This window comes from Klebsiella michiganensis, assembly GCA_000963575.1.
GTDB classification, from domain to species: domain Bacteria; phylum Pseudomonadota; class Gammaproteobacteria; order Enterobacterales; family Enterobacteriaceae; genus Cedecea; species Cedecea michiganensis_A.
The window spans coordinates 3,977,526-4,208,211 of record CP011077.1 but is presented as its reverse complement, the minus strand read 5'-3'; the positions used below and the strand labels follow the sequence as shown (position 1 = coordinate 4,208,211).

Here is a 230,686-nt window from a genome sequence, read left to right as displayed (position 1 = left end):
GATCACGCTTTAGGAATTTGGTGAGGGTTTTTAGGAGTATATCGTTGTGAAAATTGTCCCGTTGTACCAGGCCCCTCAGCACGCAGAACAAGTGACGGAGTGGCTTTGGCAGGCCTTTGGCAGTACGGAAAGCCGAGACTTTTTTGCGTCTATTGTTGCCGCCAGCCAGCGGGAAGGCGAAATGCCCCTGACGTTTATTGCGCTGGAGGGTGAAAAGATTGTCGGGACCGTGGGACTGTGGCGCTGTGATTTGATCAGTCGGCAGGATCTCTGGCCCTGGCTGGCGGCGCTGTATATTGATGAAAGCCAGCGAGGGAAGGGGCTGGGCGAGCTTTTACAGCGGCACGTCGCGGAATATGCCCGTGGGCTGGGTTTTGGGTCTTTATATCTGTATTCGGCCTGTAAGGCCTATTATGAACGGTTTGGCTGGCGCTATATCGGCGACGGGCTGGATTACCCCGACCAGCCCGTACATCTTTATCAACTTACGCTTTAACTGTTGTCGCCCGGCGAGACCACCGAGTGGCGACGAACCAGCGTTGGGCTAAACATGTGGGTGATCTCCGGCAGCGGCTGGTTCTCTGCCAGCGCCAGCGCGAGTTCTGCCGCCTGAGTCGCCATGGTGACAATCGGGTAGCGAACCGTGGTCAACTTCGGTCGCACGTAGCGTGAAATTAACACGTCATCAAAACCAATCAGTGAAATCTCACCGGGAACATCAATTCCGTTGTCGTTCAGCACGCCCATCGCCCCGGCGGCCATTGAGTCGTTGTAGCAGGCCACGGCGGTGAAGTTTTTACCGCGCCCCAACAGCTCGGTCAGGGCCTGTTCGCCGCCGCTTTCGTCGGGCTCACCAAAGGTTATCAGCCGCTCATTCACGGGAATATTGTGCTCGCGGAGCGCGTCGTAATAGCCCTTAAGGCGGTCTTCTGCGTCCGATATCTGATGGTTGGAACAGATATAGCCGATGCGGGTGTGGCCTTGCTGAATCAAATGCCGTGTGGCGAGCCAGGCTCCGTAGCGGTCGTCCAGCGCAACGCAGCGCTGCTCAAACCCGGGCACGATGCGGTTGATGAGCACCATACCCGGGATCTGTTTCATGAGAGAAATCAGCTCTTCATCGGGAAGTTTTTTGGCATGAACGACCAGCGCAGCGCTGCGGTGGCGAATAAGCTGTTCGATGGCCTGGCGCTCTTTTTGTTCGCTGTGGTAGCCGTTGCCGATTAGCAGGAAGTTGCCGGTGCGGTAGGCAACCTGTTCAACGGCTTTTACCATAGCGCCAAAGAAAGGATCGGAAACGTCGCCCACCACCAGACCAATGGTTTCAGTGGCTTGCTGGGCAAGCGCCCGCGCATTAGCGTTGGGATGATAATTCAACGCTTCCATAGCGCTATTCACCGCCTGCTTTGAGGCGTCGCTGGCTTTTGGGGAGTGGTTGATGACGCGTGAAACCGTGGCGACAGACACACCAGCCAGCCGAGCCACATCCTTAATTGTCGCCATGAAAGGCCTTCCTGTTAGGGGTAATCGTTTACACTGCGTTTAGTTTTACGGAAATCCCTGATGACTGCAAGGCAACAACTGATGGGTATATCGCAAACTGGAACAAAATCAAGGTGAAAGCGTGTAACGGTTACACCTCTCTCACCGGGCTGCCTCTTTTTAGTGCATGTTACGGATTTTTAAACGTTTCTGCCCAAATCTTTGCTTACATTTTGCAGTCGGCTGTTGCGATTTCAGCGTAGCTTAACTGAGGACTCCGCTGCTACATTTGTGGTCCCAGAGGTATTGATAGGTGAAGTCAGCGATTAATTGCTGATCCTATGAATTACACCAACCTGCGCGGATGCGCAGGTTTTTTTTTGCCTGAATCCCACCGCCTGTAACAAGAATCGAGAATTTAAACACCTGGTTGCACTTGGGCTCATTCCCTTGCTTTTTGCCGCTGGTTTCACCGCCGGTGGCGCGAGACAATTCAGATCCCAGAGGTATTGATTGGTGAGAATTCCTGGTACTCTGCTGAGTACAATTCTTTTGCACCAACCTGCGCAGATGCGCAGGTTTTTTTTTGCCATTTTTTGAGCCCCCTCCCGCACTTAACGCAACTGGTGTACTCTGCGACTCTACACTTAATGCTTAACGACAGACGACAAAGAGAGTCGCTATGCTTTTTGCTTTTTTCCGCGCGCTATTCCGCATTCTATTCCGGGTAACTCTTTCCGGCGATCCGCAGGTTCTTCAACTACAGCGGGTGCTGATTGTTCCGAACCACGTCTCGTTTCTGGACGGAATCCTGGTTGCACTCTTTCTGCCGGTGCGCCCGGTATTTGCGGTCTACTCCTCGATCAGCCAGCAGTGGTATATGCGCTGGCTAAAACCGCTCATTGATTTTGTCCCGCTGGATCCAACCAAGCCGATGTCTATCAAACACCTGGTGCGCCTTGTGGAGCAGGGGCGTCCGGTGGTGATTTTCCCGGAAGGGCGGATCAGCGTGACGGGCTCATTGATGAAAATCTACGATGGTGCCGGGTTTGTGGCGGCCAAAGCACAGGCCACGGTTGTGCCTTTGCGCATCGACGGCGCGGAGCTGACTTTCTTTGGCCGGCTGAAAGGGCTGGTAAAACAGCGCGCATTTCCGCGTATTAGCCTGCATCTTCTCCCGCCAACGTCGATTGCAATGCCGGAAGCACCCCGGGCTCGCGATCGCCGCAAAATAGCCGGTGAGATGTTGCACCAAATCATGATGGAAGCGCGCATGGCCGTCCGCCCGCGTGAGACGCTTTTTGAGGCGCTACTGGCGGCGAAATATCGCTACGGCTCGCGTAAAAACTGTATTGAAGACATTAACTTCAAGCCTGATACATACAGCTCTCTGCTGAAAAAAACGCTGTTTGTAGGCCGAATTCTGGATAAATACAGCGAACAGGGTGAAACCATTGGTTTGATGCTGCCGAATGCAGCGATCAGCGCGGCGGTGATTTTTGGCGCTTCGTCTCGGGGGCGCATTCCGGCGATGATGAACTACACGGCAGGCGTAAAAGGACTGACCAGCGCGATTACCGCGGCGCAAATCAAGACTGTCTTTACCTCCCGACAGTTCCTGGATAAGGGCAAGCTGTGGCACTTGCCGGAGCAGCTGACGCAGGTGCGTTGGGTTTATCTGGAAGATTTAAAGTCCACCATCACCCTGCAGGATAAAGTGTGGATCTTTGCGCATCTGCTTGCGCCTCGTCTGGCTCAGGTAAAGCAGCGGCCTGAAGACGCGGCGATGGTACTGTTTACCTCCGGCTCGGAGGGCAACCCAAAAGGTGTGGTGCACAGCCATAAAAGCCTGCTGGCGAACGTGGAGCAAATTCGCACCATCGCCGATTTCACCGCCGATGACCGGTTTATGTCCGCGCTGCCGCTCTTCCACTCTTTTGGCCTGACGGTGGGGCTGTTCACACCGCTGCTGACCGGGGCGGAAGTGTTCCTCTACCCAAGCCCGCTGCATTACCGTGTGGTACCGGAGCTTATCTACGATCGTAATTGTACGGTCGTATTTGGCACCTCGACCTTCCTCGGCAACTATGCCCGCTTTGCTAACCCGTATGATTTCTTCCGTCTGCGCTATGTGGTCGCCGGGGCGGAAAAGTTGCAGGAAAGCACTAAGCAGCTGTGGCAGGACAAGTTCGGCCTGCGGATTCTGGAAGGCTACGGCGTGACCGAGTGCGCGCCGGTGGTGTCTATCAACGTGCCAATGGCGGCGAAGCCAGGAACCGTGGGACGTATCCTTCCGGCAATGGATGCTCGCCTGCTGGCGGTGCCCGGTATTGAGCAGGGCGGAAGGCTGCAGCTCAAAGGGCCAAATATCATGAATGGCTATCTGCGCGTGGAAAATCCGGGCGTGCTGGAGCAGCCCGAGGCTGAAAACGGCCTCGGTGAGATGGAGCCCGGCTGGTATGACACCGGTGATATCGTAACCTTTGACGAGCAGGGCTATTGCGTGATTCAGGGGCGTGCGAAGCGCTTTGCCAAAATTGCCGGGGAAATGGTGTCGCTTGAGATGGTTGAGCAGATGGCAATCGGCATTTCTCCAGACAAGCTGCATGCCACAGTGGTTAAACACGACGCGGCCAAAGGCGAAGCTTTGGTGATGTTTACTACCGACAGCGAGCTTAACCGCGAAAAACTCTTGCACTATGCCCGTGAGCATGGCGTGCCTGAGCTGGCAGTACCGCGCGATATTCGCTTCCTCAAACAACTGCCGGTGCTAGGCAGCGGAAAACCAGATTTTGTTACCCTGAAAGCGCAGGTTGATGAAGCGGAGAAAGCCAATGGCTGAACAGGCTGGCAATAGCGGTTCTTTGTGGTCCCGGGGCATGATGGCGGTAACCGCGGCGCAATTTTTATCGGCTTTTGGCGACAATGCGCTGCTGTTCGCCACGCTCGCGGTGCTCAAGCAGCAGTTCTACCCGGACTGGAGCCAGCCCGTGCTGCAAATGGTGTTTGTCGGCGCTTATATCCTGTTTGCGCCGTTTGTGGGGCAGGTGGCCGACAGTTTCGCCAAAGGACGAGTGATGATGCTGGCGAACAGCATGAAACTTGTTGGTGCGGCTGTGATTGCGTTAGGGCTGAATCCCTTTGTCGGCTACACGCTGGTGGGAATTGGCGCTGCGGCCTATTCACCGGCTAAATACGGCATTCTCGGCGAGCTGACCACCGGGGATCGATTGGTGAAGGCCAACGGCCTGATGGAATCCTCTACCATTGCGGCGATCCTGCTTGGATCAGTAGCCGGAGGCGTGCTGGCTGACTGGAACCTGACCGCGGCGCTGGTCGTCTGTGCGCTGGTTTACGGTGGGGCGGTGGTGGCCAACCTGTTTATCCCTAAACTGGCTGCCGCGCGCCCCGGCCAGTCATGGCACTTTAAGCCGATGACGCACAGCTTCTTTTCAGCCTGCCGCAGCCTCTGGCGCAGCGGAGAAACGCGCTTCTCGCTGGTGGGCACCAGCCTGTTCTGGGGGGCCGGCGTGACGCTGCGCTTCCTGCTGGTGCTGTGGGTGCCGGTGGCGTTGGGGATCGCGGATAACGCGACGCCTACCTATCTGAATGCGATGGTTGCGGTTGGGATTGTGGTGGGGGCCGGGGCTGCTGCGAAGCTGGTGACGCTGGAAACTGTCGCCCGCTGCATGCCCGCCGGAATTTTGATTGGCATTGGTGTGCTGATTTTTGCTCTCCAGCATTCTTTGCTGCCTTCATACGCTTTGCTGGTGCTGATTGGCCTGTTGGGCGGTTTCTTCGTGGTGCCGCTTAACGCGCTGCTTCAGGAGCGCGGCAAGCACACGGTCGGGGCAGGCAACGCCATTGCCGTGCAAAATCTGGGTGAAAACACGGCCATGCTTTTGATGCTGGGTCTGTTCTCACTGGCGGTGAAAACCGGGGCGTCGATTGTCGGGATCGGGATCGGATTCGGCGCGGTGTTTGCGCTGGCGATTAGCGCGCTGTGGCTGTGGCAAATCAAGCAGAAATAACCAAAAGGCCCTCCCCCGGAGGGCCTTATTTATTACGGTGCCGGGTAGGTATAGATCCGATGCACCGCTTCAATCTCCTCAATCACCTCTTCGCTTAGCTTCAGGTGCAGGCTTTCAAGGTTGGTTTTCAGCTGTTCCAGGGTCGTCGCGCCGAGCAGCGTGCTGGCGACGAACGGCTGGCGACGAACAAAAGCCAGTGCCATTTGCGCCGGGTCGAGATTATGGCGCTTAGCTATCTCAACATACGCCGCAACAGCTTTTTGCGACTGCTCACCGCTGTAGCGGGTAAAGCGGCTAAAGAGCGTGTTTCGGGCGCCTGCAGGTTTGGCCCCGTTAAGGTATTTGCCCGACAGCACGCCGAAGGCGAGGCAGGAATAAGCGAGCAGTTCGACGCCTTCATGCTGGCTAATCTCAGACAGGCCAACTTCAAAGCTGCGGTTCAACAGGCTGTAGGGGTTTTGAATCGTCACGATGCGCGGCAGGTCGTGTTTTTCAGCAAGCTGCAGATAGCGCATCACGCCCCACGGCGTTTCGTTCGAGACGCCGATGTAGCGAATTTTCCCGGCGCGTTGGCATTCGGTCAACGCTTCGAGCGTTTCCAGAAGGGTTACCGGCAGTGAAGTTGTGTCGCTCCAGGTGTAGCCAAGTTTGCCAAACATGTTGGTCTGACGCTGCGGCCAGTGCACCTGATAGAGATCGAGATAATCGGTTTGCAGGCGTTTGAGGCTGGCATCCAGCGCTTCGCGGATGTTTTTCCGGTCGAGGATCTGGTTTGGGCGGATGCCCGCGTCGTTGTTGCGGGTTGGGCCGGTGACTTTGGAAGCAATGACCAGCTTTTCGCGGTTACCGCGCGCTTTAAGCCAGCTGCCGACATAGCTCTCCGTCAGACCCTGGGTTTCCGGGCGTGGCGGCACCGGGTACATTTCCGCAACATCAATCAGATTAACGCCCTGACTAACGGCATAATCGAGCTGCTGGTGGGCATCGGCCTCGCTGTTTTGTTCACCAAAGGTCATGGTTCCCAGCCCCAGCGTGCTGACTTCAAGTGAACTGTGGGGGATACGGTGATAGTGCATAGCCGGCTTCCTGTTGTTCTTTTGACTCGTCAGGCATCGTTACCCGACAAAAGGTCTATAAACATGGCAGAGGCCGGGGCAAAGCGAAAGAGGGGGAAGGAAGAAAAATCATCAGGCCAGCCGATGGGCTGACCCTGCGAGATTAGCGCTCAATAATCTGGGAAACGTCGTTGCGGTTGATCTGCATTTCATTACCTTGCTGGTCACGATAGCTGACCAGGCCGGTATCTTCATCGACCTTCGGCTTGCCTTCGGTCAAAATCATTCGCCCATCTTTGGTCGCCATCACGTAGTCACTGCTGCAGCCTGAAACGGCAAAGGCAAGACCAATGGCGGAGATTGCTACTGCCCATTTAGTCATCGTTATGTTCCTCGTCAGGAAAGGATCCCGTTAATAAGTCTAGTAATAACTTGATGAACAGAGGAAGAAAAGCAGCAAATTCTTAATAGGTCGAGGGAAATGTAACATTCTCCGGCGTGCGCTGACATAACCCTGGATTCCATTCCCGGCGGCGGCTATTAGAGCGTGAAGTGCCGTGCGAGCAGGGCGGCGGTGAAATTCTTCTTTAAATAGAACCCGCGAGGTAACGTCAGAATCGGTGAACCATCGGCGCCAATAGCGTCCGTTAACGCCCGGCTGTTGGCGGCTTTCGGCCGCAGCTGCAGTACTTCGCCGTGACGAGCGGTAATGCGCTCGACCTGCCCCAGCACGATCAAATCCATCAGCTCTTCCCAGTCCAGACGCAGCTGCTGCTCTTCTGCTTCCGAAGGGCTCCATAACAGCGGAGAACCCACATGGCGCTCGGCAAGTGGGATCTGCCTTTCACCCTCCACCGGGATCCACAGCACGCGTTTGAGCTTATGCCGCACATGGCTGGTTTCCCAAATGACCCCGCTATTGCCGGTGAGCGGCGCGACACAGACGAAAGTGGTTTCCAGCGGGCGGCCAAGGCTATCCACCGGGATCGTTTTCAGCTCGATCCCGAGCGCGGCGAAATCTTGCTCGGGCTTGCTGCCGGCGCTGGCACCCAGCCACAGCTCCAGCAGCACGCCAATCCAGCCTTTATCTCGCTTCAGGTCTTTCGGCGTCTGTAAGCCGGCGAGGGCCGCCAGTTCTCCCAGGGTATAACCTGCGACGCATTGCGCCTGATGGAGCAGTTCGGCTTCACTGCGTGGGGGCGTGATGAGCGGACGTATTGGTTGCATAACTCGTTGATGTTTTTTGGTTAAAAAATGAACGCACTTTGTTCACAGCGAAGTCTTAGTTTAGTCTGCTGAGGATAAGATTAACAATATTCTGATTTATAATGAGTTTTTAAAGGCAGCCGATTCGTTGCAGCAACATTAAAAAGGCTTTTCCAAATCTGGTCACTGACAATGAACAGGATCTTACACCATGTTATCCACAGAAAAGTGGGATAACTGGGAAAAAGCGCGACTACTGGTTCCATTTACAGCCTTGACGGGGCGCTAAAATACAATTTATCACCGATTTGTGACTAACTTGTTGGCACAATCTGTGGATAAAAACGACATTGTTCGATCTTTCATCAGTAGGCGATCTTCATGTGTGACGATCATCACATTATGAAACTCATGTGTCATTTTTATAGTATTATGATTATGAAATATAAAGGCTTTAATGTGTGCTAGAATTGCACCTGATTTTACTTGTCTCGAGTTGTCCCGATGTAATTAGGTAGTTCTTCACAGTTATATCCACAGAAAAAGTGAATAAAACGGCCGGTTTTGACCGTCCCCTGTTTATAACCCGGCTATCTTTTGTGAGTTATTCAAATGTTATTCCATGCAAACGCCGCCGAGAGAGTGGTTTACCGCCTGACACTTGTATGAAACAATCGATGCAATCTAAGTTTGTTTTGAGGTAGTCCGGTGATCGATGATGATGGCTACCGCCCCAACGTTGGGATCGTAATATGTAATCGGCAGGGACAGGTGATGTGGGCGCGACGCTTTGGCCAACATTCCTGGCAATTTCCTCAGGGGGGCATCAATCCTGGCGAGTCAGCTGAACAGGCAATGTACCGGGAGCTTTTCGAAGAAGTCGGTCTACAAAGAAAAGATGTTCGTATTCTTGCCTCGACCCGAAACTGGTTGCGTTACAAATTACCTAAACGTTTGGTGCGTTGGGACACAAAGCCGGTTTGTATCGGCCAAAAACAAAAATGGTTTCTTTTGCAGTTGCTGAGCAGCGACGGTGAGATCAACATGCAAACCAGCAGCACGCCGGAATTTGATGGCTGGCGCTGGGTCAGTTATTGGTATCCGGTCCGTCAGGTTGTTTCATTCAAGCGCGATGTCTATCGCCGCGTAATGAAAGAGTTTGCCAGCGTGGTGATGCCACTGCAGGAAGTTACGCCACCACGCAATAACTCGCCGGCATGGCGACGTAAAAGAGGTTAAGTCACGCGAAAAATGCTCACCCGTCTGCGAGAAATAGTCGAAAAGGTCGCTAGTGCCCCGCGCCTCAATGAGGCGCTGGACATTTTGGTGACTGACATCTGCCTTGCGATGGATACCGAGGTTTGCTCGGTTTATCTCGCCGACCACGAGCGCCGCTGTTTTTATCTTATGGCGACGCGCGGGTTAAAGAAACCGCGCGGCCGCACCGTCACCCTTGCCTTTGATGAAGGTATTGTGGGCCTGGTTGGACGGCTCGCCGAGCCGATTAACCTTGCCGATGCGCAAAAACACCCCAGCTTTAAATATGTGCCCGCCGTAAAAGAGGAGCGTTTTCGCGCGTTCCTTGGCGTGCCTATTATCCAGCGCCGCCAGCTTCTGGGGGTACTGGTTGTCCAGCAGCGTGAACACCGGCAGTATGATGAAAGCGAAGAGTCTTTCCTTGTTACGCTGGCTACTCAAATGGCCGGGATTTTATCGCAGTCCCAATTAGCGGCGCTGTTTGGGCAATATCGCCAGACCCGTATCCGCGCGCTGCCGGCCTCGCCAGGGGTGGCCATTGCCGAAGGCTGGATGGACACCACCGTTCCGCTGATGGAACAAGTTTTTGAAGCATCAACCCTGGATACCGCCCTTGAGCGTGAGCGTCTGACCGCCGCGCTGGAAGAAGCTTCCGGGGAGTTTCGCCGCTACAGCAAGCGTTTTGCCGCCGGCGCTCAGAAAGAGACCGCGGCAATCTTCGATCTTTATTCCCACTTATTAACCGACGCGCGCCTTCGCCGTGAGCTTTTTGCCGAAGTGGATAAAGGCCTGGTGGCGGAATGGGCTGTGAAAACGGTGGTGGAGAAGTTCGCTGAACAGTTTGCCAGCCTTTCAGACAGCTATCTGAAAGAGCGCGCGGGCGATCTCAGAACGCTGGGGCAGCGCCTGCTGTTCCACCTCGATGATACCATTCAAAGCCCGAACACCTGGCCTGAACGCTTTGTGTTGGTTGCCGACGAGCTTTCGGCCACCACGCTTGCCGAGCTTCCCCAGAACCGTCTGGCGGGCGTTGTCGTTCGCGACGGGGCGGCAAACTCGCATGCTGCCATTATGGTTCGCGCGCTGGGTATCCCGACCGTTATGGGGGCAGATATTCAGCCTTCGGTGCTGCATCGCCGCATGCTGATAGTGGACGGCTATCGCGGTGAATTGCTGGTGGATCCCGAGCCGGTTCTGCTGCAGGAATACCAGCGGCTGGTGACCGAAGAAAATGAACTTAGCCGCCTGGCAGAAGATGATGTGGAGCAGCCCGCGGCGCTTAAAAGCGGCGAACGGGTGCAGGTCATGCTTAATGCCGGGCTCAGTCCTGAACATGAAGAACAGCTTGGCAGCCGTATCGACGGTATCGGGCTATATCGGACCGAAATCCCGTTTATGTTGCAAAGCGGCTTCCCGTCGGAAGAAGAGCAGGTTGCGCAGTATCAGGGCATGCTGCAGATGTTTAACGACAAGCCCGTGACGCTACGCACGCTGGACGTTGGGGCGGATAAACAGCTCCCGTATATGCCGATAAGCGAAGAGAACCCGTGTCTTGGCTGGCGAGGCATCCGTATTACGCTGGATCAGCCAGAGATCTTCCTGATCCAGGTCCGCGCAATGCTGCGTGCGAATGCGGCCACCGGGAATTTGAGCATTCTGCTGCCGATGATCACCAGCATCGATGAAATCGATGATGCGCGCAGGCTTATCGATCGTGCGGGCCGGGAAGTCGAAGAGGAATTAGGCTATCAGCTGCCTAAGCTAAGGCTTGGGGTAATGGTTGAGGTGCCTTCCATGGTGTTCATGCTGGGGCATCTGGCCGGACGTATTGATTTTATTTCCGTTGGCACAAACGACCTGACCCAGTACCTGCTGGCGGTCGATCGCAACAACACTCGCGTGGCCAGCCTCTACGATAGCCTGCATCCGGCAATGCTGCGCACGCTGAACCTGATTGCGCGCGAGGCGGAGCGTTATGACATTGATCTGTGCCTCTGCGGTGAAATGGCCGGTGACCCTATGTGTGTCGCGATTCTGGTGGGAATGGGATACCGTCATCTCTCAATGAACGGCCGCTCCGTCGCACGTATTAAGTACCTGCTGCGCCATATTCAGCTTGAAGAGGCCGAGGTGCTCGCCCAGCGTAGCCTTGAGGCTCAAATGGCGACGGAAGTGCGCCATCAGGTTGCGGCCTTTATGGAGCGTCGCGGCATGGGTGGCCTGATTCGTGGCGGGCGCTGATTCTTTCACCGCGCCCCGGCATCAGCGAGACGCGTTCGCCGCCTGATAACAAGGGAAAAGAGCGGTTTTTCCCTTGTAGTGGTTTATTCGCCGAAAATCCCGAAAGGGCTTTCTCTGTTTGTTTTCTTTGCCGCCTTCTGACGATGTAGCTAGCTGCACGTATCCTGCAATGCCCGAGATACCCCGGTATCCGCGGGACATTACACATCTTTTACAACTTCCGTAATCAATCACTCCGGCCGTTTGTGCTATGATCCGCTGCTTTCGGAGCGCATCGATAGCGGTGCGTATTTGCCACTCACCTTTTATTTTGGGTGAGGTAACAATAGCTTGTGGTGACAGATGAATAGTGGCTATCTGCATTTCCCTCAATTTGATCCGGTGCTTTTTTCCATTGGGCCAATTTCCCTGCACTGGTACGGGCTCATGTACCTGGTTGGGTTCGTGTTTGCCATGTGGCTTGCCGGGCGCCGCGCCAGCCGTCCGGGCAGCGGCTGGACGAAAAATGAAGTAGAGAATCTGCTGTATGCAGGGTTCCTCGGCGTGTTCCTGGGCGGTCGCCTGGGCTATGTCTTCTTCTACAATCTGCCGGTCTTCCTTGCCGATCCTCTTTACCTGTTCAAAGTCTGGGATGGCGGCATGTCCTTCCACGGCGGCCTGATCGGTGTTATCTGTGTGATGATTTGGTTCGCGCGTCGCACCAAACGTACTTTCTTCCAGGTCTCTGACTTTATTGCTCCGCTGATCCCGTTTGGTTTAGGGGCTGGCCGCCTCGGCAACTTCATCAACGGTGAGCTGTGGGGCCGCGTTGATCCTAACTTCCGCTTTGCAATGCTGTTCCCTGGTTCGCGCAGCGAAGACGTTGGCCTGTTGGCTACGCATCCGGAATGGCAATCGTTGTTCAATACTTACGGCGTGCTGCCTCGCCACCCGTCACAGCTTTATGAGCTGGCGCTGGAAGGGGTTGTCCTGTTCATCATCCTGAACCTGTTTATTCGTAAACCGCGCCCGATGGGGTCGGTCTCTGGCCTGTTCCTGATTGGCTACGGCGCGTTCCGCATCATCGTGGAATTCTTCCGCCAGCCGGATGCGCAGTTCACCGGTACCTGGGTACAGTACATCAGCATGGGGCAGATCCTGTCGATTCCGATGATTGTTGCCGGTATCATTATGATGGTCTGGGCTTACCGCCGTCCGCAGCAGCAACTTTCGTGAGGTGACATGAAACAGTATCTTGATTTGATGAAAAAAGTGCTCGAAGAGGGCACGCCAAAAGCGGACCGTACCGGTACCGGCACGTTGTCGATTTTTGGGCATCAAATGCGCTTTAACCTGCAGGAAGGTTTCCCGCTGGTTACCACCAAAAAATGTCATCTGCGTTCGATCATTCATGAGCTGCTGTGGTTCCTTAATGGCGATACCAATATTGCGTACCTGAAAGAAAACAAGGTCACGATTTGGGACGAATGGGCGGATGAAAACGGCGATCTTGGCCCGGTTTATGGTAAGCAGTGGCGCTCCTGGGCAACCCCGGACGGGCGTTATATCGATCAGCTAACCACCGTGCTGAACCAGCTGAAAAATGACCCAGATTCCCGGCGCATTATTGTCTCTGCGTGGAACGTGGGTGAGCTGGATAAAATGGCCCTGGCCCCTTGCCACGCGTTCTTCCAGTTCTATGTGGCAGACGGCAAGCTCTCCTGCCAGCTCTACCAGCGTTCTTGCGATATCTTCCTTGGGCTGCCGTTCAACATCGCCAGCTATGCGCTGCTGGTGCATATGATGGCGCAGCAGTGCGACCTGGAAGTGGGTGACTTTGTCTGGACCGGGGGGGATACGCACCTGTATAGCAACCACCTTGAACAGACCCGCCTGCAGCTAACCCGTGAGCCGCGCGCGCTGCCTAAGCTGGTTATCAAACGCAAGCCGGAGTCGCTGTTTGACTACCGCTTCGAAGACTTCGAGATTGAAGGCTACGATCCGCATCCGGCGATCAAAGCGCCAGTCGCCATTTAACTTGCCGACAAGCGTGACAGAACCGGTGCCTTAGTGCGCCGGTTTTTTTTGTCCTGGTTTTGCTTCTTCGGCATCGATTCCAGAGGGTATGCCAGCCACCGCAACGCCTTAATTATCTTCCGGCATATGTCGCATCATTCGGTTTTCTGGCTGGCAGATTAAACTTCTGCTCCCCACACTTTCACCCATGAAAATCAACCAACGTGGCTTTAGCGTTATTGAGCTGATGGTGGTGCTGGCCATTATTGCCGCACTCAGCGCCGGGGGACTTCACGGCTGGCGCCAATGGCAGCAGAAAGAGCAGCTGTGGCAAACCGCTCAGCAAGTGGGGCACTTTCTCTCGCGGCTGAGAAATCACGCAAACTGGCATAACCAAACCCATCTTTTGGCACTGCAGCAACGCGAGAAAAGCTGGTGCCTGACAACTCAGGCTACTGAAGAAAACTGTTCGGCAAACCCGCGGCTGGCGTTTACTCCTGAGTTTGGCGATATCGCCGTGGAGGATATGACCGCCGGGCTGGGTTTCTACGGTGTTCGCAACACCGCCTGGCCTGGACATCTTATTTTGAAAAGTCAGGCCGGGCGCTGGAAGGTGACGCTATCGGTTTGGGGGCGAATCAGGCTGTGTGAAATATCCGGGGATAAGCCATGCTGAGCGCTCAGAGGGGGTTTACGTTACTCGAAACGCTTATTGCGATGGCGCTGGGCAGCGCGCTATTGCTTGGCACTTCAAGGCTTTTCCCCGCTTTGCAGGGAGAGGTCTTACGTCAGTACAGTTACGTTGCCCAGCAGGAAGCGCTTTGGCAAATAGCTTTTACCGTTGGAAAGCATTTACAGCGGGCGGGTTATTGCCGCGGGCAGTGTAAGGGCGAGGCTGTAAAGCTGATGAACAACGGAAGCTGTGTGGTATTGCAGTGGGATGCCAACGGCAATGGCCGGTGGGACTCTGCCCCAGGTAGCCAAAATGAACAGACAGGCTACCGCTTGCGTAACGGCAGCCTGGAGACCCAAAAAGGCGTAACGCAGTGTAAAGGCAGCGGCTGGGAAAGAATGTCCGATCCGACACAATTAACGGTGCAGCATTTTTCCGTGATTCGTCAGAATCGCAAATCCCGCCGGCCTTTATTTCTTATCCGGCTTGCCGCAAATGTGAAGCAAGGCGGCCGTTATGCAGAAGTGCGCTACACGGTGAGCGGGGAAAATTTATGAGCGGCAAGCAAGAGAAAGGGAGCAGCTCTCTGCTGATGGTGTTGATGCTGCTCGCCGTTGGCTCTCTGATGCTGAGTGGGCTGTCCAGGCAGCTTGGCGCCCAGCGCTTTGAGGTGGCCGCCGAAATTCAGTTTATTAAAAATCAGACTGGTGCAAGATCTGCGCTGGCATGGGGAGAAAAACAAAGCTGGCGGCTACAGAAAGCCTGGCAGTGCCAGACTGAGCCACGTAATCATTGGCAGGCATGCCTGCGTTTAACCGATAAAGGTGAAGCTTTGCTTGCCGCTTCCGGCGTGATTTCAGGGGGCACGTTACCGATCACATTGTGGAGATGGGGAGTACTTCAGAAGGGCAGATTAGTGGCCTCCGCGCAGGGCTGGCTTGATTTTTGCCCTTTGCTGAATGAGGAATTATGCACGCTGCCCCGGTAGTCCCCCGGCAGGGTGGCTTCAGCCTCCCGGAGGTGCTGTGTGCTCTGGCGCTGTTTGCGATTGTGATGACGGCGCTGCTGGGTTACCACCGCGTGTTGCAGCAGGGTTTCACTCACCAATGGCAGCTAAGGCAGCTGTGGCGAGTTGCGCGTGAGCAGACCGAGCCAGAATCTTCGCCACTTTCTGATGCATGGAATGTGCATCAACAGCAGACATCGTCTTTGGGATGTGTCAGCATCGACGTTACTGTAACAAGTCCAGAGGGCCGGATAGCGCAGCTTTCGAGGCTCGAGTGCCCAAGGTCAGAACAACGTCAGGAGTAGCGATTTCATGTTGCGTGTCTACCATTCCAACCGCCTTGATGTGCTGGAAGCCATTATGGAGTTCATTGTGGAGCGGCAGCCATTGCCGGATCCTTTTGAGCCGGAGGTGGTGCTGGTGCAAAGCACCGGGATGGCGCAGTGGCTGCAAATGACGCTGGCACAGAAGTTTGGCATTGCGGCGAATATTGAGTTTCCGCTGCCCGCGAGCTTTATCTGGGACATGTTCGTGAGGGTGTTGCCCGACATTCCAAAAGAAAGTGCTTTTAACAAGCAGAGCATGAGCTGGAAGCTGATGACGCTCATTCCCAATATGCTCCACAGGCCTGAGTTCACGCTGCTTGGCCACTATCTGCAGGCAGACGACAGCAGCCGTAAGCTGTTTCAGCTCTCTTCGAGAATTGCCGATCTTTATGACCAGTATCTTGTCTATCGCCCCGGCTGGCTAAGCCGTTGGGAGAAGGGGGAGCTTGTCGAAGGTGCGGGAGAGTCTCAGCTCTGGCAGGCTCCGCTCTGGGCGGAACTGGTGCGCTACACCGCTGAGCTGGGGCAGCCTGAATGGCATCGTGCCAATCTGTACCAGCGTTTTATTAGTGCTCTTGAAAAAAGCGATGCTTGCCCGGCGGGGCTACCGTCCCGCGTCTTTATTTGTGGGATTTCTGCACTGCCACCGGTGTACCTCCAGGCTCTGCAGGCGCTGGGTAAGCACATCGACGTCCATGTGCTGTTTACCAATCCCTGCCGCTACTACTGGGGCGATATTAAAGATCCTGCCTTTCTTGCCCGTCTTGTCAGCCGCCGCCGTCGCTTACATCAGGCCGACCGGGAACTGACCTTGTTTAAGGATAATGACAACGCCTCTTCGCTGTTCAATGAGCTTGGTGAACAGGATGTAGGGAATTCCCTGCTGGCCTCCTGGGGCAAACTGGGGCGCGACTACGCCTTTTTGCTTTCCGAACTTGAGCGTTTTGAAGAGATCGATGTTTTTGTTGATTTAGAACCCGATAACCTTCTCCACGGGCTGCAGCATGACTTACTGGAGCTGAAGGATTCGCAGGTTCTGGGGCTGACGGCGGAGGAGTATGAACGCAGTGACGGTAAACGGCGGCTGGATCTTAACGATCGTTCTTTGACCTTCCATGAATGCCACAGTCCGCAGCGTGAAGTTGAAGTGCTGCACGATCAACTGCTGGCGATGCTGGAGGCCGATCCTGATCTTACGCCGCGCGATATCATCGTGATGGTTGCGGATATTGATAGTTACAGCCCGTTTATCCAGGCGGTGTTTGGTAGCGCGAAGGATGAACGTTGGCTGCCGTTTGCAATTTCTGACCGTCGGGCGCGCCAGGCTCACCCGGCGCTGCAGGCATTCATTTTGCTGCTTGGCTTGCCGGAAAGCCGCTTCGCGGCAGAGGATGTGCTTTCATTGCTGGAAGTGCCTGCGCTGGCGGCGCGTTTCTCTATCGATGAAGAAGGGCTGCGCTACCTGCGCAAATGGGTGAATGAATCTGGTGTTCGTTGGGGCATTGATGATGACAACGTTCGTGAACTGGAACTGCCGGCGACCGGGCAGCACACATGGCGGTTTGGCCTGACCCGCATGCTGCTTGGCTATGCGATGGAAAGCCAGGCCGGGGTCTGGGATTCTGTACTGCCCTATGATGAGTCCAGCGGCCTGATTGCCGAGTTAGTGGGGCAGCTTGCGGAGTTGCTGATGCAGCTTAACCGCTGGCGCCAGCTGTTAACCCAAGATCGCCCTTTAGATGAATGGTTGCCGCTCTGCAGGGAAATGCTGAACAGCTTCTTCCTGCCTGATAGTGAAACAGAAGCGGCGCTGGCGCTCATTGAGCAGCAGTGGCAGGAGATGATTGAAAAAGGCACTGATGCAGCCTACCGGCAACCCGTGCCATTAACCTTGCTGCGCGATGAACTGGCTCAGCGTCTTGACCAGGAACGTATCAGCCAGCGCTTCCTCGCCGGGCCGGTGAACTTCTGTACCCTGATGCCAATGCGCGCCATTCCCTTTAAGGTCGTTTGTTTGCTGGGTATGAATGACGGCGTCTATCCGCGGACGCTTGCGCCATTGGGCTTTGACCTGATGAGCCAACACCCGCAGCGCGGCGACCGCAGCCGCCGGGACGATGACCGTTACTTGTTCCTGGAAGCACTTATTTCGGCTCAGCAGCGGCTTTACATCAGTTATATCGGCCGTTCGATCCAGGACAACAGCAGGCGCTACCCGTCGGTGCTGGTGGAAGAACTGCTGGACTATCTCGCGCGCAGTCACTACCTCCCCGGAGATGCTGAATGCAATGCAGATGACAGCAGTGAGCATGTGAGAAAGCATCTGGTCACGCTGCATGCACGAACACCTTTCGACAGCACCAACTACCTTGCCGGGGGCGATCGACAAAGCTTTGCTCAGGAGTGGCTGCCGGCGGCGAGCGGCACCGGTGAGGCGCATGCTAACTTTATTCACCGTCTGGATGCCGAAGCCTGTGCCGAAATATCCCTTGAGCAGCTACAGCGCTTCTGGCGGCACCCGGTGCGGGCATTTTTCCAAATGCGTCTGGGGATTAACTTCCGCCTTGAAGATACGGAGTTGCCTGATGAGGAGCCTTTCACCCTCGATGTACTCGATCGCTTTCAGTTGAATCAGCACCTGCTTAATACTCTTGTTCAGCAAGACGATCCGCATCAGCTGTTTGTGCGTTATCGGGCCGCGGGCGTTCTACCGTACGGCGCTTTCGGTGAAATCCTGTGGGAAAACCAGCGCAATGAAATGCAAATGCTGGCTGAAAAAGTGCTGGCAGAACGGCAAAAAGGGGAAAGCCGTGAAGTTGATCTTCACATCGACGGAACCAGAGTGACGGGCTGGCTGTCGGACGTACAGGCAGATGGTTTACTGCGCTGGCGCCCTTCGGTACTGAATGTGGCTCACGGCATGCAGCTATGGATTGAGCATCTGGTCTACTGTGCCAGCGGCTACTCGGGCGAAAGCCGAATGTACGGGCGCAAAGATTCACAGTGGCGTTTCCCTCAAATGGCGCAGGACGAAGCGAAGGCCTGGCTGTTGCAACTGATTGAGGGTTATAAAGAAGGCCTCCGCCAGCCATTACTGCTGCTCCCTAACAGCGGTGGCGCGTGGATAAAAACCTGTTATGACCCACAAAATAATGCCATTTTATGGGACGAGGAGACACAGCAGAAAGCCCGCGCTAAGCTGCTTGCCGCCTGGGAAGGAAATCATATGGTAGAAGGGGAAGGGGCTGATATCTGGCTGCAACGTTTGTACCGTACCCTTGATGTCGAGTATTACGAAGCGATTATCGCAGAGGCCGAGCGCTACCTGCTTCCTCTGTTCCGATTCAACCAATCCTGAACAAGGATTGTTTAAAAATTGCACAGCCCGGCGAGTTCAATTATGATGCGATTTCTTGCTCAGGGCTGGCGAAATATAACAACGGCGTTCTACGGATTGCTTCGAAAAGTTGTTAATGATGAGTAAGTTAGTGAAGACGAGGTTTGTGAATGCCTAAATGCAGCACCTGGTTTACCGCGCTTTTCTTGTTCGTTGCTCTTTGGGCACCCTTCAGTCAGGCAGATAGCGGATGGCAACCGATTCAGGACACCATCCGTAAAAGTGAAAAAGATCCTCGTCAGTATCAGGCTATTCGTTTAGATAACGGGATGACCGTGCTGCTGGTTTCCGATCCTCAGGCGGTGAAGTCGCTGTCAGCGCTGGTGGTGCCTGTTGGCTCGCTGGAAGATCCAGACGCTCATCTTGGGCTTGCGCATTTCCTCGAACACATGACGCTGATGGGCTCCAAAAAATACCCGGATCCGGATAGCCTGTCTGAATTCCTCAAAAAGCATGGCGGCAGCCACAACGCCAGTACCGCCACCTACCGAACCGCATTTTATCTTGAAGTGGAAAACGATGCGCTCGATGGAGCCGTAGACCGCCTGGCCGACGCCATTGCTGAACCTAATCTTGCGGCACAATATGCCGAGCGTGAACGTAACGCGGTAAACGCCGAACTGACGATGGCTCGCGCGCGTGACGGGATGCGTATGGCGCAGGTTAGCGCAGAAACAATAAACCCTGCGCACCCAGCGGCACGTTTCTCCGGCGGCAACCTTGAAACCCTGCGCGATAAGCCCGGCAGTAAGCTGCTCGACGCGCTGGTGGCGTTCAGAAACAAATACTACTCCGCAAATCTGATGAAAGCGGTTATCTACAGCAACAAGCCTTTGCCAGAATTGGCGAAGATTGCCGCCGAAACTTACGGCCGGGTTCCTAACAAAAATATCGAAAAGCCGGTTATCGACGTGCCGGTAGTGACTGACGCGCAAAAAGGTATCTTTATCCACTATGTGCCGGTCATGCCGCGTAAGGTGGTTCGCGTTGAGTTCCGCATTGATAACAATAGCGATAAATTCCGCAGCAAAACCGATGAGCTGATTGGTTATCTGATCGGCAACCGTAGCCACGATACGCTTTCAGATTGGCTGCAAAAGCAGGGGCTTGCGGAGAGCGTGCGGGCGGATTCTGACCCGATGGTGGCCGGCAATAGCGGTGTTTTCGCCATCTCCGTCTCCCTGACCGATAAAGGCCTGGCCAACCGTGACCAGGTGGTTGCGGCGATATTCAGCTATCTCGATCGGTTGCGCGCCAAAGGTATCGATAAACGTTACTTTGATGAGCTGGCGCACGTACTGGATCTCGACTTCCGCTATCCGTCCATTACCCGTGATATGGACTACATCGAATGGTTGGCAGACACCATGCTGCGCGTCCCGGTCACCCATACGCTGGATGCCGCGAATATTGCCGATCGGTACGATCCTGAGGCGATTAAAGCGCGTCTGGATATGATGACGCCGCAAAATGCTCGCGTATGGTTTATCAGCCCACAGGAGCCGCACAATAAAACGGCCTATTTCGTTGATGCGCCTTACGAAGTGGACAAAATCCCTGCCCAGACCTTTGCTGACTGGCAGCAGAAGGCAGACTCTATCAAGCTTGAGCTACCTCAGCTGAACCCTTACATTCCCGATGACTTCACGCTTTATAAGCCGGAGAAACAGTACGAGCAACCTGAGCTGCTGATCCACGAGCCGGATCTGCGCGTGGTGTATATGCCGAGTCGCTATTTTGGCAACGAGCCAAAAGCGGACGTGACTCTTGTGTTGCGTAATCCGCAGGTGATGAACAGCGCGAAGAATCAGGTGCTGTTTGCCATCAACGATTATCTGGCCGGTATTGCGCTGGATGAACTGAGCAATCAGGCATCGGTTGGGGGCATTAGTTTCTCATCTAACGCGAATAGCGGGCTGATGATTAACGCCAACGGCTATACGCAGCGTCTGCCGCAGCTGTTTGAAGCGCTGTTGAAGGGTTATTTTAGCTACACCCCAACGCAAGAACAGCTGGATCAGGCTAAGTCCTGGTATGCGCAGATGATGGATTCGGCGGAAAAAGGCAAAGCCTTTGAGCAGGCTATTGCCCCGGTGCAGATGGTTTCGCAGGTGCCTTATTTTGAGCGTAGTACCCGCCGGGCGCTGCTGCCTGAGCTGACGCTTAAGGACGTGCTTGATTATCGTGAGCGGCTGAAAACCAATTCCCGGCCTGAGTTTATGGTCATTGGCAATATGTCTCCGGAGCAGACAAAACAGCTGACAGAAAATGTTAAAACGCAGCTGGCACCGAAGGGTAACGAATGGTGCCGCAATGACGATGTGCTGATTAATAAGCAGCATCTGGCGATGTTTGAAAAGGCCGGAAGCAGCACGGACTCAGCGCTGGCGGCGGTTTATGTTCCTAAAGGCTATAACGAAGCGACCAGCACGGCCTACGGCTCAATGCTGGGGCAAATTATTCAGCCATGGTTCTATAATCAGTTGCGGACACAAGAGCAGCTTGGCTATGCGGTGTTTGCTTTCCCTATGTCCATTGGTCGCCAGTGGGGAGTGGGCTTCCTGCTTCAGAGCAGCGATAAACAGCCAGCTTACTTGTATGAGCGGTTTAAAGCGTTTTACCCGGTTATCGAGAAAAAACTGCGCGGCATGAGCGACGCCGAATTTGCCCAAATCCAGCAGGGGATGATTGCCCAGATGCAGCAGGCGCCTCAAACGCTTGCGGAAGAGGCGGCGCAGCTTAGCAAAGATTTCGATCGCCGAAACATGGCGTTTGATTCCCGTGATAAAGTGATAGCCGAAATTAAGAAATTAACGCCACAGAAGCTGGCCGATTTCTTCCATCAGGCGGTGATAGCTCCCCAGGGGATGGCGGTGCTGTCACAGATTTCCGGCAGCCATAACGGCAAAGCAGAGTATGCGGCTCCGAAAGGGTGGAAAACCTGGGAGGGGGCACGCAGTCTGCAGCAGACGTTACCACTAGTAAGCGAGAAATAATGACCGATGTAACCGCGCAGCCCCTTGATCCTTTAAGTTTGCCGCTGTTCGGCGAACGGTTGATAGAAGCTTCCGCGGGGACCGGTAAGACCTTTACCATCGCCGCGCTTTATTTGCGGCTGCTGCTGGGCTTAGGGGGAGAGAATGCTTTCCCCCGTCCGCTGGGTGTTGAAGAACTGTTGGTGGTGACTTTCACCGAAGCTGCCACCGAAGAACTGCGTGGCCGTATTCGGGCGAATATCCACGAATTGCGCATCGCCTGTATTCGTAACCGCACCAAAAACCCACTTCTGCAGAGCCTGCTTGCCCAGATAGCGGACAAGCAGCTTGCTGCCCGCACCTTGCTGTTAGCCGAACAGCAGATGGATGAAGCCGCTATCTTCACGATCCACGGCTTTTGCCAGCGGATGCTCAGCCTTAATGCTTTTGAGTCCGGAATGCTGTTTGAGCAGCAGCTTCTTGAAGATGAGTCCGTGCTGCGCCGCCATGCGTGTGCTGATTTCTGGCGGCGCCACTGTTACCCGCTGCCCAGACCGGTAGCTCAAGCGATGAGTGAGGAGTGGTCGGGCCCGGAAGCGCTTTTAAAGGACATCAATAGCTGGCTTCAGGGCGAACAGCCCCGGTTGAAACAGCCCCCGGCGGATGACGAAACGCTGCTGGCGCGTCATGAAAAGATTATTTCTGCCATAGATGGCGTAAAAGCCCAGTGGCGGGAAGCGGCGGGGGAGCTGGCAAGCCTTATCGCAGATTCTGGCGTGGATAAACGCAGCTACAGCAGTAAACATTTGCCGAACTGGCTGGAGATTATTGGCCAGTGGGCGCAGCTGGAAACCACCAGCTATCAGCTCCCTGAGGCGCTGGCGAGATTTGGGCAAAGCACGCTTGAAGAGAAAACCAAGAAAGGCGAGGTTCCCCGGCATAGTCTGTTCACCGCCATAGACGCATTGCTCGCAGAGCCGCTGACGCTGCGTGACCTGGTGATAGCCAGGGCGTTGGCGGAAATCCGCTATATTGTTCAGCAAGAGAAGCGCCGCCGCGGTGAGCTGGGCTTTGACGATATGCTGAGCCGGCTCGATGAGTCTCTGCATCAGCCCGGTGGTGATGCCTTAGCTACGGCTATCCGTGGGCGTTTTCCGGTGGCGATGATCGATGAATTCCAGGATACCGACCCGCAGCAATATCGCATCTTCCACCGCCTGTATATCAAGCAGCAAGGCACCGCGCTGCTGCTGATTGGTGACCCAAAACAGGCTATTTATGCTTTCCGCGGGGCCGATATTTTTACCTACATGAAAGCACGTCATGAAGTTAGCGCCCACTACACGCTGGATACTAACTGGCGCTCATCTCCCGCGATGATTCACGGCGTGAACACGCTGTTCCAGCAGGTTGATAACCCGTTCTTATTCCGTCAGATCCCATTCCTGCCGGTCAAATCAGCGCCCCGTAACGGTGGGCTGAGATTTACCGTCCGTGGTGAAAGCCAGGCAGCGGTGAAAATGTGGCTTCAGCCGGGCGATGGCGTCGGTGTAAGTGATTACCAACAGGCGATGGCAACGCAGTGTGCCCGGCAAATTCGCGACTGGCTAACCGCCGGGCAGCGCGGGGATGCGCTGCTTTGGCAGGGGGATGACTCCCGGTCGCTCAGGGCATCAGACATGACGATTCTGGTCCGTAGCCGCGGGGAAGCAGCCATTGTGCGCGATGCGCTGGGCGCGCTTAATATTCCTTCCGTGTATCTCTCTAACCGCGATTCGGTGTTTGCTACCGTTGAGGCGCGTGAGCTGCTATGGGTTTTACAGGCAGTGCTGACGCCTGAAATTGAGACCGCAATGCGCAGCGCCATTGCGACGGGCATGTTAGGGCTGGATGCCCGGGATATTGAGTCACTGAACAAAGATGAACTGGCCTGGGATAGTCTGGTTGAAGAGTTTTTCGGTTACCGCGAACAGTGGCTCAGACGTGGCGTGATGCCAATGCTAAGAGCCTTGATTGGCGCGAGAAATATAGCTGAAAACTTGCTGGCCACGCCGGGCGGAGAGCGCAGGCTGACGGATATTCTGCATATCAGCGAGCTGTTGCAGGAAGCCTCAGCAGAAATGGAGAGCGAACATGCGCTGGTGCGCTGGCTGGCGCAGCGTATTGCCGAGCCGGACAGCAACGCTTCCAGCCAGCAGTTGCGGCTCGAAAGTGATAAGCATTTGGTGCAGGTGGTGACCATTCACAAATCCAAAGGGCTGGAGTATCCCCTGGTCTGGCTGCCGTTTGTGGCTAATTACCGCCCGCAGAGCAGCGGCCTGTACCACGACCGGACGACCTTTACCTCTCTCCTGGATTTAAGCAACGACGCGGAAAGTCTGGGGCTTGCTGAAGAAGAACGTCTGGCGGAAGACTTGCGCCTGCTCTATGTGGCACTGACCCGCTCGGTCTGGCACTGCAGCCTGGGCGTTGCGCCGTTGTTCCGGGGGGGGCGAGCCAAAAAAGGCAACAGCGACCTGCATCTCAGCGCGCTGGGCTATTTGCTGCAAAAAGGGGAGGCGCTAGACGCCGAAGGGCTAAGTCAGGCGCTGGATGGTATGAAAAGTGAGGCCATCGACGTCGAAACATTACCTCCCAGGGATGATACTCCGTGGCAGCCGCTGCCCGGTGCGTTGCCGGAACTTGCCGCCCGCGAGCTAAAGCGTCGAATCTCGGATAACTGGCGCGTGACCAGTTACTCTGGTCTGCAGCAGCACGGCAGTAGTCGGGTACTGGATTTCGTGCCGCGCCTTGACGTTGACGCCGTAGGGGAAGCTCCGGAGCAAAGTGAGCCATCACTGACGCCGCATACTTTCCCACGCGGTGCTTCGCCGGGCACCTTCTTGCACAGCCTTTTCGAAGAGGTCGATTTTACTCAGCCGGTAGATTGCGAGAAAACGGAACAGCAACTGCTTGGCAATGGGTTTGGCAGTGAGTGGGGGCCGGTGGTGAGCCGCTGGCTGGCAGAGGTGCTTGCGGCACCGCTCAATGAGACCGGCGTTGCCCTGAATCTGCTTTCACCGAAGGAGCGTCAGGTGGAGCTGGAATTTTATTTACCCATCAGCAATGAGCTACAGGCGCCGGCGCTGGACGCGTTGATTCGCCGCTATGACCCGCTGTCTGCTGGCTGTCCGCCTTTGGACTTCCGTCAGGTGAAAGGGATGCTGAAAGGGTTTATCGACCTGGTGTTCCGCTGGCAGGGGCGCTACTACCTGCTGGACTATAAATCTAACTGGCTGGGAGAGGACAGTGGTGCCTACACCCAGGAGGCGATGGCGGTAGCAATGCAATCCCATCGCTACGACCTGCAGTACCAGCTTTACACGCTGGCGTTACATCGCTACCTGCGCCACCGTATGGCCGGGTATGACTACCAGCGGCACTTTGGCGGGGTGATTTATCTTTTCCTGCGCGGCGTGGAGCAGGGTAAACCAGATCAGGGCATTTTTGCGACGCGACCTGACATCAGGCTGGTTGAGGCGATGGACGCGCTCTTCGCCGGGGCAGCAGAGGAGATCAAACTGTGAGTATGTCTCAGTTACTCAACCAGGCGGTGGCGCTGAAAGCCCTCAGGCCGCTGGATTCACAGTTTGCCATGATGGTAGCTAACGATAAGCAGCCCGCCGTCATGCTGGCCGCGGCGCTGCTTAGCCGCGAATCAGGCGAGGGGCATGTCTGCCTGCCGCTTGAGCGCTTAAAGCCGGAATATGCCTTAGGCGGTAAACACCCTGAGCTGGTGGCCCAACTTTTTGCGGAGGCGGGGCCCGCTTCGGGGTGGCACAGCGCATTGCTGGCTTCTCATTCGGTGAGTTCGGACGATGCATCCACGCCGTTGAAACTGATCGATAACCGCCTGTACCTCAACCGCATGTGGAGCAATGAACGGCGGGTAGCCGCCTTCTTTGGCGAGCATAATCAGCCTGTTGTGGTGGATGAGGCCCGGCTTCGCGACAGCCTTGACGCGCTGTTTGGCTCCAGCCCGCAGACGGACTGGCAGAAGGTGGCGGCGGCTGTGGCGCTGACTCGCCGTATCTCGGTTATTTCCGGTGGGCCTGGGACCGGTAAAACCACAACGGTGGCAAAACTGCTGGCCGCGTTAGTTCAGCTTTCTGATGGTCAGCCCGTGCGTATTCAGCTTGCGGCACCCACGGGTAAGGCGGCCGCACGCCTAACGGAATCATTGGGAAGTGCGCTGCGCCAGCTACCGCTCAGCGATGAGCAGAAAAAGCGCCTGCCTGAAGAGGCTTCCACGCTGCACCGTCTTTTAGGCGCGCAGCCGAACAGCCAGCGCCTGCGCCACCATGCCGGTAACCCTCTGCATCTGGATGTGCTGGTGGTGGACGAAGCGTCGATGGTGGATCTGCCGATGATGTCCCGGCTGATTGATGCTTTACCGGAGCAGGCAAGGGTGATCTTCCTCGGAGACAGAGATCAGCTGGCTTCCGTAGAGGCGGGGGCGGTGCTTGGCGACATCTGCCATTACGTGAATGACGGGTATTCAGCGGCGCGGGCGGAGCAATTAAAGCGGCTCACCGGCTGTGAGGTGCCCGTCGGGGAGAGCACCCGGGCAATCGCGCTGCGGGACGGGCTTTGCCTGCTGCGTAAGAGCTACCGGTTCGACAGTCAGTCCGGCATCGGTCAGTTGGCATTTGCCGTTAATGCCAGCGACAGCAGGCAGGTGAAAGCCGCGTTTGGACAAGGGTTTACGGACATCTCACTGCAGCCGCTGCAGGCGCCAGAAGATTACACGGCGATGATTGCTGACGTCGTCAGCGGCTACGGCGAGTATTTGCAGCTGGTGCGTCAGAAAGCCGGGCCTGCAGAAATCATTGGTGCCTTTGGCCGTTATCAGTTGCTGTGTGCCTTACGTGAAGGGCCTTTCGGCGTCAGCGGCCTGAATGAACGTATTGAACAGGCGCTTGTACAGGCGCGTTTGATTCAGCGACCTGCCCAGGCGCTGTCCCGCTGGTACAACGGGCGTCCGGTGATGATTGCCCGAAATGACAGCTCCCTTGGCCTGTTTAACGGTGATATTGGTATTGCTTTGCAGCGTGAGGAAGGGCTTCGAGTCTGGTTTTCGATGCCTGATGGCACGGTAAAATCCGTTCAGCCAAGCCGCCTGCCTGCACACGATACCGCCTTCGCCATGACTGTGCATAAATCTCAGGGGTCTGAATTTGACCACGCCGCGCTGGTGTTGCCGAATCAGTTTGTGCCGGTGGTGACGCGGGAGTTGGTGTACACCGCCATTACTCGCGCCCGGAAGCAGCTGTCGCTGTATGCCGATGAACGCGTTTTGAATAAAGCGATAGCCACGCGTACTGAGCGCCGCAGCGGGCTCATGGCGGTTTTTTCTGGAGAATAAAAGACAGGGGAAGGCAAATGCCTTCCCTTTTTTCAGGTGAGGTCAGCCATCAGCACTTTTGATTTGCGCTGGTAGTTGTACATCTCTTTTTTGCTCGCAGGCAGCAGTTCCACGTCCACCGGCAGGAAGCCCCGCTCCTGGAACCAGTGAATGCTGCGGGTGGTCAACACGAACAGTTTGCTCAGCCCCATTTGCCGCGCCTGGTTGGCAATGCGGTTAAGCAGCTCCTCCCCCCGGGACGAGCTGCGGTAGTCCGGGTGGACCGCGACACAGGCCATTTCGCCGATGCTTTCTTCCGGGAACGGATAGAGCGCGGCGCAGGCGATGGTCAGGTTATCCCGCTGAATAATCGTGAACTTGTCGATCTCCATTTCCAGCTGCTCGCGGGAGCGGCGAACCAGAATACCTTGCTGTTCCAGCGGGCGGATCAGTTCCAGGATACCGCCGATGTCGTTGATGGTGGCGCGGCGGATCTGCTCGGCGCTTTCCATTACAATTAGCGTGCCGATCCCGTCGCGGGAGAACAGCTCCTGCAGCAGCGCCCCGTCTTCCTGATAGCTGAGCAAGTGGCTGCGGCGCACGCCGCTGCGGCAGGCCTTCACTGCCCCGCGCAGGAAGCGTACGGTGCCGGAGTGATAGTCGCCGGCGCTTTCCAGGGCTTCAATGCGCTGCTGGGCCTCGTTCGGGAAAAGTTCGGAAATTACGTTCCCCATGTCGTCGGTCACGCCCTGAGCCGAGCAGAATCCAATCATTTTCTCTGCCTTCAGCTTAACCGCAAGCTGGGTGGCCACTTCTTCGGAGGTGAGGTTAAAGCTTTCCCCCGTGACGGAGACCGCTACCGGCCCCATCAGCACAATCGCGCCGCTGTCCAGCTGACGATGAATGGCTTCCTCATCAATACGGCGGACGCGCCCGCTGTGGCAGTAGTCCACGCCGTCGTCCACGCCCAAAGGCTGCGCGATGATGAAGTTCCCGCTTACCACGTTGATATGGGCGCCCTGAAGCGGCGTATTACCCAGGCTCATGGAAAGCCGGGCCGTGATGTCGAGCTGAAGCAGCCCTGCCGCCTGCTTTACCAGTTCGAGAGTTTTTGCATCGGTGACGCGCGTGTGTTTGTGGTAGACCGGCTCGTGGTGGTGCTCGGCCAGGTTTTCGTCAATCTGCGGGCGTGCTCCGTACACCACCACCAGGCGAATGCCCAGGCTGTGAAGCAGGCCGATATCGTTGACAATGCTGGAAAAGTTTTCATGTTCAATGGCTTCGCCGCCGAGCATGATGACAAAAGTTTTCCCCCGGTGGGCATTAATATAGGGAACAGAATGGCGAAATCCCTGGACCAGTTCAGTTCTGCGTTCCTTTACCACGGCACACCCTCATTGCATGATTATTCGTAATTTGTGTATTTTTATTCTTTTATGGCGTTAGGTGCAAGTGCCAATTTTCATCCAGGATAAAATTCCTTCCCCCTGACTTTTGATGACCTTTTCTGAACGTTTACCCTTTTATTGATGACAGTAACCGCGTGTTTCGCTAAAGTTTTTGGCTCAAAAAATAAATTCGTCTATTTAGTGATTATCGCTCAGGGGAGCCATGCCAGATTCCAGTTCGTTAATGAGTCGCCGCCGTTTACTTCAGGGTGCCGGAGCCATGTGGTTGTTGAGCGTCAGCAGGGTCGGTCTTGCTGCCTCAAGCCAGGTGATCGCCGTGCGCGTCTGGCCGGCCTCGTCTTATACCCGCGTGACGCTGGAATCTAACCATCAGCTGAAATACCGCCAGTTTGCGCTCAGCAACCCGGAGCGTGTTGTCGTGGATATTGAAGGGGCGCATTTAAATTCAGTTCTAAAAGGCATCGGTAGCCAGGTTCGCGGCGACGATCCCTTTATCAAGTCCGCCCGCGTGGGGCAGTTCGATCCAAAGACCGTGCGCATGGTTTTTGAATTGAAACAAAACGTAACCCCGCATTTGTTTGCGCTGGCCCCGGTCGCCGAATTTAAAGAGCGTCTGGTGATGGATCTTTATCCCGCCAATATGAATAGCGAACAAGATCCGCTGCTGGCGTTACTGGAAGATTACAACAACGGCCAGTTAGACAAGAAAATGCCGGCGGAAAAAGGGCCACAGCCGGGGAAAGCCGGGCGAGACCGCCCGATTGTCATCATGCTTGATCCGGGACACGGCGGCGAAGACCCCGGGGCAATTGGCCCGAACAAGACCCGCGAAAAAGATATTGTGCTCAGCATTGCGCGCAGGCTGAAGGCCTTGCTCGATAAAGAGGGCAATATGAAAGCTTACATGACGCGTAATGAAGATGTGTTTATCCCGCTAAAAGTGCGCGTTGCCAAGGCGCAAAAGCAGCGAGCCGACCTGTTTGTTTCTATTCATGCGGATGCATTTACTACCGCCGCCGCGCGTGGGTCATCAGTCTTTGCGTTGTCCACGAAAGGGGCTACCAGTACGGCGGCGAAATACCTCGCGCAAACGCAGAACGCCGCGGATTTAATTGGCGGCGTGGGCAAAAGCGGAGATCGCTACCTCGACCACACGATGTTCGACATGGTGCAGTCGCTGACCATCAACGATAGCCTGAAGTTCGGTAAAGAGGTGCTTAACCGGCTGGGAAAAGTGAACAAACTGCATAAGAACAGCGTCGATCAGGCCGGGTTTGCGGTGCTAAAAGCGCCGGATATTCCGTCCATTCTGGTGGAAACCGCTTTCCTGAGTAACCCGGAAGAAGAGCGTAAGCTGCGCACGGCAAAGTTCCAGCAGGAGGTCGCGGAGTCAATTCTGGCGGGGATCAAGGCGTACTTCTCGGACAGTTCACGGCTGGCACGACGGGGCTAAAATAGCTGATAAGGGCGGGGGAAACCTGCCTTATTTTTTATAAACGGCAGATTTATAAACGGCAGAAACAAAAAAACACCCGTAAGGGTGTTCTCAATGTTGGTTGCGGGGGCCGGATTTGAACCGACGACCTTCGGGTTATGAGCCCGACGAGCTACCAGGCTGCTCCACCCCGCGTCCGTCATACTACTCTTTTTAATGATTTTTCATCATTGCGCCGTTAAATCAGCGACTTTTAATTGGTTGCGGGGGCCGGATTTGAACCGACGACCTTCGGGTTATGAGCCCGACGAGCTACCAGGCTGCTCCACCCCGCGTCCGTCATACTTCTTAATGATTATTCATCATTGCGCCGTTAAATCAGCGACTTTTTAGTTGGTTGCGGGGGCCGGATTTGAACCGACGACCTTCGGGTTATGAGCCCGACGAGCTACCAGGCTGCTCCACCCCGCGTCCGTGGATGCGCACTATACTCTGCTCGCTTTTTGTTGCAACCCTTTTTTGGCAGAAATGCCTGAATTTCCCATTGGTTGTTGAATTTACCCGCACAATGGCGCTAAACAGACGTTTTTGCTGCACAGGCTGTTCAACACGTTTAATTCTCGCGGCGCGTTTGCTATCTTCGGCGAGGCATACAGAGGCAACCAGCAGGGCGAAAGGTAAATGAAAGGACGTTGGATTAAGTACATAGCGGCGGGGGCCATGTTAGCGATGCTGGCCGCCTGTTCATCAAAACCGACCGATCGCGGTCAGCAATATAAAGACGGGAAGTTCTCCCAGCCTTTCTCACTGGTGAATCAGCCTGATGCGGTTGGGGCGCCTATCAATGGCGGCGACTATGCCGAGCAGGTTAACCAGATTCGTTCTGCTTCTCCCCGCCTCTATAATAACGGCAGCGATATTTATAATGCCGTGCAGCAGTGGCTGCGTGCCGGGGGGGATACCCGCCAGTTGAAGCAATTCGGCCTTGATGCCTGGCAAATGGAAGGGGCTGACAACTACGGTAACGTGCAGTTTACCGGCTACTACACCCCGGTTATTCAGGCTCGCCATACTCGCCAGGGTGAATTCCAGTACCCTATTTACCGCATGCCGCCAAAACGTGGGCGTCTGCCGTCCCGGGCGGAAATATACAGCGGCGGGCTGAGTGACAGTTACGTGCTGGCCTACAGCAACTCCCTGATGGATAACTTCATCATGGATGTGCAGGGCAGCGGCTACATTGATTTTGGCGATGGCCAGCCTTTGACCTTCTTCGGCTATGCCGGTAAAAACGGCCACGCTTACCGCAGCATCGGTAAGGTGCTGATCGACCGCGGCGAAGTGAAGAAAGAAGATATGTCGATGCAGGCGATTCGCCACTGGGGAGAAACCCACAGCGAAGCGGAAGTGCGTGAACTGCTTGAACAGAACCCTTCCTTTGTCTTCTTCAAGCCCGCAAGCTATGCGCCGGTGAAAGGCGCGAGCGCAGTACCTTTGATTGGGCGGGCTTCCGTGGCGTCTGACCGCTCCATCATTCCTGCAGGCACCACGCTGCTGACCGAAGTCCCTTTGCTGGACAACAACGGGAAGTTCACCGGCCAATACGAGCTGCGCGTGATGGTGGCACTGGACGTTGGTGGCGCGATTAAAGGCCAGCACTTCGACATCTATCAGGGCATTGGCCCGGATGCCGGACACCGCGCGGGCTGGTACAACCATTACGGGCGAGTCTGGGTGCTGAAAGCGGCACCGGGCACGGGCAGCGTTTTTAACGGTTAATGCTGCAACGTTTCCACCCTGAACAACGGGCTGTATAATCAGCCCGTTGAGGTTGTTGACAAAGAGGGAAAAAGCGTGGTTGTTCCCTCTTTGTGGTTATCAGCCGAAAATCAATGAATTGATTTTCCTGTTTTTTAACGAGCCGTCGGGTATTTCCTCTATTGCCAGAGGTTTGTCAGCGGTCTGAACGGGCTGTAAAATCAGCCCGTTTTTTATTTCTGAGGATTTCCCCGATGTCTGTCGTTCTCTCTGATGCCTGGCTGCAACGCTTTGGCGGCACCGCTCGTCTGTATGGCCAGGCGGCGCTACAGCTTTTTGCTGAAGCTCACGTCTGCGTGATTGGCATCGGCGGGGTGGGCTCGTGGGCGGCTGAGGCGCTGGCACGGACCGGGATTGGGGCAATTACGCTTATCGACATGGATGACGTTTGCGTCACCAACACCAACCGGCAAATCCATGCCCTGAAAGACAGCGTAGGCCAGGCAAAAACGGAAGTGATGGCCGCGCGTATCAAAGAGATCAACCCGGAGTGCCGGGTCACGGTGGTGGATGATTTTATTACCGCCGATAACGCCGCTGAACTGCTGAGCCAGGGATTTAGCTATGTTATTGACGCCATTGACAGCGTGCGGCCCAAAGCGGCGCTGATAGCCTATTGCCGTCGCTATAAGATCCCACTGGTGACCACGGGGGGAGCCGGCGGACAAATCGATCCGACGCAGATCCAGGTCAGCGATCTGGCCAAAACCATTCAGGATCCGCTGGCGGCAAAGCTGCGTGAGCGCCTGAAAAGTGATTTTGGCGTGGTGAAAAACAGCAAAGGGAAGCTGGGTGTAGACTGCGTATTTTCCACGGAAGCGCTGGTGTACCCGCAGGCTGACGGTTCGGTTTGCGCGATGAAAAGTACCGCTGAAGGCCCAAAACGGATGGACTGTGCTTCGGGCTTTGGTGCGGCGACAATGGTAACCGCCAGCTTTGGTTTTGTGGCGGTGTCCCACGTACTGAAGAAAATGATGGCGAAGGCGGCGCGAACTGCCGCCTGATTAATCCTCGCGCGCGGCCTGTTGAACGGCCGCGGCCAGGGCCGTGAGCCCGCTGCTCCGGGAAGCGCTCAGCTGATGGCGAAGCCCGAGATCGTCAAAAAGGCTGAGAGGATCCTTTTCCAGCAGCTGAGGCGCGGTTTTCCCTTCTACTGCAGTCAACAGCACCGCCAATAATCCGCGCACGATTCGCCCTTCGCTGTCGCCGTAAAAGTGCAGCGTTCCGTCCGGCTGACGTTCGTGCCCGAGCCAGACGCGGTTTTCGCAACCGCTGATTTCAATTCGCTCAGTTTTTAAGGTTTCCGGCAGAGCGGGGAGCTTCTTGCCCAATAAAATCAACTGACGATATTTGTCTTCCCACTGCCGCTGCGCCGCGAAGGTAGCGCACAGCATCTCTGCGTTAATCTCTGTGCCAAAGGGATGATTAGCCTGCATTCAGTCCACCAGAATATCGAGGGCGCGATCGACTGCGGCGAGCAGTTGGTGCACGTCCTGCTGTGTGTTGTAAGGGGCAAAGGATGCGCGTAGCGTACCGCTGACGCCTAGCGCGGCCATCAGTGGCTGCGCACAGTGCTGGCCTGCTCGCAGCGCAATGCCTGATTCGGCCAGCAGCGTGACCATATCGCTATGGTGGACATCAACAAAATCAAAGGCCAGCAGGCTGGAATCCTGACAGCGGAAGCTACGAAAGCCCGGGCGCCTGGCCAGTTCTGACTCCGCGAGCGTGGCCAGGCTACGGCTCCAGTTTTCCGCCTGCTGCAGATCGACAGTTTCAAGCCACTCCAGTGCGGCGCTGAGGCCAATGACGCCTGCGACGTTTGGCGTGCCGGCTTCAAAGCGATAAGGCACTGGCTGAGTTTTAAAACCGTCGAACGAGACGTGAGTAATCATTTTACCGCCGCCAAGCCACGGCGACATCTGCTCAAGGAGCTCAGCCTTACCATAGAGCGCACCGATGCCGGTTGGGCCATAGAGTTTATGGGCCGAGAAGGCGTAAAAATCGATATTCAGCGCCTGCACGTCCGGCGGGCAGTGAACAATGCCTTGTGCGCCATCGACCATCACGATAGCCCCTGCTTCGTGGGCAAGCTGGATGGCTTTTGCAAGGTCAGGGCAGCCCCCGGTGACGTTAGACATTTGCCCCAGCGCGAGGATACGCGAGCGTTCATTCAGCAATGTCGGGAGCTGGTTAAGATCGGGCAGAGCCTGATCATTCAGCGGCAGTCTCACCACTTTCGCACCGGTTTGCTCTGCCACCATCAGCCACGGCACAAAGTTAGCGTGGTGCTCGGCCTCGCTAACGATGATTTCATCCCCGGCCTTGAGGCGAGGGCGGGCGTAGCACTGGGCAACCATATTGATGGCTTCCGTTGTGCCCCGGGTCCAGACCACTGATTTACCGCTTTCGGCACGGAGTATACGTGCGACAAGATCGCGCGCCGCTTCGTAGCGCGCCGTCAGACGCTGCGCTTCGGGAAACTGGCTGCGGTGAACGTTCCCGGCGCTCAGGCTGTAAAACTGTTGGGTGGCGTCGATAACGGCCTGGGGTTTTAGCGCCGTAGCCGCACTGTCGAGATAGACGCCTGCATCTGCCAGCGCGGGAAATTGCGCGCGAAAATGGGCGGGATTAAATGCTGTCATGGGGATCCTCAGTTCAATGCACAGATCGTCGCGCAAAACTCACGTTGGCACAAGGTTTCCGTCTTTCTCGGAATCGTCTGCTTCTCCTGGCAGAATCAGAGAAGCAGGTTATGCTAATTATTGTTGGACTAATATTTAAGCATGTTAGTAGAAAAGACTTAAGTAGCATTAAACGCTATCCACAAGGAGAAGAATAATGAACAAATCCATCGCTATTGTTTCTGCCTGTATGATGACCTTCGCACTTGCAGCTTGTTCCAGCCCTAACTACATCATGCACACGAATGACGGACGGGCGATCGTCTCTGAAGGTAAGCCGAAAACCGATGACGAAACCGGGATGATCAAGTACAAAGATGCCAACGGAAATATGCAGCAGATTAACCGCTCGGACGTGAAAGAGATGGTTGAACTGAAGAAGTAATACGGCAGGCAAAAAAAAGCACCGCATTCGGCGGTGCTACATTAATCACTATGGACAGACAGGGTAAATGTACAGGAAGTGAAAAGGGGTAGCCTGGCTACCGTGGTCCGAAATGTCAGACCAATTGCAAACACAACAACACAACATCACAACCGTAAGCCAAAAGCCCTCCAGAACACGCATTCCAGACAACTTTTCGTTCCGACTCAGGAAGTGCCGCCACTATAGGTATTTGCTGGTGCATCCTCAACGGACAATTTATAATGGCTCAGATAAAAAAAACTAATAGGTAAACAAACGCTATCAGTTTGTTAACTGTTATTAACACTTAAGCCAAATAACCCCATGTCTAAGCGATTACCCCCTCTGAATGCGCTGCGCGTTTTTGATGCTGCGGCTCGTCACTTGAGTTTTACTAAAGCGGCTGAGGAACTGTTCGTTACTCAGGCCGCGGTAAGCCACCAGATCAAGTCCCTGGAGGATTTTCTTGGCCTGAAGCTGTTCCGCCGCCGTAACCGCTCGCTGCTGTTGACGGAAGAGGGACAGAGTTATTATCAGGATATTAAAGAGATTTTTTCCCAGCTGACGGAAGCCACCCGCAAGCTGCAGGCGCGCAGTGCAAAAGGCGCGCTGACGGTGAGTTTATTGCCCAGTTTTGCGATTCACTGGCTGGTGCCTCGTTTAACAAGCTTTAACTCAGCTTATCCGGGCATCGACGTGCGAATTCAGGCGGTGGACCGCCAGGAAGATAAGCTGTCCGACGACGTGGACGTGGCGATATTCTATGGGCGAGGAAACTGGCCGGGGCTACGGGTTGAGAAACTTTATGCTGAGTATTTGCTGCCGGTGTGCTCGCCTATGCTATTAACCGGCGACAAACCGATTAAAACGCCGGAAGATTTGGCAAAGCACACTTTATTGCATGACGCTTCGCGCCGAGACTGGCAGACTTATACTCGCCAGCTTGGCGTGAGCCATATTAATGTCCAGCAAGGCCCCATCTTCAGCCACAGCGCAATGGTACTCCAGGCCGCTATTCACGGGCAGGGGATTGCGTTGGCCAATAACGTCATGGCCCAAACGGAAATCGAAGCGGGCCGTCTGGTATGCCCGTTCAATGATGTGCTGGTGAGTAAAAATGCCTTTTATCTGGTTTGTCATGACAGCCAGGCAGAACTGGGTAAAATAGCCGCGTTTCGACAGTGGATCCTGGCAAAGGCGGCCAGTGAGCAAGAAAAATTCCGTTTTCGCTACGAACAATAAGCAACCTTCGCGTGGCGCGGCCACGCCTTACTTTAGGGTTACACCATGACCAGCCGATTCATGCTGATTTTTGCCGCCATCAGCGGTTTTGTTTTTGTTGCCCTGGGCGCCTTTGGGGCGCACGTATTAAGCAAGTCTCTGGGTGTTGCGGAGATGGGGTGGATCCAGACCGGGCTTGAGTATCAGGCGTTTCACACGCTCGCTATTTTTGGCCTTGCGGTTGCGATGCAGCGCCGGATCAGCATCTGGTTCTACTGGAGCAGCGTCTTTATGGCGCTGGGTACCGTACTGTTTAGCGGCAGTCTTTACTGCCTGGCCCTGTCGCATTTGCGGCTGTGGGCGTTTGTTACCCCGGTGGGCGGCGTCAGCTTCCTGGCCGGCTGGATATTGATGTTAATTGGTGCTGTGCGCCTGAAACGTAAGGGCGTAAGCCATGAATAAAGTGATTTTGTACTGCCGCCAGGGATTCGAGAAAGAGTGTGCGGCAGAGATAACCGACAAAGCCGGTCAGCGCGGCGTCTATGGTTTTGCCCGCGTCAAAGAGCAGAGCGGCTATGTCGTGTTTGAATGCTATCAGCCAGAAGAGGCGGAAAAACTGGCTCGCGAGCTGCCGTTCAGTGACCTGATTTTTGCCCGCCAGATGTTTGTTGCCGGGGAGCTGCTAAAAGATTTGCCGCCGGAAGATCGCATCACGCCTATTGTCGGCATGCTGCAGGGCGTGGTGGAGAAGGGCGGCGACCTGCGGGTTGAAGTAGCCGACACCAACGAAAGCAAAGAGCTGATGAAGTTCTGCCGTAAGTTTACCGTGCCGCTCCGGGCCAGCCTGCGTGAAGCCGGGGTGCTGACCAACTACGAAACGCCGAAGCGCCCTGTTGTGCATGTGTTCTTTATTGCGCCCGGCTGCTGCTACACGGGGTACTCCTACACCACCAACAATTCGCCGTTCTATATGGGCATCCCGCGTCTCAAGTTCCCGGCGGATGCGCCAAGCCGCTCCACGCTGAAGCTGGAAGAGGCATTTCACATTTTTATTCCCGCCGACGAGTGGGACGAACGCCTGGCTAACGGCATGTACGCCGTGGACCTGGGCGCCTGCCCGGGCGGCTGGACCTATCAGCTGGTGAAACGCAATATGTGGGTTTCATCCGTCGATAACGGCCCAATGGCGCAGAGCCTGATGGACACCGGGCAGGTGACCTGGCTGCGTGAAGACGGCTTTAAGTACCGTCCGACCCGCACCAACATCTCGTGGATGGTCTGTGACATGGTAGAAAAACCGGCGAAAGTGGCCCATTTAATGGCAACCTGGCTGGTGAACGGCTGGTGCCGTGAGACGATTTTCAACCTTAAACTGCCGATGAAAAAGCGCTACGAAGAGGTATCGCAAAATCTGGCGCAGATCCGTGAAATACTTGAAAGCAACGGTATTAACGCTGAAATTAAAGCCCGCCAGCTCTACCACGATCGCGAAGAAGTGACCGTGCATATCCGACGCTGGTGGGCGGCCGTGGGTGGTCGTCGCGACGAACGCTGATGGTGTTGCCCCTCGCCTGTTCTCGGTGAGGGGCTTTCTCTTCTTCAGGTAGAAGGAGAAGTCCCCGGCAGCCTTAGCTGCTGTAAGTTCCCGTCGAGCTGTAAATCCGTTTGTAACCTTGCCACCTGGCGACTGACAAAAGCGCTTTCTCTGTGCTGCGCCAGCTTCTTGCGCCATTTCTCCGGTACTTCATCCAGACGCTGATACAGCGTTTCCAGGTCCGAAAACTGGTTAATCAGCTGTGTGGCGCTTTTAGGCCCGATACCGGGCACTCCGGGGATTTTGCTGCTGCTAATGCCCGCCAGCCCCCAAAAGTCTCCCAGTTGCCCTGGCTGTACGCCATATTCCTGGGCAATGAAAGGTGCGTCCAGCCAGCGTTTTTGGAAGTAGTCACGAATTTGCAGCGTCGGGGCCAGCAACTGGCAATAGCCTTTGTCGGTAGAAACAATTGTTGCCCGATGGCCGCCGGAGGCAACTTTTACCGCCAGCGTGGCCGCAAGGTCGTCCGCTTCATTGCCCTTTGAATGCCAGCACTGTACACCCCGGCGAATAAATGCTTCGCGCAGAGCCGGCATTTCGGCATGCAGTTCGTCCGGCATGGGGGAGCGCCCGGCCTTGTAGTCGGGCAGAACCTGATGCCGCCAGCCTTCGCGCCGCTCTTCGTCATCGAACACCGCCACCGCGTGAGTGGGCTGGCTGTGGCCGATAAGCTGGTCGAGCGCATGCAGACATGTGTCGACGCAAGGCGAACCCTGCACCGCATGTATGCGGCGGATCAGGTTCAGGGCATCGACGATAAGTAAATGAATAGCCATAAGAAATTAACTCGTCACTCTGATGGGCTTACCCTAACACTTCCTGCCATGATGAGCTATTCTCATCGCAGAATTCAGGAATGCCTCTCGCAAAAACCTTATGGGCTCAGGGTGGAAAGCCATTGCGTAGTTGTTAGCGGGCTATGTATATTTCTAACGAATATAAAAATAGAGAATATCAATATGAGTAATACCCAACATCTCGCGCAACGCATTCAAAACCTGCAACCCTCGGCCATCCGCGAACTCCTTAAGCACAGCAAAATGCCCGGCGTGATTTCACTGGCGGGCGGCATTCCTTCCAGCGAGCTGTTTGACAAACAAGGGCTCGAGCTGGCGACCCGTAAAGTTTTGGAAGAGAATTTTAACGATGCTTTTCAGTATGGCCTGACCGAAGGCAATACCGAGCTGCGCGACCAGCTGGTTGAGCTGTGCAAGGCGCGCGGGATCGCCACGCGCAGTGACCAGTTGCTGATCACCTCCGGTTCGCAGCAGGCACTGGATCTTTTGATTCGAGCCCTCGCGGACGAAGGAGATGTTTTTGTGGTTGAGCGTCCTACCTACCTTGCCACGCTGCAGATCCTGAGCCTGACCGCAGCGAAGGTTGAGTCAGTGGGTGGGGATGAGCACGGCATGATTGTCGATGAACTTGAAGCTTTGCTGAAAACCACGCGCGTTAAAGGCGTTTATCTGGTGCCAACTTTTGGGAACCCAAGCGGTACAACGCTCAGCGCTGAGCGTCGTGAGAAGCTGGTGAAGCTGGCTGCTGAATATGATTTTGTGATTATCGAAGACGATCCGTATGGTGCCATTAGCTTTACCGATCGCCGCGAGAAGACCCTGATTCAGGTTGCCAAAGAGTTAGGGCATGAAGACCATGTGGTCTATACCTCAACGTTCTCAAAAATTCTGGCACCGGGGCTGCGTGTAGGCTGGATTATTCTGCCGGAGTGGATGAAGCAGAAGGTTGCCATCATTAAGCAGGCGACTGATTTGCACGCTAACTCCTTTACTCAGGCGCTGGCGGCGGCCTATCTGAAACTGGGGCGCCTTGAGCCGCAGATTGAACTGATCCGTGAGGCTTATAAGCAGAAGTGCCAGACGCTGTCGCGTCTGCTGGAAGAAGAGCTAGGCGAGCACATTATTTTCAACCAGCCGCAGGGCGGGATGTTCCTTTGGGCGTCTTTCCGCTACGACTTCGATACCACGGCATGGCTACAAAAAACGCTGGAGAAAGGCGTGGTGTATGTGCCGGGAGAGTTCTTCTTTAGCGATCATGCTGATAAACGCACGCTGCGTTTCTCTTACGCTACCGCAACCGACGATCGGCTGGCTGAAGCCGTGAAGCGCTTGAAAGCGGCGCTGTAAGAAAAAGGCTCCCGACGGGGAGCCTTTTTTTCGCTGATAAAGAGGGAAAGCGTGTTTTCTCTCTTTTTAGTCACAGGCGACAATTTTTAGCGCCAGGCCACCGCGAGACGTTTCGCGATACTTGGCGTTCATGTCCTTGCCCGTCTCATACATCGTCTCGATAACCTTATCCAGGCAGACGCGCGGTTCGCTGGTGCGGCGCATTGCCATACGTGCGGCGTTCACGGCTTTAACTGCCGCAATGGCGTTACGTTCGATACAAGGAACCTGTACCTGACCGGCCACCGGGTCACACGTTAATCCCAGGTTATGCTCCATGCCGATTTCCGCGGCGATGCAGACCTGAGTCGGGCTACCGCCCAGCAGCTCGGCAAGCCCTGCGGCCGCCATCGAACAAGCGACGCCTACTTCACCCTGACAGCCGACTTCCGCCCCGGAAATAGAGGCGTTCATCTTGTACAGGGAACCGATGGCACCGGCGGCCAGGAAATAGCGGGCGCAGGAGTTGGCGTTTACCTGACGGATAAACTTGTCGTAATAGGCCAGAACCGCCGGAACAATTCCGCAGGCGCCGTTCGTTGGCGCGGTGACTACGCGGCCACCGGCGGCGTTTTCTTCGTTTACCGCCAGGGCGAACATATTGATCCAGTCCACAACGGCCATCGGATCTGAGTTGTTCTTATCGGTGGTGACCAGCATGCGGCGCAGCGCAGCCGCCCGACGCGGAACGCGCATTTTGCCCGGCAGCACGCCTTCGGTGGTGATACCACGTTCAATGCCGTTGCTCATCACTTCCCAGACCGCTGCGAAGTGGGCGTCGATCTCTTCCTGGCTGTGCAGGGCACGTTCGTTCTGCATCATCAGGCCGGAAAGCGACAGGCCCGTTTCACGGCAGTGTTTCTGCAGGTCCGCCGCGTTTTTGTACGGATACGGCACGCTGATTGGGTTTTCACTCTGTGCGCCAAAATGTGCTTCATCAACGATAAAGCCGCCGCCGATAGAGTAATAGGTTTGGGAATACAAAACCTTATCGCCTGCCAGCGCGGTTATACGCATGCCATTTTCGTGGAGCGCCAGGTTGTCGGCATGGAAGTTCATGCAGCAGTCCACCGGGAACTCAACTTCGTGCTGGCCGTTTGCCAGCAGCAGACGCCCGTGGGTGTTTACATCCTGAATGAAGTGCGGAATAGCATCGATATCTACGGTATCCGGCAGGTTGCCCGCCAGGCCCATGATAATCGCAATATCGGTATGGTGGCCCTTACCGGTCAGGGATAGCGAGCCATAAACGTCCACGACAACGCGGGTGACGTCGCGCAGGATCCCTTGCTCAATCAGGTCATCGGAAAACTGTTTACCGGCCTTCATTGGGCCAACGGTATGGGAGCTGGAGGGGCCAATACCAATTTTGAAAATGTCGAATACGCTAATCATAAGATTTCCCTGCGTAAGTGACTTGGGAGAAGAGAGTCGCCCAGGCGGGCGACTCTTTAGCTTGCTTAGCTGAACAGCGAGTAGAAGATAGCGGAGATTGCAATCAGACCCATCACTACAACGAATACGTTGCTGATATGGCCGCTGTACTTACGCATCGCCGGGACTTTCTGAATGGCGTACATCGGCATCAGGAACAGAATCATCGCAATAACCGGGCCGCCCAGGGTTTCAATCATCCCGAGGATGCTTGGGTTCAGGGTCGCCACTGCCCAGGTTGTCACCAGCATGAACAGCGCGGTAATTTTGTTCAGTTTACCGATTTCAATGCTTTTGCCTTTGCCGCGCAGAGACTTAATGACCATACCGTTAAAGCCTTCACGTGCGCCGAGGTAGTGGCCGAGGAAGGATTTGGTGATGGCAATCATTGCAATGATTGGTGCCATCCAGGCAATAACTGGTGCATTAAAGTGGTTCGCCAGGTAAGACAGAATAGAGATGTTCTGCGCTTTTGCCGCAGCCAGGTCGGCTGGGCTCAGGCTCAGCACGCAGCTGAACACGAAGAACATCACGGTCAGTACCATCATGATGTGAGCGCGAGCCAGGATGCTGGAGCATTTTTTCTCTGCGCCATCGCCGTACTCTTCACGCTTCGCTACCGCGAAAGAGGAGATGATCGGGGAATGGTTGAAGGAGAACACCATGACCGGAATTGCCAGCCACAGGGTCATCCACAGGCCGCTGCCGGTTGCCGGGGTTGCACTGAAGGACAGGGTTTCAAATGCCGCACCGCTCCAGTTAGGGATCAGGTACAACGCCAGAACCATCAGAGCCGCTACGAACGGGAACACCAGGATGCTCATCGCTTTGACGATCATCTGCTCGCCGAAGCGCACGATGGTCATCATGCCGACGATCAGGATCAGGGAAAGGATAGCGCGTGGTGGCGCAGTCATGCCCAACTGGTGGGTAATGAAGCTGTCCACGGTGTTGGTGATAGCCACGCTGTAAACCAGCAAAATCGGGTAGATAGCAAAGAAGTACAGCAGGGTGATCAGCTTACCTGCGCCGACACCGAAGTGCTCTTCTACAACTTCGGTGATGTCTTCGCCCGGGTTTTTACCTGAGAGTACGAAGCGGGTCATACCGCGGTGTGCGAAGAAAGTCATTGGGAAAGCCAGAATCGCCATGATGAACAGCGGGATCAGGCCACCAACGCCGGCGTTGATTGGCAGGAACAGGACGCCTGCACCGATAGCCGTGCCGTACAGGCCCAGCATCCACATGGTGTCGGTCTTGCGCCATGCGCCTTTTTTCTCAGCAGAGACAATACTGCCGGTTTGAGTGGTTTCCATTTACATCTCCAAAGGAATGTTTCGTGCAATGTTTAAAAATTCGCGGTTAAAGCGATGTGTGTGCCTTAACTGCTGAAACTAAATTCTGGCCGGGGGCGTTTTTGTAGTAGTTGTGGCCCGTAACTATCGGCGGGCGGAAAGATACATTTATGTCATCCATGTATCAGTGATCGCGATCCCAAATGCGATAATCTACGTTTGTTAAGCGACAAATCCGCATAACAGTCTGTTCATGAGTGTCAAAATGGTATTTATGGGCGCGAAGCCTAACACTTGTGGATGATGCAATAAATTAAACCTGACCAAATAACTCGGTTTTTGCCAAAGAAAGTGCGTAAAACAGCATTTTTCAACGAGTATTTACCTCAGGTCGCAATGTTTATGCTTTTAAGTGTGAGCGCAATCGATTAAATGGCTTGTGGAGGGGATAAAAATAAGGGCGACCGTTGGCCGCCCTGGAAGGTTAACGCACGATTTCGTAACAGGGGATATAGGCGCTGCCGGGCAGCTTCATACGGTGCTGGGCAACAAAGCCCTGCAGCAGGACGTCCATGCGTTTCATCATGTCCGGATCCCCGTGCAGTTTGTACGGGCCGTACTTCTCGATGGCATGAATGCCTGGTTCCTTCACGTTACCGGCAACGATGCCCGAGAAGGCCCGGCGCAGTGAGGCCGCCAGTTTTTCCGCAGGCTGATCCGGGTAAAGCTGCAGGTTAGCCATGTTTTCATGGGTTGGTTCAAACGGCATTTGCAGATCGGGTGAAATACGAATGGACCAGTTGAAGCCGTAGGCATCTCCGGTTTCACGGCGGTTCTCTTTCACCTGCGGCATCGCCTTTTTCATCAGGCGAGCGACTTCTGCTGCGTCGTCGATGATGATTTTATAATGGCGGCGCGCCTGCTCGCCCAGGGTGCTAACGATAAATTCATCCAGCACGCGGAAGTAATCAGCGCTCTCTTTCGGCCCGGTCAGGATCAGCGGTAGCACCTGATCGTGGTTGTGCGGGTTCATCAGAATGCCTAACAGGTAAAGCAGCTCTTCTGCGGTACCGACCCCGCCCGGGAAGATAATAATGCCGTGGGCAATGCGCACGAACGCCTCAAGCCGCTTTTCAATATCCGGCATGATGATCAGTTCGTTGACCAGCGGGTTAGGCGGTTCTGCGGCGATGATAGAAGGTTCCGTCAGGCCGATGAAACGCCCTTCTTTGTAGCGCTGTTGGGCGTGGCCTACGGCGGCGCCTTTCATCGGCGCTTCCATCGCACCCGGCCCGCAGCCGGTACAGATGTTCAGCTCGCGCAGGCCAAGCTGAGTGCCTACGCGGCGGGCATACAGGTATTCATTTTCGTTAATGGAGTGGCCGCCCCAGCATACCACCAGGTTAGGTGCTTCACCTACGTGAAGCGCACGGGCGTTTCGTAAAATAGAAAACACCATATTGGTGATATGAATAGAGTTTTCTTTATTCAAATGCTGAAAACGGCCTGCATTGGCGATTTGGCCGTTAACAAACAGAATATCCCGCAGGACGGCAAACAGGTTAGCCTGCAGCGCGCGGATGATTCTGCCGTCAACAAAGGCGTCTTCCGGGGGATTAATCAGTTCGAGTTTTACGCCACGTTCGCGGCGTAACACATTGATGTCAAAGTTCTGGTAACGAGAGAGCAGCTCTTTACTGCTGTCAGTTTGACTGCCGGAATTAAGGACCGCCAGTGAGCAGTTACGAAACAGTTGATACAGGTCGCTGCTGGCGGTGCGTTTAAGCATATCGACTTCCAGCTGCGACAACATATCCATTGAGCCAAGCGGGCTAATATGTGTAATCAAGTGAACTCCTTACGGAACGAAAAGTGCCGTTCTCACAGATTACAATAGCCCTGGCTTGTTCACTTTAACAACCCGTAAACCACATTCACTTTTGGCGCTGGGAGCTATTTCGCACTTATTGGCGGGTCAGGCGGCCAAAAGCGGGATGGAAATCGGTATTCGTCCGCCACGGGTTAATGTCCAGCCCGCCCCGGCGCGTGTAGCGCGCGTAAACGCTGAGCGAGTGCGGCTGACAGAAGCGCTGCAGATCATTAAAGATGCGCTCCACGCACTGCTCGTGAAACTCATTGTGGTGTCGGAAGGAGACCAGATAGCGCAGCAATTTTTCGCGGTCGATTTTCGGGCCGCGATAGCGAATTTGCACGGAGCCCCAGTCTGGCTGATGGGTTATCAGGCAGTTGGACTTCAGCAAGTGGCTAACCAGCGTCTCTTCCACGATCTCATCGCCCGCGGCCTGCTGCAGGTAATCGGCATTAAAGTCGTAGCTGTCGATGGTGATGTCTTGCTCGTCGATGCATTCTCCGCTGAAGGCTGCTATTTCCTGGCCTTCCAGCTCACGCAGGCGGAACAGCACCACGCTGACGTCGCCTTCGGCGCAGGCGCTCAGGTCGCGCTTCAGCGTTTCCTGGACGGTTTCCCAGTCTGAAAAGCGCGTCTGGTTAAAGCTGTTCAGGTAGAGCTTAAAGCTTTTTGACTCCACGAGATTCACGCTGTTGGCGTCCAGCTGCACATGGCCCACGGCAACCTGAGGCAGGCCGTTATTGTTCAGCCACGAGAGTTCGTACAGCGTCCAGATGTCGCCGCCGCTAAACGGCAGGCTGTCGGCGTGGAGGCCAAGCGGGTCACGATTAAGGCTGCGCGGTACGGCCTGCAGCAGCGATGGTTGGTATTGATCCTGATAAGCAGTGGGCTTACCCAGCGTCAGGCCACTAAGAGCCTGGTGATTTTCGTAGGACATGTTTCACCGAGATAAAGGTACAATTGGCTTTTATTGTACCCCAGCCTACGCGAGTGAGAAATTAATGAACGAAGCCGCCTTTGCCCTTAAAGAGTTTACCCGCCGTTTTTGCGACCAGTGGCAGGAGGAAACCGGAGGCTGGCCTGCCAGTGAAGCGTTATACGGCATTCCGTCGCCGTGTATTGTGACGACCACGGGGGGAGACGTTCGCTGGCAACCCCAGCCGTTTACGCCAGAAGCGGATTTAAGCGCCGTGGAGCGGGCATTGGATATTTCCCTTCAGCCTGCCGTTGAGGCGTTTTACACCACCCAGTTTGCCGGAGATATGCCCGCGGTACATGGGAATACTGCCCTGACGCTGTTGCAGGCGTGGAGTGAGGACGACTTTGTTCGTGTGCAGGAAAACCTGATTGGTCACCTGGTGACGCAGAAGCGTTTGAAGTTATCCCCGACGCTATTTTTAGCCACCACGGAAGATGAAATGGAAGTCGTTTCACTATGCAACTTGACAGGTGAAGTCGTGATTGAAAGAATCGGCACCCCGCAGCGGACCGTGCTTTCCGCCTCCCTCCCTGACTTTCTTAATGCCTTAACGCCACAGGTGATTTAGCTTTTTCGCCCAAGGTCTTGTGAGAGATCTCTTACAAGCTGTGTGAGAGATCGCTACATTTGACGGCAGATGAAAGCGACTCTCATTTATCGATGCCTTTATAAAACAATAGGTTACTTTTGTTTTAGGAAAGTTCCGAATGAAAGTTTTTGCCCGTAGCACCGCTGCATCCCTTGTCACAAGCGGGCAAATAGAGGATTCTATATTCATCGACAGGATGTCGACGTAATGAAGGAGACATTAGGATGATGTCGCTTCTTACAAAAGGAACCCGCCGGGATGGCGTACAAGGAAGGCTTCACAGATGAAGCACGGATAACTCAGGCAGAGTTAAGGGACACCTCCAGGACGGAGAATGAGAGCCGTAACAGGAGTACGGTGGGTCAGGAAGACTCAAGGATTTAGCGTCAGGATGATGTTGGACACCCATCAGGATGATGGTAGCAGGAAGCCCTGGCGATGGATTGCTGGTCAGGAGACCAGAGGACAAAGTTGTCATGGACGAGCAGGGAGCATGAAAAGTAGCCGGATTAGCTGCGAAACGAACCGGGAGCACTGTGTAAACAGTGCTCCCTTTTTTTATGCCTTTTTCACGCGCAGCGAAGAAGTGTTATTCTGTACCGCTCTTTTCCACTGACGTATGAGGTTTTCATGGAGCGCCAGACGCTGGTTCGCCGCCATTTACTCACCATTGAGCAGATCCTGCGCGATCATTCCCTCTGGCAGGGCCTGCCTCCCGATCCCTCTGCATTTGAGAGCACGCAGCCTTTCTGCATGGATACGCTGCAACCTCACGAATGGCTGCAGTGGGTACTGATCCCTCGTATGCACGCGCTCCTGGACAGCCAGCATCCTCTGCCTGAAGCCTTTGCGATCGCCCCTTATTATGAGATGGCGCTGGATGCGACGCATACCGTGCGGGAGCCCCTTCTTGCCGTGCTGCTTGAGCTGGATGCACTGTTTGACACGGAACAGGGTTGATGCTGGAGATTATTTACCAGGATGAATGGCTGGTCGCAGTGAACAAACCGTCCGGCTGGCTGGTTCACCGTAGCTGGCTGGACAGGCACGAGAAAGTCGTGGTGATGCAAACCATTCGCGACCAGATTGGCCAGCACGTTTTTACCGTTCATCGCCTCGACAGGCCAACCTCTGGCGTGCTGCTGATGGGGCTGTCCAGTGAAGTAGGCCGTCTGCTGTCACAGCAATTTGAGCAGCATCAAATGCAGAAACGCTACCATGCCGTGGTGCGTGGCTGGCTGCAGGACGAAGCCGTGCTGGATTATCCGCTGGTTGAAGAGCTGGATAAAATCGCCGATAAATTTAGCGATCAGGACAAAGGGCCACAGCCCGCAGTGACGCATTATCGCGGGCTGGCAACGGTCGAAATGCCGGTGGCGGTGGGGCGCTATTCAAGCGCGCGCTACAGCCTGGTGGAGCTTGAGCCAAAGACCGGCCGCAAACACCAGCTCCGACGCCATCTGGCGCATCTTCGCCATCCTATTATTGGCGATTCCAAACATGGTGATTTGCGCCAAAATCGCGGTGCGGCGGAGCATTTCGGTTGCCAGCGCCTGATGCTGCATGCCAGCCAGCTCTCTTTAAACCACCCTGTCACCGGGGAACCGCTGACGCTGAAAGCAGGGCTGGATGAGACCTGGATGCAAATGCTGACACAATTTGGCTGGCGTGGTCAGCTACCGGGTGTTGAAAATAGTGAGTGTGATCCGGCGAGCTGCCAGGATAAGCCTTGTCTCTAATTCTTAAGGAGTTACCGATGGCCGAAGTGGGTATTTTTGTAGGTACGATGTACGGCAATGCGCTGCTGGTGGCGGAAGAAGCCGAAACCATTCTGAAAAAACACGGCCATCAGGCAAAAGTGTTTGAAGATCCTGACCTGACCGAGTGGCAATACTACCGCAACCATTATGCGCTGGTGGTAACGTCCACGACCGGGCAGGGCGATCTGCCGGACAGCATTGTCCCGTTGTTCCAGGCCATAAAAGATCAGCTGGGTTACCAGCCTGAGCTGCATTATGGATTGATTGCGCTGGGCGACAGTAATTACGACCACTTCTGCGGCGGCGGCAAGCAGTTTGACGCTTTATTGCAGGAGCAGGGCGCAACCCGTATCGCAGAGGTTTTGACGATTGACGCCAATGATCATCCAGAGCCTGAAGTGGTTTCCGGCCCGTGGGTTGAGCAGTGGGCAACGTTACTGAAGTAAGTGAAAGCTGGGTGGGTAAGCGGCGCATACCCACCCAGAAAAGATCTTAATTAAGCGGCTGCTCGTGCTCGCGGCGGTAGGCGCCGGGAGAGGTGTTGAACCGTTTTCCGAACGTGCGGGTAAAAGATTGCTGCGAATCAAAGCCGTAGCGCACTGAGATATCGAGAATTTTGTCCTCGGTATTTTTCAGATCTTCTGCCGCTAACTGCAATTTACGTTCGCGAATGTAGGCGCCGAGGCTCTTCCCCGCCCAGTCTGAGAACATCCGCTGCAGGTACCACTTCGAGTAGCCGGACTGCCTGGCGACTTCTTCAATACGCAGCGGGCGCTGCATATTGCCATCGACCCACTCAAGCAGAGATTCCATAAAATCTTTAGGCATGGACATATCACCTCCTTCTACATCTTGCTCATTCGATAATTGATAAATCTATTCCCACCAGGCATCGAAGGCCTGACGCGATTGACTGACTTCCAGTATTTGCCCCATTTCCGGCGTTAGTAGCTGATAGCTGCGGCCTGCACTGGCGGTTGCTATACGACGGAAAGGCTCGTCCCAGCTGTGATTCGCCAAAGCAAACCGGCCAGCATGCCCCGGCACCATGGTTTTGGCTCGCAGTTCTTCCGTCGCCTGAGCCGCTTCTTCCGACATCATGTGGATGTACTTCCAGCCTTCGTCGTACTGGCCGTTTTCCATGATAGCGAGATCGATATCGCTAAACTGTTCGCCAATTTGCCTGAAGTGCGGGCCGTAGCCGGTGTCGCCGCTGTAGTAAACTTTTCGCTGTGGCGTGACGAACATAAAGCTTGCCCATAGCGTTTTGTTGCCGGTTAATCCGCGGCCAGAGAAGTGACGGGCCGGCAGGGCGTGGACTGTTAACTCGTTATCAATAGAAACTTTTTCCTGCCAGTCGAGCTCGTGGATGAGCGCAGGATCGAAGCCCCAGGCTTCAAAATGCGCGCCAACGCCAAGTGGCGTGACGATCTGTTTAATCTTTGGCTTCAGCGCACGCAGCGTTGGGTAGTCCAGGTGATCCCAGTGATCGTGAGAGATGACCAGGGTGTCAATGTCCGGCATATCTTCCGCTCGCCACGGGTAATCGCCCGCGAACGCTTTGTTCAGGAAGGCGAACGGTGCGGCGTAGTGGCTGAATACAGGATCGATAAGAATGCGCTTGCCGCCGAGCTGGATAAACCAGGAGGAATGGCCGAGCCACACTACCAGATCCTGCTGTTTATCAAGCTTAGCCAGATCGGTTTTGATCAGCGGCAGAGGACGATCGGGTTTTACCGTATCTGGCCGGGCGAAAAAGAAATCCCACAGCGCAGCAATGCGACCGCGTTTGTCGGTCATCATTGGCGTCTCCTGCTGATTGTGGAACTTGCCGTCGCGGTACTGGGGCGATTGCTGGATGCGCTCAAGACGGCTGCCCTGCGGCAATTTGCCAAATTCAGTCATCGGGAACAGCGCAACGCTAGTGGCAGTAAGGCCTAATAACATAATCACGACCATGAATTTTAGGGTTAACGAACGCTTGCCAGAATGCGCGGCAGCCATAAAAGATTCTCTTAGAAACTGTGCGGGTAATATTGCTATTGAGTGAGTAAACACTCATTATAGGCAGGCAAGGTCAACCGTCAACAAAATTTACGGTATGATAAAGAACATGACATTCAGCGATCGCGGCGTACCCGATGGCTGAAACCCTATCCATTCAGATAACTGGCTTGTGAGGAACCGTGGCTCGTCCAAAAAGTGAAGATAAACGATTAGCATTACTCGATGCGGCAACCGACGCGATAGCGGAGCTGGGATTAGGGGCGGCGACCTCTTTAATTGCCAGAAAGGCGGGGGTAGCCGAAGGGACATTGTTCCGTTATTTTCCCACCAAAGACGAGTTGCTGAACGCCGTTTATCTCCATCATAAGCAAGATCTTGGCAACGAGCTGATGAAAACCTATGACCGACATGCGCCCAGCAAAGAGCGCTCGAGAACGGTGTGGGGAAATTACATCGACTGGGGGCTGGTGAACGTCAATGCCCGCAAAGCGATGCGCCAGCTGGCGGTCTCCGGCAAGATCACGCCTGAAACGATGGAGCAGGTTTATCAGGCTTACCCTGATCTGCGCGATCTGTCGAAAGAGTGCGTGACTAACGAGGTGCTGACCGGCATTGAATCGGCATTTGCTGACGCCATTTTCTTTGGCCTGGCCGAAACCACGATGGAATTTGCCGGACGCTACCCTTCACGCAGGGATGAATACAAATCTGCCGGGTTTGACGTGATGTGGCGCGGAATGACTAAAGGCTAGTATGTTTGCTAAACGCGAGGAGGGAGCCGATTCCCTCTTCGCACCTGACTTACGTTCAAATCTGATACTTCTTCGCTTCCCGTGCGACATTGTCCATCTCATCCAGGAGTTCCAGAATTTCAGGCTCCATCTCCTCCGGCGATACACCGTGGCGCAGCTCGTGCTCCAGCGTCTGGCAGAGCTTTTTCATGCGCGGAACGCCGCTGTAACTGCAGCTCCCGTGCAGTTTGTGCACAATGTCAATCAACCCTTCGGGCTTATCGCCCACCAGCTGTTCTTCGAGGACATTTCTCACCTGCGGCAGAAACTCCAGCAGCATTTCAAGCATCTCTCGGGCGAGATCGGCTTTGTTGGCGGCCTGACGCAGCGCCAGATTCCAGTCCAGCGTTTTATTGATGTTGATCGCCGGTGGCACGGGCTCTTCCTGCTGAACGGGTAGCTGGCCGATGCTGCCCGGATGGTAGCGCATCAGCAGGCGATGCAGTTTTTCTTCTTCAATCGGCTTGGCGAGATAATCGTTCATGCCCGCGCTCATGAGCTTCTCTTTTTGCCCCGCCAGCGCGTGCGCGGTGACAGCAATCACCGGAGTTTGCTGGTGGTGCGGCAACTGGCGAATCAGCTCACAGGCGCGGATGCCATCCATTTCCGGCATCTGAATGTCCATCAGGATAATGTCGATGTTCATTTGCCGGGCGCGCTCCAGCGCCTGAGTGCCGCTTTCACACAGTACAACTTGCTGAACTCTGTCTTCCAGTAAAGCGCCGATCAGCTTCAGGTTGGCCGGGTTATCGTCCACCGCCATGACGGCCATCGGCAGCTTATCGCTATGCTCAACGAACGGCAGGGCCAGATTAGCTTTCGGGCAGCTTTCCAGCAGCATCGGGAACAAGCGCGTAGAGGTAATCGGTTTTAACAGGCAGCCCGCCACGCCCTGACGTTTCAGCTCTTCTGCGCCCACCTGGGTATGGCAGGGCAGTGCCAAAATCAGGCAATCTGCCATGGTGACTGCTTTCGCGAGCTTAGGGTTCGCCAGCGTGAGCGTTTCAGTAAATGTGACGGGAATTCCGCACAGCAAAATATCATAGTGCTCATCGGGCAGCCCGGAGAGCGACGGGCTGTGCACCACTTCCAGCGGTGTGTTTTGCAGTAAATTCAGGGTGCTCTGTGCGGCGGTGGTGTTTGGCTCGACATAGCCCAGGCGTTTGCCCGCCAGCTTGTCCAGTACCTGCCTGTCGTTCACGGCGTTCGGGTTCAGGTCAAGGCTGATGTGGAACCAGAACGTTGAGCCCCGATTAGGCTTGCTGTGGAAGGAGATATCGCCGCCCATTTCGTTCACCAGTTTCTGGGTGATAACCAGCCCCAGTCCGGTGCCACCGTGGCGGCGTGAAATACTGGCATCCGCCTGACGGAAAGCCTGGAAGAGACGAGATTGTTCCTGCTCAGGAATGCCGATGCCGGTGTCGTGGATCTGCATTTCAATCTGAACTTTGTTGTTCCCTTCCGCCCGTTTTTCCACGAGCAGGTCGATGTTGCCGGTTTCGGTGAATTTAATCGCGTTGCCTACCAGATTCGTGACCACCTGCTGCAGGCGCAGTGGGTCGCCAATGACGTTATCCGGCACGTCATTTTTGATGTTTAGCGTCAGCTCAAGGCCTTTGTCGTGGGCGGAATGTGCCAGCAGAGTCACCACCTCATCCAGGGTGTTGCGCAGCGGGAATGGAATGGATTCCAGCAGCAGCTTGCCTGCTTCTAATTTGGAGAAGTCCAGCACGTCGTTAATGATGGTGAGTAAGTTGTTGGCCGAACGTTCAATCGTGTAAAGATGGTCTCGCTGGGTCGGCGTCAGGTCGGTTTTTAAAGCCAGACGAGTGAAGCCAATGACGCCGTTTAGCGGCGTGCGTAGCTCGTGAGACATGTTTGCCAGAAACTCAGATTTTATACGGGCGGCTTCCTGGGCCCGCTTCTTGGCAAGATCGAGCTCCACGTTCTGAATTTCCATCTGCTCAAGGGTTTCACGCAGATCGGATGTGGCCTGATCGACGTTGTGCTGCATCTCTTCGTGATACGCGGTCAGAGACATTGCCATCGAGTTGATGCCGTTTTTCAGCATATCCAGCTCGCCCAGCATAAACCCTTCCACGCGGCTATCGAGCTGCCCGCGGCGAATGCGATCCACGGTATTCACCATATTGCGGATCGGCCCTGTTACGTCACGCATCAGGCGATAGGCAAACAGCATCGCAATACCGATACAGAACAGCATCATCAATGTGGAGATGAAGATCTCGCGGTACTGCTGCAGACGAACTGATTTGAGATCCAGCTCCATGGCGACGTAACCGAGGGTGCTGTTGCTCTGTTTGACGTTGGTTTCAGCGGATTCATCCGGCGAATATCTTTCGGAAATGATCGGCATTCGCAGGATCATAATGTCGCCTGCTCGGGTCACGGTGAGATCTTTCGGGGGCTTTTCCCCGTCAGGTAGCTTCAGGCGAGCGGCGTTATGCTGAAAATTAGAGGTGACGAACAGCTTGTTACTGTCATCGTAAATCGAAATGCCACGCACGATATCCGAATGGCGGCGGTGCAGCACGCTGACCAACTGGCGAATCGACTCCCGGCTGTGGAAGTTCATGCCGTACTCGCTGGAGACCGCCAGCGGCTCAATAATACTGGCGCCGGCATCTTCCAGCTGGCGCTGTAAGTCATTGTAACGATGGACAACGAAAAAGATGCTGAGCAGCAAACCGACCAAAAGCGTCGGGGCCAGAATCAGGATCATCATACGTGCGCGCAGGCTGTAGTTGGTCATGGGGTTCCGATATGGGACAATAAAAGCAACAGTGACATTTGAGAACACATCTACTTACATCATGGCGCAATTCTACTCTGCAAAGCGACGCGATACGAATCGTGAATTATTTACCGTGACGGTAACCGACCTTGATCCGTTCGGTCAGGGCGTCGCGCGTCATAAAGGCAAGGCGCTGTTTATTCGCGGCGCGCTACCCGGCGAACAAGTTGAGGTTCGCATTACCGAAGATAAGCGTAGCTACGCTCAGGCAGAGGTAAAGCGCCGTTTAAACGACAGCTCAGAGAGGGTGAAGCCGGGCTGCCCGCATTTTGGCGTTTGCGGCGGCTGCCAGCAGCAGCACGCGAGCGTGGCGCTGCAACAAGCGGCGAAGTCTAAAGCCCTTGGGCGCATGATGGGCGAAAGGGAACATCCTCGTCAGGTGGATGAAATTATCTCTGCCGCCCCATGGGGATATCGCCGCCGCGCGCGGCTGGGGTTGAATTACCAGCCCCGCACACAGACCTTACAGATGGGCTTTCGTAAGGCGAGTGATAAAGCGCTGGTGGATATTCATCGTTGCCCCGTGCTGGCGCCCCGGCTTGAAGCATGCCTGGAACCTTTGCGCCAGTGCTTGTCTGAATTAAGTATTGTTAACCGGCTGGGGCACGTTGAGCTGGTTCTGGCCGACGGTGGGCCGTTGATGGTGCTGCGTCATTTGGCACCGCTCAGCAAGGATGACCGGGAAAAACTGGAACAGTTTTCGCATTCCCATGGGGTGGCATTGTACCTTGCACCGGACAGCGACAGCCTGGAATCGTTGGCGGAGGAAGAGCCCTGGTATCATTCAGACGGGCTACGCTTAACCTTTAGTCCGCGTGATTTTATCCAGGTCAACGACGCGGTGAATCAGCAAATGGTGGCGCGGGCGATCGAGTGGTTGGAGGTGCAGCCAGAGGATCGGGTGCTAGATTTGTTCTGCGGAATGGGGAATTTTACCCTGCCGTTGGCAAAACGAGCCGCGGCGGTGGTGGGCGTTGAAGGCGTAGCTGCGCTGGTCGCGAAAGGTGAATATAATGCTCAGCGTAATTCGCTGAAAAACGTGACATTCTTTCATGAAAACCTGGAAGACGACGTGACGCGTCAGCCGTGGGCGCAACAAGGATTTACTAAAATATTGCTCGATCCGGCGCGTGCCGGTGCGGCGGGAGTTATGCAGCACGTCATCAAACTGGCCCCAAGCCGCGTGGTGTACGTTTCCTGCAACCCCACCACGCTTGCGCGTGACAGTGAAGCGTTACTGGCCGCCGGGTATCACATTAAGCGACTGGCAATGCTCGATATGTTCCCCCACACCGGGCATCTGGAGTCTATGGCGCTCTTTGAGCGTAATTGAAAGGGTTAATCAGGCACATTGGCCTGAGTGTTAGCCCGACAGGAGAGGATAATGGTTGCGGTAAGAAGTGCACATCTCAACAAAGCTGGCGAATTTGCGCCCGAAAAATGGATTGCAAGCCTCGGGATTTCCAACCAGCAGTCGTGTGAACGCTTAGCCGAAACCTGGGCGTATTGTGAACGCCAGACCAAAGGACATCCTGACGCTGAATTACTGCTGTGGCGCGGCGTGGAGATGGTCGAAATACTCTCGATGCTGAGTATGGACAACGATACGCTCCGTGCGGCGCTGCTGTTCCCGCTGGCGGATGCAGGCGTGGTCAGCGAAGAGGTGATGCTGGAAAGCGTCGGTAAGCAGGTGGTTACGCTGATTCACGGCGTGCGCGACATGGACGCGATTCGCCACCTGAAAGCGACCCACAACGACTCTGTTTCTTCCGACCAGGTGGATAACGTTCGCCGTATGCTGCTGGCTATGGTGGATGATTTCCGCTGCGTGGTCATTAAGCTTGCGGAACGTATCGCCCATCTGCGCGAAGTGAAAGACGCGCCGGAAGATGAGCGCGTGCTGGCGGCCAAAGAATGTACCAACATATACGCGCCGCTGGCGAACCGCCTCGGCATTGGCCAGCTCAAGTGGGAGCTGGAAGATTACTGCTTCCGCTACTTACACCCGGCGGAATATAAGCGTATCGCGAAACTGCTGCACGAGCGCCGGATCGATCGCGAACACTACATCGACGATTTTGTCGCCACGCTGCGTGCCTCTATGAAAGAGGATGGCGTGAAAGCCGAAGTGTATGGCCGCCCGAAACATATCTATAGCATCTGGCGCAAAATGCAGAAAAAACACCTCGCGTTTGATGAGCTGTTTGACGTGCGTGCGGTGCGTATTGTTGCCGAGCGCCTGCAGGACTGCTACGCGGCGCTGGGGATAGTGCATACTCACTTCCGCCATTTGCCGGATGAGTTTGACGACTACGTGGCCAACCCTAAACCAAATGGCTATCAGTCCATTCACACCGTGGTGCTTGGCCCGAACGGTAAAACCATAGAGATTCAGATCCGCACCAAACAGATGCATGAAGAATCTGAACTGGGCGTGGCTGCGCACTGGAAGTACAAAGAGGGCAATGCGCGTAGCGGTAGTTCTGGCCATGAAGACCGCATTGCGTGGCTGCGCAAGCTTATCGCCTGGCAGGAAGAAATGTCCGACTCCGGCGAAATGCTCGACGAAGTACGCAGCCAGGTCTTTGACGACCGCGTGTATGTGTTTACGCCGAAAGGGGACGTGGTTGACCTGCCGGCGGGTTCAACGCCGCTGGACTTTGCCTACCACATTCACAGCGATGTCGGGCACCGCTGTATCGGGGCGAAGATCGGCGGGCGTATTGTGCCGTTTACCTATCAACTGCAAATGGGCGACCAGATAGAAGTTATCACCCAGAAGCAGCCGAACCCGAGCCGCGACTGGTTGAACCCAAACCTGGGATATATCACCACCAGCCGCGGGCGCGCGAAGATCCACAACTGGTTCCGTAAGCAGGACCGGGACAAGAACATTCTTGCCGGCCGCCAGATCCTGGACGATGAAATAGAGCATCTGGGCATTAGCCTGAAAGAGGCTGAGAAAACGCTACTGCCGCGCTACAACTTCAATGAAATTGAAGAGCTGCTGGCGGCTATCGGCGGCGGGGACATTCGTCTCAACCAGATGAGTAACTATCTGCAGGCGCAGTTTAATAAGCCAAGCGCCGAAGAGCAGGATGCCGCCGCACTGCGCCAACTGACGCAGAAAACCTACTCCCCGCCGCAGTCGCGCAGTAAAGACAACGGCCGCGTAGTCGTTGAGGGCGTAGGGAATCTGATGCACCACATCGCCCGCTGCTGCCAGCCGATACCGGGGGATGAAATCGTTGGCTTTATCACGCAGGGACGTGGGATTTCGATTCACCGAGCGGACTGTGACCAGCTGGCCGAGCTGCAATCCCACGCGCCGGAACGTATCGTCGATGCTGTCTGGGGGGAAAGCTACTCCAGCGGTTATTCGCTAGTGGTTCGCGTCACGGCGAACGATCGCAGCGGCCTGCTGCGCGATATCACAACAATTCTGGCGAACGAAAAGGTCAACGTGCTTGGCGTGGCCAGCCGCAGCGATACGAAGCAGCAGCTGGCTACCATCGACATGACCATCGAGATCTATAACCTGCAGGTGCTTGGGCGGGTGTTGGGCAAACTCAACCAGGTGCCGGACATTATCGATGCCCGCAGGCTGCACGGCTAAGATATTGGCTCCTCACCCCGACCCTCTCCCCAAAGGGGAGAGGGAGAGCAACCATATTCAATTCAGTTGTGCTTCCCAAAGGCTGAGGGCGAACAATTCTACTCGATCCAATGCCTTCTCCCTTGTAGGGCGATGGCTAGGGTGAGGGTAAAAAAACAAGGAATAACAATGACTCAAATCGACCGCCTGCTCGGGATCATGCAACGCCTGCGTGACCCTGAAAACGGCTGCCCGTGGGATCGCGAACAAACTTTTGCCACTATCGCCCCTTACACTCTCGAAGAGACCTATGAAGTGCTCGACGCCATTAATCGCGAAGACTTTGACGATCTGCGTGGGGAACTGGGTGACTTGCTGTTCCAGGTCGTGTTTTACGCCCAGATGGGGCAGGAAGAAGGGCGCTTTAATTTTGAAGATATCTGTCAGGGTATCAGCGACAAGCTCGAGCGCCGCCACCCGCATATCTTTGCTGACGGAGACGCGGCAACCAGCGGTGAAGTGCTGGCGAGATGGGAGAAAATTAAAATCGAAGAGCGCGCGCAGAAGGCTCAGCATTCGGCGCTGGACGATATTCCCGACGCCTTGCCTGCGTTAATGCGTGCGCAAAAAATCCAAAAGCGCTGCTCGAACGTCGGCTTTGACTGGAAAACGCTTGGCCCGGTGCTGGATAAAGTGCACGAAGAGATCGACGAGGTGATGTTTGAGGCCCAGCAGGCCGTGGTGGATGAGGCCAAACTGGAAGAAGAAGTGGGCGATTTATTGTTCGCTACCGTCAATCTGGCTCGCCATTTGGGCACCAAAGCGGAAGTGGCGTTACAAAAAGCTAACCGAAAATTCGAAGCTCGTTTCCGAAAAGTGGAGGCGATTATCGCCGCTCAGGGGCTGACCATGGAGCAGGCTGGACTGGAAATTATGGAAAAGGCCTGGCAAGAAGTTAAACGCCAGGAAACTGATATCTAAAGCGTTTTTGCTACCAGCCGCACTTTTTAGCGCTTTTTATTTAACAAGCGATTGATTTGCGTCAAAAACATTTATCACGGAAGGGCTATTTTCTTAGCCTGACTGTGGTGCCGGGTTGATTTCCGGGGAACAGAATGAATGTTTGTGGCGCCCATGCTGTTCGGGTATACTACTTTCCCGTCCTGGTTATTCCATCGTCTTTAAACCTAACTTCTCAGGTTCAGCATGACAACGAACTATATTTTTGTGACCGGCGGGGTCGTTTCCTCTCTGGGTAAAGGCATTGCCGCAGCCTCCCTCGCAGCTATTCTTGAAGCCCGTGGCCTCAACGTATCCATCATGAAACTCGATCCGTACATCAACGTCGATCCGGGTACCATGAGCCCTATTCAACACGGGGAAGTGTTCGTTACCGAAGACGGCGCTGAAACCGACCTGGATCTGGGTCACTACGAACGCTTTATCCGTAACAAGATGAGCCGCCGTAACAACTTCACCACCGGCCGTATCTACTCTGACGTCCTGCGTAAAGAGCGCCGTGGTGACTATCTTGGCGCGACCGTGCAGGTTATCCCGCACATCACCAACGCCATTAAAGAACGTATTCTGGAAGGCGGCGAAGGCCACGACGTAGTGCTGGTTGAAATCGGCGGCACCGTCGGTGACATCGAGTCCCTGCCGTTCCTTGAAGCGATTCGCCAGATGGCGGTAGAAGTGGGCCGTGAGCACACCCTCTACATGCATCTGACGCTGGTGCCTTACATGGCCGCAGCCGGCGAAGTGAAAACCAAGCCGACTCAGCACTCCGTAAAAGAACTGCTCTCCATTGGTATCCAGCCAGACGTGCTTATCTGCCGTTCTGACCGCGTTGTACCGGCCAACGAACGTGCAAAAATTGCATTGTTCTGTAACGTCCCGGAGAAAGCGGTAATCTCTCTGAAAGACGTCGATTCTATCTATAAAATTCCAGGCCTGTTGAAATCACAGGGGCTGGACGATTATATTTGTAAACGATTCAGCTTGAACGCGCCGGAAGCCAATCTGGCAGAATGGGAACAGGTTATCTATGAAGAAGCCAACCCAACGGGCGAAATCACCATCGGTATGGTCGGTAAGTACATTGAACTGCCGGATGCCTATAAGTCGGTGATTGAAGCGCTGAAACACGGCGGGCTGAAAAACCGTCTGACCGTGAACATCAAGCTGATTGATTCACAGGATGTTGAAACCCGTGGCGTTGAGCTGCTGAAAGGTCTGGATGCGATTCTGATCCCTGGCGGCTTCGGCTATCGTGGCGTTGAGGGCAAGATTGCCACCGCACGCTATGCCCGTGAAAACAACATCCCATACCTCGGTATTTGCCTGGGTATGCAGGTTGCCCTTATCGAGTTCGCCCGTAACGTGGCGGGCATGGATAACGCCAACTCCACTGAATTTGTGCCAGACTGTAAGTACCCTGTGGTGGCATTGATCACCGAGTGGCGCGATGAAGAAGGCAACGTTGAAGTGCGCAGCGAGAAGAGCGATCTGGGCGGGACTATGCGCCTCGGCGGCCAGCAGTGTCAACTGACCGACGGCAGCCTGGTTCGTCAGATGTACGGTGAGCCAACAATCGTTGAACGCCATCGCCATCGCTATGAAGTCAACAACATGCTGTTGAAACCGATTGAAGCAGCTGGTTTACGTGTTGCAGGTCGTTCCGGTGATGACCAACTGGTAGAAATCATCGAGGTGCCAAACCATCCATGGTTTGTTGCCTGCCAGTTCCACCCGGAATTCACTTCGACTCCGCGTGACGGGCACCCACTGTTTGCAGGCTTCGTGAAAGCCGCCGGTGAGTACCAGAAACGCCAGGCGAAGTAAGCAGAGTTAGAACGGCAACGCGCGACATTATCGCGCGTTGTTTGTCTGGAGTTTTAGTTTAACGTTGTGACTTGAGGAAAACCTATATGTCCAAAATTGTGAAAGTGATCGGTCGTGAAATCATCGACTCCCGCGGTAACCCGACTGTTGAAGCCGAAGTTCACCTGGAAGGCGGTTTCGTTGGTCTGGCGGCTGCACCATCAGGTGCTTCTACCGGTTCCCGCGAAGCTCTGGAACTGCGCGATGGCGACAAATCTCGTTTCATGGGTAAAGGCGTACTGAAAGCTGTTGCTGCGGTTAACGGCCCGATCGCTGAAGCTGTGCTTGGCAAAGATGCTAAAGACCAGGCTAACATCGATAAGATCATGATCGATCTGGATGGCACCGAGAACAAATCCAAGTTTGGCGCAAACGCCATTCTGGCTGTTTCTCTGGCTGCTGCTAAAGCTGCTGCTGCCTCTAAAGGCCTGCCGCTTTACGCTCACATCGCTGAACTGAACGGCACCCCAGGCAAATTCTCTATGCCTCTGCCAATGATGAACATCATCAACGGCGGCGAGCACGCTGACAACAACGTTGATATTCAGGAATTCATGATTCAGCCTGTTGGCGCGAAAACCCTGAAAGAAGCGGTGCGTATCGGTTCTGAAGTGTTCCACAACCTGGCAAAAGTACTGAAGTCCAAAGGCATGAACACTGCTGTAGGTGACGAAGGTGGCTACGCGCCTAACCTGGGTTCCAACGCAGAAGCGCTGGCTGTAATCGCTGAAGCGGTTAAAGCAGCAGGCTACGAGCTGGGCAAAGATGTTACCCTGGCAATGGACTGTGCAGCGTCTGAGTTCTACAAAGACGGCAAATACGTTCTGGCTGGCGAAGGCAACAAAGCGTTCACCTCCGAAGAGTTCACTCACTTCCTGGAAAACCTGACCAAAGATTACCCAATCGTTTCTATCGAAGACGGTCTGGACGAATCTGACTGGGCTGGTTTCGCATACCAGACCAAAGTCCTGGGTGACAAAATCCAGCTGGTTGGTGACGATCTGTTCGTAACCAACACCAAGATCCTGAAAGAAGGTATCGAAAAAGGTATCGTTAACTCCATCCTGATCAAATTCAACCAGATCGGTTCCCTGACCGAAACTCTGGCTGCGATCAAAATGGCTAAAGATGCTGGCTACACTGCGGTTATCTCTCACCGTTCTGGCGAAACCGAAGATGCGACCATCGCTGACCTGGCTGTGGGCACCGCTGCTGGTCAGATCAAAACTGGTTCTATGAGCCGTTCTGACCGCGTTGCTAAGTACAACCAGCTGATTCGTATCGAAGAAGCTCTGGCTGCACAGGGCACCCCAGCTCCGTTCAACGGTCTGAAAGAAGTTAAAGGTCAGTAAGTTCTTACTGCTGCTCTAAACTTTGAAAAACCCGCTTCGGCGGGTTTTTTTTACTTTACGAAAACCTTTCAGCGGCCTGGGATAACGCGTTAATTGGGCTTACATCATTACCCCGGTCATCGTCACACGAGCCCTTATCGTATCACCGGCGATAAAGCTTATGCTTTAAGAGCAGGCCGGTTCAACCCACCAGCGCCGAACCGACCCTCGTTGACTAATCCAGAGCTGAAATGGCGTCTACAAAACGGCGGGTGATTTGCTGTGGACGAGTAATCGCCCCACCCACCACTACTGCATAAGCCCCCAGAGCCAGGCAATGTGCCGCCATTTCCGGCGTGTCTACATTCCCTTCGGCGATAACAGGCACGTCAACGGCGCTCACGACCTCGCGTAAGAAACGGCAGTTATCGGCCGCAAGAATTTGCCCTTTGCTTTCCGGCGTATAGCCGTGCAGGGTCGTCCCCACGCAGTCAAAACCGAGTTTCGCCGCCTGTCGGGCTTCTTCAACTGTGGCAATATCCGCCATCAGGAGCAAATCCGGATAACGCTGGCGAATCGCTGCCACCAGCTCTGACAATGTGTGCTCACCCGGCCGCTGGTGGCCGGTGGCGTCGAGAGCAATCATCGCCGGCTCTGCCGCCATAAGCTCATCAACTTCTTTCAAGGTTGGCGTGATGTAAACATCACTCCCTGGATAATCCCGTTTGATGATGGCAATCACCGGTAAATCTATGGTTTCTATAATCGTTTGTACGTCAATGAGGCTGTTAGCACGAATAGCCGCGGCGCCGCCCTGAAGGGCTGCTAACGCCATACGAGACATAATAAACGGGCTGTGGAGGGGTTCATTTTCCAACGCCTGGCAGGAGACGATAAGCTTCCCCTGCACCTGCGACAACATGGAGGGTTTCATAAGGCGAGTAGCTCCTCTACTTCATTTTTGATGATGGTAACGTGGGGCCCGTAAATCACCTGGACGCCCTTGCCGCGAACAATAACGGCGCGTGCTCCCGTTTGTTTCAGTAAGACCTCATCGACCAGGTCTCCGTTGTTCAGGGTCACACGAAGCCTGGTCGCGCAACAGTCCAGTTCAGCAATGTTCTCTTTGCCCCCCAGCGCGGTAATGATCTGCTGTGACCGCTCGCTGGCGTTGACTTCCAGAGCTTCCGTCGCACCATCTTCACGGCCCGGCGTTTTGAAATTGAAGCGGGTGATAACAAAGCGGAAGGTGAAGTAGTAGAGGAAGAACCAGGGAATACCGACCATTGGCACATACAGCCAGTGCGTTTTTGCCTCGCCCTGCAGCACGCCGAACAGGATGAAATCGATAAAACCACCTGAGAATGTCTGGCCGATCGTAATGTGCAGAATATGCGCGATCATGAAGGCCAGGCCGTCGAACACCGCATGGATGACGTACAACACAGGAGCAATAAACAGGAATGAAAACTCAATCGGCTCGGTGATACCGGTGAGGAAGGACGTCAGCGCCGCCGAAAGCAGCAGCCCCGCGACCCGCTTGCGGTTTTCTGGTTTAGCCGTGTGGTACATCGCCAGACAGGCGCCCAGCAGGCCAAACATCATGGTAATAAACCGGCCTGACATAAAGCGCGCAGTCCCGATGTAAAACTGTTGAGTATTCGGGTCGGCCAGTTGGGCAAAGAAGATACGCTGCGTGCCTTCTACCAGATGGCCATTAATCATTTCACTCCCGCCCAGCGCCGTGGTCCAGAATGGCAGGTAAAAAATATGGTGCAGGCCGAACGGGCCAAGCATACGCAGCACAAACCCGTAGATGAAGGTACCCAAATAGCCGGTAGCATCTACCAGGCCACCCATACCAAAGATAAGCTTTTGGAAATGCGGCCAGACAATCATCATCACCGCCCCCGCCAGAATCGCCGCCAGGGAACTGATAATGGGGATAAATCGTGAGCCGCCGAAGAAGCCGAGGAACTGAGGTAGCGCAATTTTGTTATAGCGGTTGTGCAGCCCCGACGTAATTAGCCCGATAACGACACCCCCGAACACGCCAGTTTCCAGCGTCTGAATACCGAGAGCCATTCCCTGCCCGACAGCGCCTGGATTCGATGAGGCAAGAGTTCCTGTCAGGGTTAGCAGGGCATTAATGGTGGCATTCATTACCAGATAGGCCAGCAGAGCGGCCAGTCCGGCAGTGCCTTTGTCTCCCTTTGCCAGTCCTACTGCTATCCCCACGGCGAACAGCACCGCCAGGTTTGCAAACACGATCGATCCTGCGCTGGCCATGATGGTGAAAATGCCCTGTAGCCAGGCAATATCAAGAAACGGGTAGGCCTTGACCGTATTAGGGTTAGACAGTGCGCCGCCTATCCCCAGGAGCAAACCGGCTGCGGGCAACACCGCAATGGGCAGCATGAACGATTTACCGAACCGCTGTGCTTTTTCAAACCAGCCTCCGGAAGAGGCTCCGCTAAACGCTGACATAAATTTTCCTCTCGACAAATTATTATGGTGAAAATTTTTATCATAATTGAATTTGTGATCTGAAAATTATTATCGGAATACCGATCGCCATCACAAATAATCGAATATGCTGGCGCTGTTGGACCGCTTTCCGCCACACTATGCAGAGTTGATTCAGTAAGGCGGACGAGTGTTGATGACGGACAATGAGAATATTTTGCTGCACCTGCGGCAGGGGCTGCCGGGCTACAGTCCGACGCTGCAAAAGCTGGGGGATTTCATTCTGACCCAGCCGCAAAAAGTGCTGTACCTGACCATCACGGAGCTGGCAAAAGAAAGCGATACCAGCGAGGCCAGCGTGACGCGTCTTTGCCGTAATCTGGGCTGCAAGGGCTATACCGAATTTAAAATGGCGGTGGCGCTTGATGTTCAGCAGGGGCAGCCTCAGGCAGTCTCACAAGGGGACAGCATTGATGAGCTGGTACAGGAGTCCGTCCAGGCCCTCATCGATACCGGAAAATTGATAAACCGCGAGGCGCTCAGGCACGCGGGTCTGGCATTACATGAAGCATCATCCGTACAGATTTACGGCGTTGCCGCCAGCGCTATTATTGGGGATTACCTGCATTACAAATTGCTGCGCCTGGGGAAATCTGCCCAGCTGTTTAGCGATATGCATCGGGCCGCGATGAACGCCGCTACGCTGGCGGAGCAGGATTTAGCCATCGTTATTTCCAGCTCTGGTTCAACCAAAGACCTGCTTCATGCGGTGAAAATTGCCAAAAAACGCCACGCTCGGGTCATTCTCTTGAGCAATACGCTGCGTAGCCCGCTGGCAGATTTAGCCGACCTGTTGCTCGTCGCCGCCAAACCTGAAGGGCCTCTGAGCGCCGGTTCGCTAAACGCTAAAGTTGGCGCCATGCTGCTGGTCGAAGTACTGGTTAATGAGCTGATCACCCACGGTAGCCATTACGCACAGGCCAGCCAGCAGACCGCCAGCGCAACCCTGCCGCTGCTGATCTAGCCTGCGTCAGGATCTCATTAACGCGCTCCGGTTTGCCGCCGGGAGCGCAGGGCGATAGAGGCTTAAAAATACGGGAGGAGGCCGGGAGTCCCCGGCCTTTTTTTACAGCGAGCGGATCACTTCCCGCAGCAGGCGAACCCGAGGTTCGATACTGCTCAGCTCCAGATATTCGGAAGGGGAATGGAAACCGGCGCCTACGGGGCCAAATCCGTCCAGGGAAGGTACACCAAGGGCCGCCGTGTGGTTGGCGTCCGAGCCACCACCCACCGCCTGCCAGCGGACTTCCACGTCGACAGCCTCGCCGGCTTTTTCCACCAGCTTCATCAGTTTTTCCGTTTCGGCAGAAGGCGCCATGGCGGGCGTTTGCGCCTGCTGTTCGACGGTGGTTAACACCTCGGGCTCGAACTGGCGCTGGCTGAACGACTGAATGGCCTCGTTAACCCGCAGATATTCATCATTATCATTGAAGCGGAGATCGACAATCATCTCCGCATGATCCGCCACTATATTCGCCCCGACGCCGCCGGAAATTACGCCGGTGTTCAGCGTGGTGCCCTTCGTCATATCGGCCAGGTCGCTGATTGCCAGCACCGCGTGAGCGAGCGCTTTAACCGCAGAACGGCCTTTTTCCGGATCGTTACCCGCATGGGCAGCTACGCCTTTAAAAGCCAGGCGGTAACGGGCCATGCCTTTTCTGGCTTTCACCAGAGAGCCGTCGGCTCTGGCGGCTTCGCACACCAGCACACAGCGGCTACGTTTTGCTATGCTGCCTATCCATTCGTGCGAATGGGCCGAGCCAGTTTCTTCGTCCGGGTTCATGGTGACGGCGATAGCGAGCCGCTCAAGATCGGCTTTATCCAGGCTGCGTAAGGCCCAAAGAATAGATAACAATCCGCTTTTCATGTCTGACACGCCAGGCCCATAGGCGCGATCGCCTTCGATGCTGAAAGGGCGCTCTGAGACGGTTCCCGGTGGGAATACGGTATCCATATGCCCCACGAGTAAAACGTCATACTGCCCGGCGTTGGGTTTATTCGTGGCAAACAAACCTGGGCCCACTTTGTTTCCTAGATCAACGCTGTCGCAGTGCCAGTTTTCTGACAGATACCATTGCTGAAAGATACGGCTGACCTCTTCCACGCCAGCAATGGTTGCGGTGCCGCAGTCGATATTCACGACCCTTTTTAACTCTTGAAGATACTGTTTCAGATCCATGGGTTACTCCAGAATAAGCACGCGCATGATAAGCATGGCGCAAAATGCGTTGAGCACGGAAAGGGCTATCATCAGTGGAATGCGTTTCGCCGGAATGCCAACAACACCGAGAATACGCCCGGCGTACTGCACCTGAGAGCCCATCAAATAGATGGCCGGCGCGAGAATAGCCAGATGCTCTCCGCTGAGGATCCCTCTTTCAAACAGGCTGATGGCGACGCCTACGCCCCCGCCCATCGACATCCAACCGCCGATGAGTACCGCCGCGGCTTCTCCGGGCAGCCCAAAGAGTTTCATTACCGGGCCAAACAGCCACGCCATGCCCTGTAGTGCGCCCGTGAGCTCAAGGGCATAGATAATAATGAATGCCATCAACACATTGGGCAGCGTGCTGGTTGTGGCTATAGTCCAGCCTTTGCGCGCCCCGGCAACAAAGACATCGGTGATCATCGGTTTTGCTGCATCAGCCATGTTGCACCTCTGTTTTTGCTCTACGCTCTGTGACGTTCAGGACCAGGCGCATCATGTTTGCCCCCACGATTTTCATAATGAACATCACGGCGACGCACATGCCGATGGAGCTTGGCACGGCCTGGCTGCCGTCAACGGCGATCAGCGTGAAGAGCACCGCCCCGGAAGAGAAAAAGTTGGTGATCATGGCCCCGGCGGAAAACTGGAACATGGTGAACACGGTTTTTTCTTTTTCGGTAATCTGGCCTTCATCAGCAAGCACCCGAGTGAGGGATGCGCCAACGTCGGTACTTTGCAGACTGCCGATTAGCGCAAGGCCAGTGGCTCCGGGAACGCCGAGCAAGGGCCGCAGCATAGGCGTCAGCAGTTTTCTTGCTGCGCGCAGTGCGCCGTAGTGTTCGAGGACGTTAATCATGCCCAGCGCAAACATTACGGCAGGAATCAGGCCGAACGCGAAGAGAAAGCCGTCCATTGCGCCGTACCCACCGTTGCCGCGGAAGGCACTTTTAGCGACATCCAGCGATTCTCCGGCGGGGTTAACGCCGCTGACAACCTTGCCGAAGGCGCCGTTTAGCGTGGTGAAGTCAAACACCCCGTACCAGTTTTTTCCGCCTAACAGGCCAGAGAAAAAGACCATCGCAAACAGCAGGCTAATCCAGGCGGCGGGCCCAACTCTTTGCTGCCCGGGAACAGAAGAATCATCCATTTATCATTTCCTTATGTGATTTCAGGGGGAAAGCCAGAGGGATGCTAAAAGTTAGCAATACGTGCTGTTATGACGGCGATCAACATGAGGAGCGAACGTTTCATCACCATAAGAAAGTTGAGAGCTGGCACACAGTAACCGTGGAAATGGTGGTTTTGAGCGTGGCCTGAGCAACAGGCATCGCGGTAGCACAGCCGCTTTCGCATGATCTCCAACGCCAGTTCTGCGATAATTACTTTTTGTGACTATGACTGAGATGATTATGCAGTACCCGATTAACGAGATGTTCCAGACCCTGCAAGGGGAAGGCTATTTTACCGGCGTGCCCGCCATTTTTATTCGCCTGCAGGGTTGCCCGGTAGGCTGCGCCTGGTGCGATACCAAACATACCTGGGATAAGCTCGCGGATCGTGAAGTGTCGCTGTTCAGCATTCTGGCCAAAACCAAAGAAAGCGATAAATGGGGTGCGGCAAGCGCCGAAGATCTGCTGGCCGTCATTGGCCGTCAGGGCTATACCGCGCGGCATGTGGTGATAACCGGCGGTGAACCTTGCATTCACGACCTGACCCCGCTGACGGATTTGCTCGAGAAAAACGGGTTTAGCTGCCAGATAGAAACCAGCGGGACTCACGAAGTACGCTGTACGGCAAACACCTGGGTGACGGTTTCCCCGAAGGTGAACATGCGCGGCGGCTACGACATTCTCTCCCAGGCGCTGGAGCGTGCGGATGAAATTAAGCACCCGGTAGGGCGCCTGCGTGACGTTGAAGCGCTGGACGAACTGCTGGCTACGCTGACGGATGAGAAAAGCCGTATCATCGCATTGCAGCCGATCAGCCAAAAAGATGACGCGACGCGCCTGTGCATTGAGACCTGCATCGCACGCAACTGGCGTCTGTCGATGCAGACGCACAAGTATTTGAACATTGCCTGATGCGCAAAGCCGGGTGCGGTAACCACACCCGGCGTAAACCGCTAGTTAAGCGTTGGACCAGCTTTGAATCGAGTCCGTGTTATCTAACTCCCCGTGCATCACCTGATACGATTTTTTCAGAATAACGTCGGTGTGCTGCGTTAACTCCCTGAAAATCCCCTTATTTAGCGACTCATAGCGTTTAGCGTTGTTTTCTATCGGCACAAACACATCTTTGACCCGCACCATTTTTTCGACGGCGGTTTCATAGCTGGTATACAGCCCCAGCCCGACGGCGGTGTTGATAGCCGCCCCCAGACTCGCGCAGCCGTTGATCTCGTTACGCCTGACCGGCAGGTTGAATACGTCGGCAAAGATCTGCATAAACAGGTCGCTGTTGGAGCCGCCGCCGGTGATGATTACCTGTTTGGCAAAATGGTCCATTTCATGGCACATATTGTCGTAGTTGTTTTTCAGCGTCAGGGCGATGCTTTCGAGGATAGAGCGGTAAATCCACGCGTAGTCCATGCTGGAATCAAAGCCTATCATGATCCCACGCTTGAACGGTTCCCACGGATTAGTCAGCCAGTCCAGCACGGTCATCAGGCCGTTGCAGCCGGGTGGCACCAATGCAGCTTTCTGATTCAGCAGCCCTTCCGGGGAAAGATTTTGTGCTTTCGCGTCCTGAATCAGCGACTCGCCGAGCATGTCCCGCAGCCAGCTTACCGTCCACATTCCCTTACGAATGCCGTAGCCTTCATACAGCAGCGTTTCCGGAATAGACGACATAATTGGCCACCAGGACACCGGGGCTTTCGGCAGCGCTTTGCCGTTCATCATCAGCGCGATATAGGTGCCGAGAGAAATCACCGCCGTTTCGTCATCCAGTAGGCCAGCCCCAAGCGCTTCTACCGGCTTATCGCTGGTGGTGCAAACTACCGGCAAGCCAGCCGGGAAGCCCGTGGCCTTCGCCGCGGTTTCGGTCAGATGGCCGATGACCGTGCCCGGCATCTGAACATCAAACAGCATGGTGCGCGGAATATTAAATTTCTTCAGCACTTCGTCGTCGTCACTCCACGTCCACGTTTTGTAGTCCACCGGCCACTGGCCAAAATAGTTGGCAATGTTGTCTTTGAACTCGCCGGTTAAGCGATGGGACAGATACCCCGAGAATGAAGTAACCCATGCGACATCAGGATTTGTGTGCTCGTAGGGGCGAGTGACGCGCGCATCCTGCCAGCTGATCAGCGGCTCAGCCGGAGTGCCATCGGCTTTTAGTAAAGCCCGACAGCAGCGTATGGAGCCGAGCCCAATCCCGACGATGGCATTCTTGTCGCCCGTGAAGTGGCTCATTAAATCCTGCCCGGCGCGGCACAGTGAGTCCCACAGGTCGTCGTCAGGGTGTTCGGCGGTATCCGCGTCTGGCGTGTACATCGGCTGGAGCTGCCCCTTGCCTTCGCAGACGATATTGCCTGCCAGATCGTACATCACGACTTTTGTGCTCTGGCTCCCACCATCAATCCCAATGATGTATTGCTTCGACATTGCCTTTCTCCTTCAATTTTCCCTCATCACTCGCCCGTTGCGGCCAGCGATGCCAATTTTTCCTGCGCAGTGTCGGCGGCGCGAATTTTGCGAATCAGCAAAAAGGCAAACACGATGACCATGCACAGCGCGGCTAATCCCATCAGCCACATGTTGCGGTAGGCTTCCTCGGCAGGAAGCGTGTCCTGCCAGTGGCCGACCAGCGGGTAAACGAACACGTCCGGCAGGAAGCCTATGACCGAACAGATACCGACGGTGGTACCCATAATGTAGGGCGGCGTTCTGGCTTCACCAGGGCAGGCCCAGTACAGCCCGCGTGAGGCGTAGCAGGTGAAACCCAGCAGCAAAATAAGCCCAATGCCCATCGCAACAGACTGAGGGTTGGCATTGGTCGCCAGCAGCGCAACCAGCGCGACGGCGCCAACAATAGAAAGCAGCTGCACAACGCGTGTGGGTGACTTAATTCTGCTGTAGGTTGTAATAATGCCGCCCAGCGGGCCACAAACGGCGCGGAAGATTTTATTTATCACGATGCCCATGTAGCTGGCTGCCACTAGTGACATGCCGTACATCTCAGTCAGGTAGTTGGTGGAATAACTCAGGATCGCATAAATCGTGTAGACCCCGAAGATCACCATACTGCAGTACCAGGTGGTGCTGATGCGTAAAACGGACAGGATATCCTTGAGCTGGAAGGCCGGTTTTTTCGCTTCCTGAGCATTCTCTGTACGGCCAGTAAAACCGTCGCTGACGAAAAACCAGCACAGCACGCCGAGCGCTATATAAACGCCGCTGTAGATAAGGATGACGGCTTTAAGGCTGTTGGCATCTTCCGGCGCGAAGCGCGAGAATACCCACATGGTGAACACCGCCAGCGCCATCACGCCGACGCCGCGCAGGCCTTCCATCCAGCCCATGATTTTTCCCTGTTCACTATGATCGCCCAACAGGGAAGCTGCCTTGATGGAGACCGACCACAGCATCAGAATTGTGGTCACAGCGAAGGCGACCTGAATGACGATCATCACCCAGAGCGGCGGGTAGAAGGCCATAACAATTCCCAACAGGCCGGTGGCAATCATAGCCAGCGTCATCATTAAGCGATGCGAGAATTTATCGGCAATGATCCCGCTAGGCGCATAAAGGATAATTGCGGTTATTCCGAAAGTGCTCATAATTAAGCCTATTTCGGTATTGCTAAATCCCATGAATTTTGCCATTGGGATTTGGTAAATATACCTTAAATAAGCAAGGTCAAAACTTACGCCACCACTGATACTTATTATTGCCAGCGTTAGCCAGCGACGAAAATTTGAATCACGCATGGTGTGCTCTCAGTGAGTAGGATTGTTAAAGACAAAAAAAGAGAAAAGCAACCAATCCCTTGTGGGGGCTGATTACTTTTCTCATGGGCTCTAGTAATTGCGGAGATTATTATCATGAGATGCCGTTTTTTAGTGTGAGAAATATCACGCTATTGGTTTTGACGGTGAATAATTTAGCGTTAAAACCTTCCCATTAATGAGTTGTGAGGTTGATCACATAACGTGATTAGCCGCTGTGATACTTATTTTAGCCAGTTACTAGAGACGATGAGAAAAGTAACTTCCCTTTCGGGGGGAGCTTGCTTTTCTCATTTTTTTTGCGTTTAAAAAATTTAAGGAGTTCATCATGTCGCTCAGCGCACTCAACGAATTCTCACTGGACTTCTTCTCGCTCAAAGGGAAGACGGCGATTGTCACCGGCGGCAACAGCGGACTGGGGCAGGCATTTGCCATGGCGCTGGCTAAGGCCGGGGCGAATGTGTTTATTCCAACGGTGGTGGAAGAGAAAGGCGAAACTCGTCAACTTATTGAAAGCCAAGGTGTAAAGGTGGCTTTTATGACCGTGGATATTACGGAAAAAGGCGCCCCGGCCCAGGTTATTGCCCAGTGCCTGGAGACCTTTGGCTCGGTGGATATTCTGGTCAACAACGCCGGGATCTGTAAGCTCAACAAAGTGCTGGATTTTGGCCGCAGCGACTGGGACCCGATGATCAACATCAATCTGACCGCGGCGTTCGAATTAAGCTACGAAGCGGCCAAGGTGATGATCCCGCAAAAGCACGGAAAAATCATTAATATCTGTTCACTATTTTCTTATCTTGGCGGGCAGTGGTCTCCGGCTTATTCCGCGACAAAACATGCTCTGGCCGGTTTAACGAAAGCGTATTGTGATGAATTAGGTCAATATAATATTCAGGTGAACGGTATTGCACCTGGTTATTATGCCACCGATATTACTACCGAAACACGAAAAAACCCGGAAACCAATAAACGCGTGCTTGATCATATTCCAGCCAATCGTTGGGGTGAAACGCAGGACCTTATGGGGGCGATGGTTTATTTATCCAGCCGCGCTTCAGATTATGTTAATGGTCATTTGTTAGTGGTTGATGGTGGTTATTTAGTCAGATAATTCTCGCAGGGTGGTTCCTGCTTTCTCTTATTTATATCCGTATTCCCTTATTTGTCAGGAAGGAGTTGTCATGTCTTTATCTCGCGAAAAAATTGTGGATCAATTAAAAGAAATCGTTGGCCCGCAGCAGGTTATTACCGATGAAAAAGTATTGCAGAAAAACAGTATCGACCGGTTCAGAAAATACGCGGATATTCATGGCGTGTTCACCCTGCCGCTGCCGGCCGCGGTGGTGAAGCTGCAAAGCACTGAGCAAGTCTCCAGCGTGCTGGCGTTCTTGAACAGCAACCGTATCAACTGCGTGCCGCGCACCGGCGCTTCGGCCACGGAAGGCGGCCTGGAAACCGTGGTGGAAAACTCCGTGGTACTGGACGGTTCCGGGCTGAACAAGATTGTCGATATTGATATTGAAAACATGCAGGCCACCGCTCAGTGCGGCGTCCCGCTGGAAGTGCTGGAGGATGCCCTGCGTGCGAAAGGCTACACCACCGGCCACTCTCCTCAGTCAAAACCGCTGGCACAGATGGGCGGCCTGGTTGCAACCCGCAGCATCGGTCAGTTCTCAACTCTGTACGGGGCGATTGAAGACATGGTGGTTGGCCTAGAGGCCGTGTTCCCGGACGGTAGCATCACCCGCATTAAAAACGTGCCTCGCCGTGCCGCTGGCCCGGACATTCGCCACGTAATTATCGGTAACGAAGGGGCGCTCTGTTACATCACCGAAGTGACGGTAAAAATCTTCAAATATATGCCGGAAAACAACCTATTCTACGGCTATATCCTCGACAACATGAAAACCGGCTTCAACATCCTGCGTGAAGTGATGGTGGAAGGATATCGTCCGTCGATTGCCCGCCTGTATGACGCCGAAGACGGCACCCAGCACTTCACCCACTTTGCCGATGGAAAATGCGTGCTGATCTTTATGGCCGAAGGCTCTAAACGCCTGGCCGAAGCGACCGGCGCAGGCATCGAAGAAATTGTGGCTCGTCACCCGGAATGCAAGAAAGTGGACAGCAAGCTGATCGAAACCTGGTTCAATAATCTGAACTGGGGGCCGGATAAAGTTGCTGCCGAACGCGTGCAGATCCTGAAAACCGGCAACATGGGCTTTACCACAGAAGTTTCCGGCAGCTGGAGCTGCATTAATGAGATTTACCACAATGTGATCGAGCGCATTCGCACTGAGTTCCCACATGCAGGTGATATCACTATGCTGGGCGGCCACTCTTCCCACAGCTACATCAACGGCACCAACATGTACTTCGTGTATGACTACAACGTGGTGGACTGCAAGCCGGAAGAGGAGATCGACAAGTACCACAATCCGCTGAACAAAATCATCGTCGAAGAGACGATTCGCCTCGGCGGCTCGATGGTGCACCACCACGGGATCGGTAAACACCGCGTGCACTGGTCCAGACTGGAGCACGGCACCGCCTGGCCAATCATGCAGGGCCTGAAAGATCAGTACGATCCGAACGGCATCATGAATACCGGCACGATTTGGCCGATTGAAAAATAACCGCACAGGTCGGCTCTCAGGAGCCGACTTTTCTACTTACGGATCGACAAAGGAATCAGTATGCACGCCGAACCGGTTCGTATGGATGACCTGCCGCTCAATCGCTTTCATTTACGCATTGCCGGGCTGACCTTCGGCGCCCACCTGACGGACGGCTATGTGCTGGGCGTGATTGGCTTTGCGCTGGTGATGATTACGCCGCAAATGGGCCTGACGCCGCTTCAGGAAGGATTAGTGGGCAGCTCGGCGCTGTTTGGGCTGTTTCTTGGCAGCCTGGTGCTGGGCTGGATCTCCGATCATATTGGCCGTCAGAAAATTTTTAACTTCAGCTTCGTGCTCATCACGCTGGCCTCCTTTTTACAATTTTTCGTTAGCAACGTAGAGCAACTGATTGTGCTACGGGTGCTGATTGGTATTGGTCTGGGAGGCGACTATTCCGTGGGCCACACCATGTTGGCCGAATTTTCCCCGCGCAAACATCGTGGCGTACTGCTCGGCGCCTTTAGCCTGGTCTGGACGCTGGGATACGTGCTGGCAAGCCTGATAGGTCATCAACTGGTGGAGAGCGGGCCGGAAGCATGGCGCTGGCTACTGGCCTCGGCCGCATTGCCCGCGCTGTTAATTACTTTGCTGCGCTGGGGCACCCCGGAATCTCCCCGCTGGCTGCTTCGTCAGGGGCGGGTATCCGAGGCGCATCAGATTGTGCGCCGCTGCTTCGGCGAACACGTTGTGATCGGCGATGAAATTGCGGTGCCGACCTCCCGCCATATCCGCACGTTGTTTTCCGAACAATACTGGCGGCGTACCGCGTTTAATAGCCTGTTCTTTGTTTGCCTGGTGATCCCGTGGTTTGCGATTTATACCTGGCTGCCGTCCATTACCGGGCTGCTGGGAATGCAGGATGGCCTGACCGCCAGCCTGCTGCTGAATATGGTGCTGGTGGTGGGCGCGATTGCGGGCCTTGTGCTGACGCATCACTGTTCAAGGCGCGGCTTCCTGATTGGCGGTTTTCTGGTGCTGTTTTTCAGCCTTACCGCGCTGGCGCTGGTGCCGGAGCAACACGGCACCATCATCCTGCTACTGTTCTTTGTTTTTACCCTGACCATTTCGGCGGTGAGCAACCTGGTCGGCGTGCTGCCGGCGGAAAGCTTCCCGACAGATATTCGCTCGCTGGGGGTGGGATTTGCGACCTCGATGAGCCGCCTGGGTTCGGCAATCAGTACCGGCCTGCTGCCGATGGCGCTGGTGTCCGTCGGGGTGCAAAACACCATGCTGTTGCTTAGCGCGGTGCTTATGCTGGGCCTGCTGGTTTCCGTCTTCTGGGCGCCGGAAACGCGAAACATGAGCCTTGTTGCCGCGTCCGGGAATAAAGAGCAGCCGCCGGGAGTGAATCATGAACATTCTGTTAGCCTTTAAGGCCGAGCCAGACCTCTCCATGCTGGCGGAGAAAGATTGGCTAACCGCCGGGCAGGGAAGCCTGGATACCTCGATAACGCGCCCTTGCCTGGGGGAAGATGAGCAGGCTGCCGGTGAGATACTGTTGCGTCAGGAAGAGGACCTGAACCTTACCGCGTTAAGTATTGGCTGTGAGCGTGCGGACAGTTTTCTGCGCCAGTTTAAGGCGCTGGGGTTCCAGCGGGCCGTGCGGCTGCAGCCGGATGAAGAGCTGACTTTTACCCCTGCCACGGTGGCTGCTTTGCTGGCGGCATGGCAGCAGCAACATCCTCAATCGTTAATGGTCATCGGGTCGCGCAGCGCCGAAGGTAATAGCGGGCAGACGGGGTTTTACCTCGCCGAACAGCTGGGCTGGCCGTGCTTCAGCCAGGTTTATGATTTTACGCTCGACGATGAACGCCAGCAGGTTTGCCTGAAGCAGCGGCACGGGGCAGGTAAGCGAAGCCTGACCGTGCGGCTGCCAGCGGTGCTGATGGTGGAAAGCCGTGGAGACTACTGCCTGAGAACGCCAGGCCTGCGGCAAAAGCTGGCGGTGAAGACGTCGGACGTTGAGGTCTGGCCCGTGAAAGCGCTGAACGATACGGCCGCGGCATCTCCTCTTTGGGGGCTGGAGCATCCTCAGCGGCAGCGCGGCGGTTTAATCATTCAGGGCAGCGACGCGCGAGAAAAGGCCCGCAGCCTCTACCGCGACTGGCTACGCAAAAGGATGAAGCCATGAAAATTGCCGTGATTCTGCCCGAAGCCCGGAAAGCGTCGGCGCTCAATGAGATAGGACATTTCATTTCACGCAGTGAAATGGCACAGACGCAGCTTGAAGGTTGGCTGCTGCCGGAGAATGAATACAGCGAACCACTGCTGGAGGGTATTGGCGCCCAGTTCGCCCGTTCTCCGGTGGATATGCTGTTATTCCCTTCTGGCTGGCAGGGCGCAGAGCTTGCCACTCGGCTGGCGTACCGTCTGCAAGGTGAAGCCTGGGGTGCGGTTAGCGAAGCGAGTTTTGCCCAACAGGTCGTGCGTAAAAGTGCCTATGGCGGCGCACTGGTGGCCGCTCTCCGGTTGCAGAATAAACCCTGGTGCCTGAGCGTAGCCGCCGCGCCGGGAGCCAAAACCTGGCAGCCAGAGATCGAATATTGTCAGATTCCCGTCGCAGAGCAGAGGCCCGCCTGGCTGGTTGAGTCTGCGGCAATTGAAGATGAAACCGCATCCGGGCTGGCTGAGGCCAGCCTGGTGCTGGCGGTGGGACGAGGCGTTGGCAGCCCGCAGGCTATGGCGCAGGTGGAGGATATTGCCCTTGGGCTGGGAATGGAAACCGGCGCCAGCCGTGAGGCCGTCATGCACGCCTGGTGTAGCATGGACAAACTGTTGGGGATGTCTGGCACTCAGGTTGCTGCCGACGTTTGTATTGCGGCAGGCGTCTCCGGCGCACCTGCCTTTATCAGCGGCATTGCCCACAGTCGGTTTATAGTGGCTATCAACCACGATCCACAGGCGGCTATTTTCCGCCATGCCGATGTGGGTATCGTGGATGATTTGCTGCCGGTGCTAACCGAACTGCAAAACTGCGTCAGGGAAGATATTTAGCCAACTGCCAGACGCCGGTATTGGTGGTGGAGATAGCCAGCGCCCCGGCGCTAAGCGCGTTGTTGGCATCCTCGGCGTCGCACACCAGGCCGCCGGCAATCACCGGCAGGTCGATTTTTTCGGTGACCCACTTCATCACTTTCGGCATACAGCCCGGCAGAATTTCGATGCAGTCCGGGTTTGACTGGGCCACTTGCTTATCAATGTTGTGATAAGAGATGGAATCGACGATAAACAGCCGGTGAATGGCGAAGAACCCCTGCGCCCTGGCCGCTTTTACCATTGGCGCTTTGGTGCTTATCACGCCGTCGGCCTGGGTCACCAGTTTCAGAAAGTTAATCACAATCTCTTTATTCGACGTCCCCTCCAGTAAATCGACGTGTACCAGCGCATATTTGTTCGCCTTCTTAATTTGCTGCACGATGCCGGTAATGGTGCAGATATTGCCGTACAGGACGGAAATCACCTGGCAGTCGGATTCCAGCGCCAGCTGCAGGCTCTGGTTATCTTTTACCGCTGCAATCAGCGGGTGTTGCTTGAGTAGGGACATCAGGGACACAGCTTGGACTCCATCGTATACAGTTAACCAAAGCGTAATTGGATGCCACAGCCGGCGGGCGGGTAGCGCCAGCGGCTGAGAGTTTGTTCGTCGCATAGCAGGCGGCAGGTGCCGCACTCCAGGCAGCCGGTGGTATCAATGTGCAGGCTGCCGTCTTCTTTCTGGCGATATAATCCGGCAGGGCAGGCCCGTACCAGCAGGGCAAGGCTTTCTCTGTCGGGGCTGTCAGCGGGGACAATATGCGGTTTCTCCGCAGGCTGCCAGGCGTTCCTGGCCAGTTTCTCATGCAGGTTCACAGGCTACGTCCTCCGTGAAAAATATCTTTAACCAGTCTGAAAATGCCGGCCTTGCGGGCATGTTTCCACAGCAGGCTGCCGAGCCTTGGCGGCGGTGAGTTCTGGGGATCAAAGATATCACGCTGCAGTTCAGCCAGCAGGTGCGGATAGTCCTGAAACAGCCCCGGCGTTTGTAAAAAATCAGGCATCTTGCGATAGCGCTCCAGCACCGCCCACAGCGAAGTGCGCTCCAGCTGTTGGCAGTATGCCTGATGAAGATCGACACTTTCATTGTCCTGTAGCACCTGGATCAGCGTTTGCGCCGCAGCCTTTGCCGAGAGCGCGGCTAAATCCATACCCCGCACGGTGAAGCCGGTATTGATACAGAAGCGAGCGCTATCGCCCACCAGCAAATAACCCGGGCCAGCCAGACGTCCGGGAAGCCCGTTCAGGCCACATTCAGGAATAAGATGCGCGCCGTATTCAACCAGCTCGGCGCGGCGCAGAAGTGGACGCAGGGTCGGGTGCTGCTTGAAGTTTTCCAGCAGGTCTGGAAGCGCTGCGGCGGACGCCCGAAGCGAAGAGAGTGGGCAGACGATGCCGACAGAAAGCGTATCGTGATTGGTATAGAGGAACCCGCCAGCAGGCTGCTCGCCGCAGATACCGCCCGTGAACAGCCAGGCGGCACCTGCATGGCCTTCAAGCGCGAAGCGGTTTTCGAGCTCGTCTCTTGGGAGCGCAAGTACCTCTTTCACGCCAACGGCAACGCTGTGTTCGGGCAACTTATTTAATAGCTTGTGCTGCTCGGCCAGCAGAGTATTGGCACCTTCTGCGATAACGACAGCTTTGGCGCTCAGCACTTCGCCGTCGATCACCACTCCGCCCACCACGCCGTTTTCAACATGCAGACTATCGACCTGGGTGGCGGTCAGACACTGTGCGCCGGCTTGTTCAGCCTGCTGAAACAGCCAGGGATCTAACCGAGCACGGAGCACGCTGTAGGACGCCGCCGAAGGGTACTGAAAGCTCAGCGTCGTTGCGCTGTCCGCCGTCAGAGCGGAGAGCTTTTCATGGGTAATACAGCGTTCGAGCGGGGCTGCGCGGGAAAAGTCAGGAAAGAGAGCATCAAACGCGGCGGTGTAGAGCCTGCCGCCGGAAAGGTTCTTGCTGCCGGCCTGATGGGCTCGCTCAACCAGCAGAACATTGAGCCCGGCGCGAGCGCACTCCACCGCGCAACAGGCCCCTGCTATTCCTGCCCCAACAACAATAATATCGAAATCTGTAGTGGCCATCCCGTGCACCTTTTAGTTGCGACGGAGCAGCTTACCAAAGCGGGAGAAAAATTAGCTTGATGGGGGGCGCAGAGAGGAAAAGTCCGGCGTAATTTCCGGACTTTTTTAGCTTATTCGCCGCGATAGACGCAGCCTGCGGTGCAGGTTTCTTTGATCATCACCGCGCTCAGCAGCGGCACGACAGGTTTCATCTGATCCCAAATCCATTTCGCCAGCACTTCGCTGGTGGGGTTTTCCAGCCCAGGGATATCGTTCAGATAATAGTGATCGAGACGATCGTAGGTCGGCTTAAACGCCGCTTTCAGCTCGGAAAAGTCCATGATCCAGCCGGTATACGGATCTACCTCGCCGGTAATTTCCAGGCGCACCATAAAGGAGTGGCCATGCAGGCGGCCGCATTTGTGGCCTTCCGGGACGTGCGGCAGGCGATGGGCGGCTTCGAAGGTAAAATCTTTAAACAGGGTGGTGGACATTATTTAACTCTCTGGAATTCAAAAAACCGCCGCATGATAGCGGAATGGACTATTTTTCGCATTAACTAAACGGCTCATTGCCCGACGGCACGGTGTAAGCAACGGTGAAAATGGTGAAATTTCATATTCATCAGATAGTTAGTTAATTACTTTTAACACTATGATTTACCTGAAAAAACGATTAGTCGTTTTAGTTATTAATTATTTCCATCCCTTCTTTAATTGTTGATAACCTGCTGGTTAACCTTGACTCATTACAGTCTGTAAGCCCTTTTTTTGCCTTTTGCTACTGGAAGCTAAATACGTATGACTTCTCAGGTTCCACCGAGCGCTTTGCTGCCGCTAACGCCGGACCAGCTGGCACGCCTTCAGGCGGCGACCACTGATTTTTCAACCACTCAGCTGGCCTGGTTGTCCGGCTATTTCTGGGGAATGATTAACCAGCAGCCGGGTGCGGGTGCGGTGGCCCCGGCCCCTGCGGCTGAAGCACCGGCGATCACGCTGATCTCCGCTTCTCAGACCGGCAACGCGCGCCGCGTGAGCGAGCAGCTGCGGGACGACCTGCTGGCGGCGAAGCTGAACGTCAATCTGGTGAACGCGGGCGACTATAAATTCAAGCAAATTGCCCAGGAAAAGCTGCTGATTGTTGTCAGTTCCACGCAAGGGGAAGGGGAGCCGCCGGAAGAGGCCGTAGCCCTGCACAAATTCCTGTTTTCGAAAAAGGCCCCGCCGCTTAACGGCACCGCGTTTGCGGTCTTTGGCCTCGGTGACAGCTCGTATGAATTCTTCTGCCAGTCCGGCAAAGACTTCGACAGCAAACTGGCTGAACTAGGCGGTGAGCGCCTGTTGGATCGCGTTGATACCGACGTAGAGTATCAGGCCGCGGCGCAGGAATGGCGCAGCAAAATCGTCGAGCTGCTAAAGTCTCGCGTACCGGCGGAAACCCCGGCTCAGGCTGCCGCAACGGCCACGGGCGTAAGCAATGAAATTCTCACCAGCCCTTACAGCAAAGAATCACCGTTAACCGCCACGCTTGCGGTTAACCAGAAAATTACCGGCCGCGACTCCGATAAAGACGTGCGCCACATCGAAATCGATCTTGGCGACTCCGGCCTGCGCTATCAGCCGGGCGATGCGCTTGGCGTCTGGTATCAAAACGATCCGGCGCTGGTGAAAGAGCTGACGGATTTACTGTGGCTGAAGGGCGATGAAAGCGTCACCGTGGACGGAAAAACGCTGCCGCTGAGTGAAGCCCTGCAGTGGCACTTCGAGCTGACTGTCAACACCGGCAATATCGTTGAAAACTACGCCCAGCTGACTCGCAACACGGCGCTGCTGGCGCTGGTAGGCGATAAAGCCAAACTGCAGCATTACGCGCAGACGACACCGATTGTCGACATGGCGCGCTATGCGCCGGCAGAGCTGACGGCTGAACAGTTAACTGGCCTGCTGCGCCCGCTCACGCCGCGCCTTTACTCGATTGCCTCTTCGCAGGCGGAAGCTGAAACCGAAGTCCACATTACTGTCGGTGCGGTGCGCTATGACATCGAAGGCCGCGCCCGCAGCGGTGGTGCGTCCGGCTTCCTGGCCGATCGCCTTGAGGAAGACGGCGAAGTGCGCGTATTCATTGAACATAACGATAACTTCCGCTTACCGGCAAATACGGAAACCCCGGTCATAATGATTGGCCCCGGCACCGGTATTGCTCCGTTCCGCGCCTTTATTCAGCAGCGCGACAATGAAGGCGCGAGCGGCAAGAACTGGCTGTTCTTCGGCAACCCGCACTTTACCGAAGATTTCCTGTACCAGGTGGAATGGCAGCGCTACGTCAAAGACGGCCTGCTGACGAACATTGATTTAGCCTGGTCCCGCGACCAGCAGCATAAAATATACGTACAAGACAAACTGCGCGAAAAAGGCGCGGAACTGTGGCGCTGGATTCAGGAAGGTGCCCACATTTACGTCTGCGGCGACGCCAACCGTATGGCGAAGGACGTTGAGCAGGCGTTACTGGAAGTGGTTGCCGTCCACGGTGGCATGGACACCGAAGCGGCAGATGAATTTTTAAGTGAGCTGCGCGTTGAGCGCCGTTATCAGCGAGATGTCTACTAATGAGCGAAAAACACCCTGGCCCTCTGGTGGTCGAAGGCAAACTGGTCGACGCCGAACGACTGAAGCGCGACAGCGATTTTCTGCGCGGCACCATTAAAGAAGATCTGCAGGATGGCCTGACCGGCGGTTTTAACGGCGACAACTTCCTGCTGATCCGCTTCCACGGCATGTATCAGCAGGATGACCGCGATATTCGCGCCGAACGCGTTGAGCAAAAGCTGGAGCCGCGCCACGCGATGATGCTCCGCTGCCGTCTGCCGGGTGGGATCATCACCACGCAGCAGTGGCAGGCCATTGATAAATTTGCCGAAGATAAGACTGTCTATGGCAGCATTCGCCTGACCAACCGCCAGACGTTCCAGTTCCACGGTATTCTTAAGAAGAACGTGAAGCCCGCGCATGAAATGCTGCACGAGGTTGGCCTGGACGCGCTGGCGACCGCCAACGACGTGAACCGCAACGTGCTGTGTACGTCTAACCCGGTGGAGTCTGAGCTGCATCAGGAAGCTTATGAATGGGCGAAAAAGCTCTCCGAGCACCTGCTGCCGCGCACCCGCGCCTACGCCGAGATTTGGTGGGATAAAGAAAAAGTCGCCACCACGGACGAAGAGCCGATTCTGGGGGCAACCTATCTGCCGCGTAAGTTTAAAACTACGGTAGTGATCCCGCCGCAAAACGACGTGGATCTGCATGCCAACGACATGAACTTCATTGCGATTGCGGAAAACGGCAAGCTGGTTGGCTTTAACCTGCTGGTCGGCGGTGGACTGTCCATCGAGCACGGGAATAAAAATACCTATGCCCGCACGGCAAGCGAATTCGGCTACATCCCGCTGGAGCATACTCTGGCAGTAGCGGAAGCGGTGGTGACGACTCAGCGTGACTGGGGGAACCGTACCGACCGCAAAAATGCCAAAACCAAATATACCCTTGAGCGCGTGGGCGTAGACGTCTTTAAGGCAGAAGTTGAGCGCCGCGCTGGCATCAAGTTTGAGCCTACCCGCGCCTATGAATTTACCGGCCGCGGCGATCGTATTGGCTGGGTGAAGGGGATCGATGACAAATGGCATCTGACGCTGTTTATCGAAAACGGCCGTATCCTGGATTATCCTGAGCGCCCGCTGAAAACCGGTCTGCTGGAGATAGCGCGGATCCATAAAGGTGATTTCCGCCTGACGGCAAACCAGAACCTGATCGTCGCCGGCGTGCCGGAAAGCGAAAAGGCTAAAATTGAGAAGCTGGCGACGGATCACGGCTTGATGAATGCGGTCACACCGCAGCGTGAGAACTCAATGGCCTGCGTGGCGTTTCCAACCTGTCCGCTGGCGATGGCGGAAGCTGAACGTTTCCTGCCGGAGTTTGTGACCAAAGTTGAGCAGGTGATGGATAAACACAAGGTGCCGGATGAGCACATTGTGATGCGTGTGACCGGCTGCCCGAACGGCTGTGGCCGCGCGATGCTGGCTGAAATTGGCCTCGTGGGGAAAGCGCCCGGGCGCTATAACCTGCACATTGGCGGCAACCGCATCGGGACGCGTATTCCGCGCATGTACCGCGAAAACATCACCGAGCCGGAGATCCTCAGCTCGATTGATGAGCTGGTGGGGCGCTGGGCGAAAGAGCGCGAGGCCGACGAAGGCTTCGGTGATTTCACCGTGCGCGCCGGAATTATTCGCCCGGTGCTCGATCCGGCCAGGGATTTGTGGGACTAGTTTTACCCCTCACCCTCTCCCCAAAGGGGAGAGGAGATTAACAGACAAAGAATACTGAATCTGGCTTTCCCCCTCCCTGCCAGAGAGTTGGGGAGAGGGAATAATTCACTTTCCCCTCTCCCTTCCAGGGAGAGAGCCGGGGTGAGGGTCATTTATCACTAAGTGAGGCATATATGTCCGGACTCGATCTTAACGCGCTGAACGCCCTTCCTAAGGTTGAACGCGTCATGGCGCTCGCCGAAGTGAACGCTCAGCTGGAAAAGCTTAGTGCCCAACAGCGGGTCACCTGGGCGCTGGAAAACCTGCCGGGCGAATTTGTGCTCTCGTCCAGCTTCGGCATCCAGGCCGCCGTATGCCTGCATCTGGTGACGCAGCAGCGCCCCGATATCCCGGTTATCCTGACCGATACCGGCTATCTGTTCCCGGAAACCTACCAGTTCATCGATGAGCTAACCGACAAGCTGAAGCTGAACCTGCAGGTGTTCCGTGCGACCGAAAGCCCGGCATGGCAGGAAGCACGTTACGGCAAATTGTGGGAGCAGGGCGTGGAGGGAATTGAGCGCTACAACGACATAAACAAAGTTGAGCCGATGAACCGCGCGCTGAAAACGCTGCAGGCACAAACCTGGTTTGCCGGCCTGCGTCGCGAGCAATCCGGCAGTCGTGCTAATTTACCGGTACTGGCGGTACAGCGCGAAGTCTTTAAAATTCTGCCGATCATCGACTGGGATAACCGTACGGTTTACCAGTACCTGACCGAGCACGGGCTGAAATATCATCCGCTTTGGGATCAGGGCTATTTGTCCGTCGGCGACACCCACACCACCCGTAAGTGGGAGCCGGGAATGGCGGAAGAAGAGACGCGCTTCTTTGGCCTGAAACGCGAGTGCGGTTTGCACGAATAAGCCTCCCTCGCCATTACGGCGAGGGGAACATCACTTCTCGGCCTTCGCCAACTCTTTCACCAGCGGCAGCAGAATACGCACCGTGTCATGGCTGCGCCGTTTAATTCTGCCCGGCAGCGCTTTATCCAGATACTCAAGGTTGTCGAGCGTGGCGCTATGCCAACTGATACCGTCTGGAAATGCCTTATTTTTACTGCGCTGCTGGTAACCGTCTTTCGCCCCAAGCGCCCAGTTGGTCGCTTCAACGGACAGCACCGGGATCCCGGCCTTGTCGAACGGTTCGGCATCGCCACAGCAGCTGGTACCTTTCGGGAATTTTGCATTCAGCCCCGGATTGCTGGTGGCCTGAATCCCGGCGCGACGAGCAAGCGTCAGCGCGCGGTCGCGGGTCAGTTTGCGCACGGCCGCAGGCGTTGACGCTCCGCTATTGAAATAGAGCTTATCGCCAACGATCAGGCTGTCGAGGTTGATCACCAGCAGCGTGTTAGCCCGATCTTCTTTGCTCATGCGCTCCAGAATGTTTTTCGCGCCCATGGAGCCAATCTCTTCTCCACTGGTGGCAATAAAGCGGATGCCGTAGCGCGTAGGAATGTCTTTCAGGCGCTCGGCCAGCTCCAGCATGACGCCAAGGCCAGAAGCATTGTCGTCCACGCCCTGCAGCGTCAGGCCGCCGAGGTTATTGTCCACGTCTTTATCATTGAGCGGCGTAAAGGTATCCAGATGCGCCATGATAATAATTTGCTGTGGCTGTTTACCTTCGCGGGCGGCAATCACGCTGCTGGTGGTGACGTTATGCCAGGTCTGATGGCCTGCTTTCGTGGTGTATATATAGCGCGTATTAAACTGACGAATATCGCTCTGATACCCCCAGCTTTTAAACTGCTGCTGAATATAGTCTGCGGCCAGCATTTCGGCCGGACTGCCGGTCATTCGGCCCGGAAAGTAAGTCGCGATGTGGCGGATTTGCTGGTCGGCAATGTCGCCTTGCTGCGTGACCTTTGCGACAGCGGGAAAGCTAAAGCACGCGCCCAGCGCCAGGCAAATCACCGAGCGGCGCAATGCGGAAAACATAGTACGTCCTTATTCATCTTTATTGGTCGGAAGTTTTAAGCGCCATTAGTATGAAACTGTGAGCCAGGTTAAACAATTTCATTTGCTCTTAAACCCGCGAAAAAACGGCCGGTTAAGCACATTTTGTCGTTAGCTTTGCTGTGGCGTTATTCTTTTCGGGAACTAGTCATTCCAATTCGTAATTTCATAACAAATAAGCCCAAGACTTATAGTCCCCTTAGATTAAATCTCAAGCGGCTGCGATGAACGGCCGCGGCGCATCTGCTTAAGGGAAGGTTATGGACCAAAAACGACTCACTCACTTGCGGCAACTGGAGGCTGAAAGCATCCACATTATCCGTGAGGTCGCTGCCGAATTTTCTAATCCGGTGATGATGTATTCCATTGGTAAAGACTCTTCGGTCATGCTGCATTTGGCCCGTAAAGCTTTCTATCCTGGCACGCTGCCGTTCCCGCTGCTGCACGTTGATACCGGCTGGAAATTCCGTGAAATGTACGAGTTCCGTGACCGCACAGCGAAAGCCTACGGCTGCGATCTTATCGTACACCGCAATCCCGAGGGCGTGGCGATGGGCATTAACCCGTTCGTGCACGGCAGCGCTAAGCATACCGACATAATGAAAACCGAAGGGCTTAAGCAGGCGCTGAATAAATACGGTTTTGATGCAGCCTTTGGCGGCGCCCGCCGCGATGAAGAGAAATCCCGTGCGAAAGAGCGTATTTACTCTTTCCGCGATCGCTTCCACCGCTGGGACCCGAAAAACCAGCGTCCTGAGCTGTGGCATAACTACAACGGCCAGATCAACAAAGGCGAAAGTATTCGCGTGTTCCCGCTGTCTAACTGGACCGAGCTGGATATCTGGCAGTACATCTACCTGGAAAATATCGACATCGTTCCGCTGTATCTGGCGGCACCGCGTCCGGTGCTGGAGCGTGATGGCATGCTGATGATGATTGACGACGATCGTATCGATTTGCAGCCGGGTGAAGTGATTGAACAACGTATGGTGCGCTTCCGTACCCTGGGATGCTGGCCGCTGACCGGCGCGGTGGAATCAACCGCGCAGACGCTGCCGGAAATCATTGAAGAGATGCTGGTCTCCACCACCAGTGAACGCCAGGGGCGCATGATAGACCGCGACCAGGCCGGCTCTATGGAGCTGAAAAAACGCCAGGGTTATTTCTAAGGAGCCGCCAGATGAACACCACTATTGCACAACAAATCGCTGATGAAGGCGGCGTCGAAGCTTATCTGCACGCCCAGCAGCACAAAAGTCTGCTGCGATTTTTGACCTGCGGCAGCGTCGATGACGGTAAAAGCACCCTGATTGGCCGCCTGTTGCACGACACGCGTCAGATTTATGAAGATCAGCTCTCGTCGCTTCACACTGACAGCAAACGTCACGGTACCCAGGGCGAAAAACTCGACCTGGCGTTGCTGGTGGACGGCCTGCAGGCGGAGCGCGAGCAGGGCATCACCATCGACGTGGCCTACCGTTACTTCTCCACTGAGAAGCGCAAATTCATCATTGCCGACACGCCGGGGCATGAACAGTACACCCGCAATATGGCGACCGGGGCATCAACCTGTGACCTGGCGATCCTGCTGATCGACGCCCGCAAGGGCGTGTTGGACCAAACTCGTCGGCACAGCTTTATCTCCACGCTGCTGGGGATCAAGCACCTGGTGGTGGCGATCAACAAAATGGATCTGGTGGCGTTCAGCGAGCAGACTTTTGAACAGATCAAACAGGATTACCTGACCTTTGCTCAGCAACTGCCGGCGGACCTGGATATTCGCTTTGTGCCGCTTTCCGCGCTGGAAGGGGATAACGTTGCCAGCGCCAGCGCTCAAATGCCGTGGTACAGCGGCCCGACGCTGCTAGAAGTCCTTGAAACGGTAGAAGTTATTCGCGGCGTAGAGCAGCAGCCAATGCGCTTCCCGGTACAGTACGTGAACCGCCCCAATCTCGACTTCCGCGGCTATGCGGGGACGCTCGCTTCGGGCACCGTGCGCGTAGGCCAGCGCGTCAAAGTGTTGCCATCTGGCGTGGAATCCAGCATCGCCCGAATCGTGACTTTTGATGGAGATTTGCAACAAGCCGGCGCGGGGGAAGCGATCACCCTAGTGCTGAAAGACGAAATCGACATCAGCCGGGGCGACCTGGTGGTGGAGGCGACGGAATCACTGGCTGCGGTGCAGAGCGCTAAAGTGGATGTGGTGTGGATGGCGGAACAGCCGCTGGTGCCGGGGCAGAGCTTTGATATCAAAATCGCCGGGAAGAAGACCCGCGCGCGCGTCGACAATATTCAGTACCAGGTCGAGATTAACTCGCTGACTCAGCGGGTGGTGGAAAGCCTGCCGCTGAACGGGATCGGGCTGGTTGATCTCACCTTCGATGAGCCGCTGGTGCTCGATAAATATCAAGCCAACCCGGTGACCGGCGGGCTGATTTTCATCGACCGGCTGAGCAACGTGACCGTGGGCGCAGGTATGGTGCGCGAGCCACAGGCAGATGTTTATCAGGAACCTTCGGCCTACAGCGCGTTTGAGCTTGAGCTTAACGCCCTGGTGCGTCGCCACTTCCCACACTGGGGCGCGCGTGACCTGCTGGGGGGCAAATAATGGCCGACCATGATGAAAACGTGGTCTGGCATGCTCATCCGGTGACGAGTGAGCAGCGTGAAGCACTGCACAAGCACCGCGGCGCGGTGCTGTGGTTTACCGGCTTGTCCGGCTCCGGGAAATCAACCGTAGCCGGTGCCCTTGAGCAAGAGCTGCACAAACTTGGCGTAAGTACGTATTTGCTTGATGGCGACAACGTGCGTCACGGCTTGTGCAGCGACCTGGGCTTTAGCGATGAAGACCGTAAAGAGAACATCCGGCGGGTCGGCGAAGTGGCTGGCCTGATGGTGGATGCAGGCCTGGTCGTGCTCAGCGCGTTTATCTCGCCGCACAGAGCCGAAAGGCAAATGGTGCGTGAGCGCGCCGGAGAAGGGCGCTTCTACGAAGTCTTTGTGGACACGCCGCTGGCCATTTGCGAAACGCGCGATCCTAAAGGGCTTTACAAGAAGGCTCGGGCAGGGGAATTGAAGAATTTTACCGGCATTGATTCGGTGTATGAGGCGCCCCTGCGGGCCGAAATTCACTTAGACGGCGAACAATTAGTAACAAATTTAGTGGCCCAAATATTAGACCTGCTGCGTCGCGACGATATCATCAATTGCTGAAGACGCCCGGAAGCACAACGCTTCCGGCCATCAGGGTTATGAAATCAGTTATGCGCAACAGCACGAATATCGTTATTTCTCAGGCTGAACCCAGCCCGACGGTCGAGGAAACAACCTGGTCATTGCCCGGGGCGTTTATCGGCTTTTTGTCGTGGCTGCTGGCGCTAGGTATTCCCTTTTTGGTCTACGGCCCCAACACGCTTTTTTTCTTCCTCTACACCTGGCCATTCTTCCTGGCGCTGATGCCGGTCGCAGTGGTGGTGGGTATTGCTTTGCACTCCATTTTGCGTGGCAGGCTGCTGTTCAGCTGTGTGGCTACGCTGCTCTCCGTGGCGCTGATGTTCGGCGTGCTCTTTATGTGGCTGATGGGTTAGCCGTGCCGAACTGCGTCAAACCGTAACAGACTATTTATGGGCAACGTTAAGCTAAACTTGCTGCAATCGCGCATGAATTCGCGTTATGTGGTAAATTCTGGCGCGATTTGGCGGGCAGGGTTGCTTGCCGCAGTGGAGTCGACGAAAAAGTTGTGGGATGATTGTGCCGTTTTTCAGGGGGCAGGATGGGTAAACTAACGCTGCTGTTGCTGGCCTTGCTGGTCTGGCTTCAGTATTCGCTGTGGTTCGGAAAAAACGGCGTACACGATTACACGCGCGTCAGCGAAGATGTCGCTGCGCAGCAGGCAACCAATGCCAAACTAAAATCTCGCAACGATCAGCTTTTTGCCGAAATTGACGACCTCAACGGCGGCCAGGAAGCGATTGAAGAGCGCGCTCGCAACGAACTCAGCATGACCAAGCCGGGGGAAACGTTCTACCGCCTGGTGCCGGATGCCTCCAAACGTGCAGCCAACGGTAATACCTCCAACGCCGGGCAAAATAATCGATAACTCAGCATAAGTGAAAGGCATGGCAGACTCCTCCCCGGACGTAATTGCCGTGGTACCGGCCGCCGGTATCGGCAGCCGTATGCAAACGGAATGTCCTAAGCAGTATCTACACATCGGCGACAAAACGATTCTCGAACACGCGGTAGCCAGCCTGATGGCGCATCCGCGTGTTGGTCAGGTGATCGTGGCCCTCAGTCCCAACGACACGTATTTTTCCTCTTTGCCGCTGGCAACACATCCTCGCGTCACCGCGGTGACTGGCGGCAAGCAGCGCGCAGATTCGGTGCTGGCTGGCCTGCAGGCGGTAGATGGCGCCCAATGGGTGCTGGTGCACGATGCCGCCCGCCCCTGTCTGCATCGGGATGACCTCGAAAACCTGCTGGCGATTACCGTCACCAGTAAGGTCGGCGGCATTCTGGCGGCCCCGGTTCGCGACACCATGAAGCGGGGTGAGCCTGGTAAAGGGCTGATTGCCCATACGGTCGATCGGGAAGATCTTTGGCACGCGCTTACGCCGCAACTTTTCCCTCTCGAACTTTTGCGCAGCTGTCTGCTGCGCGCGCTGGATGAAGGCGCCACCATTACCGATGAAGCCTCGGCCCTGGAATATTGCGGTTTTCATCCAGAACTGATTAACGCCCGGGCGGATAATATCAAGGTGACTCGCCCTGAAGATCTGGCGCTGGCGGCTTTCTATCTTACGCGGTTAACCCAAACGGAGAATTTATAATGCGTATCGGACATGGTTTTGATGTTCATGCTTTTGGCGGCGTTGGCCCGATTATTATTGGCGGCGTTCGTGTCCCGTTCGAAAAAGGGCTGCTGGCTCATTCTGACGGTGACGTTGCTCTGCATGCCCTGACCGATGCGCTGTTGGGTGCCGCCGCGCTGGGGGATATTGGCAAACTGTTCCCGGACACCGATCCTGCTTTCAAGGGGGCGGACAGCCGCGAACTGCTGCGCGAAGCCTGGCGTCGTATTCAGGCCAAAGGTTTTACCCTCGGGAACGTGGACGTGACGATTATCGCTCAGGCGCCGAAAATGGCGCCGCATATCCCACAAATGCGCGTGTTTATTGCCGAAGATCTCGGCTGCCATATGGATGACGTCAACGTCAAAGCTACCACCACCGAGAAACTCGGTTTTACCGGCCGCGGCGAAGGTATTGCCTGCGAAGCCGTCGCGCTGCTGCATAAGGCCAGCAAGTAATGGATATGCAAAACCTGACCTGGCTGCACGGCAAGCCGCAGGGCAGCGGCGTCATCAAAGCCAGCCCGGAAGATTTCGTGGTCATTGAAGATCTAGGCTTTGGCCCGGACGGGGACGGCGAGCATCTGCTGCTGCGAATTCTGAAAAACGGCTGCAATACCCGCTTCGTGGCCGATGCGCTGGCTAAATTCCTCAAGGTTCATGCGCGCGAAGTCAGCTTTGCCGGGCAGAAAGATAAACATGCCGTGACCGAACAGTGGTTCTGCGTTCGTCTGCCGGGCAAAGAGATGCCGGACATGAGCGCCTTTGCGCTTGAGGGTTGTCAGGTGCTGGAGTTTGCTCGCCACCGCCGTAAGCTGCGCTTAGGCGCCCTGAAAGGGAATCGCTTTACCCTCGTGCTGCGCGAAGTCAGCGATCGCAACGAGATGGAGCAGCGCTTACAGGCCGTTGCGGAGCAGGGAGTGCCTAACTACTTCGGCAGTCAGCGTTTTGGTATCGGCGGTAATAACCTGCATCAGGCGAAACGCTGGGCAGAAAGCAATGCGCCGCTGCGCGACAGAAATAAACGCAGTTTTTGGTTGTCGGCGGCCCGCAGCGCGTTGTTTAATCAGATTGTTAGCCAGCGCCTGAAAAAACCAGACTTTAATCAAGTTGTTGATGGCGATGCGCTACAATTGGCAGGACGCGGCAGCTGGTTTGTAGCGACCCCGGAAGAACTTCCCACCCTGCAACAGCGAGTGAATAACGGCGAACTGCTGATCACCGCTTCGCTGCCGGGCGATGGCGAGTGGGGAACGCAAAACGCAGCGCTGGCTTTTGAGCAGCAATCCGTGGCTGAAGAAGAGATTCTGCTGGGGTTGTTGACGCGTGAGCGTGTGGAAGCGGCGCGCCGTGCGATGCTGGTTCAGCCTAAAGAGCTGAGCTGGAACTGGTGGGATGATGTCACCGTCGAGCTGAACTTCTGGTTACCGGCGGGAAGCTTTGCCACCAGCGTTGTCAGGGAACTCATGAACACAGCGGGTGATTATGCGAATATTGCTGAGTAACGATGACGGAGTCCATGCGCCTGGCATTCAGGTGCTGGCGAAAGCGTTGCGTGAATTTGCCGAGGTGCAGGTGGTGGCTCCGGACAGAAACCGCAGCGGCGCATCAAACTCGCTGACGCTGGAGTCATCGCTAAGAACCTTTACCCTCGCCAACGGGGATATCTCCGTTCAAATGGGGACGCCGACGGATTGTGTCTATCTCGGCGTCAATGCTCTGATGCACCCGCGCCCGGACATTGTGGTGTCGGGCATCAACGCCGGGCCAAATCTCGGCGACGACGTTATCTATTCCGGCACCGTTGCGGCGGCGACGGAAGGGCGTCATTTAGGGCTCCCGGCGCTGGCCGTCTCGCTGGATGGTCATCAGCATTATGAGACCGCGGCGGCGGTCACCTGCTCTATTCTCCGGGCGCTGGCTCGGGAGCCGCTGCGCACCGGGCGCATTCTAAATATCAACGTCCCAGACTTACCGCTTGACCAAATTAAAGGTATTCGCGTGACGCGCTGCGGCAGCCGCCATCCGGCGGACCAGGTAATTCGGCAGGAAGATCCGCGTGGCAACACGGTTTACTGGATTGGCCCACCGGGGGAAAAACTGGATGTTGCACCGGACACCGACTTTGCCGCCGTTGACGAAGGCTATGTATCGGTGACGCCGCTGCACGTCGATTTAACCGCACATAGCGCCCATGAAGTCGTTGGCCACTGGCTTGAAAAAGCCGGAGTTGAGGCGCAATGGTAAGCAAACGCGTACAGGCTCTTCTCGATCAATTACGTGCCCAGGGTATCAAGAATGAACTGGTTCTTGAGGCTATCGCGCAGGTGCCGCGTGAGAAGTTTGTCGATGAAGCGTTTGAACACAAAGCCTGGGAAAACACCGCGTTACCTATTGGGTCTGGTCAGACTATCTCTCAGCCGTATATGGTAGCGAGGATGACGGAACTGCTGGAGCTGACGCCACAGTCAAAAGTGCTGGAGATTGGCACCGGGTCTGGCTATCAGACCGCGATTCTGGCGCATCTGGTGGGGCATGTTTGCTCCGTGGAGCGGATCAAAGGGCTGCAATGGCATGCCAGGCGCCGCCTGAAGCAGCTGGATTTACACAATATTTCGACCCGTCACGGCGATGGCTGGCAGGGCTGGCAGGCAAAAGCGCCGTTCGACGCTATCATTGTGACGGCGGCACCGCCGGAAATTCCCACTGCGTTGCTGTCGCAGCTGGGTAACGGCGGTATTCTTGTTTTGCCCGTGGGGGACGACAGGCAGTTTTTGAAACGCGTACGACGTCACGGGGACGAATTTTTAATCGACACGGTAGAAGCTGTTCGCTTTGTGCCCTTAGTGCGCGGCGAATTAGCATAACCCGGAAATATCCGGTTTTCTTGCTGTTGATTCGGCGTAACGTAGCCGAATTCAGCAAAAGCTGGCGTGGATTACGCCGCTTCTCTACAGTGTTTTATGCATATCTGGTTGTTATCATTTTGGGGGATAAATGAGCGCGGGAAGCCCAACTTTCACTTTACGCCGGGCGGCGGTGTTAACGCTAACGAGCCTTTGGCTGGCAGGCTGTACAAGCAATAATAACACCCAGGCACCAATCAGTTCCGTTGGCGGCAACGGCAATCCTTCAGGCTCCTCAAGCGGCAGCCTGCTGGTGACTAAGCCACCGACAATGTCCGCCCCGATTCAGCAGCCTCAGATCCAACCTGTTCAGCAACCGCAGATTCAACCGGTTCATCAGCCTCAGCCTCAGTCCCAGCCAGTCGTTTCTGAGCCTGTGCGCACTGAAAATGGCCGCATTGTTTACAACCGCCAGTACGGCAACATCCCTAAAGGGAGCTACGCGGGCGGCAGCACCTACACCGTTAAACGCGGCGATACCCTGTTCTACATTGCGTGGATTACGGGGAATGACTTCCGTGACCTGGCGCAGCGTAACAACGTCCCGGCACCGTATGGTCTGGAAGTGGGGCAAACCCTTCAGGTCGGCAACGCCTCTGGCACGCCAATCACCGGCGGGAACGCGGTGACGGCTGCCGATGCCCGCGCGCAGGGCGTCGTGACGCCAGTTGAACAAAACTCGACCAGGGTAGTTGCTTCTAAACCGACAATTACGTATTCTGAGGATTCAGGTGAACAGAGTGCTACTAAAATGTTACCAGGCAATAAGCCAGCTGGGACAGTCGTCACAGCACCGGTAACCGCACCTGTGGTTAGCTCTACCGAACCGACCGTCAGCAGTACGTCTAACAGTTCGCCGATTTCAACCTGGCGCTGGCCGACCGACGGTAAGATCATCGAAAACTTTGCAGCGACCGAAGGGGGCAACAAAGGGATCGATATCGCAGGCAGTAAAGGACAGGCCATTATCGCGACCGCCGCAGGGCGCGTGGTATATGCCGGTAACGCACTGCGTGGTTACGGTAATCTAATCATCATCAAACACAACGATGATTATCTGAGTGCCTACGCCCATAACGATACAATGCTGGTCCGGGAACAAGAAGAAGTTAAGGCGGGGCAGAAAATCGCTACCATGGGTAGCACCGGAACCAGTTCTACACGATTGCATTTTGAAATTCGTTACAAGGGGAAATCCGTAAACCCGCTGCGTTATTTGCCGCAGCGATAAACCGGCAAAACATTCATTGAGTGTATTGCCCAGGGATCACGGGTAGGAGCCACCTTATGAGTCAGAATACGCTGAAAGTTAACGAGTTAAACGAAGACGCGGAATATGATGAGAACGGAGTTGAGGCTTTTGACGAAAAAGCCCTTGTAGAAGAGGAACCCAGTGATAACGACCTTGCAGAAGAAGAGCTGCTGTCACAGGGTGCCACACAGCGTGTACTAGATGCGACTCAGCTTTATCTTGGAGAGATCGGTTACTCTCCATTATTAACAGCCGAAGAAGAAGTTTACTTTGCTCGCCGCGCACTGCGCGGTGATGTAGCCTCCCGCCGACGCATGATCGAAAGTAACCTGCGTCTGGTGGTAAAAATTGCCCGTCGCTACAGCAATCGTGGTCTGGCGCTGCTGGATCTGATTGAAGAGGGCAATCTGGGGCTTATTCGTGCCGTTGAGAAGTTCGATCCGGAACGTGGATTCCGTTTCTCAACGTACGCCACATGGTGGATTCGTCAGACCATCGAACGGGCAATCATGAACCAAACCCGTACGATTCGTTTGCCGATTCACATTGTGAAAGAGCTGAACGTTTATCTGCGTACCGCTCGTGAACTCTCCCACAAGCTCGACCATGAGCCGAGTGCCGAAGAGATTGCCGAGCAGCTGGATAAGCCGGTTGATGACGTAAGCCGTATGCTGCGTCTCAACGAGCGCATTACCTCGGTAGACACCCCGTTGGGCGGTGACTCTGAGAAAGCGCTGCTGGATATCCTTGCGGACGAGAAAGACAACGGTCCGGAAGACACCACGCAAGACGATGACATGAAACAAAGCATCGTGAAGTGGTTGTTCGAACTGAACGCTAAGCAGCGTGAAGTGCTGGCCCGCCGTTTTGGTCTGCTGGGTTATGAAGCTGCGACGCTGGAAGATGTCGGTCGTGAAATCGGCCTGACTCGTGAACGCGTTCGTCAGATTCAGGTTGAAGGCCTGCGCCGTCTGCGTGAAATACTGCAGGCTCAGGGGCTGAACCTCGAAGCGCTGTTCCGCGAATAATCGACTCTTCAAATAAAAAAGCGGTGATGCAAGTCACCGCTTTTTTTATGCCTGCCGTTTGGTAACTACTACACCAAATTCTTAAGCCGATAAATCCACTCCAGCGCCTGACGTGGAGAAAGTGAATCCGGATCCAGGTTCTCCAGCGCTTCTACGGCAGGGGATGTCTCTTCCGCCACGGTCAGGAGCGACATTTGCGTTCCGTCCACCTGGCTTGCGGCGGCATTGCCGGAAATGCTTTCCAGCTCGCGCAGCTTCTGGCGCGCACGTTTAATTACATCTTTTGGCACGCCTGCCAGCGCGGCCACGGCCAGGCCATAACTTTTGCTCGCCGCCCCGTCCTGCACGCTGTGCATAAAGGCGATGGTATCACCATGCTCCACGGCATCCAGATGGACGTTAGCCACGCCTTCCATTTTCTCCGGCAGCGTGGTCAGCTCGAAGTAGTGGGTGGCGAACAGCGTCAGCGACTTGATACGGTTTGCCAGACTTTCGGCGCAGGCCCAGGCCAGCGACAGGCCATCATAAGTCGATGTTCCGCGGCCAATCTCATCCATCAGCACCAGGCTGTGTTCCGTGGCGTTATGCAGGATGTTGGCGGTTTCTGTCATCTCCACCATGAAGGTTGAGCGACCGGAAGCAAGATCGTCTGCCGCGCCTACGCGGGTAAAAATGCGGTCAACGGGACCAATTTCTGCCTGCTGTGCCGGCACAAAGCTGCCGATATAGGCCAGCAGAGCAATTAACGCGGTCTGGCGCATATAGGTACTTTTACCGCCCATGTTCGGGCCGGTAATGATCAGCATTCTGCGCTGAGGTGACAGGTTTAACGGGTTAGCGATAAAGGGTTCACTGAGCACCTGCTCCACCACCGGGTGACGGCCACCCACCAGCTTAATACCGGGCTTATCCGTCAGCGTCGGGCAGGTGTAGCTCAGGGTATAAGCACGCTCGGCAAGGTTCACCAGCACGTCCAGTTCCGCCAGCGCGGTGGCGCTTTTTTGCAGCGCTTCCAGGTGCGGCAGCAGTAAATCAAACAGCTGATCGTAAAGCTGTTTCTCCAGCGCCAGCGCTTTGCCTTTAGAAGTCAGTACCTTGTCTTCGTACTCTTTCAGCTCAGGAATAATGTAGCGCTCGGCGTTTTTCAGCGTCTGGCGGCGAACATAGTTGATCGGCACCAGATGGCTTTGACCGCGGCTGACCTGAATGTAATAGCCGTGCACGGCGTTAAAACCGACCTTCAGCGTATCCAGGCCCAGGCGCTCACGCTCGCGGATTTCCAGACGATCCAGGTAGTCAGTCGCGCCATCGGCCAGGGCTCGCCATTCGTCCAGCTCTTCGTTATAGCCGGGAGCGATAACGCCGCCGTCGCGCACGAGCACCGGTGGCGATTCGATAACCGCTTGCTCGAGTAACTCGCGCAGCTCTGTAAATTCACCCATCTGCTCGCGCAGGGTTTGCACGTAGTCGGTGCTTACGTCTGACAGGATCTCTCGCAGGGCGGGCAGTTGCTGGAAGGCATAACGCATACGTGCCAGATCGCGTGGGCGGGCGGTGCGCAGGGCCAGGCGGGCAAGGATACGCTCCAGGTCGCCGACCTGGCGCAGCGTAGGCTGAATGTCCGCAGTGCGCTCCTGCAGAGCCGCAATGGTTCGCTGCCGCTTAGTGAGCACATCGACGTTACGCACCGGCATATGCAGCCAGCGTTTGAGCATACGGCTGCCCATCGGCGTTACTGTGCAGTCCAGCACCGAGGCCAGCGTGTTCTCCACGCCGCCGGACAGGTTCTGGGTGATCTCCAGGTTACGCCGGGTGGCAGCATCCATAATGATGCTGTCCTGCTGCCGGTCCATGGTAACGGAGCGAATATGCGGCAGAGAAGTGCGCTGGGTATCTTTGACGTACTGCAACAGGCAGCCGGCGGCGCAAAGCGCATGGTGGGCATTTTCAACGCCAAAACCGGTCAGGTCTCGAGTGCCAAACTGCAGGTTCAACTGCTGGCGCGCGGTCTCAATCTCGAATTCCCAGAGCGGGCGGCGGCGCAGGCCGCGGCGGCCATCAATCAGACTCATCTCGGCGAAATCTTCCGCATACAGCAGCTCCGCTGGATTCGTGCGCTGAAGTTCGGCTGCCATGGTTTCACGGTCTTCCGGCTCGGTCAGGCGAAAACGCCCGGAGCTGATATCGAGGGTTGCATAGCCAAAGCCTTTGCTGTCCTGCCAGATAGCCGCCAGCAGGTTATCCTGGCGTTCCTGCAGCAGCGCTTCATCACTGATGGTGCCCGGAGTGACGATGCGAACGACTTTACGCTCAACAGGCCCTTTGGTGGTCGCCGGGTCGCCAATCTGTTCACAGATAGCCACGGACTCCCCGAGATTCACCAGCTTAGCCAGGTAGTTTTCCACCGCGTGGTGAGGCACGCCGGCCATTGGAATAGGTTCGCCCGCAGAAGCCCCGCGCTTGGTCAGGGAGATATCCAGCAGCTGCGAAGCGCGTTTTGCATCGTCATAGAACAGTTCGTAGAAGTCACCCATGCGGTAAAACAGAAGGATGTCACGGTGCTCTGATTTAAGACGCAGGTACTGCTGCATCATGGGGGTATGGCTAGAGAAGTCCTTATCAATGTCTTCATTCATATTGATTTTACTCATTTTTTAATTCTTTCAAGTGCTCATATGGCCCCAGGTAAAACCCCTTTAAACCCACATAAACCCATAAATTTGTAGCTCACTTGTAGCCCAAAGCGTGATAGATTGGTTGTACTCCTTCTTTGGGTTACAAATGGTGGTGATACTTTGAAAACAACTCTCAATCAGGCTTTTATTATCAACAAGTTAAGTATTAATGTTAAGCCTGAGCTCAGTAGCTCTGGAAAAGTCGTTTTCGAAGCCAACCCTGACCAAAAACCTTACATAGTTTTTGACGATCATCGAGATTCACCCGTTGGCTTCGGTGTGAAGGTCAGTTTGACGAAAAAAACCTATGTAATCCAGCGAAGAGTAGCCTCTTCAGATCGTAATGTCAGTGAGGGTAAGAAGCCAAGCTCTGTCTTGAAAGTAAAGGTTGGGAATGTGTCCGATTTTCCGAGTATCGATCAAGCCCGTGAGGCAGCTCGGCAGTTGGTTCAGACAATGATTGCAACAAAGAGAAATCCCAACAAGATTAAAAGGGAACTCGATCTGGCTGAATTGACCGTGAGTGAAGCTTTTGCCCAATACAGGAGTCACTTACTTGGCAGAACCAAACCTGCTAAACCAAACACTCTCAATGTGTTAGACAAAGCTGAGAATCGGTTGAAAGAATGGCAAAACCTTCGAATCAAGGATCTTACTGGTAATGAAATCCTTCGAAAGTTTGACGAGATTGCTTCAAGAGCCAGAACAGCAGCAGAACAGACTTTTAGGTGGGCCAATGTTGCTGTAAAACACGCAATCGAGATTGAAGCTGGGAATGCTCAGACCCAGCAACGACAACCTTCGTTGTCCTATAATCCTTTTTCAATTTTAAAGGTACAGAAGAAGTTCAGAACACGATCTGAGCTGGAAGATAGCTATCGTGCCAAGGGCGTACGAAATCCATTGTCCCCCAAAGATACTTTGGGACGGTTTCTAGCTGCATTACACAATAAGAGAGGTTTTAATCGTTTGGGTTGTGATTATCTGTTGCTGACCATTTTGACAGGAGCCAGGAAAGAAGAGACAGCAACACTGTGCTGGCGAGAGGCCCTGACAGAAGAGGAAGTCAGAACGACAAGCTATGTCGATCTCGAAAACCGGGTTATTCGCTTTTACGACACGAAAAATCGTAACGACCATGAGCTTCCAATCTGTGATGCTACAAAGCGAATTCTGGAAGACCGACGAGATATCGTCAACGATACCGAAATACGGGCAGATAAACGCAAATGGGTTTTTCCGGCTCGTTCATCACGAAGCAAGGTTGGACATTATTCTGACAGTAAAAGCTTGCGCGAGTATATCTGTCAGGAAGCTGGAATAATGAAGCTGGGAATGCACGATCTGCGAAGAACTTTTGGCCGTGTTGCAGAAGAACTAACTTCGTATGCAGTGGTGAAAAGATTGCTTAACCACCGTAATACCACGGACCCTACTGAAAGATATGCTGAGCCTGATAACGAGCGAGTTTTTGAGGCACTTCAACGGATTGAGCTTCATATGCTGATGACAGTACCTGAGTTGTATAATACACTTTTGGCTTCGGCGAAATATCAACCATTGCCAACAAATTAGGGGGACAGGGAATGAGTGCAATCGATACTTTAAGGGAATATGCTGAAGTATGGCGGCTATTTGGTAGTATGCCAGATGATGCAACCCTGAGTGCTGAAGTTTCGGCCCTTTACCTTGGTGTAAGTGTCAAAACATTGGCTCGTTATCGCCAGACTGGTAATGGCCCTGCTTATATCCAATACCAGGCTGAAGATAGCAAAGCAAGAAATCAACGCGTAAATTATCTGTTGGGTGATTTAAAAACCTGGCGGGATAATCATAAAGTGAACAGCACAATGGAAGCAGCACAGGTCCGTGGGTTGGCTTTTGCTTCTTTGGCTGATTTTACCAAGCCAGAGCCTTTCTGGACTATTGATAATAAAATTTATTCTCATGCCCTTACTGTATCTGACGAAGTATTCAAGGAGCTATTAAATACCTCTCGTGCAGAAGTTATTTGGATCTCTCTTGAGAAAGTGTTGTTTGAGAACTGGCATGCTTCGAGAGAGCGCCAGAAATGGAATGATGTTTTTGTTAGTGTACTAAGTGGGATGGTTAAATCATGTGAAATTGAACAAGAACGTCATATACTTAATGATATTTTATGATTAATTTCATTCCCAATATAAAATTGAATTTATATTGGGAAATAGTCATTTGCGGAAGTATAAATTGTTCAACAGCATTATTTATTATTTTAATCAAATGGAATGCCGTCTGTAGGATATCTTCTTTTGGGATTTTTAACCGGCTTTGTTTTACTCCCTGCACGATAAAAGTTAAACGAATTGGCAAAGTCTTCTGTCTCCAGTCTGGACTTTCTAAATTTATCCATCAGATCTTCATTGAAACGACGAGGGATTCCTTTAACACACAAGTTTGAATTAAGGTATACTTGGTTATCTATGGCGTCACGAATAAGTATTTTTCTCTCAAATAACTCTTTGAATGCGCGTGAGACATTTGATTTATTCAGCCCAAGATCTTTGGCTATACGTGACTGTGAAAAATCAGGGATAATATTTCCATAATCAATTACTGAGAAGAGATAAAGCACAATTCTAAACGCTGTGGGCGTCAAATCCATCCTGGCGAGTGTGGCCATATTGCCTTTGAATATCATTGAGAAATCGTCTCTGAATGACGTTTTTTTATAGCTATTTGCTTTAATCTTTATTTCTTCCAGATCTTCGGGCATAACCTCTAATGCTTCTGCAATAATGGACTTTTGTTCTTTAGTTAATACAACGCTTGTGATTGACATGATGGCTCCTTTTTTATTGTTGTGATTACATATATGGCACATTTAATTTATTTGTCAACTTGGTTGGTAGTATTATTTAATTGTATTTACTTTGAGATTTTACGGTTGTTATTTAGTGGGAGATGGTTGGTTATCAAATTTAAAACAAGGGGTGCTAAATTTCACCATCACCTGTTATGTAATTAATGATTTTTGGTTCTGAAATTAATAACGGCAGGGTTTGTTTAATTATTTGATTTTATTGGTTAATTTTCAATTGTGTTCTGCAAGATAAAAGAGTGATAAAGAAATAAGAAACCACAGTTTTGCATTAGAACGATACTCAAGGCCTTGGTGTACCTGATGAAAACACTTTTATTATTGTTTTTCTTACATAATATCATTTCTTAAGTGAAGCCTGCGCAACTGTGTGTTGCGCCATTGGGCTTCAGAACATTACTACAGTATTTTCTGTAAGTATAAATACGCTTCGCGCACGAGTTCATAGACCTGAGGTTAACTGTCATTACAAATACGCTTCGCGCAAAAAATCAGGAGGCTGAGTTGATCGGGAAAGAGAACACAGATACATGATTTGCCCATTTGCTGAGTACGGCTCACGCCGGGACCCTTCGGAAAAAAACCTTTCTGCTTCAGCGAGTGAGTGCTGTGGGCACTCAGCGGCGCTGCCAGGGAAACAAAATTATGGTTTTCACCGGTTTGGTAAAAATAATTAACATTTATCGGTAGTCGGGGCGTAAGCCAGTGCGTAGCACGCTCTCAAAAATATTCCTGTGGTTTTTTTATCTGAAATATGGAAATGACTCAGATAATTGAAATATGAAATAGTAATGCAATCTGGAGGACTCAATATCTCCACAGTGAAAGCTGTTTTAAGTGAGGATAGAATAAATATTGTTTTATAAAAATATTTTTAAATTACTATTGATTTTATTTTTGAAGATGATAGTACTTAATTATAAAAACAAAAAATGGAGAAAGTTATGAGTGCTATTGATGTTTTATCTCAGGAGGAAAAGTTTATACATGTTGTTGATAAATTTATAACCCATCATCACAACAGCGTTAATAACAATGTCTTTTACAAAAAACTTTATGTTCTCTTCGCCGGGTATCATCTGAAGTATTTTTATTCACGGGCGCAGTATCGCAATTCATGTTATCATGTTGATAATATTATGCAGATGTTTACAGGAGTCGTTTCAACCCTGAACACAACTCTGCTCAGGAAGCTTGCAAACAGCAATACATTGCTGCATTGCCTGAATTCACTTGTGAATTATATTTCAGGCAATCTGGACGAAGCAGAGCATATTTATGCTGATTTGCTGGCTCAGTATGAAAAGAAACGCATTGCAGGCTCTCTGGCTTATACTCCGCCAGGCTCAGTGATCAGGAAAAGACTTTGATAGCGGCAGCAGCGTGTACAAGGAATGGGATGCTGAATGGTGGAGAGAAATGGAGCTGGCGTTTCCGGCAGGTCATAATCGAGTATTAAAAAGGCAGGAGCCACCGGTTTGGTGTCCTGCCTGGCGGGATTGTTTTACTGTGGTCTTACTTGTCAACGACCTGCCAGCCATCATCCGTTTTGACCAGCGTGACTGCCGCTGTGCGTTTTTCGTTATCGACAACAGCTGTTACATTGCATTTATAGCTTTTATCCGATACTTTCACGCAGTCATGCTTTTTGACAGATTTTAATTCCCGCAGTGCGTCTTTCGGGACATCTTTACCTGCTATGGATTTAACGATGGCATTCGTCTGCTCCACGACCTTATTCATCGCAGTGTAAATATCCTGCTCAGACGGTTCACCGGTACAGCCACTCAGCAAAAAAATGGACGCAATGAGTGTGGTAAATGCATATGTTTTCATAAAATAATCCCAGACTGTAGAGTACGTTATTGAATAAGACCGGTTTTCATCTTGCTGTTGTTTTCAGAGAACGTCCACTTGCTGACCGTTTCGCCTTTAAATTCGATTTCCAGCGTTTTGGCCTGCGTCTGTGAACCCCCTGTCAGCAGTCCAATCACGGGAATAAATGTGGTGGCATCAAACTGATTGTTATCCATGGAATAAGTCCATTCTTCATTGCCACTATCAAGTGTAGTTTTGGTTTCCGGCTCACCTAATGCGGCAATGATTTCTGATTTCGTTGTTTTATTTTTGATAATCTTCGACTGCAGACTTTGTGATGTTTCTTTTTTTAGATGCTGGTTGCCTGATATTGAACAACCAGAAATAAGGAATGCAGAAATAAAAAAAACAGAAATCATGAATCTGTTCATAAGTTCTCCCATATTAATTTTTTATGTTTGCGGTGGTGCGAAATTAATATCACCGTATAAAAACAACTCTGTCTGCATATTTCTTTTTAATTATGCAGATAAGAATAATGACGCTGGCAAAAAATGTAATGACTGAGACAGGAGTGCTACCGGTCAATGAAAATACTAACCAGGCGAGACCGAATGCCACGAATTGAAACAGGAATGCCACACTGAGCGGACTTTCACCATAGGCCACTTTTGCATGGCAACCTTTGCAAATCCTCACGCCGTGCGGGCTTTGTGTAAAGCAGAAGGGGCAGCTAATCGTTTTACTATCCATCATGACTCCGTGGCCTGATTTAAAGTGATGTATTTTTGAACATTTTCGATGAATGATCCGCTTTAGTAAAATTGCTTGTACCGATCGATGGATCTTAGATGATAGGTTTTAACTATCATAACTAGTTTATCGATCTATATAAACGATCAATATTTTGTTGACTATTACTAAAGTATGGACTGTTTAACTTATGGTGCAGGATGGGGGTTGTTTTTAACTAATTGTTCTTTAATGGGATTTGTTGTCATGGAATGACAGGGTGTCAGAAGATGCAGGTGCAGGATTTGGTGGAAAGAATGTGCAGTGGCATGTAACAGAGACATGCCCCTGCGCCTGAGAAGTGCCACAATATGGCCGAGCAATACAAGCCACGCCTTCAGGCGACGCTGGCGGGGTATCTGACGGGTTGTATTGTGCAGCTTGCTCCTGAGCTGAATGATACCCACTGTCTCCTGTTGTCTTTCCAGACGAATTTTTTCTTCAAGCTGATGGATTTTCTCCAGAATCGTTTCCCGGTTTGCAGCCTGTTCTTCAGACTCGCATGATGGCATTGGCACTGGCATTGGCACTGTTAATGGCACAGGTGCAGGTACTGTTGGCTTTTGTGCTTGTTTCAGTAAAGTCAGATGTTCCGGTACGAAATCAATCAATGTTTGCAGGGAAGACCAGCCATATTTTTTACCCAATTGAGAGGCTTTAAAGGCAATACCTTGGTACTGAAATGAAAAGCCGTTCATTTTTCCCGTTGAGGCGATATTGGGTTTGCAGCTGACGTCTACCTTTTCCAGCATAGCGATAAAAGTCAGCAAATCAGGGCGGCCGGTTAACGCATTATCAATCAGGCTCTGCAGAGTGGACCTGGGGCAGGGAGTTGTCGTTCTTTCAGCCATCATCAGCTCGTTGCGGGAAGGCTTTCTTTTCTCCTGACTATGACTACTGATTGCAGATGTGGTTTGAGTGAGTTTGTGGACTTTCTCCAGCTCGCTGATAATCCGGGTACTGATAAGATTTTCATTTTTCCCAAGGTACAGCTTCCCACCGACCATGTTAATTCTGTTAGCTATTATATGGATATGCTGCCCGTCCGAATCATCGTGCATGATATAGCAGCGAAGATGGGTTTCAGTGAATCCCATCCGGGTCATATAATCGTCAGCGAATGCCGCCCATTGTCTGACTGACAGTGTTTCTCCCTTTGGCAGGCGAAGCGAATTATGCCAGACAGGTTTGGCGACACCGGGGCGCAGTAGTCTTGTGCCTTCAAATTCACTGATAAGTTCAGCAGCAGTGCTTCCCGTCATGTTGCCACCGATAATATAAGGCGTGATTTTGTGGTGAGATCCTGACTTAAGGCTATAGAGAACCACACCTGCAAACTGTTTACCCCGCTTTATTTTCTGCATGCCTTTCACTGGTCTTGCTCCAGAAAGGTTGATGGAATAAGGTGATCCCTGAGAGTTTTGATTTGTCTGCGCAGGGCGAAGAGTTCTGTACGGGTCAGTTCGCTGTCAGGGCTTTTGCTGTCGAGATGATTCAGCAGGCGGTTTAAATCCTGTGAAAGGTTGCCGAGTTTAACCCATGCTTCACGATTGATTTCAGGTAATACCGGTGGGAGTTTGTTGAGGGATGCCATTCTTAGCCATTCCCCTTTTTTATAAGGGCCTCTTTTACTATCGAGAATAGATAATTCTTCTTCGTTTAACCGAACGCTGACGCAGTGAGTTCGAACTTCATTAGGTGAATATTTTGCTGTATGGAATTTACCTCTTCTTGAGCTTCTTGATAGATCTTCTTTACTTTCATTTTTATGCATATCTAACCTTTTTTAAAATGTGTTCATGATCTACAGTTAGCGCATTGGTAAAATAAGTCAAGGCAGTGTCGAAATTTATAAATAAGATAGGTGGAGCAGATTGCTAATTAGGTAATCTGCTCTGGGTAAAAATAGGGTTCATATTAAATTCATTATGACAGTGAGGAGGAGCGGAGGTTACAATCTACGTTTTACTGGCATTAAAGATATTGTTTGTTTCATAATTTCGCTAAGTTTCTTTCTCTCATGTTCTGCTATATATTTACAAATCTCATCATGTCGAATATGCTGTTCCAGTTGTTTTTTATCTATTTTGATGTCATTGCGGATAAACCATTTAATTGTTTCAATGTCCCCGCGTAAATCATAACCTCGCAGTACAATATGGCGAAAATGTGTGTTGCTGATATCTGTCTTCTTCTTTAGTTCGCTGAAGAAAGAGCTCATTTCATTTTCATTGGCACTTAGATAAACCTGGCAGTTATCAGAGATAGTAAAGTTAAGGTTTTTCTTCTGAAGCAAATCCATTATCTGCAGACTTTCGCTGTTGAGGTAGTTGAAAATTACTGGACTGCTATCCTTCATACTAATATGACGAATGAGCATTTTGGCTTTGAAATCGCCTAATGAATAGCAAATTTCAAAAATACCGTGACCCTGGTTATCTCTGTGGTTTATATCGCAACCGGCCTGAACCATCAAATCAAAGATAGAGTGATTTTTTACGTAAAAAAGTATTGTTCTTCCGCATTTATCCACATTGTTGACATTAATTCCAGCATTGATCAGGGTTTTGCAACAGGATATATTATCAGCTAACGAGCATAAACAGGTTTGGCCGAGACCATTTTTGTGGTGTATATCTACGCCGGAATCAATCAATTTTTTCAGTATGTGAGGATTTCGCTGGTTAAACAAAACATTGTGACCATAGTTGTCAGCATGGTTAAAATCTATTCCTGCTTTAACCAGAGTGTCAATCATTCTTGGGTTTTTACAGTAAAAGAGTATATTTCTTCCAAACGAATCCAGTGTATTAATATCGGAGCCTGCATTAATGCAAGCCTGAATGTCTTTTGGAGTTTTACAAGAGAGTAATGCATTTATTGCGTTGTTATTCATAATTTTTCTCCTCTGTTAAGCGACTAATCTGATATAGTTGTCATGGTTGGTTTTATATTCCTTTATTTTTTTAATGTCTTCGTAAATTCGAGCGAGTGAAAACCATGAGATCTCTTTCAACATGTTTTTGTTGCTTACATACAAAATGTTACCACCGCGAAATGAAAAAGCATTATGGAATGTACTTTCATTCGTCGTTTTGAGAAATCGAATGAAATTTTTTATTGTCTCTTTTTTGTTCATGTTATAAGAGGTGAATGTATAGATAGAGAATACGGTTAAAATATTTCTCTTCGAGACCATATGTCTTGAGAAATAATCGAAATAAAATCTTTGCTCCTGAGTGTCACTTTTGCAAAAAAAAGAAAATTGTGGATTATATAATCTATAAAGATCTGCGTTCTTTTTTGTTTTGGCGAGATAGTTAGTCAGGCTTGGATAGTTTGTTTTATTCATTTTAGTTCTCCTTTATTTAATTAACAAAGGAAATATATATTATTAAATAAACAAAATGCAAATATATTTTTATATTTATTTAATTAAATAGATATATTTTTATTATATTTCATATAAGGTGTTGTTTTTCATTGTTAATTATTTTTATCAAAAAGTGCTGTGTTTTATTTGATTGATTTGGTTTGAGAGTAGTAATTGATATTGTATGAATTGGCGATGAGGGTGTTTTAAAAAATAAATTTCTCAAAGTGCTAAGGTGCAATGTGGGGCTTTGTATTAAATTAATGATGTTAGCGTCCCTTGGCTATCTAACTAAAGGTTAAAGCCAAGGGGAGAGTGTTCAGGCAGATTCAATTCATAATCTTTTTTTTGTAATTGCTTTACAGGTAACTGGTTGAATCGTTGTTCGTAAAACCTTTTGCTCTCTCTGTGATTTTTCCTGGAGGATTTCTTCATAGAAGTAGCGTTCTTTTAGTGATTCTATATCAACTTTTATATCATAACATATTAACCATTTAATTAGCAGTCTTCCTGCATAGTGAGTCAGTAGATATGTACTGTTTATGTAAAACCAAACATGACTAATGTCTGTCAGTTTCTTTAGTTGTAAAATTAATTTTTTAACGTCGGCATTTGTTGGTGTGATAATGCACTTATCACTTATCTCAAATTCATTTTTTTGCTTTATAAGTAACGACAACAGCTCAATTGATTTAAATGTAATGTTCGTGAATACAATTTTTGAACTGTCTTTAAGATGAATATTACGGATAAGAAAACGAATGTAGTTATCGTTTTTAGATTCCCAGTGAGTATATTTACCAGCTATGCTGTGGTTTTCTGACTGCCAGTAATCGAATGCTGTCTGCCCGCTTAAATTTTTATGATTAATGTCGCAACCAGCCTCAATGAGTGCATCGTATACATATCCTTCAAATGGAATGAAAAGAAAGGAGTTGCCATAGCTATCTTTGGTATGGATATCTAGTCCAGCTTTGATAAGATATTTTACTAACCCTGGTGAAACATCAATATGTTGAATCGCAAGGGTACCTGACTTATTCCGGTGGTTAACATTAATACCATTGCTGACAAGAAGTTCCACTGTTTCAACATTTTGAGCATAGAATAATGCATTATTACCGTCATTATCCAAGTGGTGAATGTCAATGTCAGCGTCAATCATTGCCTGTATAGCTTCAGGTACATTACAGGTAAAAAGAGCAGTTTGACCTTTACTATTGCACATATTTATATCCATGCCAGCCTTAAGGCAACGAAGGACACCATTTTTAGACTTTACACGGAATAGGTTATTTTTATTATTTTCTCTTGATATCATTATTTATCTCCTTTTTTGTTGTTTTCAAGATATTAATGACACCAGATTTTACGGTATTCAAATTTACTTTTGTTTTATTAGGGGGTATCTGATTTGGTTTGCTTGAGGTTATTCTTAACTTAATGGAACATAGGGACGTTAAGGTTATCCTATGTGATGTGGATCAACCATTTTCACAAGAATATTTATCCATATTGGAGCTAATCTGTATAAAGGAGATAATTAGAGGCGCAGATATTAATACTATAGAGAGTAATGCTATAGGATATGGAAAAGATCATGTAATATAATGGTGGTTATTAATGTTCTTCTTAATTTTGGAAATTAAATGAGTAGTGTTTTTTATGAGGTTTTTTGCTGTTGATAATTCTTATTAAAATTTGAAGAGCATCCTTTAAGTTATTCGGCTTGAGGATGCTCATTTAAAATTTAAGCAGCGGAGTCTTTTTCAACAGCCAGGAAGGGCGAGTTATCAAGTGCTGCAAAAGATGCTTCATTATTTAGAAGCCGAATAAAGTATCTCTTTTGATCTTTAGTATTAAGGTTTATTAATCCTCCTGTTAGATCAATATTCCGTTGAAATACAGGGAATTTTTGCATAACTTGTTGTATTTGAGGGACTGAAACTCCCGTTTTTACTAAATTCCCTTTTGAAACCATAGCAAGTCTACGCATAAATGCTCTGTCTTTATACATGTCCTTGAAAATATCTAGTGGCACTGGCATACCTTGTGTATTAACAATTCCAAGGTTTATTATTAATGGCGTTGAGTTATTTGCAAGATTATCTATTACACTTTCTAATCCATACATTCTTTCAAGAAGTTTAATGTTTAGCGCATAGTACTTATTCTGAAAAAAGAAGAAGTCAATCGTGTCATTTATATCAATACTGTCATGAGTGATCTTATCTAAGGTTCTGCCATTTAGACTCAAGAAAGACTTTTTTGTTTTCTTATGTAGAGAAACAGGATATTTATGTTGGTAAATGACTACGCTGTTTCCATTACCATCACAAAGGTGGTAAATTACGGCTTTTACCGATGTCAGGCTTTGTGTTGCAAAATCAAACTGTGTTGCATTCCCATTGACACCGAAATTTAGCACGTTGTTCATTTTAGTAAATTCAATTGGGAGATGATTAATTGCTAAGTGATCATATTCGAAAACTTGTTTATCTCTTTCTAATAAAGTGGATACAAGTGGAACGGCCACTTTACCTCTGTTAGGTTCAATAATATTATTGATTAAGCTTTTAGAAAATGAAGTGGTCAGATCTTTTTCAGCATCAGGTTCAAGGTTAACCTTAAATATATCTATCGTACCTTGAATATCAGTGACAAAAAAAGCTTCGCCAGAGATGCGTTTCGATTTTGAAATATTTTCAATGTTAGTGAACATGTCATGACCTCTACACTATTTTAGCCAAATAAGTTTCATTGTCGATTTTTATATACTTTATATTATCTGTGCTCTTTAGAACACTGCGGCAGATTACTGTGCATTTTTTCACTCCACGGTCATGGACATTAGCTTTGTATATTCTGAATCCGAGTATTGCAAGTGATGGGTTAGAATAAAACCGGTTTGTCTTTACGTATATTGCGCCGATTAAAAATATCATCAATCCTAAATTTAATACAGTTCTCTTACTATCGACATCAGTGAAAACTAAGGGCATTATATAAGTGGTTAAAAACTCTAAATGTTTATGGTTTTCATTGCTGATATCCGAGACAGTGCATGCAACAGACCAACCCGAACCAAAGCTATTTGCAAGGACTATTAAAATAATTGCACCAATAAAGATGAAAATCAAACTAACTATGAAAACGATATTTCTCACTTTCAATGACGAGATTGAGAAAGTAAAGTTTTCAGTAAAAATATAGTCCCACACATTTTTTATCAAAACCTTATCGTAGGACATAATTAATAATGATAAAAATAGAAGCCATAGTGATAGTATATATAGTACTGTTTTAAGATATGGCCTGCTATCCATTAGCTTCTCCTGTATAACTTAAAATAGTTTGTATGTTAAAAATTTAGGGGAATCATTTTCCTAATTCTCCAGCTAAAAGTTCAGCCTGCTTCAAAATGGTCTCTGTGGCGAGCAAGGACATATCGGGTGGATAACCATATTTTTTGAGCAGACGTTTTACCACCACGCGAATTTTTGCTCTTGCTGCTTCTTTCACTGTCCAGTCAAGACTGACATTGTTGCGGATAGCCTCTGTAAGTACGACTGCCAGTTCTCGTAGTTTTTCCTTTTCCATTAACTCGCGAGCACTGTCGTTATCTGCAACAGCAGAATAGAAGGCATATTCATAAGCGCTGAGGTTTAACTGGCTGGCAAGGCTGTCAGATTCCTGGATAGTCTTGGCAAGCTTGATTAGCTCATCAATTACCTCCGCTGCGGTCAGTACCTTGTTCTGGTAGCCATTGATTGCAGAGGTCAGCATATCAATCAGTTTTTTGCCTTGGGTGATACTTTGATTCGAGCGAACCTTGATCTCGTCAGAAAGCAGTTTTTTAAGCGTTTCCAAAGCAATATTTCTGTGTTGGTAATCCTTCATTTCCTGAAGGAATTCTTCAGAAAGAACGGAAATATCAGGCTTTTGTATCCCAGCAGCGTCAAAAATATCAACAACTTTATCGGTAACCAGAGCCTGATCGATAGTCTGTTTTACCCGAACTTCCAGACTGTCATTGTGTTCTTCTTCTGATCCGTCTGAGTTTTCAGTAAATTTATTCAGTCTGGCTTTTACTGCCTGGAAGAATGCTACTTCGGGTGCCGCTTCCATTGCTTTATCGTGCGGTGTCGCCAATGCAAATGCCTGCGACAAGGCTGCAACCGCAGCCAGGAAACGCATTTTACCTTTACCGTTATCCAGCCCTAAAATATGGTTTTCTGATTCAAGAATAATTGTCAGGCGTTGTGAGGTAGTTGCGGCAAAGTAAGCTTTGTAATCGTATCCATGCATCATGCCTTCCAGGATTTCCAGCTTTTCCTGCATGAGCGTTACGGCTTCTTCCTGAACCTCAGCAGGATCTCCACGTCCACCTGCATCAGAGTAAAAGGAGAGGGCTTCTTTTAAATCAGAGGCAATGCCCAGATAGTCAACAACCAGACCGCCTATCTTATCTTTATACACACGGTTCACACGGGCAATTGCCTGCATAAGGTTGTGGCCTTTCATTGGTTTGTCGATATACAGCGTATGCATGCTGGGAGCGTCGAAGCCGGTTAACCACATATCACGCACTATCACCAGTTTCAGCTTGTCGTCGTCATCCTTCATACGGTTAGCCAGAACCTGACGTTCTTTTTTTGTGGTGTGGTGTTTGGCAATTTCTGGCCCGTCAGCAGCAGAAGAGGTCATGACGACTTTTATTATACCGTCATTTAAATCATCGCTGTGCCATTCAGGTTTTAAGGCTATGATTTCTTTATATAGTTCAGCAGCAATACGGCGGGACATGGTAACAATCATGCCCTTACCATGATCGGCATTGGATTTTAAGCGCTGCTCAAAGTGCAGAACCATATCCGCCGCAATCGCTTTAATACGTTTTGAACTGCCAATCAAACCTTCGATTCTGGCCCATTTAGAACGTTCTTTTTGCGTGAGCGTCAGTTCGTCCTCGTTAAACTCATCATCAAAGTCTTCAATAAGCTGACGACCTTCATCACTGATGGCAATTTTGGCAAGACGGCTTTCATAAAAGATACGAACTGTTGCACCATCTTCAACGGCCTGCGAGATATCGTAGATATCAACATAGTTACCAAAAACAGCAGGCGTGTTGACGTCCGTTTTTTCTATGGGGGTTCCGGTAAAGCCGAGATAGGTCGCATTAGGTAAGGCATCACGCATATATTTGGCAAAGCCATAAACAGTGCGCTTACCTGTAACGTTGCCTTCACTGTCTTTCACGTCAACTTCTTTGGCGCTGAAACCGTATTGTGAACGGTGGGCTTCATCAGCGATAACGACAATATTGGTTCTGTCTGACAACAACTCATAGATATTGCTGCCATCATTAGGCTGGAATTTTTGAATAGTGGTAAACACCACACCACCAGAGGCTACGCGCAAATATTCTTTGAGTTCTTCCCGGTTGTCGGCCTGTTTTGGTGTCTGACGAAGTAGCTGAGTGGCAGAAGAAAACGTACCGAATAGCTGATCATCCAAATCGTTACGGTCAGTGATCACTACCACTGTTGGATTATTCAGCGCCAGTACAATCTTCCCGGTATAAAACACCATCGAAAGCGATTTACCGGAACCCTGGGTATGCCACACGACCCCCGCTTTACGATCTCCGGTTTTTTGCGCATTAACAAGAACTTTACTGTTACGTCCCTGCTGGCGCAGTGCTACTTCGGCAGAGGGGGAATCTGCATTTACACCTGAGGCACGAATAGTGGAAAGTACTGCTGCATTAACCGCGTAGTACTGGTGATAAGCAGCCATTTTTTTAACGGTACGGATACTGATAATCCCTTTGCTGTCTTCATGTTTGCTGGCTTCAAACACGATAAAGTGGCGGATCACATCCAACAGCGTTACAGGATTAAGCAATCCCTGTAATAAAACTTCGAGCTGTGGTTGGGTACTGGTAGCTTGTGTTTTACCATTAGCGGTTTTCCATGTCATATAACGACTGAAATCGGCAGAAACCGTCCCCGCTTTGGCTTCCAGCCCGTCAGATATCACATTAAAAGCATTGTAGTTAAACAGAACGGGGATTTGGTTCTGATAGGTTTTAATCTGATTATAGGCACCTGTTACCGTAGCATTTTCGTCAGCGGCATTTTTAAGTTCGATAACGACTAATGGCAGGCCGTTGATGAATAAAATAAGATCAGGTCGGCGGGTATGATTGCCTTCTTTGATGGTGAGCTGATTAATGACCAGAAATTCATTATTAGTGGGATCGTTAAAGTCGATCAGGCAGGCCAGCTCTCCTTGTGTATTACCATCCTTACTGACTTCGATATTGATCCCTTCGGTCAACAGGCGATGAAAGGCCAGATTGTTTGCCATTAGATCAGGTGTGCTGATCTGCATCACCTGTTTCAGGGCTTCCTCACACTTCTGTTCACTAAGGTGCGGATTCAGGCGTTGTAGAGCAATACGCACCTTATCTTCAAGGATAACCTGCTGATAGCTACGTAACGGATTGATGCCACTGGGTTCAATGTCCGGGCCGTAAACATACTCATAGCCCAGCCCTTGCAGGTGCTCAATTACCATTACTTCAATATCGGATTCGGTCATCTTTGCCATGCGTACTGTCCTTATTGCCGCTTAACCAGAGAGCGGGCTGTACACCCGCATAATTATTTTATGCTACTGATGCGATTGCTTCTTCTGCATACTGAACCCGTACTTCACCGCTCATCAGTTTGGGAAGTAAGGTATCGCGGAGTTTTTCTAAGCTATCAATTTGTTTTGAGTTGTTAATAAGTTTACTTTCAAATGAATCTAATAGCTCATTAATTATACGTAGCGAAGCTTCTGTTGGCAGATTAACATTGAACTTCTTAAGATGATCCAAGTTAACTCGTTGTCTGCCAGTTGAACCTTCCATACAGCTTTCTGCATATTCTTTGAAGTCCGGGTTTCGGCACATGATATATGAGATAAAAGGATGGATTTCTTTTTTAGGACGCATAACTATGAATTCGGTAGAACCCCATCCAGTTTCATTGTCGTCTAAAAAATCAATATAGGCCGCTTTCCCATTTTCTAAACATGGGGTAATTCTGGCTAGCAAGGTATCTCGTTTAGTAAATTTAGTTCCTGAAGAAAATGGACGTCTGTAATATCCATTTGCACGAAAAATAACAGTGCTCAGTCCAGCCATGTCCAAATAAGTAGCGTCTTGGCTTTTAATTAAAGTTCGCTTTGGATTAAAGTCAATTATCTGATCTATACTAACTGATACACCAGTACTATCTAAAATAAACCACTGCCTAAACAGGGTTTCGGCCATGGATTCCAGAGTTTTATTCTGGCGATGAAGCAAGTCTATTTTGTCATCAAGAGAGGACAGCACAGAGGCGATGGCTTTTTGCTCTGGCAGTGAAGGTAATAGGATCTCTTGACTATAAGCGGTATCCCTGTTTAGTCCAGGAACAGCGCTATCTTCGTTCAGTTCTTCCAGCCCTAATGTTTTCAACAAATAGAATAAAAAAACAAAATCATATTTCGAAGGGTTAGGTAAAATATAATAAGCAGTATCAATACACCAAAATGGTCCATAAGTTAAGTACGCTTTCCCAACAGTTCCTTTACGACCAATAATAATTCCTTGTTCGTTTATTAATGCTTTGTTATGCCAACCAGTTAATCCACCTGAACTATATACAGGTATAGAGCCAGCATTCCTATCCTGTGCCTTTAATGCTTTACCATAATTAAGAATGACAATCTCACCAAGTTTAGTTTTTATCCACTGACTCATAAAACCACCTTCGCCAGACTCTCAGCGATAGACTTATTCAGATGCGCTTCTTCTTCCAATTGTGCTTCAAACTCCGCTTTAAGAGCCGTAAAACGTTCTTTAAAGTCAAAATCGTCTTCTTCGTCAGCAAGGCCAACATAACGGCCAGGCGTCAGCACATAATCAAGTTTAGCGACTTCATTGATATCGACAGATGCACAGAAACCAGCCACATCTTCGTAGTCGCCACCTTTGTTACGCCAGTTATGGTAGGTGTCAGCAATAGTTTTGATATCTTCGTCAGAAAGCACTTTGCTACGGCGGTTGATTAAATGACCAAGATTACGGGCATCAATAAACAGAATTTCTTTACTGCGATCACGATAATGACTGCTGTTTTCACGATCTCGGCGCATAAACCATAAGGCCGCTGGGATCTGGGTATTCAGGAACAGTTTTGCGGGTAAGTTAACGATACAATCAATCACATTGGCATCTTTGACCAGTGCTGCACGAATATCACCTTCACCCGAACTTTTAGAGGTTAAAGCCCCTTTTGCCAGCACAACGCCAGCCTGACCTTTTGGCGACAGGTGATACAGGAAGTGTTGCATCCAGGCAAAGTTAGCGTTGCCAGCAGGTGGAATGCCATATTGCCAGCGGGCATCACCACGAAGCTGCTCACCAGACCAGTCGGAAACGTTAAACGGTGGGTTAGCTATGATAAAATCAGATTTCAAATCTTTGTGAGCATCGTTAAGAAATGAACCTTCATTATTCCAGCGAACGTGTTCAGAATTAATCCCACGAATTGCCAGGTTCATTTTTGCCAGACGCCAGGTGGTCTGGTTGGACTCCTGCCCATAGATCGAAATATCGTCAATATTTCCCTGATGTGCTTCTACAAATTTTTCTGACTGAACGAACATACCACCAGAACCACAGCAGGGGTCAAAGACTCGGCCTTTATAGGGTTCCAGCATGTTAACCAGCAGGCTTACGATGGATTTTGGCGTATAGAACTGACCGCCCTGTTTACCTTCTGCCAGTGCAAATTCACCAAGGAAGTATTCGAATACGTGGCCTAATACATCAGCAGAACGCGCTTTGGCATCTCCCAGTGCAATGTTGCCAATCAAATCTATCAGTTCACCCAGCACGGTGGCGTCGAGGTTCTGGCGAGCGTAGACTTTCGGCAGCACACCTTTTAGCTGTGGGTTACCCGCTTCGATAAGCTCCATAGCATCATCAACCAGCTTACCGATTTCAGGTAGCTTGGCCTTAGATATTAGATAGTTCCAGCGTGCAAGCTCAGGGACAAAGAAAATGTTGTAAGCGGTGTACTCGTCTTTATCTTCCGGGTCAGCGCCTGCGAACTCGCCTTCACCTGCCTTCAGCAACTCATAATGAGATTCAAAAGAATCAGAAATATACTTAAGGAAAATGAGGCCCAGCACGACATGCTTATACTCGGCTGCATCAATGTTTTTACGCAGCTTGTCTGCCGCTTTCCACAGGATGACTTCTAACGGATCTGTTTTGATTTCTTTAGGTTTTCTTGCCATTGGCGTAACTTCGTGAATTAGGATGGTAGCCCTATTTTGCCTTAAAGTTCCGCTTGTTACGAGCTTATACAGCGATTAATTATTATCTGATTTTAGTGTTTTCGTTCAGCTCAGCAAGTGCAATGACTCATGGGGTAAGTGCTTTGTAACAGGGTTGTTGATGTCAGTCGTTGGCCCTCAATGGAGTCACGGTCATAGACATAATTGCTGTATAGCTGTTAATGTTTGTCTGGGTGAATTTCTACTACTCGGACTAACACCAAGTGAGTTCCATACTACATAACTGTGAGCATTTTCTGTACCCTTTACTCTATCCTCTTCTTGCATATTTACAGGAAGATAAAGCAAAAGATACAAAACTTTGTAATCAAAAAACTGTCTTAATGTACTTACATCACGTTTAGTTATTAAGTTTTTTGTCATGGTGAAAATTTTTACTTGGTCATTAAAATTCATCGGATGTTAATATTCTAAACGAATAGGATGTCAAGCTAAAATGATGTGTCAAGTTGTTTGTAAAGTGAGAGGTTTATTTTTGGAAGATATGCTTAAGAGAAGTATATATGATATTTTACTGAGTAAAATTATTGATATGCAAGGTTGGCAGAGGTTTTCTTTCTTTTCTAACCGAAGGGAAGAAAAGCAAGGGGAACTCGAAGAAGCAAGCGCAGCGGCTTCGCAGAGTTAGCCCTTGCTTCATTTCGCTATAATAATAAAAAATCGCAGTGCCTGATATTTTATATACAGATATACAGCTTAACTTGCATTTATTTTAAAGCTTCTCTTGCAGCACAGAAGATGCTATAAATTTCCGCTTCGGTTGAATAGATGACACTGTATGGTGCTTATAATTAAAAAATTATTCACTCAAGCAATTCTTTTTATAATAAATATTATTTATTTCACAAAAATTCTTGATATTCTTTCTTAAAGTGATTAATTATAATGTTGTATAAATTTAAAACAAGAGGTTAAATAATGACTGAATATAATACGGCCTTCAATGAAGTAGACTTGCTTATGAATGAGATGCTTGAAAAATTAAATATATCATTAAATGAAACGAATTTATATCCAACTGATGATATGTTTCGGGTAATTGTGCAAGAGATTGATGTTGAAAATTTAAAAATATTATCTTTTATTTATAACGAAGGATCTCAAGAGGTTATAGACAATATCACTCCCGTAATAAAAGAGTTCATGTACTGGTGGGGTGATAATTTAGATTATGGTACTATTAATATCCAATCTCTAATTGCAAAAAAAGAAGAAAAAATAATTTCTTCAATCATATTAGAAAATTCAGATAAAGCTAAAAAAATAAAAAGAATTTGATGGTTAATTGCAATCCTGACAATCATGCTCTCATGACCATTTTTTAGAGGGATGAGGGGCTGTTGCATTCACTTCATAGGAATACCTACTCATAGAGGCTGTCTGGCACGAGCGAAGCTCTTTGATCTGTTTCTTGACTGCGAAGATCTCTGTTTTAGCTAACTCACTATTGCTACTTTTTGCATCAAGATGGCTTATAAGGCGGTTCAGCTTTTGGGATATGTTAGACTGTGATTTCCAAGCTTCAACATTGATAGCAGGAACGACAGGAGGAAGCCTATCAAAGAGGTTAATCGAAGCCATTCGCCTTTGCTTTTGTCACCTCTGTTTTTATTGAGAATAGCCAATTCTTCTTTATTAAATCGAACACTGACACAATGTATTCGCAAAGATTGAGCAGGGGGGATATGATTATTGACTGGTTTAAAATCATTTGTATAGGATAAGGTTATTGTATTACTCATAGAAACTCCTTTTCATATGTGTATTCGCTTTATGGTGAGCAATCCTTGCACACCCATAATACAGTTATAATAGAAATGCAATTTATGTCAATTAGTTAGATAAGACTTTGACTTTCTTTCTTTTTCAACCGAAGGGCGAAAAACAAGGAGACTAAACGAAGCTCCGCTTCGTTTAGTCATACCTTGCATCTATATAGATGCTATTGACATACTCATATAATGTTGTATCAATGGATTATTGTTAAAATAGATGAGGCCTGATTATGATTAATAATAAAAAAATACTATATCTGTTAGCTTTTATGTTCCTGTTATCATTCATATACACTTTTTTCGTTAATGAACTATTAGCTAACAGCAATAGTCTTGGTGAAACATTTATAATTTTACTACCTATATATTATATTATTGTATTCCCTTTTGTTTTCTTTCCTGTAAAAAAGTGTAGCAACTGAAAATATTAACTACACTTTTAAGAATTGAAATATGATTAGTTTATGAATCTACTGACGAAAGCCGAAATTATTTTTGCGAACGACAATGCTGCAATTATTACGAGAAGTGCATAGCCTAACCCGCTTTGAAGGAATATAGGGAAAAGGTCATTTTGGACACCAGGTAAAGAATCAACGCATAAACTTATCGCAGCCGAAGCTGTCGCAAATGAAAATAGCCACTCAGCTTGTACTTCGTATCTTTTATAAAATACAGAAAAACCTAATGACAAAATTGCAGGGGGAATTAAGAGTATATATTTAGATAAGCTTTCATTAGAGTGATACTTATGATTAATTATTACCCCAAGAACAACGAAGCCAGCAAAAATAAATAACAGTATTAATATGATTAACCACCGTGGATATGATTTACTTGTGCTATTCATATAATTACAACCTTTTTATTTGTTTGGTTTTTGATATGTGAATTTATATAACATCTTCCCATCTGCTGCTGATAAATAACAGTGTGAAATATTTTCTTTGTTTGGGATTATTAGCATGAGAAAAAAAGGTCTTGTATGACCTGATTTGATAAATAAGTCTTGGATACTGCGGATATCTGTTCCTGATGGGCTTGCCATTCCTTCGTTATGTGTATGCCAATCACCTAAGTAGTGGAAACCCTGCTTGAATAACGATATGATATCTTCTTTGGCTTTTTTCTCATCTAACTTGAAATAATTTCTTTTCCTCAAGTCAGTAGAGCCTGGTGTAGTTATTTTATTGATTTCAATCTCAGAATCATTGAGATTATTGGAAAATAGCATACCTCCTGATTCTTTACTAAAACAGTGGGTTTGACGATGAGAAAATAATTCATCTACTATGCTTTGGCTGATGCATATTTTGAAATCTAATTCGGCACAATGAAATTTATGCATCACTTTTTTCCCAATTAGAATTTTCAAAAATCAAAGGTATAATACAATCACCCTTTCCTGGGTTTCCGAATTGTGCAATCCATTTATCATTCCAGTTACCACCAAGTTCTAAAAGCTCTGCTTCTCTTCCTATGTAACTATATGCAAAAGATTTATTTGAAAAACGATCCATGATTAGATCTATTACAGTTCTTGCCGTTAGAGCATGTAAATTAGTCAAAGGGATAGCTCCGTATGGTTGGAACTCTCCGGCACATGCTGCTATTCTTTTACGAGTATTTTCTTTCCAGTAAGTAGCAGGATATTTTAATGCACCTATATTTTTGCCTTCTGTAATATGCCAGCTATTAAAAGCATTAGAATCCACTTGGTTGACTATTACATGCCCCGCCATTGCATGAGCTTCAACAAATGCAAAGACAATAGCACCGAGAATGTCTTCCGACTGTCTTTTAATTAACTGCTGTTCAGTATTCCAATGTGCAGTGCAGCTTACTATAATATCGGCTTCTGCAATTTTTTTGTTATTCTTGGAATCTTCTGTCCAATCTTCATTAAAAGCTTCTATATAGACATTTGGAAACTCTTCCCGTAGCCTTGAGGCAAGAGCTAATGCTTTATTTTTATAAACAGAATCAAATCCTAATAGATGACGAGAGGAGTTTTCACTCTTCATTAAATCATCATCCCAAAGCATCATTTTTCTAATGCCTGATTGAAGTAACAGTCTTGATACCGAAGATCCTACTGAACCACATCCGACGATAGCTACTTTATGTTCAGAGATTTTCTTGTAAGTTTTGTTATGCTCACGACCCGTTAACCAAGAATCGTCAGAACGGTCTACTATAAGATTTTCTGTTTTAGTTTGGCCTATTCTATTTTTTAAAATCTTTCCATCAATGTAATTTCTATAACCATCTAATAAAGCTGTATTTCTGAATCGACCCCGACTAATACCTCTGGTATCAAAGCGGTCAGTGGCAAGATCACTAACTCCCTTAGGAATCTGTATTCCTATAATATTCATCCCAGAAGGCGTTGGGAATGAAACTAGAATTATGGGCTTGACATTGAACATATTAGCACAAGATCTTAAGATCAATTCAATAGTGCTTTCTGGATCTTCCTGTTGCTGATTTATGAGTTCAAAAAAATCCCTTGCAGTTTTGGGATACTGACTCGGATACCAGGCTTCATTGAAGAATATCAATGGAATTGAAACTACTTTAGAGAGTTGCTGTTGCCTTATTCGTTTATCTTTTGAATTACTTCCATCCGATTCTAATGGCAATATTTTTTGGTTTTCCAACCAGTTAATTAATTCTTTTTGTGTGTCAGAATATATTACTCCAAATTTCCGGGTCCGATAACCGAAAACCAACCTTGTGTTTTTATTTGTTAGATCACACTGGCTTATAAGTCGATCTATTTTATTACATTGATAAATCCAATAGTTCTGGAACTCATCAATAAAATCCTCATTTAGATCACCATTTATTCCTTTTCTTAGCATTAGTATAGCATCGTTTAGTAAATCGACTGCATAGGTCATATCATTATGATCGATGATATAACTGTCAGGCCAAACACATAACTTGCCATTTTTTTCCAAGTGTGGGAGTTGGCAAACATCAATTTTTGGTGAGGAAATAAACACATCTGGGATGTCAAATTGACTAAGAGTTTTGTATCTTAGTTGCAATACAATAGGTTCATTACTAAATTCTAAATCAGTTACTAATTCCCAAGCACAAACATATTTACCGTTGAATTTTGATAATTCATTCGTAGAAAGCTTCCTTGCACCATAAGGTGCAAGGATAGTGCTCAACTGATCTATCTTTTTATTAAGACAATCAGGCATAACCACCACCACCTTGTCTATTTACAGCGGCACTTGATGATTCGGCCATACCTAATGCAGATGCAGCAATTTTCTTAATACCGTTATCGGAAATTTCAATCTCTAACGGAATATTCTCTCCATTCTTTTTATGGTCTGACACACATAAAAACTGACCTTGCACATCATCTACTATTTTTTCATATTCTTCTTTGGCTCGGTATGCTGGAGGATCTTTTTCGTCATTTTCAATTGTTTTAGAGCTTGAAATTATAAATGCTTTTTCTTTTGCTCTATTAAAAACTTCCATAGCTTTCTCGGAAGTTTTAGCATCATCTCCTTTTTTGCTTAAACTATCATGAGATAGACTATGCCAAGAACAGTGATGTGGTGCTTGTAAAATGTCATAATCTAACCATGACATAGAATATTTATTGGTTAAACGATCTCTAACACCTTCCCAACAAACGACTTCTGCATCACCACCACTTAAAAAGTGTGCAGTTTTATTGTCACCTTTAATTTCAAAATTTATTATTACGCTGGAATGATTTTTACCTAATTTATCTTCCAACTCATCAAGATCTTTCTTGGGTGAAGGACCCAATAAATGAGCTTCAAAATATGAAGAATAACTTTGATTAATCCAGCGGGTTGTTTGGTCTAATTCTAATAGGATACCTGGTATGTCGTCTGTTTTCCCATCTTCGTCTTTTCCTAAGACCAGAACTTGGTTTCCAACTCCATCCAAATAATTTTTTTCTTTATAAAGATTAACTCTTCTCTTAACTTCTTTATTCAAAGCTATTGCATCATCGCATAACGGATGATTTTGTGCATGGTGTCGCCTGAATACAATTGGACTTGACCAAATCTCATTTATAAAAATTTTATCGTTCTTCTCACTCCAATCTTCTGGTTTTCCTAAATGAAAGTGGTCAGCCACCCCATCACAATGATCTGAATCAGGGTGAGTCCAAATAAAAAGATGGACAAACAAACGACCTTCGTTATTTCGAGGAAGCTTTTCTCTGAGTTGGGTGCGAACATCAGGATGTTCTTCACCATCCCTGATGCGACAATCTATTAAAATATTTTTATCATCTTCCGTTTGGATGAGGGTCATATCCCCATTCCCAACGGGAAAGAAGCATATCTTTGCAGACATATCATATCCTTTTTAATTATTTCTGATCGGAATTATCACCCGATCTTGCTGTGCGAGATTTTTCAATCCCAAAAATAGCCATACCAACATCTTCAATTTTGCCAACGAACTTATCGACATTCAACCCTGCAAAGAAGGCAAATGCCATATATCCGTAGTCACCACCACTGCCATTTTGTGATGCATCTAACACTATTAATCCAGCTTTAAGGAATAGATAAGCCACTACACCGCAGATGCCACTAACGATAGGTCTTAATACATACCAAACATGCCAACGGTCATCCCAACAATTCCTAACACATTTGTTTAGATATACTCCACGAATGCAGTAAAGAGTTCCACCAAGAACACCTATCAATCCACAACGAATCATGAGCTTCTTACTCATGATCCATTCAGGGAATACATCGCCCTTTACTAATCCTGCATACACAAGCACAACAAGTAAGAGTAATGTGAAGAGATAACCGATTATCCTTTTCATATGTAGCCTATAAGTAACTTTTGAAGAGGGTTTTTATATTTATTCATTTTAGATCATGACATTAGATTGTCTAGAGAAGTACTGCTGCATCATTGGGGTGTGGGCGTCGAAGGTTTCGCTAGTGCTCATGGAGTAATGATATCCATTTCGTTGAATTTTAAGTTGTTAGTGATGTTTCTGGTTCTCATTATCACTCACTAATAGGGCGTAAACTGTGCGTGGGAATCGTCCCGCTGATGGCCCATGATAACGGAGTATCAAAGTCAGGAAAACAGCGGTTAAACGACATTGCTTAAAGCCTCGCAACTCGGTGCCATTCTGATATGTTCTGGCGGCGGTTGGCTGTAATACCTCAGTTTGGCGAACTTTTTCGCCTTCATTTTGTTTAAACGGTTAAATTCCAGGGTGTCTATGAAAAAGTGGGTACTGGCGTGCGCGTTGGCGGTGACGGGATGCGTTTCTTTTCAACAGCTTGATGAAGGGCTGCGCGGCCTGGTGGGCCAGGATAAAACCGTCGCTTTCAAAATTTTGGGCTATCCGGATAACCAGCAAACGTTCGACGATACAAAAGTTTATACGTGGGTCGCGAACAGCACGGGGGCCGAGCCCTATGTCGCGCCGCAAACCACCTCTGGCACGGTAAACGGCAAGCCGTTTGAGGCCACGACAACACAGACCACGTTTGTGCCGGTCAACTACAGCTGCAAAATTCAGATCTCTACCGACAGCAAGGGCATCATCAAAGACTATAAATATACCAGCACCGATCCCAGCGTGATGGGCTGTATGAACTACATCAAAAGCCTCAACAACTATTATAAAAGATAACGCCTGCCTGAACCGGCTACCCGCTTGAGTAGCCGGATGTTGCGTTTAGACACATCTTTTTTATCCTGCTTTCAGGAACTCAATGTTCAGTTACCCACTTACCAGAAAACATTACCCCATCGGAGATAACCATGTTTTCTGCAGTCGGTCAGTCAAACCGCGTTCAACCCGCCGCCCTTAGTGCCAGCGGAAGGATCCATCCTGATATTAAAATTAAGCCGCCGGTAAACGATCCCGTTCAGGCCCTGGCTAACCTGTTCCGTGATAACAAGCTTGCCTATCTGGGCGATGTGCATGGCCAGCTTGCGATCCCTGAATTTGTCGGGCATGCCATTCCCGAGTTGAAAAAGGCTGGAGTGGATCTGCTGGCGGTAGAGTTTGTGAAGTACAGCGATAACGCCTTGTTTCGCGAAGCGCTGGCCCATGGCAAAGAGGCGACCAAAAACTTCATCATGAATGCCTGGTCAAAACACGGCGAGGCCTGGGTGGATAAGGTTGCCGGGGCACTCTATGAAGCGCACAAAGCCGGCATTTCCGTCGCCGGCATTGACCGCCATATTCCGGGTGCTGCGCCAAAAACGCCGATGGAAGCTATCAAATACATGAACAAGCGGCTGGCGCTCAATATTGCCTGGAACGCAGCCGCAGAAAAGGAAGAGCGTGCTATTGGCGCTCGTAAAACGCTGGTGTGGGGCGGCGGCGGTCATTTTCATCATAGCCGCGAGCAAGGGCCTAAAGATATGCGTCCCGGCCCTGTGGTTTCCTTCAGCGCGAGCGATAAAGCCCCGGGCTGCTCGCTGAACGATAAGGACGACAACAGCCACCTGGTGATTAATTTCCCGAAATAAAATAACGGGGAATGATGATTCCCCGTACCTTTTTGTCTCAGGACGCAACCTGGAAAACGCTGACGGTTTCTCGCAGCACGCGGGATTGCGTATCGAGAGAGGTTGCCGTCGAGGAAGTCACCTCTACCATCGCAACGTTCTGCTGCAGGTTTTTATCCATCTGTGCAACGGCCTGAGCAACCTCATTAACGCCGGTCGCCTGTTCAGCAGAGTTATGCGCAATTTCGTTTACGATGCTATTCACCTGGCTGACGGTGGTCAAAATCTTGCTCATGGTTTCCGCAGCCTGGTCTATCTCCTGCGCGCCGCTGTTCACCCGCTGCACCGAGCCGGTAATCAGGCCTTTAATTTCTTTTGCTGCGCTGGAGGAGCGTTGAGCGAGGGCGCGAACCTCGGTAGCCACCACGGCAAAACCTCGGCCCTGTTCACCAGCCCTTGCCGCCTCAACGGCAGCGTTAAGCGCCAGAATATTGGTCTGGAAAGCTATCCCCTCGATCACCGACGTAATGTCGGCAATGCGCACGGACTCCTGAGTGATCTCCTCCATCGTGCTGACGATCCCCTGCACCATTTCACTCCCCTGGGCGACTTCGCTGGCGGCAGAGCTGGCAAGCTTACTGGCGTACTGTGCGCTTTCCGCATTGTTACGCACCGTGCTCGCTACCTGGTCCATCGCCGCTGAAGTTTGCTGCAACGCCGCGGCCTGGTTCTCGGTCCTTGCAGAAAGTGAGCTGCTTCCCCTGGCAATCTCCGCGCTGGCGCTCGCCACACTCTCTGCGTTCTGACGTACTTCCAGCACCAGCTGGCGCAGCGCATTTTGCATATGGCTCAGCGAGGCGAGAATGCTGCTGGTATCTTTTTTACGCAGTTCAGGCGTCTGCGTCAGGTCTCCGGCGGCGATGGCATTGGTCATGCGCAGCAAATCAACCGGCTCACCGCCGAGGGAAAGTGTGATTTTGCGAGTGGTGGACCAGGTGATAAGCAGGCCAAGCGCGACGGCAACCAGCGCCAGCGTGAGCATCAGGAGGTGGAATGTTCTCGCAATACCGCGCGCCGTATTCGCAAGCGTGTCGTTAAGCTGCGTTTCCATGTCGATAAAACCGTTAATGGTGGCCAGCCAGTGAACAAATGCTGGGCGAGCCTGATTGAGGATTACCTGGCGCGCGCCTTCCACATCGCCTTTTTGTTGTAGGGCGATAATCTCATTCACCAGCGGCAGAGTTTGCTGCTCGGCTTCTTTTATCTTTTCGTATTGGGCACGCTCTTCCACGGTAACGTCGTTGCCCTGAGCAAAGAGACCTTCCATCGGCTGGACGGAGGCCTGGTAATCCTGCTCCAGCTTGCGGATGTGTTCGACAACCCCTTGCAGCTCGCCTGCCGGAACCAGCGTCACGTCGCGTATGGCAATCGAACGGTCATGCACGCTGCCCCGGAAATTAACGGCGTAGCGCTGTTTAACGTTATTGACATCGTTAATGGCGATCAGCGCGTTGTTTATTTTATTTACCTGCATAATTGCCACCAGCGTCAGCACAATCAGCGTTAATAAAATAATGATGAAGCTGCCGCTAATTCGCGAGCCTACGGAAAGGTTTTTAAACATAATAACTCTCTTTTAATTAATATTGAGCGTGATGTTAATGGTGTTGTTAGCGTATTTTTCCCGCAGTGAATACAGGAGGGTAAGTTGTTATGCAGGCTATCAGGTTGGAAAGAAAATTAATCTGCAGGCAAAACGTTGTCAATAGGGCGGTTTTGTACCGATGGGTGCAGTGTTGACGAGGGGGGAATGCTTTATTCCATAAATAACAATGGCGTTTATTTTTGTTCTCCCTAAGCCAAATGATTTTGCTTTTCATTTGTGGTTTCACTTTGTTTTTATGCTTTAAACCTGGTGTCGAGGGCTTGCAATAATTCTCCAGGTACGTTCGTTACGTCTGCTAACAAATGTTTATCATTTATTTAAGGTTTAAATTTTTAGCTATTAATGAAAAAGGCTGAGCCAATATTTTAAAATCTACGCCCCCGGATTACATGAAAGTTAATTACAGCAATCTCCCTGCTTTTGATGATGGAATACAGAGGGCAAAAAAACTTTAAGGCCCGGGAATAAATGTTCATCTCGTTCGTCCTATGTGCTCAAAAGCCAAATGCCGTTTCATTATTGTGAGTCGAACCTATGCGAGAACCCCGCCCATCTTTCTGCGCGATGTTTAAACGTTTGCGCTATCCGCAGCAATTTTTCCTGCGTGGCGCCGTGATAGTCGCCATTCCGTTAGCCCTCTGTCTGCTGTTTGCCTGGGCCTGGGGGGCGCTGACGCCGGGGCGTTTATCCCCTGACAAGCTGGTTAATGCGCTGGAAAAAACGGCAGGAGAGCACCCCGGTTATCGCCGCAACCATGCCAGAGGCGTCTGCGTGGTGGGGTATTTTGATTCCAACGGCAGCGCCAGCGCGCTGTCAAAAGCAACGGTTTTTCTGCCGGGTAAGACGCCAGTCATTGGCCGTCTGGCGATTGCCGGCGGTAATCCCAATGCGCCCGACGGGGCGGTTCCGGTGCGCAGTATGGCGCTGCAGTTTATCACCCGCGATGGCCAGGAGTGGCGCACGGGGATGAACGCCCTGCCGTTCTTTAGCGTCGCTACGCCTCAGGGCTTCTACGATCAACAAATAGCCGGCATTCCCGATCCTAAAACGGGCAAACCCGATCCCGCCAAAATGAAGGCATTTATCAGCGCTCACCCGGAGGCAAAGCCGTTTTTTGCCTGGGTGAAGAGCTATGTGCCAACGTCCAGCTGGGCCAGCGATAGCTACAACAGCCTGAATGCTTTCCTGTTTACCAACAAAGCAGGAGACGTTCACGGTGTGCGCTGGAGTATGCAGGCGCAAACCCCCGGTACGCCAGTGACGGCGCAAGACAAAGCGAATCCTTTGTTCCTTCAGCAGGACCTCAAGCAGCGCCTGCAGCAGGGGCCGCTAAAATGGAATTTGCTAATCAGCGTGGCTGAAAAAGGTGACGTGATAAACGATGCGACAAAAGCCTGGCCCGATAGCCACCAAAAGCTTAACGCAGGCACGCTGGTGCTGACTTCCGCACAAGATCAGGCCGACGGCGACTGCCGGGACATCAACTACGATCCGCTGATACTGCCAGACGGTATCTCGGGGTCAGACGATCCGCTGCTCAGCGCGCGCTCTGCGGCTTACTCGTCATCCTTCAATCGCCGGACGCATGAAGAAGCTCAGGTAAATAAAGGGGCAGGGTTATGAACAAAGTAGCTTATTTTCACCCTCTGCTGCGTGTCGTTCACTGGGCGATGGCGCTGATGATCGTGGCGATGCTGTTCATTGGCGTGGGAATGGTGTCCACGGTGTCGGGCCTGCACGCATTTTTATACTCATTGCATAAACCGCTCGGCGTCGCCATTTTGCTGCTGGTCGTTCTGAGGGTGTATCTTCGCCTTCGTTATAAAACGCCGCCGCTCCCGGCGCATCTGCCTGGTTTTCAGGTGGCTCTGGCGCACTTATCCCACTGGCTGCTCTATCTTCTGATGGTGGCTCAGCCCCTGGTGGGGTGGGCAATGCTCTCCGCGGCGGGCTATCCCGTGACGCTGGGAGACGGCATCACGTTACCTGCGCTGGTGGCTAAAAATATAGAGCTTTATGCCGTGCTTCGGCCGCTGCATACCTGGCTTGCGCTGCTGCTGTTCGTCACCGTGGTTCTGCATCTGACCGCCGCATTGTTCCATGCGCTGCTATTGCGTGATGGCGTGTTCAGCAGCATGACGGGTCACAGAGGCCGGAATTAACATCGCGCAGTGGAGTAAATCATGTCAAAACTGAGCGAACAGGAAATACGGGAAATGCTGCCGCATCTGCAGCGTTTCGCCCTATGGCTCACGCGTAATCCTCACGCCGCGGAGGATCTGGTGCAGTCCTGTCTTGAGAAAGCTTTCAGCCGGGAAAGGGATCTGGCGGCCAGAGAAAACCTTCGCAGCTGGTTGTTCTCCATTCTCTATCGGCAATTCATTGACGGCGAGCGGCGAAAAAGACGCTATCAGCGCATTTTGTCGCTGTTTACCGGCGATGAAAACCCGGTGGCAGCGTCAGCGGAAGAGATGCTGATCAATGACGATATGCTGGTGATGTTCAGCCAGCTTCCCGTGGAGCAGCGCGCGTTGCTACTGCTCATCAGCGTGGAAGGCCTGAGTTACAAAGAGGCGGCTGAGTCGCTGGATATTCCGTTGGGTACCGTGATGTCGCGCTTGTCCCGCGCCAGAAAACAGCTGCAAAAATGGGATGAGGGAGCGTCATCGGCCCCGGCGTTAAGGAGGTTGAAATGAAATCGCGCATACCTGACGAACAGGATCTCCATGCCTGGGTTGACGGGCAACTGGATGAAGAGCGTCAAAAGTGGGTGGAGCACTATTTGCAGCAACACCCGGAGCAGGCCGCACAGGTCAGGAAATGGCAGGCCGATGCCCGGCACTTACGTCTCTCGCTGGATGAATTTGTGCCGCAGGTTTCTGCCCCTGCTTCGGAAGTGCAGCGGGCGCGCCAGCAGATCCGGCGAACCCGCCAGTGGCGACTCGCCGTTGCTTTTAGCCTGCTGTTCTCCGTCGGTATGGGGGGCGTGGCCGGGTGGCAACTGCATGCCAGCGAGGTTCTGCGGCAAATTCTGCCGATGGAAGATGCCGTGCAGGCCTATCGCCTGGTAAACAGCGGCAGCGTGAAAGCGCTGGACGTAGTGGCCAGCGATCGCACTGAGGTAAACAACTGGATGAGCCGTTATTTTATTAACGGGGCGCTGGCCCCCGATCTGGATAACTACGGTTTTACGCTGGTAGGCGGGCGCTTAATGGTGACCGAGCAGGGCCCGGCGGCACTGGTGGTTTACCAGGATGACCGGGGAACGCGCGTGGCTTATTACATCCGGCCTTCCGGTATGTTTACGCTGGGGAAAGGGGAGCGGCAGGCCGATAACCTGACGGCACAATACTGGAGCGATCGCCGCTATAACTACGCGATGATAAGCCCGGCCAATGATAGCCAGACGGCGAGGTTACAACAGGCCGTTGCGCAGTACGCGGGGGATGCCCGAGCGATTTAAGCCAGACGTCGGTTTATTCGCCAATGTCAGAAAAAACATACCATTTTTGCCTGAAGGTCTTATCCTGAATGGAGTGAGGCGGCGCCGGATCCCCCGAAACCGCCTCCGTCATTCCTGAAGGATAAAACATGGTATCTACACATATTGGTTTCCCGACCGAAACGGTAGCGGTGTTTCTGGCGCTCTCGGTAGGGGCCATTTTCATCGACCTCTTTATGCACCGCAAAGACGAGCCTATCTCGCTGAAAAGTGCCGCATTGTGGTCGGTGTTCTGGGTTGCAGTGGCAATGCTTTTTGCCGGTTTTTTATATATTCATCACGGGGCGGAAGTGGCCAGCCTGTTTATCACCGGCTATGCGCTTGAAAAGGTGCTTTCCGTCGATAACCTGTTCGTGATGATGGCGATTTTTGCCTGGTTTGGTATTCCGGATCGCTACCGGCACCGCGTGCTCTACTGGGGTGTTATCGGCGCGATTGTTTTCAGAGGCGTTTTTGTGGCGATCGGCACGGGGCTGCTGTCGCTGGGGCCTTATGTTGAAATCGTGTTTGCGTTAATTGTGGCGTGGACGGCGGTGATGATGCTCAAAGGCAACGACGGGGAAGACGAAGTTGAGGATTACTCTCAGCATCTGGCTTATCGGCTGGTAAAACGCTTCTTTCCCCTCTGGCCTAAACTTGCCGGGCGCAAATTTCTGCTTAACCAGGCTGAGGTAGACCGGGAACTGGCGAAGCCAGAAAACCAGGCCATCGCCGTTGGGCGAGTTAAAAAAGCCACGCTGTATGCTACGCCGCTGATGCTTTGCGTGGCGGTGGTTGAGCTTTCTGACGTGATGTTTGCTTTTGATTCCGTCCCGGCCATTATTGCCGTCAGCCGGGAACCACTTATCGTCTACAGCGCAATGATGTTCGCGATACTCGGCTTACGTACCCTGTATTTTGTGCTGGAAGCGTTAAAACAGTATCTCGTTCACCTGGAAAAAGCGGTGGTGGTACTGCTGTTCTTTATCGCCGTTAAGCTTGGACTTAACGCCAGCGAGCACATCTGGCATCACGGTTACAGCATTTCGGCCACCGCCAGCCTGTACGTTGTGTTGGGCGTGCTGGCCGTGGGCATCATCCTCAGCGTGATGTTCCCGGCGAAAGCCGAATCGAGCGACAGCAAGAATTAAGTAAGTTGAAGGACGCCTTCGGGCGAGGGCGTGAGGTTGCTGACAAAGAGGGAAAAAGCGTGGTTTTTCCCTCTTTGTGGCTATCAGCCGAAAATCAATAAATTGATTTTCCTGTTTTTTGACGAGCCGTCTGGTATTTCTTCTTTCGTCAGAGGTATGTCAGCAGTCTGACTCCTTCGGGTGACGGCGTCTTGTTCACCTGACTCAGAGATGTTTGTCGAGACGTAATCTTTCGATAGGTGAGCGACGGCGAGACCAGGAGCGATGGAAGTGACGCCAGTGGTAATCCCGGGCGGCGGTCAGCAGCTCATAATCCCCTCTTGAATCCCCCCAGGCGCGCAAATGCAGCTGGTTGAGCGGGCCATAAACCTGTTCCAGACGCTGAATTTTCTGGCTGCAGCGGCAGTTATGGCCGTTAATGCGGCCGGTTAACATACCGTCCACCACTTCAAGCTGAGTACCGATGAGCTTAACGCCCAGGCGTTCGGCGAAAGGTAGCAGCACGATGGCCGGCGATGCGGAGCACAGCGTAACTTCAGCGCCAGAGCGCAGCTCGGCGGCAACCGCCATCAGCCCACGGGGGCGCATCATTTTTTCGAAGTTTTTGGCGCAATAAACTTCGGCTTTCTCCTTAACCCACTTCTCGTTCACGCCGGTTAAGAAGGTTGAAATCAGCACTTCTTTTAATTCATCGCGGGTTAGCTTCCTGCGCAGGCATTTGAGCGTCGGAATGGCCATGCGCATCATCTTGCGTGCAAAGGTTTTGCGTCCGAAGGCAAACCGCAGGAACGGGACAAAGCTATCGCTATGGGTCAGCGTGCCGTCAAAATCGAAAACCGACAGGACGCCTGGAGAAGGATCATTCATAACAACCATAGATTCCCAATTTTCCTTTTTTATCTGCTCGTCGCGAGGGCATCTTGCGAACGATGGGGAAATTATAAACTTTTAAATCCCGCTACGGAAACCGAAGCGAAGTGTGATAGGGTAACCCGATGAACAGAAATAACACCCCGCTTATGGTTAGCCGCTGGTGGCTGTCTCTTTAGAGGCGGCAAGAATTCGTTCACCCTTTTCTAATAGCCGCCGGAAGGCGGCTATTTCGTTTTATCTGTTCGCCCTCCGGCAATATTTATCAGCCTCAGGAGGCATTTATGAGCAGCACACACTCTTTGCAGCAAACCATTCTAACCGGCGACCGTCCAACCGGGCAGTTGCACCTTGGGCACTATGTTGGCTCGCTGCGCAAACGCGTTCAGCTCCAGGATGAGCATCAGCAGTACATTTTGGTGGCCGACCTTCAGGGGTTAACCGACAACGGCAGCCGCCCGGAGAAAGTCGCCGAAAATATTCTACAGGTGATGGCGGACTATCTGGCGGTAGGTATTGATCCTCTGAAAACGACTATCTGCCTGCAGTCCTCGCTGCCCGCGCTGGCCGAGCTCACCATGCTGTATATGAACATCGTGACCGTCGCCAGGCTGGAAAGAAACCCGACGGTAAAAAGCGAGATTGCACAGAAGGGATTCGCCCGCTCTCTGCCTTCAGGTTTTCTTGTCTATCCGATAAGCCAGGCCGCTGATATCACAGCGTTTAAAGCCAGCCTGGTGCCGGTGGGGGACGATCAACTGCCGATGATCGAACAGGCCAATGAAATTGTGCACAAGATGAATAGCCTGACGCCGACGCCGATATTAACCGGCTGCAAAGCGTTACTCAGTCCGGTCAGCCGCCTGCCGGGCATTGACGGCAACGCTAAAATGTCAAAATCCCTGGGTAACACGCTCACGCTTTCAGCCAGCGAGCAGCAGATCCATCAGGCCGTGAGCGCCATGTTTACCGACCCGACGCACCTGCGTGTTAGCGATCCGGGAAAAATTGAAGGTAATGTGGTGTTTACTTATCTGGATGCTTTCCATGAAGACAAAGAGAAAGTAGAGGCGATGAAAGCGCACTACCAGCGCGGTGGGCTTGGGGATCGCCAGTGTAAAAATGAGCTGGAAACCTGTCTGCAGAACCTACTGGCACCGATAAGAGAGCGGCGGAACCGCTTTATCGAGGACAAAGCGTATTTGCTTGAGGTACTCAAAGCCGGGAGTGAAAAAGCGCGGGCGCTGACTCAGCAAACGGCCGATGAAGTGAAACGTGCGCTGGGGCTGCCGGTGCTATTTTAACGGCAGAAGGGCGCGAGGGGCATACTCAGATGAGTGATTATGGATTACCATTATTGCGAAACTTTCGCGAACATTCACAGGGACAGCCCATCAGATGCGTTATTCAGCCGCAGCACTTCTTCCTATGCTGGTTTTACTCTCCGCCTGTAGCAGTAAGCCGAAAACCGCCGAGCAGCAGACAACCAGCGGTACGCCGTCGGGCGGTTTCCTGCTGCAGCCGCAGCACGATGTTTTCATGCAAACCGGTGACTTTGCCTACAACCCGGAAGCAGAGAAATTCATCGACAAAATGGTGAATGACCATGGTTTCGACCGTCGCCAGCTGCATGAAGTGTTGTCCCAGGCTAAACGTCTGGACTACGTGCTGCGCCTGATGGATCAGCAGGCTCCGACGACGGCGCCACCTGCCGGGCCGAACGGGGCATGGTTACGCTATCGGGCTAAATTTATCACGCCGGATAACGTACAAAACGGCGTTAAGTTCTGGAATCAGTATGAATCGGCCCTGAACCGCGCGTACCAGGTTTATGGTGTGCCGCCGGAAATCATCGTCGGGATCATCGGGGTTGAAACCCGCTGGGGCCGCGTAATGGGGAAAACGCGCATTGTAGATGCTCTGGCGACGCTTGCTTTTGCCTACCCGCGCCGCGCGCAATACTTTGCGGGCGAGCTGGAAACCTTCCTGCTGATGGCGCGTAATGAAGGGGACGATCCGTTGGCGCTGAAAGGCTCCTTCGCCGGGGCAATGGGCTACGGGCAGTTTATGCCGTCTTCATTTAAAGAGTACGCGGTGGACTTCAACGGCGACGGCCACGTAAACCTGTGGGATCCGGAAGATGCTATTGGCAGCGTGGCGAACTATTTCAAAGCGCACGGCTGGGAGAAGGGCGACATGGTTGCCGTGCCGGCCAATGGTCAGGTGCCGGGGCTGGCTAACGGCTTCAACACCAAATACTCCGTGGCGGCGCTGGGGCAATCTGGCCTGAGTCCACAGGGCTCTTTGGGCAATCATCAGGAAGTGAGCCTGCTGCGCCTGGATATGGGCGACCGTTACCAGTACTGGTACGGGCTGCCAAACTTTTACGCCATTACCCGCTACAACCACAGCACCCATTATGCGATGGCGGTGTGGCAATTAGGCCAGGCCGTAGCGCTGGCTCGCGTTCAGTAAAGCGTTCTGTCGCCCTCATTTGGGGGCGACAGAGACGGCTATCAAATCCCTGCCTGATGAAAATCATGCAGGTTAATGGCCCCAAGCAGCCTGCCGCTTTCATCCACGACCGGCGCCGCGCTAATGCGTTTTTTCATCAGCACCTCTTGGGCGTCTATCGCCCGGGTTTCCGCGTTCAGCACCGTGCCACTCTTCGTCATGGCGTCGTTGATCCCGGCTTCCAGTTTACCGCCGCCCACCAGCCAGCGGCGCAGGTCGCCATCGGTAAAGACCCCTGCAACTTGCTGCGTTTTGTCACAGACGGCAACCAGCCCCAGCCCTGTGCGGCTTAGCTCCAGCATGGCGTCCATTACGGAGGCACTATCCGCCACCTGCGGGAGTTGTTCGCCGGTGCGCATCAGGTGATGAACCCGGTTTAACAAACGTGCGCCTAACGCACCGGCCGGGTGTGAACGTGCAAAATCCTCTTCATTGAAGCCACGCTCCTGCATCACCGCCATAGCCAGCGCATCCCCCATCATTAACGTATTCACCGCGCTGGAAGTCGGCGCAAGGCGCATCGGGCAGGCTTCGCGCTCAACTGAAATATCCAGCGTGGCAAAGGCCGCCTTCGCCAGCGGCGACTGCGCTTTGCCGGTAATGGCAATCAACGTCACGGCCTTTTCCTGCAGGCGAGGAATAATTAAATCCAGCTCTTTCGCATGGCCGGAATAGGAGATAAACAGCAGGATGTCGCGGCTTTCGATCATCCCCAGATCGCCGTGTAACGCTTCGGCAGGGTGAACGAAGAAGGCTGGTGTGCCGGTGATGGCAAACGTGGCGGCGATTTTCTTCCCGATATGCCCGGACTTGCCCATGCCGGAAACAATCACTTTCCCCTGGCAGGCGAGTACGGCGCTGGCTGCGGCAACAAAACCTTCTCCAAGTCTGTCCGGCAGGCGGCTCGCCTCCTGTAATTCCAGCAGCAGGGTTTCTCGTGCGGCGTTAATCATTCGTTGATTCATCTTCTTCTCCGGTGGCAATCACTTTCACGCCTTTTCACGCAGCGCGGTGAGAAATTCATGGCTAATGCCGCTGTCGGTGTAAACCTCGTTATAGGTCGTGACCCCGGCGTTGAGATCGCTACCATCGACGCTTACCAGCAGCCTGTCAAAGCCGATTTGGGTCTTATTGTGGAATATAAATCCATCGATATAAAAGGTTTTGGCATGTGAAAGGACCGGTGAAACTTTTGCTTTACGGGTGGGGAGTAAAAAAGAGAACGATTGAGGGTTCGTTTATGCCGAGGTGTAAAACAGAAATTTACAAGGGCTATCGGGTAGATTATGTTATGTTATAACGAAACAATATTGGTGCCGGTATGTCTGTTGTAGCTCCCTCTTCACTGTTTAGCCTTTCCGGGCTGCTTCGCGTGGCCCTTGTCGCGCTGCTGATCCTCGGCCTGTGGGGCGCCATTCACTGGGCGGTTATCCTGCCATGATCGAATTGCAGAATCTCGAGCTGGGCTATTACGGCAACGTGGTTGTGTCGGCCCTCAGCGGCCAGTTCCGGCGTGGCAGCATGACGGCGGTGATCGGGGCGAACGGCTGCGGTAAATCGACGCTGTTAAAAACTCTGGCCGGGCTGCTGCCTCCTATTTCCGGTAGCGTAAAGTTTCAGGACAATATGCGCCCGCGTATTGCCTGGCTGCCGCAGCTGGGAGAGATGGATCGGCAGTTTCCCGCCACGGTTTATGACGTAGTGTGCATGGGAAGCTGGCCGGGACGTGGGCTGTTTTCCGGTCTTCGTCGTCAGCACCGTGAGCGAGTGATGGAGGCGATTGAGCGCGTGGGTTTAAGTGAACACTACCTGCGACCGATTGATGTGCTTTCCGGGGGGCAGTTTCAGCGCATGCTATTTGCCCGTCTGCTGGTTCAGGATGCGCCGCTGGTACTGCTTGACGAACCGTTCACCGGGGTGGATGCGCAGACCAGCGAATTTTTAATGGAACTCATCTGCCAGATGCATCGGGATGGAAAGACGCTTATCAGCGTGCTGCATAACAACGAGCTGGTGCGCCGCCACTTTCCAGAGGTCTTGCTGCTCACGTCGGATGGCTACCAGTGGGGTAACGCCGACGAAGCCTTAGCGCAATACGCTTCCTTTCGCCCACGGCTGGTACAAACCGCATGATTTATCACCTTTTTATTGAGCCTTTTGTGGCTTACGGCTTTATGCGTCGCGCGCTGGTGGCCTGCCTTTCGCTTTCCCTCAGCACCGTTCCGTTGGGGATATTTTTGCTGCTGCGCCGCATGAGTCTGGTGGGGGATGCGCTTTCTCACGCTATTTTGCCCGGCGTTGCCGTGGGCTATCTGGTTGCCGGCATGTCGCTGGTGGCGATGGGTATCGGTGGGTTTGTGGCTGGCGTTCTGGTGGCCTTACTTTCCGGCTGGGTTAGCGCCCGGACGCCGTTAAAAGAAGATGCCAGCTTTGCCGGATTCTACCTTGGTTCGCTGGCGCTCGGCGTGACGCTGATTTCTTTGCGCGGTTCGAGCGTGGACCTCCTGCACCTGTTGTTTGGTTCGATTCTCGCCGTTGATGGCGAGGCCATTAAGTTTGTTGGACTCATTGCTAGCGTCACGCTGATAGCGCTTGCGCTTCTTTATCGTGGCCTGGTGCTGGAGTCGTTCGACCGCAGCTTTTTACAAGTGAATAACCGGCTGCTGCCGTCGCTGATCCACGGCACATTTTTGGCGCTGCTGGTGCTGAACCTCGTGGCTGGCTTCCAAATTCTTGGCACATTAATGTCCGTCGGCCTCATGATGCTGCCCGCCATTGCCGCGCGCTGCTGGGCTAAGACGCTGCCAGGATCGATTGCGCTTGCCGTAGTGTGTGGCCTGATTTGCGCCTGGTTAGGGCTGGTGTGGTCTTTCTACGCCTCCTTACCCGCCGGGCCGGCCATTGTGCTTACCGCGAGCGTAGCATTCTTTATCTCAATACTTTTCGGACCGCGCAGCGTGCTTGCAGGGAGCCTGCTGCGTCGGAAATTGGCAATCATGAAGGGGGTTAAATGAAACGTTTAGGGATAGGTATTGCGCTGGCTATGGCGCTCTCCAGCCAGATGGCTGCGGCGAAAACGCTGAATGTAGTGGCAAGTTTTACCGTGCTGGCTGACATGGCTAAACAGGTTGGCGGCGACCATGTCAAAGTTACCAGCCTGGTTGGGCCGGATGGTGACCCGCATAGCTTTGAACCATCGCCGAAAGACAGCGTCGCGTTGCGTAACGCGGATGTGGTGATTGTGAGCGGGCTCGGTATGGAAGGGTGGATGGATCGCCTGGTAACGGCGTCCGGCTACAAAGGCAAAGTTATCGTGGCTTCCCAGGGGATTAACACCCGCAGCATGGAAGAAGACGGTAAATCTATTACTGACCCACATGCGTGGAACAGTGCGGCAAACGGAGCGGTTTATGCGGAAAATATTACCGCGGCGCTGGCTGCTGCCGACCCGCAGGACGCGGCGGCGATCCGCAAAAGTGGCGATAGTTATGCTGCCCGCCTGAAGCAGCTCGATAGCTGGGCGAAAAAACGCTTCGCGGATGTGCCACAAACTAACCGTAAGGTACTGACCAGCCACGATGCGTTTGGTTACTTTGGTGAGGCTTATGGCGTCACGTTCCTGGCGCCGGTGGGCTTCTCCACGGAAGCTCAGGCCAGCGCCAGCGACGTTGCTTCTCTGATTAAACAGCTGAAAGATGAACACATCTCTACCTATTTCATCGAAAACCAGACCGACCCACGCCTGGTGAAGCAAATTGCCAGCGCGACCGGCGCTAAGCCCGGCGGTGAGCTGTATCCTGAGGCGCTTTCAGGCCCTGGCGGCCCGGCAAGCACCTATGAAAAGGCGTTCAAGCATAACGTGAACACCATCGCCGACAGCATGAAATAGCTTTTCTCCGGCCAGCGTTTGCTGGCCGTTCCACTTCTGGAAGCCTTCCCGAGTATCCCGATGTAATCCCCTGTAACGCCCGTAAAGTGCTATCGTGTTGGCTAATGATATGTCTACAATCGGAGCCAGCATGACAGACAGCGCATTGTTTAAGCTAAGCCAGCGGGTAGGGAATGCCCTTGGGCAGCTTGGGGCCACTGTGACCACCGCAGAATCCTGTACCGGCGGCTGGATTGCGAAAGTGATTACCGACGTTGCGGGCAGCTCTGCCTGGTTTGAGCGAGGCTTTGTGACCTACAGCAACGAAGCCAAACATCAGCTGATCGGCGTGAATGAATCCACGCTGGAAGCCTATGGTGCCGTCAGCAAAGGCGTGGTGCTTGAGATGGCACAAGGTGCCCTTGCCGCAGCGAAAGCGGACTATGCGGTTTCTGTCAGCGGTATCGCCGGGCCCGATGGCGGCACGCCTGAAAAACCGGTCGGTACAGTGTGGTTTGGTTTCGCCGATAGGCACGGCAGAACGCTGGCAAAAGTGCAGCGCTTTGACGGCGATCGCGATGCCGTTCGCCGCCAGGCCACGGAATTCGCGCTGCAGAGCCTGTGGGACGATTTTCTAAAAAATAAACTTGATACTGTATGACCATACAGTATAATTGCCTCAACGAAACAGTATTGAGAACGCGGGGTTGCGAATCATCGCATCGCTCAGCATGACAGGAGTAGAAATGGCTATCGACGAAAACAAACAGAAGGCGTTAGCGGCAGCACTGGGCCAGATTGAAAAGCAATTTGGTAAAGGCTCCATCATGCGCTTGGGTGAAGACCGTTCCATGGACGTGGAAACGATCTCTACCGGTTCACTTTCTCTGGATATCGCTCTGGGCGCAGGCGGTCTGCCAATGGGCCGTATCGTAGAAATCTACGGGCCTGAATCTTCCGGTAAAACGACGTTGACCCTGCAGGTCATTGCTGCCGCGCAGCGTGGCGGTAAAACCTGTGCGTTCATCGATGCCGAGCACGCGCTGGACCCGGTATATGCCAAAAAGCTAGGCGTTGATATCGACAACCTGCTGTGTTCCCAGCCGGACACCGGTGAGCAGGCGCTGGAAATCTGTGACGCGCTGGCACGTTCCGGTGCGGTTGATGTCATCATCGTTGACTCCGTTGCGGCGCTGACGCCGAAAGCAGAAATCGAAGGTGAAATCGGTGATTCTCATATGGGCCTTGCGGCGCGTATGATGAGCCAGGCTATGCGTAAGCTGGCGGGTAACCTGAAGCAGTCCAATACGCTGCTGATCTTCATCAACCAGATCCGTATGAAAATTGGCGTGATGTTCGGTAACCCGGAAACCACAACCGGTGGTAACGCGCTGAAATTCTATGCTTCTGTCCGCCTCGACATTCGTCGTATCGGTGCCGTGAAGGATGGCGAAAACGTCGTCGGTAGCGAAACCCGCGTGAAGGTGGTTAAAAACAAAATTGCCGCGCCATTTAAACAGGCCGAATTCCAGATCCTCTACGGCGAAGGTATCAACTTCTACGGTGAGCTGGTTGACCTGGGCGTGAAGCACAAGCTGATTGAAAAAGCGGGTGCCTGGTACAGCTACAACGGCGAAAAAATCGGTCAGGGCAAGGCAAACGCCAGCAACTTCCTGAAAGAGAACAAGCCGATGGCGGAAGAAATTGAGAAAAAACTGCGAGAAATGCTGCTGAATAACCAGGACAGCACGCCGGACTTTACGGTAGATGATCACGACGAAGACGCGGTCGAAACCAACGAAGACTTCTAAAATAATACAAAGGGCTGCTAATGCGGCCCTTTGTGTTTTCTCTCTTCCAATCTCTACTTTTGCCATACGACCTTATGTCCGACAACACCGCTTCCCCCCGCCGCAGTCCTTTTGCCCGCCTTCTGGATAAGGCGACCCGTATTCTTGCCATGCGTGACCACAGCGAACATGAGCTGCGCCGTAAGCTGGCGACGCCTTCTGCCTTTGCGGCAAAATTTGCTAAAGAGGATGAACCTGCGGTCACTCAGGAAGATATTGATAAAGTCATCGCCTGGTGTTACGAACATCGCTGGCTGGACGACGTTCAGTTTGCGTCACGCTTTATTGCCAGTCGTAGCCGGAAGGGTTACGGCCCCCAGCGTATTCGTCAGGAACTGAAGCAAAAGGGCATCGAACGTGCCATTGGTGAGTCAGCGATAATGGCCTGTGAAATTGACTGGCAGCCACTGGCGCGTGAACTGGCCGAACGCAAGTTTGGCACGCCGCTGCCAACAGAGTGGCAGGCGAAGGCGAAAGTGCAGCGTTTTCTTCTCTATCGTGGCTTCTTTATGGAAGACATTCAGGAGATCTGGCGAAATTTTGCTGATTAGGGCCACACTGGATTTTACTTCCCACGCCAGAAAACTTATCTTATTCCCACTTTTTTCCAGGTAAGCTGGCCTGAGCCGTCTGCGTTACGGCCGTCATGGCAGGTTTACAACTCTTCGTTAGCTTGATTCCAGGATAATTATGAGCAAGAGCACCGCTGAGATCCGTCAGGCGTTTCTCGATTTTTTCCATAGTAAAGGCCACCAGGTTGTAGCGAGTAGCTCCCTGGTACCGAACAACGATCCGACTTTGCTGTTTACCAATGCCGGGATGAACCAGTTCAAGGATGTTTTCCTGGGTCTCGACAAGCGTAATTATTCCCGCGCCACAACGTCTCAGCGTTGTGTCCGCGCAGGCGGCAAGCACAACGATCTGGAAAACGTCGGTTACACCGCGCGTCACCATACCTTCTTCGAGATGCTGGGTAACTTCAGCTTTGGCGACTATTTCAAACACGATGCGATTAACTTTGCCTGGGAACTACTGACCGGCGAAAACTGGTTTGCGCTGCCGAAAGAACGCCTGTGGGTGACCGTCTACGAAACCGATGACGAAGCCTATGAGATCTGGGAAAAAGAAGTGGGTGTGCCGCGCGAGCGCATTATTCGCATTGGCGACAACAAAGGCGCAGCCTTCGCATCCGATAACTTCTGGCAGATGGGTGATACCGGTCCTTGCGGCCCGTGCACCGAGATTTTCTACGATCACGGCGATCACATCTGGGGTGGTCCTCCGGGAAGCCCTGAAGAAGATGGCGATCGCTACATTGAGATCTGGAACATCGTGTTCATGCAGTTCAACCGTCAGATCGACGGTACCATGCTGCCGCTACCAAAACCTTCTGTAGATACCGGTATGGGTCTGGAGCGTATTGCGGCCGTACTGCAACACGTAAACTCCAACTACGATATCGATCTGTTCAAAAAGCTGATTCAGTCCGTTGCTGAAGTGACCGGGGCGACAGATCTGTCGAACAAATCCCTGCGCGTTATTGCGGACCATATCCGTTCATGTGCATTCCTGATTGCTGACGGCGTGACGCCTTCTAACGAAAACCGTGGTTATGTGCTGCGCCGTATCATTCGTCGCGCCATTCGTCACGGAAACATGCTGGGCGCGAAAGACACCTTCTTCTATAAGCTGGTTGGCCCGCTAGTCGACGTCATGGGTTCCGCTGGCGAAGAGCTGGCAAAGCAACAGGCGCTGGTTGAGCAGGTTCTGAAAACCGAAGAAGAGCAGTTTGCACGCACGCTGGAGCGTGGCCTGGCGCTGCTGGATGACGAACTGTCTAAGCTGAAGGGCGATACGCTGGATGGCGAAACCGCTTTCCGCCTGTATGACACCTACGGCTTCCCTGTAGATCTGACGGCTGACGTTTGCCGCGAGCGCAACATCAAAGTTGACGAAGCGGGCTTTGAAGCTGCAATGGAAGAGCAGCGCCGTCGCGCGCGCGAGTCCAGCGGTTTTGGCGCAGACTACAACAGCATGATCCGCGTGGATTCTGCTTCTGAATTTAAAGGCTACGACAGCCTCGACCTGAACGCGAAAGTGACCGCGCTGTTTGTTGACGGCAAATCCGTTGATCAGGTTACTGCCGGTCAGGATGCCGTCGTGGTGCTGAACGAAACGCCATTCTACGGTGAGTCCGGCGGCCAGGTTGGCGATAAAGGTGCTGTGAAAGGTCACGGCGTTGACTTCGCGGTTAACGACACTCAGAAATACGGCCAGGCAATCGGTCATCTTGGCAAGCTGGTTTCCGGCGTGCTGAAAGTGGGCGACAGCGTTGAAGCGAAAGTTGATGAAGCCCGTCGCGCGCGTATTCGCCTGAACCACTCCGCAACACACCTTCTGCATGCTGCGCTGCGCCAGGTGCTTGGCACCCACGTTGCACAGAAAGGCTCCCTGGTAAATGACAAAGGCCTGCGCTTCGACTTCTCTCATTTTGAAGCGATGAAGCCGGCTGAAATCCGCGCCGTAGAAGATATCGTTAACGCGCAAATTCGTCGTAACCTGCCTGTCGAGACCAACGTTATGGATCTTGAAGCGGCGAAAGCGAAGGGGGCAATGGCGCTGTTTGGCGAGAAATATGACGACCACGTACGTGTGCTGAGCATGGGTGATTTCTCCACCGAACTGTGTGGCGGCACTCACGCATCACGTACGGGCGATATCGGCCTGTTCCGCATCGTTGCGGAATCTGGTACCGCGGCTGGCGTGCGTCGTATTGAGGCCGTGACCGGCGAAGGCGCACTGGCCAATCTCCATGCGCAAAGCGACCAATTGCACGACATTGCTCAACTGCTGAAAGGCGATAGCCAGAACCTGAACGAGAAGGTCCGTTCGGTTCTTGAACGTACCCGCCAGTTGGAAAAAGAGCTGCAGCAGTTGAAAGAACAGCAGGCTTCGCAGGAGAGCGCAAATCTCTCCAGCAAAGCGGTTGAAGTAAAAGGCGTTAAATTACTGGTAAGCGAGCTGAGCAACGTCGAGCCTAAGATGTTGCGCACCATGGTCGATGACCTGAAAAATCAGCTTGGCTCCGCCGTGATTGTTCTGGCCACCGTGGCAGAAGGGAAAGTGTCTCTGATTGCTGGTGTCTCCAAAGATGTGACCGACCGCGTTAAGGCGGGGGAACTGGTGGGGATGGTTGCACAGCAGGTTGGCGGCAAAGGGGGCGGTCGTCCTGATATGGCTCAGGCCGGTGGTACAGATGCGGCGGCATTGCCGGGCGCACTGGCCGGTGTTGAAGCCTGGGTTACGGCAAAACTCTGAAAATAACTAAAAGTGTATTGCGCCATAACTGTTCTCAGTTATGGCGTACTAACATTTACACACTATCAATAATGATAAAGTCAGGTTGAAGTTGTGTATATCGGCTAAACTTAGATATAACAGAGTGTAATGCTATGACAGAGTCCGTTTTATCTATTTGTCATCCGCTACATTTTCGCGTTATATGATGGATAATGCCGGGATACAGAGAGACCCGACTCTTTTAATCTTTCAAGGAGCAAAGAATGTTAATTCTGACTCGTCGAGTTGGTGAGACCCTTATGATTGGGGATGAGGTGACCGTGACTGTACTTGGGGTGAAAGGCAACCAGGTCCGTATTGGTGTTAACGCCCCGAAAGAAGTCTCTGTACACCGCGAAGAGATCTACCAACGTATCCAGGCTGAAAAATCCCAACAAACGAATTTCTAAAAATATCGCGCCTCGCTGAGGAACAGCGAGGTGCACCTCTTCTTCCTGTTGTTCCCTTTCGCTCCCTTGTTAACACCATTTTGCTTCGCTTACCTGCGGGATGTTTCTGCGCGCTTATTACCGTTTGCCTGTTGATAAAACACTCTTTTTGTCTCCAAATTACCCTAATCGAGCGTGATTTGTGCAATCGATAGCGAGTAGGGAAAAATTGTTTGACTTATAAGTCCCAGAAAGTAATATGTGCGCCACGCAGCGACGAGAAGCTTTAACGAGTAACTCGAAGCACTCGAAAGAGGCGTGTGGTGAGGTGGCCGAGAGGCTGAAGGCGCTCCCCTGCTAAGGGAGTATGCGGTCAAAAGCTGCATCCGGGGTTCGAATCCCCGCCTCACCGCCATTTTGCATCCGTAGCTCAGCTGGATAGAGTACTCGGCTACGAACCGAGCGGTCGGAGGTTCGAATCCTCCCGGATGCACCATTTTCTCCCGCATCATTAGTGATGACGGTGTGACAGAGAAAGTTAATCTCTCTGCCAGCGCCAGGGAGGATAACGTTGCTTCAGCAACGGCCCTCTAGGGCGAGCAAACGGCGAGTAATCCTCCCGGATGCACCATCTTCATCAGTGTTGCGGCATGATGAGCGACATTGAGTCAGTAGTAAAAGCAGTAATCCCGATGCATCCGTAGCTCAGCTGGATAGAGTACTCGGCTACGAACCGAGCGGTCGGAGGTTCGAATCCTCCCGGATGCACCATCTTCTCCCGCATCATTAGCGATGACGGTGTGACAGAGAAAGTTAATCTCTCTGCCAGCGCCAGGGAGGATAACGTTGCTTCAGCAACGGCCCTCTAGGGCAAGCAAACGGCGAGTCATCCTCCCGGATGCACCATCTTCATCAGTGTTGCGGCATGATGAGCGACATTGAGTCAGCAGTAAAAGCAGTAATCCCGATGCATCCGTAGCTCAGCTGGATAGAGTACTCGGCTACGAACCGAGCGGTCGGAGGTTCGAATCCTCCCGGATGCACCATCTTCTCCCGCATCATTAGCGATGACGGTGTGACAGAGAAAGTTAATCTCTCTGCCAGCGCCAGGGAGGATAACGTTGCTTCAGCAGCGGCCCTCTAGGGCAAGCAAACGGCGAGTCATCCTCCCGGATGCACCATCTTCATCAGTGTTGCGGCATGATGAGCGACATTGAGTCAGCAGTAAAAGCAGTAATCCCGATGCATCCGTAGCTCAGCTGGATAGAGTACTCGGCTACGAACCGAGCGGTCGGAGGTTCGAATCCTCCCGGATGCACCATATTTTCCCGCATCATTAGCGATGACGGTGTGACAGAGAAAGTTAATTTCTCCGTAAGCATTAAATTCCCCCCAATACGTCATTTAAACTTCCCTATCACGAACATACCGTTTAGGTTTTCATACCCCTTTTTCGCAATATCCTCTCAGGCCACAGACAGCGACAATTTCAGCCGTTTACGCTAAAGTAACGCCTCGACATTCAGTGAAGTGAGGGTGAGATGTACGATCGCTATGACGGTTTAATCTTTGATATGGACGGCACGATCCTCGATACGGAGCCGACTCACCGTAAAGCCTGGCACGAAACCCTTGGCCGCTATGGCATGAGCTTCGACGAGCAGGCGATGGTTGCCCTGAACGGCGCGCCAAGCTGGAAAATTGCTGCGGCGATCATTGAAAGCCACAATGCCGACCTCGATCCCCACAGCCTCGCGGCCGAAAAAACCGTTGCCGTGCGTGCAATGCTGCTTGATACCGTGCGCCCGCTGCCGCTGATTGAGGTAGTTAAAGCCTGGCATGGTCGCCGCCCGATGTCGGTCGGCACCGGTAGTGAAAGCGATATTGCAGAAGCGCTGCTTAAACATCTTGGCCTGCGTCAGTATTTTGCTGCGGTAGTGGCAGCAGATCATGTTAAACACCATAAGCCTGCACCTGATACCTTCTTACGCTGCGCTGAACTGATGGGCGTAGCACCGGAGAAATGTATTGTGTTTGAAGATGCCGATTTTGGCCTTCAGGCGGCGCGTAGTGCGGGAATGGATGCGGTGGACGTGCGCTTACTGTGAGCGACGCGCTATCGCTCCTTTCATTGTTCACCAGCAGTTTTTTGAGCGCGACGCTACTGCCGGGCAGCTCGGAAGCGGTGCTTGTGGCGCTTCTGGTCGCCGGTAGCGGTCCGGTATCGGTTCTTGTGATAATAGCAACAATCGGTAATAGCCTTGGCGGTATGACTAACGTTATTCTGGGGCGCTTTTTCCCGCAGCGTATACAATCGCGCTGGCAGGGGAAAGCGACCGACTGGTTGACTCGTTTTGGCCCAGCGACGTTATTACTGAGCTGGATGCCGCTGATAGGCGATCTGTTGTGCCTGCTGGCCGGGTGGTTACGCCTGAGCTGGGGGCCGGTGATATTCTTTTTATGCCTTGGTAAAGCGCTACGCTACATCGTTGTCGCGGCTGCAACGGTACAAGGCATGGCGTGGTGGCACTAATTGCGTGGGATGAATCTTCATCACCGGCGAAAACAATTATGCTTATTAAAATAAATTCGACAGGCGGGAGGTCAATTTGATCCCGGACGTATCACAGGCTTTGGCCTGGCTGGAAAAACACCCTGAAGCAGTAAAAGGCATTTGCCGTGGTCTTGAGCGTGAAACGCTGCGCGTGACGCCAGAAGGCGATTTAGCCACCACCGGGCATCCTGAAAGCCTTGGCTCAGCGTTTACGCATAAATGGATTACCACGGACTTCGCCGAAGCCCTCCTGGAATTTATTACTCCGGTTGATGGTGACATTGACCATATGCTGACCTTCCTGCGCGACATTCATCGCCATACGGCGCGTGAGCTGGGCGAGGAACGTATGTGGCCGCTGAGTATGCCGTGCTACATCGACGACGGTCAGAACATTGAGCTGGCGCAGTATGGCTCCTCTAACGCGGGCCGCTTTAAAACGCTGTACCGCGAAGGGTTGAAAAACCGCTATGGCGCGCTGATGCAAACCATCTCCGGCGTGCATTACAACTTCTCCCTGCCGATGGCTTTCTGGCAGGCAAAGTGTGGCGTACAGGACGCAGAAAGTGGTAAAGAGGCCATTTCTGCCGGCTACTTCCGCCTGATCCGCAACTATTACCGCTTTGGTTGGGTAATCCCTTACCTGTTCGGCGCTTCTCCGGCTATCTGCTCTTCATTCCTGCAGGGTAAAGAGAGCGCGCTGCCGTTTGAGAAAACTGAATGCGGCATGTATTACTTGCCGTATGCGACTTCATTGCGCTTGAGTGACCTGGGTTACACCAATAAGTCACAGAGCAACCTTGGCATCACCTTCAACGATCTGAACACCTATGTCGATGCGCTGAAGCGGGCGATTAAAACCCCGTCAGAAGAGTACGCTAAGATTGGTTTGATGAAGGATGGGAAGCACCTGCAGCTCAACACCAACGTGCTGCAAATTGAAAATGAACTCTATGCGCCAATTCGCCCAAAACGCGTGACGCGTGATGGAGAATCGCCGTCAGATGCGCTGCTGCGCGGCGGCATTGAGTATATCGAAGTGCGTTCGCTGGATATTAACCCGTTCTCGCCGATTGGCGTGGATGAGCAGCAGGTTCGGTTCCTCGACCTGTTTATGATTTGGTGCGTGCTGGCCGATGCGCCGGAGATGAGTAGTGATGAGCTGCTGTGCACCCGCACCAACTGGAATCGCGTGATTCTGGAAGGGCGGAAGCCTGGGCTTACCCTTGGTATTGGCTGTGAAACGGCTCAGCATCCGCTGTCGAAAGTGGGTAAAGATCTGTTCGCCGACCTGCGCCGCGTGGCGGAAACGCTCGACGGCATGACCAACAGCCAGGAATATCAGCAGGTTTGCGACCAGCTGGTTGCCAGCTTTGAAGATCCAGAATTGACGTATTCAGCACGTATTTTACGTTCTATGATTGATAACGGGATTGGCGGCACCGGCCTGGCGCTGGCTGAACAATACCGTCAGATGCTGATTCAGGAGCCGTTGGAAATTTTAACTGCGGATGCCCTGCAGAAAGAACATGATGCTTCATGGCAGCGTCAGCGGGATATTGAGGCGGCGGATACGGAGTCGTTTGATAGCTGGCTGGCGAAGAAGGCCTGACAGAAAAGAAAATGGCCACATACTTGTGGCCAAATATTCATCTCTGAATAACAGGGATGATGATAACAAATGCGCGTCTTTCATATACTCAGACTCGCGTGCGTAAAAATAGTTTCAATTATTTTTAAAAAAAATCATTTTATCGGAGGTGACCAGATGCCGTTGTTGGATAGCTTCACAGTCGACCATACTCGTATGGGTGCGCCTGCAGTCCGTGTAGCCAAAACTATGCACACGCCACACGGTGACACCATTACGGTGTTTGACCTGCGCTTTTGTGTCCCAAACAAGGAAGTGATGCCGGAAAAAGGGATCCATACTCTGGAGCACCTGTTTGCCGGTTTTATGCGTGACCACCTGAACGGGAATGGGGTAGAGATCATCGACATCTCCCCAATGGGCTGCCGCACCGGGTTCTATATGAGCCTGATCGGCGTACCGGCAGAGCAGCGCGTGGCGGATGCCTGGAAAGCGGCGATGCAGGACGTGCTGAAAGTGAAAGAGCAGAACCAGATCCCTGAGCTGAACGTTTACCAGTGCGGGACTTATCAGATGCACTCTCTGCAAGAAGCGCAGGATATCGCGCGTCACATCATCGAGCATGGCGTCAGCGTCAACAGCAATGATGAGCTGGCTCTGCCGAAAGAGAAGCTGCAGGAGCTGCACATCTAGTTTTGTGCCAGCGGTAAAAAGGAGCCAGGAGGCTCCTTTTTTTACGCCTGCGGTATGCTATCTTCATCTTTTTGCTCACGAAATAAACTATGTCCACCAGCCTGAAGTTCAGTTTTGCCACGCGGCCGCTGGTTCCTTTCGCCCATGATTACAGCCATGGCGCGTCGGAGCCCTGGCACAGTCACGACTGCGCGCAGCTGCTGCATACGCTGAGTGGAGTGGTACGAGTCGAAACCGGGCAGGGGATTTGGGTTGTTCCGCCGGGGCGCGGCGTCTGGTTGCCCGCTGGTACGCAGCACCGTCTGCAAATTACCGGGCACGTAGCGGCCCGCACGTTGTTTATCGATCCGTTTGCCCGGGCAGACTTACCCTCGGTGTGTCAGGTTGTGCAGATATCCCCCTTACTGCGCGAGCTGATTATCACCTCGCTCCAGCTGCCGGAGGCGTACCCGGCGGGAAGCCGGGCGGAGCGAATTTACGAGCTGATCCTCGATGAAATTCGGGGTATCGCCGCGCTGCCGTTTAATCTGCCTGAGCCACAGTCTCCAGGACTACTGGCTTTATGTCGCCAGATTCAGGCGGAGCCCGGTAAGTTGTGGACAAACGCCCTTGCTGCGGAAAAGCTTAACGTGAGTGAGAGAACGCTGCTCCGCCATTTTCGCCAGCAAACGGGCCTGGCGTTTAGCGAATGGCTGCGCAGGGCAAGGCTGATGGAGGCGCTCGATCGCCTTGCCCAGGGGCAGTCCGTGCTGCGCGTGGCGCTGGATCTCGGGTACGAAAGCCACAGCGCCTTCAGCGCCATGTTTCGACGAACGCTCGGCGTTTCACCGAGCGAATATTTCTACTCCGATTAACCCGCAGGCAGTGCGTTTAACAGCGCCTGTAGCGAAGCGCGTGAGACGTCGTTATCAATGCCGGTTCCCCAGTGGCTTATGCCCTGCCTGAAGGTGCAGCGGATATAGGCCGCTGAGCGGCTTTCGCTGTGCCTGCCGAGTGTATGCTCATGATAATCCTCAATAGAAAACGCCAGGTTAAAACGAGATTTGAGCGCATCGGCCGCGGCTGAAAGCAAACCGTTACCTTTGCCCTGCAGGGCAATGATACCGTCCTGCGTTTGCACGCGAGCCCACAGCTGGAGAGATCCGTCGGCCTGGCTCTCCGTCCGGTAATCCAGCAGCTGGCGTGGGGCAGTTTGATGTGGGCCATAAAGTGTGCGGAACAGCTGCCACAGGGCGCTCAGCGTCATCTCGTTGCCATCCCTGTCGGTCTGAGTCTGCACATGGCGGCTAAAGTCTTGCTGTAAGCCGCGGGGTAGCACCAGGCCGTGATTTTGCTCCAGCATCCAGGCAGCCCCGCTTTTTCCGGACTGGCTGTTGACGCGGATCACGGCTTCATAGCTGCAGCCAATATCGTTCGGATCAACGGGAAGATAGGGCATCTCCCACAGCGTTGAGTCGGACTCACCCCGCGCGGAAAAACCTTTCTTAATGGCATCCTGATGTGACCCGGAAAAAGCGGTAAAAGCGAGCTTCCCGGCATAAGGATGGCGCGGATGCACCGGTAATTGATTGCATTGCTCGACCAGCTCTACCACTTGCTTTATATCGCTGAAATCCAGCTGCGGGGAAATCCCCTGGCTATAAAGGTTCATTGCCAGAGTGACCAGGCAGACGTTCCCGGTGCGCTCCCCGTTTCCAAACAGGCAGCCTTCAACCCGATCTGCCCCGGCAAGTATCGCGAGTTCAGCGCTGGCCACGCCGCTGCCGCGATCGTTGTGTGGATGCACGCTGATACACACCGCATTGCGGCGGGAAAAGTGGCGGCAGAAATACTCAATCTGATCGGCATAGACGTTGGGGGTGTTCACCTCAACGGTCGCGGGCAGGTTGATAATCATTGGCCGTTCGGGAGAGGGTTCCCAGACGTCCGCCACCGCCTCACAAATTTGCAGGGCAAACTCAGGCTCGGTAAAGCAAAAGGTTTCCGGAGAGTATTCATAGCGCCAGCGCGTCTGCGGGTTAGCCTCACACAGCGCTCGTACCTGGCGAGTGGCGGTGACCGCCAGTTGAACGATCTCTTCTTTACTCTGGCGGAATACCAGCCTGCGGAATAGCGGGGCGGTGGCGTTATACAAGTGCACCGTGGCGCTGTGCGCCCCAGCCAGAGACGCAAAGGTGCGTTCAATCAGATCGCTGCGCGCTTGGGTCAGGACCTGAATGCTGACATCTTCAGGAATACGATTTTCTTCAATCAATTGTCGCACAAACTGAAAGTCGGTCTCTGAGGCGGCAGGGAAGGCGACCTCAATCTCTTTGAAGCCGCACTTCAGCAGCAAATCCCAGAAGCGCAGCTTGCGTGCCGCATCCATGGGTTCGGCCAGGGCCTGATTGCCGTCGCGCAGATCGGTGGAAAGCCAGCGTGGGGCCTGGGTCAGGGTTTTATTCGGCCACTGGCGGTCGGGTAACTGAATCGGCGCATGGGCGAGGTATTTTTGCGATGGGTTGGTCAGCATCAGGATTCTCCGGGTCGTGTGGTGCATTTATCCTGGCGAATAATCTTTGCCGGGGCTGGCGCAAAGCTGACAACCTGTGTGGCGAAACCGCCAGGCTCAGGCAAAGAAAAAGGAGCCCGAAGGCTCCCTTAGTAACAAATATCAGTGCGCGCCGCCGCCGCCGCCGCCGCCCGCCCCGAAAGGCGGTTTGGCAAACCACACCAGCCCAAGCAGCAGAATAAACACCCCCGCCGAGAACCAGAAAATCTCGTTAGCGGAGATGATAAGCCCCTGGTTGGTGATCTGCTGGGCGATGTAGCCGGAAGCCTGCTGCTGCGACATACCTAAGCCCTGAAGCTGGTTATAGGTTTCAACCGAGTTCGGGTTAAACGGCGTGACAGACTCCGTGAGCTGCGCATGGTGCAGCGACTCGCGGTTCGTCCACAGCGTGGTGGTTATCGAAGTACCAATCGAACCCGCCAGCGTACGGGTAAAGTTCGACAGACTCGACGCCGCAGCAAGGCGCTCCGGCGGCAGACCAGACAGCGTAATTGTGGTGAGCGGCATGAAGAAGCACGCCACCGCAAAGCCCTGAATAAACTGCGGCCAGGCCGAGGCGGCAAAGTCCATCCCCGGCTCAAAGGTATACGCGCGCCAGTAGAAGCACACCGCATACATAATGAAGCTGAAGGTCACCAGGCGGCGCATATCGAGCTTGTGCGCGAAGCGGCCGATAATCGGCGACAGCAGCACCGGGATTATCCCGACAGGCGCAGACGCAAGCCCGGCCCAGGTCGCGGTGTAGCCATACACTTCCTGCAACAGCTGCGGCAGTAGCACAATCGCGCCGAAATAGAGCATGTAGGCGAGACTGATACACAGGCAGCCGATGGTAAAGTTTCGCGACTTAAACAGCGACAGGTCGACTATCGGGTTGTCGTCGGTGAGTTCCCACACAATCAGGAAGCTGATGGTGACCACTGCTATCACCGTCAACACGATGATTTCCGTCGAGTTAAACCAGTCCAATTCTTTGCCCCGGTCGAGCATGATCTGCAGGCTGCCGATCCCCAGCACCAACAAGGCCAGCCCCACGCCATCAATGCGTCGCTGCTCGGTACGGGTTTCGCGGCCTCGCAGGGCTTGCAGGCTCATCAGCACCACGACAATGCCAATTGGCACGTTGATGAAGAAGATCCAACCCCAATGATAGTTGTCGCTAATATAGCCGCCCAGAATTGGGCCACAAATCGGTGCCACGATAACCGTCATCGACCACAGCGCCAGCGCAATGCTGCGCTTGGCGGGAGGGTAGTTGCTCAGCAACAGACTCTGCGACAGCGGGATCAGCGGTCCGGCAACGATCCCCTGGATAACGCGGAAGAAGATCAGCATCGTCAGGCTGTTCGACATGCCGCACGCCCAGGAAGCGATAGCAAACAGCACGGTCGACCACAGGAACAGCCTCACTTCCCCGAAGCGTTTGGCCAGCCAGCCGGTTATCGGGATCGAGATGGCGTTAGCCACCCCGAATGAGGTGATCACCCACGTCCCCTGACTCAGGGATGAGCCCAGATTACCGGCAATGGTCGGAATGGCCACGTTAGCGATGGTGGAGTCCAGCACCTGCATAAAGGTCGCCAGCGACAGCGCGATGGTCATGATGACCAGTTGGGCGCCTTCTAGCGGTTTTTGTTGTGCCATACACCCTCCGCTTGATTAACCCGCATTGGCCTGAATAATCTGGTCAATAAGCTGGTTAGCCGGCGTTAGATTCAGCTCGCGGGCGTTACTTTCGTAAACCGGCGTGGTGCGGGTCTGGGATGACAGTACGCTCCCGTCGCGGTTGCTGGTATCCACGTTCACCAGAGTGGATAGCCCGATACGCAGCGGGTGCTGTTCAACCTGTTTGGCGTCCAGTTCGATACGAACCGGCAGGCGCTGAACGACTTTGATCCAGTTCCCGGTGGCGTTCTGCGCAGGCAGCAGCGAGAAGGCGCTGCCGGTGCCCATATCCAGGCCGACAACTTTCCCGGTGTATTTCACGTCGTCGCCGTAGATGTCGCTGACGATGGTTGCCGACTGGCCAATACGCATATGCGCCAGCTGGGTTTCTTTAAAGTTAGCGTCAACCCACATACCGCTGGCCGGCACGATAGCCATCAGAGGCGTAGATGGGCTGATTTGTGCGCCAACCTGAACGGCACGGCGAGAGACGTAGCCGGTCATTGGGCTGACGATGGTGGTGCGTTGGAGAGCCATCCAGCTGTTACGTACTTCGGTCGCCGCCTGTTGAACCGCAGGCTGCTCTTCCAGTTTGGTACCGAGGATCATCGCCTGGTTGGCGTTGTATTGCTGCACGGCCACGTCTAACTGCGCCTGAGCGCTGGTGACGGCATCACGGGCGTGTTGCAGTTCTTCGCGACCAATCAGGTTGGCGCTGCCCAGCGGAATACGGCGATTCAGGTCGCTTTGTGCCTGCGCCAGAGCGGTTTTCTGCAGTTCGATATTGGCCTGGTACTGCTTGCTGTTGATCATCAGCTGGCGAGTCTGCCGCACGCTGGAGGCCAGCTGGGTTTTGGCCTTCTCGAACGCCTGCTCGGCGTCGGCACGATCGAGGCTGACCAGAACATCACCCTGTTTTACGAAATCGGTATTGTCTGCCCAGACTTTGGTGACGCTCCCGGAGACCTGGGCCATGATCTGCACCTGGTTTCCTGCCACATAAGCATCATCGGTCTCTTCAAAGTGACGCAGCACTAAAAACCAATAGATTCCATATGCCACAGCAATAATGACAAAGAGCAAGGTCAACAAGATCAGGGCGCTTTTACGTTTCCCCTTCTTGTTAGCCGGTTGCTGCGGGGCTTGAGTCTCCGCATTTGCGCTCATGCTAATCTCCACCTGGTTATTATTATTTCCGGTCAGCTGAGCCGACCTGTTAGACCTGACAGGCCAGCAAGGAGATTGCTGGCCTGAAAGTAGTTTTGAAATCGGATTGTTGTCAGACGTACAGACGGTGAAAGCTTAGCTCAGAGCTTCAAGGATCACTTTATCCTCTTCCATCTGGTCGAGACGGTTGAGCAGCTTACGGGTGATTGTTTCCAGCTGTGTTTTCTCATCTGCATCCAGCGCAGACCACAGTTGATGCAGGCAGTTATGCTGCGGTGGCAGCACCTGACTCAGGAATTCTTGACCTTTTTCGGTCAAATGCAGATGCAGACAGCGGCGGTCGTTATCGCTTTCACGGCGCTCAATCCAGCCGCGTTTTTCAAGCTCATCGGCAATGCGCGTGGCGTTGGTGCGGGATGAGCCCAGCGCGCAGCTCAGCTCGGAAGGCTGAATGCTGTGATTTTCCTGGGACTCAAGGGTAATGAGTGCCATGAATAAGGTCTCGTTGATCCCCTGCGCTTTCAGCATCTTATTGCGGTTTTCCAGCAGTTTACCCTGCATGTGCATACAAAGACGCGTCAACAGAACCTCCTGGTACGGGAACTCCTGGTAACGTTTGGCGCGGAACTTCAGCATTTGTTCTATGGGCGTGAACGAACTATCCATTTTGGCATAACCTCATTAGTTGCAGCCGATATAGTAACGATGGTGACAAATAAAGTAAATGCATTATTTATACGTTTATATACGTTTATATACGTTTGTTTGATGCCACCATCGGCGTAAACCACGCTAAGCCGTAGCCCAGAGCGCTCAGTAGCGTGGGGAGAGAAAATGGGTTTCGAGTGGTATAACGGCGTTTAACGGCATCGAAGCCGGAGGCTTGAAGCCTTGAGGACAGGAGAAATGGCGATGGAAAAGCTGCTTTCAGGCTGAGTAACAATGCCGCCCGGTGGCGGTTGTCGGCTGAAACAGTTGCGGGTCTATCCATATAGGGTGTTAATAAATAACCTGCGTTAATGTCACTCGAATTAGTAAACGGGGACAACCTTAACAGACTGTCCCCGCCATTACATCTTCAATTTCCCTTCCGGGGAGCGACGATATCGCGCTAATCAGCCTGCCGCTGGTATCCGCGCCACCACACTACCAAATTTAGTAGGGCGACGCTGGCGCCGGCAATGCACACCCCATTCCAGCCAGCATGTTGGTAAGCGCTCGCTGAAATTAGAGAGCCCGCTGCGCCGCCAATGAAGTAGCTGGTCATGTATCCGGCGGTCAGTCGGTTACGGGCTTCCGGCATCATGCGGTATATCAGACTCTGGTTGGTGATATGGACACCCTGGACGGTCAGGTCCAGCACCAGAATACCCACAATCAGGGCTATGGCTGAGAACTGACCAAAAGCGATAGCGACCCAGGAAAGCAGCAACAGCAGCAGGCCAATGGTGGTGGTGTGGTGCCCTTTGCCCTTATCCACTAACCCACCTGCGGGGCGAGCCCCGAGTGCGCCAGCGGCACCTGCAAGGCCGAACAGGCCGATAACCCCTTCGGAATAGTTAAACGGCGGTGAGGCCAGCAGGAACGCCATTGACGTCCAAAGAATGCTGAAGTTGGCGAAAGTCAGGCAGCCCAGCAGGGCGCGGGTGCGCAGCAGGCTGTTTTTAATAAACAGGCTGAAGATAGAGGTCAGCAGCTGCGGGTAGTTGAGGTGGCTGTCCTGTTTCACCTGCGGTAACCCGCGCCACAGGGCCAGCGCCATTAGCGCCATCAGCACGCTGGCAACCCAATAAACAGTGCGCCAGCCGCCGAGACTTGCGAGCAAACCGGCGACGGTACGCGCCAGCAGGATCCCAAGCAACAGCCCGCTCATGATAGTCCCGACAACCTTGCCACGTTTTTCCGGCGCCGCGAGCGTCGCGGCAAATGGCACAAGAATTTGCGCCACCACGGAGAAGAGCCCGGTCAGCGCGGTGCCCAGAATCATCATCCACAGGGACTGGCTGGTGGCGGTGATCAGCATCCCACCTGCCGCCAGCAGCGTCATAAAGACGATCAGCCCCCGGCGCTCGAACATATCCCCAAGAGGAACCAGCAGTAAAAGTCCCGCCGCGTAGCCGAGTTGTGCCGTAGTAACGATAAAACCGGCCTGATTCACCGAGAGAGAAAAGGCGTTTGCGATGGTATCGAGCAGCGGTTGCGCATAGTAGTTGCTGGCAACCGCGAGGCCGGTTGCAACAGACATCAGGCCGATCAGCGCCGGGCTGAGTCCGTGAGTATTGTTTTTCATTATTATCTTCAACTTGCCAAAGAGAGGTCTGAATAATAGCGAAAAATAATGACAGCTGAAGAGGAGGCGGGTGTCGGATTGTGCGGTTATTAACCCTCACCCCGACCCTCTCCCTGGCAGGGAGAGGGGGAAGAAGAAGCAGATAAAGATGTTTGTCCGCTTGTCCCTTTCCACTTTGGGGAGAGGCTGAAGGGCGGTCTCGCCCTGGAAGGAAGAGAAGAAGAAGCAGAGAAAAGATGTTTGTCCGCTTGTCCCTTTGGGGAAAGGCTGAGGGGCGGTCTCGCCCTGGAAGGGAGAGAAGAAGAAGCAGAGAAAAGATGTTTGTCCGTTTGTCCCCTCTCCCTTGGGGGAGAGGGTTAGGGTGAGGGACGGTCTCGTCCGGGAAGGGATAGAAGAGGGAGGAAAGAAAAGATATTTATCTGTTTATCCCCTCTCCCTTTTGGGGAGAGGGTTAGGGTGAGGGGCGGTTTATTTCGCCGCTAACGCCTCATTCACCCAGCCGTCAAACTGCGCCTGGTGCGCCTTAATCCAGCCGTCTACGTGGCCGTTAATGTCGGCTTCGGAAGACTTACCGTTATGCATCATCGCATTCTGGGCGTTAATGTCCGCCAGCGGCAGCTTCATAACGGCAAACAGTTTCGCTGCCTGCGGATTCTTCTCGGCCCAGGCCTTGTTGGCCACAATGTGCATGGTGTTCACCGGGAATCCGTAGTTTGCCCCGTTAGGCAGTTTGGTATCGATATTTTTCTGCTCACCCGGCAGAGAAGAGAATGGCACCTGCAGCCACACCACATCTTTACCCGGCTTCAGCACATCGCTCACCCAGTACGGCGTCCAGGTGTAATACAGCACCGGTTTACCTTCCTTAAAGCGCGCAATAGTGTCGGCCATCATCGCCGAGTAGTTGCCGTGGTTAACGGTCACGGTGTTCGCCAGCTTATAGGCTTCATTCTGGTGGTTAATCACCGCCTCGCAGCCCCAACCCGGGGTGCAGCCCATCATGTCGGCTTTGCCGTCGCCGTTGCTGTCGAACAGTTTGGCGATTTTCGGGTCTTTGAGCTGCTCAATATTGGTGATGTGATACCGATCGGCGGTTTTCTTATCAATAAGGTAGCCCTGCGCGGCGCCGGTCACGAAGGTGCCTTCCCGGTAGAATTTCTTGCTACCGCCTGCGGCGGCGTACATATCGTCGTGCAGTGGCTGCCAGTTAACGGCGGTGAAAGTGGCGTCGCCGGAGGCTATCGAGGTGTAACCGACGTTGTAGTCCACCTCACTTGGTTTATTCACGGTGTAGCCCATTTTTTCCAGCGCGCGGCTGACCAGTAGCGTCTGGAAGGTTTCTTCGGCGATGGTGCTCTGTACGGGCTGAACGGTAATGCCTTTGCCCGGCAGATCGGCGGCAAAAGCGCTGGTGGTAACGAGTGTCGCAAGAGCTGTGGCTAAAATAGCGTTGTGTCGCATCGTTATTCCTTTTTAATGGTGAAGGGGCGAGGGGCGGCCTAAGCCGCCGCCAGGCTTACTTAATGAAGGGACGGGTCACGAGACCCAGAGGGCCGGTGGTATACCAGCGGCGGTTGCCACGGGAGCGAGAATCGCGCCCAATGGACTGAGTCAGGCGGTCGAGAATAATGGCGAGGATCACGATCCCCACGCCACCGACCGTGGCCAGACCCATATCGAGGCGGCCAATGCCGCGCAGAACCATCTGGCCGAGTCCGCCCACGGCAATCATCGACGCGATAACAACCATCGACAGCGCCAGCATCAGTGTCTGGTTGACGCCGGCCATAATGGTGGGCATTGCCAGCGGGAGCTGTACTTTGAACAGCATCTGGCGCGGGCTGGCACCGAATGAGCGCGCCGCCTCGACCAAATCTTCCGGCACCTGCTTAATGCCCAGGATAGTCAGGCGCACAATCGGCGGCAGGGCGAAGATAATGGTGACGACCACGCCCGGGACGTTACCGATGCCAAACAGCATCACGATAGGCACCAGGTAAACAAACGCCGGGGTGGTCTGCATCGCATCCAGTAGTGGACGAACAATTTTTGCCGCACGTTCGCTGCGCGCCAGCCAAATGCCCAGGGGCAGGCCGAGAACCATACAAAACAGCAGGGCAGTTAACACCAGCGCCAGGGTCACCATCGCCTGAGACCAGGCTCCAATCGCGCCAATGGCGACCAGCGAGATCAGCGTGGCGACGCCCATGCCGAGGCTGGACATTTGCCAGGCAATCAGCGCAAAGACGATAATCGCGACCGGCGCGGGCATTCCTAAAAGCAGCTGCTGAAAGCCGCTAAGAATGTAATCCACCGGCACGCGAATGCCCTGGAACACCGGGCGGAAATGGGTGACCACCCAGTCGATCCCCTCGGTGACCCAGCTGTCCAGGGGGATCAGTGTTTTGTGGAACGGATCCAGAATATTGAAATGCTCAGGCGCCGTTGTCGGCGCTGAGTTCAGCCAGTCTGCCCCCCCACTGGTGGCCGCATCCGACGCCGGAGCGCCCCATGCGTCTGCAGAACCTGCTGCCTGACTGGTTGCGGCGTCTGTTGCCGCGCTGCCGGTATCCCACGGATTTGTTGCGTCACTCATTGACTTGCCCCCTCACGATCTAATGCCTGAAGCAGCACCCCTTTTGAGATGATGCCCACGTACTGTCCCTCTTCACTGACCACCGGCACCGCACACGGAGCCTGGCCGACATGAGAGAGCAGATCGCTCAGAGATGTTTCTGCGGATACCGCCTCTGGAGATGCCAGAAACGCATGGTCCAGGCCTTCGCCCGCCGCCAGCGACGCTTTAAGCGAATCGGTGGAGACAATCCCAAGGAATTTCTGTCCGCGTTCAATGACATAACCATATTCACGGTCATCATCCTGCAGCAGCTTAAGCGCCGAGCGTGGCCCAAAGCCTGTGGTTTTACGCAGCAGGCCAGCCGGGCTACGGCGGGCGATATCTTTGGCGCTAAACACCTGGCTGATGTCCACGCCGCGGAAGAAGGTGCGCACATAATCATTGGCCGGATTATTAAGAATTTCATCCGGCGTGCCGACCTGCACCACTTCACCGCCTTGCATAATGGCAATACGGTCGCCAATGCGCATGGCTTCATCGAGGTCGTGGGAAATAAACACGATAGTGCGCTGATGTTTTGCCTGTAGTTTTATTAATTCGTCCTGCATTTCGGTGCGAATTAATGGATCGAGCGCGGAGAATGCTTCATCCATAAGTAATATGTCTGGATTAATAGCCAGCGCACGGGCTAAACCCACACGCTGACGCATGCCGCCGGATAGCTCATCGGGATAAGCATGGGCATAATTCTCAAGCCCGACTTGACGCAGCGCATCAAGCGCTTTTCATGCCGTTCTTTGACCGGAATTCCCGCAAGCTCCATACCGAAGGCGGCATTATTTAACACCGTCATATGCGGCATTAAAGCAAAGGACTGGAAGACCATTGCGATCTTTTTTTTGCGCACCTCGCGGAGTTCTGATTCTGATATTTTGGCAATATCAATGCCGTCAATCAGTACCTGTCCACGGGTGGGTTCAATCAGGCGATTGAGAAGGCGAACCATGGTGGATTTTCCTGAGCCGGATAACCCCATGATGACAAAAATCTCGCCTTCTTCAATGGCCAGACTGGCGTCTTTCACGCCAAGCGACAGACCCGTTTTTTCCAATAATTCACTCTTGGAAATGCCTTTGTCTATGTATTTGAATGCGCGCTGCGGATGTTCGCCAAATACTTTATATAAATTCTTCACTTCTAATTTAATTGCCATGCAATAAGCGGTTTCCTGTATTTGATTTATTTATAGATGATTCCTGATGGAAATATTGACCGGTATATACCCTAACATACTAAGAATCTGAGGCAACCCTCGGTTTTGTGATATCAAAATATCCATGCGGTGAGTGCGGGCGAGATTTCCCGTGAGCACTGGCCTGAGGAGGAATAAATTCGGTGAGATATTTTTTGTCAACGAGGATGAATTTCAGCCTGAATGTGGATAATTCAGGCTGAAATGACAGGCATATTACGGTTGAGTGATCAAATTAATAACGGCAGTTTTATTCCTGCTAAGCAGCCATTTTGCTTTGTCTTTGAAGACATTATTTTCCCGCCAGGCATGTGCGGCGGTGATAATATTTTCCAGCGCTTCATCGGGCTTGAACGGCTCTATATTCGGGTAAGGCCAGGGGGTTTGGCTATCGACAAACTGAGCGATATACAGGTAACCATTTTGCAGGCTGTGCTCACCGCTTTTTGCCTGCCAGACGTTGACCCCAACCTTTTCACCCAGCAGTCCTAACGTGTTCCAGGCATCCAGAATAAAGTTGCTGTAGTGCCAGGAGCGCGTGCGCTCAATTTCGGTCACCGGCACGCCTTTGGCATCAAACTGAACCGGAATGCGCTGCGTGGCAGAAATCAAACGCTGTTTTGCCGCCTCTTTATCTCCCAGCCACAGGGCAATGGCGGCGGCCTGAACGTCATACCATGTGCCGTGGTTATTTTCAGCCACGGCCTCTTTTTTGCCGTTTTCGCTGGTGGTCAGCCACTGATAATAATCGCGATACCACTGCCTGAGGGAGCGCCAGGTTTTATCGTCCAGCTGGCCGCCGTCGTGCAGCAGTTCAATGGCATCGATCAGCCGCACAAAGCCACGCCCGTCGAGAATGCCGGTACCGCGCACGCTTTTTCGCCCGGGAATAGTCTGGGCGTGAGTGAGATTCGGCGTCATCCGGGTTTCTGGCGTGATAAACCAGTTCACCAGTTGCTGGCGGGCTTTCTCCGCATAAGCGTCTTTGCCGGAAAGCTGCCAGGCCAGCGCCAGATTCCACACGTCGTCCGTCATGCTGTTTAGCCGGGCTTTGTCGCTTTGCTTGCCCACGGCGACGGGATTTATCTGGCCATCTTTTCGCACCCACGGCAGGCCGTCGGGGCTTTTAGGATCGGGCCACCAGTAGTCTGAAAAGCTGTAATAGTCGTGGGGATTGCCTGCCGGCGAGCCGGGGCTTTTTTGGGTGATACTGTAGAGCGGATGAATAAGCGCCTGGTCGGCTTTATGTTTGAGGGCTTGCCAGGCGGGCATCAATGCCGGGTTTTGCTGGCTAATCTCTTGCTTACTGTGCGCCAGCTGTGCCGTGTCCAGCAGCAGCGGGGCGCCAAGGGCTAAGGGGGCGCTGCCGCAAAGCAGCGCGAAAACAGAACAACGAAATAACGACATAGGCCACCTCGCAAAATGCTCAGCGGCCAGATTACTAGAAATCCCAGTCCTCGTCCTCGGTTTCCACGGCCTTGCCCATCACATAAGAGGAGCCCGATCCGGAGAAGAAATCGTGGTTCTCATCGGCATTGGGAGAAAGCGCGGCAAGAATGGCCGGATTAACTTCCGCCATCTCCGCCGGGAACAGCGCCTGGTAGCCCAGGTTCATCAGGGCTTTATTGGCGTTGTAGCTTAGAAACGCTTTCACCTCGTCTTCCCAGCCCAGCTCACGATAAAGCGTTTCGCTGTACGCCAGCTCGTTATCGTAGAGATCCATCAGCAGATCGAGGGCGAAGTTTTGCAGCTCGGTCTGGCGTTCTGCGCTTTGCTGCGCCAGCGCCTTCTGGTACTTGTAGCCGATGTAATAGCCGTGCACCGCCTCATCGCGAATAATAAGCCGGATTAAATCGGCAGTATTAGTCAGCTTGCCGCGGCTGGAGTAATACATCGGCAGCCAGAAGCCGGAGTAAAACAGGAAGGATTCAAGGAACACGCTGGCAATCTTCTTCTTCAGCGGATCGTTGTCACGGTAATGGCCCAGAATAATCGCGGCTTTACGCTGCAGGGCGTCGTTTTGCTCGCTCCAGTCGTAGGCGGCGTCCACGTCTTTGGTCTGGCAGAGCGTGGAAAAGATCGAGCTGTAGGAACGGGCGTGCACCGCCTCCATAAAGCTGATATTCGACATCACCGCCTCTTCGTGTGGCGTCAGCGAATCGGCCATTAGCGCAGGGGCACCCACGGTATTTTGAATGGTGTCCAGCAACGTCAGTCCGGTAAACACGCGGATTACGAGCTGCTGTTCCTGTTCGCTGAGCGATTGCCAGGCCGGAATGTCATTGGAGAGCGGCACTTTCTCCGGTAGCCAGAAGTTACTGGTCAGGCGGTTCCAGACCTCGAGGTCTTTGTCATCCTCGATTTTGTTCCAGTTGATGGCGCTTACGCGCGTCAGTTGCGTCATTTTCTTTCCTTGTACTTTCGCGTTATAGCGCGCAGGACACGCAGCCCTGCACCTCGGTGCCTTCCAGCGCCAGCTGCCGCAGACGAATGTAGTAGAGCGTTTTAATGCCTTTCTTCCAGGCATAAATCTGCGCTTTATTAATGTCGCGGGTGGTGGCGGTATCGCGGAAGAACAGCGTCAGTGAAAGCCCCTGGTCAACGTGTCGGGTGGCCTCGGCGTAAGTGTCGATAATCTTTTCCGGGCCGATGTCGTAGGCGTCCTGGTAAAACTCAAGATTGTCGTTGGTCATAAACGGGGCGGGGTAGTACACGCGCCCGGTCTTGCCCTCTTTGCGAATCTCTACCCTGGAGACAATCGGGTGGATGCTTGAGGTGGCGTGGTTGATATAAGAGATAGAGCCCGTCGGCGGGATAGCCTGCAGATTCTGGTTGTACAGGCCGTATTCGCGCACGTCGTCGCTTAGCTGCTGCCACTGTTCTCGGGTTGGAATTGCAATCCCCGCTTTGGCAAACAGCGTTCGGACTTTCTCGGTTTTTGGCTCCCATGTTTGTTCCAGGTACTGGCGGAAGTATTCGCCGCTGGCGTACCGGGACTGTTCAAAGCCTGCAAAACGCTGATGCCGTTCGCGGGCCAGTGCACAGGAAGCGCGAAGTGCGTGCCAGGTGATGGTGTAAAAATAAATATTGGTGAAATCCAGCCCTTCCGGTGAGCCGTAGGCAATGCCCTCGCGCGCCAGGTAGCCGTGCAGGTTCATTTGCCCGAGACCAATGGCGTGAGAGGCGGCATTCCCCGCTTCGACCGACGGCACCGAGCGAATATGGCTCATATCCGACACCGCCGTCAGGCCGCGAATGGCGGTCTCCACGGTGCGGCCAAAATCCGTAGAATCCATCGTATGCGCGATGTTCAGCGAGCCAAGGTTGCAGGAGATGTCTTTGCCCGTCTGGGCGTAATCAAGGTTTTCATCGTAGGTCGACGCGCTGTTCACCTGCAAGATTTCCGAGCAAAGGTTGCTCATGTTGATGCGCCCGGCAATCGGGTTGGCCCGGTTAACCGTGTCCTCAAACATAATGTACGGGTAGCCTGACTCAAACTGGATTTCCGCCAGCGTCTGGAAGAAATCGCGGGCGTTAATCCAGCTTTTGCGAATGCGGTCGTCGTCCACCATCTCCTGATACAGGTCGTTGACGCTGATGTCGCCAAACGGCTTGCCGTAAATACGCTCCACGTCATAAGGAGAAAACAGCGCCATCTGCTGATTGGTTTTGGCGAGCTGGAAGGTAATGTCCGGGACAGTGACCCCGAGGGACAGCGTTTTAATGCGGATCTTTTCGTCAGCGTTTTCCCGCTTGGTATCGAGAAAGCGCAGAATATCCGGGTGGTGTGCGTTAAGGTAAACCGCGCCCGCGCCCTGGCGCGCGCCAAGCTGGTTGGCGTAGGAAAACGCGTCTTCCAGCATCTTCATTACCGGGATAACCCCGGAAGACTGGTTTTCGATGCGTTTGATGGGTGCCCCGGCTTCACGCAGGTTGGAAAGCAGGAAGGCGACGCCGCCGCCGCGCTTGGAAAGCTGGAGCGCCGAGTTAACCGCGCGGCCAATCGACTCCATGTTGTCCTCAATACGCAGCAGGAAGCAGGAAACCAGTTCTCCCCGCTGTTTTTTGCCGCAGTTGAGGAACGTTGGCGTTGCGGGCTGGAAACGGCCGCTTAGCATCTCTTCCATCAGGCGTGTGGCAAGCTGCTCATCTCCCTGCGCCAGGGTCAGCGCTACCATGCAAACGCGATCCGGGAAATGTTCAAGATACTGTTTCCCGTCCCAGGTTTTCAGGGTGTAGCTGGTGTAGTACTTCCACGCGCCTAAAAAGGTCTGGAACTGGAAGCCACTGCCGTGGGCACGATCGAACAGCTCAAGGACAAACGGGCGTGAATAGCGGGTCAGTACGGCATCGTCGTAGTAGTGTTCAGCCACCAGATAGTCCAGCTTCGCCTGCAGGCAGGGGAAGCTCACGGTGTTCGGCAAGACGTGCTGCGCGAAGAAGCTTTCTACGGCCTGTTTGTCTTTCTCAAACTGGATGTTTCCCTCTTTGTCATAGAGGTTGAGCATGGCGTTGAGGGCGTGGTAGTCCACGCTTTCCGTTGCTAAACGGACTGCTTCTGTCGTTGCCAAAATTCGCTTACTCCCTTACGCACGTTGTCGATGTCTTGCGGGGTGCCCAGTAGCTCAAAACGGTAGAGGTAGGGCACCTGGCATTTCTGTGAAATAACGTCCCCGGCCCGGCAAAAACCTTCGCCAAAGTTGCGGTTGCCGCTGGCAATCACGCCGCGGATCAGCGCGCGATTTTTCGGGTTGTTAAGGAAGCGGATCACCTGCGGCGGTACCGCTCCGGCAATACCGCCGCCGCCATAGCTGGGCACGATTAAAATGTAGGGTTCCGTCACTTCCAGGCGCGCTTTCACGTCCAGGGGAATGCGCAAGGCGGGCAGCCCAAGGCGTTCAATAAAACGCAGGGTATTTTCCGACTCGCTGGAGAAGTAGACGAGGGTGCTCATGCGCCGGCGGCAACGCACAGGCGGTTGATCATATCCGGGCGAAAACCGCTCCAGCTTTCTGCTTCGGTCACCACGACCGGCAACTGGCGGAAGCCTTTGGCTTTCAGATCGTCGACCGCCTCAGGAAACTGATCGAGATTAACCATCTCGAAAGTAAAACCGCGGCTCTCCATAGCCCGTTTTGTGGCATGGCATTGAACGCAGTCTTCTTTAGTGTAAATAGTAATGCGCATGATTCGTATTTCCCTTTAGAATAATGGAACGCCGCATAAAGTTAACTGCGGGCAGTGTGTTCTAACTGAAAGAAATACTAGATGTTGATTATAAAATTTGCAACCACTCTACATATAGTGTTTTTGATCTTTTTTGTAGGGGGTTGAAAAGTGTAGGGGAAGGGGGGCTTCTTCGGCACAAAGAGCCTCTATCTGTGAAAGAGCGGTTAAGGTTCCGTTCACTAGTTAATCAGTATCACATGGTGGATATGTCAAAGAGATTACGCCATTCCGCTGATACCTCCTCACCCCGTCCCTCTCCCCTGGGGGAGAGGGAGAAAAAATGTCATGCAATATTGTTTATTCCCTCTCCCTTCCTGGGATGGAGTAGGGCGAGGGAGAAAACAACAGGTCAGAATAGATTGCGTACGCTTCCCTCTCCCCTGTGGGAGAGGGAGAAAAAATGTCATGCAATATTGTTTATTCCCTCTCCCTTTAAGGGAGAGGGTTAGGGTGAGGGTAAAAAATCAGAAGCGACGCTGCGGTTTAAGCCTGGGCAGGCCATATAGAACGTGTTTGTATCTAAAAGACAAATTCCAGCTTATTGCCGCATCCCAATCGCAACGCGGTTAAACGCATTCATCATGCTGGCCGCCAGCGTCAAATCAACAATCTCCTCGGCGCTGAAAAACTCTAACAGCGGCTGGTACACGTCGTCTTCGGCATTGATCTCGGCAATCAGGGTGAGCGATTCTGCCCACGCCAGCGCCGCACGCTCTTTCTCGGTAAACTGATGGCTAACTTTCCAGCCCGCCAGCGAGTCCAGCTTCACCTGATCCACGCCGGATTTACGTAGCGCTTTGGCATGCATCTCCAGGCAATAAGCACAGCCGTTAATTTGCGAAACACGGAGGAAAACCAGCTCAATAAGCTCGTTACTCAGTGGGCCATTTTCCAGCCCCTGCAGCGCCTGTCGCATCGGTTTGATAACGTTAGGGGAGAGTTCATAGTAAGGCTGACGTAATTCGATCATGGTGTGGCTCCTCATGTTGGTGTGAGGGCAATTTACCACTATGATGGACTATCAAAGAGAGCCATAAATTAACTATAAAACCAGACCATGAAGCAAAAACTCGCGCCGCTCACCGTTGCCTCTCATCCGGCTCAGCCACGCTACCAGCAAATCGCCCGTCAGCTAAAGCAGGCAATAAATAACGGTGAACTGGCGGCAGGAAGCCGGCTGCCTTCCAGTCGGACTCTGGCGCTGGAGTTAGGGGTTGCCAGAGCCACGGTTGAGAACGCCTATGGCGACTTAGTGGCTCAGGGCTGGCTGGAGCGGCGTGGGCAGGCGGGCACCTTCGTGAGCCCGTCGGTGAAGCACGATCCCGGCAGCCAAAGTTTTTCAGCCGCTCATCCACAGGGCGGGCCCAGGCCTTTTCAGATGGGCCTTCCCGCGCTGGATCTCTTCCCGCGCGCGATTTGGGCCAGGCTGATGGGGCGGCGGTTACGGCAACAAACTCGCTTCGATCTTATGCTGCCGGAACCCAGCGGGGAAGCCTCATTGAAGCAGGCGATTGTGGATTACCTGCGCTTTTCCCGCAGTATTGACTGCCAGCCGGAACAAATCTTTATTACCTCTGGGTTTCAGGCCGGTATCGCCCTGGTGCTCGCCACGCTTGCGCGGCCCGGAGATGGCATCTGGCTGGAAGATCCGGGCTACCGCTTTGTTCGGCCTGATTTTGCAAAAGCCAGAATGGCCATCCGGGCGATCCCCGTGGATGACGAGGGCATGCGGGTTGATTACGGCGTAAGCCATTTTCCCGATGCCCGTTTTGCACTTTTGACGCCCGCACACCAAAGCCCGTCAGGCGTGGCGCTCTCTCTTTCGCGGCGACACGCGCTGCTGGAGTGGGCCAGCCGGGAACAAAGCTGGATCGTGGAAGATGATTACGACAGTGAGTTTCGCTACCACGGCAAACCCTTGCCGCCGCTAAAAAGCCTGGACAGTCCGCAGCGCGTTATTTACGCGGGGACTTTCAGCAAATCGATGTTTCCGGCCCTGCGAGTCGCATGGCTGGTCGTGCCTTCCCACGCGGTAGAGGATTTTCAGCGTCAGGCTAGCAGGCTGCCATGTACCGCCCCGATCCTTATTCAGCAGGCTATTGCCGACTTCTTGCGGGAGGGGCATTTCTGGCGGCACTTAAAAAAAATGCGCCAGCGCTACGCTGAACGACGGCTGTGGCTTGAGCAGGCACTGAGCGAACAGGGGTTCGTTGTTGTGCCTCAGGCCGGGGGCATTCAGATGGTGATTGGCGTCGAAGGGGATGACAAACCCGTGGCGGATAAAGCCAGATCCGCGGGGCTTGCGGTGCAGGCGCTAAGTCACTGGCGGATTGAACATCCTGGGCCGGGCGGTTTGCTGCTGAGCTTTACCAATATCACCTCGTATGAAATGGCCCAGCGCTATGCGCGACAGCTGAGGCTGGCCATAAAGTAAAAACCCCGGCGAAAGAAGCCGGGGTTACAACGCGCATTTAGTCTCATTTATCGACTGTTAAACGCCTGGGGTTAGCGGCGTGACACCAGCAATGCCCCAAGGAAAATACCCACCGCCGCACCAATACCCACGCTCTGCCATGGTTTGTCGCGAACATAGGAATCTGCGCAGCCAACGGCATCCCGCGCGGCCTGCTTCACACGACCCTGATTGCCGTTGATACGTGCCCGGGTTTCTTTCAGAAGCGCTTCAGCTTTTTTACGTGCGGCATCAACTTCATCTTTTGCGTCACTACCGAAGGACTTCAGTACATCTTCCAGCGTATCCGCCAGCTGGCTGACATCGTTATTGATTTCGTCTACCTGATCGTCAACGTTATTTTTGTTTGCTCGGCTAGCCATTATTGTCTCCCTTTCTAAGATGTACCGCTAAGTGTAGACCATGGATTTTAGTTATGGGGCGACTCAAAGCCTTCGCTGACCTTTCTGGACAATTCCGAAAGCGTTGTCAATGCTGCTTATTGTATGGTTGCGATGCAGTAAATGATGACGAGGAAAATCTATGTATTTACGACCGGATGAGGTGGCCCGAGTGCTTGAGAAATCGGGTTTTACCATGGATGTGGTAACAGCAAAAACCTACGGCTATCGTCGGGGTGAGAATTATGTTTACGTTAACCGCGAAGCCCGCATGGGGCGCACCGCCCTGATTATTCACCCTACTCTTAGAGAGCGCAGCCAGTCGCTGGCCGAACCGGCTTCAGAGATGAAAACCTGCGATCACTACCAGCAGTTTCCGCTCTATCTTGCTGGCGAAACGCACGAACACTACGGTATTCCGCACGGCTTCAGTTCCCGTATTGCGCTGGAAAGATACCTGACAGGGTTATTTGGCGAGTCTGAATAAGCGAACGACTGGCTTTCAGGCCAGTCGCCCTTGAGAGCCGGGACTCAGGCGCCCGCTTTCACACCTATCTGACCGCTGACGCGAAACAGACGGCGGCAGAAATCCAGGAAGTAGCCGTAAGCGGCACCCATCATCATCGATACCAGCAGGTTCGACGTCACGGCAGCCACAATCTGGTGCCAGTCAGCGCCTACGCTCCATAAAATCACCACATAAACCGGGGACTGGAAGGTGACGTAAGCCAACACGTCCGCCAGATTTTTCGCCCAACTGGCCGGGGTCAGGCGACGCGCGGTGCGCATAAAGGCATCGCGATAGAAGCCATAGGGCCAGGCGATAATAATGTTCACCGGCACGGCGACCAGGCGGGAAGAGAGCGACTGCTCGAAGGTCATGCCTGAGAGAAAGATCTCAATCATCATGTTCACTACCGAGCAATACACGACCATTGCAAAAATATCTGCGGCTGCATGGCGCAAGCGTGACTCAGGGGAAAACATAATGTTGACTCCGGTTTAAAAGTAGTCGCTTGCGCTACTTTTTAGGCTAAATGGTAGTGTTATGAATCATGTAATTTATTGAGAGTAGAGTATGTCACTGCATTGATTTCATCAATTAGCTATAAATTTTTATTTATAGGGTTTTTGTCGATAAAGTGCGTTGAAACACACTTTGCCGCTGGCATTTCCTGATTTTGTGGTTCTATTTTTAATTTTTCATTGCTTATCAATAAGATGGTTTAACGGCAGCTTAAAGCACTAAATCCCCCAAAAACCCTGGGTTTTAGGGATACCCATCCCCCGTCAAATCGTTATATAATTATTTATATAGCGAGTGATGAGGAGTCGCTGATGGATAACCATTTTGGTAAGGGCCTGATGGCCGGAATGAAAGCCCGGCAGGCCGACAGCGCGGTTAACGTGGAGCGCTTTTGTTCTGATTACAAACGCGGTTTTGTGCTGGGCTTTACTCACCATATGGCCGAGCAGACCGGCGATCGCCAGCGTGCCGCCTGGGAGGCCGGGGTGCTGACTCGTCGCTATCAGCTGGATAAAGAGTCGGTGGCTGACTTCCTTAAAGAGGTCAACGCGGACGTAGTGGTTCGATGTTTCTTTGCGGGTTATGAGAAGGGCTATTGATTGCTGGCCTGGATTGCCGCCGTGCCCGGTTGTTTATGAATGGCGACGACAAGGATAGGGGCACTTTTATTGAGAAGAACGGCGTGATTAACCTCACGCCGTTTTTTTATTGATCAGCAAACGCCGAAATCGCCTTCTTCCTGATACAGCGAAACCGAATCTGCCTTCAGCGTCAGTTTATCCGCGCCTAAGGTTGCGGCCGGGACGCAAATCAGATCCTCGCCCTGAACCTCAACCACCTGCAGCTTAGGACCGCCCTGCTTGGGCTGAACCACATCACCTGGTTTAAACATAGAAAAACCTCTGAATGCTAAGGGAATTTAATGCGGTTTTGCCGCCTGATAACCATAGATCAGAAATCAAGGCGGATAAAGCAGGATAGGCTAGCGCCGGTTCCAGGGCAGCCAGGCAAGTAAACGCGCCATACCGCAAAATCCGGTGGCACCTGCAAACAGTAGACCTGCGCCGACAAAGCCGGAAAGCAGGAAAAATCCGTTATTAACCGCGTACCCGAGCACAATCCCCAGCAGGATTAACGTACCCGCGACAATCTGTACCTGCCGCATTATTGGCAGAGGCTGACTTTTGTCCGCCAGAACCTCCTGTCCGCCTTTTTTCCATGCCTCAAGGCCGCCTGCCAGCAGCATGACCTGGGCCGGTTCGGCAAGCGCCGCCAGCTTTTCAGCGTGCTGGGAGGAACGCATCCCGGACTGGCAGTGGAAAATCACTACGTCGTGCGGATCGAGCGGCCCCAGCCTGGCGCCGTTTTCAATGGCTGAAAGCGGCATCAGATGTGCTTCGGGAATGTTTTCACGGGCATGCTCATCCGGTTCACGAATATCGATCAGCGCGGCGCCGCTGGCAATAAGCTTTTTCGCTTCTTCTGGCAAGATGGACGAAATAGTCATGGTTATTCCTTAGGGGCAGTAAATGGTTTTCAGCGTCGCAATCACTTCGCGTACTGCGCTATCTTTGATGAAGTAGAGCACTCGCTGAGCGTTGCGCTGGTGCTCTATGAGTCCTTCATCCTTCATTTTCGTCAGGTGTTGGGAAGTTGCAGATGGGCTTAATCCTGCGGCAGCAGCCAGCTCTCCGGCCCCGGTGCCTGGGGAGTCGAGCAGCAGGCATAGGATCAGCAAACGCCGGGGATTGCTCATGGCTTTTAGCAGTTTTGCGGCGTCATCCGCACTGGACTGGAGCTGGTAAAGTTCAGGTGTCATGGTTTTTACTTTAGATAACTCTAAATTTAGTAAATGCTAAATTAAATTTTTAACAAAGGAAAGAGCGTGCGGGCAATTCTGGTACGGCATGGCGAAAGCGAGGGGAACCAGCAGGGCATTATTCAGGGAAGGCTGGAGAGCCAGCTCACTGCGCGGGGGCTGCGGCAAAGCTTTGCGCTGGCTACCGCCCTGGCCGATTTTTCCGTCGCACATATCTACGCCTCACCAGCGCGGCGTGCCCAGGGCACGGCGAGCGTGCTGGCCAGAGAATTGCGCAGTTTGATAACCGTGGATGAACGTCTGCAAGAACGTGATTTTGGGCTGCTTCAGGGGATGAAAGCTACGGAGGCGCAAAAACAGCATCCTGAGTTATTTGACGCCCTGCTATCGGGGGATCCGCAGCGGGCTATCTCTTCGGGTGAAGGCCTGGATAACGTTAGTCATCGGCTGTTTTCCTGCCTGAAAGAGCTCAATAAACGGCACCATAATGACACTGTTATTATGGTGAGCCATGGCCATGCTTTGGAAGTTGCCATCTGGCAATTGAAAGATGCTTTAATTACCGACGATCTCAGGAAATATGGGCATCAAAACTGCAGTTATAGCATCATGAATATTGAGTCTGATTGTATCGAATTGGTTAAATGGGGTATTGCGACGCATTTACAAAATATTAGATAGAGGGTTTTTATCTTGTCACCACATCGTGGTGGCATATTTGTTCTATTTAAAGTAGGGTCTTTTGTGAATATTTTTTGATGACAAAATGCAGTTTTTACTTTCAAAAATACAATTGAGGTTAATTCGCTAATAGGATTAATCTGTAAATCACTGTTTTTCTAAATTTCATTTCCTCATGCTGCCCTTGATGTTAATTCTAGTTAAAACAACATCTTATGTCTTGTCTCTTGTCTGGTTTTATCGACTTATATTCTCAATGAAATTCCGCTGATTATTCGTTCTATGCGCTAAATCAAATTGTAATACAATTTAATTTTACTTAAGTCTATTTTCATGGTGTTAAAATTAGTCACCGAAATGAATTTTATCCATGAAAGAGATAGCCGTGAAAGGTTAATTTTGTCGCCATCTGGGTGTTTTTGTAATTACATTTTTTTAACACGAGAATAGTTTTTAAATGAATTCTACTTTCATTTGAAAGTTATTTTCGCTCGTCTTTTAAAACCCGAAGGCAATTTTAAATAAATTGTTGCACGCCTGTTTCTGCTATTTCGAATCAATACAACTCCGCAGAGTTAAAGAGGACGGAAATGCCCCATATATTACAGAACCCTGGTAAGCGACGTTTGATTGCCACAGCTATCGGTGCCGCCTTATTAAGTACTTTCCCTCAGCTAACATTTGCCGCCGATGGCCAGGCCGGTGGCCCGGCTACCGCTTCTGACAGCGCTCAGGGCGGCGGGGGCGGTACAATGGACACTACAACCGGTATCGGCGGCAACGGCGGTAATGGCGGGGCCGGGGATCGCGGGCAAAGCAGCAGCCAGGGTGAGAATGGGGGCGCAGGTAGCGTTGACGGCGTAACCAATTCGCTGCCCGCAGGCACCGCAACCGGTGGGGAGGGTCACCAGTCTGATGGTTCCACCACTACCGGCAACGGTTCCGCTGGCGGCGGCGGCGGCGGGGGTTCTGCCGGGAAAGTTCTGAACGGCAGCAGCGGTGACAATAGCGGCGATATTAAAGGCGGTAACGGCGGCCGGGGAGGCAACGGCGGCAGCAATACCACAGATGTTCCCGAGGCGGGTAACGGGGGGAATGGTGGCGACGGCGGAGACGGCGGTGCCGGGGTGTTGATCACCGGGGCGGGCAGCTACACCAATGGCGGCTCGATCACCGGGGGCGATGGAGGCAACGGGGGAAACACCGGGAGCGCCACGGCGAACGATCAGACCGAAGCGGGCGAAACCCTCCACGGCGGCAGTGGCGGGGCAGGCGGTGCGGGAGGGGACGGTGTCATGCTGACCCAGGGCGGGAGTGTGACTAACACCGGGACGATTGCCGGTGGGCATGGCGCGACTGGCGGCCTGGCGGCTAACGCCGATACCGAAGACAACGAAAATGTGACCGGCGTGGGGGGCAGTGGCGGTGAGGCGGCTGACGGCGGGAGCGGGGTCTGGCTGAGCGGCACCAGTACGATAACCAACAGCGGCAGCATTCTGGGCGGCGACGGCGGCGACGGCGGTAACGGCGGGGCGGTTGAGTCTGGCCAGGGCACCGGCGTTGTGGGTTATGGTTCTGCGGGCGGTAATGGCGGGAGCGGGATCACCGTAGAGGGCAGCGGCAAGGTCATCAATAACAGCGGCGGCCATATCGTCGGCGGCAATGCCGGTACCGGCGGCGGCGGGAACTCCAACAGTAGCGGGGATAACCTGACCGGCGGGGACGGCGGCGACGGCGGTAAAGGTGGGAGCGGGATCGAGCTTGAAGGTGGCGGCAGCGTCAGTAACTTCGGCGAAGTGACCGGTGGCCTTGGCAATCGCGGCGGCGGTAGCGGCAACTTAAGTACCTCTCAGGGCGGCGATTCCGGTGCCGGCGGCACCGGGATTGAAATCAATGGCGGCGGGGACGTGATTAATGAGTCCAGCGGCGTCGTGACCGGTGGTAAAGGCGGGGATGATTCTGCCGGCGGTGGCGGCGTAGGCGGGGCTGGTGGTGATGCGGTCTCTATTGTCGGAGCCGGGAATGTGACGAACCACGGCGCGTTTGTGGGGGGTAATGGCGGCGCGGGGGCTAACGGTAACAGCCCCACGTCCGACGGCGGCACCGGCGCAAAAGGCGGGAACGGCTTGTCCATCGAAGGCAACGGCACGCTGACCAACGACGCTGGCGCCAGCATCACCGGCGGCCTGGGGGGAACCGGGGGCGGCAGCGGGGGGGATACCAGCCACGGCGGCAGCGGCGGTGAAGGCGGGAGCGGCGTGCTGATTGGCGCGGGCGGCCAGGTCATAAATAATGGCGATATCCTCGGCGGGACGGGTAACCGTGGAGGCGGCGGCGGCGGGGATGCTGGCGGGGCCGGCGGCGCCGGGATCAGCATTACCTCCGGTGGCGGCAGCGTTGTTAATACCGGTACGATTTCCGGCGGTAACGGTGGAGAGCCTGGTACAGCAGGTGCTATTAACGGGGTGGGAGATGTTGGTGCCGGCGGGGTCGGGATCAGCGGCAGCGATATGACCATCGTCAACAGCGGGACAATCACCGGAGGGATGGATTTCGACGGGCAAAACCGCTCGCAGGCTATTGTGTTCACCGGCGGGACAAACTCCCTGGAGCTCAGGGCGGGTTATAACGTCCAGGGCACCGTGCAGGCTACGGCCGGTGACGACACGCTTATTTTGGGCGGTGACTCTGCCAGCCAGTTTGATGCCGCCAATATTGGCGACAGTGCCCAGTACCAGGGCTTCGAGCACTTCCATAAAACGGGAGCCAGCACCTGGGTGTTGAACAACACCACGGCGGCGGCCACGCCCTGGACTTTGTATGACGGCATCTTACAGATTGCGCAGAACGGCGCGCTGGGATCCGATAGCAGTCTGTTAACCTTCGACGGCGGTACGCTGCAGGTAACTAATAGCTTTGATTTAGACCGCCCCATCACGCTGGAAAGCGGGGGCGGTACGCTGGACACCCAGGGATTCAATACCACCCTCAATCAGGGCGTGACCGGGAGCGGCGACCTGACCAAGCTAGGCAGCGGGATGCTGACCATGACCGGCGACAGCACATACACCGGTGCGACCACGCCGGCGGAAGGTAGCCTGGACGTGACGGGATCTTTGGTCAGTGATGTCACGGCTAAGAGCGCAACCCTGCTCTCCGGGACGGGGAGTATCGGCGCGGCCACGCTGGAAACGGGTAGCACTCTGACCGTCGGCAGCCCGCTGCAGGGGAATGATGACGCCGCCAGTTTCACGATAAATGGCGATCTGGATAACAGCGGGATCGTTAATCTCTCCCGTAGCGCTAACATTACCGGCAACCGTCTTAATGTTAGCGGCGACTACATCGGGGGCACCGACAGCCAGTTGAACGTCAATACCGTGTTGGGGGATGACGCTTCCGTCACGGACAAGCTGGTGATTCAGGGGGCAACTTCCGGCGCTACCGTGCTCAACGTGAGTAATGTCGGCGGCCAGGGCGCGCAAACCGAGCAGGGCATTGAAGTGGTGACCGTGGGCGGCGACTCCGCGTCGGGGGCGTTTACCCAGTCAGGGCGTATTGTCGCCGGGGCGTGGGATTATAGCCTGGTGCAGAAAGGGCAGAACTGGTATCTGACTTCAATGAGTAATCTGCCTCCGGTGAAACCAACGGAACCGGAGCCGGTGCCGGTTTATCGGCCTGAGGCTGGCAGCTATCTGGTGAACCTGACGGCGGCGAATACGCTGTTTAACCTGACGCTGGATGACCGTGAAGGCGCCACCGAATACCGTGCGCCACTGGATGAGCGCGGCATGGCCCGCAGTACTTTCTGGCTGCGTCAGGAAGGCGGGCAGAACCGCTTCCATACCGGGGAAGGCCAGATTAACTCCAGCGCCAATCGCTATGTCGCGCAGATGGGGAACGAATTCCTGCACGGCACCAGCAATCAGACCGACCGCTGGGGGGCGGGCTTGATGGCAGGCTATGGCAACGTGCAGGGTAACTCACGTTCAAATTTGACCGGCTATAGCTCTGAGTCAGAAATGGACGGTTACAGCGTCGGGGCTTACGGTACCTGGTACCAGAACGCTGTTTCCCGTGAAGGGGTCTATGTGGACGGCTGGGTGATGTACAACTGGTTTAACAACCACGTCAGCGGTGACGATTTGCAAAACGAGGATTACAAAAGTCGCGGCTTCACCGCTTCGCTGGAAAGCGGCTACAACATGCTGCTGAGCGAAAGCCAGCGTCAGGCTGTCTATCTTGAACCTCAGGCGCAGCTGACCTGGATGGGCGTGCACAGCGCTGAACATACGGAAGCTAACGGCACTCGCGTGCAGGACAGCGGGCAGGGCAACCTGCAATCTCGCCTTGGCGTGCGGCTCTACCTGCGCGGCCATCGTCAAGAGGACGACGGCAAAGGGCGTGAGTTCAAGCCTTACGTGGAAGCGGACTGGCTGCATAACACCAAAAACTTTGGCGTGAGAATGGGGGATAAACTGCTCAATGAAGAGGGGGCCCGCAACATTGGCCAGCTCAAACTTGGCGTGCAGGGGCAGATTACCCATGACCTCAACATGTGGGGCGGCGTTGCACAGCAAATCGGCGATAAAGGCTACCACGACACATCCGCGATGATTGGCGTGAAATACGGTTTTTAATCGTTAAAGCAAAGTGGCCAGAACGCTGGCTACATAAACGCCGCCATTGTGCGGCGTTTTTTTATTCTCAACTTACCGTGTTGCGGGCGGCGTTACGCCATGCTTTGGGCGACAGGCCGGTTTCGCGCTTAAAGGCGTTGCTAAAGGCGCTTTCGGAGGTGTAGCCGAGGGACTGGGCGACCATGGCAATTTGGTCGGCCTGCTCGCGCAGCGCTTTCTCCGCCAGCCGCATACGCCACTGGGTAAGGTAAGCCCCCGGTGTCATGCCCGATACGGTACGGAAATACTCCGCAAATGTGGTGCGCGACATGGCGCAGGTTTTGGCGAGCTCTTCCAGGCGCCAGTTACAAGCCGGATTAGCGTGAATAAGCTGCAGCGCCGGGGCAAGGCGGGCGTCTCCCAGCGCGCGCAGCAAACCTGCCGGAAGTGAATGGCTGGTTTGCAAATGGGCACGCAGGATCTGAATAAACAGCAGCTGTGAAAGCTGCGCGGAGGCGAGCTGGGTGCCGGGCTGGGCCGTTTCTCTTTCGGCAATCAGCTGATCGAGCAGCCAGCGAAAAGACGCCGCCTGCGGGGATGCGGCCGGAATATGGATCCACTGCGGCAACACCTGAGCAAGCATCTGCCCGCGGTTGGGGTCCAGCAGGACGTGCCCACCCATGTACTCAAACTCTTTCCCTTCTCCCAGGGCGGCGTAGTTCCTCTCTCCGGCCTTAAAAACGCGCATGGCATCGACCGGTTTGATCTCTGGTGAACTGGCGACAATAAACGCCCGCCTGTCATTCAGCAGGCCGACATCGCCGGTACAAAAATGAATGGGTTCCGGGTGGCCTTCGAGGATCACCCAGCAACTGCCTTTGACGATGGCGAAGAATTTAATTTTGTCCGGCGGCGGGAAGTGAAGCGCCCAGTCGCCGCCCGCGGTAAAGCCGCCGGTGACCAGCGACTCGGCGTTGGCAAATTTGAGGATTTCAGAAAAAGGATCGGTGTGCATTGCCGTACTATCGCGCAAGTAGAACGGACTATCAAGCATTCAAAATCCGGCTGGCCGGCTTTATTCTGCGCAGCAAGTGAACATATGCCGCCTGCTTGCCAGGCCACAGAGGAGCAAAGCATGACCCAAGATATCGTATTGGTTACCGGCGGAACCGGATTTATTGCCCAGCACTGCATCATTACCCTGCTGGCGAGAGGCTATGAGGTTCGTACCACCGTGCGTTCCGCTGAGCGCAAAGCAGAGGTGCTCCAAAATCTGAAAGAGGGCGGCTGTGAGCCGGGCGACCGTCTCTCCTTTTTCGTCGCTGATTTAATGGCGGATGACGGCTGGGCCGAGGCTATGGCCGGGTGCCGCTATGTGATGCATGGCGCATCGCCGACGCCTTCCGGCAACCACGCCACCGACGAGGACTGGATCAAACCTGCGGTGGACGGCAACCTGCGCGTACTCCGCGCCGCAAGCTTTGCCGGTGTTAAGCGCGTAGTACTCACTTCTGCCTTTGGGGCCGTTGGCGTCGGGCATCCGGCAAGCCATCGCCGCCCGTTTGACGAAACGGACTGGAGCGATGTTGCCGGTAAAGTCTGGCCTTATCAGAAATCGAAAACGCTGGCGGAAAAGGCGGCCTGGGCATTTGTCGAGCAAGAAGGGCGGGGGCTAGAGCTGTCGGCGGTGAACCCGGTGGCGGTGATGGGGCCGGTATTAGGGCCGGATTTTTCCCACTCCACTCGGCTGGTGAAAAACATGCTGGACGGGCAAAAAGGTAACCCAAACATCAACTCTTGCTTTGTGGACGTGCGCGACGTGGCCGACCTGCACTGGCTGGCGATGACGCACCCGGCAGCCAACGGCGAGCGCTTCCTTGCCAGTTCCGGCCAAAGCCTGCGGATGGTTGAGGTGGCGAAAATCCTGCGTCAACACCTCGGTGACGCCGCCAGCAAAGTCTCCACCCTCGCGCTACCGGACTGGATGGTGCGCCTGGCGGCGCACAAAAATCCGGGTATGAAAGGATCGCTGACTCTGCTCGGTGTGGACATGACCGTGACCAATGCGAAAGCGGTGAACCTGCTCGGCTGGGCACCGCGTTCCCCGGAGGAGGCGATTGTCGCCACCGCCGAAAGTTTTATTCGCCTGGGCTTACTGGAAAAATAAGCGCTACCGCTTCGCGCTAAGCAGCAGCGCTGACAGCGAGGCGATAAGCCCGAAGAGCGACATCAGCAGCCACGCGGTGTGGTACTGCTCGCTGGCAACGGCGCTGCCGGATACGGCCACGAACACCGCCACGCCGATGGCGGCCCCAATTTGCCGCGAGGTGTTAATGATCCCGGTGCCGGTGGCATATTGATGCGCCGGCAGCGCCGCCGTGCCACCTGCGATAAAGCCCGTCTGGCCGATACCCGCCCCGGCCCCCGTCAGCATCAGCGCGGGCAGGTAGGCCAGCAGATAGTCCGGTTCAGCGCCCAGGGCGATGTGCCACCAGAGACCGGCTATCACATACAAAAGGCCTGCGGCGATGGTGAGTTTTTTAGGGGAGAACCCCGTTCTGCCCGCGATCAACGAGGCGACAACGGCGGTGCCGGGGCCGAGACCAAAAGCGGCACCCGCCTCGACGGTCGGCCAGTGCCAGACCTGGGTCAGAAACAGGCTACCGCCCAGCAGCATGATGGCAAATCCCATGTAGAAAAAGGCCATGCCCAGCGTGGCGAGGGTAAACGCAGGCACGCGGAATACCCGCAGGTCGAGCGCCGGGGCGGGCTGCGTCAGGCAGCGGCGAACGAACAGCGCCAGGAAGACGAAAGCTCCGCCCAGCACGGTCCATAGCCTGGCGCTGGTGAAGCCCCAGTCGCTGGCCCAGGAGATCCCGGCCACCAGCAGCGCCAGCCCTACAACCAGCATCAGAGAGCCGATAATATCCGGGAAGCGGCTTTTAACCACCTCCGTTTCCGTCAGGTGCTTACTCAGCCACAGGGCCGGGATCGCCACCGGGAGGTTGATCAGAAAGATCAATCGCCAGTCGATATTCACCAGCGCCCCGCCGAGCATCGGGCCAAGCGCGGCGGCAACTGACCCGGTCGCGGCCCAAATCCCCACCATCTGCTTATGACGCTCTTTTGGGTACGCCGCCAGCAGCAGCCCCAGGCTGGTGGGGATCATCAGCGCGGCGCCAACGCCTTTCAGGCCTCGCGCACAAATCAGGGAGATAACGTCCGGGGCAAAAGCGCAGGCCACGCTCGCCACCGAGAACACCGCCAGGCCGGCTTTAAAGATACGCTTGCGGCCGTAAATATCCGCCATCCTGCCTGCGGGCACCAGAAAAGCGGCAAAGGCAATGGAATAGGCGCTGATCACCCAGGACAGCGCCTGGTTAGTGGCGCCGGCAAAGCTATCGCGAATGGCCGGGAAAGCGAGGTTAACGACAAACAGGTCGAGCGACGACAGCACGCTTCCCGCACCAATGACAATCATGACCCAGGCGGACACGCGTGCCCTGGCCTGGCTGACGGACGGTGAATCTGTGGAATGAGACATACTCTGCTCCGAAGAAAATAAGAACCTTAAGGCGCGGGAGTATGAAAAGGTCAGCGGCGGCCGTATTGGATATCTGAAAAATGGGCGCTAACAAATTGTGCCGGGGTGATGCCGAAGCAGCCTTTAAAGCGGCGAATCAAATGGCTCTGATCGAACAGGCCAACGGCGCTGGCGACGTCCGCAGCGGGCAGGCCCGTGCGGAGCATTTGCCTTGCGGAATCCATACGGACTCTGTTGAGGTAGGCGTGCAGCGACAGGCCATAAGCGGCGCGGAATAGCTGGTTCAGACGCACCCGGCTCAGCCCGGATGCCTGGGCCATATCTTCGGTGGTCAGCGGGGAGGCAAAGCTGTCGTGAATCAGGTCGCGCACTCTGGCTATGCGCGGCTCGTGGCATTCTTCCTGCGGGGTAAAACGGCGTGTGGAATAGCGGCTCAGCAGCGGCTTTAGCGCGTCAATCAGCGTCACCTCCAGCGCTAAGCTGTCCTGCTGTTGAAACAGCGTGCGGTGAAGTGTTTGCAACCCGGCCACGATATCCGGGTCGCTCAACACCGGGCGGGTGAAGCAAAGGCCGTGGCCGGGATTCAGCTCCAGCTCGTGAGCCATGCCGTCCACCACCCAGGGCTGCACGTAGAGCATGCTATAGGTGTAACCCTGCTCGGAGTAAACGCTGCCGTCGTGGGCATCCCCCGGATTCACAATCATGGCACTGCCGGCCGGCGCGATAATCGAGCCGCTGCCCAGACCCACTTTGGAAGCCCCGACGTCCATGGTGCCTATCACAAAGTAATCGTGGGAATGGCGCTCGTAGCGGTGCTTATTAAAATGGGCGTGCAGGCCCTGGAGCCCCTGTGACGGCGCCGCGACAAATTGCGTCCACTCGTTGGCAAGCAGCTCCATATGACCTCGTTATTTGAACGGCTGTTGAACTACCGCCCCCGGCGTGTGCTGGTGGGCGTAAACCTGGAGATGGCAGTACGCCACCCGGCAGAGCGGAACGCTCAGGCCGTGCCGGGTGGCGCGGGTAATCATATCGCCGACGATGGCATCCCCTTCAAGGCGCGGTGCGTTGCTGGCAATGTCGCGCATCATCGAGGCGGCCCAGGCGGATTGCGGGTCCAGCAGGCGTTTTTCAATGCTGGTGATTTCCTCCGGCGGCAGCGGGTAACCTTCTGCCGCGGCGACGCTGAGGCTTTCCGAAAGCGCCTGTTTCATCAGCGCCTCGCCGTCCTGTGTTGCCAGAATATCCCCCACCGTGCCGCGCATCAGGCAGTTCATCAGCGCGCCGGAAGCCAGCATCACCCACTTGTTCCACAGCGCCTGCATGATGTTATCTGACAGCACGCGCACGCCAGCGGAAGAGGCTAACAGGGCGTAAACCGCTTTTGCTACGCCGACCGTTGCTGGAGATCTGGCCCCGACGACCACCTGATCCGCCGCGCCCATCTGTTTGATTTCGCCGGTGGCGTTAAGCGTGGTGGCAATATAAGCCGCGCCGCCCAGCACCCGGTCGGGGCCAAAACGGGCGTCGAGTTCGTCGTAAACCGAGAGGCCATTGAGGAAAGGCAAAATGGCGGTAGACGGGCCGACGGCAGGCGTAATGTCATCGATAGCTGCCTGCAGATCGTAGGTTTTGCAACTGAGCAGGATCAGGTCATAGTCCGGCCGGAGACTGTCCCGGGTGACCGCATTCACCGGGGCATTAAAATCCCCCTGGCTACTCTCCAGCCTCAGACCTTGTTTTGCCAGCAGCTCGGCCCGTTTTGGCCGAACGAGAAAAGTCACGTCAGCGCCGGACTGAATCAGCCTTGCGCCGTAATAACCCCCGATTGCACCTGCTCCAACCACCAGTATTTTCATCACTTTTCTCGTTGAGTTTTACGTTTATCTTGCCCGACTTAGCTCTCGCTGGGTTCGGGGTTTCTGATTCGGCCCGCCGAACGCCAGCGGGTAAGTTCGTCGGCGCCTGGCCCCAACTCCACCATGACGTCCTGCGGGGAAACCTGCTGCCCGGTTTCGGTATCAACCAGGGCAACTTTAACTTTGTGCCCGCTGTTGCCGTCCACCATCAAAAGCGACGGCCCCACAAGGTCAGGGATATTCCACTTGCTGCCTATCTGCATCATGCTCAGCAGCACCAGCCCGATATCCCGCCCTTTTTCGGTGAGCACGTATTCGTAGCGATCCGGCCTCGTCTGGTACAGCTGCCGGGTAATCAATGCTTGTTCTTCAAGCGCTTTTAGCCTGTCGGACAGCGTGGCATTGGTGATGCCGCTGGAGCGGCGAAAATCATCGTAGCGGCTGAGGCCTAAAAACAGGTCGCGCATAATCAGCATTCCCCAGCGGTCACCTAAGGCTCCCATCACGCAGGCGACGGAGCAGGTCATACCTTCAAAACCTTTTGAGCGCATAGCGTTCCTTATTTTTCATCAACGTGGGCCGGTAACAGTCTATAGCCGGATGAGTGTCTCCGGCCAATCGTTAAGCAGTGGTTGATCTTTTTATTGTTACTCTTATTATAAGAGTTAATGGTGAGGCGGGCAAGTTTTATCCAGTCCGATGCCAGAGAACACTCGCTCATTTACCCAGGTGAATCTCGATGAAATCTACGCGTACCCTTACGAAAGTCAGTCTGCTTTTAAGCCTCCTGTTTGCCGGTGCCGGGCTCTCCAGCCCCGTATTTGCGGCCCCCGCGCCAGCAGCACCCGGGGCTCCCTGGGACACACAGCTCAACCCGGCGGCGCGTCAGGCCAATGCCGTATTCGCTAACTACAAGTTTCGGGATGGCGAAACGCTGGCTCAGGTGAAGTTGCACTACGCCACGCTTGGGAAGGCGCACCGAAATGCGCAGGGAGAGATTGATAATGCGATTCTGGTGCTGCACTGGACGGGGGCGGACAGCCGCGCGCTGCTGAGTCCAGCCTGGACCAAATCCCTTTACGGACCGGGCCGCCCGCTGGACTCGAACCGCTACTATCTGATTTTTGCCGACAGCATTGGCCACGGCCAGTCGAGCAAACCGAGCGACGGCTTAAAGGCGAAATTCCCCAACTACGATTACGGCGATATGGTTGATTTGCAGCACAAGCTGGTGACCGAAACGCTGGGCATTAAGCACCTGCATGCCGTGATAGGGATGTCGATGGGGGGAATGAACGCCTGGCAGTGGGCGGTGGCGTACCCGAACATGATGGACGGCGTCATGCCGGTGGTGTCACTGCCGATCAAGGTTTCCGGGCGTAATTTGCTGTGGCGCAGAATGATCGTGGACTCGGTGCGAGCCGATCCGGCATGGCACAACGGCAATTATACTCAGGCACCTGAGAGCTGGCTCCAGGGGTACAACATTCTGCGAATGATGATCGACAGCGCGCCGGATCTGCAAAGGACGATCCCGGACGGGGCCGCAGCGGACAAGTTCCTGGCGAACAACCGTTTCACCGCCAACCATATCGATACCAACGATGTTCTCTATTCGCTCAAATCTTCCTTCAGCTATAACCCGCAGCCTGACCTGAGCAAAATTACCACCAAACTGTATGCGCTGAATTTCTCTGACGACGAGTTTAACCCGGACAGCCTGCGCGTGCTGGAAACTGAGGTACCGAAGCTAAAACAGGGCCGCTACGTGGTACAGGCCGGAACCCCGACATCGCCCGGGCATTTTACTATGACGCGCCCGGATCTGTGGGCTAATCACGTCGGCGAGTTTATGCAATGGATTGGCGATAAAGGGTAAATTCATTGGGGGTTTATCACGCGCTGATCCTGCTGTTTAAAGCGCGGGATAAACCCCCCGAGCTTTTCGATGAACTTAAAACGAGTTAAACGTCCTGCCAGTAAGGCGGAGAGCCAAACTTCGCCATAAAGAAGTCTATCGCGGTGCGGGTGTTAAGCGACGGAAAGCGCCCGCCGGGATAGAGCATATAGAGTGAATGGTCGGTGGCGCTGTAGGACGCGGTGTATTCCATCATCATCGGGATAAGCCGCTTGGCCCGCAGCGCATCGCTGATTTGCCAGTCCGGGAACAGCACAATACCTGCGCCATCTTCTGCCGCTTTCACCAGCATCTCTGCATTACCGGAGACGATTTTAGGCTCCGGCGTGAGCTGTATTTTTTCTTCCCCCTGGGTGAAATACCAGCGCTGAAGGCCCATCAGACCTCGATAGGCCAGTAGCCTGTGATTGTGTAACTCTTCGGGCTTTTGCGGCGTGCCGTAGCGTGCGAGATAGGCCGGGCTGGCCACCAGATAAGCCCGCTGGCGGGTAATAAAACGCCCGTGCAGCGAGCTGTCCTGCATCGGCGAGATACGCAGCAGCAAATCGGTGCCGTCCGCCAGCGGGTCGATGTAGTTATCGGTCAGGTTTAGCTCCAGCCGCAGCGCCGGATAGCGTTCACTGAATTCGGCAATCCACGGGGCGATATGGCGCAGACCGAAAGACACCGGCGCATTGAAACGCAGCACCCCGCCGGGCTCTTGACGGCGCTCACCAATCTGGTTTTGCGCCTGTTCAAGCTGGCTCAGCATTTCCCTGAACGCAGCGGCGTAAATATTCCCCGCCTCGGTGGCGACCACGGCTCGCGTGTTGCGGTACAGCAGCTGCGTTTCCAGCGATTGCTCAAGCTGAATCACGGTGCGGGAAACGGAAGAGGGCGACAGGCTCTCCTGGCGGGCCACTTCTGAAAAACTGCCTTCGTTGATAACGGCAAGGAAGAGGCGCATTGAGCGCGCATTTATCTGGCTCAGATCTTTCATTTGTGCAATTTCCGCAAAAGTCCTTAATGGATTATACGGTTTTTCGCTACGCCCGGCAGGGTTATCCTCCCCGGCAAGTCATGATCCCCGAACCGTCGGGGAAGCACAGAGAGGATGGTATGAGCAATAAAGTTTTGGCTTTTGACGAGGCCGTACGTCAGCGTTTTTCGTCCCGGGCGTTTCTGCCCACGCCGCTGACTGAGGCGCAAATCCGCGATGTTTTGCAGGATGCCCAGCATTCCCCGTCCAACTGCAACACCCAGCCGTGGAACGTCCATATTGCCTCCGGCGCAACCAAAGATGCGCTGCAAAAGATGATGATTGAGAACGATACGGCGGGCAACGTCACGCCGGATTTCAGCTTCAGCTATGACGATTTTCACGGCGATTACTACGAACGCAGCCAGCGCCAGGCGAAGGTTTATTACGATGCATTAGGCATTGCCCGCGACGATAAAGAGAAGCGCCGCGAGGCCTACCTGCGTAACTTCAACTTCTTCGGCGCCCCGCATGTGGCCTTCCTGTTTATGCCATCGTTTGGCGACAACGTCCGTGTGGCGTCCGACATCGGCATGTACGGGCAGAGCTTCCTGCTGTCACTGGCGGCGCGTGGCTTTGCCGGCATTCCGCAGACGCTGCTCGGTTTCCATGCCGATGCGACGCGTAAAATTCTGGGCGTGCCGGACGATTATCGCCTGCTGTTCGGGATCTCCTTCGGCTACGCCGACCCGAACGCGCCGTCCGCTCAGGTTCGCATGTGGCGCCAGAGCGTGGACGACAGCGTGACGCTGCATAACTAGCGGGCATAAAAAAAGCCGCTTTCGCGGCTTTTTCTTCAGAGAAGGCTAATTATTCGCTGACTTTTTTCTTCAGATCAGACGCGCCTTCTTTGGTCTTATTCCAACCTTTTTCAGCGCCTTCTTTGGTTGCATTCCAACCTTTCTCGGTGCCTTCTTTGGTTTTATGCCAGGCCTTCTGGGAGCCTTCGCTCACCTTGCTGCCTACGCTGTCGCTTTTACCTTCGGCGGCGTGCTTAGACTTAAGCTTCAGCTCTTCGCCTTTGTTTTCCGCCTCGTGCAGTTTCTCTTTGGCGGTGTTCGCGCCTTCGTGCGCCGCGGCAACGGTCTCATCGGTTGCGTGTGTGGTGGTCGCGGCAAAAACAGGAGCAGCCAGCAGAATTGCAGATAAAGCGATGATCGTTTTTTTCATAATATCCTCTACAAACGTTATCAGTCCTTATGACCGTGAATAAGCCTGGCACAGCGAAGCGGATGTTGCCTTAGGTAATATTCCTAAATGAATCAGGATGTTCACGACTGGTGGATATATTCTGCTGAATTATCCACCAGAAGATACGCTTATGGATGGCGAATAAAACGCCCTATACGCTGCCGGAGCAGGCGATTCTCCTGCCGCAGGCGTTCATTCTCCTCCAGCAGGGTGAGCGCCACGGCGATGCCCGGCCAGTCCAGGGCTAATTCTCGTCTTAGCCGTAAGGCCCGCTGCGCCACGCTGATCGCGTGGTCGTCAAACAGCCAGGGTTTGACCTCAAAATCGTAGGGTTCGACGACGCCCAGGCCGACTATCTCATTGAGCTCGTCCGCCTGAATGCCGGTGTGCAGGCAGAACTCGGTGATAGTGAAAGTGACAGTGACGTTAGCCATTATTTTTTCCCCCAATCTTTGCGCGGATTGAATGCCGACTGGGCGTCTGCCAGCTGTTGCCAAAGCGCCGCGGCGTTTTCATCCGGCTTAGGTGGCATCACGATTTTGATCACCGCGAACAGGTCGCCGGTGTGCTGTTTACTGACCAGTCCTTTGCCTTTGATGCGCAGCTTCTGCCCGGCCTGGCTGCCGGCCGGGATGGTCATCAGAATGCTGTCTTTGAGCGTAGGTACCTCGACTTTTGCCCCCAGCGCGGCTTCCCACGGCGCCAGCGGGACCACGACCTCAAGGTTGTGGCCGACGATGTCGAACAGCGGATGCGGCGCGATATGGACGACCAGCCACAGGTCACCGTTTGGCCCGCCGTTTTCACCCGGCGTGCCCTGGCCTTTGAGCCGGATGCGCTGCCCGTCGCCGACGCCGGCCGGAATTTTAACGTTCAGCGTTTTTGGGATTTCCCGCTCGACGATACCAAACACGTTATAGACCGGCAGCTTGTAGCTGATGGTGCGGCTGTGTTCGGCCAGGGTTTCTTCCAGGAAGACCGCCACTTCGATTTCTAAATCGTGGCCACGCGAGGCGTGCGGCTGGCGAGAATGCCTGGCCTGCTGGCCAAACATAGAAGAGAAGATATCGTCGAAGTCCTGGGCGTTGTAGCTCTGCTCGCCGCCCTGATGGAACTGCTGATTAAACTGCGGGTCGTTGCGGTGCTGCCACATCTGGTCGTACTCGGCGCGGCGCTGCTCGTCGCTCAGCACTTCCCAGGCTTCCGCCACTTCTTTAAAGCGGGCCTCTGCGTCGGGCTCTTTGCTGACGTCGGGGTGGTATTTGCGCGCCAGGCGGCGGTAGGCGGTTTTGATGGTTTTGAGTTCGTCCGTCGGTTTCACGCCCATGATGGCGTAATAATCCTTTAATTCCATATCGTTATCTCGCATAAATCGGTGCATGCAGAACAGAACGTGCGGAAAAGTGTCGCCGATAAGTATAGGCCCGTTGCGGGAAGGTGGGGCGGAATCCTGCTTTTCATTGTTGAAAAGCAGGAACGAGATCATTAATCAGTTTTTTTGCAGAGACATTTTGGGAATATTTTTACACTAGTAGCGGTACGAATAAATTTTTTCTCTGCTGAGGATAATGTTGCTGGATCAGCCCTAAACACGCCAAGAAAGCGGTACAGGGTTCGGTTTAACTCATCTCGCGAATGAGCCATTACTATTCGGTGATCCCAGCGTTCTGTATAGCTCTTTTCCAGATCGTTCGGGTATTCTGTGATGACCTTACCATCGTCTGAAAGTGAATTTTTCCAGTCTTTCTGCTCATAGAGTTTTGGGAACCAGATCATGTTTTTTCCTTCAAGACCAATAATCTTGTTAACATGTTCTGGTATATTCCAGTGACCCGCTTGATGATGTCCCTTTTCATATCCAAAGCAGTTTAGAGCATCCTTATGGTGGCGAAAAAGTGCTTCTGGCCCTACGGTTATCATCCCTTTTTTTATGTGGTTGCAAGCAGTATAGCGATGTTCATAGTCCCATGGCTCAAACGTTTTTTTGTGCAAAAGAGTTGATTTAAGTTCTTTAACTAACTTGATGAATTTATCTATATATTTATCAAGTTCGTTGATGGTGACGTTACTGGCGGGGATCCTCTCTTCGCGAAAACCTGTTGCCTCAGTAATATCAAGGCGGCGTATGGCATCTCTTATTTTTGCGTCTTCACTGTCATGATGCCCTTCATCGATTTCCAGATATAGACCTAACTGAGGGAAAAAAAGATCGGCGAGATATATTTTCCCATCGTTTTTCCTGATGCACTGCTGGCAAATAAACTCCAGGTCAGGATCGTTCAGGAGATGGTAGATTCGATTAATCGTGTAATGCTCCCAGCGCTTGCCTGAAATCTTAGCAAGAGATCTCAGGATATAATCCGTTTTACTCATAGACTGCCTTTTATAACGATCTTGAATTTTTGATTGAAGAGGTCATGCTGAAAAGTATATCTGCAAAAATTGATCATTCACTCACTTCCTTCTATGGTCAGAGAGCATAAAATCGCCTGAAAGCATCGTCTCAGGCTGCTATGGGCTATTTTCTGCCTCGACTTCTGGCGTGATTAAATAACAAAAAGAAGGAAGCTTACCGTTGAATCGTTACTCCATTGCTGTTCTGGCTTCGACCTGCCTGCTGGCCGCCTGTGCTGGCCCGCAGTCGGCAAAAACATCGCAGATTAAAGATCTTACCGCGCCGCAGACCATCGCTTTTGCGGGCAAAACCTACGGCCAGTCTTTTACTCGCTCTACGCCGCAGCAGGCGGTGTGGGAATACACTACTGACGGTGAAAAGGCCGAAAATTGGGCGTGGACCCGGTTAATTACGGTGAATCAGCTCAAGATCAACGCCACGCTCGACCGCTGGATGCAGGCGACGGTGGTGGAGCTAAACCGCACGACACCGAAGCCACACTATTCCGTGGTGAAACACGGCGATGTTTCAGAAGTCCGAATTATCTACCTGCCGAAGCCGGGCGACGCAAGGCAAGGCGGCTATGAGTCAGATGTGTGGATCGCCCGTGAAGCCTGCGGCGGCATCGTCAACCTGCAGTTTGCCCGCCAGTATCCCGCCGACGCTAAAGTGGCCGAGAACGACATGGTGAAGCGCATCAAAGGCGATACCGACAAAGATATGGCTGCGCTGCAGGCGTTAAACTGGAAACCAGAATGCCGCTAAATATGTTCCCCGGTCAAAACAGGCCGGGGCATTTTATTCAACGCCAGCTACACAACTTATTAGCTGGCATGGCAAGTGCTTGAATTAATTTCCCGGCCTGGCAGAATTCATTTATTGAATAGTTTAGATCCGTAACTTATTGAAAATGAGCTTTCGGTTATTTTGAACTGCATCTCAGGTAAAGCTCAGATTGCTTCAAAAAAAACGCTACATTTGGTATATTATTGCTCATTGATTATTCACCTTAGCGGTGCCAAAAAGAACAAGATCCACCGCGACCCAGGAAAATGAAATGTTAGATTACCGCTTCCCGACAGCTTTGCAGATGGTTCTCAGCGTAGCGATGGCGGAGCAAATGGGTGAACGTTCGACCAGCGCAATTCTTGCCTACGGGCTGGAAGCCAACCCGAGCTTTATCCGTAAACTGATGGTTCCCCTCACGCGCGACGGCATTATTGTCTCGACGCTGGGGCGCAACGGTTCCATTCATCTTGGCCGCCCGGCCGAAGAGATAACCCTGCGAGATATTTACCTGTCGGTGATTGAAGACAAAAAGATTTGGGCTTCCCGCCCGGACGTGCCTGCCCGCTGCGTGGTGAGCGCCAACGCCTGCTGGTACTTCAAAACGATTGCGGAAGAAGCCGAAGAGGCGTCGCTGGCGGTGCTGGCTCGCCATACCGTGGCCAGCGCGCTGGAGAAAGTGAAAAAGAGCGATACCAGCGGCTGCCAGCCGGTGCCTGAGCTAGAGGCGCTGTACAAAAAAGGCCATTAAGCCCTGCAGCCACTTTCCGCAGAAATAAAAAAACCGCCTCTTTGAAAGGCGGTTTTTTGTTGGGCTAATCAGGCGGTTGTTACACCGCCCTTTTTATCTGGCTCACGCCTCGATAGTTTTGGCCTGGGTTTTACCGCGCGTAACGAGCTTACGCAGCGTGACGTAAAACACCGGCGTCAGGAACAGACCAAACAGCGTCACCCCTAACATGCCCGAGAACACCGTCACCCCGGTCACGCCGCGCACTTCCGCGCCCGCGCCGTGGCCCAGAATCAGCGGGATAGTCCCGGCGATAAAGGCGATGGAGGTCATCACGATAGGGCGCAGACGCAGGCGGCAGGCTTCCAGCGCGGACTCCATAATGCCTTTGCCCTGCATCTCCAGCTCGCGGGCGAACTCGACTATCAGGATGGCGTTCTTACAGGCCAGGCCCATCAGCACCACCAGCCCGACCTGGACGAACACGTTGTTATCGCCCCCGGTCAGCCAGACGCCAAACAGCGCCGACAGCATGGTCATCGGCACAATCAGGATCACCGCCAGCGGCAGGGTCCAGCTTTCATACAGCGCGGCGAGCACCAGGAAGGCCAGCAGCACCGCCACCGGGAAGACGATCATCGCCGTGTTGCCCTGGGTTGCCTGCTGGTAGCTCAGATCCGTCCATTCGATGTTCATCCCGTTCGGCAGCACCTGGCCGGACATGGCGGCCAGTTTGCTCATCGCCTGTGCGGAAGAGAGCACGCGTGGATCGGCATCGCCGATGAGATCCGCCGCCGGGTAGCCGTTGTAGCGGATCACCGGGTCCGGCCCGTAGGTGGTGGTGATTTTCACCATACTGCCGATCGGCACCATTTCGCCCTGGCTGTTGCGGGTGCGCAGGTTGCCGATGTCTTCGATGCTGTCGCGGAACTGCCCGTCGGCCTGGGCCATCACGCGCCAGGTGCGGCCGAACTCGTTGAAGTCGTTCACGTAGGACGAGCCTAAATAAGTCTGCAGCGTGCCGAACAGGTCGGTCAGCGACACGCCCTGGGCTTTGGCTTTATCGCGGTCTACCTGCACATCCAGCTGCGGGACGTTCGCCTGGTAGGTGGAGATCGGGAAGTGCATCCCCGGCGTCTGCATGATCGCGCCGGACATGGTGTTCACCGCGGTTTGCAGCGCCCCGTAGCCTAAGCCCGCCCGGTCCTGGATATACAGCGAGTAGCCGGAACCCTGGCCTAACCCAAGAATTGGTGGCGGCAGAATCGAGAAGCCGAAGCCTTCCTGGATTTGCGAGATTTTGGCGTTGATCTCGGCGTTAATTTGCGCCGCCGTGTGTTTCCGCTGGTCGAACGGCTTCAGGCCGAAGAACACCGTGCCGGTATTCGGCGTGTTGGTGAACTGCAGCGCGTTCAGGCCGGGGAACGCCACCGCGTAATCCACGCCTTCGGTGTTCATCCCGATTTCGCTCATCTTACGGATCACCGCGTCGGTGCGCTCCAGCGAGGAGCCTTCCGGCATCTTCACGCCGCCAATCAGGTAGAGCTTATCCTGGGTAGGAATAAACCCGCCCGGCACGGTTTTGAACATCACCCCGGCGGCGCACAGCAGCAGCACGTACACCGCAAACACCGCCCCACGGCGGCCAAGGGTTTTACTCACCAGCCCCTGGTAACCTTCCGAGCTACGGTGGAAGAAGCGGTTGAACGGCCGGAACAGCCAGCCGAACAGGCGGTCGATCAGCCGGGTCGGCATATCCTTCGGCGCACCGTGCGGCTTCAGCAGCAGGGCCGCCAGCGCCGGGGAGAGCGTCAGGGAGTTAATCGCCGAGATCACCGTCGAAATGGCGATGGTCACCGCGAACTGCTTGTAGAACTGCCCGGTCACGCCGGAGAGGAAAGCCATCGGCACGAACACCGCGCACAGCACCAGGGCGATGGCGATAATCGGGCCGGACACCTCGCGCATGGCCTGGTGCGCCGCCTGCAGCGGGGCAAGCCCTTCCTCAATGTTACGCTCGACGTTCTCCACCACCACGATGGCGTCATCCACCACGATACCGATGGCGAGCACCAGCCCGAACAGACTCAAAGTGTTCAGCGAGAAGCCGAGCAGGTAGAGGATGCTGAACGTCCCCACAACCGAGACCGGGACGGCAATCAGCGGGATGATCGACGCCCGCCAGGTTTGCAGGAACAAAATAACAACCAGCACAACCAGCACCACGGCTTCCAGCAGGGTTTGCACCACCGCCCGGATAGAGTCGCGCACGAAAACGGTCGGGTCATAAGGTGCCGCCCACTTCATGTCTGCCGGGAAGCGGGTGGACAGCTCGGCCATCTTGGCGCGCACGGCGTTAGACAGGTCGATGGCGTTGGCGCCGGGGGCCTGGAAGATACCGATCCCGACCGCGTCTTTGTTGTTCAACTGGGAGCGCAGGGCATAGCTGCCGGAACCCAGCTCGATGCGCGCCACGTCGCGCAGGCGAACCAGCGAGCCATCCGGCGAGGTTTTCAGGATGATATTGCCGAACTCTTCTTCGCTGTGCAGGCGGCCCTGGGCGTTAATGGAGATCAGGAAATCGCTCGCTTTCGGCAGCGGCTCTGCGCCGAGCTGGCCGGCAGAGACCTGGACGTTCTGCTCCTGCATCGCGGTGACCACGTCAGAGGCCGTCAGGCCACGCGCCGCCACTTTGTTCGGATCTAACCACACGCGCATGGCGTATTCGCCGGAGCCGAAAATCTGGATCTGCCCGACGCCCGGCAGGCGAGCCAGCTCGTCTTTCACCTTCAGCGTGGCGTAGTTACGCATGTACAGCGAGTCGTACTTGCCGTTCGGCGAGAACAGATGCACCACCAGGGTCAGCGTCGGCGACTGTTTCTGGGTGGTAATGCCGAGGCGGCGAACGTCTTCCGGCAGGCGAGCTTCGGCCTGGGAAACGCGGTTCTGCACCTGAACCTGGGCCTGATCCGGATCGGTACCCGGGCGGAAGGTCACGGTCGTCACCAGCACGCCGTCGGAGCCGGCGACGGATTTCATGTACATCATGTTTTCGACGCCGTTGATCGCTTCTTCCAGCGGCGTCGCCACGGTTTCAGCGATCACTTTCGGGTTGGCGCCAGGGTATTCCGCCCGGACCTGCACGCTCGGCGGCACGACGTCCGGGTATTCACTGATCGGCAACAGCGGGATCGCGATAAGCCCCGTAATAAAAATCAGAATCGACAGCACCGCGGCAAAAATCGGCCTGTCGATAAAAAAGCGGGAAAAGTCCATGCGTCGGATTCTCTGGTAAGGGATCAGTTAACGGCAGCGCTGGTGGCGGCCATGGCGACAGGTTTGGCGTTCACCGGCATCCCCGGCATAAACACTTTCTGCAGCCCGTCGACGATGACTTTATCGCCAGGGTTCAGCCCCTGCTGCACGATGCGCAGCCCGGAAGCCAGGCGGCCTGGGGTGATGTCGCGGCGCTGGGCCTTGCCGTCTTTATCCACGATGTAGACGTATTTTCTGTCCTGGTCGGTTAGCACTGCTTTGTCGTTGATCAGCAGGGCCTGGAACTCCGCGCTGCCCGGCAGGCGAACGCGGGCGAACAGCCCCGGGGTGAACTGACGCTGGGCGTTATCCAGCACGGCGCGCATGCGGATGGTGCCGGTGCTGGCGGTCAACTGGTTGTCGAGGAAGTCCACGGTGCCCCGATGCGGGTAACCTTCTTCCCCGGACAGGCCAATTTCTACCGGCAGCGCCTGATGGTCGCTGGATGCGCCCTGGCCGCTGCGGGCGAGGTTCTGGTAGTGCAGATAGGTGGATTCATCCACGTCGAAGTAGGCGTAAACCGTCTTCTGAGACACCACGGTGGTGAGCACGCTGGCGCTGTCGCCCGCCGTGACCAGGTTGCCGCTGGTGATCAGCGCACGGCTGGCGCGGCCATCGATCGGGGCGGTGACTTTGGTGAAGTCGAGGTTAAGCTGGGCCGCGTCAACCGCTGCCTGGGCGGCACGAATATCGGCGTCAGCCTGGGTGGCGGCGGAGCGGCGCTGTTCCCACTCTTCGCGGGAAATGACGTTGGTGCCGATCAGCTTGTCGGTGCGGCTGGCTTCGCTGCGGGCGAGGCTGGCCTGGGTTTTGGCTCTCATCAACGCCGCCTGCGCCTGTTCCAGAGCGGCGCGGTAGGTTCTGTCGTCGATGGTGAACAGCACTTCACCTTTCTTCACTTCCTGGCCGTCGGTGTAATTCACTTTGTCGATGTAGCCGGAGACGCGGGGGCGGAGCTGAACGCTTTCCACCGCCTCGATGCGGCCGTTAAAACTATCCCACTGGCTGACGGGTTTCACCACCACGTCGGCGACGCTCACGGCAGGTGCCTGCGGCACGGCGTTTTGTGCGACTCCCCGGTCGCATCCGGCGAGCAGCGCGGCAAGCAGTACCGGCCCCAACACGCGCAGATGAAGGCTAACCCAATGTTTTTGCAGGCTCATTATTCTTATTCCGATAGTTGAAGTCGGCCGGGCAAGACGCAGCGGAGGGTGCCGCGCCACTTCCTTTGTCCGGGCTGACCTGAGGCCATTTGTGTCGCTCATCGGCACAAAATGTGTATCAATTACGAATACAGTATCGCGGCGATTGTAGGAAGGCGTAGAACTAAGTGCAAGAATAATTGTTGCACTTTCTGTGCTATTTGTGCCATTCGAAAAAGGCCCATTTGTAACGAGGATTTAATGTAACAATAAAACTTGCAATTATTGTCAAAGCAGGTCAGATTTAAATGCAACTGATAAAGATGCTTTTAACAAACCCGCAGGGGAGAGAGACAATGAGCACCGATGCCTTCATGCATGATTTACTCGGCTGGATTGATACCCACCTCGACAGCCGCCTCGACATCAACACCGTTTCCGAGCGGGCAGGGTACTCGAAGTGGCACCTGCAGCGGATCTTCAAGCAGCACACAGGCTACAACCTGGGGGAGTACATTCGCGCGCAGAAGCTGAAGAAATCCGCCGAGCGCCTGAGCCGCACCGAAGAGCCGATCCTGAACGTGGCTATCTCCCTGGGCTTTGACTCGCAGCAGTCTTTCAACCGCAGCTTCAAGCGCCAGTACGGCATCGCGCCGGGCGTGTGGCGCCGGCAGCTGGCTCACACCGGGAACCGCTATGGAGCCTGAGGCTTTCTCCCCGCGGGAAACCCGCTTTATGCTCCGGCTTATACCCGACGATAAACCCCGGCAGTGACACCGGGGTTGACGTCATCCGCTAGACTTCGCGCGGCTTCGGCGCGACAACGTTCTCAATAAACGCTTTAACCTGCTTCTGCCTGCGGGCGGAAAACTTACACACCTTGCGCAGGGTCTGCATGATCTCCGGCTCTTCCACCGGCGGAGGCGGCTCCTTGGCCGTTAATATCAGGCAACCCGGCAGAACCCGCACCTCCACGCTCGTGCCCGTATCAAAACCCGCTTCCGCAAGCCAGAACCCATTCAACGTAATGGCGGGTGAAGGCTGGAATTTTTTCGAATCTCGAATGTAGCCCACAGTATAAGTCCTTGTCGTTGTGGGGATGTGCTTCTCTGGCTTACTATGCTCGTCAGTCATAATCAACTCCGTTGGTAGTTGGTTGTGATTAGCGGTTAGGGCGGGTTGCCGCCTGCCTTAATCGCGCTTCTTTTACTTCTCTTCTTTGCTTCTGTTCTTAATGCTCTTTGCTGCTGATAGCTGCTTACTTCATGCTGGTATTATACCGCTCGGTAGGGATTGGCTGGGAAAAGGGTCGGATAAATGGAATGCGCCTCCCAAAAAATGGTAGGGGAAAATATCTTTTATTTGTTTACTATCGCTCATCTGTAACTGTTGTCGGTTATTGATAAAACAGGCCAATATTTTGATGAAAGCAGGTGTTTTACTGACGATGTTGCTCGTTACACCTATGTCCTGGGCCGCAGCACCTGGGCCAAAAGAGCAGGCGAGAGAAATGGCGGAAGCAGCTTGTCAGGCCCAGTATGAATTGCTCCATACACGCTTTGAACTGGGGCGTTCTGAAACGGAGGCAGTAGCCGCCTCAAATAAAATATTGGACGCTTACCTGAGAAAGAATAAAGAAAGCTTAGGTGAGCATGTCGCTGCCTTAATGGGAAACAATTTGCTGTCGCAGTTGCATGAATTAGAGTCTAATCCTGAGACCGTAACACACCTGAAATCACCTCCAGCAGGTTTTAAAGATAAGTTCCTCTCGTTATGTATTTCCGATAAGACAGAGAAGATTGAGTTTCTGCATGTTTTTGGGTGAGTTGGGGGCATGAGGGGAGAATAATTACTCCGCATCAACTGACAATGCACAGGTTTTTTCTGATACAGATGCTTACTACTAAGAGATAAAGAATGAGTTCATCAATTTATTACTCCGCTAAACGTAATGAACCTATGACTTCGCTAGAACATCAGCATATCCAATTGATTCTGGATAATTACAATGAAAAATACCCATATCGAGACGAAGAAGAGACTTTGTCCTTCTATAGTGAACCTTCGTCAGGGTACATCCTGGAAGGATCCACTAAACTTCCTCTTGATGATGAAAACATGATTATCGAATCCGTTGATTACTGGCTTGAGGCACTTTCTAAACTGAAAATTGCTTTGCCGTCTGCGAATTGGGAAATAAGTATTGATGATTCAACCGCTAGCTGGATTGATGACCATTGGGAAATTTAATTTCAAGCATTTATGACGCCAACATCCATGTGACCTGCCAAAATTGGAGATGTAAGCACACCCGTTTTAGTTCCACGCACTTTTTGAGATTTCCGGTTTTTCAGCCATCAGCCGGTACTCCTCCGGTGTCAGGTTATTCAGGGATTCATGAGGTCGCTCGCTGTTGTATTCCATCAGCCAGTGCTCTGTGATTTCCCGCGCTTCATTCAGGGTTCTGAACAGATAAAAATCCAGGATTTCTGTCCGGTACGTCCGGTTAAACCGTTCGATAAAGGCATTCTGCGTTGGTTTTCCCGGTTTGATAAATTCCAGCATCACTCCATGCTCTTCAGCCCACTGTGCCAGCGTCAGTGAGACCAGTTCTGGTCCGTTGTCCATCCGCAGTTTCAGTGGATAACCCCGGTTTGCCACTATTCTGTCCAGCACTCTGACCACCCGCTGTGCGGGGATATTCAGATCGATTTCTATTGCGAGGGCCTCGCGGTTAAAGTCATCCACCACATTGAAGGTCCGGAAACGTCTGCCGCAGACCAGCGCATCATGCATAAAATCGATGGACCAGCTCTGGTTAAGCGCTTCCGGCGTAGCCAGTGGCGTCGGGTTACGTGCGGGTAAACGCTGTTTTCCCTTGCGACGAAAATTCAGTTTCAGCAGGCAGTAAATCCGGTGAACGCGTTTATGGTTCCAGGTGTTACCCTGCCTGCGCAGCAGCTGGAACAGCTTCTTAAAACCGTATCGCGGATAACGTTCTGCCAGTTCGCTCAGAGCCAGGATCACCGGCTCATCCCGCCGGGTATCGGGCTGATAAAAATACACCGTCCTGCTCAGCGATAATGTCCTGCACGCCTGGCGGGTGCTCATGGCGAATTGTGCCGTCAGATAGCTGACAAGCTCCCGCTTTATCGCTGGTTTTAAAGCTTTTTTTCGATAACGTCTTTCAGGGCCCTGCATTCAAGGCTGAGATCGGCAAACATCGGTTTGGGACGACGGTTTTCGTCCTCAAGGTCTTTCATCTTTTTGATATCTGAAGCCTCCATCCCACCATACTTTGCTTTCCAGTTATAGTACGAGGCTTCAGATATGCCCGCTTCCCGACAGGCATCTTTGACGGTGCGGCCTGCTTCGACAGACTTCAGTACGGTAATGATCTGGTTCTCAGTGAATCGGGCTTTACGCATGGCGATCTCCTCAGGGGACATAATCAGTATGTCGGAAGATCTCTAAAAGTGAATGGTTCGGTTTACCGGGATACTTACATGGTTACCCATTGGTCATTCGATAATGATTCAGTATCAGGTAAGCGAAGCGAGTTGTGCCATACCGGTTTCTGAACATCGGGCCGAAGCTGTTTAGTGCCATCAAATTCAGTGATCAGTTTAGAGGCTGAATCACCTAACATGTTCCCGCCAATGACGATTGGATTACTTTTATGATGTGAACCTGGCTTCAATGCATATTGCACGACACCAGCGAAGCTTTTACCCCTTTTGATCTTCTGCATACCCTTCATAGGGTTTGCTCCATATGTCAGCATTTAGCAGGTGCTGGCGAAGCTCTTCCAGTTGTCGTTTCACTGCGAAAAGCTCTGTATGAGTAAGCTTGCTGTCTTTGCTCTTACCATCGATATGGATCGCAATTCGATTTAGCTTTTGCGATATGTCAGTTAAAGCTATCCAGGCTTTGGTATTAATAGCTGGTATAACTGGAGGCAATTTTTGAAGGGAAGCCATACGAAGCCACTCTCCTTTCGAATAATGCTCCCTCAATGTATTAAGCTTGGCCAATTCAGCATTGTTAAGACGAACACTAACACAATGAATTCGTAATTCCTGTGGTAGTAAGTTACACTTTGAGGTTGAATGTTTTGCATCCTTAGTGTTCAAAAACTGCGATTTTTTATTTGCCATATAAACTCCTTTTATATGTCATGCTTTAAAAGTAATTAACTAACTTTATCTCTTGTTATAGTAAATAATTATTAGTTGTCAATGTTAAGCGCGATTTAATATGTTTGCTTCTCTATTGGATAAGAATAGGCGACTAATTAAAAAAAAAGAGGTTAATTAGTAAATATGATAAATCTAAATAATAAAAATTAAGATGAATATATCAATAAGCTGTATATATTAGTTTATTCATTAAAAAACAAGGGCCAAAAGGCCCATGTAAAATTAGTTCCATTCAAAGTGGAATACATATCCATTTAATGTTAAAAAAGTTAGTGCCAAGATTAAAGTTATGACCCCACCATTACCAAGAGCTTGAATACGGAATAAATTAGTTATTTTAAGACTTATAAACCAAAATCCAGACATGTTTTTGTTAGCTAAGGAGTATGATAATTCTCTGAATGCAGCGAAGATTATCAATATTATTGATGCACCAATCAAGATACTCGAAGATATCAACGACAAAGAAAGGTTTTTGCCATATTCGTTTAATCCGTTCCAAAAACCTGAAACCGATGTGGCTCGTTTTGATAAGTCGATGATTTCTAATGGAACATTTATATTCAAATATTCATTTAATAAAAAAACAGAACCTCCAGCTAAGACTAAGAAAAAAAATCTGACAAAATCTGTCGTTTCAACCTCTTTTCTAAGAATTAAAGCTATAATTCCAATTATCGAGAATACAGGAGAGAATAAAGCACCAGTTTTTAAAATGGGATAAATTTCTTGATAGTGTGTGAAAAATGACCAGATGACAAATCCTATTCCTATAGCTAAAATGACCGCTCCCGCCATAAAAGCACCTGCATCGCCATCACCATTAGAATTTTGCTTTGTATAATGATTGTTGATGGTTCGATTATTTATGACCTGGGTATTTTGAACATTATAACCACCACTGTTGCTCTGACTGACATTAGTATTTTCGGTATTGTTTTTGATATTAAAATCCGCAAATTTTCCCATTTTTTATTCCATATCAAACGAAGGAGTAACAATTTTACATCGATTAAATAGTAGATCATAGAAATTTCGTATCGGCATACAAAAGTTCTCTTTTCATGTGGCAATTAATTACATCCTAATTAAATTAGGAGTTCGAAAGTTAAGGTTCCAGGTTTAAATCATTCTTTTTCAATCAAAGAGCAGAAAAGCAAGGCAACTTAGAGAAGCGGAGCATCTCTGAGTTAGCTCTTGCTTAATTTAATGGGGTGTTGACAATAGATTAAAATAAGCTATTTATATATAAAACACGAGAGGGTTTATGATGAAAGAAAAAATTATAGCTTTATCAGCTTCATTAATATGCATTGTCTTTTTTTTATTTTTATCATTAATAATAAAAGAACCATGGGTTAAGGATGGGTTGTATTTCCTAACTCCGATCATGGTTCTAATGATTCCTATAATTTGCGTGCTAATTCTTAAAAATTATATGAAGCTAAAAAAACGTGAAAGCAATAATTTTATTCGTTAGTAAAAATCTCAAAAAGAGCTATGGATGCCTTCAACGTCGCAGCTGTGGCTAAAATCATTAGCAGTAATGTACTATTTTTTAAAGCATCTATAATGTGATTCAATACTAAGCTATCATGATTCAGTTTAGAAGCAACTAACTTAATAGCACCAAGTCCAGCAGAAGAAAAAAGCAAAAAATCATTTGCACTTTTAAGCTTCTTTAAGATTTTTTTGAAAAACATGCATAGGGATATTGAAATGATGAAAGGAAGAAAGAAAATCAAATAATTTAAGGGGCCAATCATTTCAGAAATAACATAGCAAAACAATATAGCATATATAAAGAAAAATATACCAATTATCACTTTCAAAAAGATGTCTACTTGATTCATATTCTTTCCTTTGTAGTAACCAGTGAGTTAATATTTCCTCACTGGTTATATTATTAAGCTGCTAACCCTTCATTGGGGCGATCTGAATCTTCTCTGCTATCTTTTTCAGCAGCATAAGTAGATTCACGAGATTTCGTTGACATACCTGAACCATAGATTCGTTGAGCTTCACTATTCTCAGGTTTCCATGCCCAGTTTGAAACATCAACTTTTTGTTCCGATTCCATTTTTTCAAGAAAATTTAAACCAAATACATTCATAGTTCACCTGCTATTTGAAGTTAACCAATTTGCAATGGACCCGGAAATATCCATGCCGGATAAATCTTCGATCCACAACCATTGACCAGCAGAATTCACCTCTAAGAACCACCAGTCATTATTTTCATCAACGATGAAATCTAAAGCCCCATATCGAAGGTTTAACTTAGACATTAAAGAATTTATTTTATCCTTCACCGAAGTGGGTGCGTCAATTTTCCAGTGCGGTGTATTAGGTATATCGTATCTACGCCAGTCTACTTTTGCCTTGTTTGAATGCTGAGAGTCTATAGCACAAGCAAAATGTTCATCTTCAATTACTGTGTATCTAACTTCGAATTTTTTATTAACATATTTTTGAAGAGTAATTGGGTTTTCTGAATCGTTTGCGAAACTATCTAATTGTTCTAAAGTGATTTTGTTTACATATAGACCTAATATCTCACCTGATTCAGAGACATACATATCTTGCGACATGAATTTAACAACCGAATCAGGATAAGTAGTTAAGAAATTTTTGAGGTCTTCTTTGGAGTTTGAAGTTATAAATGCTGGATTATTGAACCCAACTTCATTAGCTATTTTATGTTGAAAATACTTGTTATCAGCAAGAGTTGCATCTCTTACATGATTAAACCAGCAACTTTCAGATAATGCATTATATAGGCCAAAAAGGCTTTTATTCCATTCAGATCGCCATAATCTCAAACCATTACTTTGATCTTGCTGTTGTTCAGAATTGACTTGAACAGATACCCGCCTTGGCCAAACACATTTTACGGATGAATTTTTGATTGTTTTTCCGTTCTGGGAGATAGTCCATTCAGAGCCATCAAAGCTAATTTTGGTATCTTTAAGGGCTTCTATATCTAAATTCAAACGGAAATAGTTATCACCGAGTTTCATCGAAACTACATCTGCATGAACATCGTTACTGTCAGTAAGTATCAAGATCATTGTTAGGATGTGTCTGGAATTTTTTGTTCATTTAATATCCGATAGTTATGTTGCATCGTCAATATTAATTTTTATCCAGAGTAATCTATTGATTTAAAAGTGTTTTAACCGTTATATTGGTTTTCATAATATAATTTCAATTTGGTATTATATCTTTTCTTTTAGTCCTTTTTGTAAACTACATTGCTTTTACTTGACTTAACTAGACTTTTGAACTCGATGGCTTTGTGCTTCTGGTGGCTATGGAGTAATCTAATGTGTAGTAAAACTATGCTAAGGGCCCAATCGATTACTATGTATATCAATAAATTAGCTATTAGAAACTATAAAAACTTTCGAAGCTCAAATTTCTACTTTGTTAAAGGCTCAGTGAATACAATTATCGGTGAAAATGCTTCGGGAAAAACAAATTTATTTAATGCGATGAGATTAATTCTAGATGATTCTCTCCCAATGAATTCTAGGATTCTATCTAATGAGGACTTCTACCGTGGATTATCCGAACCCTTTGGTCATTGGATCATAATTACGCTATATTTTGATGATTTAAGTGAGTCGGAGGAAGAACAGGTCCTTGCCAACTATACAGTAAATGATGGTAATGATAAGTCTATAAAGGAAGGTAATTATACTTTTATATATCGACCTAAATTTCATATTCGACAAAAGCTGTATGAGTTAACATTAGAAGATGACAATGTGGAAGCAAGATCCGCTTCTTTTACTGAATTTGTATCTAACCATATTATTTCTAAAGAAACATATGAAGCAGTAGCTTTTGTTAGAACAAAGGTTGATTTGAATAATGACGAAATTTATAAACAAGTAGTTGGGGATTTTGATAGTTACTCCTTTTCAAACCCTAATGATGATGATGCTACTGTATTAGGTGTGAAGAAGCCACCTTACTTTGCCTTAGGCAGCGAAGTCGCTTGCACTTATGTCAAAGCACTCAGGAATGTAGTTGCAGATCTTAAATATTATAAAACGAATCCATTGTATAAATTACTTACTTTAAAAAGTAAACAAATTGATGATAGAAAAGATATTGTAGAAGATGTTAAAGAGATCAATGGTAAAATCTCTGCCATACCTGAAATTGAGCGATTGAGTAATAAGATATCTGCTTCATTACTTAATACAGTAGGTTCGACTTATTCTCCTAAAATATTAGTATCCTCACAGCTTCCAGAGGATTTCACAGAATTAATTCAATCACTTGGTTTAGTGGTTGAAGATTCTCTGGATTATAATGGCTCAGGAAAGATTGATGATCTGAGTCTTGGTGGAGCAAACTTAATCTATCTTGCTTTAAAGTTATATGAATACGAAGAAATAAGGGATAGTGAAGAGCATATTACTCACTTCTTGTTAATTGAAGAGCCCGAAGCACATATTCATAATCATATCCAAAAAACCCTTTTCGATAACTTCAATTTTAAAAATACGCAAGTGTTTGTTTCTACACATTCAACACAAATTAGCTCTGTATCAAAAATATCATCAATGAATATATTATCACGCCAAAATGGATTCACTGATGTATATCATCCATCGTTTGGTTTGACGCCGAAAGAAATTTCTTCCGTAGAGCGATATCTTGATGCAATTCGTAGTGACCTTTTGTTTGCTAAAAGTGTCATTTTGGTAGAAGGCGATGCAGAACTTATTTTAATACCAGCAATGGTAAAAGAAACTTTAGGAATTAGTTTAGATGAGTTGGGCATAAGTCTTATAAAAGTAGATGGCACTGTTTTTAAACATATTTCTAACCTTTTCCATGAAAAACGGCTGAAAAGAAAATGTGCAATTCTCACGGATCTTGATTCGGCCTATGTAAAAGTAGCTGATGATATTTTTAATGCGGATTTTGTCGAATCTCTGGTAGATGCCGAAGATGATGGGTTACGAAGAAAAGAAGAGTTAGATAAATATATTGAAGGTAATGAGTTTATTACGGTTTATTACGCAGAAAATACTTTCGAAACTGAGCTTGTTCGCTACGATGAAAACAATAACTTGTTTTTAGAGGTTATGAAAACAGAGTATAAAAAAGAAGCGTATTTTAAAAAGGCTGAATCAGATGTAAAATCATCTGATCTCAGAGTTCGATATAAAAGAGTATTAAAGTTTGCAAAGAAAATAGGGAAGGGATGGTTGGCTACTGAAATGGTAGAACATCTTAGTGTTAATAATCGTGTTCCTGATTATATTTTACAGGCCATTCAATTTGTTCTTCGGGATAGAAATGTCGAGCATATATATCAAAAAATGCTTGACTACAATATGTCTTTAATGGGGGTTAAAGCATTTGACTGTATAAATGCCGAAAAAGATTTTTCTAGTAAAATGATAGAATATAAGAAACACATCAATGACAGTTTTGTAAGATTGTTGGAGTTATAGTTTATGCCATATAGAAATTTAACTTCTGAGCAAATGGATGCCGTTAAATTCAACGGGAATTTATTATTAACGGCATGTCCAGGGTCGGGTAAAACAAAAACATTGGTTTCTAAACTTTGTTTCATTTTAGAAAATAAAGAACTATTTTGTATAGGTAAAAAGAAGATAATTGCTCTTACATATACAAATATAGCAGCCGATACGATTCTTGAACGGATTATGTCATTCGGCATAAGTAGTGAATCGTTATGGATTGGAACAATACACAGTTTTTGTTTGAATTGGATTATAAAACCTAATTTAGATAAGATACCAAGACTTTGCCGAGGATTTAGTGTAATTGATGAACATGAAAAGGAATTTCTCATAAATGAATTAAAAGAAAAACATGGCCTATCTGCAAATGATAAAGTTTTTACTAATTTAGATTTTAACCTTGGTCAGTTTTATTCCCGTGGGACCAAAGAACATTTGATTGTAAAAGAATATCATAATCATTTGTATGAGAAAAAATTAATCGATTTTGATTTGATATTAAATCTGACTTGTCGAGTGTTGACAAAATACAATGCACTTTGTGAAAGATTGTCTTTACTTTTAAGGTGTATTTTAGTCGATGAGTATCAAGATACATCTCTTATACAATATGAGATACTCAGACAAATTGTATTAAAGAAAAATACAATGATTACTTTTATTGGGGATAAAGAGCAAGCTATATATACTGGTTTGGGGGCTGTCGTAAAGAATAGAGATGAATTAATTGATTGTTTCCAACTTGATAATCTAACCGAGATGAAATTAACGGGGTGTTTCCGTAGTAGCCAATCTATTGTTGATTTTTATAGTAAATACAAAGACGAAGATTATGAGATTAATTCACTTTCAGATAATAAGGATTTCAACTCAGTAATTTTTAAAGAAAGCGAGGTGGATGTTTCTCAACTGCCGATTTATGTATCAGGTATTATTAGAACTCATTTGGCTCAGGGAGTACTTCCAAATGAAATTGCTATTCTGTGTCCTGGTTGGTTTGATGTGATAAAACTTTCAAATGATATTGTTACTCTTAATCCGGATATAGAAATTGATGGAGTCATGATCTCTCCTATACCTAAAAACAATGAGAATATTTGGCTTGCTTTAGTTAAACTATTTTTAATTAGGAGAGTTCCCTCTAATTTTAATACTAGACAGAAGCTATTGCGGGATTTCCTTCAAGAATTAAATGTTGCTGCACCCTATACTGAATCGTTGTCTCCTAAAAAAATATTGAAGATTATTAATAAAATATCATTATCTGTGGATTATAATTGTGAAATTGATGTTTGGTTGAGAGAGGTTATAACGAGATTTTGCCATTCTATTAATTTGAGCATAAGTAATGATAGCTACTATTATCAAGAAATGGAACTTTTGATTAATGCCACATTGAAAAGAATGTTAAAGTATAATATGGCTTATAAAGCAAATGAATTACATTTGTTTTTCAATTTTAGAAGCGGTGTTAAAATCACAACTTGTCATTCGACAAAAGGTGATGAGTATGAAGTGGTCATTTGCACTGGATTACTAAATGGGAAAATACCTAATTGGAATGATATTATAAATTGTAGCTCAGAGCATCAAAATTATGTTGCCCGTAGACTTTTATATGTTGTTTCTTCGCGTGCAAAGAAACATTTATATATGATATCAGAGAGAGGTTACAAGACAAAAAGGGGATATCCATATCAGACAACTCCACAGCTTTGATCTCGCATTTCTTGTATTGTTTGCCAGTTCATACAGAAAATCGCTTTTGTTCGTTACTGCCTATGTATCTTGGTTCAGAAGAAAGTGATATAAAAACAGAAAGTTATGTCTTAGGCGGGAATAAGGGGCTGGAAGATTTAACCCCTTATAGAGTTGTTATGCCGCAATAGCTTTAAATTTTTGAGCAATGACATAATCACTCCACCATTGCATGAGAACCATTCGTTCTGCGAGATACTCGGCACGATTATAGGCTGCAATTATTTCATCTTTCTTCGAGTGGGCAAGTGCCGCTTCTAAGACATCTGTCCTGAACTTACCAGATTCCTCTGCGGCCGTTCGTGCAATGGATCTCATTCCATGGGCTACAAGCTCACCGCCAAAGCCCATTCGAATAATAGCGGCATTAGCTGTTTGTTCATGCATGTGATTGAGCGGAGCTTTGATGCTGGGGAAAACCCACTCTCTGTGCCCACTGATGGCTTTCAATGAATCCAATACTCGCAAAGCTTCTTTACTTAATGGAACCTTATGCGGCTTCTTCATCTTCATAAAATCGGATGGTATGTTCCACATGCTGGTTTCTATATCAATATCAGCCCATCTCGCACGAACAGCTTCACCTGGGCGAACCCATGTGAGAAGTTGCCACTCAATCAGTAGCCTTGTTTCTAAACGGATAGAAGCATTGTTTAAAGCAACCAGGAAGCGGGGGAGTTCGGAAGGGGGTAATGCTGGCATATTCTGTTTTTTAGGCTTACTGAACCGTTGCCCCAGGTTGTCAGCCGGATTGAACTCGATAAGTTCCTCAGTTGCTGCATAACGGAAAATTTCATTTAATCTGGAAATTATTCGCCGTAAGGTTTCGAGAACTCCTCGTTGCTCAATAGGATCGAGATGTTGCTTTAGTAGTTTAGGTCGGATCTCATTGATAGGAACATTTCCCAAACCGGGAAAGATATTTCTCTCCAGGCTTCGCCAGATGTCTTCTGCATGGTCTTGTGAGATGCCTGAGGTCTTAACCTTCTCATTCAACCATTTGCTTGCCACAGCTTGGAGTGTGTGTTCAGTAGCATTTTTTAAGGCATTAGCTTTATCGTTGTTATGGACTTGAGGATCAATGCCATTGGCAAGCAAGGAAAGGTATTCATCTCGTAAGGCTCTGGCTCTTGCCAGTGTAAGGTGAGGATAGGTCCCAAGGCTCATTTTGGTTCTTTTCTTACTCACCGGCACTGCATACCTGAAATACCAATTCTTCTTCCCTCCTTTCGAGAGGGGCGAAATTCGTAGGATTAAACCATCACCGTCAAACAAGTTGATTTCTTTGTCGGCTGGCTTAGTGCTTTTGATTTCAGTATCAGTGAGCTTCTTAGCGATTTTTGCCATTTTGGGACCCTCGATTTTTGGACCCTTCGTTGTGGGTCCCATTCAGGGTGCCATAAGTGATAGTTCTCAGCAATTCTCACTGGACGACAATAGACGTAAAAAAGCCCGCAGAGCTTGTGCTATGCGGGCTTAGTAGACTTCATTGTACTTCAAACAACTAAAAAGTGGTGGAGCTGGCGGGAGTTGAACCCGCGTCCGAAATTTCTACATCCTCGGTACTACATGCTTAGTCAGTCTTTACATTCGCCGGGCAACTGCGGAGAGACACGCCATTACCAGACTATCCTGATTAGTTTTAATGCTTCAACCCCAGGCAAGGCATCCACACGATCTCTTTTGGGTTTGACCTCTCTTTGATCCCCGTCTTAAGAGCGGAAGCTAGGGAGAGAGGGCTCAGAGCAGGTTATTAAGCTGCTAAAGCGTAGTTTTCGTCGTTTGCGACTATTTTTTTGCGGCTTTTTACGAGGCCAACCGCCCCTCGGCATGCACCTTGGGTTTCGCAAATCCCGTCGAATCCAGAATCAGCCCCAATGTGTACCGGCGAGTATAACAGATTTATTACGCGCGTGACCAGCCGTCTAAAGAGAAATCCCGCCGGGTGCCAGGCGTACAAAATTCCTTCAGCACCAGCGGGATAGATGGTCAATTAACGTTCGCGTAGCGCCTCGCGGGCGCGGTTGAACGGCTTAATCAGGTACTCAACGATGGTTTTCTGCCCGGTTTTAATGTCCACGGTGGCTACCATCCCCGGTGAGATGGAGAAATGGTGGCCCACTTTGTTCACCAGGTAGTCCTGGTTGGTGCGGATAAACACCCGGTAGTAGACGATTTCCGGCTTCACCTTGTCCTGAATGGTGTCCGGGGAGATGGTTTCCACGGTGCCTTCCAGCCCACCGTAAATGGCGTAATCGTAGGCGGTGATTTTCACCAGCGCGCGCTGGCCTGGGTGGATAAAGGCGATGTCGCGCGGGGAGAGCCGCGCCTCAATCAGCAGGTGATCGTCCACCGGCACAATCTCCATCATTTCACCGTTCGGCGGAATAACGCCGCCGATGGTGGTGACCTGAATGTTCTTCACGATGCCGCGCACCGGGGAGCGCACGGTCATGCGGGTGACCGAATCCTCCCGCCCTTTGATGATGGCTTCCAGCATGTCCACTTCCGCATTGGCCTTCGACAGCGCCTCGCGCGCCTGCACGTAATACTGCGAGCGCAGGTCGGTGATCCTTAAGCCCAGGTCGCTTTTCTGCCGCTGCAGGCGCAGCACTTCTACGTGGCTCGCTGCCCCGCTTTTTACCAACCGCTGGGTGATATCCAGCTCTTTGTTGACCGACGTCAGCGCGTCCCGCAGCTCGGATTCGGAGTCGTTCAGCTGCGCCCGGCGGGATTTATACAGCCGGGTTTCAGAGGCGATCAGGTCCGGGAACGCTTTGAGCGAGTCCGGGAACTTCAGCGGCTGGTCGTTCACTTCCGCGTAAAGCCGCGCGCTGGACGCCAGAGACGCGCGGTAGCGAGCCGTGCTTTCCCCCACGTTGGACTCGGAGCGGGTTGGGTCGAGGCGGGCGACAATTTGCCCGGCCTGGACTTTGTCGCCCTCGTGCACCAGCAGCTCGGTGACTATCCCGCCGTCCAGCGACTGCAAAATCTGCTCGCGGGAGCTGGGCACCACTTTCCCGGTGCCGGTGGAGACCTCGTCCAGCGTGCCGAACCACGCCCAGACGCCGAACAGAATAAACAGCAGCGTGATGAGCAGGATAATGCGGCTCGCCCCGGAGAATTCGCTTTCGCGCTGGATGTCCGGGTCATCCATGGTGACGTCATGCTGACTGGTTTTCATTGTTCCACTCCCGCGGTGGTGTCTGGCCGGCGGCCGGAGCCTGAGTTGGCCTTGCGGCGCCGAGCGCCTGAGCTTTCGGTGCGTCCATCACCAGCTGGCCATCTTTGAGCACCAGCACCCGTTCGACCAGTTCGAGCACCGGCACGCGATGGGTGGCGACCACCAGGGTGCGGTGGCCGAGCCACTGGTTCAGCCGCTGAATAAATTCCCGCTCGGTGTGGTCGTCCAGCGAGGCGGTGGGCTCATCGAGCAGCACGATGTTGGGCGAGCGGAGCAGCATCCGCGCCAGCAGGATCGACTGGCGTTGCCCGCCGGAAAGCCCGCTGCCGCCTTCCATGATCGGGTGATCCAGGCCTTTGGGCAGGTGCTTCACAAAGTTGCTGGCGCCGCTCACGTCCAGCGCCTCGAAGATAGCCTCGTCGCTGGCGTGCGGCGCACCGAGGGTGAGGTTCTCCCGCAGCGTGCCGTAGAACAGCCGTGCGTTCTGGCTCAGGAAGCCGATGTTGCGGCGCAGATCCGCCATGTCGATTTGGGTCATCGCCAGATCGTCGAGCCGGGCTTCGCCGCTGGCGAGATCGACCCCGCCGGCGAGCGCCTGCAGCAGGGTGGATTTGCCCGCGCCGTTGCGCCCGAGCACGGCAATGCGTTCGCCGCGCTGGATCTCAAGGCGGGCAATGCGCAGCGGGACGCGGGGATCTTCACTGTGGTATTTAAACTGCGCATTCTCAAACAGGTAGTGGCCGTGGAAGATATCCTTGTGGATGAGGTTTTCATCGCGCTGGGTTTCCACCGGCAGCTGCATGATGCTGTCCAGCCCCTGCTTGGCGGCTTTCACCTGCTGCCAGCGGGCGAGCACGCCGCACAGGTTTGCCATCGGGGCAATCATCCTCGAGGCCAGCATGGAGGCGGCAACCATCGAACCGGTGGTCAGTTCCCCCTCAATCACCAGCGGCGCCCCGAACAGCACCACCACCACAAACACCAGGCTTTGAATGGTGATCCCCCAGCTGATTAAGCCCTGGGTCAGCTCCCGGGTTTTCAGGCCGGACTCGGCGGTAATACGGATGTAGCTGTTCCACTGCTGGAGGAAACGGTTCTCCGCCTGCATCAGCTTGATGTCCTCCAGCCCCTGCACGCTTTCCACCAGTACGGCGTTGCGCAGGGTGGATTCGTGGGCGGCCTGGTTGGCCAGCGTGGCGAGCTTTTTCTGCAGCAGCAGGCCGGGCAACACCATCACAATGGCGGCGACCGGGGCTATCCAGGCCAGCTGCGGGGCGATGATCGCCAGCACCCCGACAAACAGCAGGAAGAACGGCAGATCGACGATCGTGGAGATGGTCGAGGAGGTGATCATCTCGCGGATCTGCTCCAGCTCGCGCAGCTGGGAAATAAAGCTGCCGGTGGAGCGGGGCACGGCGCTGTTGCGCAGCCGCAGGGCGTGGCTGAAGACGCGATCGGAAATGCGCATATCGGCCCGCTTGCCCAGCACGTCCATGATGTTGCTGCGCGTGACTTTCAGGATGAAGCCGAACACCACGGCGATCAGCACCCCGGTCGCCAGCACGTAGAGCGTCGGGTACGACTGGGCGGGGATCACCCGGTCGTACACCTGCATCGAGAACAGGATCCCGGCCAGCGACAGCACGTTCACCCAGAAGGCCGCCAGCATCACCGGGCCGTAAGGGCGAATATCCAACATCACCAGCTCTTTCATCCAGTCCGGGCTGAAGCGTGAGATATAGGCGTCGACGCGGCTGTCTTTCAGCGCCGAGAGCGGGCGCAGGGCGGCCACAAAGCGGATCTCCGGCAGCAGCTTGCTGAGCGACTGGCGGTTGGTGTGGCGTTCGTCGTCGAAGTAGCAGATATCCACGGTGTCTTCGCCGTCAAACTGCTCGATCACCGCGATCTGGCCGTTGGCTAAGTCCACCACTACCGGCAGCCGCCACTGGGATATCGCTTTTTCGGTGTTGCCGAGCAGGTGAAATGAGAGCCCTGCCTGGCGTGAAAGCTGGGTCAGCGCGGCGACTTTGGTTTTGTCCTTGAACCACGGGGCGTTGGCCTGAATGGTGCCGGGCGAGCAAACCACGCGGTAGTGCCCGGCAACGTGACTGATGGCGTGGGCCCATTGGGTCAGGGCCTGTTCGCTTAAAAACTCCCCGGCGGGAGAGGCTGTCTGGCTCATGGCTGAATCTCCAGGGACTGGATGTTGCGGTGTTCCAGACCAAATGCGGTGCGTAATTTGCCGGTGTTGTACAGGCAGTTAAGCTGCAGTTGATGGAGCTGGCTCAGCGTTTGTTGTTGGGCGAAGCGCGCCTGGAAAACTTCCTGCTCGGCGTTGAGCACGTCCAGCAGCGGGCGGGAACCCAGGTCGAGGTACTGCTGTTGGTACAGCTCGCGGGTGCGGGCGCTCAGCTGTTCCTGGCGCTGCAGCACCTGGAGCGCGGTGGCGAGGCTAATGGCCTGGCTGCGGGATTCCATGAGCTTCTGGCGCACGTCCAGGCGAACCCGGTCAATGCCGGACTGTGCGGCTTCCACCGCATGGCTGGCGGCATTGCGGCGAGCGGTCAGGCCACCGCCCTGGTAAATCGGCATTTCAACGCGGATATACGCCGAGTATTGCGTCCGGTCCAGCACTTCGCTGCCGGAGTAGTTTTTGTTCAGGTAGTGCTGCACGGACGGCTCCAGCGAGATGGTGGGCGTCATCTGGGCATTGGCGTAATCCAGGTTGGCCTGCGCAACGTTGGCCTGCGCCCAGGCCGCGAGTACGGCGGGCACCAGCCTGTCGTCCGGTTTCGCCACGTTGCAGCTGTTATTCAGCTTCTGCGGGAAATCCGGGCTGACTTTGTTCAGGCTGGTCCAGCCCAGCTGGCTCATCAGCGTCGCCTGGGTACTGTCGAGATTCGACTCGTACTGAATCAGCTGCGAGCGGGCGGACTCGATACGCGCGTCGGTTTGCACCACGTCGGACATCGAGGTTGCGCCCTGGTCGTTCCGCTCCTGAGTCAGGCGGCCAATGGCGGTCAGCGCGTCCAGCTGCTCTTTGGCGATGTCGACCATTTGCTGCCAGAGCTGCACCTGTACCATCGCCGAGGCGGTGTCGTGCCCGACGGTATCAATGCTCACCAGCACGTTGGCCTGGGCCTGGGCTTCCCCGGCGGTTTCGGCGCGGACCTGGCTTGCCACTTTGCCGAAGTCGTAGAGCATCTGGGACAGAGAAAGCACCAGCGACGGGCTGTAGCCGCTGTTGGTGTAGGTGTTGGTGTAGCCGTTGTTCATCCCGGCGCTGATCTGCGGGTAGTACTTGGATTTGGCGACGTTAATCTGTTCAGACTGGCTGGACAGTTTGCCGATAGCTTCACGAATGCTGGGGTGCCAGGTCACAGAGCGGTTGACCGCGTCGTTCAGCGTTAAGATTCCGGGGGCAGGAGAATTCAGCGGGAGGGCGGTTGAGCCATCGAGCGAGGGGAGCTCTTGTTGTTGAGCCAGACCCTGAGTCGTAATAGAAACCGGTGTATCGTCGGCCGAGGCCTGGAGTGAAAACAGACCGCAAGCCAGCCATAACGCAACAGGCTGTAATTTTCCCATATTTTTTCCCTAATAAATGGCACTGCGTTTTTGTCTTATTCCCCGGGCGTCTGCGCGCCCGGGGATTTTTCGCTACAACTATCAGGCAACAATGTGGTTGTTCTGGATCAGCTCATCGAGTGTGGTGTGCACGTTCTCCAAAGTGACAAGAGTGGTTGAGTGGAATGCGCCGGCGGTGCCGTCCCGGTCGATGGAGATGACCGTGTTATTGCCGACGGTAGCCACGCTCAGGTAGTTACCCAGCGTTGAGGTCTGCCCGTTCCAGCCGACCAGCAGGTCGTGGATGTTGATCTGGTCGCCCTGCGCGAGCGAGAAGTTCTTCCAGACGTCCGATCCGTTGCCGCCGGTACCGTCGTTCGCCCCGCCGGCAAGGACGTGATACACCAGCGTATCGGCGTAGGCCGTCGAGCCGTTGATGATGTCCCCGTAGGCGGTACTGACGATCTGCGGATTCATGTTGATGGTCAGCGTGGCGCTGTCCGAATGCCCGTTCTGATCGTTCAGGGTGTAGGTAAAGACCTCTTTGTTGGTGATTGACCCGGGCGTTACTCCTGCATTCAGGGTGTAGGTGTAGTTGCCCCCGATACCAATGGTCAGGGTGCCGTACTGGCCCTGAATGGTTGCTACGGCGTCGCTGTTGGTCTGCGGGTTAAGGGTCGCCGTACTGCCGTTGGCGCCGGTAATCGTTACCAGCGTGTGGACGCTGCCAAGCTGGTCAGCCGCGCCGGCGGAGTCAGTGCCGTCGTACAGGTTGCCGTGTACGACGGTGCTTTGCGCCGTGAAGCTATCCAGCAGGTTCGAGGTCCCGGTGATGTTCGGCGTGATGGTGATGGTACCCAGCCCCAGCGGCCCCATGTTGCCGACATAGCTCAGCGTCCAGGTGCCGGAATGCAGATCCGTGACCGGGATAGTGGCCGTGCCGCCCAGCAGGGCGCTGCCGCTAAAGGTGCCGGTGTAGGTATGGCCCAGCCCGTCGCTCAGCGTCCAGCTCACCGACAGCCCGCCCAGTACCAGCCCGGAAGCCACTTTGAACACAATGGCAGCCCCGCTCAGCACGGTGTTATCCGCGATGGTAAAGGTGCCGCTGCCGTTGCCGTGGGTAGAGGCCAGCAGCGCCGTGTTCCAGGAGGTTTGACCGACCGTGGCGCTCGCGTAAGCCGCGGTGTTCTGCGTCGACGTGATAGCCATAATCGAGCTGACGTCGTTCACGGCATCCACGGTGTGCGGCGTGGCGGTGATGTTCAGCGACGCGGTGCCGGTATCGCCATTTGGCGCGGTGACGGTGTAAACGAAGCTGTCTGGCGTATTGATGCCATCGGCCCCCTGGCCGCTTTTCAGCGTATAGGTGTAGTTGCCGTGGGCATCAATGGTCAGCATCCCGAACTTGCCGACGATGGTGGTAGTGCCGGTGGCCGAAATGGACACCCCGTTCACCGCCGTCAACAAACTGCCTGCCGGGGCGATGTCATCCTGCATCACATTGCCGGTGGTCGTAGCCGTCAGGCTATCGACCGCGTAGGTATGATCCTGCAGGATATTCAGCGTGTAGCTGGTCAGAACCGAGACGCCGCTGGCGTTCATCAGCAGGAACAGGTAATCCCCGCCGCCCAGGGTGACAGTCAACTGGCCTGAAGAACCGCCCAGCAGCGGTGCCGTCAGCCAGGTTTTCTGCACCTGGAACTGCTCGTATTGCTGAGTCGCCGCGTTGAACTTGTAGATGTACAGGTCAAAGGTGGAGAGCAGCGCCACCCCGCCAACGCTCGCCTGCAGCGTCATGGTGCGGGTCGATCCGTCTGCAACATCAAACAGGATCGGGTTGCTCATGTTGGCCAGCAGGTTGAGGTTAACCACGTTACCCACGCCTACGCTCAGTACCGACAGGCCGGTTTGCTGTGAAGCCCCGTGGTCAACGGCGACAACATCGGTGCCGAAGGTCAGCGAACCGGTGTTATCCGTGGCGGTGACCGTGCTGGCCGGTGCGCCGTTGCCGAGGGAAACAATCAGCTGCGCGGAGTCGCTGACGCCCTGATGCGTGATGGTGTAGGTGAAGTTCTCGGTGCGGCCCAGTACCGCCGCCGAGGTGTTGGTTAAGGTATAGGTATAGCTGCCGTCCTGGTTGATATGCAGGGTGCCGTATTTGCCCTGGATATCCAGCCCGCCAGCGCCCACGGTGTGGCTGACGCCGTTGGCATCGGTGATAGCCGTTACCACAGTGCCGGTAGGGGCGTTATCTACTGCGCCGCCAGGGCCTGGATCGGTAATCACGTTCCCGGTCGAGCTGGTGGTGCCGCTGACAACGCCAGGGCCGGTTTCCTCGACGGTCACCGCAAGGTTCGTTGTCGCTCCGACGGCCAGCAGGCTGGTGTTATAGCCGAGCACGCGGTATTGCCCTTCGCCCAGTCCATCAAGGTTCAGGGTGACGCCGGTCGCGCCCAGGGTCAGCAGGTTCAGGAACTGCGGCAGGGACGAATCGACCACCGTGGTCCACGAATTGGTGGCCGAGTCATATTTCTGAATGGCGATTTCCAGCGTATTCAGCAGGGACAGAACCACCCCGGTGGCGGCGGCGTTAATGGTGATATGCCCGGTTGCCCCGCTGCCAATGGTGAAGCCAACCTGGGCGGTATTGCTGCCCAGTACCGACCCCACGTTCCCCAGCGCCCCAACCAGCAGGGTGCCATAGCCACTGTAGTGCTCGGTGGTGATAGTGGCATCTGTGGTGAGTGCCAAATCGACCACGTTGCTGCTCGCAGAGAGCGGCAGGATCGGCGCGGTAATGGAGAGCGACGGCGAGACGTTACCCGCCGCATCGGCGGCAGAAATCGACAGCGACTGTCCTTCAATCTGACGGGTCGGCAGGGTGATGCTGAACGCGCCGGAAGCATTCGCGGTGCCGGTGACGGTGATCCCGCCCGGCAACGTAATGGTCACGGTGCTGTTCGCTTCTGCGACGCCAGTGATCGTTGACCCGTCGGCGCTGATAACCCCGGTCGGGATCAGCGGTGGAATGGTATCGACAATCACCGAGGTTGGCAGAGATGCCCCGCCTGTCCCGTTGGCGTTGGTTGCCGTGGCGGTAAAGGCATGTACGCCATCACCCAGCGCGCCGGTTGGGGTGAACGTCCAGACGCCGCTCGCGTTGGCGGTGACCGTGCCCAGCAGCGCCCCGTTGTCGTAAATCTTCACGGTGGCATTGGCTTCGGCGGTACCGTTAATTGTCGGCCGGGTATCGTTGGTGCTCTGGCCGTTGCCCACCACGCCGGTTTTCGGCAGGACATCGTCCACGATGCTGGTGATCACCGGCAGCCCAGGCACACCGGTGAACGGTGCGGTGAAGCCGGCGGAGACGCCAGTGTTCCCGGCGGCATCCTGAGCAAAGGCCAGCAGCGGCTGGCCGCTGGTTTGCGCAGGGGAGAGCGTGATACTGAAGTTCCCGCTGCCGTCTGCTTTCGCTGTGCCCAGTACCGTCCCGGTTGAGGAGGTAATGGTGACGGTGCTGTTGGCTTCGGCAAGGCCGGTGACCACGGTGCCGGTGGCGTTGACCGTCAGGCCCGTTGGCGCCAGCGGTGGGATGGTATCGACGACAATACCGGCCGGTACGGACGGCACGCTGACGTTACCCGCCGCATCCGTTGCGGTGACGGTGAACGAATGGTTGCCCTGGAGAAGCGGCAGCGTCGGGGTAAACGTCCAGACGCCGCTGCCGTTCGCCGTTGTGGTACCCAGCAGGACGCCGTTATCAAAGATATTGATAGTGGCGTTGGCTTCGGCCGTCCCGTTCAGGGTTGGGCGAGTGTCGTCCGTCGGCTGGTTGTTGCCAACCGGGCCGGTTATTGGGCCGACGTCATCCACCACGGAGGTAATTACCGGCTGGCCAGGTGCCACGGTATCCACCACCACGGTGAAGCCTGCCGTTGGGCTACTGACCACGCCCGCGCCGTTGGTGGCGGTGATGGTAAAGGTATGTGAGCCGTTTGCCAGTACGGTCGGCGGGGTAAAGACCCAAATGCCAAGGGCGTTCGCCGTTACGGTGCCAATCAGGTTGCCGCCATCGTAAATCTTGATGGTGCTGTTGGCATCTGCCGTCCCGTTCAGGGTTGGACGCGGATCGTTAGTGGCCTGGCCGCTGGTTAATGGCCCAACTGTGCCACCGGCGACGTCATCCACCACGGAGGTCAGCACTGGCGTATTCGATACGCCGCTGGCGATGGTCAGGGTAAAGCCAGCCGAAGGTACGCTGGTGTTGCCTGCCGCATCGGTCGCGGTGACGGTGAACACGTGCTGGCCGAGAGGCAGCGCGGTACCCGGCGTAAAGCTCCATACGCCCAGCGCGTTGGTGGTCACGGTGCCAATCAGGGTGCCATTATCGTAAATGCTAATGGTGGAGTTGGCTTCCGCTGTCCCACTGAGGGCTGGCTGAGTGTCGTCCGTTGTTTGTCCGCTCACCAATGGCCCCTGAACCGGACCAACGTCATCGAAGGCCTGAACCACAATCGGCTGAGTCGGCGCAATGGTATCGACCACCACGTTAAACGCTGTTGACGGCAGGCTGACGTTGCCCGCGGCGTCCGTCGCGGTCACGGTCAGCGCATGGCCGCCGTTAATCAACGGTGTGGATGGTCGGAAGGTCCAGGCTCCGCCCGCATCTGCCTGGACGGTGCCAAGCAGAACGCCGTTGTCGTACACGCTGACGGTGGCATTGCCCTCGGCGGTACCGGTCAGCACTGGACGGGTGTCGTCGGTGACCTGGCCGTTAGACAAGTTGCCGACGATTGGGCCGACGGCATCCGCCACGTTACTGATAACCGGAGCGTTTGGCGCAATGGTGTCAACGGTCAGTGAGAAGCCGTTAGACGGATTACTGACGTTGCCAGCCGCATCGGTCGCGGTCACGGTTAAGGTATGCGCACCGTTGCCGAGTGCGGCCACCGGGGTCAGCGTCCACGCGCCAGACCCGTTGGCGATGGTGGTGCCAATCAGGTTGCCGTCGCTGTAAACCTTAATGGTGGCCCCGGCTTCCGCCGTCCCGCTAAGAGAAGGGCGGGTTTCGTTGGTGGCCTGGCCGTTGGTGATTGGCCCCAGCACCGGCGCGGTGTTGTCCAGCACGGTAACGATCACCGGCGGGTTCGGTGCGACAGAGTCAATGTTCACGCCAAACGAGGCCGCGTTACTGACGTTACCTGCCGCATCGGTCGCCGTCACGTTCAGGGTATGTACCCCCTGACCCAGCGGCGTGGTTGGGGTGAAGGTCCAGTTGCCCAGGCCGTCCGCCTGGGTTGTACCCAGCACGTTGTTGCCGTCTTTCACCGTGATGATGGCGTTGGCTTCCGCCGTACCGGTCAGGGTTGGCTGAGTGTCTTTGGTCAACTGGCCATTGATCAGCGGCAGGCTGCTGCCAGGCAGCGTCTGGTCGTCGGTGACGGACAGAATAACCGGCACTATCGGTGGCACGGTATCCACCACCACGGTAAAGCCAGGGCTTGGGTTACTGACGTTGCCCGCCGCATCGGTCGCGGTGACGGTGATGTTGTGGTTGCCGTCCAGCAGCGGAACCGTTGGGGTGAATGTCCAGTTGCCGCCCACCGGTACCGTGACGGTGCCGATCACCACGTTCCCGTCTTTAAAGATTAGCGTGCTACCCGCCTCGGCGGTGCCGCTGAAGGTCGGCGTATTGTCGTTAGTCGGCTGCCCGGAAGTGACTGGCTGCGAGGTCACGTCGTTAATGACGGTGGATATCACCGGCGAGGCTGGGGCGATGGTATCCACATTGACCACAAAGCCGGTGGAAGGCACGCTGACGTTACCGGCGGCGTCGGTTGCCGTCACGGTCAGGGTGTGCGAACCCTCACCGAGGTTAACCGTTGGCGTAAAGGTCCAGACGCCAAGGACGTTAGCAGTGGCGGTGCCGATAACCACGCCGTTATCGAGGATGTTCACCGTCGAACCGGCTTCTGCCGTACCGCTCAGGGTTGGTTTTGGATCGTTGGTGGCCTGGCCGTTGGTCAGCCCGCCGACGTTCGGCAGGACGGCATCCACCACGGTGAGGATCACCGGCTGCGCTGGCGGAATGGTGTCCACGATAATGTTGTACACCAGGGACGGAACGCTGGTTTCCAGGCCAACGGTCTGGGTGGCCGTGAAGGTATGCGGCCCCTGAATCAGCGGCGTTGTCACGGTCCATGTCCACTGGCCAGAGCCGTTGGCTGATACCGTGGCGACATTGATGCCATCAATGAAGATATGCACGATGGCGTTAGCCGCCGCCGTACCGTTCAGGATTGGCTGGGTGTCATCGGTCGACTTACCGTTTCCGACGTTGCCGGTAATGGTGCCGACATCGTCCATCACGGTGTCAATGGTCGGCGCGGCCGGGATACCCAGGTTGATGCCCGCGTTAAAGTCCGTGGCCGGGCTTTGGTTCCCGGCGGCATCCTGGGCGATAGCCGTGAGCGCTTCACCGTTATACTGCGGCGGCACCAGGGTAACGGTCCAGATCCCGGTCACAGGCAACGCCGTGCCGGTGCCCAGAATATGCCCGTCGCTATCTTTGATAATGACCGTGCTCCCCGGCTCCGCTGTCCCGGTAACCAGCGCCCCGGTGACGTCGGTAATCGGGTTCACCACTGGCGGTGCTGGTGGAACGGTATCGACGGTGATCACGATAGGCGTGGATGGCCCTACAGAGTTGCCTGCAGGATCGGTCGCTTTGATGGTAATGCTGTGCGGCCCATCGCCCAGCGTCGAGGTTGTGATACTCCAGGTGCCGTTGGCGCCTACTACCGCGCTGCCAAGCACGGTAGTGCCGTTAGTGTCGTACAGCGTGACAGTACTGCCGACGCTGCCGGTCCCGGTAAAGGTCGGCGTAGTGTCATCGGTCAGGCTGCCGTTTGTGAGCGGCGTCTGGATTGGCCCGACATTATCGATAATCTCGGTGACAACCGGCAGCGTCAGCGGGGTTGAGTCCACGGTCAAGGTGAAGGTTGAGGACGGCCCGCTGGCGTTACCGGCGGCATCCGTCTGAACTGCTGTCAGGTTGTAAACGCCATTAACCAGCGGAGTGGTTGGGGTGATTGCCCAGTTGCCGCTGCCGTCGACTGTCGCGGTCCCGATAACGGTGGTGCCGTTATACAGCGTGACTGTCTCACCCGTGACGCCTGTCCCGCGGAATACCGGAGAAACATCATCGGTGACTGAGCCGCTGCCCAGAGGGCCGGTGACGGCACCCACGCTATCATCGGCGGACTCTATAGTCGGTGCCGCTGGCGCGGTGGTATCGACGGTAATGGCGATCGAGACTGATGGTGGGCTGATGTTCCCCGCCGGGTCGGTCACCAGGACGGTAATGTTGTAGGTCGCTTCACCCAACGGCGTCGATGGCGTAAAGCTCCAGGTGCCATCGGAGCGCACGGTTGTGCTGCCGATTAATACGTTCCCGTTGTTGTAAATATCGATGGTCGAACCCGCAACGCCGGTGCCGCTGAAGGTTGGCGTCGTGTCGTTGGTGCTGCCGCCAGGGGCGACGGGACCTACGACAGGTGGCACGTCATCGGTCACAATTGGGGCGGCTGGCTGAGCGGGAGCGGTTGCGTAAACGGACAGCGTGAAGCCAGAGGACGGCATCCCCGCGTTACCCGCTGCATCCGTTGCTGTTGTGGTGAATACATGCGTGCCGCTCAGCAGTGGAGCGTTCGGGGTGATGCTCCAGTTGCCGTTCGAATCGACGGTGGCTGTGCCAATCGGCGTTGTACCCCCGTCAACGTACAGTGTGATGATGGCCCCCACTTCGCCCTTACCGGAGATCACCGGCTCGGTACTTTGGGTGCTGCCGCCGTTTATCAGCGTGACTGGCGAACCGGAGACGTTGCCCAGCGCGCTGTCGATAGTCGGTGCCCCTGGTGGGGTAGTATCGATAACCACAATCTGAGTTGTGGCAGTGCTGGTGTTTCCGGCCGCATCCGTCACATAAACATTCAGGGTATGCGAGCCTTCGCTCAGCGGCTGAGTTGGCCTGAATGTCCAAGCGCCGGTGCCGTCTGCCGTGACGGTCCCGATAAGCGTAGCGCCATCGTATATCTGGACGACCGCATTAGCGCCCGCCGTCCCGTTAATAACAGGCTGAGGATCGTTGGTGGAGCCCCCCGGCTGCACCGGGCCAAGATCCGGGGAAACATTATCTATTATCTCGCCGATGGTCGGCGGTGTTGGCAGGACAGTGATCAGCTCAACGTTCCACGGCGTGGAGTGCGCGGTGACGTTGCCTGCGGCATCCGAAGCCGTGACGGTAAAGGCGTGAGGCCCGTCCAGCAGCGGGGTGCCTGGCGTAAATGTCCAGGTCCCGTTGCCGTTCACGGTAGTGGTTCCCAGGACGTTCAGGCCGTCGTAAACCGTGATGGTGGAACCCGGTTCCCCGCTGCCGCTCAGGGTTGGCGTTGGGTCGTTGGTCGCGCCGTTATTGCTGACCGGCCCCGTTACGGTACCCACATCGTCATACACCTGGGTAATCGTCGGGGCTGTCGGGGCGATGGAGTCAACGTTGATCGCAAAGGCGGCGCTTGGCTGGCTGACGTTACCCGCGGCATCCGTGGCGGTCACCGTCAGGCTGTGCAAGCCCTGGCCGATAGAGGTGGTTGGCGTAAATGTCCATGCACCGGTTCCGTCTGCGCTGACTGTGCCAATCAGCGTGCCGTTGTCGTAGATCTTCACGGTTGAGTTAGCCTCAGCCGTGCCGGAGATCGTCGGTTTATCGTCGTTAGTCAGGTCGCCGTTGTTCAGGTTACCAGTATGCTCAGGCACGTTGTCGACCACGGAACCAATGATCGGCATATTTGGCGGAGTGATATCCGGGGCGGTGACCGGGGCGTTCGGGCCAATATTCCCCGCGGCATCCGTGGCGTTCACTTCCAGAATCTGGCCGTTAGCCTGCGGTGTGGTCAGGGTGATGGTGAAGCTGCCGTCCGGCCCGGCTACGGCCTGGCCCAATGGATTCCCCAGTGCATCGGTGACTTTTACCGTGCTGCCCGCTTCTGCTTTACCGGTCAGGATGGTGCCATCTTCATTGACCAGCAGGTTGGTTGGCGCCACTGGCGGGGTGTGATCCTGGGCAACCACGGTGGCAGGCAGACTGGTATTGGCGGCGGCGTCCGTCGCGGTGACCAGCAGCGTTTGACCGTTAAGCTGCGGCGGTACCAGCAGGATATCGAAATGTCCGCTTGGGTCGGCGGTGCCGACGCCAATGATGTTGCCGTTGCCGTCTTTGACGGTGACGGTGCTGCCAATTTCGGCGGTACCGGTTAACTGCAGGCCATCGGCGGAGACTGCCAGGTTACCCGGCGCGTTTGGTGCTGTGTGGTCCGGGGCAGGAATGGTCGCCCCCAGCCCGGTGTTGCCTGCTGCGTCGGTGGCTTTAGCCGTCAGAAGCTGCCCATTAAGCTGAGGTGGGTTAAGCGTGACGGTGAAGTTGCCCGTCCCGTCCGCCGTGGCGCTACCGAGCGTGTTGCCGTTAGCGTCAGTAATGGTCACTTTGCTGTTGGCTTCGGCTGTCCCGCTGAGCGTTGTCCCGTCGTTGGAAACCGTCAGCGCGGTTGGCAGACCCGGAGGAATGGTATCCACAACTACGCCAAACGGTGCCGATGCACCACTGGTGCCGTTGTTATTCGTAGCGGTAAAGGTGAAGGAGTGTGGACCATCGAGCAGAGGCAGTAATGGCGTAAATGTCCAGTTACCGTTCGCGTCAGGCGTCGCGAACCCAATCTCCAGGCCATTATCGTAGACAGTGATGCTGGTGGTACCCGCTTCAGCAGTCCCGGTTAGCGTTGGGCGACTGTCATCCGTGGCCTGGCCATTGGCTAGCGGGCCCTGGATCGGGCCGACATCGTCAGTCACGGACACCAGAACCGGCACGGTCGGGAAGCCGGAGTTTGAGGCTTCGAATGGCGTATTCGGGCCCTTGTTGCCAGCCGCATCGTTAACTTCAGCGATAAGGTTTTCGCCGTGGGTTTGCGCAGGCGTCAGGGTGACAGTGAAGTTGCCGCTGCCATCGACCTGCGCCGTGCCTAACACTACGCCACCCGTGGTGGTAATTGTGACCGTCGCGCCAATTTCCCCCGTACCAGTTACGGTCGTCCCGTCCTGGCTAACGGCGTCAACGACGACGGCAAGTGGCGGGATGGTATCGACGGTGAAGGTTGGGCCAACGGTAATGGTACTGACGTTGCCAGCCAGATCGGTCTGCTGCAGGGTAATGGTATGCGGGCCATCAATCAGATCGAGAGTCGGGGTAAAGGTCCAGTTCCCGTCATTGCCCACGGTGACCTGACCAATTGGAATACCGTTATCAAAGATGGTTAGGGTACTGCCTGCTTCCCCGGTGCCGCTGAAGACCGGTTTTTTATCATCGGTCACGCCGTTGTTGCCGACAGGCCCGGTGATGGATCCCGCTGAATCGAGGATCTGATCGAGCACAGGTGGATTCACCACGGTATCCACAACCACGGTATAGGATGCGGAATTACCGCTGTCGCCGCGAATGTTAGAGGCGGTGGCGGTAAAGCTGTGCGGGCCGTCAAGTAAGTTGGAACCCGGCGTGAAGCTCCAGGTGCCCCCGGGCAGAACGAGGGTGGTGCCAATCTCAACCCCATTATCATAGATATGAATGGTTTCACCGGCCACGCCCGTGCCCTGCAGCGTCGGGGTTTGGTCATTGGTTGGCTGGTTGTTTGGTACGGTGCCCACGATGGGCGGTACGCTGTCAATAATGGCGGTGATCGTCGGTACCGTTGGCAGTGGGAATAATGGCGCGGTTGCGTCGGCAGGCGGGCTGACGTTGCCTGCGGCATCGGTAGCTGTCACTTGGAGATTGCTGCCATCAAGCTGCGGCGTGGTCAGGGTGATGTTGAATGCACCGGTCACAGGCGCGGCGGTACCGGTGCCAATCACGTTCCCGTTCGCATCTTTGATGGTAACGGTGCTGCCTGGCTCAGCAAGCCCCGTTACTGTATCGCCAGTAGCGCTGACTATCAGGCCGGTGGGTTCGTCAGGCGCGGTGGTGTCCACGACAACGGTGTAGCTGGCCGAGGTTCCGCTGTCGCCTCTGACGTTAGAGGCCATTGCCGTGAAGGTGTAGGAGTTATCAGCCAGAGGGGTTTGCGGCGTAAAGCTCCATGTCCCGTTGACGTCAACCTTAGCGGTGCCGATTTCAGTGCCGTTGGCGTAAACATGAATGGTGTCCCCGGCTTGCCCGGTGCCCTGCAGGGTTGGGGTTTTGTCGTTAGTCGACTGGCCATTCCCCACATTACCGGTGTTGGGAGCCTCATCGTCAAGAACGCCGGTAATCACCGGCAGGACCGGTGGCTGCACGTCTGGCGCGGCAACGTTGGCCGGTGGGCTGCTGTTGCCCGCCGGGTCGGTGACCACCACGGTCAAGGTTTCACCGTCTACCTGAGGCGTTGTCAGGGTGATATTAATATTGCCGTTGTTATCGGCCGTGCCGGTTCCGACGACAACGCCGTTCGGATCTTTAATGGTTATTGCGCTGCCAGCTTCTGCATGGCCAGTCACGACTTCCCCGTCGGGGCTAACGACAAGACCGGTAGCTTCTGCTGGTGGTTGGGTGTCAATGGTCACGGTCCAGGATTGGGAGGGAGCCCCTTCGCCCCTTTCGTTACTCGCCGTGGCGGTGAAAACATGGGAGCCATCTGCCAGAGGACCACCCGGGGTAAAGCTCCACGTACCGCCAGCGCCCACCACGACGGTGCCAATTTGCACGCCGTTATCGTAGATGTGGATGGTGGTTCCGGCCTGACCTGTACCGTTCAGCGTTGGTGTATTGTCGTTGGTCGGTGAGTTATTGCCGACGGTACCGCCGTTAGGCGCATTGGGATGATCGTTAGTCACCCCGGTGATGCTTGGTTCGTCCGGCAGCGGAATATTAGGGGCGGTAACGGTGGCCCCCGGCCCGGTATTACCGGATGGGTCGGTCGCCGTGGCGGTCAGCGTTTCCCCGCCTAGCTGCGGCGAGGTTAATGTAACGGTGAAGCTGCCATCGCTGCCCGCGGTGCCGGTGCCGAGAATATTGCCGTTAGCATCTTTGATAGTCACCGTGCTGCCCGGTTCGGCATTCCCGGTCACGGTTCTGCCGTCGGCGGAGACGGCAAGGCCGGTTGGGGCCGGCGGCGGCGTGACGTCCGGCCTGCCTGGGTTACCAGGGTTGGTGCCGCTATCAGAGTGTCCACCCCCGCCGCTGGAGGCGGCAGCAATGGCCCCGCCCGCGGCAACGGCCAGCCCACCCAGCACCCACGGCCAGACCGCGCCGCCTTCTGCGTGTGCGCCAGTGGCAGCCATGATCGCGTCAATATTGGCAATTTGCTCATAGTGAGCAGCGACTTCTGGATCCTGCACCCACCACAGGACGCCGTCATGGCCTTCCAGCACCAGCTGGTTGCCACCCTGATCGGCAAAGGCGTAGTAGTTTTTGATGGTAATGGTTTCGCCGGAATGGAGTTTGATCACCAGGTCCTGGCCCGAACGCGTGTAGCTGGCTATCTCTCCACGTTCAATTTTCAGCTCGACAATTGAGGGACCTTTTAAGGTGATTTCAGAGGCTTCGACGTTATTTTTTACGCCGGTTAATTTAGAGATAATTGAAATTGAACGCATTGTTATCACTCCATTCGCGATGAACGTGGTGGTAGTCAGTTGCCCGGCGTAATGTGTTCATTGCCGAAAGCAAAATGTTTAAGTGTACGAGCCCCTTCGCGATAAACAGGCGAAAAAGGGCATGTATCAAAAAATTGATAACAGTGATTATTAATAAAAAAGACGTTTCCGGTGCGGAATCGAAATTAGTTAATTCTCAGGGTCATAGGCTCGTCGTTTATTAAATGGAGACTATTGATGATATAGACAGGAAAAAATGAAAGCGCAACTTAAGCCATATTTAACACTATGTAAGTGGCTCTAAAGTACCAGTGAATGTAAAGGGCTCACCCAAACGGCTGAAGCCGGTTCTTTGGCTGTCGGCCGGCTACTATTATTCTTATCACCTTGAAAGATTTAAGATAAGTTTTAGGCGATGTTTTGTATTGCCCTGGTTAATTTGAAGCTTCAGTGGGGGAGAGTCCTTGCGTCTGGGAAGGTTATTGTGCCTTTTCTGGTGGGGTGTTTTCTTTTGTAAAACAGAAAATATTGGAAGAGGTTTTCTGTTTTGTGATGAGTATTGGAGGGCGATGGGGGATGTGAAAATATTATATATTTTTTAATTTGGTTTTTTTAACAGGGGAGATAATAGTGAAGGGAAATAGCATATATTATTTAGTGGCGCTTAATTAATTTCAAAGCTCCAATATTTGACCGCGCAATAATAGCTGATAATTAAAGATGCGTGTAATTTTTTTACTGGCTCTTCAGACGAAGAGCCAGCGGAGAGAGGAAGAACGAGAATCGGCTTAACGCCCCGCGTTTTTCATGATACGGGCTTTATCTACCGCCCATTCGCGATCCTTCGCGTCGGAACGCTTATCATGTTGTTTCTTGCCTTTCGCCACGCCAATTTTCACCTTGCACCAGGCGTTCTTCCAGTAGAGGGACAGAGCGACGATGGTGTAGCCGTCGCGGCTGACGCTGCCGAACAGGTTATCCAGCTCACGCTGGTTGAGCAGCAGCTTGCGGGTGCGGGTAGGATCGCAGACTACGTGGCTGGAAGCGACGGTAAGCGGGGTGAAGTTGGCGCCAAACAGATAGGCTTCGCCATCTTTAAAGATAACGTAGCTGTCGCCAATGTTTGCCTTCCCGGCACGTAATGATTTTACTTCCCAGCCTTGCAGCGCGAGGCCCGCTTCAATCTCATCTTCGATAAAGTATTCGTGGCGGGCACGCTTGTTTAGCGCAATGGTGGCTGAGCCTGGTTTGTGTGCTTTTTTCTTAGTCATAGTGCTGCTCAGTATATGTAATCCAGGAGTTCAAAGACACCCCGCAGCCTGCGCGAGGAGGAAGCGCTTATCTTAGCATGAGCGGCAGAGAGTTTTTGTTTGCGCGGTGATAAATGTTATTATTTGTCCGATTTATGACTCCCAGGAATTGTTATGCCGCAGATTAGCCGTACTGCTTTGGTGCCCTACAGCGCCGAGCAGATGTACCAGTTAGTAAACGACGTGAAGTCCTACCCGGAATTTTTACCGGGCTGCACCGGTAGCCGGGTGATTGACGCATCGGCTAATCAGATGACGGCGGCGGTAGACGTTTCAAAAGCCGGGATCAGCAAAACCTTTACCACCCGAAATATCCTGACCGACAATCAAAGCATTCTGATGCATCTGGTGGATGGTCCCTTCAAAAAGCTGATGGGGGGCTGGAAGTTCACGCCGCTCAGCGAAGATGCCTGCCGGATTGAGTTCCAGCTTGATTTCGAATTTACCAATAAGCTGATTGAGCTCGCTTTTGGCCGTATCTTTAAAGAGCTTGCCGGTAGCATGGTTCAGGCATTCACCACCCGGGCCAAAGAGGTTTACCGTGTCGCGTGAGATTCAGGTTGAGGTGGTTTACGCGCTACCGCAAAAACAGTATCTGCGGCAGGTGAAGCTTGAAGAAGGCAGCACCGTAGAGCAGGCCATTATTGCCTCTGGTTTGCTTGAGCTTCGCGACGATATCGATCTGACGAAAAACAAAGTCGGGGTTTACAGTCGGCCGGTAAAGCTGGGGGATAAAGTGAATGATGGCGATCGGGTTGAGATTTACCGGCCGCTGATTGCCGACCCGAAAGAGCTACGTCGCCAGCGGGCGGAACGTTCTGCCCAGAAATAGCCTCAGATGAAAGTAATAAAAAAGGTGCCTCAGGCACCTTTTTTTATGCATCGAGCCAACCTTATTCCCCTTTGGTCAGGGCCGGCTTGTTGTCGATGTTAGTCAGCACGCCGCTGCTGTTAAAGGTCAGAGTCAGCGTCTGCTGAGTTGCGTTCTCGTGGCCCGGCTGCTGGCGGAAGACATAGAACCAGGTATTGGTGCCGAATGGATCGGACATCATTGGTGTCCCCAGGGTGTAGGCCACCTGTTGTTGAGTCATGCCAACCCGGAGTTTGGAGACGTCATTAGGAGCCAGATAGTTACCCTGGTTGATGTCTGGGCGGTAAACCACTCGCTCCAGAGTGGAACAGCCTGCGGTCAACATCAGAAGAACCGCTGCGGCAGCAGTCAGCATTTTACAACGCATAGTGATTTGATTCCTTTTCGGGCCGGAGTAGTGCGTGGCTCATTCGTATTATGCCGATGATAATAGACCTTTAAGCAGTTTAAAACCTTAAGGCGCTCAACTCTGACAGTGGGAGCATAAAAAAGTTGGTTGAAAAGGTGGCAGAAAGTCGGATTACTTCGTGTGGTGGGCGTTTTTTGCACAATGCGCGGTGCGGAATACACCGCGCATTGTGGAGCCTCAGGCGGCCAACAGCTCTTTGGCGTTTGCCAGCGTGTTGCGCGTCACTTCGCTGCCGCCCAGCAGGCGAGCCAGTTCCTGCAGACGAGAACGTTTATCTAAAGGCTGCATATGGGTTTCGGTCATTTCACCGTCGGTTTCTTTGCTGACGAAGAAGTGGTGATGGCCGCAGCCGGCAACCTGTGGCAGGTGGGTGACGCACATCACCTGTGTCGATTCGCCCAACTGGCGGAGCAGTTTACCCACTACCGCGGCGGTAGGGCCGCTGATCCCCACATCGACTTCATCGAAGATAAGCGCCGGCGTTTCCATTTTACGGGCGGTAATCACCTGAATCGCCAGCGCAATGCGGGACAGTTCCCCCCCCGAGGCGACTTTTGCCAGCGGCTGCAGCGGCTGCCCCGGGTTGGTGCTGACGCGGAAATCAATACGGTCGGCACCTTCTGCCGTCAGGTGGTTTTCGTTAAATTCGACGTCTATGGCGAGCTTGCCGTGCGGCATTGAGAGGGAATGCATGCTTTCCGTAATCAGCTGGCACAGTTCATCGGCATGTTTGACCCGGCTTTGGTGCAGCGCCAGCGCCACGGCAAGCGCCTGCTGATGGTGCTGGGCTACCGCCTGCAGTAACTCTTCCAGCGACCCGGTTTGTTCGTCCAGCAACTGCTGTTCATCCAGCAGTTTCTGGTGGAATGCCGGTAGCTCTTCCGGCGTGATGTGGTGCTTACGAGCCAGAGAGATCTGGCGAGAAATACGCTGTTCCAGCTCATACAGACGGTTCGGATCCAAATCCAGACGATCGCAGTAATGACGCAGTTCATCGCTGGCTTCGGAAATCTGAATGGCGGCCTCTTCCAGCATATCCAGCACGCCGGAGAGTTTGTTATCCATACCTACCAGCTCACCCATGAGGTGGCGAACAGTGTACAGCTGGCTTTGTAAATTGGTTTCTTCCGCGTCTGCCAGTACGTCCAGCGCTTGCTGGCTGGTGGAGAGCAACTGGCCGCTGTTGGCGAGGCGCTTGTACTCTTCATCAATCAGTTCAAATTCACCGGCAACGGGAGAAAACTCATTCAGCTCTTTCAATTGGTAGTGGAGCAGTTCGGCTTTAGCGGAGCGCTCCTGCGCCAGCTGCTGGTGCTGCGCCAGCGTTCGGCAGCTCTGGTGCCATTCACGGTAGCGCTCTGCCATTTGTTGAGTCAGCGCCTGTTCACCGGCATAGCCGTCCAGCAGCGTTTTTTGATGCTCTGGCTTAAGCAAAAGCTGGTGGGCGTGCTGACCATGTATCTGGATAAGCAACTGGCCGAGGTCGCGCAACTGGGAGAGGGGAACAGAGGTGCCGTTGATGAACCCCCGGGAGCGGCCATCACTGCTGATCACGCGGCGAAGCAGGCACTCGCTGCCGTCTTCCAGCTGGTTTTCTTCCAGCCAGCGTAGCGCCGCCGGCGTGTCTTTCAGGGAAAAGCGGGCGCAGAGATCCGCGCGATTTGCCCCTGAACGCACCATGTCCGCTTCCGCGCGACCGCCCAGGCACAGGCCCAGCGCATCTATGGCAATAGATTTACCGGCACCGGTTTCCCCGGTGATGGCCGTCATCCCGTGATGAAAGTCTATTTCAAGTTCACGAACGATAGCGAAGTTACTGATGGTGAGTTGAGCGAGCATAGCCACCTTCCTGTATGAACTCGCCATACTTCAAGCTGCAGGGATGTGGGCTGCAACTCGAAGTATTGAGAGTTCGATTGAGTTACTGTGTTTTCATACAGTATAAACTGGTTTTATATACAGTAAAGTGGCCTGATGATTTTTTAGAATAATTTTTTCGACCAGCCAAGCTTTGAGCTTAATGTGTTGAAATAGCTGTAGTCTTTCGGGTGGATAAGATTGAGGTGGTAGTCACACCGGCGAATGAGTACGTCTTCACCTTCCTGAATAGGCAGCGCAATCTGGCTGTCGCAGCTGATTTCAAGGTCACTTCGCATATGGGAAAAACGCAGGCGAATGGTGCTGCTGCTGTTGATGACCAACGGGCGAGCAGAAAGCGTGTGCGGGAACATCGGCACCAGAGTGATTGCATCCAGCGAAGGCGTAAGAATTGGCCCACCGGCGGAAAGCGAGTAGGCGGTTGATCCGGTCGGCGTGGAGATAATCAGCCCGTCAGAACGCTGAGAGAAGGCAAAGATTTCGTCGATATAGACTTCGAACTCAATCATGTGCGCGACTTTGCCTGGGTGAAGCACGACTTCGTTTATCGCGGTGCTGAGGCGCGTAGGCGTGTCGTGCTGGCAGACCTGTGCTTCGAGCAGGAAGCGGCGCTCGGTAATGTAATGTCCCTCGAGGACGTCTGCCAGTTGCTGTTGGGCATTGTCCGGATCGAGGTCGGTCAGGAAGCCCAGGTTACCGCGGTTGATGCCAATAACCTTTATGTCATAGCGAGCCAGCACTCGCGCTGCGCCCAGCATATTGCCATCCCCGCCGACGACCACGGCCAAATCAGCCTGCTGACCTATTTCCGCCAGCGTGCCGGTTTTCACCTGTTTGAGGTTAAGCTCCTGGGCGATTTGCTGTTCCACCATCACTTCATAACCTTTGGCGCACAGCCAGCGATAGAGCATTTCATGCGTGGTCAGAGCGGTGGGGTGACGCGGGTGCCCGACAATACCGATGCAGTTGAAATGTTTGTTCATTATCCTGGTGGTCCTTATTCGAGACGTTCCTGCGACAATATGACAGGTTCCCTTGAAACCCTGAAACTGATCCCCATAATAAGCGAAGCAGCGAGATGAATGCTAAAAACGCGGAGAATTTCATGAGTAGTAAAGAACAGAAAACACCTAACGAGCAAGCCCCGGAAGATATCGCCATGGATCAGCACGAAGAAGTCGAGGCCGTAGAAGGTGCCGATGTCGTGGACCCGCGCGACGAAGAGATTGCAAATCTGCAGGCTCAGCTGGCTGAAATGAAGCATCGCGAGCGTGAGATTGAGCCACGCCATCAGGCTGACTTAGCTAACCTGCGCCGCCGCACCGAACAGGATATCGAGAAAGCGCACAAGTTCGCTCTGGAGAAATTCGTGAACGAACTGCTGCCGGTTATTGATAGCCTGGATCGCGCGCTGGAAGTGGCCGACAAGTCCAACCCGGATTTAGCCCCGATGATCGAAGGCATTGAGCTGACCCAGAAATCAATGCTGGATGTGGTTCGCAAGTTCGGCGTGGAAGTGGTGGGCGACACTAACGTGCCGTTTAACCCGGACGTGCACCAGGCCATTGCGATGGTTGAATCTGCCGACGTTGCGCCAAATAA

At 53.0% G+C, this 230,686-nt stretch carries 192 protein-coding genes, 8 tRNA genes and 3 pseudogenes (1 of these 203 running past the window's edge); 105 read left to right on the top strand and 98 right to left on the bottom strand.

The genetic code is table 11. The features are described 5' to 3' along the window. Positions 1 to 46 precede the first annotated feature (46 nt). The gene (locus VW41_19395; GenBank protein ID AJZ91022.1) at positions 47 to 496 is read left to right on the top strand and encodes a GNAT family acetyltransferase; all 450 of its coding nucleotides are present in this window, start codon (positions 47 to 49) and stop codon (positions 494 to 496) included. Here VW41_19395 and VW41_19390 read toward each other — a convergent pair. Next, positions 493 to 1,503, bottom strand: coding sequence for a transcriptional regulator (locus tag VW41_19390; protein ID AJZ91021.1), 1,011 nt, complete (start codon positions 1,501 to 1,503; stop codon positions 493 to 495). The genes VW41_19395 and VW41_19390 overlap by 4 nt on opposite strands. A gap of 661 nt (positions 1,504 to 2,164) precedes the next feature. On the opposite strand from VW41_19390, the gene VW41_19385 reads away from it, so the two are divergent. Together VW41_19385 and VW41_19380 are read left to right on the top strand one after the other, a co-directional pair. After that, positions 2,165 to 4,324, top strand: a complete 2,160-nt coding sequence (locus VW41_19385; protein AJZ91020.1) for an acyl-ACP synthetase — start codon at positions 2,165 to 2,167, stop codon at positions 4,322 to 4,324. Next, entirely contained in the window at positions 4,317 to 5,513 is a 1,197-nt protein-coding gene (locus VW41_19380; protein AJZ91019.1) for a lysophospholipid transporter LplT, read from the top strand. The genes VW41_19385 and VW41_19380 overlap by 8 nt, the downstream gene beginning before the upstream one ends. A 32-nt stretch (positions 5,514 to 5,545) precedes the next feature. Here the strand turns inward: VW41_19380 and tas are convergent, their stop codons facing one another. The 3 genes from tas to VW41_19365 form a co-directional block, all read right to left on the bottom strand. Then, positions 5,546 to 6,589, bottom strand: coding sequence for an aldo/keto reductase (gene tas, locus VW41_19375; protein AJZ91018.1), 1,044 nt, complete (start codon positions 6,587 to 6,589; stop codon positions 5,546 to 5,548). A gap of 142 nt (positions 6,590 to 6,731) precedes the next feature. Next, positions 6,732 to 6,950: a hypothetical protein gene (locus VW41_19370; GenBank protein ID AJZ91017.1), complete on the bottom strand. Its 219-nt coding sequence runs from the start codon at positions 6,948 to 6,950 to the stop codon at positions 6,732 to 6,734. Positions 6,951 to 7,108: 158 nt separating this feature from the next. Then, positions 7,109 to 7,795: a DNA mismatch repair protein gene (locus VW41_19365; protein ID AJZ91016.1), complete on the bottom strand. Its 687-nt coding sequence runs from the start codon at positions 7,793 to 7,795 to the stop codon at positions 7,109 to 7,111. A 687-nt stretch (positions 7,796 to 8,482) separates the two neighbouring features. Here VW41_19365 and VW41_19360 point away from each other — a divergent pair. The 12 genes from VW41_19360 to recD all read left to right on the top strand — a co-directional run bounded on the left by VW41_19360 (position 8,483) and on the right by recD (position 27,048). Then, positions 8,483 to 9,013: an RNA pyrophosphohydrolase gene (locus VW41_19360; GenBank protein ID AJZ91015.1), complete on the top strand. Its 531-nt coding sequence runs from the start codon at positions 8,483 to 8,485 to the stop codon at positions 9,011 to 9,013. A 12-nt stretch (positions 9,014 to 9,025) separates the two neighbouring features. After that, positions 9,026 to 11,272, top strand: coding sequence for a phosphoenolpyruvate-protein phosphotransferase (locus tag VW41_19355; GenBank protein ID AJZ91014.1), 2,247 nt, complete (start codon positions 9,026 to 9,028; stop codon positions 11,270 to 11,272). Positions 11,273 to 11,614: 342 nt separating this feature from the next. Further along, positions 11,615 to 12,487, top strand: a complete 873-nt coding sequence (locus VW41_19350; GenBank protein AJZ91013.1) for a diacylglyceryl transferase — start codon at positions 11,615 to 11,617, stop codon at positions 12,485 to 12,487. Positions 12,488 to 12,493: 6 nt separating this feature from the next. Then, positions 12,494 to 13,288, top strand: a complete 795-nt coding sequence (locus tag VW41_19345; GenBank protein AJZ91012.1) for a thymidylate synthase — start codon at positions 12,494 to 12,496, stop codon at positions 13,286 to 13,288. 187 nt (positions 13,289 to 13,475) lie between these two features. Continuing rightward, on the top strand, positions 13,476 to 13,943 hold the full coding sequence (locus VW41_19340) for a hypothetical protein (GenBank protein ID AJZ91011.1): 468 nt from the start codon (positions 13,476 to 13,478) through the stop codon (positions 13,941 to 13,943). Further along, positions 13,937 to 14,497: a hypothetical protein gene (locus VW41_19335; GenBank protein AJZ91010.1), complete on the top strand. Its 561-nt coding sequence runs from the start codon at positions 13,937 to 13,939 to the stop codon at positions 14,495 to 14,497. Before VW41_19340 ends, VW41_19335 begins: the two co-directional genes overlap by 7 nt. After that, positions 14,494 to 14,928: a hypothetical protein gene (locus tag VW41_19330; GenBank protein ID AJZ91009.1), complete on the top strand. Its 435-nt coding sequence runs from the start codon at positions 14,494 to 14,496 to the stop codon at positions 14,926 to 14,928. The genes VW41_19335 and VW41_19330 overlap by 4 nt, the downstream gene beginning before the upstream one ends. After that, a complete protein-coding gene (locus tag VW41_19325; protein ID AJZ91008.1) occupies positions 14,910 to 15,251 on the top strand; it encodes a hypothetical protein in 342 nt (113 codons plus the stop codon). Before VW41_19330 ends, VW41_19325 begins: the two co-directional genes overlap by 19 nt. Positions 15,252 to 15,258: 7 nt before the next feature. After that, entirely contained in the window at positions 15,259 to 18,630 is a 3,372-nt protein-coding gene (gene recC / locus VW41_19320; protein ID AJZ91007.1) for an exonuclease V subunit gamma, read from the top strand. A gap of 149 nt (positions 18,631 to 18,779) precedes the next feature. Beyond that, positions 18,780 to 21,665 carry a protease gene (locus tag VW41_19315; GenBank protein ID AJZ91006.1) on the top strand — a complete coding sequence of 962 codons (2,886 nt, stop codon included), beginning with the start codon at positions 18,780 to 18,782 and terminating at the stop codon, positions 21,663 to 21,665. Further along, positions 21,665 to 25,210: an exonuclease V subunit beta gene (gene recB / locus VW41_19310; GenBank protein AJZ91005.1), complete on the top strand. Its 3,546-nt coding sequence runs from the start codon at positions 21,665 to 21,667 to the stop codon at positions 25,208 to 25,210. The genes VW41_19315 and recB overlap by 1 nt, the downstream gene beginning before the upstream one ends. Further along, complete coding sequence (gene recD, locus VW41_19305; protein AJZ91004.1) at positions 25,207 to 27,048, top strand: exonuclease V subunit alpha; 1,842 nt, start codon at positions 25,207 to 25,209, stop codon at positions 27,046 to 27,048. The genes recB and recD overlap by 4 nt, the downstream gene beginning before the upstream one ends. Positions 27,049 to 27,080: 32 nt before the next feature. On the opposite strand, the gene VW41_19300 is transcribed toward recD, so the two are convergent. Next, positions 27,081 to 28,412, bottom strand: a complete 1,332-nt coding sequence (locus VW41_19300) for an N-acetylglutamate synthase (protein ID AJZ91003.1) — start codon at positions 28,410 to 28,412, stop codon at positions 27,081 to 27,083. Positions 28,413 to 28,638: 226 nt separating this feature from the next. On the opposite strand from VW41_19300, the gene amiC reads away from it, so the two are divergent. Further along, entirely contained in the window at positions 28,639 to 29,889 is a 1,251-nt protein-coding gene (amiC, locus tag VW41_19295; protein AJZ91002.1) for an N-acetylmuramoyl-L-alanine amidase, read from the top strand. Between the two features lie 100 nt (positions 29,890 to 29,989). Here the strand turns inward: amiC and VW41_19290 are convergent. The 3 genes from VW41_19290 to VW41_19280 all read right to left on the bottom strand — a co-directional run bounded on the left by VW41_19290 (position 29,990) and on the right by VW41_19280 (position 30,342). Further along, a tRNA-Met gene (locus VW41_19290) sits at positions 29,990 to 30,066 on the bottom strand. Positions 30,067 to 30,129: 63 nt separating this feature from the next. Continuing rightward, positions 30,130 to 30,206: transfer RNA gene (locus tag VW41_19285), tRNA-Met, on the bottom strand. Positions 30,207 to 30,265: 59 nt separating this feature from the next. Continuing rightward, positions 30,266 to 30,342: transfer RNA gene (locus tag VW41_19280), tRNA-Met, on the bottom strand. A 210-nt stretch (positions 30,343 to 30,552) separates the two neighbouring features. Here VW41_19280 and mltA point away from each other — a divergent pair. Then, complete coding sequence (gene mltA / locus VW41_19275) at positions 30,553 to 31,650, top strand: murein transglycosylase (GenBank protein ID AJZ91001.1); 1,098 nt, start codon at positions 30,553 to 30,555, stop codon at positions 31,648 to 31,650. Between the two features lie 233 nt (positions 31,651 to 31,883). After that, positions 31,884 to 32,693 (top strand): sulfur acceptor protein CsdL, encoded by an 810-nt coding sequence (locus VW41_19270; GenBank protein ID AJZ91000.1) that lies wholly within the window; start codon positions 31,884 to 31,886, stop codon positions 32,691 to 32,693. Here VW41_19270 and VW41_19265 read toward each other — a convergent pair whose 3' ends face one another. Beyond that, entirely contained in the window at positions 32,694 to 33,125 is a 432-nt protein-coding gene (locus tag VW41_19265) for a Fe-S metabolism protein SufE (GenBank protein AJZ90999.1), read from the bottom strand. Beyond that, positions 33,126 to 34,331 (bottom strand): cysteine sulfinate desulfinase, encoded by a 1,206-nt coding sequence (locus tag VW41_19260; GenBank protein ID AJZ90998.1) that lies wholly within the window; start codon positions 34,329 to 34,331, stop codon positions 33,126 to 33,128. Between the two features lie 196 nt (positions 34,332 to 34,527). On the opposite strand from VW41_19260, the gene VW41_19255 reads away from it, so the two are divergent. The 4 genes from VW41_19255 to VW41_19240 all read left to right on the top strand — a co-directional run bounded on the left by VW41_19255 (position 34,528) and on the right by VW41_19240 (position 37,552). Next, on the top strand, positions 34,528 to 34,755 hold the full coding sequence (locus VW41_19255) for a hypothetical protein (protein AJZ90997.1): 228 nt from the start codon (positions 34,528 to 34,530) through the stop codon (positions 34,753 to 34,755). A gap of 345 nt (positions 34,756 to 35,100) precedes the next feature. Further along, positions 35,101 to 36,018 carry a transcriptional regulator gene (locus VW41_19250; protein ID AJZ90996.1) on the top strand — a complete coding sequence of 306 codons (918 nt, stop codon included), beginning with the start codon at positions 35,101 to 35,103 and terminating at the stop codon, positions 36,016 to 36,018. 45 nt (positions 36,019 to 36,063) lie between these two features. After that, positions 36,064 to 36,459, top strand: coding sequence for a hypothetical protein (locus tag VW41_19245; protein AJZ90995.1), 396 nt, complete (start codon positions 36,064 to 36,066; stop codon positions 36,457 to 36,459). Next, complete coding sequence (locus tag VW41_19240; GenBank protein AJZ90994.1) at positions 36,452 to 37,552, top strand: 23S rRNA methyltransferase; 1,101 nt, start codon at positions 36,452 to 36,454, stop codon at positions 37,550 to 37,552. The genes VW41_19245 and VW41_19240 overlap by 8 nt, the downstream gene beginning before the upstream one ends. 44 nt (positions 37,553 to 37,596) lie before the next feature. Here the strand turns inward: VW41_19240 and VW41_19235 are convergent, their stop codons facing one another. Beyond that, positions 37,597 to 38,367 (bottom strand): flap endonuclease-like protein, encoded by a 771-nt coding sequence (locus tag VW41_19235; GenBank protein AJZ90993.1) that lies wholly within the window; start codon positions 38,365 to 38,367, stop codon positions 37,597 to 37,599. A gap of 183 nt (positions 38,368 to 38,550) precedes the next feature. Between VW41_19235 and VW41_19230 the strand changes: the two genes are divergently transcribed. Beyond that, on the top strand, positions 38,551 to 39,735 hold the full coding sequence (locus tag VW41_19230) for a GntR family transcriptional regulator (protein ID AJZ90992.1): 1,185 nt from the start codon (positions 38,551 to 38,553) through the stop codon (positions 39,733 to 39,735). Positions 39,736 to 39,801: 66 nt separating this feature from the next. Here the strand turns inward: VW41_19230 and VW41_19225 are convergent, their stop codons facing one another. The 4 genes from VW41_19225 to queF form a co-directional block, all read right to left on the bottom strand. Continuing rightward, entirely contained in the window at positions 39,802 to 41,169 is a 1,368-nt protein-coding gene (locus VW41_19225) for a serine dehydratase (protein AJZ90991.1), read from the bottom strand. A 65-nt stretch (positions 41,170 to 41,234) separates the two neighbouring features. Then, positions 41,235 to 42,524 (bottom strand): serine/threonine protein kinase, encoded by a 1,290-nt coding sequence (locus VW41_19220; protein ID AJZ90990.1) that lies wholly within the window; start codon positions 42,522 to 42,524, stop codon positions 41,235 to 41,237. A gap of 463 nt (positions 42,525 to 42,987) precedes the next feature. Continuing rightward, a complete protein-coding gene (locus VW41_19215; GenBank protein ID AJZ90989.1) occupies positions 42,988 to 44,352 on the bottom strand; it encodes an LOG family protein in 1,365 nt (454 codons plus the stop codon). 115 nt (positions 44,353 to 44,467) lie between these two features. Next, positions 44,468 to 45,310 (bottom strand): 7-cyano-7-deazaguanine reductase, encoded by an 843-nt coding sequence (queF, locus tag VW41_19210; GenBank protein AJZ90988.1) that lies wholly within the window; start codon positions 45,308 to 45,310, stop codon positions 44,468 to 44,470. A 64-nt stretch (positions 45,311 to 45,374) separates the two neighbouring features. On the opposite strand from queF, the gene VW41_19205 reads away from it, so the two are divergent. The 4 genes from VW41_19205 (at position 45,375) to VW41_19190 (ending at position 48,147) form a co-directional block, all read left to right on the top strand. Beyond that, positions 45,375 to 45,920: a secretion protein gene (locus tag VW41_19205; GenBank protein ID AJZ90987.1), complete on the top strand. Its 546-nt coding sequence runs from the start codon at positions 45,375 to 45,377 to the stop codon at positions 45,918 to 45,920. A gap of 651 nt (positions 45,921 to 46,571) precedes the next feature. Next, positions 46,572 to 46,901, top strand: coding sequence for a hypothetical protein (locus VW41_19200; protein ID AJZ90986.1), 330 nt, complete (start codon positions 46,572 to 46,574; stop codon positions 46,899 to 46,901). Next, a complete protein-coding gene (locus VW41_19195) occupies positions 46,901 to 47,680 on the top strand; it encodes a tRNA pseudouridine synthase C (protein ID AJZ90985.1) in 780 nt (259 codons plus the stop codon). Before VW41_19200 ends, VW41_19195 begins: the two co-directional genes overlap by 1 nt. A 17-nt stretch (positions 47,681 to 47,697) precedes the next feature. Next, a complete protein-coding gene (locus VW41_19190; GenBank protein AJZ90984.1) occupies positions 47,698 to 48,147 on the top strand; it encodes a flavodoxin in 450 nt (149 codons plus the stop codon). A gap of 46 nt (positions 48,148 to 48,193) precedes the next feature. Here VW41_19190 and VW41_19185 read toward each other — a convergent pair whose 3' ends face one another. Both VW41_19185 and VW41_19180 read right to left on the bottom strand, forming a co-directional pair. Next, the gene (locus tag VW41_19185; GenBank protein ID AJZ90983.1) at positions 48,194 to 48,535 is read right to left on the bottom strand and encodes a transcriptional regulator; all 342 of its coding nucleotides are present in this window, start codon (positions 48,533 to 48,535) and stop codon (positions 48,194 to 48,196) included. A gap of 42 nt (positions 48,536 to 48,577) precedes the next feature. Beyond that, positions 48,578 to 49,705, bottom strand: coding sequence for a beta-lactamase (locus VW41_19180; protein ID AJZ90982.1), 1,128 nt, complete (start codon positions 49,703 to 49,705; stop codon positions 48,578 to 48,580). 182 nt (positions 49,706 to 49,887) lie between these two features. Here VW41_19180 and VW41_19175 point away from each other — a divergent pair, with 182 nt between their 5' ends. After that, a complete protein-coding gene (locus tag VW41_19175; GenBank protein ID AJZ90981.1) occupies positions 49,888 to 50,460 on the top strand; it encodes a TetR family transcriptional regulator in 573 nt (190 codons plus the stop codon). A gap of 55 nt (positions 50,461 to 50,515) precedes the next feature. Here VW41_19175 and VW41_19170 read toward each other — a convergent pair whose 3' ends face one another. After that, complete coding sequence (locus VW41_19170) at positions 50,516 to 53,272, bottom strand: histidine kinase (protein ID AJZ90980.1); 2,757 nt, start codon at positions 53,270 to 53,272, stop codon at positions 50,516 to 50,518. A gap of 61 nt (positions 53,273 to 53,333) precedes the next feature. Between VW41_19170 and rumA the strand changes: the two genes are divergently transcribed. The 5 genes from rumA (at position 53,334) to eno (ending at position 61,144) form a co-directional block, all read left to right on the top strand. Further along, positions 53,334 to 54,647 (top strand): 23S rRNA methyltransferase, encoded by a 1,314-nt coding sequence (rumA, locus tag VW41_19165; protein AJZ90979.1) that lies wholly within the window; start codon positions 53,334 to 53,336, stop codon positions 54,645 to 54,647. Between the two features lie 51 nt (positions 54,648 to 54,698). After that, positions 54,699 to 56,930, top strand: coding sequence for a (p)ppGpp synthetase (relA, locus tag VW41_19160; GenBank protein ID AJZ90978.1), 2,232 nt, complete (start codon positions 54,699 to 54,701; stop codon positions 56,928 to 56,930). Between the two features lie 168 nt (positions 56,931 to 57,098). Next, on the top strand, positions 57,099 to 57,890 hold the full coding sequence (gene mazG / locus VW41_19155) for a nucleoside triphosphate hydrolase (protein AJZ90977.1): 792 nt from the start codon (positions 57,099 to 57,101) through the stop codon (positions 57,888 to 57,890). Between the two features lie 225 nt (positions 57,891 to 58,115). Beyond that, positions 58,116 to 59,753, top strand: coding sequence for a CTP synthetase (gene pyrG / locus VW41_19150; GenBank protein ID AJZ90976.1), 1,638 nt, complete (start codon positions 58,116 to 58,118; stop codon positions 59,751 to 59,753). Between the two features lie 86 nt (positions 59,754 to 59,839). Beyond that, positions 59,840 to 61,144, top strand: a complete 1,305-nt coding sequence (gene eno / locus VW41_19145; GenBank protein AJZ90975.1) for an enolase — start codon at positions 59,840 to 59,842, stop codon at positions 61,142 to 61,144. Positions 61,145 to 61,358: 214 nt separating this feature from the next. Here the strand turns inward: eno and VW41_19140 are convergent, their stop codons facing one another. Together VW41_19140 and VW41_19135 are read right to left on the bottom strand one after the other, a co-directional pair. Further along, a complete protein-coding gene (locus tag VW41_19140; protein AJZ90974.1) occupies positions 61,359 to 62,057 on the bottom strand; it encodes an N-acetylmannosamine-6-phosphate 2-epimerase in 699 nt (232 codons plus the stop codon). Further along, entirely contained in the window at positions 62,054 to 63,610 is a 1,557-nt protein-coding gene (locus VW41_19135; GenBank protein ID AJZ90973.1) for a PTS glucose transporter subunit IIB, read from the bottom strand. The genes VW41_19140 and VW41_19135 overlap by 4 nt, the downstream gene beginning before the upstream one ends. Positions 63,611 to 63,785: 175 nt before the next feature. Here VW41_19135 and VW41_19130 point away from each other — a divergent pair, with 175 nt between their 5' ends. Further along, positions 63,786 to 64,613: an RpiR family transcriptional regulator gene (locus tag VW41_19130; protein AJZ90972.1), complete on the top strand. Its 828-nt coding sequence runs from the start codon at positions 63,786 to 63,788 to the stop codon at positions 64,611 to 64,613. 102 nt (positions 64,614 to 64,715) lie between these two features. Here VW41_19130 and VW41_19125 read toward each other — a convergent pair whose 3' ends face one another. Genes VW41_19125 through VW41_19115 form a run of 3 tightly spaced genes read right to left on the bottom strand, consistent with a single transcriptional unit; the run spans position 64,716 to position 67,005 of the window. Beyond that, complete coding sequence (locus tag VW41_19125; protein AJZ90971.1) at positions 64,716 to 65,828, bottom strand: peptidase M20; 1,113 nt, start codon at positions 65,826 to 65,828, stop codon at positions 64,716 to 64,718. A gap of 3 nt (positions 65,829 to 65,831) precedes the next feature. After that, a complete protein-coding gene (locus VW41_19120) occupies positions 65,832 to 66,299 on the bottom strand; it encodes a hypothetical protein (GenBank protein ID AJZ90970.1) in 468 nt (155 codons plus the stop codon). Beyond that, complete coding sequence (locus VW41_19115) at positions 66,292 to 67,005, bottom strand: membrane protein (GenBank protein AJZ90969.1); 714 nt, start codon at positions 67,003 to 67,005, stop codon at positions 66,292 to 66,294. The genes VW41_19120 and VW41_19115 overlap by 8 nt, the downstream gene beginning before the upstream one ends. A 262-nt stretch (positions 67,006 to 67,267) precedes the next feature. Between VW41_19115 and VW41_19110 the strand changes: the two genes are divergently transcribed. After that, a complete protein-coding gene (locus tag VW41_19110; protein AJZ90968.1) occupies positions 67,268 to 67,939 on the top strand; it encodes a pyrroloquinoline quinone biosynthesis protein in 672 nt (223 codons plus the stop codon). 45 nt (positions 67,940 to 67,984) lie between these two features. Here the strand turns inward: VW41_19110 and VW41_19105 are convergent, their stop codons facing one another. Continuing rightward, positions 67,985 to 69,463 (bottom strand): sugar kinase, encoded by a 1,479-nt coding sequence (locus VW41_19105; GenBank protein AJZ90967.1) that lies wholly within the window; start codon positions 69,461 to 69,463, stop codon positions 67,985 to 67,987. Positions 69,464 to 69,489: 26 nt separating this feature from the next. Continuing rightward, positions 69,490 to 70,788 carry a membrane protein gene (locus VW41_19100; GenBank protein AJZ90966.1) on the bottom strand — a complete coding sequence of 433 codons (1,299 nt, stop codon included), beginning with the start codon at positions 70,786 to 70,788 and terminating at the stop codon, positions 69,490 to 69,492. Positions 70,789 to 71,134: 346 nt separating this feature from the next. Between VW41_19100 and VW41_19095 the strand changes: the two genes are divergently transcribed. From VW41_19095 to VW41_19075, 5 genes are all read left to right on the top strand, one after another. Then, positions 71,135 to 71,920, top strand: coding sequence for an oxidoreductase (locus tag VW41_19095; GenBank protein AJZ90965.1), 786 nt, complete (start codon positions 71,135 to 71,137; stop codon positions 71,918 to 71,920). 70 nt (positions 71,921 to 71,990) lie between these two features. Continuing rightward, entirely contained in the window at positions 71,991 to 73,445 is a 1,455-nt protein-coding gene (locus tag VW41_19090; GenBank protein ID AJZ90964.1) for an FAD-linked oxidoreductase, read from the top strand. 60 nt (positions 73,446 to 73,505) lie between these two features. Then, positions 73,506 to 74,861 (top strand): major facilitator transporter, encoded by a 1,356-nt coding sequence (locus VW41_19085; protein ID AJZ90963.1) that lies wholly within the window; start codon positions 73,506 to 73,508, stop codon positions 74,859 to 74,861. Then, complete coding sequence (locus VW41_19080; protein ID AJZ90962.1) at positions 74,839 to 75,618, top strand: hypothetical protein; 780 nt, start codon at positions 74,839 to 74,841, stop codon at positions 75,616 to 75,618. The genes VW41_19085 and VW41_19080 overlap by 23 nt, the downstream gene beginning before the upstream one ends. Further along, complete coding sequence (locus tag VW41_19075; GenBank protein ID AJZ90961.1) at positions 75,615 to 76,481, top strand: hypothetical protein; 867 nt, start codon at positions 75,615 to 75,617, stop codon at positions 76,479 to 76,481. Before VW41_19080 ends, VW41_19075 begins: the two co-directional genes overlap by 4 nt. Here VW41_19075 and VW41_19070 read toward each other — a convergent pair. The 4 genes from VW41_19070 to VW41_19055 all read right to left on the bottom strand — a co-directional run bounded on the left by VW41_19070 (position 76,465) and on the right by VW41_19055 (position 79,080). After that, positions 76,465 to 77,040 carry a hypothetical protein gene (locus tag VW41_19070; GenBank protein AJZ90960.1) on the bottom strand — a complete coding sequence of 192 codons (576 nt, stop codon included), beginning with the start codon at positions 77,038 to 77,040 and terminating at the stop codon, positions 76,465 to 76,467. The genes VW41_19075 and VW41_19070 overlap by 17 nt on opposite strands. A 23-nt stretch (positions 77,041 to 77,063) precedes the next feature. Continuing rightward, the gene (locus VW41_19065) at positions 77,064 to 77,336 is read right to left on the bottom strand and encodes a ferredoxin (GenBank protein AJZ90959.1); all 273 of its coding nucleotides are present in this window, start codon (positions 77,334 to 77,336) and stop codon (positions 77,064 to 77,066) included. Then, positions 77,333 to 78,607: an FAD-dependent oxidoreductase gene (locus VW41_19060; GenBank protein ID AJZ90958.1), complete on the bottom strand. Its 1,275-nt coding sequence runs from the start codon at positions 78,605 to 78,607 to the stop codon at positions 77,333 to 77,335. Before VW41_19060 ends, VW41_19065 begins: the two co-directional genes overlap by 4 nt. 110 nt (positions 78,608 to 78,717) lie before the next feature. Continuing rightward, entirely contained in the window at positions 78,718 to 79,080 is a 363-nt protein-coding gene (locus VW41_19055; GenBank protein AJZ90957.1) for a 6-carboxy-5,6,7,8-tetrahydropterin synthase, read from the bottom strand. A gap of 306 nt (positions 79,081 to 79,386) precedes the next feature. Between VW41_19055 and cysJ the strand changes: the two genes are divergently transcribed. From cysJ to VW41_19040, 3 genes are all read left to right on the top strand, one after another. Then, a complete protein-coding gene (cysJ, locus tag VW41_19050; GenBank protein ID AJZ90956.1) occupies positions 79,387 to 81,192 on the top strand; it encodes a sulfite reductase subunit alpha in 1,806 nt (601 codons plus the stop codon). Further along, the gene (locus VW41_19045; protein ID AJZ90955.1) at positions 81,192 to 82,904 is read left to right on the top strand and encodes a sulfite reductase subunit beta; all 1,713 of its coding nucleotides are present in this window, start codon (positions 81,192 to 81,194) and stop codon (positions 82,902 to 82,904) included. The genes cysJ and VW41_19045 overlap by 1 nt, the downstream gene beginning before the upstream one ends. Before the next feature lie 173 nt (positions 82,905 to 83,077). Further along, on the top strand, positions 83,078 to 83,809 hold the full coding sequence (locus VW41_19040) for a phosphoadenosine phosphosulfate reductase (protein AJZ90954.1): 732 nt from the start codon (positions 83,078 to 83,080) through the stop codon (positions 83,807 to 83,809). A gap of 30 nt (positions 83,810 to 83,839) precedes the next feature. Here the strand turns inward: VW41_19040 and VW41_19035 are convergent, their stop codons facing one another. After that, a complete protein-coding gene (locus tag VW41_19035) occupies positions 83,840 to 84,880 on the bottom strand; it encodes an alkaline phosphatase (GenBank protein AJZ90953.1) in 1,041 nt (346 codons plus the stop codon). Positions 84,881 to 85,158: 278 nt separating this feature from the next. Between VW41_19035 and VW41_19030 the strand changes: the two genes are divergently transcribed. From VW41_19030 to VW41_18975, 12 genes are all read left to right on the top strand, one after another. Then, positions 85,159 to 86,067 carry a sulfate adenylyltransferase subunit 2 gene (locus VW41_19030; protein ID AJZ90952.1) on the top strand — a complete coding sequence of 303 codons (909 nt, stop codon included), beginning with the start codon at positions 85,159 to 85,161 and terminating at the stop codon, positions 86,065 to 86,067. An 11-nt stretch (positions 86,068 to 86,078) separates the two neighbouring features. Continuing rightward, the gene (cysN, locus tag VW41_19025) at positions 86,079 to 87,506 is read left to right on the top strand and encodes a sulfate adenylyltransferase subunit 1 (GenBank protein AJZ90951.1); all 1,428 of its coding nucleotides are present in this window, start codon (positions 86,079 to 86,081) and stop codon (positions 87,504 to 87,506) included. After that, positions 87,506 to 88,111, top strand: a complete 606-nt coding sequence (locus VW41_19020; GenBank protein ID AJZ90950.1) for an adenylylsulfate kinase — start codon at positions 87,506 to 87,508, stop codon at positions 88,109 to 88,111. The genes cysN and VW41_19020 overlap by 1 nt, the downstream gene beginning before the upstream one ends. A 50-nt stretch (positions 88,112 to 88,161) precedes the next feature. Then, the gene (locus tag VW41_19015) at positions 88,162 to 88,485 is read left to right on the top strand and encodes a hypothetical protein (protein ID AJZ90949.1); all 324 of its coding nucleotides are present in this window, start codon (positions 88,162 to 88,164) and stop codon (positions 88,483 to 88,485) included. A 185-nt stretch (positions 88,486 to 88,670) separates the two neighbouring features. Further along, positions 88,671 to 88,997 carry a cell division protein FtsB gene (gene ftsB, locus VW41_19010; protein AJZ90948.1) on the top strand — a complete coding sequence of 109 codons (327 nt, stop codon included), beginning with the start codon at positions 88,671 to 88,673 and terminating at the stop codon, positions 88,995 to 88,997. Positions 88,998 to 89,016: 19 nt separating this feature from the next. Continuing rightward, entirely contained in the window at positions 89,017 to 89,727 is a 711-nt protein-coding gene (locus VW41_19005) for a 2-C-methyl-D-erythritol 4-phosphate cytidylyltransferase (protein ID AJZ90947.1), read from the top strand. Continuing rightward, positions 89,727 to 90,206 carry a 2-C-methyl-D-erythritol 2,4-cyclodiphosphate synthase gene (gene ispF / locus VW41_19000; GenBank protein ID AJZ90946.1) on the top strand — a complete coding sequence of 160 codons (480 nt, stop codon included), beginning with the start codon at positions 89,727 to 89,729 and terminating at the stop codon, positions 90,204 to 90,206. The genes VW41_19005 and ispF overlap by 1 nt, the downstream gene beginning before the upstream one ends. Next, positions 90,206 to 91,252 (top strand): tRNA pseudouridine synthase D, encoded by a 1,047-nt coding sequence (gene truD / locus VW41_18995; protein ID AJZ90945.1) that lies wholly within the window; start codon positions 90,206 to 90,208, stop codon positions 91,250 to 91,252. The genes ispF and truD overlap by 1 nt, the downstream gene beginning before the upstream one ends. Next, positions 91,233 to 91,994, top strand: a complete 762-nt coding sequence (gene surE / locus VW41_18990) for a stationary phase survival protein SurE (protein ID AJZ90944.1) — start codon at positions 91,233 to 91,235, stop codon at positions 91,992 to 91,994. Before truD ends, surE begins: the two co-directional genes overlap by 20 nt. After that, positions 91,988 to 92,614 (top strand): protein-L-isoaspartate O-methyltransferase, encoded by a 627-nt coding sequence (gene pcm / locus VW41_18985; GenBank protein ID AJZ90943.1) that lies wholly within the window; start codon positions 91,988 to 91,990, stop codon positions 92,612 to 92,614. The genes surE and pcm overlap by 7 nt, the downstream gene beginning before the upstream one ends. 130 nt (positions 92,615 to 92,744) lie before the next feature. Continuing rightward, a complete protein-coding gene (nlpD, locus tag VW41_18980; protein ID AJZ90942.1) occupies positions 92,745 to 93,884 on the top strand; it encodes a lipoprotein NlpD in 1,140 nt (379 codons plus the stop codon). 56 nt (positions 93,885 to 93,940) lie between these two features. Next, positions 93,941 to 94,933: an RNA polymerase sigma factor RpoS gene (locus VW41_18975; GenBank protein ID AJZ90941.1), complete on the top strand. Its 993-nt coding sequence runs from the start codon at positions 93,941 to 93,943 to the stop codon at positions 94,931 to 94,933. 68 nt (positions 94,934 to 95,001) lie between these two features. On the opposite strand, the gene VW41_18970 is transcribed toward VW41_18975, so the two are convergent. Continuing rightward, complete coding sequence (locus VW41_18970) at positions 95,002 to 97,584, bottom strand: DNA mismatch repair protein MutS (protein ID AJZ90940.1); 2,583 nt, start codon at positions 97,582 to 97,584, stop codon at positions 95,002 to 95,004. Between the two features lie 144 nt (positions 97,585 to 97,728). Here VW41_18970 and VW41_18965 point away from each other — a divergent pair, with 144 nt between their 5' ends. Beyond that, a complete protein-coding gene (locus VW41_18965) occupies positions 97,729 to 99,183 on the top strand; it encodes an integrase (protein ID AJZ90939.1) in 1,455 nt (484 codons plus the stop codon). A gap of 11 nt (positions 99,184 to 99,194) precedes the next feature. Beyond that, the gene (locus VW41_18960; GenBank protein ID AJZ90938.1) at positions 99,195 to 99,770 is read left to right on the top strand and encodes a hypothetical protein; all 576 of its coding nucleotides are present in this window, start codon (positions 99,195 to 99,197) and stop codon (positions 99,768 to 99,770) included. 89 nt (positions 99,771 to 99,859) lie between these two features. Here the strand turns inward: VW41_18960 and VW41_18955 are convergent, their stop codons facing one another. Beyond that, entirely contained in the window at positions 99,860 to 100,426 is a 567-nt protein-coding gene (locus tag VW41_18955; GenBank protein AJZ90937.1) for a hypothetical protein, read from the bottom strand. A 971-nt stretch (positions 100,427 to 101,397) separates the two neighbouring features. On the opposite strand from VW41_18955, the gene VW41_18950 reads away from it, so the two are divergent. Then, on the top strand, positions 101,398 to 101,835 hold the full coding sequence (locus VW41_18950) for a membrane protein (GenBank protein ID AJZ90936.1): 438 nt from the start codon (positions 101,398 to 101,400) through the stop codon (positions 101,833 to 101,835). 145 nt (positions 101,836 to 101,980) lie between these two features. Here the strand turns inward: VW41_18950 and VW41_18945 are convergent, their stop codons facing one another. The 12 genes from VW41_18945 to VW41_18890 form a co-directional block, all read right to left on the bottom strand. Next, positions 101,981 to 102,301 (bottom strand): cell-wall binding lipofamily protein, encoded by a 321-nt coding sequence (locus tag VW41_18945; protein AJZ90935.1) that lies wholly within the window; start codon positions 102,299 to 102,301, stop codon positions 101,981 to 101,983. Between the two features lie 26 nt (positions 102,302 to 102,327). Next, positions 102,328 to 102,714: a hypothetical protein gene (locus VW41_18940; GenBank protein AJZ90934.1), complete on the bottom strand. Its 387-nt coding sequence runs from the start codon at positions 102,712 to 102,714 to the stop codon at positions 102,328 to 102,330. Positions 102,715 to 103,224: 510 nt separating this feature from the next. Further along, positions 103,225 to 104,448 carry a relaxase gene (locus VW41_18935; GenBank protein ID AJZ90933.1) on the bottom strand — a complete coding sequence of 408 codons (1,224 nt, stop codon included), beginning with the start codon at positions 104,446 to 104,448 and terminating at the stop codon, positions 103,225 to 103,227. Continuing rightward, positions 104,445 to 104,849 (bottom strand): ATP-binding protein, encoded by a 405-nt coding sequence (locus VW41_18930; protein AJZ90932.1) that lies wholly within the window; start codon positions 104,847 to 104,849, stop codon positions 104,445 to 104,447. The genes VW41_18935 and VW41_18930 overlap by 4 nt, the downstream gene beginning before the upstream one ends. Before the next feature lie 177 nt (positions 104,850 to 105,026). After that, entirely contained in the window at positions 105,027 to 105,971 is a 945-nt protein-coding gene (locus VW41_18925) for an ankyrin (GenBank protein AJZ90931.1), read from the bottom strand. A 15-nt stretch (positions 105,972 to 105,986) separates the two neighbouring features. Further along, entirely contained in the window at positions 105,987 to 106,427 is a 441-nt protein-coding gene (locus VW41_18920) for a hypothetical protein (GenBank protein AJZ90930.1), read from the bottom strand. Between the two features lie 355 nt (positions 106,428 to 106,782). Next, the gene (locus tag VW41_18915) at positions 106,783 to 107,769 is read right to left on the bottom strand and encodes an ankyrin repeat family protein (GenBank protein ID AJZ90929.1); all 987 of its coding nucleotides are present in this window, start codon (positions 107,767 to 107,769) and stop codon (positions 106,783 to 106,785) included. Positions 107,770 to 108,198: 429 nt separating this feature from the next. After that, positions 108,199 to 109,170, bottom strand: a complete 972-nt coding sequence (locus VW41_18910) for a hypothetical protein (GenBank protein AJZ90928.1) — start codon at positions 109,168 to 109,170, stop codon at positions 108,199 to 108,201. 10 nt (positions 109,171 to 109,180) lie between these two features. Then, positions 109,181 to 109,774, bottom strand: coding sequence for a hypothetical protein (locus VW41_18905; protein ID AJZ90927.1), 594 nt, complete (start codon positions 109,772 to 109,774; stop codon positions 109,181 to 109,183). A 52-nt stretch (positions 109,775 to 109,826) separates the two neighbouring features. Continuing rightward, positions 109,827 to 113,066: a DEAD/DEAH box helicase gene (locus tag VW41_18900; protein AJZ90926.1), complete on the bottom strand. Its 3,240-nt coding sequence runs from the start codon at positions 113,064 to 113,066 to the stop codon at positions 109,827 to 109,829. A 58-nt stretch (positions 113,067 to 113,124) separates the two neighbouring features. Then, positions 113,125 to 114,246 carry a restriction endonuclease subunit S gene (locus VW41_18895; protein ID AJZ90925.1) on the bottom strand — a complete coding sequence of 374 codons (1,122 nt, stop codon included), beginning with the start codon at positions 114,244 to 114,246 and terminating at the stop codon, positions 113,125 to 113,127. Further along, a complete protein-coding gene (locus tag VW41_18890; GenBank protein ID AJZ90924.1) occupies positions 114,243 to 115,790 on the bottom strand; it encodes a DNA methyltransferase in 1,548 nt (515 codons plus the stop codon). Before VW41_18890 ends, VW41_18895 begins: the two co-directional genes overlap by 4 nt. 978 nt (positions 115,791 to 116,768) lie before the next feature. Between VW41_18890 and VW41_18885 the strand changes: the two genes are divergently transcribed. Next, positions 116,769 to 117,128 carry a hypothetical protein gene (locus VW41_18885; GenBank protein AJZ90923.1) on the top strand — a complete coding sequence of 120 codons (360 nt, stop codon included), beginning with the start codon at positions 116,769 to 116,771 and terminating at the stop codon, positions 117,126 to 117,128. Positions 117,129 to 117,158: 30 nt separating this feature from the next. Here the strand turns inward: VW41_18885 and VW41_18880 are convergent. The 5 genes and pseudogenes from VW41_18880 to VW41_18860 form a co-directional block, all read right to left on the bottom strand. Next, positions 117,159 to 117,592 (bottom strand): annotated as a pseudogene (locus tag VW41_18880) (hypothetical protein). A gap of 898 nt (positions 117,593 to 118,490) precedes the next feature. Further along, positions 118,491 to 118,973 (bottom strand): hypothetical protein, encoded by a 483-nt coding sequence (locus VW41_18875; protein AJZ90922.1) that lies wholly within the window; start codon positions 118,971 to 118,973, stop codon positions 118,491 to 118,493. Continuing rightward, positions 118,966 to 120,840: a hypothetical protein gene (locus VW41_18870; GenBank protein ID AJZ90921.1), complete on the bottom strand. Its 1,875-nt coding sequence runs from the start codon at positions 120,838 to 120,840 to the stop codon at positions 118,966 to 118,968. Before VW41_18870 ends, VW41_18875 begins: the two co-directional genes overlap by 8 nt. Next, entirely contained in the window at positions 120,833 to 121,987 is a 1,155-nt protein-coding gene (locus VW41_18865; GenBank protein ID AJZ90920.1) for a hypothetical protein, read from the bottom strand. Before VW41_18865 ends, VW41_18870 begins: the two co-directional genes overlap by 8 nt. Positions 121,988 to 122,003: 16 nt before the next feature. After that, entirely contained in the window at positions 122,004 to 122,474 is a 471-nt protein-coding gene (locus tag VW41_18860) for a hypothetical protein (GenBank protein ID AJZ90919.1), read from the bottom strand. Positions 122,475 to 122,885: 411 nt separating this feature from the next. Here VW41_18860 and VW41_18855 point away from each other — a divergent pair, with 411 nt between their 5' ends. Together VW41_18855 and VW41_18850 are read left to right on the top strand one after the other, a co-directional pair. Then, positions 122,886 to 123,302 carry a hypothetical protein gene (locus VW41_18855; GenBank protein AJZ90918.1) on the top strand — a complete coding sequence of 139 codons (417 nt, stop codon included), beginning with the start codon at positions 122,886 to 122,888 and terminating at the stop codon, positions 123,300 to 123,302. A gap of 245 nt (positions 123,303 to 123,547) precedes the next feature. Then, positions 123,548 to 124,150 (top strand): Type III secretion system effector HopBA1, encoded by a 603-nt coding sequence (locus tag VW41_18850; GenBank protein ID AJZ92025.1) that lies wholly within the window; start codon positions 123,548 to 123,550, stop codon positions 124,148 to 124,150. A 37-nt stretch (positions 124,151 to 124,187) separates the two neighbouring features. Here the strand turns inward: VW41_18850 and VW41_18845 are convergent, their stop codons facing one another. Next, a complete protein-coding gene (locus tag VW41_18845) occupies positions 124,188 to 125,753 on the bottom strand; it encodes a hypothetical protein (protein AJZ90917.1) in 1,566 nt (521 codons plus the stop codon). 606 nt (positions 125,754 to 126,359) lie between these two features. Between VW41_18845 and VW41_18840 the strand changes: the two genes are divergently transcribed. The 5 genes from VW41_18840 (at position 126,360) to VW41_18820 (ending at position 130,427) form a co-directional block, all read left to right on the top strand. After that, positions 126,360 to 127,418 (top strand): catalase, encoded by a 1,059-nt coding sequence (locus VW41_18840; protein AJZ90916.1) that lies wholly within the window; start codon positions 126,360 to 126,362, stop codon positions 127,416 to 127,418. Further along, positions 127,415 to 127,957 carry a cytochrome B561 gene (locus tag VW41_18835; GenBank protein AJZ90915.1) on the top strand — a complete coding sequence of 181 codons (543 nt, stop codon included), beginning with the start codon at positions 127,415 to 127,417 and terminating at the stop codon, positions 127,955 to 127,957. The genes VW41_18840 and VW41_18835 overlap by 4 nt, the downstream gene beginning before the upstream one ends. Before the next feature lie 21 nt (positions 127,958 to 127,978). Beyond that, positions 127,979 to 128,491 (top strand): RNA polymerase subunit sigma-24, encoded by a 513-nt coding sequence (locus tag VW41_18830; GenBank protein ID AJZ90914.1) that lies wholly within the window; start codon positions 127,979 to 127,981, stop codon positions 128,489 to 128,491. Continuing rightward, complete coding sequence (locus VW41_18825; GenBank protein ID AJZ90913.1) at positions 128,488 to 129,258, top strand: anti-sigma factor; 771 nt, start codon at positions 128,488 to 128,490, stop codon at positions 129,256 to 129,258. The genes VW41_18830 and VW41_18825 overlap by 4 nt, the downstream gene beginning before the upstream one ends. Before the next feature lie 128 nt (positions 129,259 to 129,386). Continuing rightward, a complete protein-coding gene (locus tag VW41_18820; protein AJZ90912.1) occupies positions 129,387 to 130,427 on the top strand; it encodes a tellurium resistance protein TerC in 1,041 nt (346 codons plus the stop codon). 204 nt (positions 130,428 to 130,631) lie between these two features. Here VW41_18820 and VW41_18815 read toward each other — a convergent pair whose 3' ends face one another. Then, positions 130,632 to 131,294: an HAD family hydrolase gene (locus VW41_18815; protein AJZ92024.1), complete on the bottom strand. Its 663-nt coding sequence runs from the start codon at positions 131,292 to 131,294 to the stop codon at positions 130,632 to 130,634. Between the two features lie 287 nt (positions 131,295 to 131,581). Here VW41_18815 and VW41_18810 point away from each other — a divergent pair, with 287 nt between their 5' ends. Together VW41_18810 and VW41_18805 are read left to right on the top strand one after the other, a co-directional pair. Then, positions 131,582 to 132,601, top strand: a complete 1,020-nt coding sequence (locus VW41_18810) for a tryptophanyl-tRNA synthetase (protein ID AJZ90911.1) — start codon at positions 131,582 to 131,584, stop codon at positions 132,599 to 132,601. 94 nt (positions 132,602 to 132,695) lie between these two features. After that, positions 132,696 to 133,772, top strand: coding sequence for a murein hydrolase effector LrgB (locus VW41_18805; protein ID AJZ90910.1), 1,077 nt, complete (start codon positions 132,696 to 132,698; stop codon positions 133,770 to 133,772). Between the two features lie 41 nt (positions 133,773 to 133,813). On the opposite strand, the gene VW41_18800 is transcribed toward VW41_18805, so the two are convergent. Further along, the gene (locus VW41_18800; protein AJZ90909.1) at positions 133,814 to 134,776 is read right to left on the bottom strand and encodes an arabinose 5-phosphate isomerase; all 963 of its coding nucleotides are present in this window, start codon (positions 134,774 to 134,776) and stop codon (positions 133,814 to 133,816) included. A gap of 472 nt (positions 134,777 to 135,248) precedes the next feature. On the opposite strand from VW41_18800, the gene VW41_18795 reads away from it, so the two are divergent. From VW41_18795 to VW41_18710, 18 genes are all read left to right on the top strand, one after another. Next, positions 135,249 to 135,944, top strand: coding sequence for an ABC transporter (locus tag VW41_18795; GenBank protein ID AJZ90908.1), 696 nt, complete (start codon positions 135,249 to 135,251; stop codon positions 135,942 to 135,944). Then, complete coding sequence (locus VW41_18790; GenBank protein ID AJZ90907.1) at positions 135,941 to 136,825, top strand: iron ABC transporter; 885 nt, start codon at positions 135,941 to 135,943, stop codon at positions 136,823 to 136,825. Before VW41_18795 ends, VW41_18790 begins: the two co-directional genes overlap by 4 nt. Beyond that, positions 136,822 to 137,700, top strand: coding sequence for a metal ABC transporter substrate-binding protein (locus VW41_18785; protein AJZ90906.1), 879 nt, complete (start codon positions 136,822 to 136,824; stop codon positions 137,698 to 137,700). Before VW41_18790 ends, VW41_18785 begins: the two co-directional genes overlap by 4 nt. Positions 137,701 to 137,830: 130 nt before the next feature. Beyond that, positions 137,831 to 138,340: a hypothetical protein gene (locus tag VW41_18780; GenBank protein ID AJZ90905.1), complete on the top strand. Its 510-nt coding sequence runs from the start codon at positions 137,831 to 137,833 to the stop codon at positions 138,338 to 138,340. A gap of 85 nt (positions 138,341 to 138,425) precedes the next feature. Then, positions 138,426 to 139,490 carry a recombinase A gene (gene recA / locus VW41_18775; protein ID AJZ90904.1) on the top strand — a complete coding sequence of 355 codons (1,065 nt, stop codon included), beginning with the start codon at positions 138,426 to 138,428 and terminating at the stop codon, positions 139,488 to 139,490. Positions 139,491 to 139,564: 74 nt separating this feature from the next. After that, complete coding sequence (recX, locus tag VW41_18770) at positions 139,565 to 140,080, top strand: recombination regulator RecX (protein AJZ90903.1); 516 nt, start codon at positions 139,565 to 139,567, stop codon at positions 140,078 to 140,080. A gap of 139 nt (positions 140,081 to 140,219) precedes the next feature. Continuing rightward, entirely contained in the window at positions 140,220 to 142,847 is a 2,628-nt protein-coding gene (locus VW41_18765; protein ID AJZ90902.1) for an alanyl-tRNA synthetase, read from the top strand. 245 nt (positions 142,848 to 143,092) lie between these two features. Next, a complete protein-coding gene (locus VW41_18760; protein AJZ90901.1) occupies positions 143,093 to 143,278 on the top strand; it encodes a carbon storage regulator in 186 nt (61 codons plus the stop codon). A 301-nt stretch (positions 143,279 to 143,579) separates the two neighbouring features. Next, positions 143,580 to 143,672: transfer RNA gene (locus VW41_18755), tRNA-Ser, on the top strand. A 4-nt stretch (positions 143,673 to 143,676) separates the two neighbouring features. Then, positions 143,677 to 143,753, top strand: a tRNA-Arg gene (locus VW41_18750). 198 nt (positions 143,754 to 143,951) lie between these two features. Next, positions 143,952 to 144,028, top strand: a tRNA-Arg gene (locus tag VW41_18745). 198 nt (positions 144,029 to 144,226) lie between these two features. Continuing rightward, positions 144,227 to 144,303 (top strand) — tRNA-Arg (locus VW41_18740). A 198-nt stretch (positions 144,304 to 144,501) separates the two neighbouring features. Next, a tRNA-Arg gene (locus VW41_18735) sits at positions 144,502 to 144,578 on the top strand. A gap of 220 nt (positions 144,579 to 144,798) precedes the next feature. After that, positions 144,799 to 145,365, top strand: a complete 567-nt coding sequence (locus VW41_18730; protein AJZ90900.1) for a 6-phosphogluconate phosphatase — start codon at positions 144,799 to 144,801, stop codon at positions 145,363 to 145,365. After that, entirely contained in the window at positions 145,362 to 145,790 is a 429-nt protein-coding gene (locus VW41_18725) for a membrane protein (GenBank protein ID AJZ90899.1), read from the top strand. The genes VW41_18730 and VW41_18725 overlap by 4 nt, the downstream gene beginning before the upstream one ends. A gap of 76 nt (positions 145,791 to 145,866) precedes the next feature. After that, entirely contained in the window at positions 145,867 to 147,423 is a 1,557-nt protein-coding gene (locus VW41_18720; protein AJZ90898.1) for a glutamate--cysteine ligase, read from the top strand. 156 nt (positions 147,424 to 147,579) lie between these two features. Beyond that, positions 147,580 to 148,095 (top strand): S-ribosylhomocysteinase, encoded by a 516-nt coding sequence (locus VW41_18715; GenBank protein ID AJZ92023.1) that lies wholly within the window; start codon positions 147,580 to 147,582, stop codon positions 148,093 to 148,095. Positions 148,096 to 148,184: 89 nt separating this feature from the next. Next, on the top strand, positions 148,185 to 148,949 hold the full coding sequence (locus tag VW41_18710; protein AJZ90897.1) for an AraC family transcriptional regulator: 765 nt from the start codon (positions 148,185 to 148,187) through the stop codon (positions 148,947 to 148,949). On the opposite strand, the gene VW41_18705 is transcribed toward VW41_18710, so the two are convergent. From VW41_18705 to VW41_18640, 14 genes and pseudogenes are all read right to left on the bottom strand, one after another. After that, positions 148,946 to 150,607 carry a 2-isopropylmalate synthase gene (locus VW41_18705; protein ID AJZ90896.1) on the bottom strand — a complete coding sequence of 554 codons (1,662 nt, stop codon included), beginning with the start codon at positions 150,605 to 150,607 and terminating at the stop codon, positions 148,946 to 148,948. The two genes, VW41_18710 and VW41_18705, sit on opposite strands and share 4 nt — an antisense overlap. A 141-nt stretch (positions 150,608 to 150,748) precedes the next feature. Further along, positions 150,749 to 152,290, bottom strand: a complete 1,542-nt coding sequence (emrB, locus tag VW41_18700) for a multidrug resistance protein B (protein ID AJZ90895.1) — start codon at positions 152,288 to 152,290, stop codon at positions 150,749 to 150,751. Positions 152,291 to 152,305: 15 nt separating this feature from the next. Further along, positions 152,306 to 153,478: a multidrug transporter gene (locus VW41_18695; GenBank protein AJZ90894.1), complete on the bottom strand. Its 1,173-nt coding sequence runs from the start codon at positions 153,476 to 153,478 to the stop codon at positions 152,306 to 152,308. 135 nt (positions 153,479 to 153,613) lie between these two features. Then, complete coding sequence (locus VW41_18690) at positions 153,614 to 154,144, bottom strand: transcriptional repressor MprA (GenBank protein ID AJZ90893.1); 531 nt, start codon at positions 154,142 to 154,144, stop codon at positions 153,614 to 153,616. A 445-nt stretch (positions 154,145 to 154,589) separates the two neighbouring features. Then, positions 154,590 to 155,768 carry a transporter gene (locus VW41_18685; GenBank protein AJZ90892.1) on the bottom strand — a complete coding sequence of 393 codons (1,179 nt, stop codon included), beginning with the start codon at positions 155,766 to 155,768 and terminating at the stop codon, positions 154,590 to 154,592. Between the two features lie 468 nt (positions 155,769 to 156,236). Beyond that, positions 156,237 to 157,229: a glycine/betaine ABC transporter substrate-binding protein gene (proX, locus tag VW41_18680; protein AJZ90891.1), complete on the bottom strand. Its 993-nt coding sequence runs from the start codon at positions 157,227 to 157,229 to the stop codon at positions 156,237 to 156,239. Positions 157,230 to 157,284: 55 nt separating this feature from the next. After that, positions 157,285 to 158,364 (bottom strand): glycine/betaine ABC transporter permease, encoded by a 1,080-nt coding sequence (locus tag VW41_18675; protein AJZ90890.1) that lies wholly within the window; start codon positions 158,362 to 158,364, stop codon positions 157,285 to 157,287. Next, positions 158,361 to 159,559: pseudogene (locus VW41_18670) on the bottom strand (glycine/betaine ABC transporter ATP-binding protein). Before VW41_18670 ends, VW41_18675 begins: the two are co-directional and overlap by 4 nt. Positions 159,560 to 159,814: 255 nt before the next feature. Further along, positions 159,815 to 160,975, bottom strand: a complete 1,161-nt coding sequence (locus tag VW41_18665; protein ID AJZ92022.1) for an alginate lyase — start codon at positions 160,973 to 160,975, stop codon at positions 159,815 to 159,817. A gap of 64 nt (positions 160,976 to 161,039) precedes the next feature. Then, entirely contained in the window at positions 161,040 to 162,002 is a 963-nt protein-coding gene (locus tag VW41_18660) for a ribonucleotide-diphosphate reductase subunit beta (GenBank protein ID AJZ90889.1), read from the bottom strand. A 22-nt stretch (positions 162,003 to 162,024) separates the two neighbouring features. Beyond that, positions 162,025 to 164,169 (bottom strand): ribonucleotide-diphosphate reductase subunit alpha, encoded by a 2,145-nt coding sequence (locus VW41_18655; GenBank protein ID AJZ90888.1) that lies wholly within the window; start codon positions 164,167 to 164,169, stop codon positions 162,025 to 162,027. Beyond that, a complete protein-coding gene (nrdI, locus tag VW41_18650; protein ID AJZ90887.1) occupies positions 164,142 to 164,552 on the bottom strand; it encodes a ribonucleotide reductase stimulatory protein in 411 nt (136 codons plus the stop codon). Before nrdI ends, VW41_18655 begins: the two co-directional genes overlap by 28 nt. Next, positions 164,549 to 164,785, bottom strand: a complete 237-nt coding sequence (locus tag VW41_18645) for a glutaredoxin (GenBank protein ID AJZ90886.1) — start codon at positions 164,783 to 164,785, stop codon at positions 164,549 to 164,551. The genes nrdI and VW41_18645 overlap by 4 nt, the downstream gene beginning before the upstream one ends. Before the next feature lie 580 nt (positions 164,786 to 165,365). Then, positions 165,366 to 165,797 carry an alkylhydroperoxidase gene (locus VW41_18640; GenBank protein ID AJZ90885.1) on the bottom strand — a complete coding sequence of 144 codons (432 nt, stop codon included), beginning with the start codon at positions 165,795 to 165,797 and terminating at the stop codon, positions 165,366 to 165,368. 87 nt (positions 165,798 to 165,884) lie between these two features. Here VW41_18640 and VW41_18635 point away from each other — a divergent pair, with 87 nt between their 5' ends. Next, positions 165,885 to 167,261, top strand: a complete 1,377-nt coding sequence (locus VW41_18635; GenBank protein AJZ90884.1) for a DeoR faimly transcriptional regulator — start codon at positions 165,885 to 165,887, stop codon at positions 167,259 to 167,261. 71 nt (positions 167,262 to 167,332) lie between these two features. On the opposite strand, the gene VW41_18630 is transcribed toward VW41_18635, so the two are convergent. Further along, complete coding sequence (locus VW41_18630) at positions 167,333 to 167,662, bottom strand: membrane protein (protein AJZ90883.1); 330 nt, start codon at positions 167,660 to 167,662, stop codon at positions 167,333 to 167,335. 160 nt (positions 167,663 to 167,822) lie between these two features. Here VW41_18630 and VW41_18625 point away from each other — a divergent pair, with 160 nt between their 5' ends. Then, complete coding sequence (locus tag VW41_18625) at positions 167,823 to 168,167, top strand: hypothetical protein (protein ID AJZ90882.1); 345 nt, start codon at positions 167,823 to 167,825, stop codon at positions 168,165 to 168,167. Between the two features lie 44 nt (positions 168,168 to 168,211). Here VW41_18625 and VW41_18620 read toward each other — a convergent pair whose 3' ends face one another. Continuing rightward, a complete protein-coding gene (locus VW41_18620; GenBank protein AJZ90881.1) occupies positions 168,212 to 168,667 on the bottom strand; it encodes an alanine transporter in 456 nt (151 codons plus the stop codon). 351 nt (positions 168,668 to 169,018) lie between these two features. Here VW41_18620 and VW41_18615 point away from each other — a divergent pair, with 351 nt between their 5' ends. Continuing rightward, complete coding sequence (locus VW41_18615; GenBank protein AJZ90880.1) at positions 169,019 to 169,306, top strand: hypothetical protein; 288 nt, start codon at positions 169,019 to 169,021, stop codon at positions 169,304 to 169,306. Between the two features lie 113 nt (positions 169,307 to 169,419). Here VW41_18615 and VW41_18610 read toward each other — a convergent pair whose 3' ends face one another. From VW41_18610 to VW41_18600, 3 genes are all read right to left on the bottom strand, one after another. Further along, positions 169,420 to 169,599, bottom strand: coding sequence for a hypothetical protein (locus VW41_18610; GenBank protein AJZ90879.1), 180 nt, complete (start codon positions 169,597 to 169,599; stop codon positions 169,420 to 169,422). Positions 169,600 to 169,689: 90 nt separating this feature from the next. Then, positions 169,690 to 170,214, bottom strand: a complete 525-nt coding sequence (locus VW41_18605) for a membrane protein (GenBank protein ID AJZ90878.1) — start codon at positions 170,212 to 170,214, stop codon at positions 169,690 to 169,692. Between the two features lie 9 nt (positions 170,215 to 170,223). Further along, positions 170,224 to 170,526 carry a transcriptional regulator gene (locus VW41_18600; GenBank protein AJZ90877.1) on the bottom strand — a complete coding sequence of 101 codons (303 nt, stop codon included), beginning with the start codon at positions 170,524 to 170,526 and terminating at the stop codon, positions 170,224 to 170,226. 66 nt (positions 170,527 to 170,592) lie between these two features. Between VW41_18600 and VW41_18595 the strand changes: the two genes are divergently transcribed. Both VW41_18595 and VW41_18590 read left to right on the top strand, forming a co-directional pair. Beyond that, positions 170,593 to 171,207: a phosphoglycerate mutase gene (locus tag VW41_18595; protein ID AJZ90876.1), complete on the top strand. Its 615-nt coding sequence runs from the start codon at positions 170,593 to 170,595 to the stop codon at positions 171,205 to 171,207. Between the two features lie 734 nt (positions 171,208 to 171,941). Further along, positions 171,942 to 173,660, top strand: a pseudogene (locus tag VW41_18590) (hypothetical protein). A gap of 2,254 nt (positions 173,661 to 175,914) precedes the next feature. On the opposite strand, the gene VW41_18585 reads toward VW41_18590, so the two are convergent. Continuing rightward, positions 175,915 to 176,880 (bottom strand): AraC family transcriptional regulator, encoded by a 966-nt coding sequence (locus VW41_18585; protein AJZ90875.1) that lies wholly within the window; start codon positions 176,878 to 176,880, stop codon positions 175,915 to 175,917. Positions 176,881 to 176,961: 81 nt separating this feature from the next. Between VW41_18585 and VW41_18580 the strand changes: the two genes are divergently transcribed. Next, on the top strand, positions 176,962 to 177,993 hold the full coding sequence (locus VW41_18580; GenBank protein ID AJZ90874.1) for an epimerase: 1,032 nt from the start codon (positions 176,962 to 176,964) through the stop codon (positions 177,991 to 177,993). Positions 177,994 to 177,996: 3 nt separating this feature from the next. On the opposite strand, the gene VW41_18575 is transcribed toward VW41_18580, so the two are convergent. The 4 genes from VW41_18575 to VW41_18560 form a co-directional block, all read right to left on the bottom strand. Continuing rightward, the gene (locus VW41_18575) at positions 177,997 to 179,307 is read right to left on the bottom strand and encodes a membrane protein (GenBank protein AJZ90873.1); all 1,311 of its coding nucleotides are present in this window, start codon (positions 179,305 to 179,307) and stop codon (positions 177,997 to 177,999) included. Between the two features lie 113 nt (positions 179,308 to 179,420). After that, positions 179,421 to 180,269, bottom strand: coding sequence for an AraC family transcriptional regulator (locus VW41_18570; GenBank protein ID AJZ90872.1), 849 nt, complete (start codon positions 180,267 to 180,269; stop codon positions 179,421 to 179,423). A 9-nt stretch (positions 180,270 to 180,278) separates the two neighbouring features. After that, positions 180,279 to 181,229 (bottom strand): ketopantoate reductase, encoded by a 951-nt coding sequence (locus tag VW41_18565; GenBank protein AJZ90871.1) that lies wholly within the window; start codon positions 181,227 to 181,229, stop codon positions 180,279 to 180,281. A gap of 38 nt (positions 181,230 to 181,267) precedes the next feature. Next, positions 181,268 to 181,780 (bottom strand): MarR family transcriptional regulator, encoded by a 513-nt coding sequence (locus VW41_18560; GenBank protein AJZ90870.1) that lies wholly within the window; start codon positions 181,778 to 181,780, stop codon positions 181,268 to 181,270. A 188-nt stretch (positions 181,781 to 181,968) separates the two neighbouring features. Here VW41_18560 and VW41_18555 point away from each other — a divergent pair, with 188 nt between their 5' ends. Then, positions 181,969 to 183,108: a homoserine acetyltransferase gene (locus VW41_18555; GenBank protein ID AJZ90869.1), complete on the top strand. Its 1,140-nt coding sequence runs from the start codon at positions 181,969 to 181,971 to the stop codon at positions 183,106 to 183,108. Between the two features lie 85 nt (positions 183,109 to 183,193). On the opposite strand, the gene VW41_18550 is transcribed toward VW41_18555, so the two are convergent. Further along, complete coding sequence (locus VW41_18550) at positions 183,194 to 184,126, bottom strand: LysR family transcriptional regulator (GenBank protein AJZ90868.1); 933 nt, start codon at positions 184,124 to 184,126, stop codon at positions 183,194 to 183,196. A gap of 119 nt (positions 184,127 to 184,245) precedes the next feature. On the opposite strand from VW41_18550, the gene VW41_18545 reads away from it, so the two are divergent. After that, positions 184,246 to 184,926 carry a nitroreductase gene (locus tag VW41_18545; protein AJZ90867.1) on the top strand — a complete coding sequence of 227 codons (681 nt, stop codon included), beginning with the start codon at positions 184,246 to 184,248 and terminating at the stop codon, positions 184,924 to 184,926. 49 nt (positions 184,927 to 184,975) lie between these two features. On the opposite strand, the gene VW41_18540 is transcribed toward VW41_18545, so the two are convergent. From VW41_18540 to VW41_18525, 4 genes are all read right to left on the bottom strand, one after another. After that, positions 184,976 to 185,335, bottom strand: a complete 360-nt coding sequence (locus VW41_18540) for a hypothetical protein (GenBank protein ID AJZ90866.1) — start codon at positions 185,333 to 185,335, stop codon at positions 184,976 to 184,978. Positions 185,336 to 185,484: 149 nt separating this feature from the next. Continuing rightward, positions 185,485 to 185,790: a chaperone-modulator protein CbpM gene (locus tag VW41_18535; protein ID AJZ90865.1), complete on the bottom strand. Its 306-nt coding sequence runs from the start codon at positions 185,788 to 185,790 to the stop codon at positions 185,485 to 185,487. Continuing rightward, positions 185,790 to 186,710 carry a DNA-binding protein gene (locus VW41_18530; GenBank protein ID AJZ92021.1) on the bottom strand — a complete coding sequence of 307 codons (921 nt, stop codon included), beginning with the start codon at positions 186,708 to 186,710 and terminating at the stop codon, positions 185,790 to 185,792. Before VW41_18530 ends, VW41_18535 begins: the two co-directional genes overlap by 1 nt. A 131-nt stretch (positions 186,711 to 186,841) precedes the next feature. Next, positions 186,842 to 187,729, bottom strand: coding sequence for a hypothetical protein (locus tag VW41_18525; protein AJZ90864.1), 888 nt, complete (start codon positions 187,727 to 187,729; stop codon positions 186,842 to 186,844). 202 nt (positions 187,730 to 187,931) lie between these two features. Between VW41_18525 and VW41_18520 the strand changes: the two genes are divergently transcribed. After that, positions 187,932 to 188,516 (top strand): hypothetical protein, encoded by a 585-nt coding sequence (locus VW41_18520; GenBank protein AJZ90863.1) that lies wholly within the window; start codon positions 187,932 to 187,934, stop codon positions 188,514 to 188,516. A 292-nt stretch (positions 188,517 to 188,808) separates the two neighbouring features. Then, complete coding sequence (locus VW41_18515) at positions 188,809 to 189,288, top strand: transcriptional regulator (protein AJZ90862.1); 480 nt, start codon at positions 188,809 to 188,811, stop codon at positions 189,286 to 189,288. Positions 189,289 to 189,390: 102 nt separating this feature from the next. Here VW41_18515 and VW41_18510 read toward each other — a convergent pair whose 3' ends face one another. After that, positions 189,391 to 192,543, bottom strand: coding sequence for a transporter (locus VW41_18510; protein AJZ90861.1), 3,153 nt, complete (start codon positions 192,541 to 192,543; stop codon positions 189,391 to 189,393). A 23-nt stretch (positions 192,544 to 192,566) separates the two neighbouring features. Beyond that, positions 192,567 to 193,745 (bottom strand): acriflavin resistance protein AcrA, encoded by a 1,179-nt coding sequence (locus tag VW41_18505; GenBank protein AJZ90860.1) that lies wholly within the window; start codon positions 193,743 to 193,745, stop codon positions 192,567 to 192,569. A 335-nt stretch (positions 193,746 to 194,080) separates the two neighbouring features. On the opposite strand from VW41_18505, the gene VW41_18500 reads away from it, so the two are divergent. Continuing rightward, on the top strand, positions 194,081 to 194,431 hold the full coding sequence (locus tag VW41_18500) for an AraC family transcriptional regulator (protein ID AJZ90859.1): 351 nt from the start codon (positions 194,081 to 194,083) through the stop codon (positions 194,429 to 194,431). An 88-nt stretch (positions 194,432 to 194,519) separates the two neighbouring features. Here VW41_18500 and VW41_18495 read toward each other — a convergent pair whose 3' ends face one another. Further along, on the bottom strand, positions 194,520 to 194,858 hold the full coding sequence (locus VW41_18495; protein ID AJZ90858.1) for an endoribonuclease: 339 nt from the start codon (positions 194,856 to 194,858) through the stop codon (positions 194,520 to 194,522). Between the two features lie 289 nt (positions 194,859 to 195,147). On the opposite strand from VW41_18495, the gene VW41_18490 reads away from it, so the two are divergent. Further along, positions 195,148 to 195,549, top strand: a complete 402-nt coding sequence (locus VW41_18490; protein ID AJZ90857.1) for a hypothetical protein — start codon at positions 195,148 to 195,150, stop codon at positions 195,547 to 195,549. Positions 195,550 to 195,641: 92 nt separating this feature from the next. Beyond that, on the top strand, positions 195,642 to 195,974 hold the full coding sequence (locus VW41_18485) for a hypothetical protein (GenBank protein ID AJZ90856.1): 333 nt from the start codon (positions 195,642 to 195,644) through the stop codon (positions 195,972 to 195,974). Between the two features lie 66 nt (positions 195,975 to 196,040). Here the strand turns inward: VW41_18485 and VW41_18480 are convergent, their stop codons facing one another. The 3 genes from VW41_18480 to VW41_18470 all read right to left on the bottom strand — a co-directional run bounded on the left by VW41_18480 (position 196,041) and on the right by VW41_18470 (position 197,881). After that, on the bottom strand, positions 196,041 to 196,835 hold the full coding sequence (locus tag VW41_18480; protein ID AJZ90855.1) for a transposase: 795 nt from the start codon (positions 196,833 to 196,835) through the stop codon (positions 196,041 to 196,043). Between the two features lie 50 nt (positions 196,836 to 196,885). Continuing rightward, positions 196,886 to 197,152 carry a transposase gene (locus tag VW41_18475; GenBank protein ID AJZ90854.1) on the bottom strand — a complete coding sequence of 89 codons (267 nt, stop codon included), beginning with the start codon at positions 197,150 to 197,152 and terminating at the stop codon, positions 196,886 to 196,888. Between the two features lie 300 nt (positions 197,153 to 197,452). Continuing rightward, positions 197,453 to 197,881, bottom strand: coding sequence for a hypothetical protein (locus VW41_18470; protein ID AJZ90853.1), 429 nt, complete (start codon positions 197,879 to 197,881; stop codon positions 197,453 to 197,455). Positions 197,882 to 198,287: 406 nt separating this feature from the next. On the opposite strand from VW41_18470, the gene VW41_18465 reads away from it, so the two are divergent. Then, positions 198,288 to 198,647, top strand: coding sequence for a hypothetical protein (locus tag VW41_18465; GenBank protein AJZ90852.1), 360 nt, complete (start codon positions 198,288 to 198,290; stop codon positions 198,645 to 198,647). A gap of 745 nt (positions 198,648 to 199,392) precedes the next feature. Here the strand turns inward: VW41_18465 and VW41_18460 are convergent. Together VW41_18460 and VW41_18455 are read right to left on the bottom strand one after the other, a co-directional pair. Next, the gene (locus VW41_18460; protein ID AJZ90851.1) at positions 199,393 to 199,776 is read right to left on the bottom strand and encodes a hypothetical protein; all 384 of its coding nucleotides are present in this window, start codon (positions 199,774 to 199,776) and stop codon (positions 199,393 to 199,395) included. 263 nt (positions 199,777 to 200,039) lie between these two features. Then, a complete protein-coding gene (locus tag VW41_18455; GenBank protein AJZ90850.1) occupies positions 200,040 to 200,993 on the bottom strand; it encodes a hypothetical protein in 954 nt (317 codons plus the stop codon). A 294-nt stretch (positions 200,994 to 201,287) separates the two neighbouring features. Here VW41_18455 and VW41_18450 point away from each other — a divergent pair, with 294 nt between their 5' ends. Further along, positions 201,288 to 203,399: a chromosome segregation protein SMC gene (locus tag VW41_18450; GenBank protein AJZ92020.1), complete on the top strand. Its 2,112-nt coding sequence runs from the start codon at positions 201,288 to 201,290 to the stop codon at positions 203,397 to 203,399. Between the two features lie 3 nt (positions 203,400 to 203,402). After that, complete coding sequence (locus tag VW41_18445; GenBank protein ID AJZ90849.1) at positions 203,403 to 205,154, top strand: ATP-dependent DNA helicase; 1,752 nt, start codon at positions 203,403 to 203,405, stop codon at positions 205,152 to 205,154. Between the two features lie 156 nt (positions 205,155 to 205,310). On the opposite strand, the gene VW41_18440 is transcribed toward VW41_18445, so the two are convergent. The 6 genes from VW41_18440 to smpB form a co-directional block, all read right to left on the bottom strand. Further along, positions 205,311 to 206,582, bottom strand: a complete 1,272-nt coding sequence (locus VW41_18440; protein ID AJZ90848.1) for an integrase — start codon at positions 206,580 to 206,582, stop codon at positions 205,311 to 205,313. A 604-nt stretch (positions 206,583 to 207,186) separates the two neighbouring features. After that, positions 207,187 to 208,377, bottom strand: coding sequence for a secretion protein HlyD (locus VW41_18435; protein ID AJZ90847.1), 1,191 nt, complete (start codon positions 208,375 to 208,377; stop codon positions 207,187 to 207,189). Beyond that, on the bottom strand, positions 208,358 to 210,559 hold the full coding sequence (locus tag VW41_18430) for an ATP-binding protein (GenBank protein ID AJZ90846.1): 2,202 nt from the start codon (positions 210,557 to 210,559) through the stop codon (positions 208,358 to 208,360). The genes VW41_18435 and VW41_18430 overlap by 20 nt, the downstream gene beginning before the upstream one ends. After that, complete coding sequence (locus tag VW41_18425; GenBank protein ID AJZ90845.1) at positions 210,556 to 211,962, bottom strand: type I secretion protein TolC; 1,407 nt, start codon at positions 211,960 to 211,962, stop codon at positions 210,556 to 210,558. Before VW41_18425 ends, VW41_18430 begins: the two co-directional genes overlap by 4 nt. Before the next feature lie 81 nt (positions 211,963 to 212,043). After that, positions 212,044 to 224,616, bottom strand: a complete 12,573-nt coding sequence (locus VW41_18420; protein AJZ90844.1) for a large repetitive protein — start codon at positions 224,614 to 224,616, stop codon at positions 212,044 to 212,046. A gap of 788 nt (positions 224,617 to 225,404) precedes the next feature. After that, positions 225,405 to 225,887, bottom strand: a complete 483-nt coding sequence (gene smpB / locus VW41_18415) for an SsrA-binding protein (protein AJZ90843.1) — start codon at positions 225,885 to 225,887, stop codon at positions 225,405 to 225,407. A 153-nt stretch (positions 225,888 to 226,040) separates the two neighbouring features. Here smpB and VW41_18410 point away from each other — a divergent pair, with 153 nt between their 5' ends. Both VW41_18410 and VW41_18405 read left to right on the top strand, forming a co-directional pair. Further along, complete coding sequence (locus VW41_18410; protein AJZ90842.1) at positions 226,041 to 226,478, top strand: hypothetical protein; 438 nt, start codon at positions 226,041 to 226,043, stop codon at positions 226,476 to 226,478. Beyond that, positions 226,468 to 226,758: a hypothetical protein gene (locus tag VW41_18405; protein AJZ90841.1), complete on the top strand. Its 291-nt coding sequence runs from the start codon at positions 226,468 to 226,470 to the stop codon at positions 226,756 to 226,758. Before VW41_18410 ends, VW41_18405 begins: the two co-directional genes overlap by 11 nt. Positions 226,759 to 226,819: 61 nt before the next feature. On the opposite strand, the gene VW41_18400 is transcribed toward VW41_18405, so the two are convergent. The 3 genes from VW41_18400 to ppnK form a co-directional block, all read right to left on the bottom strand. Further along, positions 226,820 to 227,164: a membrane biogenesis protein gene (locus VW41_18400; GenBank protein AJZ90840.1), complete on the bottom strand. Its 345-nt coding sequence runs from the start codon at positions 227,162 to 227,164 to the stop codon at positions 226,820 to 226,822. Positions 227,165 to 227,383: 219 nt separating this feature from the next. Then, positions 227,384 to 229,045: a recombination and repair protein gene (locus VW41_18395; protein AJZ90839.1), complete on the bottom strand. Its 1,662-nt coding sequence runs from the start codon at positions 229,043 to 229,045 to the stop codon at positions 227,384 to 227,386. Between the two features lie 143 nt (positions 229,046 to 229,188). After that, positions 229,189 to 230,067, bottom strand: coding sequence for an inorganic polyphosphate kinase (ppnK, locus tag VW41_18390; GenBank protein AJZ90838.1), 879 nt, complete (start codon positions 230,065 to 230,067; stop codon positions 229,189 to 229,191). Between the two features lie 95 nt (positions 230,068 to 230,162). On the opposite strand from ppnK, the gene VW41_18385 reads away from it, so the two are divergent. Beyond that, positions 230,163 to 230,686, top strand: the 5' portion of a protein-coding gene (locus VW41_18385) for a heat shock protein GrpE (protein AJZ90837.1). Its footprint extends 82 nt past the window's final position; 524 of the gene's 606 nt are visible here — the first part of the coding sequence; the start codon lies at positions 230,163 to 230,165; the stop codon falls past the right edge of the window.

Coding starts and splice junctions, on each gene's coding strand:
- VW41_19390 (AJZ91021.1), bottom strand. CDS start 1,503: ATGGCGACAATTAAGGATGTGGCTCGGCTGGCTGGTGTGTCTGTCGCC.
- VW41_19385 (AJZ91020.1), top strand. CDS start 2,165: ATGCTTTTTGCTTTTTTCCGCGCGCTATTCCGCATTCTATTCCGGGTA.
- VW41_19380 (AJZ91019.1), top strand. CDS start 4,317: ATGGCTGAACAGGCTGGCAATAGCGGTTCTTTGTGGTCCCGGGGCATG.
- tas (AJZ91018.1), bottom strand. CDS start 6,589: ATGCACTATCACCGTATCCCCCACAGTTCACTTGAAGTCAGCACGCTG.
- VW41_19370 (AJZ91017.1), bottom strand. CDS start 6,950: ATGACTAAATGGGCAGTAGCAATCTCCGCCATTGGTCTTGCCTTTGCC.
- VW41_19365 (AJZ91016.1), bottom strand. CDS start 7,795: ATGCAACCAATACGTCCGCTCATCACGCCCCCACGCAGTGAAGCCGAA.
- VW41_19355 (AJZ91014.1), top strand. CDS start 9,026: ATGCTCACCCGTCTGCGAGAAATAGTCGAAAAGGTCGCTAGTGCCCCG.
- VW41_19350 (AJZ91013.1), top strand. CDS start 11,615: ATGAATAGTGGCTATCTGCATTTCCCTCAATTTGATCCGGTGCTTTTT.
- VW41_19345 (AJZ91012.1), top strand. CDS start 12,494: ATGAAACAGTATCTTGATTTGATGAAAAAAGTGCTCGAAGAGGGCACG.
- VW41_19340 (AJZ91011.1), top strand. CDS start 13,476: ATGAAAATCAACCAACGTGGCTTTAGCGTTATTGAGCTGATGGTGGTG.
- VW41_19335 (AJZ91010.1), top strand. CDS start 13,937: ATGCTGAGCGCTCAGAGGGGGTTTACGTTACTCGAAACGCTTATTGCG.
- VW41_19330 (AJZ91009.1), top strand. CDS start 14,494: ATGAGCGGCAAGCAAGAGAAAGGGAGCAGCTCTCTGCTGATGGTGTTG.
- VW41_19325 (AJZ91008.1), top strand. CDS start 14,910: ATGCACGCTGCCCCGGTAGTCCCCCGGCAGGGTGGCTTCAGCCTCCCG.
- recC (AJZ91007.1), top strand. CDS start 15,259: ATGTTGCGTGTCTACCATTCCAACCGCCTTGATGTGCTGGAAGCCATT.
- VW41_19315 (AJZ91006.1), top strand. CDS start 18,780: ATGCCTAAATGCAGCACCTGGTTTACCGCGCTTTTCTTGTTCGTTGCT.
- recB (AJZ91005.1), top strand. CDS start 21,665: ATGACCGATGTAACCGCGCAGCCCCTTGATCCTTTAAGTTTGCCGCTG.
- amiC (AJZ91002.1), top strand. CDS start 28,639: ATGCCAGATTCCAGTTCGTTAATGAGTCGCCGCCGTTTACTTCAGGGT.
- mltA (AJZ91001.1), top strand. CDS start 30,553: ATGAAAGGACGTTGGATTAAGTACATAGCGGCGGGGGCCATGTTAGCG.
- VW41_19270 (AJZ91000.1), top strand. CDS start 31,884: ATGTCTGTCGTTCTCTCTGATGCCTGGCTGCAACGCTTTGGCGGCACC.
- VW41_19265 (AJZ90999.1), bottom strand. CDS start 33,125: ATGCAGGCTAATCATCCCTTTGGCACAGAGATTAACGCAGAGATGCTG.
- VW41_19260 (AJZ90998.1), bottom strand. CDS start 34,331: ATGACAGCATTTAATCCCGCCCATTTTCGCGCGCAATTTCCCGCGCTG.
- VW41_19255 (AJZ90997.1), top strand. CDS start 34,528: ATGAACAAATCCATCGCTATTGTTTCTGCCTGTATGATGACCTTCGCA.
- VW41_19250 (AJZ90996.1), top strand. CDS start 35,101: ATGTCTAAGCGATTACCCCCTCTGAATGCGCTGCGCGTTTTTGATGCT.
- VW41_19245 (AJZ90995.1), top strand. CDS start 36,064: ATGACCAGCCGATTCATGCTGATTTTTGCCGCCATCAGCGGTTTTGTT.
- VW41_19240 (AJZ90994.1), top strand. CDS start 36,452: ATGAATAAAGTGATTTTGTACTGCCGCCAGGGATTCGAGAAAGAGTGT.
- VW41_19235 (AJZ90993.1), bottom strand. CDS start 38,367: ATGGCTATTCATTTACTTATCGTCGATGCCCTGAACCTGATCCGCCGC.
- VW41_19230 (AJZ90992.1), top strand. CDS start 38,551: ATGAGTAATACCCAACATCTCGCGCAACGCATTCAAAACCTGCAACCC.
- VW41_19225 (AJZ90991.1), bottom strand. CDS start 41,169: ATGATTAGCGTATTCGACATTTTCAAAATTGGTATTGGCCCCTCCAGC.
- VW41_19220 (AJZ90990.1), bottom strand. CDS start 42,524: ATGGAAACCACTCAAACCGGCAGTATTGTCTCTGCTGAGAAAAAAGGC.
- queF (AJZ90988.1), bottom strand. CDS start 45,310: ATGTCCTACGAAAATCACCAGGCTCTTAGTGGCCTGACGCTGGGTAAG.
- VW41_19205 (AJZ90987.1), top strand. CDS start 45,375: ATGAACGAAGCCGCCTTTGCCCTTAAAGAGTTTACCCGCCGTTTTTGC.
- VW41_19200 (AJZ90986.1), top strand. CDS start 46,572: ATGGAGCGCCAGACGCTGGTTCGCCGCCATTTACTCACCATTGAGCAG.
- VW41_19195 (AJZ90985.1), top strand. CDS start 46,901: ATGCTGGAGATTATTTACCAGGATGAATGGCTGGTCGCAGTGAACAAA.
- VW41_19190 (AJZ90984.1), top strand. CDS start 47,698: ATGGCCGAAGTGGGTATTTTTGTAGGTACGATGTACGGCAATGCGCTG.
- VW41_19185 (AJZ90983.1), bottom strand. CDS start 48,535: ATGTCCATGCCTAAAGATTTTATGGAATCTCTGCTTGAGTGGGTCGAT.
- VW41_19180 (AJZ90982.1), bottom strand. CDS start 49,705: ATGGCTGCCGCGCATTCTGGCAAGCGTTCGTTAACCCTAAAATTCATG.
- VW41_19170 (AJZ90980.1), bottom strand. CDS start 53,272: ATGACCAACTACAGCCTGCGCGCACGTATGATGATCCTGATTCTGGCC.
- rumA (AJZ90979.1), top strand. CDS start 53,334: ATGGCGCAATTCTACTCTGCAAAGCGACGCGATACGAATCGTGAATTA.
- relA (AJZ90978.1), top strand. CDS start 54,699: ATGGTTGCGGTAAGAAGTGCACATCTCAACAAAGCTGGCGAATTTGCG.
- mazG (AJZ90977.1), top strand. CDS start 57,099: ATGACTCAAATCGACCGCCTGCTCGGGATCATGCAACGCCTGCGTGAC.
- pyrG (AJZ90976.1), top strand. CDS start 58,116: ATGACAACGAACTATATTTTTGTGACCGGCGGGGTCGTTTCCTCTCTG.
- eno (AJZ90975.1), top strand. CDS start 59,840: ATGTCCAAAATTGTGAAAGTGATCGGTCGTGAAATCATCGACTCCCGC.
- VW41_19140 (AJZ90974.1), bottom strand. CDS start 62,057: ATGAAACCCTCCATGTTGTCGCAGGTGCAGGGGAAGCTTATCGTCTCC.
- VW41_19135 (AJZ90973.1), bottom strand. CDS start 63,610: ATGTCAGCGTTTAGCGGAGCCTCTTCCGGAGGCTGGTTTGAAAAAGCA.
- VW41_19130 (AJZ90972.1), top strand. CDS start 63,786: ATGACGGACAATGAGAATATTTTGCTGCACCTGCGGCAGGGGCTGCCG.
- VW41_19125 (AJZ90971.1), bottom strand. CDS start 65,828: ATGGATCTGAAACAGTATCTTCAAGAGTTAAAAAGGGTCGTGAATATC.
- VW41_19120 (AJZ90970.1), bottom strand. CDS start 66,299: ATGGCTGATGCAGCAAAACCGATGATCACCGATGTCTTTGTTGCCGGG.
- VW41_19115 (AJZ90969.1), bottom strand. CDS start 67,005: ATGGATGATTCTTCTGTTCCCGGGCAGCAAAGAGTTGGGCCCGCCGCC.
- VW41_19110 (AJZ90968.1), top strand. CDS start 67,268: ATGCAGTACCCGATTAACGAGATGTTCCAGACCCTGCAAGGGGAAGGC.
- VW41_19105 (AJZ90967.1), bottom strand. CDS start 69,463: ATGTCGAAGCAATACATCATTGGGATTGATGGTGGGAGCCAGAGCACA.
- VW41_19100 (AJZ90966.1), bottom strand. CDS start 70,788: ATGCGTGATTCAAATTTTCGTCGCTGGCTAACGCTGGCAATAATAAGT.
- VW41_19095 (AJZ90965.1), top strand. CDS start 71,135: ATGTCGCTCAGCGCACTCAACGAATTCTCACTGGACTTCTTCTCGCTC.
- VW41_19090 (AJZ90964.1), top strand. CDS start 71,991: ATGTCTTTATCTCGCGAAAAAATTGTGGATCAATTAAAAGAAATCGTT.
- VW41_19085 (AJZ90963.1), top strand. CDS start 73,506: ATGCACGCCGAACCGGTTCGTATGGATGACCTGCCGCTCAATCGCTTT.
- VW41_19080 (AJZ90962.1), top strand. CDS start 74,839: ATGAACATTCTGTTAGCCTTTAAGGCCGAGCCAGACCTCTCCATGCTG.
- VW41_19075 (AJZ90961.1), top strand. CDS start 75,615: ATGAAAATTGCCGTGATTCTGCCCGAAGCCCGGAAAGCGTCGGCGCTC.
- VW41_19060 (AJZ90958.1), bottom strand. CDS start 78,607: ATGGCCACTACAGATTTCGATATTATTGTTGTTGGGGCAGGAATAGCA.
- VW41_19055 (AJZ90957.1), bottom strand. CDS start 79,080: ATGTCCACCACCCTGTTTAAAGATTTTACCTTCGAAGCCGCCCATCGC.
- cysJ (AJZ90956.1), top strand. CDS start 79,387: ATGACTTCTCAGGTTCCACCGAGCGCTTTGCTGCCGCTAACGCCGGAC.
- VW41_19045 (AJZ90955.1), top strand. CDS start 81,192: ATGAGCGAAAAACACCCTGGCCCTCTGGTGGTCGAAGGCAAACTGGTC.
- VW41_19040 (AJZ90954.1), top strand. CDS start 83,078: ATGTCCGGACTCGATCTTAACGCGCTGAACGCCCTTCCTAAGGTTGAA.
- VW41_19035 (AJZ90953.1), bottom strand. CDS start 84,880: ATGTTTTCCGCATTGCGCCGCTCGGTGATTTGCCTGGCGCTGGGCGCG.
- VW41_19030 (AJZ90952.1), top strand. CDS start 85,159: ATGGACCAAAAACGACTCACTCACTTGCGGCAACTGGAGGCTGAAAGC.
- cysN (AJZ90951.1), top strand. CDS start 86,079: ATGAACACCACTATTGCACAACAAATCGCTGATGAAGGCGGCGTCGAA.
- VW41_19020 (AJZ90950.1), top strand. CDS start 87,506: ATGGCCGACCATGATGAAAACGTGGTCTGGCATGCTCATCCGGTGACG.
- VW41_19015 (AJZ90949.1), top strand. CDS start 88,162: ATGCGCAACAGCACGAATATCGTTATTTCTCAGGCTGAACCCAGCCCG.
- ftsB (AJZ90948.1), top strand. CDS start 88,671: ATGGGTAAACTAACGCTGCTGTTGCTGGCCTTGCTGGTCTGGCTTCAG.
- VW41_19005 (AJZ90947.1), top strand. CDS start 89,017: ATGGCAGACTCCTCCCCGGACGTAATTGCCGTGGTACCGGCCGCCGGT.
- ispF (AJZ90946.1), top strand. CDS start 89,727: ATGCGTATCGGACATGGTTTTGATGTTCATGCTTTTGGCGGCGTTGGC.
- truD (AJZ90945.1), top strand. CDS start 90,206: ATGGATATGCAAAACCTGACCTGGCTGCACGGCAAGCCGCAGGGCAGC.
- surE (AJZ90944.1), top strand. CDS start 91,233: ATGCGAATATTGCTGAGTAACGATGACGGAGTCCATGCGCCTGGCATT.
- pcm (AJZ90943.1), top strand. CDS start 91,988: ATGGTAAGCAAACGCGTACAGGCTCTTCTCGATCAATTACGTGCCCAG.
- nlpD (AJZ90942.1), top strand. CDS start 92,745: ATGAGCGCGGGAAGCCCAACTTTCACTTTACGCCGGGCGGCGGTGTTA.
- VW41_18975 (AJZ90941.1), top strand. CDS start 93,941: ATGAGTCAGAATACGCTGAAAGTTAACGAGTTAAACGAAGACGCGGAA.
- VW41_18970 (AJZ90940.1), bottom strand. CDS start 97,584: ATGAGTAAAATCAATATGAATGAAGACATTGATAAGGACTTCTCTAGC.
- VW41_18960 (AJZ90938.1), top strand. CDS start 99,195: ATGAGTGCAATCGATACTTTAAGGGAATATGCTGAAGTATGGCGGCTA.
- VW41_18955 (AJZ90937.1), bottom strand. CDS start 100,426: ATGTCAATCACAAGCGTTGTATTAACTAAAGAACAAAAGTCCATTATT.
- VW41_18950 (AJZ90936.1), top strand. CDS start 101,398: ATGGAGAAAGTTATGAGTGCTATTGATGTTTTATCTCAGGAGGAAAAG.
- VW41_18945 (AJZ90935.1), bottom strand. CDS start 102,301: ATGAAAACATATGCATTTACCACACTCATTGCGTCCATTTTTTTGCTG.
- VW41_18940 (AJZ90934.1), bottom strand. CDS start 102,714: ATGAACAGATTCATGATTTCTGTTTTTTTTATTTCTGCATTCCTTATT.
- VW41_18930 (AJZ90932.1), bottom strand. CDS start 104,849: ATGCATAAAAATGAAAGTAAAGAAGATCTATCAAGAAGCTCAAGAAGA.
- VW41_18925 (AJZ90931.1), bottom strand. CDS start 105,971: ATGAATAACAACGCAATAAATGCATTACTCTCTTGTAAAACTCCAAAA.
- VW41_18920 (AJZ90930.1), bottom strand. CDS start 106,427: ATGAATAAAACAAACTATCCAAGCCTGACTAACTATCTCGCCAAAACA.
- VW41_18915 (AJZ90929.1), bottom strand. CDS start 107,769: ATGATATCAAGAGAAAATAATAAAAATAACCTATTCCGTGTAAAGTCT.
- VW41_18910 (AJZ90928.1), bottom strand. CDS start 109,170: ATGTTCACTAACATTGAAAATATTTCAAAATCGAAACGCATCTCTGGC.
- VW41_18905 (AJZ90927.1), bottom strand. CDS start 109,774: ATGGATAGCAGGCCATATCTTAAAACAGTACTATATATACTATCACTA.
- VW41_18900 (AJZ90926.1), bottom strand. CDS start 113,066: ATGGCAAAGATGACCGAATCCGATATTGAAGTAATGGTAATTGAGCAC.
- VW41_18895 (AJZ90925.1), bottom strand. CDS start 114,246: ATGAGTCAGTGGATAAAAACTAAACTTGGTGAGATTGTCATTCTTAAT.
- VW41_18890 (AJZ90924.1), bottom strand. CDS start 115,790: ATGGCAAGAAAACCTAAAGAAATCAAAACAGATCCGTTAGAAGTCATC.
- VW41_18885 (AJZ90923.1), top strand. CDS start 116,769: ATGACTGAATATAATACGGCCTTCAATGAAGTAGACTTGCTTATGAAT.
- VW41_18875 (AJZ90922.1), bottom strand. CDS start 118,973: ATGCATAAATTTCATTGTGCCGAATTAGATTTCAAAATATGCATCAGC.
- VW41_18870 (AJZ90921.1), bottom strand. CDS start 120,840: ATGCCTGATTGTCTTAATAAAAAGATAGATCAGTTGAGCACTATCCTT.
- VW41_18865 (AJZ90920.1), bottom strand. CDS start 121,987: ATGTCTGCAAAGATATGCTTCTTTCCCGTTGGGAATGGGGATATGACC.
- VW41_18860 (AJZ90919.1), bottom strand. CDS start 122,474: ATGAAAAGGATAATCGGTTATCTCTTCACATTACTCTTACTTGTTGTG.
- VW41_18855 (AJZ90918.1), top strand. CDS start 122,886: ATGAAAAAGTGGGTACTGGCGTGCGCGTTGGCGGTGACGGGATGCGTT.
- VW41_18845 (AJZ90917.1), bottom strand. CDS start 125,753: ATGTTTAAAAACCTTTCCGTAGGCTCGCGAATTAGCGGCAGCTTCATC.
- VW41_18840 (AJZ90916.1), top strand. CDS start 126,360: ATGTTTAAACGTTTGCGCTATCCGCAGCAATTTTTCCTGCGTGGCGCC.
- VW41_18835 (AJZ90915.1), top strand. CDS start 127,415: ATGAACAAAGTAGCTTATTTTCACCCTCTGCTGCGTGTCGTTCACTGG.
- VW41_18830 (AJZ90914.1), top strand. CDS start 127,979: ATGTCAAAACTGAGCGAACAGGAAATACGGGAAATGCTGCCGCATCTG.
- VW41_18825 (AJZ90913.1), top strand. CDS start 128,488: ATGAAATCGCGCATACCTGACGAACAGGATCTCCATGCCTGGGTTGAC.
- VW41_18820 (AJZ90912.1), top strand. CDS start 129,387: ATGGTATCTACACATATTGGTTTCCCGACCGAAACGGTAGCGGTGTTT.
- VW41_18815 (AJZ92024.1), bottom strand. CDS start 131,294: ATGAATGATCCTTCTCCAGGCGTCCTGTCGGTTTTCGATTTTGACGGC.
- VW41_18810 (AJZ90911.1), top strand. CDS start 131,582: ATGAGCAGCACACACTCTTTGCAGCAAACCATTCTAACCGGCGACCGT.
- VW41_18805 (AJZ90910.1), top strand. CDS start 132,696: ATGCGTTATTCAGCCGCAGCACTTCTTCCTATGCTGGTTTTACTCTCC.
- VW41_18800 (AJZ90909.1), bottom strand. CDS start 134,776: ATGAATCAACGAATGATTAACGCCGCACGAGAAACCCTGCTGCTGGAA.
- VW41_18795 (AJZ90908.1), top strand. CDS start 135,249: ATGATCGAATTGCAGAATCTCGAGCTGGGCTATTACGGCAACGTGGTT.
- VW41_18790 (AJZ90907.1), top strand. CDS start 135,941: ATGATTTATCACCTTTTTATTGAGCCTTTTGTGGCTTACGGCTTTATG.
- VW41_18785 (AJZ90906.1), top strand. CDS start 136,822: ATGAAACGTTTAGGGATAGGTATTGCGCTGGCTATGGCGCTCTCCAGC.
- VW41_18780 (AJZ90905.1), top strand. CDS start 137,831: ATGACAGACAGCGCATTGTTTAAGCTAAGCCAGCGGGTAGGGAATGCC.
- recA (AJZ90904.1), top strand. CDS start 138,426: ATGGCTATCGACGAAAACAAACAGAAGGCGTTAGCGGCAGCACTGGGC.
- recX (AJZ90903.1), top strand. CDS start 139,565: ATGTCCGACAACACCGCTTCCCCCCGCCGCAGTCCTTTTGCCCGCCTT.
- VW41_18765 (AJZ90902.1), top strand. CDS start 140,220: ATGAGCAAGAGCACCGCTGAGATCCGTCAGGCGTTTCTCGATTTTTTC.
- VW41_18760 (AJZ90901.1), top strand. CDS start 143,093: ATGTTAATTCTGACTCGTCGAGTTGGTGAGACCCTTATGATTGGGGAT.
- VW41_18730 (AJZ90900.1), top strand. CDS start 144,799: ATGTACGATCGCTATGACGGTTTAATCTTTGATATGGACGGCACGATC.
- VW41_18715 (AJZ92023.1), top strand. CDS start 147,580: ATGCCGTTGTTGGATAGCTTCACAGTCGACCATACTCGTATGGGTGCG.
- VW41_18710 (AJZ90897.1), top strand. CDS start 148,185: ATGTCCACCAGCCTGAAGTTCAGTTTTGCCACGCGGCCGCTGGTTCCT.
- VW41_18705 (AJZ90896.1), bottom strand. CDS start 150,607: ATGCTGACCAACCCATCGCAAAAATACCTCGCCCATGCGCCGATTCAG.
- emrB (AJZ90895.1), bottom strand. CDS start 152,290: ATGGCACAACAAAAACCGCTAGAAGGCGCCCAACTGGTCATCATGACC.
- VW41_18695 (AJZ90894.1), bottom strand. CDS start 153,478: ATGAGCGCAAATGCGGAGACTCAAGCCCCGCAGCAACCGGCTAACAAG.
- VW41_18690 (AJZ90893.1), bottom strand. CDS start 154,144: ATGGATAGTTCGTTCACGCCCATAGAACAAATGCTGAAGTTCCGCGCC.
- VW41_18685 (AJZ90892.1), bottom strand. CDS start 155,768: ATGAAAAACAATACTCACGGACTCAGCCCGGCGCTGATCGGCCTGATG.
- proX (AJZ90891.1), bottom strand. CDS start 157,229: ATGCGACACAACGCTATTTTAGCCACAGCTCTTGCGACACTCGTTACC.
- VW41_18675 (AJZ90890.1), bottom strand. CDS start 158,364: ATGAGTGACGCAACAAATCCGTGGGATACCGGCAGCGCGGCAACAGAC.
- VW41_18660 (AJZ90889.1), bottom strand. CDS start 162,002: ATGACGCAACTGACGCGCGTAAGCGCCATCAACTGGAACAAAATCGAG.
- nrdI (AJZ90887.1), bottom strand. CDS start 164,552: ATGAGCACCCTCGTCTACTTCTCCAGCGAGTCGGAAAATACCCTGCGT.
- VW41_18645 (AJZ90886.1), bottom strand. CDS start 164,785: ATGCGCATTACTATTTACACTAAAGAAGACTGCGTTCAATGCCATGCC.
- VW41_18640 (AJZ90885.1), bottom strand. CDS start 165,797: ATGATCGAATTACGTCAGCCTTACTATGAACTCTCCCCTAACGTTATC.
- VW41_18635 (AJZ90884.1), top strand. CDS start 165,885: ATGAAGCAAAAACTCGCGCCGCTCACCGTTGCCTCTCATCCGGCTCAG.
- VW41_18630 (AJZ90883.1), bottom strand. CDS start 167,662: ATGGCTAGCCGAGCAAACAAAAATAACGTTGACGATCAGGTAGACGAA.
- VW41_18625 (AJZ90882.1), top strand. CDS start 167,823: ATGTATTTACGACCGGATGAGGTGGCCCGAGTGCTTGAGAAATCGGGT.
- VW41_18620 (AJZ90881.1), bottom strand. CDS start 168,667: ATGTTTTCCCCTGAGTCACGCTTGCGCCATGCAGCCGCAGATATTTTT.
- VW41_18615 (AJZ90880.1), top strand. CDS start 169,019: ATGGATAACCATTTTGGTAAGGGCCTGATGGCCGGAATGAAAGCCCGG.
- VW41_18610 (AJZ90879.1), bottom strand. CDS start 169,599: ATGTTTAAACCAGGTGATGTGGTTCAGCCCAAGCAGGGCGGTCCTAAG.
- VW41_18605 (AJZ90878.1), bottom strand. CDS start 170,214: ATGACTATTTCGTCCATCTTGCCAGAAGAAGCGAAAAAGCTTATTGCC.
- VW41_18600 (AJZ90877.1), bottom strand. CDS start 170,526: ATGACACCTGAACTTTACCAGCTCCAGTCCAGTGCGGATGACGCCGCA.
- VW41_18585 (AJZ90875.1), bottom strand. CDS start 176,880: ATGCTTGATAGTCCGTTCTACTTGCGCGATAGTACGGCAATGCACACC.
- VW41_18580 (AJZ90874.1), top strand. CDS start 176,962: ATGACCCAAGATATCGTATTGGTTACCGGCGGAACCGGATTTATTGCC.
- VW41_18575 (AJZ90873.1), bottom strand. CDS start 179,307: ATGATTGTCATTGGTGCGGGAAGCGTGCTGTCGTCGCTCGACCTGTTT.
- VW41_18570 (AJZ90872.1), bottom strand. CDS start 180,269: ATGGAGCTGCTTGCCAACGAGTGGACGCAATTTGTCGCGGCGCCGTCA.
- VW41_18565 (AJZ90871.1), bottom strand. CDS start 181,229: ATGAAAATACTGGTGGTTGGAGCAGGTGCAATCGGGGGTTATTACGGC.
- VW41_18560 (AJZ90870.1), bottom strand. CDS start 181,780: ATGCGCTCAAAAGGTTTTGAAGGTATGACCTGCTCCGTCGCCTGCGTG.
- VW41_18555 (AJZ90869.1), top strand. CDS start 181,969: ATGAAATCTACGCGTACCCTTACGAAAGTCAGTCTGCTTTTAAGCCTC.
- VW41_18550 (AJZ90868.1), bottom strand. CDS start 184,126: ATGAAAGATCTGAGCCAGATAAATGCGCGCTCAATGCGCCTCTTCCTT.
- VW41_18545 (AJZ90867.1), top strand. CDS start 184,246: ATGAGCAATAAAGTTTTGGCTTTTGACGAGGCCGTACGTCAGCGTTTT.
- VW41_18540 (AJZ90866.1), bottom strand. CDS start 185,335: ATGAAAAAAACGATCATCGCTTTATCTGCAATTCTGCTGGCTGCTCCT.
- VW41_18535 (AJZ90865.1), bottom strand. CDS start 185,790: ATGGCTAACGTCACTGTCACTTTCACTATCACCGAGTTCTGCCTGCAC.
- VW41_18530 (AJZ92021.1), bottom strand. CDS start 186,710: ATGGAATTAAAGGATTATTACGCCATCATGGGCGTGAAACCGACGGAC.
- VW41_18525 (AJZ90864.1), bottom strand. CDS start 187,729: ATGAGTAAAACGGATTATATCCTGAGATCTCTTGCTAAGATTTCAGGC.
- VW41_18515 (AJZ90862.1), top strand. CDS start 188,809: ATGTTAGATTACCGCTTCCCGACAGCTTTGCAGATGGTTCTCAGCGTA.
- VW41_18510 (AJZ90861.1), bottom strand. CDS start 192,543: ATGGACTTTTCCCGCTTTTTTATCGACAGGCCGATTTTTGCCGCGGTG.
- VW41_18505 (AJZ90860.1), bottom strand. CDS start 193,745: ATGAGCCTGCAAAAACATTGGGTTAGCCTTCATCTGCGCGTGTTGGGG.
- VW41_18500 (AJZ90859.1), top strand. CDS start 194,081: ATGAGCACCGATGCCTTCATGCATGATTTACTCGGCTGGATTGATACC.
- VW41_18495 (AJZ90858.1), bottom strand. CDS start 194,858: ATGACTGACGAGCATAGTAAGCCAGAGAAGCACATCCCCACAACGACA.
- VW41_18490 (AJZ90857.1), top strand. CDS start 195,148: ATGAAAGCAGGTGTTTTACTGACGATGTTGCTCGTTACACCTATGTCC.
- VW41_18485 (AJZ90856.1), top strand. CDS start 195,642: ATGAGTTCATCAATTTATTACTCCGCTAAACGTAATGAACCTATGACT.
- VW41_18480 (AJZ90855.1), bottom strand. CDS start 196,835: ATGAGCACCCGCCAGGCGTGCAGGACATTATCGCTGAGCAGGACGGTG.
- VW41_18475 (AJZ90854.1), bottom strand. CDS start 197,152: ATGCGTAAAGCCCGATTCACTGAGAACCAGATCATTACCGTACTGAAG.
- VW41_18470 (AJZ90853.1), bottom strand. CDS start 197,881: ATGGCAAATAAAAAATCGCAGTTTTTGAACACTAAGGATGCAAAACAT.
- VW41_18465 (AJZ90852.1), top strand. CDS start 198,288: ATGTTTTTGTTAGCTAAGGAGTATGATAATTCTCTGAATGCAGCGAAG.
- VW41_18460 (AJZ90851.1), bottom strand. CDS start 199,776: ATGAATCAAGTAGACATCTTTTTGAAAGTGATAATTGGTATATTTTTC.
- VW41_18455 (AJZ90850.1), bottom strand. CDS start 200,993: ATGATCTTGATACTTACTGACAGTAACGATGTTCATGCAGATGTAGTT.
- VW41_18450 (AJZ92020.1), top strand. CDS start 201,288: ATGTATATCAATAAATTAGCTATTAGAAACTATAAAAACTTTCGAAGC.
- VW41_18445 (AJZ90849.1), top strand. CDS start 203,403: ATGCCATATAGAAATTTAACTTCTGAGCAAATGGATGCCGTTAAATTC.
- VW41_18440 (AJZ90848.1), bottom strand. CDS start 206,582: ATGGGACCCACAACGAAGGGTCCAAAAATCGAGGGTCCCAAAATGGCA.
- VW41_18435 (AJZ90847.1), bottom strand. CDS start 208,377: ATGAAAACCAGTCAGCATGACGTCACCATGGATGACCCGGACATCCAG.
- VW41_18430 (AJZ90846.1), bottom strand. CDS start 210,559: ATGAGCCAGACAGCCTCTCCCGCCGGGGAGTTTTTAAGCGAACAGGCC.
- VW41_18425 (AJZ90845.1), bottom strand. CDS start 211,962: ATGGGAAAATTACAGCCTGTTGCGTTATGGCTGGCTTGCGGTCTGTTT.
- VW41_18420 (AJZ90844.1), bottom strand. CDS start 224,616: ATGCGTTCAATTTCAATTATCTCTAAATTAACCGGCGTAAAAAATAAC.
- smpB (AJZ90843.1), bottom strand. CDS start 225,887: ATGACTAAGAAAAAAGCACACAAACCAGGCTCAGCCACCATTGCGCTA.
- VW41_18410 (AJZ90842.1), top strand. CDS start 226,041: ATGCCGCAGATTAGCCGTACTGCTTTGGTGCCCTACAGCGCCGAGCAG.
- VW41_18400 (AJZ90840.1), bottom strand. CDS start 227,164: ATGCGTTGTAAAATGCTGACTGCTGCCGCAGCGGTTCTTCTGATGTTG.
- VW41_18395 (AJZ90839.1), bottom strand. CDS start 229,045: ATGCTCGCTCAACTCACCATCAGTAACTTCGCTATCGTTCGTGAACTT.
- ppnK (AJZ90838.1), bottom strand. CDS start 230,067: ATGAACAAACATTTCAACTGCATCGGTATTGTCGGGCACCCGCGTCAC.